Below are 227,215 nucleotides of genomic sequence, written 5' to 3'. Positions count from 1 at the left end.
CCAGCAGCAGGTCGGCACGAAGAGACGCGTGCGCATTGGCACCGCCGTCCTCGCCCGTCCGTATCCGGGCCGGTGTGAGCGTGGATGCGTGCGCCTGGTGGTGCGGCTGCTCTTGCGGCTGCGGCCCGCCCTGTTCGGCACGGGCCTGCGCCTGCTCTGACCGAACGTCAACCGTCGCCTGCTTCACCACGCGTTCGGCCGCGAGCAGGCGCTGCTCCTGGGCGCGCTCGATGTCGCCGGCCAGCAGCGCGACCCGCCCGGCGGCCGAGACGCGCAGCACGCAGCTCAGGGCGTTGGGGCGAAGGCGCGGTGCTGAAAAATCCGCGTCGGACGGGTGGAGGAACTCGAAACCCACGCCGTCCCACGTCCACCGCCGCCCCGCGACGCAGCGCTCGGAACTGCGTCCGGCGAACACCGGATCTCCCGACGGCACCGACGACCACAGCCGTGCCGATGGCTGGGTGGCCAGCACCGCGGCGGCACCGCCGCTGTGGTCGCTGTCACGGTGGCTCACGACCACCGCGTCGAGGCGTTCGCCTGCAGCGCGCAGCAGCGGCACCAGCACGCGCGAGCCGGCCTCGCTGTCGGGCCCCCAGCGTGGGCCTGTGTCGTAGAGCAGGCTGTGGCGGGCGGTCCGCACCAGCACCGCACTGCCCTGCCCCACGTCGGCTGCCAGCAGTTCGAAGCTTCCCGGCGCGGGGCGCTGCGGCTGCCACAGCAGGGCCGGCAGCAGCAGGGGCACGCCGAGTGCACGCAGCGTCCAGGGTACCCGGACCACCAGCAGCACGCTGCCCAGCAGCGCCGGCACGGCGAGTGCCAGTGGCGGGACGGCGGCTGTCCACACCGCTGCGGGCGCCTGCGCCATCGGCCTCAGCACCCCGCCGAGCAGCGCCACGGCCAGCCCCGCCGCGTCCCACAGCGGCGGCAGCAGCACGCCGGCGAGGCCGAGCGGCGTCACCACCAGCGTGACCCAGGGCACGGCGACGAGGTTTGCGAGCAGGCCGACCAGGGACACCTGCCCGAAGAGGAACAGCGTGAGCGGCGCCAGTGCCACCGTGATCACCGCCTGCTCTCGAAGCAGTCCGGTGAGCTTGCCCAACGCCGGACGACGCGTGGCGAACAGCACGCCAACCGCGACGAAGCTCAGCCAGAAGCCGGGCTGCAGCAGCGCCCACGGATCGACCGCGAGCACGACGGCAGCGACCAGCAGCCACACCATCGGCCAGGGCCACTGCAGGCCCGCCAGTCGCAGCGCGGTGATGGTGGCCAGCATCCAGACCGTGCGCTGCGCCGGCACGCCCCAGCCGCTGAAGACCGCATACGCGGCGGCCAGCAGCAGCCCGCCGGCGATCGCCGCATGCGCCGCTGGAACGGCCAGGCACAGGCGCGCGCTGCGCCGCCAGGTCCGGCGCAGCACCGCCGCCGCCGCCCACGCGAACAAGGTCACGTGCAGACCCGAGATGCTCATGAGGTGGGCCACTCCGGTGGCACGGAACACGTCCCAGTCGTCCCGGGAGATCGCGCGCTGGTCGCCCACCACCAGCGCCGCGACCACGCCCGCGCGCGCCTCGTCCTGCACCCGCTCGAAGATGGCGTCGCGTACCTGCTGGCGCAGTCGCTCGACCGGGAAGCGGGCGCTGTCGCCCAGGCGCGCCGGGGCTGCGTCGCCCTGGCCCGCGCGCACGTAGCCCGTGGCCCGCACCCCCTGCTCCCACAGCGCGAGCTCGTAGTCGAAGCCTCCGGGGTTGACCTGCCCGTGCGGCGGCTTCAGGCGCACGCGCAGCCGCCATCGCTCGCCGACGCGCAGCGCCGGCGGCGGCTGCAGGCCCGGATAGGCAAACCAGCTGAGAACCACCGGCGATGCCCACGGCACGGATGCGCCTGCGAGCTGCGCCGATTCCACCTCGAACAGGAAGCGCTGGGCATAGGCCTGGCGCTGGGGCATGGCGGCCACCACGCCCGCCAGCTCCAGCTCGCGTGCTTCCAACGCCACCGGCAACGCGCTGCGCGCGTAGTGAACCGCGCGCAGCCCGGTGAGCGCCAGTGCGGCGAACGCTGCGGCCAAAGCCAGGAGCACGGCGAACACCGCCGCGCGGCCCCCACATCGCCAGCGCAGCGCGCCGACAACGAGCGTCAGCGCCGCGGCGGCACAGGCGCCGTACGCCCAGGCTGGCCACAGCGCCTGCTGCTGCAACTGCAGGGCCGTTCCGGCCAGCCACCCCAGCAGGGCGGCGCTCACCGGCCGGTCCGCACGGTGCGGCGCGCCGCGGCGCCATGCGCCTGGCCAGCGCTTCGCCGGCGTGCGTCGCAAGCCTTCGCGCTGCACATTGCATCGCTATCCGCGGCGCTGACGGCGGGCAGCCGCTTCATGGCGCGGCCATCGGCCGCATGCCCCGCAGTGATGGCATTCGCATGTGATTCCTCCCTCTGCCGCGCGTGCAGGGCCGGCGGCAACCTTGTCGTGAAGGCGTACTTTGTACCTCATATGCCAAGCCATCCGGCAGCGTTGCCGAGCGGTGCGCTGTCGCCCCCACGGGCGACTGCGCAAGCCGCAGCGGCCCGAAACAGCAGTAGCAGCCGTCCTACGCGAAGCCTGGCTCAGCCCTGCGAAGCTTGCGCCGTGCTGCTCGCCTTCTCCATCCTCGCCACCGTGGTGGTCGCGCTGCTCGTCGTGAATTTCGGCGTGGCGGAGCGCCGCGTCGAACAGGACGTCGAGCATCTCTACACCATCGACGACGAACAGTTCTATCGGTCCATGAGCCTCCTGCTCGGCCCCGAAATGGTGCGGGGCAACCGTATCACCGAGCTGATCAACGGCGACCGCATCTTCCCCGCCATGCTCGAAGCCATCGCCGGGGCCCGGCGCACGGTGCTGTTCGAAACATTCATCTACTGGTCGGGCGACATCGGCACGCAATTCGCCGAAGCACTGGCCGAGCGCGCGCGCGCCGGGGTGAAGGTGCACGTGCTGCTGGACTGGGTGGGCAGCCTGCGCATCGATGCCGACCTGCTCGAGCGCATGAAGGATGCCGGCGTGGAGGTGCACATGTTCCACCCGCTGCGCTGGTACCACCTCGGCCGCATGAACAACCGGACGCACCGCAAGCTGCTCATCGTCGATGGCTGCGTCGGCTTCACCGGCGGCGTGGGGATCGCGCCCCAGTGGACGGGAGACGCGCAGGACCCCGAGCACTGGCGCGATTCGCACTTCAAGGTCGAGGGGCCCGTCGTCGCGCAGATGCAGAGCGTCATGCTGACCAACTGGAGCAAGACCACCGGGCGCCTGCTCCACGGGCCGGACTACTTCCCGGCCCTGCAACCCGTCGGCGACCAGACCGCCCAGATGTTCGCCAGCTCCCCCAGCGGCGGAAGCGAGAGCATGACCTTGATGTACCTGCTCTCGATCACCGCCGCGGCGCGCAGCATCGACCTGGGGACCGCCTACTTCGTGCCCGACGAGATCAACTGCCGGGCGCTGCGCGCGGCCGTTGCGCGGGGCGTGCGCGTGCGCATCATCACCGCCGGCAAGCACACGGACGAGCCGCTGGTGCGTCGCGCCTCGCGCGGCATGTGGGGGACACTCCTGGAGGCCGGGGTCGAGCTGTACGAGTACCGGCCCACCATGTTCCACGTCAAGGTGATGATCGTGGACCGCCGCCTCACCTCGGTGGGGTCCACCAATTTCGATCCACGCTCCCTGCATCTGAACGACGAGGCCAACCTGAACGTCTACGACCACGATTTCGCCGCCCGCATGTCGGAGGTTTTCGAGCACGACCTGACGCGCTGCCGGCGCATCACCCTGTCCGAATGGCAGGGGCGCCCCGTGGGCGAGAAGGTCAAGGAACGGCTGGCGACCGTGCTGTCGCCCGTGCTGTAAGCCCCCGTCTTCATGCACCGATTGCTCCCCCGTACCTTCTCCACCGCTGCCCGGCTGGGGGCCTTGCTCACCCTGGCGCTGCTGGCGGGATGCGCCCAGACGCCGCCGGCCAGCCCGCAGGAAGACGCCCAGGCCCAGGCCACGCCTGGGGAGCCGGTGCGCCCCGCCTTCGATATCGAGGTTCGCGCCCCCGACCGGCTGGCCACGCTGCTGCGCGACAACCTGAGCCTGCGGCGCTACCGGGAAGTCGGCGACCTCGAGGAGGTTGAGCTGGAGCGCCTCGTGGCCCTGGCCGAGCAGGAGGTACGGCGCCTGCTGGCAGCGCAGGGCTACTTCACGCCCGAGGTCTCCATTCGCCTGGAGCGGCAGGCCGAGCCCACCCGGGTCATCGTGGCCGTGCAGCCCGGCGAGGCGGCCACGGTGAGCGACGTGGAAATGGCCTTCGAAGGCGACATCGCCACCTCCGACGCGCCGAAGGCGCAGGAGCTGCGCGCCGCCATCCGCGAGGAGTGGGCGCTGCGCACCGGTGAGCGCTTCACGCAGGAGGAGTGGGATCGCTCCAAGCGCGAGGCGGTCCAGCAGCTGGTGGCGGTGCGCTATCCGCGTGGGCGCATCAGCTACAGCATCGCCGCTGTGAACGCCGAGGCCGCGCGCGCGCACCTGGGCCTGCGCCTGGACTCCGGGCCCCTGTTCCGGCTCGGACCCATCGTCGTGACGGGCGCCGAGCGCTACCCGCCACTCGTGGCCGAGCGCCTCGCGCGGCTGCCGCTTGGCGGTGTCTACAGCCGCCAGGACATCATCGACGCGCAGCTGCGCCTGACCGGCAGCGGCTACTACGACACGGCCTTCCTCTACGTCGATCCGCAGAGCGATCCCGACGCCGCACCCGTGCAGGTGAACGTGCGCGAGTCGCCGCTGCAGCGCTGGGTGTTGGGCCTGGGCCTGACCACCGACCTGGGGCCGCATGCATCGGTGGAGTACCGCCGCAACCGCTTCCCCAACGCGTTCTGGCGCACCGATGCACGGCTGCAGATCGAGGAGAAAAACCCCTTGGCCGAGGTCCAGCTGCTCTCCATCCCCAACCCGGACGGCTGGCGCTGGGGCGGACTCGCTCGCGTCTCACGCGTGCTCGACGACGACGGCCAGGACACCCGCGCGCTGCGTCTGCGTGCGGGACGCAGCCGCGTCGAGGACCACATCAGCCGAGAGGCCTACCTGCAACTCGACCGCGCCAGCGTGCGCGACCGAACCGACACGCTCCCGGCCGTCGAGCGCGGCGAGGGCAGTGCCCTCACCGCCAACTATGTCGCCGCCTGGCGCTACTTCGACTCGCCCACCAGCCCCACCCGAGGCTGGGGCATCGCCGCCGAACTCGGCGCCGGCATCACCCTGAGCGGGCCGCGCCGGCCGTTCCAGCGGACCGTGCTGCGCTGGGAGAACTACGTGCCATTCGAGCCCTCGCGCCTGAAGGTGCGCACCGAAGCCGGCGCGGTCTTCGCGGCCGACGACGCCGAGATTCCATCGACGCAACTGTTCCGCACCGGCGGCGACACGACCGTGCGCGGCTATGGCTTTCGCGAAATCGGCGTCACGCGCGCCAACGGCGTCGATGCGCCGGGGCGCTACCTGCTCGTGGGCAGCGCAGAATGGATCCGCCCGATCCGCCTGCGCGGTGAACCGACCAGCTTCGAGCACACCTTCTTCGTCGATGCCGGCGCCGTAGCCGACCGGCCCAGCGAACTCGATCCGGTGTTCGGCGTGGGCACGGGGGTTCGCTACGTCAGTCCCATCGGGCCGCTGCAGGCCAGCATCGCCTATGGCCTCGAATCGCGGCGTCTGCGGCTGCACCTCACTGTGGGAGTGACCTTCCAATGAACCGGCGCACATCCTCCGGCCGTATCGCCCGCTGGCTCGGGCTGGGCCTTGCCGGCCTCGTGCTGCTGCTCGTGGTGCTCGCCGCCGCACTGTGGTGGTGGGCAGGCACGCAGGGATCGCTGCAATGGGCGCTGGCCCGCTTCGGCGAACCCGCCGGCGTGCGGGTGCAGGGAGTCACCGGCTCGCTGCGCACGGGCATGCAGGCCGAGCAACTGAGTTGGCAGCAGGACGGGCTGCAGGTGCGCGTCGAAGGCGCCGATATCGCGTGGGACACCCGGGCCCTGCTGGGCCAGCGCCTGCAGATCGACCGCTTGAACGCCAGGCAGTTCGAGGCCGTGGATCGGCGCCCGGAGCAGCCCGGGCCCGGCACGCCGCCCGACTCGCTCTCGCTGCCCTACCCCGTCACGGTGGAGTCCTTCAGCATCGACCGCCTGCGCTGGGACGGCGGCACGCCCTACGAAGTGCGCGGCTTGTCGGGCAGCTATCGCTACGACCGCGAAATCCACCGCCTCGAGCTGCGCAACGCCGAGCTCGACCCGGGGAGCCTGCGCGGCGAAGTCGAGATCGCCGACTCGGGGGACTTCCCCTTGAAGGCCAGGCTGATCGCCGAACTCAAGGCGCCGGTCCCCGGCAGCGAGCAGGTCGTGCCGCTGCAGGTCGAGGCCACCGCCCAGGGGCCGATCACCGCTTTCGCCTCCGAAGCCCGATTGCGCGCCACTGCGCCCGACGGAGCCGCCGACCAGGCACCCTCGGCCCACGTCACGGCGCAGGTCACGCCCTGGAAGCAGCCGCCGATCGCCAAGGCGAACGCGCAGCTCGATCGCATCGATCCCTCGGCGTTCTGGCCCAGCGCGCCCGAGGCCTTGCTGACCGGGCAGGTCTCGGTGGCGCCGGCGGAGGGCGAAGCCTGGACCATCGATGCCAACGTGGCCAACGCCCGCCCCGGTCCCTGGGACCGTCAGCGGCTGCCGACCTCGCGGTTGCAGGCGCAGGCCGAATGGCGGCCCGACGGTCCGGTGCTGGTGCGCAACTTTCGCGCACAGGTAGGCGACGGAGTCGCCGAGGGCGAGGGAAGGTGGGAGAACGACGGCTGGCGCCTCGACGCGCGGATGCGCGACCTCGACACGGCCGACGTGTACACCGAGATGGGGTCGAGCTCCCTGACCGGGCGCGTCAACCTGCGCGGCGTGGGCGAGGACGTCGAGTTCTCGGTCGATCTGCAATCGCCCGGCGCGGATCCGCAAGCCCCGGCTCCTGTTGCGGCCCCAGGTGCGAACCCTGCTCCTGCTCCTGCTCCTGCTCCTGCTCCTGCTCCTGCTCCTGCTCCTGCCCAGCCCCCGGCGCGCTCGAGCGACGCGGACCCGGCATCCGGCACTCCGCCGGCCCTGCCACCGATGCGCGCCCGTTTCGCGGAATTCGTCGCGCCCGCTCCCCTCTTCGCTCAGGCAGGCCGCGAGCGCGACGGTGCCGCACCCGGCGGCGCGCCGCTCTCCGACTCGGCCCAGCGGCACAAACAGCAACAACAGCAACAGCAACAACGACAGCAGCCGGCGCAAGCTGCCGAGCGTGCCGCCGGCCCGCAGCAGGCGCAGCCGCCCCAGGGACGGCAGTCGCAGGCGCAGGCGCGGACCCCGGCGCAACCGCAATCGCAGTCGCAGCAGTCGCGGTCGCAGCAGTCCCAGCCGCAGCCCTCGCAGCAGCAGCAGCAGCAGCAGCAACCGCAGCAAGGGCAGCAATCGGCCGAGCCGCCCCGCCAGGACTGGCAGGAGCTGCTGCGCGCCCTCGAACTGCGCCAGCTGATCGCCACCGCACGCTGGTCCAAAGGCGTGCTGATCCTGCCGGACATCGACGTGCGCACCGACGACGCCCGGCTGCGCGGCAGCCTGCGGGTGCGGCCGAACGACCGCTGGGCCGAGGGGCAGCTGCAGCTGCAGGCGCCCGGGCTGAACGCCCGCTTCGACGGCACCGTGGCGCCGCAAAGCGGAGGCGGCACCCTCGAGATCCAGAGCAGCAATCTCGGACGTGCCACCACCTGGATACGCAGCCTGCCGGCAGTGCCGCGCGAGCAGATCCCGCAGGTCGATGGCGCCGGGCGCATGACCCTGCAGTGGCAGGGCGGCTGGGAGAACCCGAACGTGGAGGCCCGGATCGCCCTGGAGCGATTCGACATGCCTCCTTCGAGCGGCGCGCAGGGCGCGGGCGAGCAGCCGCAGGAGGCGCTGTCCCTGCGCGACGCGGTGATCACGGTGGACGGATCGCTGCAGCAGGCCCGCGTGGCTTTCCAGGGCACCGTCAATGCGCAGGGTGTGCAGGCCCAGGTGGAAACGCGGGGCGAGATCGAGCGCACCGAACAGGCCTGGGTGCTGCAGCTGCAGGCGCTGCAGGTCGCCGCCCAGGGGCTGGCCGAGATCGAAGGAACATGGCGGCTGGGGCTGCAGTCGCCGGTGGCGGTGCGCTGGGAGCCGGCCGGCGCGCTGCGCGTCGGGCCCGGCCAGGCGCTGATCACCGCTCCGGTCACCGAGGGCCCGTCGCAGGCTGCCATCGCGTGGCAGGAAACCGTGTGGCGCGAAGGCGCCTTGCAGACTGCCGGTAGTTTCGAGAGCCTGCCGCTGTCCTGGCTGCAGCTCGTCGCCGGGCGCGACCTGCTCGGACCCAATGTCGCGGGCAACCTGCAGTTCGACGGCCAGTGGCAGGTACGCACGGGCGAGGCGCTCGAGCTGCGGGCCACGGTACAGCGCACCGCGGGCGACCTCACCGTGCTCGCCGAAACCGGTGGCGGCCAGACCGTTCGCGTGCCGGCCGGGATCGAGCTGGCGCGCATCACGCTGGACAACGAGGGGCCGCAGGTGCGCCTGCAGCTGCAGTTCGCGAGCGAGCGCGCCGGCAGCCTCCAAGGCGCGGTCACGACCCGGCTGGAACCCGGCGGTGCGCTGGGCTGGCAGCTGCCCGAGAACCCACCGCTGACCGGCAGCCTGCAGGCCGAACTGCCAGCGCTGCGGGCCTGGTCGGCGCTGGCACCGCCGGGCTGGCGGGTGCGCGGTTCGGTCCAGGCGCAGGTGGACGTGGGCGGCACGCTCTCCGAGCCGCAGCTGGACGGGCTCATCACCGCCCAGGACCTGGCGGTGCGATCGGTCGTCGAGGGGGTGGCCCTGCAGGACGGACGGCTGCGCGCCCGGCTGGACGGCCAGCGCGTGGTGATCGAAGAGCTGGTGTTCGCCGGCGCCGGCGCGCAGCAGACCGGCAGCCTGCGCGCCACGGGCGCCGCGGCGCTCGGGCCCCAGGGCCTGCAGCTGCAGCTCGACGCCAACCTGGACGACCTGCGCGCCAGCGTGCGCAGCGATCGCCAGGTCACCGTGTCGGGCGACGCGCGCGCTCTGGTGGGCCCCGGCGGCATCGAGATCACCGGCGACCTGGACATCGACCGCGCGCTGATCGTCATTCCCGAGGCGGGCGCCCCGGTGCTGGGAGACGACGTGGTCGTCTTCAACCTGCCCCCGGGCGTGGAATTGCGCCCAGCCCAGCGCGCGGCGGCCGAGGAAGGCGAGACGCCGCTGCGCATGGCGGTGAACATCGACCTCGGCAACGACTTCCGCATCCGCGGGCGTGGCATCGACGCCGGCCTGCGCGGCGGGGTGCAGGTCAGCGGAGCCGACCTGTCCGATCCGCGCGTCACCGGCTCGGTGAACATCGTCAACGGCGAATTCGCCGCCTACGGGCAGCGCCTCGAGATCGAACGCGGCATCGTGCGCTTCACCGGCCCGGCGACCAATCCGGCGCTCGACGTGCTGGCCGTGCGGCCGCGGCTCGAGCCGAAGGTGGGGGTGCAGGTCACCGGGAATGCCCAGGCGCCCGACATCCGGCTGTACGCCGAGACCGCCATGACCGACGCCGAGAAGCTGTCGTGGCTGGTGCTGGGCCGCTCCTCTGGCGGGGGAGGCGCCGAAGCCGCGCTGCTGCAGCGCGCGGCGCTGGCCCTCGTGACCAGCCGCACCGGCGGCGGCAACGACGACGGCCGCGGCTTCGCAGGGCTGCTGGGCCTGGACGAGCTCTCGGTGCGCCGCGACGAAGAGGAAGGCGCTGCGCTGGCCATCGGCAAGCGGCTCGGGCGAGACCTGTACGCGACCTTCGAGCGCAGCCTCTCGGGAGCCCTGGGAACGCTCTACGTGTTCTACGACATCACCAGCTGGCTCACGCTGCGCGCCGAGGCCGGCAACCGCACGGCGGTCGATCTGATCTACCGCATCGCGTACGACTGACTGAGGTTCGATCCAACCGGCTCTGCGCAGCTCCATGGCCCCGTCCGCAGGGCGGCGTCTGCGCCTCTGGTAAGGTTCGGCGCGCCCGTTGTCCTGTAAGAACACGCCATGAATCTCACTTCCCAGATCCGTATCGCCCTTGCCGCGACCGCCTGCGCCGCCCTCGCCGCCTGCGGTGACCAGCCGGCCAGTTCCCCGACCCAGCCGGCCGCTCCCCAGGCCGCCACGCAGGCCGCTTCTCCGGCCGCGATCGCCGCCGAGGCCAAGGGCTTCACGGTGGGATCGGAGATGAACGTGCGCCGCGTGTTCGTCTTCTTCGATCCGCAGTGCCCGCACTGCGCCGCGCTCTGGCAGGCCGCCAAGCCGCTGCGCTCACAGGCCCGCTTCACCTGGATCCCCGTGGGGCTCATGAACCCCACCAGCACCACGCAGGGCGCCACCATCCTCGCTGCCTCCGACCCGGTGGCCGCGATGGACCGCCACGAGTCGCTGCTCAGCGCCAAGCAGGGCGGCATTCCGCCCGAAGGCGATGTGGAGGCGCAGCGTGCCGCCATCGCTTCGAACACCGCGCTGATGAACCGCTACGGTTTCGGCGGCGTGCCCGTGATCGTGGCCAACCACGCGGTGACGGGCGAGGTGGTCGTGCGCGAGGGCTCCATGGCCACGGCGGCGCTTGCCACCGCGCTCGGACTGCAGGTGCCGGCCGGCAACTGACGAGACGCTTTCGGGCGCTTCGATGCGGGCGCCCGTCGCAGTCGCCGGGATCTGCCTCGTGCCGGCACGCCGGCGAGAACTTGGCCTCGTCGTGTTCCGCCCGCCTGCGCGGTGGCATTGCACCGCCGCGCGGCGCGTGGGAGGTGTCGAGGCTGTCGCGACGGGTACGGCGTGTGCCGCCTTCCAGGTCACCGGTGCCGTGCCCCGGGTGCGCCGGCTCGCCTGGCCTAGTCGCGCAGGACGGCCAGCACCTCCGAGTGGAACTCGCGCCCGTACAGCACAGCAGCCACCAGGGCCGCGGCCACCGCGAACGCCACGGGAGAGAAGAACCACGCGATGGCTGCGAAAGCGAAGTAGTAGGCGCGTATGCCGTCGTTGAAGGTTTCGGCGGCCATCCCGATCAGGGTGCCGGCCCGGTGGGCGTAGTGTTCGCGATCGACGCCGCCGGTGGCGAAGGCTTCGGGCGGTGGCATCGCCCCGAGCATCAGTGCTGCGAAGGTGTACTGGCGCATCGACCACGAAAAGCGGAAGAACGCGTAGATGAAGATCGCCGCGAGCAGCAGCATCTTCAGTTCGAACACCGCGATGCTGGTCTGCGCCGCGAACGGAATGTCGCGCACCACCTCGGCCGCCCGGTCGGTGGTGCCGAGCAGCGCGAGGACGCCGCCGATGATGATGATCGCAGTGGACGCGAAGAACGAGGGACTGCTCGAGAGGCCCTGCACGATCAGCCCGTCCATCATGCGCGGGTCGCGGTAGGTCGCCTGCACCATCCAGGCGCGGCGCTGCAGGTTGGTAACGGCCAGCAAGGTGGCGGCGCCGCGCCGGCTCGCGCGGTCGCTGTACCAGGAATAGCCGGTCCAGACGACCAGGAACCACGCCAGCGCCACTGCGTCGGGCCACGTCAACAAGGTGATGGGCTGCATCCGCGGATCATAGGAGCGGACAGCGCGCCGGCGATCGCCGTGAGATCGCGATTCACGTCGGGCGGAAGGCGGAAGGCCGTCGGGCGTCACCGGTCGGCGATCGACACTCCGCAGAGCCCGGTCACAGGCGAGCAGGACCGGGCGTTCAGCCGGCCTCGCGCCCCAGCTTGCCCAGGCGCCGCAGCCACTTCTGCGCGCCCTCTGCGTCCAGCGTGCCGACCATGCCGATCAGCGTCTCGCGCACCGGGGCGATGCCGACGAAGCCGAGGATGTTGCGCTCCAGGGACTTGACGCTGTGGGCGCGGAAATACCAGCGGTACACGATGGCCGGCATTCCCATGGTGACCACCACCCGCGCCGAACGCCCGCCCAGTGCCTTTTCGGTGAACGCGGTGCTGCCTTCCTTGCGCTTGAACGCGAAGCCGGGTCGCGCCACCTGCTCCAGGAAGCCCTTGAGCAAGGCGGGCATGTCGCCCAGCCACAAGGGAAAGAAGATGACGATGTGCTCGGCCCAGGCGATGTCCTGCTGCGACTGGCGCAGCCCGGGCGGCAGCTCGCCCTGCTCCCATTCGGACTGGCTGCGCAGCAGGGGGAATTCGAGCTCGGCCAGGCGGCACCAGCGCAGCTCGTGCCCGGCGTCGCGGGCGCCGTCGGCGTACGCCTGCGCGAGGCCCTGCGCGAAGCGCTTGGGATCGGGGTCGGGGTGGCCCTGGATGAGGAGGATGCGCTTGCCCATGGAGGCACTTTAAGCTGCTTGCCCGCCGGCCCCTTGACCGTCATCAAAGGCGCCACGAAAGGTCGGCGTTGCGAGCCCTCAGGTGGCTCCGACCGTGGCGCGCTCGAGCGCCAGCATGGCCTGTAGTCCCACGCAGTCGTTCAGCTCCTGCAGCTGCGCGCGCACCGAGGTGCCCGCGAGCACCGGCAGGGGCCGTCCGGCATGCAGCGCGCCATAGCTGTCCGCCATGGCCTTGTACATCGCCGCCATCACCGGGTTGGCCAGCAGCACGAGGCGAAAGCCCAGAGCATGCAGGTCCGCCAGCGGCAGCACGCACGACTCCACCCCACCCTCGGAGGGCATGCAGACCAGGCACGGCGGCAGGCGCGCCCCGATGAATGCCGCCTCCTCCGGCGTGCGCGGCATGCAGAACAGCAGGTCCGCCCCGCGCCGGTGATAGGCCTCCAGGCGACGAACGCAATCGTCGATGCCGGTGGTGCGCACCGCGTTGGTCCGCCCGATGACAAGGAAATCGGGCGAGCGGCGCGCGGCCACTGCGGCAGCGATCTTCTGCTCCATGAGCGGCTGCGGCACCATTTTTTCGAGTCGCACGTGGTGGTGCGCCCGCTTGGGCATCCACTGGTCCTCGAGCTCGATCGCGCAAAAGCCAGCCGCTTGCGCCACGGCGACTGTGCGCTGCACGTGCATGGGGTCGCCCCAGCCGCACACCCCGTCCATCAGCAGCGGCAGCGGGCTGACGGCGCGTATGCGCAGCGCATCCCCCGCGACCTCCATCAGCCCGATGTTGGCCTCCAGGCCGCCGTGGAAGTAGCCGAGCGGTCCGGCGCCGAGGTAGAGCGCGTGGAAGCCCGCGCGCTGCGCCACCTGGGCGCTCAAGGCATTGAAGACCGTCGGGACCACCAGCGGCTGCCCGGCCGCGAGCAAGGCCTGCAACGACGTGCCCGCCGGGAAAGGGCTTGCATCGGCGATGTCGTGCCCCTGCATCGTCACGGCGGCCCCACCTACGCGACGCCGGCTGCGCGGGCCGCATCGGCGAGAAAGGCGCGGGCCTGGACCATGTCCTCCAGCGTTCCGAAGGCATTGATGAACGGCCCCCTCCAGCCACGGGCGTCGAGCGCGGCGAACAGGGCGCCGAAGTCCATGTCGCCCTGCCCCGGCCGCAGGTGCTGCTCGACGCCATTGCGCCAGCAATCGGCCAGCCGGATTTCATCGACGCGCTCGAGCGGAATCGCGGCGAGGAAGCCCTCGACGCCTTCGGGGACGAGGTGCGCGTGGTTGGCCGTGAAGGACAGGCGCAGCGCCGGACTGGAAATCTGCTCGTAGAAGTAGCGCCACTCCTGCACGGTGTGGGCCAGGTAGTGCACCTCGGCGTCCTCGGGCTCCTTGTTCAGGTTCTCCAGCAGCAGCACGACGCCGGCACGCTCGGCATGGTCCGCGGCGCGCGTGAGCCGCGCGAGAGCGGCCTGCATCCGCATGGCCTTGTCCTTGCCGAAGTGGTAGCCGGCGTGGACCACCACGCCCGCGGCGCCGAGGCGGGCGGCGCAGTCCACGTAGGCCTCGAGGTAACGGTCCACCCCGTCGCGCACATGCAGCGACACCTCGGCCACGTTGACCGCCGACAAGGTGTGCAGGCGCAGCGAAATGCCTGCGGCTGCAAGGACCTCGCGCGCCGCCTCGCAGCGCCGTGCGTCGAATGTTTCGAGTGCGTTGGCGCCGACGTCGAGCTCGACATCGACAAAGCGCACGCCTTGTGCGTGCGCCCAGCGCACTCCGTCCTCCAGCGGCAGGCGCCGCCCGAGATCGACGCCGATGCGCTGCTCCAGCGGCTCCATGGCCTACTGGCGCGCGTGGGGCCGCCCACCGCTCGAGACGGCTAGCACCACCATGATCTCGTCGGGCATGGGCGCGTCGGGCACCCGCACGGTGAAGTTCTGGTGGTGCTTGCGCTGGTACTTGCCCGCCTTGGTCTTGAGCGGAATGTCGATCGCACAGCCGGTTGCATCGACCTTCTCGGCCGAGGGAATCGGCGCGTCGCCTGCAGACGCCTCGCGCAGGGTGTCGCCGATCTCCTTGCCGTGGATCAGCACCGAGCCGTGCTCCAGCTCGCCGCCGATGCCGACGATGACGCCCTTGCCGAAGGCCTCGACCTGGTCGGGGCCGCCGAGCGCCGCCACCACCTGCCGGCTCAGGCGAGGTCCGAGCTCCAGCCCGGCGGCCCCGAGTTCGGTCAGGTCCTTCACATATTCGCCTGCATACGGGTTCTTCACGATCGCGGCCACCGCCGCGAGCCGCAGCGGCTTGTCGAGCTTGCGGCCGCCCTCGTAGTGGATCTCTTCGAGAACCTGGTGGATCTTCCTGATCTGCAACTGCATGGAACCAACTCCTGTCGTGATGGAAAGAAAGCGCCGAAGGAAGGCTGCGGCACGCCGGCACCGCGAAGCACGGGGATCGCGGCGGAACTCCAGCGGCGGGGATGCTTCGCCGGGGGCGTTACTTGCCGGCGGAGGCCTGCACCACCCGGCGCCAGACCTCCACCTGCTCCTTGATGAGGGCGTCAAAAGCCTGCGGTGTCGTCGTGTAGGGCTGCGCGCCCTGCGCCATCAGCTGCTGCTGCACCTCGCTGCGGGCCAGCACCTTCTTCACTTCGGCATTGAGCCGGGTGACGATGGCATCGGGGGTGCCGGCCGGCACCACCAGCCCGAACCAGGTGTCGCCGTCGAAGCCCGGTACGCCGGATTCGGCCACGGTGGGCACGTCGGGGTAGCGCTCGGCGCGGCGTTGCCCGGTCACCGCGATCGCCTTGATCTTCCCGGCGTTCACCAGGGCCTGCGTCTCGACCACCGTGGCGAACATCATGTTCACGTGGCCGGCGGCGATGTCGGCAAGTGCGGGCGCGCCGCCCTTGTACGGCACGTGCTGGAACTTCACCCCCGCCATGTTGGCCAGCAGCTCGGGGAACAGGTGCTGCGCCGTGCCGTTGCCGCCCGAGCCGAAGGTCACCTTGCCCGGGTTGCGGCGGGCCTGGTCCAGCAGCTCGTTGACGTTGGCCGCCGCGAAGGTCGGCGACACCACCACGAAGTTGGTCAGCCGCACCACCGGTGTCACGCCCCGCAGGTCAGCCAGCGTGTCGTAGGGCAGCTTGGCGTGCATGGTGGGGTTGATGGTGTGGCCCGTGGCCACCATGCCGACGGTGTAGCCGTCCGGGGCGGCCTTCGCTACCGCATCGGTTCCGATGACGCCCCCGGCACCGCCGCGGTTCTCCACCACCACGGGCTGGCCCATCGCCTCGGACAACTCGCGCCCCAGCAGGCGTCCGACCGTGTCCATGCCGCCGCCGGCTGCGAAGGGAACGATCATCTTGATGGGGCGGCTCGGGTAGTCCTGGGCCAAGGCGGAAGGGGCAGCCAACAGTGCGATGGCGCCCGCGACGAGGATGCGCGTGTAGCTCGTGAACATGCCTGTCTCCTGTGTGCCCGCATCGGTCGGAACCTGCGGTTGTCGCTGTCGGGAAAGGCCATCACACCACCCGCGCCACGCGCCCGCAAGTTTCTTTTCCGACCGCGTCGATAACCGCTGGTTATCATTTCCGGATGCTGGGCTCCCTCGCGTCGCTGGTCGCCAAGCTGCGGATGCGGCAGCTTGCACTGGTCGTTGCCATCGCAGACCACCGGTCGCTGCGCGAGGCCGCCGACGTGGTGCACGTCTCCCAGCCGGCGGCGACGAAGATGTTGCGAGAGGTCGAGGCCAGCCTGGGCACCGCGGTCTTCGAGCGCGCGCGCGGCGGCATGCGCAGCACGCCGGCGGGTGAGGTCGTGCTGCGGTATGCGCGGATTACGCTGGCCGACCTGCGCCGCCTGCACGAGGAACTCGCCGAGATCGACAGCGGTGGCTCGGGCCACGTGTCCATCGGCAGCGTGCTGGCGCCCGAGCCGCTGCAGATCGCGCGCGCCATCGCCCGCTTCAAGGCGGCACGCCCCGCAGTCACCGTGAGCCTGCAGATCGGCACCAGCGATGCGTTGATCCCCCGGCTGCTGTCGGCCGAACTGGACGCCGTGATCGGCCGGCAGACGGCCGCGGCGGACACCCGCCGGCTCGCCTTCGAGGCACTCGCCCAGGAGCGGCTCGCGCTGGTGGCGGGGCCGGACAGCCCGATGGCCGCGCGGCGCTGGACTGCCGCCCAGCTGCACGAGCTGGCCTGGGTGCTGCTGCCGCCCGGCACGCCCGTGCGGCGCGCCCTCGAGGACGCCTTCCGGCGCCGCAAGGTCTCGCCGCCGGCCTCGGTCGTGGAGACGAACTCGATGTTCACCGTCGTGTCGCTGCTGCAGAACAGCCAGATGGTGAGCGCCATCTCGGAGCGTGCCGCCGCCCATTTCGCGGCCAAGGGCGAGCTCGCCGTGCTGGAGTCGAACCTGCACTTCGAGATCGAACCCTATGGCGTGCTGCGCCGCAAGGGCCGGCCCGTCACGCCGGCCACGGAGGCGCTGCTGGCCATCATTGGCGAAGAGCTCGGTGCCCACGGAGGTGCCGCGGGAGCCGGCCCGGATCCGTCACCCCCTGCCAGGCGCTCCAGGACGCGCGGATTGCCTGCGCGCGCTGAACCAAGGGGGCGGCGCAGGGCGCCGTGACACTGCGGCGCAGCGCGCCGTGCCCCCGTTCCTGCGCCCCGCACCCATGCTCCCCAAACCTACACGGCGCCGGATGCCGTCCTACGCGATCTGTCGCCGACGAGCCGGATGATGCGGGCACCCCAGCACCCCACGAGGTTCCGATGCCATCCATCGACGCCAACCCGCACGCACCCAAGGACGCCGGACCCCGCGAACTGCTCACTGCGCGGCACGCCGTGATGCTGGTGGTGGGCGTGGTGGTCGGCGCCGGCATCTTCAAGGCGCCTTCGCTGGTGGCCCAGATGACCGGCAGCGCCGGCTGGATGTTCACCGCGTGGCTGCTGGGCGGACTGGTCTCGCTGATCGGGGCGCTGTGCTATGCGGAACTCGCGACGGCCTATCCGAGCGTCGGCGGCGACTACCACTTCCTGCACCGGGCGTATGGCCGCCGTGTCTCCTTCCTGTTCGCGTGGGCGCGCTTCTCGGTGATCACCACCGGCTCCATCGCGCTGCTGTCCTTCGTGTTCGGGGACTACCTGCAGCAGGTGCTTCCTCTGCACTCGAACGCGGCCACGGGGTCGGCGCTCTACGCTGCCGCCGTGATCGTGGTGCTGTGGTGGATCAATGCACGCGGGCTGCTGGCGGGAGCTTCCGCGCAAACGTGGCTCACGCTGCTGGAGATCATCGGGCTGCTGCTGGTGGTAGCGGCGGCCGTGTCCATGCTGGGCGCGGCGGCGCCGGCTGCAGCGGCAGCCGGCTCGACGCCAGCGGCCCCGCTTTTCGGCGCCGCACCGGGCTGGGCGGGCTTCGGGCTGGCCATGGTGTTCGTGCTGCTCACCTACGGCGGGTGGAACGAGGCGAGCTACATCAGCGCCGAGTTGAAGGACAACCGGCGCAACATGGTTCGGGTGCTGGTGGGTTCGATCCTGCTGATCACGCTACTCTATCTGCTGGTGACCTGGGCCTACTGGCGCGTGCTGGGGATGGAAGGCATGGGCCGCTCCGAAGCCGTGGCGGCCGATGTCCTGCGCGTGGCGTTCGGCCCCATCGGGCAGACCACCATTTCGCTGCTGGTGGCGGTCGCAGCGCTGAGCTCGATCAACGCCACCATGATCGTCGGCGCGCGCAGCAGCTACGCAGCCGGCTGCGACTGGCCGGCGCTGCGCCGGCTCGCCTACTGGGACGCCGGACGGGGCTCGCCCGCCATCGCGATGGCCGTGCAGAACATCGCCGCGCTGCTGCTGGTGGGCATCGGCTTCCTCAGCGGCAACGGCTTCCGCTCGATGGTGGAATTCACCGCCCCCGTGTTCTGGCTGTTCTTCCTGCTGACCGGCATTTCCCTGTTCGTGCTGCGCTCGCGCGAGCCCGCAACGCCGCGGCCCTTCAGCGTGCCGCTCTATCCGGTACTGCCGCTGATTTTCTGCCTCACCTGCGGCTACATGCTGTGGTCCAGCCTGTCGTATGCGGCCAGCCAGCAGCTGGGCGGGCTGAACGCCGGCTGGATCGGCGTGGGCGTGCTGGTGACCGGCGCCCTCGTGATGGCCCTGCTGGGCGCGGGCCGCGCCCCCGCCCTGGCGCGGGACAACCCCTGAGACAAGGAGAGACCCGATGTATTTGCACCGACCCGGCGACCGCGAGCCCACGCGCAGCGCAGCCGACGTTCGCCTGGGCCGCCGCCCGGCACTGCTGGCCGGCCTGGCGCTGCTCACGATGCCGCGCCTGGGATTCGCGCAGACCAGCGCGACGGCACCGGCCCTCGACGTGCCGTACGTGCCTACGCCGCAGCCGGTGGTGGACCGCATGCTGGAACTCGGGCAGGTCGGCGCCAACGACCTGCTCTACGACCTCGGCTGCGGCGACGGCCGCATCGTCATCACGGCCTGCAAGCAGCATGGCGCCCGCGGCGTCGGCATCGACCTGAACCCGGTGCGTATCGAAGAGGCCAAGCAGAACGCCCGCCAGGCTGGCGTGAGCGACAAGGTGGAGTTCCGCGTGGGCGACCTGTTCGAGGCCGACTTCGCGCCGGCGACCGTGGTGACCCTCTACCTGCTGCCCAGCGTCAACCGCAAGCTGCGTCCGCAACTGTGGCGGCAGCTCAAGGTGGGCACGCGCGTGGTCTCGCACGCCTTCGACATGGGCGAGGAGTGGCCACCCGAGCGCACCGAACGCATCGACCACCGTACGGTCTATCTGTGGACGATACGTCCCGAGCACAAGCGCGCCTGATACCGGCGTGAGCAACGGGCGGCGGGCGCTGCTTTCCCTGCCGCGCGGCCTCACCCGCGCAGCAGCCACTCGCCCAGGGTGCCGATGGCCGACATGACGAACGCTCCGGCGAACGCCCAGCGGAAGCCGTCGATGCGCAGGCGGTCGGTCATGGAGTCGATCAGCTTCAGCAGGAGCGCATCGATGATCCAGCGCGTGATGAACGCCAGAAGCCAGGCCAGCCCCAGGGTGGCGACGGTGAAGAAGGCGAACAGCAGCCAGCCCAGCAGGAAGTTCAGCACGCCGAGCAGCGCCGCCACCAGCAGGGCGCTGCCGAAGCCGCGCACATGGAAGCCGGGCAGCAGCATGGCGGTGAGCCAGACGGCTACGGTGAGGATCAGCCAGGACAGCAGCAGGCTCATGGTGTGGGGGCCTTGCGAAGGTGCCTGCACGGGTGGGCAGGCTACCCGGACATCGTAGGCAGCGCGGTGAGCGGGCGGGGGCCGCTGCTGCCGTATGTAAACCGGTGCCCACCGTACCGCGGCCTTCCGCTGCATCGCGCCCGCCCCCTTCCGCGAGACAACCCGTCGGACCAGACCTGCACGATTGCACGAGCACGGCCATAGCTCTGTCGAGCTATCGCACGGCGTGATGTTTTGCACGATGGTTACACCTCCTGACGGAGGTTACATGGCGAGTTTTTCCGCGGCCCGGCACACCGGGCCCACCGCTGCAGGCGTGCTTGCGCCCGAAAGTACAACACCGATCCACCGCAGCGATCGCGCATTCTCCGGCGCGCTGCCGCCTCCTGCAGTCCGCTTTTCCGTGGTCATGCCGCTCTACAACAAGTCGGCCTATGTGCGCGCCGCCGTCGATTCGGTGCTGGCCCAGAGCTTTCGCGAGCTCGAACTCATCGTCGTGGACGACGGCTCCACCGACGACAGCACCGAGCAGCTGCGCGACATCGACGATCCACGATTGCGCCTGCTGCGCCAGCCGAACGCAGGCGTGTCCGCGGCGCGCAACCGCGGCATCGAAGCCGCACAAGGCGAGTGGGTGTGCTTCCTCGACGCCGACGACCTCTGGCATGCAGGCTACCTGGCCTCGCTTGCCGCCGCCCAGCAGACGCATCCCACGCTGTCGGTGGTTGGCACCCGCTACACCGAGTTCGTCGGCGATGCGCTGCCCGACGCGCACGCCGCAGCCCGCGCGCCGACCTTCGAACTGATCGAGGACCTGCCCACCCGGTGGCGCCGCGCCCCCGCCTTCTTCACCAGTTCGGTCGCGGTGCGCGCCGCGCTGCTCAAGCGCATGCAACCGTGCTTTCCGCCGGGAGAAGCGGCGGGCGAGGACCTGGACCTGTGGTTTCGGTTGGGCGAGCGGCAGCCGATCGGGCTGCTGCACCGGTCCCTGGTCGCCCGGCGCGTCGGCCTGGAGGGTAGCCTCAGCGCTGCGCACCTCCGCGCGTGTCCGCCCTTTGTCGAACGCATGCGCGCCCGCGCCCTGGCATCGGGGGTGTCTCGGCAGCAGCGCCGCTCGACCCTTCTCTTCGTCGCCCACCTGGTGGTCGATCTTGCCCGTAGCGCGGCCGCCAGCGGAGAGCGGGTGGAGGCCATGCGGTGGCTCTTGAAGGCCCCCGAGGGCATGCGGACGCGGCGCTGGTGGGTAGCCCTGAGCATGGCGGCGTGCTGGCCGCAAAAGACCATCCTCAGCTTTCAGGCAAAGGTGCAGCCGGGCTATCGGCCGCTGGCACCCGCCCTGGCGCCCGATGCGGTGCGCATCGAGCTCATGCGCCTGGCTGGCGACACGGCGACGCGCGCGGGCAGTCACAGGGACTGAACGGCAAGCGATTGCATGCGCCTGCGCCGGCATGCATTGACGAACGGGCAATGCTCTTGCGCCAGCGCGCTCGGCTCGCGCGCGACATGCGCCATGCCGCCGCTGCGGTGCTTCCGCACAGGTCGCGCGCAACGCTCGGCACGGCCTGCACCCGCTACGAGTTGGAAAGCACCAGCAGCGCCACCGCCCGGGCACGCCCGACCCGCCGCAGGCGATGCTCCAGATAGCCGGGAAAGTGAATGCAGTCCCCCTGTCCCACGGTCACCGAATGGCGCTGGAACACCACCTCGACCGACCCCGAGAGGATGAAGAGCATCTCCTGGCCGGCATGCCGTGCCTCCGTGGCGCCCGGGTCGGAGCCCGGGTACACGAGGAACGCCTCGAAGGACGCCACCGAGTCGCCGTGCAGCAGAGGCACGATGCCGTGCTGCCCGTCGGGAAACGCAGATGCAACCTCGCGCTGCGCTGCGCGGGTGACCTTGATCTCGGCCTTGTCGACGGTCTCGCCCAACAGGTGTCCGATGGATACGCCAAGGGCCCGGGCCAGCTGCGCCAGCGTGGCGATCGAGGGCGACTTCAGGTTGTTCTCGATGCGCGAGAGGTGCGCCTTGTCCACGTCCACGGCGCGGGCCAGCTCCTCCAGCGTCATGCCCTTGAGCCGGCGCAGCCGGCGCAACCGGCCACCCAGCATCAGCGGGGCGGCGGGAGTCTCCTCGGTGGTGTTGACAGGGCGCGCGGCGGGCACGGAAAGCTTCCGGAAAACCCATGATGCTGCCACAGGTCAACACGTTGACTCCTTGCGATGGATCACGTTAGAGTCAACTTGTTGACCAACGGAGGCCCCATGCAAAGCAAATCGAGCACGCGCGAGCGCGTCGACCAGGAGCTCGCGAGCAAGATCGCGCCCGACACCCGCAGTGCCCTCGACAAGATGGTGCTGGCCTGCCGCATGCTGGGCGCCCAGGGCCACTGGCACGGCGGACTGGCCGGCCAGATCACGGCGCGCGGCGACGAGCCCGGCACCTACTGGACCTTGAAGTTCGGGGTGGGCGCCGACGAGGCCACGCCCGCCGATCTGATCCTGGTCGATGACGACCTGCGGCCGCTCGACGGCACCTCGCTGCCCAACCCGGCGGTGCGCTTCCACCTCTGGGTGTATCGCGTGCGCCCCGACGTGCGCAGCATCGTGCATACCCATCCGCCGGGTGTCACCGCCCTGTCGATGACCGGGCAGCGGCTGGCGGTCGCCCACATGGACGCCACGCCCTTCTACGACAACTGCGGCTATCTCGGCGACTGGCCGGGCCTGCCCATCGCCGACAACGAGGGCGAGATCATCGCCGGTGCGCTGGAGCAGCGTAAGGCGCTGCTGCTGGCCCACCACGGCCTGCTCACCGCCGGCACCACCATCGAGGAAGCGGCCGTGCTCGCCATCTGGCTGGAGCAGGCCGCGCAGGCCCAGGTGCAGGCGGCCGCCATCGGGACCATCCGCGAGGTGCGGCCCGAACTGGCCCGCGAGGCCCGCGATTTCCTGCTCAAGCCGCAGATCACCAGCCTGACCTTCCAGTATTTCGCCCGCCGCGTCCTGCGCGAGTCGCCCGAACTCGCCACGCCGGCCTGAACCGAACCGCGGGGCCGCGGAGGCCACACCATCAAGACAACTCAGGAGACACACCCATGAAAAGACGCAACCTCATTTCCGCGACCGCCGCCGTGGCCGCAGCCAGCGTGGCCACGGTCGCACGCGCGCAGTCGCAGGCCCTGCCCACCATCCGCTGGCGCATGCCCTCGAGCTTCCCGAAGGCGCTGGACACCGTCTACGGCAACGCCCAGACGCTGGCCTCGACCGTCAGCGACCTGACCGAGGGCCGCTTCACCATCACGCCCTCGGCGGCCGGCGAACTGGTGCCACCGCTGCAGATCCTCGACGCCGTGCAGAACGGCACGGTGGAGTGCGGCCACACGGCGGGCTTCTACTACATCGGCAAGGAGCCGGCGCTCGTGTTCGACACCGGCGTTCCCTTCGGCATGAGCCCGCGCCAGCACACTGCCTGGATGCTGCACGGCGGCGGGCTGGAGCTGATGCGAGATGTGTATGCCAAGTTCAACGTGGTCCAGATCCCCTGCGGCAACACCGGCGCGCAGATGGGCGGCTGGTTCCGCAAGGAGATCAAGACGCCGGCCGACTTCAACGGCCTGCGCATCCGCGCCGCCGGCTTCCTCGGCCACATCTACACCAAGCTCGGCGCCACGCCGCAGCAGATCCCGGCCTCGGACGTCTACACGGCGCTCGAGAAGGGCACCATCGACGCGGTGGAATGGGTCGGCCCCGCCGACGACGAAAAGCTCGGGCTGCACAAGGTGGCCAAGTACTACTACAGCCCCGGCGTGCTCGAGCGCGGCGCCTCGCTGTGCTTCATCGTCGGCAAGCAGCACTGGGAGGCCCTGCCCCCCACCTACAAGGCGGCGCTGGAGGCGGCCTGCGCCGAAGCCGGCGCCGACATGCTGGCCAAGTACGACGCCACCAACGTGCCGGCTCTCAAGCGGCTGGTCGCCGGCGGTGCCCAGCTCGGCGCCTGGACGCCGCAGATCACCGAGGCCATGTACAAGGCCAACGAGGAAGTCATGAAGGAGCAGGCGGCCAAGAACGAGACCTTCCGCAAGGTCCACGCGCACTGGAGCCGCTTCCTCGCCGACCAGGTGCTCTGGTCGTCCGTCAACGACGGTGCTGCCGAGCAGTCGATGAACGCGCAGGCGCGCAAGCGCTGAGCGCCTGACCACGCGCGGCGCGGGGCGACGCGGCTTCGCCGCCCCGACCGCTGCGAGGGCTCGGCGCACTCCTGCTGCGCCCCCGACGTCTTCGCCTGCACCGGCGGTTGCATCTGCACGCACCGCGCAGCGGGCGGTACGCACCTGCGCCAGAATCGCGGGTTTCGCGCCTTCGCATGTCCCTCTACCGCCTGATCGGCCAGTTCGTCCTGCGCCACCGCGCTTCCTATGCGGCGGCGGCCGTCATGCTCGTGGGCGTGGCGGTGCTGCTGGTGTGGATCCCGCGCCAGATCGGCGCCGTGGTCGATGGCCTGGTGGCCGAGCGGCTGACGCGGGCCGACCTGCTGCGTGAGCTGGGATGGCTGCTGGCAGCCGGCGCGGCGGTGTATTTCCTGCGGGTCGGATGGCGCCTGAAGCTCTATGCAGCAGCCTACCGAATCGGCGTCGAGCTGCGCCAGCGGCTCTATGCACGGCTGACGCTGCAGGGCGCATCGTTCTACCAGGACCGGCGCACCGGCAACCTGATGGCGCTGGCGACCAACGACGTCGATGCGGTGGAGATGGCCGCGGGCGAGGCCTTGCTCGCGGGTTTCGACGGCTCGCTGACCCTCGTGCTCGTGCTGGGGATGATGGCGCTGGGGATCGACTGGCGCCTTGCCGCGCTGGCGGTCCTTCCCTTTCCGGTCATGGCGCTGGGCTTCTGGTGGATCTCGCGCCACGTGCACGCCGCATCGCGCCTGTCCCTCGACCGCTTCGGTGCGCTCAACGACCACGTGCAGGAGACGCTCTCGGGCGTGCGCACCGTGCGCGCGCTGGGCCTGCAGGCGCGCAGCGAGGCGCAGTTCGCGGCCCTTGCCGGCGGCGTGGCCCAGGCCAGCTTCGATGCGCAGCGCTGGGAAGCCGCCTACGAGCCGGCCGTCGGCATCACGTTCGCGAGCGCCACCACGATCGTGCTGGCGGTAGGCGGCTGGATGGTCTGGCAGCAGCAGCTGACGCTGGGCCAGCTCACCAGCTTCACGCTCTACCTCGGCCAGCTGATCTGGCCGATGTTCGCGGCCGGATGGGTGCTCTCGTTACTGGAGCGCGGCAAGGCGGCGTGGAACCGGTTGCGTCCGGTGCTGGACGTGCCCCTGACCGTCCAGGATCGCGGCACCGTGGAACGGATCGACCCGGGGCCGCTGGTGCTCGAGCGGCTGCGCTTCGGCTACGCCGGCGAGGCGCGCTGCGCGGTGGACGACGTATCGCTGGCGCTCGCTCCGGGCCGCACCCTGGGCCTGGTCGGACCGACCGGCGCTGGAAAATCCACCCTGCTGCGCCTGCTGCTTCGCCACCACGCGCCCGACCACGGACGGCTGGTGTGGAACGGCATCGACCTGCAGGACTACACCCTCGGCGCGCTGCGCGCGGCCATCGCCTGGGTGCCCCAGGAGGCGTTCCTGTTTTCCGCCTCCGTGGCCGACAACATCGCGCTGGGACGGCCGACCGCTTCGCGCCCCGAGGTGGAGGCGGCGGCGCGGCTGGCCGCGGTGCACGAGGACATCCAGCGGCTGCCGCAGGGCTACGACACGCCCGTGGGCGAGCGCGGCGTCACGCTCTCGGGCGGCCAGCGCCAGCGGGTCGCGATCGCCCGCGCCCTGCTCACCGACGCGCCACTGCTGCTGCTGGACGACGCGTTGTCGGCGGTGGACACCGACACCGAGGCGCGCATCCTGGCGCACCTGCGGCAGGCGCGCGTGGGCCGCACGGTCGTGATCGTGAGCCACCGCCTGAGCGCGGTCGCCGACGCCGACCACATCGTGGTGCTGCAGGGCGGCCGCGTGGCTGAACAGGGCACCCACACGCAACTGAGCGCGGGCCAGGGCTGGTACGCACGCCAGTGGCGCTACCAGCAACTGCAGGCGAGCCTCGATGCCAGCTGAGTCGATCGACACCCCGGGCGCGCTGCCCGCCGAGGCGCCGCAGCGGCGGCAGCTGCTCGGCGATGCGGCCTCGCTGCTGCTCTCGGCCGCCGCGCCGGAGCGCCGCCACGTGCTGTTCGGCGTGCTCTGGCTGATGCTGGCCGCGGGCCTGGAGGCCCTGGGTCCGCTGGCCGGCAAATTCTTCATCGACAGCTACCTGCTGCCGCGCAACCCCGACATCCCGCAGATCGCGGGCCTGCTGCTCGGGGCGCTGCTCGCCGGCACGGTCGCGAGCTGGCTGCGCTACCGCCAGCTCGTGCGACTCGCCGGCGTGGCCATGCGCAGCGTCCTGCGCATACGCGAGCGCGTCTACGGGCATGTGCTGCGGCTGCCCATGTCCTTCTTCGACCATGCGATCACCGGCCAGCTGGTCAGCCGCGTCACCAACGACACCGAGGCGGTGAAGACGCTGTACGTGCAGGTGCTGTTCGTCATCCTGGACAGCCTCATCATCCTCGCCGGCGCCATGCTGGCGATGCTCTGGCTCGACTGGCGGCTGATGCTGATCGTCGCGACGCTGGTGCCGGCCGTGGTGCTGATCGTCGTGGTCTACCAGCGCCTGTCGGCACCGGCGGTCACCCAGACACGGCAGCTGCGCAGCGAACTGAACGCCCAGGTCGGCGAATCGATCGCGGGCATGCCGGTGCTGCAGGCGGCCAACGCCACCGCGCGGTTTCGCCAGCGCTTCGACACGCTCAACCAGGCCCACTACGCGTCGCGCCAACGCGAGCTTCGGGCCAACGCCTGGCTGCTGCGGCCGGTGCTCGATTTCCTCAACGTGCTGCTGCTGGCGGCCGTGCTGTGGGTGTTCGGGGCCCGCGCCGCGGCCAGCACCCTGGGCGCGGTGGAGGTCGGCATCCTCTACGCGTTCATCAGCTACATCTCGCGCGTCGTCGAGCCGCTGATCCAGATCACCATGCAGTTCTCGCAACTGCAGCAGGCACTGGTGGGCGCGGCTCGCGTGCAGGCGCTGCTGGCCGAAGCCGAGGCGCCGCGCGCGGCCGAGCACGGCGAAGTGCGCCGCGGCGAAATCACCATCGAACACCTCGACTTCGCCTACCAGCCGGGCCAGCCGGTGCTGCACGGCATCGATCTGCGCATTGCCGCCGGCAGCTTCCACGGCATCGTGGGGCACACCGGCAGCGGAAAGACCACCCTGCTGTCGCTGCTGCTGCGCTTCTACCGCAGCGAGCCGGGCCGCATCCGCATCGACGGCGTGCCGCTCGACGCGATCGGCGAGGAGACCTTCCGCGCCAGCGTCGGGCTGGTGCCGCAAGAGCCCTTCCTGCTCGCGGCGACCGTGCGCGAAAACATCGCGATGGGACGGCCGCTGAGCGATGCGCAGGTGGAAGCCGCCGCGCGTGCCGCGCATGCGCACGGCTTCATCGCCGAACTCGGCGAGGGCTACGGCACGCAGCTGGGAGAAGGCGGAGCCCGGCTGTCCGTGGGGCAGAAGCAGCTGCTGGCGATCGCCCGCGCCCTGGCGGGCGAGCCGCGCATCCTGTTCCTGGACGAAGCGACTTCGCACATCGACTCCGAAACCGAACAGGTCGTGCAGCAGGCGCTGACCCAGCTGCACGGCAAGGTCACCATCGTCGCCATCGCCCACCGCCTGTCCACCGTTCGGGACGCCGATCGCATCGTCGTGCTCAACCACGGACGCATCGCCGAGCTGGGCCCGCACGAGCAGCTCATGCAGATCGAGGGCGGCATCTACCAGCGCCTCTACCAGCTGCAGCAGCTCGAGGACAGCGACCCGGACGGCGTCGCCGCGGCCGAGCCGAAGTAGGCCTGCGCCTGCGCCGGATGGCGGTCTCGGCCGGCTCAGGTACGTATCTTGCCCTACGCCCTGACGGGCTTTTGTCTCATACCATGATCCTTTTGTTGAGGAGACTCCCAAGGTATGTGTGGCATTGCAGGAGAGCTGCGCTTCGACGATGAGCTGGCCGATGTGCGCACGGTCGTCGAGATGACGCAGGCGCAGTCGCGTCGTGGCCCCAACGGGGAAGGCCTGTTCAGCCTGGGCGCGCGCTGCTTCGGCCACCGGCGGCTCAGCATCATGGACCTGAGCCTGCGCGCGCACCAGCCCTTCGTCGACAACGGACTGGGCCTGGGCATCGTGTTCAACGGCGCCATCTACAACCACCACGAGTTGCGCAAGGAACTGACTGCGCGCGGCTACGAATTCAGCTCGACGGGCGACACCGAGGTCATCCTCAAGGCCTGGCACGCCTGGGGCCCGGCGGCGCTCGAGCGTTTTCACGGCATGTTCGCTTTCGCGCTGTGGGAACGCGACAGCGGCGTCACGCACCTCGCGCGCGACCGGCTGGGCATCAAGCCGCTCTACTACACCGCCAACGCCAAGCGGCTGCGCTTCGCCTCCGCCCTCCCCGCGCTGCTGACGGGCGACGGGGTGGACACCTGGATCGATCCGCAGGCGTTGCATCATTACCTGAGCTTTCACGCGGTGGTGCCGGCGCCGTTGACCATGCTGCGCGGCGTGCGCAAGCTGGCGCCGGGCAGCCGCATGACCGTCCACCCCGACGGACGCATCGAGCACGCGCGTTGGTGGAACCTGAACTTCACCCGCAGCGCCGAAGACGAGCGCTGCAGCTTCGAGGACTGGAAGGCGCGCGTGCTGGATGCGCTGCGCGTGTCGGTCAAGCGGCGGCTGGTGTCGGACGTGCCGGTCGGCGTGCTGCTCTCGGGTGGCCTCGACTCCAGCCTCATCACGGGCCTGCTCGCCGAAGCCGGCACCAAGGATCTGCGGACCTACTCCATCGGCTTCGAGGCCGTCGATGCCGAGGCGGGCGACGAGTTCCGCTACTCCGACCTCGTCGCGCGGCACTACGGAACCATTCACCAGAAACTGCAGGTGCCCGGCGACCTGCTGCTCGAGTCGCTCCCGCAAGCGATCGCCGCGATGGCCGAGCCCATGGTGAGCCACGACGCGGTGGCCTTCTACCTGCTCTCGCAGGCGGTGTCGCAGCACAGCCGCGTGGTCCAGAGCGGCCAGGGCGCCGACGAAGTCTTCGGCGGCTACCACTGGTATCCGCCCATGGCCGAGATCGGAGATGCCGACCCCGCCGTCGCGGTGGATGCCTACCGGCGCGTGTTCTTCGACCGCAGCCACGAGGAGATGAAGTCGCTGCTGCAGTCGATGTGGGTGAGCGAAGACTGGAGCAGCCAGTTCGTCGATGCGCACTTCCGCCAACCCGGCGCCGAAAGCGCCATCGACCGCACACTGCGCCTGGACACGACGGTGATGCTGGTGGACGACCCGGTCAAGCGCGTCGACAACATGACCATGGCCTTCGGACTGGAGGCGCGGGTGCCGTTCCTCGACCACGAACTGGTCGAGCTCGCCGCGCGCATACCCGCGCGGCACAAGATCGCCGAAGGCGGCAAGCACGTGCTGAAGGAAGCCGCCCGGCAGGTGATCCCGGCCGAGGTGATCGACCGCCCGAAGGGCTACTTTCCGGTGCCCGCGCTGAAGTACCTGCGCGGCGACTTCCTGCAGTACGTGCGCGACACGCTGGATTCGCGTGCCGCGCGCGAGCGGGGCCTGTTCCGCCGCGACGCGATCGACCGCATGTTCGAGTCGCCCGACGCGCACATCACGCCCCTGCGCGGCTCGAAGCTCTGGCAGGCCGCCCTGCTCGAGGCCTGGCTGCAGACGCACCGCATCTGACGACGACAAACTACTCTGGAGACACGCCCCGACATGACCGTCGAAGCACTGCAACCGTCCTCGCACGGCGTAGGCCCCCTGAACGCTGGCGACCATGCCGGCCGCCCGAATGCGGCAACTTCGTCCTCCGATACGGCCGCCAGCGGCCACAACAGCGCACTCGACTGCGGCTGGGGTCGGCTGCTGTACGCACCATCCTTCGATTCACCCAAGCACCTGGCGCAGGCATTGATGCAGGAGCAGCCCGGGCGCCGCGATATCGCGCTGTACGTCGATTCACCGCAGCTGGTGCTGGCGGAAGCGCCGGCCGACCTGTTCCTGGATCCGTCGCTGGTGTATCGCCGGGTGCTCGACGCCGAGCGCGACGGCGCGGCCGAGCGCACTGCCCCCGGCATTACCGTGCGCCCCCTGAGCACGCGGGCCGACATCGCAGCCATCAACCGCCTCTACGGCATGCGCCGCATGGTGCCGCTCGATCCGTCGGTGGTGTGGGCGCAGCGCCAATCCGACGCGATGACCTACCTGGTGGCAGAGGACGAGCGCACCGGTGACGTCATCGGTTCGGTACTGGGCGTCGATCACGTAGCGGCATTCGGCGTGAAAGACGGCGGCAGCAGCCTGTGGTGCCTGGCCGTCGATCCGCAGACGCGGCTGTCGGGTGCGGGCGAGTCGCTCACGCAGTACCTCATCGCGCACTTCGCGCGGCGCGGCCGCGCCTTCCTGGACCTCTCCGTGCTGCACGACAACGAGCACGCCATCGGCTTGTACGAGAAGCTGGGCTTCGAGAAGGTGACGGGCTTCGCGATCAAGCACAAGAACGCCATCAACCAGCGGCTCTTCGTGGACGCCGAGGACATGTCGGGGCTGAACCCCTACGCCCGCCTGATCGTCGATGAAGCACGCCGCCGTGGCATCGGCACCGAGGTGCTCGACGCGGCCGCCGGCATCTTCAAGCTGCGCCATTTCGGCCACGAGGTGCTGTGCCGCGAGTCGCTCACGGAACTCACCGGCGGGGTGGCCATGACCTGGTGCCAGGACAAGGTGCTGACGCTTCGGCGGCTGGATTCGGTCGGCCTGCGCGTGCCGCGCCAGCGCACCGCCGGAGACGCCGAAGCCGACGCCGCGTTCCTGCGCGAGTGCGGCTCGGTCGTGGTGAAGCCCGCGATGGGCGAACAGGGCCGCGGCATCAGCGTGGACGTGCGCGACGAGGCGCACCTCGCGCAGGCCATCGAGCGCGCGGCGCGCGAGGGCGGGCACGTCGTGCTGGAGGAGTTCTGTCCCGGCCAGGACCTGCGCATCGTGGTGATCGGCTACAAGGTCGTCGCCGCGGCCATCCGGCGCCCGGCGGAGATCGTGGGCGACGGCACATCGAGCGTCGCCCGCCTGATCGAGCGCCAGAGCGCGCGACGCGCGGCGGCCACCGGCGGCGAAAGCAGGATTCCGACCGATGCCGAAACCGAGCGCTGCCTCGCCGGCCAGGGGTTGACGATGGACTCGGTCCTCGACGAAGGCCAGGCGGTGAGGGTGCGCAAGACCGCGAACCTGCACACGGGCGGCACCATCCACGACGTCACCGCGCAACTGCATCCGGTGCTGCGCGAGGCCGCCGAAACCGCCGCGCGGGCGCTGCGCATTCCGGTGGTGGGCCTGGACCTGCTGGTGCCCGCGCCGGACCAGCCCGACTACGTGATGATCGAGGCGAACGAGCGGCCCGGCCTGGCGAACCACGAGCCGCAGCCCACCGCGCAGCGCTTCATCGACCTGCTCTTCCCCTTCACGGCCTGAGCTGCAATGCGCAAACTGGACATCGATGTCGGCTACCTGCGCACCACCCTGCTGGAGCTGCTGGCCATCCCCAGCCCGTCCGGGCTGACCGACGAGATCGTGCACTACACCGGCGGCCAGCTCGAACGCCTGGGCGTGTCCTACGAGCTGACGCGGCGCGGCACGATCCGCGGAACGCTGCGGCGCACACTGCCCGAGCGCCGCCGCACCAGCCCGGCCTGCGCCATCGTGGCCCACCTCGACACGCTCGGGGCCATGGTCCGCGCGATCAAGCCCACCGGGCGCCTGGCCTTGATGGCCATAGGCACCTGGTCGGCCCGCTGGGCCGAGGGCGGCCGCGTGACCCTGTTCACCGACACCGGCCGATATCGCGGCTCGGTGCTGCCGCTGAAGGCTTCCGGGCATGTCTACAACGAAGAGATCGACAGCCAGCCGGTGCACTGGACCCAGCTCGAGCTGCGCGTCGATCAGCCGATCGAGTCCGCCGACGACGTGCGCGCCCTGGGCATCCAGGTGGGGGACTTCGTCGCCTTCGACGCCAACCCCGAGATGCTCGACAACGGCTACATCGTCTCGCGCTACCTGGACAACAAGGCCGGCGTGGCGGCACTCCTGGCCGCGCTGAAAGCGGTGGTCGAGAGCGGCGTCGATGTGCCCATGGACTGCCATCCGGTCTTCACGCTCACCGAGGAAGTCGGCTCGGGCGCCCGTGCGGTGATCGAGGAGGACGTGAGCGAGGTCATCGGCGTCGATATCGGCCCCGTTGCGGCCGGCCAGAACTCGCGCGAGTGGGGCGTGACGGTGCCGCTGATGGATTCGGCCGGGCCGCACGACTATCACCTCACGCGCAGGCTGCTGCGCATGTGCGAGGAGCACGGCATCCCGAACCACCGCGACGTGTTTCCCTTCTATCACTCCGACGCGGGAGCGGCGGTGAGCGCCGGCGCGGACGTGCGCACAGCGCTGCTGTGCTTCGGCACCGACGCGACGCACGGCTATGAGCGCACCCACATCGCCGCGCTCACGCACCTGGCCGAGCTGCTCGCGATCTACCTGCAATGCGGCCCCACCCTGCCGGAAGACCGCGCGCGCGTGCGGGATTCGGTGGAGCATTTCTCGCACCAGCTCGATGCCGACCAGCTCGCGCCGGTGAGCGGCACCACGCTGCCGGAGGTGGGGGAGCTGATCGATCTGCCCGAAGCCGGGGCGCGCGCCGAGGAGGCTGCGGAGCCTGCGCCGCTCGCCGACGACGACGCGAGCGCGCACAGGGGCGAGCCGCGCGCCGACTGACCTCGCCGTGAGCAGCCAAGGCACCCAGCGTCGCCGGCGCCCAGCCGCCTCAAGCCGCTGATACCGCCGCAAAGGTGATCGTCTGCGGGCCGAGTCAGCCCGCAGGGCGGACGCGCGTCACAGCGTCCTGAAGCGCGCGCGAAGCAGACTCTCGCAACGCAGGCCATCACCTTTCCTTATCAATCTTCATGAAGATAATGATCGTTCCGGAATACGTCCTTTTGTGCCACTCTTCACCTGGCGCATGAGCGCGCCTCGGTGCCGGCAGTGTGTGACCGGTCCCGGAAAGCACGAGGTGAATGGATGTCCGCGACCAGCAGTGGCCCGCTCGAAGGCGTGAGGGTCGTCGATCTCTCGACGGTGATCATGGGACCCTATGCCAGCCACATCCTGGCCGACCTGGGTGCGGACGTGATCAAGGTGGAAACGCCCGAGGGCGACCCCTACCGCAACTACAAGCCGCAGCGCAGCAAGGGCATGAACGGCGCGGTGCTGAACCTGCACCGCAACAAGCGCAGCGTGCTGCTGAACATCAAGGAAGAAGGCGGGCGCCAGGCACTGGACGCGATCATCCGCACGGCAGACGTCGTCATGCACAACCTGCGCCCGAAGGTGATCACCAAGCTGGGCTATGCCTACGAGCGCGTGCGCGAAATCAAGCCGGACATCGTCTACTGCGGCGCATATGGCTTCGGCGCGGCGGGGGTCTACCGCGACAAACCGGCCTACGACGACATGATCCAGGCGGGGTCCGGCATTGCGGCGCTGTACGAAGAGATCCACGGCACGCCGCAGTACGTGCCCAGCGTCATCTACGACAAGCTGTCCGGTCAGACCATGGCCTACGCGATCCTTGCGGCACTGGTGAAGGCCGCCCGGACCGGCCAAGGCACCGAGATCGAGGTGCCGATGTTCGAGACGGCGGTCGAGTTCAACCTGGTGGAGCACATGTCCGGCTCGGCGTTCGTTCCGCCCCTGGGGCCCATGGGCGCCTCACGCGTGCTCACCGCGCGCCGCAAGCCCTACAAGACCAAGGACGGCCACGTCTGCATCCTGCCGTACTCCGACAAGAACTGGCTCGACTTCTTCGAGTTCGCTGGCCTGGACGCCTGCCGCAAGGACCCGAGGTTCACGACGCTGGCGGCGCGCGCCGAGCATGCCGACTCCCTGTACGGCCACGTCGAGACCGCCGCCGCCATGCGCACCACCGCCGAATGGGTGGACTTCGGCGACCGGGCCAACGTGCCTTGCATGGCCGTGGTGCGCCTGGACGAGCTGGCCGACGATCCGCACATCCAGTCCATCGGCATGTTCGAGCAGGTGGAGCATCCCACCGAGGGCCGCTACGTCTCGATCCGCCCGCCCACCACCTTCAGCGGCCACGCGTTCCGCATCCGCCACCACGCGCCCCGGCTGGGCCAGGACACCGCCGAAGTGCTGCGCGAAGCGAACCTGCCGCCCGAGCAGGTCGCCGCACTGGTCGCACTCGCGGTCCAGCGACCCGAATCCGACTACGAGGCTTGAGACCCCATGAACACTGCCATCTGCGAGATGTTCGGCCTGCAGGCGCCGATCTTCGCCTTCTCCCATTGCCGCGACGTCGTTGCCGAAGCCTGCCTGGCCGGCGGCATGGGCGTCTTCGGCGGATCGACATTCACGCCCGAGCAGCTCGAGCAGGAGCTTGCCTGGCTCGACACCCACACGGGCGGGCGCCCCTACGGTGTCGATCTGCTGATCCCCAATGCCGAGTACCGCATCCCCGACAAGCTCAAGGCCGATCCCGAGACGCTGCTGCCGCGTGAGCACACCGAGTTCATCGAGCAGCTCATGCGCGAACACAAGGTGCCGCCGCTGAAGGACGGCGAAGCGGCGCAAATCCGACTGGAGTACATCCGCGGCCTCGCGTTCACGCGCCACGAGGCGCAGCTGCGCTTGGAGGTGGTGTACCGCCACAAGCTCGCCAAACTGATCGTCAGTGCGCTCGGCGTCCCCTCGCCCGAGACCATCGAGCGCGCGCACGGCCTGGGCCTGAAGGTGGGCGCGCTCATCGGCAAGCCCGAGCATGCGCAGCGCCAGGTGGCCGCGGGCGTGGACCTGCTCATCGCCCAAGGCCACGAGGCAGCGGGCCACACCGGCAACCTGACCACGATGGTCCTGGTGCCGGAGGTGGTGGACCTCGTCGCGCCGGTGCCCGTGCTGGCCGCAGGCGGCATCGGCCGCGGGCGGCAGATGGCCGCCGCGCTGGCGCTGGGCGCAGAAGGCGTGTGGTGCGGAACCATCTGGCTGGGCACCGTCGAGAGCGAGGTCTCACCCGAGATCCGCAAGAAGCTCTACGCGGCGAGCTCGGCCGACACCATGATCAGCCGCTCTGACAGCGGCAAGCCGGCCCGGCGGCTGACCAGCGCCTGGATGAAGGCCTGGAACAGCCCGCAGGCCCCCAAGGCGCTCGAGATGCCGCTGCAGGGGCTGCTGGTCAGCGACGCACGCGTACGCATGGCACGGCACAAGGCCGAGGACCTGCTCACCTACCCGGCCGGCCAGGTCGTCGGCCTGGTCAACGAGCCGGTCACCGTGCGCCAGGTGTTCTATTCGCTGCTCGAAGAGTTCGCCGAGGCCGTCGAGCGGCTGCAGGCCATGACCGCCGACGTCGATTGACGCGGCCCGCGCCCGCGAAGCCATGCTGGCCCAGATGAACGCGCGCCACGCGGCGCTTCAGGAGGAAGTCCGGGCGTTCATCCGGGCGCACGCCCACCGCGCACCGCAGGGGCGCTCGCGGCCCCGCCGCGCACCCGACGTGCTGGCGTGGCAGGCGCTGCTGCTGGAGCACGGGTACGCGGGACGCGAAGTCCCGCGCGAATACGGCGGCTTCGGCGCGGCACCGGACGTGCTGTCCCGCTCCATCATCGGCGACGAGTTCGCCCGCGCCGGCGTGCCGGGCGAGCTGGGCGGGCAAGGGCCGGACATGGTGGTGCCGACGCTGCTGGCCATCGGCACCGAAGCGCACAAGCGCGCGTACATCGCGCCGACGCTGCGCGGCGAGTTCATCTGGTGCCAGGGCTTCTCGGAGCCCAATGCCGGCTCGGACCTGGCCTCGCTTCGCACCAGCGCGCGCGAAGACGGCGAACACCTCGTTCTGAACGGCCAGAAGATCTGGACGTCGTCCGCCCACCAGGCCGACTACATGCACTGCCTGGTGCGCACCGGCGGCGGCGAGCGCAAGACCGACGGCCTGACCTACCTGATCGTGAAGATGGATTCGCCCGGCATCGCGGTGCGCCGCATCCCGAGCATGACGGGCAAGGACTACTTCGACGACCGCCCCACCTTCAACGAGGTATTCCTCACCGACGTGCGCGTGCCCCGCGGCAACGTCATCGGCGAGGTCGGCCAGGGCTGGGCCGGCGCCACGCGCACGCTGTCCAGCGAGCGCAGCATGCTTGGCGACGCGGGGCGGCTGGAACGCCGGCTGCACGATATCGGCCTGCTGTTCGCCAAGGAGTTCGCAGGCCGCCGCCCCGACAGCGATCCGGTGCTGCTCGACCGGATGGCGGCGCTGTCCTGCCGCGTCGCGGCCATGCGGGCGCACGCCGACCGCCTGCTCGCGGCGGCGCTGCGTGGCGACGATTGCGGGCTGTCCGCGATGGTGATGAAGCTGCTCGGCTGCGAGTTGAACTACCAGCTGTCGCTGCTGGCCGTCGATGCCATGGCCGACACGGGCCAGCTGTACGAAGACAGCCCGGGGCTGTACGACGAGGGGGTGTGGCCGTTTCGCGCCATGTTCGACCTGGCGCTGGTGATCGGCGGTGGCTCCGCGCAGATCCAGCGCAACATCATCAGCGAGCGCGGCCTCGGCCTGCCGCGCGAGCGCGCCCTCGCCCCCTCACCGCCCGCCGCCATCGCCCGCGAGGGACTCACCGACGACCAGGAAGCCCTGGCGCACGGGCTGGCGCGCATGCTGGAGCAGCGCGCCCCCATCGGCATCACGCGTGCATTCAGCCGCGCGGATCACGCAAGCGCAGACGGGCCGGCCGGCGACTTCCAGGCCTTCGGCGGGCCGGGGCTGCTCGTGCCGGAGCGCTTCGGCGGCAGCGGCCTGTCCACCGTCGAAGCAGCGGTGGTCGCGCACGCGATCGGGCGCGCCTGCACTCCCCTGCCCTACCTGGGAGCGCTGCTGGCGTCGCGCGCCCTGACGATGGCGGGCACCCCCGAACAGCAGGACGCCTGGCTCGCGTCGATCGCCGGCGGAGCCGCCCGCTTCGCCGTGTCGCTGCGGCACGGCCAAGCCATTGCCGCGGCGCCCGATGGTGTGAGCGGCAGGGTGCCGCTCGTCGCGGACGCGCCGGGCTGCAACGTGCTGCTGGTGGCCGACGCGGGCGGGCGCCTGCACCTGGTGCGGCCGCAGCCGGGCCTTGCCTTCCTGGAGCTGGTGACGGTGGACCGCAGCCGCCGCTTCGCCGAGGTGCAGCTCGCGGCCGTCGCCGCGCAGCCGCTGCGCGGGGACGCGCTCCACCTGCCGTCGCTGCTCGCGCTGGAGCGCGTGCTGCTCGCCGCGGAAACCCTGGGCGCCTGCGAGTCCCTGCTTCAGCGCGCCGTGGCCTACGCGGGGCAGCGCCAGCAGTTCGGCCGCCCGATCGGCGCGTTCCAGGCCATCAAGCACCTGTGCGCCGACCACGCGGCCGAATTGGACCTGGCACGTTCCCTCGTGTGGCACGCGGCCGCAGCACATGCGCAGGAGCGTGCCGATGCGCCGCTGCTCGCCGCGAAAGCCAAGGCGCACATGGACGAGGTCGCGCGCGGCGTGGCGCGTGCCGCCATCGAGATCCATGGCGCCATGGGGTTCGCGGACGAATCCGACCTGCATTTCTGGACCAAGCGCGTTGCCCTCAACCGCAGCCTGGGCGGGCCGCCCGAGCAGGCGCGGCGCGAGATCGCCGCCGCGCAGAGCCAGGTGGTGTAAGGTCGCCGCACCCCGGCGCCAGCACTGCCATGCCCAAGAACCATCCCCTGACGTTCAAGCAGATCGAGGCCTTTCGCGCAATCGCGAACCACGGCAGCTTCGCCGCCGCGGCCAAGAAACTGTGGGCGACGCAGCCCGCCATCTCCAAGCGCATCGCCGAAATGGAATCGGCGCTGGGCGTGGAGCTTCTCAGTCGCTCGCATTCGGGCGTGCAGCTCACGCAGCACGGCGCGGAGCTGCTGGAGATGTGCAACGAGATGCTCCTGCTGCGCGAGCGCATGGTGAAGGCGCTGGGCAAGCCCTCCGCATTCAAGGGCGACTTCCGCTTCGGCGTCACCGAACTGGGCGCCCTCACCTTTCTGCCCGTGCTCGTGCCAGAGATCCGGCGCTCGATACCGGAAGCCTCGCTGCACCCGGAGGTCGGCTTGAGCCGCGCCCTGCTGGCCAAGCTGGTGGAAGGCACGCTCGACCTCATCGTGTTGCCGATGCGCCCGGCGGGGCCGAAGATCCGGCAGATGGAGCTGGCGCACGTGAAGTTCGCCTGGATGTGCTCGCCTGAGATGGACATCCCCGCGCGTCTTCCGGTGAGCCAGCTTCCGCGGTACCCGCTGCTAGGCCAGTCGCCCGACTCGGGCCTGCAGCGCACCATCAATGCCTGGCTGAAGGCGAACGGCGTGTCGGCGCCGAAGTTCATGCTGGTGAGCAACAGCGTGAGCGTGCTCAGCAGCCTGAGCGTGGCGGGCCTGGGCCTGAGCTGCCTGCCCGTGGAGCAGTTCAAGCACCACGTCAAGGACAACCGGCTGAAGATCGTGCAGACCGACCCCGCACCGCCCCAGGTGACCTACTACATCGGCTACCGCGACGACGCACTCTCCTCCATCAGCTCGATCGTTGCGAACCTCATCCGCAGCGCCGGCAAGCTCTGAAACGGTCAGCCGAGCGTCACGGTGCCCGTCATGCACGGTGCGGCCCCGCCCTTGCGCAGGTCCAGGCGCACGGCACCTTTGTCGTCCCATGCGGCGGCCAGCAGGTCGTCGGTGTGGTAGGCCGCGCCGAGGTTGCGGAACTCCATGGAGACGATCCGCTTCGTCGGGTCGATCGAGCTTGCCAGGGCGGCTAGCCAGGTCGCCTGGAGTGGCCCGTGCACCACCAGCCCGGCGAAGCCTTCCACGCCCCTCGCATACTCCAGGTCGTAGTGGATGCGGTGGCTGTTGGCCGTGAGCGCGGAATACCGGAACAGCGTGAGCGGGTCGCCCTTGCAGGACCGCACCAGCGCGTGCGCCGGCACCTCGGGCGCCGCCACCGGGGCGGCGGCGTCCGGACGTGCCACGGGCGCGCCTTCCTGCATGTAGACGACGTCCTGCTCCTCCTGCAGCACCACCTCGTCTCCAACGGTGAACGTGCGCAGGATCGTGAGCAGGACCAGCGGGCCGGTGCGACCCTCCTTGTCCTGGATGCGGTGGATGCGGCTCGTGCGCTGCACCGCCTCGCCCACGCGCAGCGGCCGGCGGAATTCCAGCCGGCCGCCGGCGGCCAGCCGCCGCGGCAGGTGCTGGAAGGGCGGCAGGAAGCCTTCCCCCACCGCGCCGCCGTCCGCACGCAGCGCGGCGGGGCGCGCCCAGGTCTTGAACATCATCCAGTGCCACAGCGGCGGCATGCTGCCGTCGGCCGGCAGTGCCACGTCCAGCACCGCCGCCGCATCGGCCAGGAAAGAAGCATCGACCCAGTCGTGCACGGTCTCGCAGCGGCCGAGAAAGTTTTCGTAGTTCATGGGGCCTAGGACGTTAGGGTCTTCATACCGTGTAGCGCTGCCACTGGCTGGACAGACGCTCCATCGCTTCCAGATAGTCGTTCTGCAGATCGACCATCACCGATCGCACGGTGCGCTCCTCGTTGACGTCCCCCACCGCCTGGCCGCAGGGCGTGGTGTAGAAGTCGTCGCGCCCGGCGCGGTCGATGCGCGGCACCGCCATGCGCACCAGCACCTCCTGAAGGGGCGGCTGCAACGGGCGCGGGGCGTCTTCCCGCTCCCACGCTTCCGACCAGCGGCTGCGCAGAAGGCGCACCGGCTTGCCGGTGCGGCTCAGGCTCTGGACAGCGTCCTCGGCTCTGGAGCGAAACAGCACTTCTTTCTGAAATGGCAGCAGGTCGCTCTCGCGGGTGCCCAGCCAGAGCGTGCCGCACCAGACGCCTTCGGCCCCCATGGCGATCATGCCGGCGATCTGGCTGCCGCGGCTGATGCCGCCGGCGGCCAGCACCGAGAGCTTGCCCTGCACCGCATCGATCACCTGCGGCAGCAGCACCAAGGTGCTTATCTGGCCGGTGTGCCCCGCGGCTTCCGTGCCCTGCGCTATGACCAGGTCCAGGTTGGCGTCGCGGTGCCGCGCCGCGTGCTCGGGCTTGCCACACAAGGCGCCGACCAGCTTGCCCAGCGCATGGCAGCGCTCGACGAGCTCCGGCGGGGGCGTGCCCAGCGCGCTCACGATCAGCCGCGCCTTGGGGTGGCGCATCGCCACTTCGAGCAGCTTCATCGCACCGCTGGGAGTGTTGTTGCGCTCGGTCTGCCGCCGATCCTGCGCCACCTGGCGCGCGACATCTTCGGGCAGTGGCGGTATGCCCGCACCGTCCAGCAGGTCTTCGACGAAGCGCAGGTGGGCCGGCGGCACCAGCTCGCGCAGCGGCCCCTCGGACACTTCGGCGTCACGCACGTAGCGTCCGGGGATCAGCACATCGACTCCGTACGGCTTGTCGCCCACGTGGTCGTCGATCCAGCGCAGTTCGGCCTCCAGGCCCTCGCGCGAGAACAGGTGCGCGCCCAGCACCCCGCAGCCGCCCGCGCGGCTGATCTCGACCACCACGTCGCGGCAGTGCGAAAAGCCGAAGATCGGCACCTCGCAGCCCAGCTTTTCGCAAATCGGTGTGCGCACGGCGGGCTCCCTTCAGCGGCCCTGCCAGCGCGGCTCGCGCTTCTCGACAAAGGCGCGCGGGCCTTCGAGGAAATCGGACGTCTTACGGATGCGCTGCATGGCTGCGACGGCCTGCGCGCGCAGTTCGGCTTCGGAGTGCAGGCAGGCGGCGCGCGCCACCGCCAGGGCTTCGCGCACGGCCAGCGGCGCGCCGGCGCCGACCTCCTGCGCAAGCTCCAGCGCGCGGTGCTGCAGCGACTCGAACGGCACCACCTCGTTGACCAGCCCGAAGTGCAGCGCCTGCGCGGCGGTGATCGGCTTGCCGGTGAGGATCATGCGGTTGGCCACCAGCCGCGGCAGCGACCGCGGCAGGCGCCACAGGCCGCCGGCGCCGGCCACGAGCGAGCGCCGGACCTCCGGCATGCCGAAGACCGCGTCATCGACGGCAATCGCGAGTTCGCAGGCCAGCATGATCTCGAGGCCGCCGGCCAGCGCCGGGCCGTTCACCGCCGCGATCCACGGCTTGGCCCGCTTCGCGAAGACGAAACCGGCGAAGCCCGCCTCGGGCGTGCGCACCGACTCGATGTCGCCTCCGGCGATCGCCTTGAGGTCGGCGCCGGCGCTGAAGGCGTGGCGGCCGGCGCCGGTGACGATGGTCACCCACACGTCCGGGTCGGCTTCGGTCTCCTCGACGATCGCGGTGATGCGGCGCACCACCTCGCCGTTGACGGCGTTGCGCGCCTGCGGCCGGTTCAGCGTGACGCGGGCGATGTGCGGGGCGACGCGCTCCAGCAGGACCACGTCTTCATCCTTGGCGGGATCCATCCCTTCCTCCTGTGAGGTGAACTCGAAAGGCATTGCGCAGGCGATCCGCGACGCGCTCGTTGGCGTCGCGCGCGGCGTCCAGGGCATGCGGGTTGGCGAAGAAGCCGTGCACGGTGCCGGCGTACTCGACGTACTCCACCGGCACCCCGCCGGCGCGCAGCCGCTCGACGTACAGCCGGATGTCGTCTATGAGCGGATCGCACTGCGCCGCGACCACGAGCGCCGGCGGCGAGCCGGCGATGCGAGGCGCGAGGACGGGCGAGGCGTGCCAGTCGCCCGCGTCATCGCTCGTGCGCAGGTAGTGGCTGCGGAACCAGCGCATGGCCTGCGCCGACAGCACCCCGTATCCGCTCGCGTACCGGTCGAAGCTTGCGGCCTGCAGCCGGTAATCGACCAGGGGGTACACCAGCACCTGCAGCGCGATGTGCGGGCCTGCGTCATCGCGCGCCCGCAGCGCCGTCACGGTGGCCAGGTTGGCGCCCGCGCTGTCGCCCATCACCGCGATGCGCGATGCATCCAGGCCCAGGTCGGCTGCGTTGTGCGCGACCCAGCGCAACGCCGCCCAAGCGTCTTCCACCGCAACGGGGAAGCGCGCTTCCGGCGCCAAGCGGTAGCCGACGGAGACCAGCGCTGCGTGCGACGCAAGCGCGGTGCGCCTGGCGACGTCGTCGTGGGTGTCGATCGACCCGATGACGTGCCCGCCGCCGTGGAAGTAGACGGTCACCGGTGAAGGCACCGGCGCATCGGCGGGCAGGTACAGCCGCGCCGTGATGGACGCACCGTCGCCCACCGGCACGAGCAGGTCGCGGACATCGCACGCGCCCGCCGGGGCCGGGCGCAGGCGCGCGAGCGCAGCCAGCTCGCTGCGCGCGTCCTGCACGGACAGCGACTCGATCGGCCGCACGCCCATCGCGGCGGCGCGGGCGAGCATGGCGGCGGTCTGGGGTTCGAGTTCGATGCCGGTCATCAATACGCCCAACCTCAAGGCTTGAGGTTGCGCTCCTTGATGATCTGGCGCACCTTCTCGCGAGAGGCGTAAACCATCTCGGTGAAGGCCGCGGGCTCCATCGGCGCGGGCGTCAGGTCCGCGGCGATGCCATTGCGGAACTTCTCGCTGCCCACCAGCGGGATCAGGGACGAAGCCAGCTTGTCCACCACCGGCTTGGGCGTTCCCTTGGGCACCATCAGACCATGGAACCAGCGGTACACCGTGTTGGTCAGGCCCAGTTCCCTGAACGTGGGCACCTCGGGCAACGCACGATTGCGTTCCATCGACGACACCGCCAGCACGCGCATGGTTCCCGAGCGGTGCTGCGGCAGCAAGGTGGCCGTGGTGCCGAAGAACGCCGGCGCGATGTTGGCGATGACGTCGCGCACGGCATCGGCCTCACCCTTGTAGGGGATCATGTTCATCTTTACGTTGGCGTCCGCCATGAACATCTCGGCGGACAGGCGCGTCGAGCTCACGGTGCCGAAGGTGGCGCAGTTGACATCGCCACGCTTGCGCGCTTCGGCGACGAACTCCTCCACGCTCTTGGCAGGGAAATCCTTGTGCACCGCGAGCGCCATGCCGCCGGTATACAGCGGCGACAGCAGCTCGAAGTCTTCCAGCTGGTAGGTGATGTCGGGCAGCACCAGCGGGTTGATCAGCACCGACGAATCGGTGGCCATGCCGATCACGTGGCCCGTCTTCTCGGCCCGCGCAACCATGCCGGCGGCAAGCGAGCCGGCGGCTCCGGCCTTGTTCTGCACCACGATGGTCTGCCCGAGCACGGGCCCGAGCATCTCGGCGATGCGCCGCGCGCCGAGATCGGCGCCGCCGCCGGCGGTGGCCGGCACGATGATCTCGATGGGCTTGGTCGGGAAGCTGCCCTGGGCACGCAGGATCGCGGGGGCCCCGAGGACCGAGAGGCCGGCCAGCACTTGGCGTCGATTCATACTCATAGCTGTCTCCTTGAAAAATGGATAGTCCACCGCTGACAGGTCCGGGCTAGGCTGTCTTCCAGACGTTCAACCCCTCGCCGCTTCGAACCACGACTCCTGCCTGTCGCACCGGCTCGGTGGCGCCGGACGTCAGGATCTGCACCAACTCTGTGTCTGCGTTCCGCCCGAGGCAGAACAGCCGGCGGCCGTCCGGGGCGCGCGCAACCAGCGTCACGCGCTCGGGCCGGCCTTCGCGGTCGTGCATGACCACGTAGGTCTCGATCTGCGCGGGGCCCTCGTAGGCGTCCACGAAAGTGGGGATCGGGCCACGCCTGGCATCCGCCTGCGCCTGCACGTCGAAGCCGCGCGGCAGTCCGTCGTTCGGTGCACGGGAGAGCACGACGGCGTGCGCATTGGTCATGAAACCGCCGTTGGCAAACAGCAGGCCGTGGCGCGATTCGCCGGCACGCAGCGCGTCGGACATCGCGGCCACCGCATGCATCACGTAGTTGCGGATCGGCCCACCCGCGAAGGTGAGGCCACCCGTCACCGACAGGGGCCGGTCCAGCCCGATGCCGGCCACCCGGCGCGCGTACTTCGGAACGCAGGGGAAACAGGAATAGAGGTCCACCAGGTCGCAGTCGTCGGCACCGATTCCGTTGCGCTGCAGCGCGAGCCCGATGGTCGCTTCGAGGCTGGCCGACGAGTGATAGGTGCAGCGCTCGCGGATGTCGTGCGACTCGTCCGCCGCCGCGCCGGCGCCGACGAACACCAGCCTGTCCTCGGCAACACCCAGGCTGCGCGCTGCGGCCAGGCTGGCCACGATGACGGCGGCCCCCTGGTTCACGCTGTTGTTGGCCACCATCAGCGTGGTGTATGGAAAGCCGAGCATGCGGTTGCGCGGCGTGCGCGCCAGGATGTCGGCGGGCTCTAGCGGCTGGCGCAGCCAGGCGTGCGGGTTGGCGGCGGCCACCCTGGAGAAATCGGACCAGATGCGGGCCGACTCCTGCTGCGCCTGCTCCAGCGTCTGCCCCCATGCGGCGCGCATGGCGTTCTCGAACAGGGGATAGATCTCGATGGGCGAGACCAGACCATAGCGGCGCGCCGCGTCGCTGGTGCGCTGGGCGAGCGCACCCTTCATCGTGTCGGGGTTCGTCGTGCTGGCGGCCTCCCGCGCGGCCAGCCGCTTCTCTGTGCGGTAGGCCTCGGCACCGGCGATGGCGCAGACCTGGGCCTGCCCCGCGGCAATGCGATCGGCTGCCCGGCTAAGCAGCAACAGCGGCGAGTTTCCATGGCCCGCGACGAACTGCGGCCGCTGGCGAATGCCGGGAAACTGCTCGGCCAGCGTCTGCGGGATGTGCTCCATCCGCGAGGAGAACAGGCGCACCAGTTCCAGCGTGTCGCAGGCGTCGAGCGCGCGGGTGCCGCTGTCCGCCTCGGCGGCGAGCAGCGCCTCGCGCATGAGTCCGGCCGCATCGGTGGCGGTGGCCAGGTCATCGTCGCGCCGGTTGACCTGGCCGACCCCGACGATGACGGGGATGCGGTCTGCGTTCATCGTGGTTCCTCCTCGGGCGGCTGCGCCCCGATGACGAGCAGCGCGTCCAGCGCCTCGCAGCCATTGCCTTCCACGCGCAACGGGTTGATCTCCAGCGCCTCCAGCCGCGGCCCCAGCGCCAGCGCGAGATCGCCGATGCGGGCGATGGTGCGGGCGAGCGCGGCGATGTCCACCGGCTGCGCGCCTCGACTGCCGCGGAACAAGGCGGCGGCCTTCAGGCCCTGCAGCATCTCGGCCACGTCCTGCGCATCGACGGGCAGCTGGCGCAGCGCCACGTCCTGGAGCGTCTCGACCCAGATGCCGCCCAGGCCCACGACGAGCATCGGCCCCCAGGTGGGATCGCGGCTCACGCCGACGATCAATTCCAGTCCGCGCGGGCGCATGGGCGCGACCAGCACGCCCTCCACCCGCGCCTGCGGCGGCGCGCCGGCCAGCACGCGGGCGTACGCCTCGCGCACCGCGTCGGGGCCGCGCACGTCCAGCGCCACGCCGCCGATTTCGCTCTTGTGTGCGATGTCCGGCGAGCAGATCTTTACCGCGACCGCACCGCCGAGCCGCTGCGCAGCATCCACCGCTTCTTGCGCGGACCCGGCAAGCACCGCCGGCACGACGGGAACGCCGTGCGTGCGCAACAGCTGAAGCACCGTGTGCTCCGAACAAGGCAGCGGAACCTGTACGGAGCCCACGCGTGCCGCCTCGCGCGGACGCTGGCCGCCGCGCTGGAACTGCGACCACCGGAACGCGCGCCCGAGCGCCGCGAGGCCGCGGTCGAGCCCGGCAGCCACCAGCGGCAGCCGGTACTCGGCGGCGATTTCCTGGCCCTCGGGCGTCACATCGCGCTGAACGCAGTTCATCACCAGCACCGGGATGTCGGCAGCTTGCGCCGCGCGCCCCATGTGCATCAGCCCGGCGAGCAGCGACTCGTCCGATTCGGCGCGGCTGGCCGGCAGGTCGCCGAAGCAGACCACGGCGCCGAACGCGCGATCGGCCGCCAGCACGCGCAGCGTGTGCTCGAACAGCGCCCGGTCGGCCGCGGCGGCGCCGGTGATGTCCAGCGGGTTCTGGCAGGTGGCGTAGTCCGGCAGCACCTCGCCGAGCGCCCCGACCGTCGCCGGTGAGAGCTGCGGCAGTGGCAGGCCCGCCTTGGCCGCCGCGTCGGCAGCAATGCCGCAGATGCCACCGGAGTTGGACATCAGCCCCAGCCCGCCCGGGCGCAGCACGCCCGTGCGGGCGATCAGGTCGGCGGTGATGACCAAGTCTTCGAGCGCGTGCACGCGCACCACGCCGTACTGTTCGCACATCGCGTCGAAGGCACGGTCGTCGCCGACCAGCGCGCCCGTGTGCGCCTGCGCCGTGCGCGCAGAGGCCTCGCTGGCGCCGATCTTCAGCACCACCAGCGGCATTCCCGCCGCGCCGGCCTGCCGCGCGACCTGCACGAAGCGTTCGGGGCGGCGCACCGTCTCCAGGTAGAGCGCAATCGCGCGCACGCGGTCGTCGGCGATCAGGTGGGCGACGAAGTCGGTCGCGTCCAGGTCCATCTCGTTGCCGGTAGTGACGAGGTGGCTGAGTGCGACACCCTGGTGCCGCGCGACGTTGGCAAGGTGGTAGGCCACCTGGCCGCTGTGCGAGACAACCGCGATGGTGCCGGGTCGCTGCGGCTTGCGATAAGGAGCCGTCCACAGGGCCACGCCGTCGAGGTAGTTGACCAGCCCCAGGCTGTTGGGGCCGAGCACCGAGACGCCTGCCTCCCGTGCGATGGCGGCGATGCGGTCCTGTTCGAGTCGGCCAGACTCGCCGAGCTCGGCGAAGCCAGAGGAGAGGATCACGGCATGCCGTCCACCGGCGGCGGCCAGGTCCTCGATGGCGGCCGCTACGGCATCGGTCGGCACCATGACCACGCCGACATCGACAGGCGCGCCGATCTGGGCGCAGCTGACCGCACAGGGCCGGCCATGCGCCACCGCGCCGCGGCGGTTGACCAGGTGCAGCGTGCCGGAAAAGCCCGGCGGGCTCAGGTTGGCGAACGCGACTTGCGACCAGCGCGATCTGTCGCTCGCGCCGATGACCGCGACCGAGCGCGGCGCGAGCAGCGACGTGAGATCGCGCGGGGCGTGCAGCCTGCTCATGCCGTAGCCTCCCGCAGCGCCGCGGGCGCACGCTTGATCTCGAAGTCGGCCAGGTCGGGCCGCCAGGTGCGACGGAAGTAGGTGAGCGTGGAATACGGCAGGTTGTTGGTGATGCGCCCCGCGGCGGTCTTGTACCAGCTGCCGCACTGGTCGGCCCAAACAAAGCGCTTGCTGCGCTCCTGCGTCTGCGCGTCGAAGCGCGCCATGACCTCGGGACTGAGATCGGCCTCGAGGAAGCGACCGTGGTGGACGTGGCCGATCATGTCGGCGATGTAGCGCGCCTGTGCCTCGATGAGGAAGATGATCGAGTTGTGGGCGTTGGTGTTCGGCCCGTACATCATGAAGAAGTTGGGAAAGCCCGGAACCGCAATGCCCCAGTAGGCGCTGGCGCCGTCCACCCAGCGTTGATCGAGCCGCTCTGCGCCCCGCCCGGTCACCGCCATCGGCGCGAGAAAACGGGTGGACTCGAAGCCGGTGGCGAAGATGATGGTATCGACGGGGTGGCGCACACCCTCCGGCGTGACGATGGCATTCGGCTCGATGCGGCCGACGCCGCCCGTCTCCAGGTGCACGTTCTCGCGCTGCAGCGTGGGATACCAGTCGTTGGACTTCAGCACCCGCTTGCACGACGGGGCATGGTCGGGCCGCAGCTTCTCGCGCAGCACGGGGTCGGCCACCGAACTGTCGATGAAGGCATTGCACTGGGCGCGGAAGGCGGCGGCCTGCTCGGTGCCCAGCTGGATGCGGGCATAGGTGCGCTCGAAGGTCCAGTAGGTGCGCCAGCGGATGTATCGGGCGATCAGGGGGAAGCGTGCGAAGCGGCGCTTCTCGCGCGGCTCGAAGGGCCGGTCGGCCTTGGGCACGATCCAGGTGGGCGAGCGCTGGAACACGGTGAGCGACTTCACGCGCGGCGCGATCGCCGGCGCGATCTGGATCGCGCTCGCGCCGCTGCCCACTAGGGCGACGTTGGCGCCGTCGATGGGCGCCTCCTTGTCGAAGCGCGCCGAGTGGAAGGCGCGGCCGGCGAAGTTGTCCAGGCCGGGGATTGCCGGAAGCTTGGGGCGGCTGAGCTGCCCCACGGCCGAGACGAAGACGCGGGCGAGCAGCGAACCGGCCTCTGTCTGCACGCGCCACAGGCTGCGCTCGGCGTCCCAGGTGGCGCTGACGACTTCGGTGTTCAGGCGCACGTGCTCGCGCACGCCGAATCGCCGTGCGCAGTCCTCGATGTAGCGCCGGATCTCCTCGCGCGGCGAGAAGACGCGGCTCCAGTCGTGCTTGGGCGCGAACGAGTAGGAGTACAGCAGCGACGGCACGTCGCATGCAGCGCCGGGGTAGTCGTTGTCGTGCCAGCAACCGCCCAGGCCCGCGTTCTTCTCGAGGATCACGAACGAGCGGATGCCCGCCTGCACCAGTCGGATGCCCAGGCACACGCCGGAGAAGCCGGCGCCCACGATGATGGCGTCGAGCGGCGGCTGCATCAGCGCGGCTCCCCGCCGCCGTGCCGCCGGTCGAACACGAAGTCGGCTTCACGCGGCGCGCGGGCCATCGTCCAGTAGTCCACGATGCGCCAGGGCGAGTTGGTGGTCACCCGGCCCAAGCGGTTCTTGTACCAGTTGTTCACGCCGGCATGGGTCCACACCATGGCTTCGTGCGCAGCATCGACGCGCTGGTTGTAGTCGTCGTGCACCTGCTGGCGGCATTCCATGGCACGGCTTGCGGTGTCGGCCAGCAACTGCAGGCAACCCAGGATATAGCGCACCTGGATCTCGAGATGAAAGATCACGCTGCCACCGTGCCCGAGGTTGGTGTTGGGCCCGTACAGCAGGAAGAAGTTGGGAAAGCCCGGCACCGTCATCCCCAGGTAGGCGCGCGGGTTCTCCTCGCCCCACAGCTCGCGCAAGCTCGTGCCGTGGCGCCCCTGGATGTCCATGGGATAGAGCATGCGACTCGCCTGGAAACCGGTGGCGAAGACGATGACGTCGACCGGGTGACGCGAACCCGAACGCGTTACCACCGCGTCGCCGTCGATGCGATCGACCGGATCGGTGACCAGCTCGACGTTCGGGCGGCGCAGCATCTCGAACCACTTGTTATCCAGCAAGGGCCGCTTGCCGAATGGCGGGTAGTCGGGGAGCACCTTGCCGAGCAGTTCGCGGTCGTCGCCGGCGCAGGAGCGCATATGGCCCTCCCAATCCTTGCGCAAATCGGCGTTCAGCGGCGAGATGGACCGGCTGTCACTCCAGCCCGGCGCCTTCTGCAGCGCCTGGTGCAGCGCATCGCTGTTGGCCCAGAACAGCTGGAAGCGATACCAGGTGGCGTAGAACGGCAGCGCCGACAGCACCCACTGCTTGCCCGGGCCGACCTCCTCGTGGTAGCGCGGGCGGGTGCGAATCCAGTTGGGCGAGCGCTGGAAGATCGTCAGCCGCTCCACCTGCGGCGCGATGGTGGGCGCCACCTGCATGCCGCTGGCGCCGGTGCCCACCATGGCGACTCGCTTGCCCGCGACCTGCACGCCCTCGTGCCAGGTGCCTGTGTGCACCGCCGTGCCCTCGAAGCCTTCCAGCCCCGGGATCTGCGGGATGGACGGACGATTGAGTTGCCCCACCGCCGAAATCACGGCGTTGGCGCGGCGCTCCTGCAGGCGGCCGTCCTTGCCGCGCAGGGTGACGTGCCACACGGCCTCGCCGTCCGCGTACTTCGCCGAGACCACTTCGGTGTCGAACGTGATGCGCTCGTACAGGTTGTAGCGGCGCGCGCAGTCCTGGAAGTACTTCAGCAGTTCCGGCTGGCGAACGAAGAATCGGGACCAGGAGTGGTTCTGTTCGAACGAGTACGAATAGAGGTGGTTGGGCGCGTCCACGCCCGCGCCGGGATAGCGGTTTTCGAACCAGGTGCCGCCGACGTCGGGGTTCTTCTCGACGATCTCGAACGCGATACCGGCGCGCGCAAGGTGCATGGCCGCACACAGGCCGGCCGCGCCGACGCCGATGATCAGGATGCGGAAGTCCTCGCCCAGGCGTTGCGCGAGGGTGTGCGCGCCGGCCAGGCCCGGGGCAGTCTCGAAACCGAGGTCCTCGCGAATCATCGGCACGTACTCGGGCGGCACTTCCTGGCCGACGCATACGCTCATCATTTGGCCGAACATGGCGGCGTCGAGCTCGGGCGCCGGGCCGCGGGCGTCGTACAGGGCCTGCACCAGCAGCTCGTGCAGCCGCCCTGTGGTGGTCGCGTCCGGGCTCGCGCCCGGGCGCACGGCGGCGGCGAACTCGTCCAGATACCGGGCCTCGCCGGTCAGTTGCACCAGCACCATCAGCACGATGGACAGGTCCGCTTCGCGCAGCGCGGCACGCAGCCGATCCTCGTCCCGCGGCCGCAGCGGCAGGGGAAGCAGCGGCGCCGCGGCTTTGCCGTTCCGATCGGTCACGACTTGCGCTCCTTCACGAACGCCCGCACCGCCTGCTTGTGCTCCTCGCTCGCCGTGGCCACCGCGTAGTGGGAGGAGATCAGGTCGAGATTGGTGCGCAGGTCGTTGCGCACGCCCTGCAAAATGGCCCGCTTGATCATCCGCATGGGCACGCTGGGCGCCCGCGCCATCCGCTGCGCGATGCGTTCCACCTCGGGCATGAGCGTGTCGTCGGGGAACACCTTGTTCACCAGGCCGATGCGCAAGGCCTCGGCCGAATCGATGAACTCTCCGGTCAGGAACATCTCCAGCGCGCGCGCCGTGCCCACCACCCTGGGCAGGAAGTGCGCGCCCCCGGCGCCCGGAACCAGGCCGACGCGGAGGTAGGTCTCGGCCATGCGTGCACCCTGCGCCGCATAGCGGATGTCGCACATCAGTGCGAGGTCGAGCCCGGCACCGGTCGCGGCGCCGTTGATCGCGGCCAGCACGGGCTTGTCGAGGTCTTCCAGCGCGAGCGGGATGCGCTGGATCTTGTCGAAGAGTTCGTCCTTGCGCTGCGCGGGCGACTGCTCCAGGCGGTCCTGCATCTCCACGATGTCGCCGCCGCTGCAGAAAGCCTCGCCGGCGCCGGTGACGACGACGACCTTGACATCCGAGCGCTCGCGGCATTCACGCAGCGCCGCCGTCCACTGCTCGATCATCTCGAAGGTGAAGGCGTTCATGCGCTCGGGCCGGTTCAGGCGGATGCGCGCCACGCCGGCATCGACGCTGAATTCCAGGTGTGCGGTCATTTGGCGACTCCTGCGGGCGCGGGGTCGAGGCAGCCGAGTTCGTCCAGCAGCTCCTGCGTGTGCTCACCCAGCCGCGGCGCGTGGCGCACGACGCGGAACGGCGAGGACGCGAAGCTGATGGGGCTGCGCAGCACACGGTAGGCGCCCTGGGACGGGTGCTCGGCGGTCTCGAACAGCTTGACTGCCTTCACATGCTCGTCATGCGGGAGCTCGCTCATGGACAGCACCGGCATGCACGGGATGCTCACGCCGTCGCAGAAATCCACCCACTCCCTGGTGGTCTTGCGCAGGGCTTCCTCTTCGACCACGGAGTACAACTCATCGATGTGCTGCACCCGGCTCGTGAGGTCGGCGAAGCGCGCGTCGCCGATCAGGGCGGTGCGTTCGGTGAAGCGGAAGAAGTCGTTCCAGTTGCGGTCGGAGTACGGCAGGATGCAGGCGTACGAGTCCTTGGTGCGGTAGGGCTTGCGGCGCGGCGACAGCACGCGGTGGAAGCCCGGCTCGCCCAGCGGCGGAACGAACGCCGAGCCCCCCATGTGCTCGATCATCGCGAACTCGATCGTGGTCTCGAACATCGGCACCTCGATCTCCTCGCCGCGGCCGGTGCGCTCGCGCTGGAACAGCGCCGCGATCACGGCGTACGCCGCCACCTGGCCGGTGAGCTTGTCGCACAGCACGGTGGGCATGTAGGCCGGCTCGGAGCGCGAGGCGAGTGCGAGCGACGCCAGGCCCGAGCCGGCCTGGATCAGGTCGTCGTACGCCGCCTTGTCGCCGTAGGGGCCGGCCGCGCCGAAGCCGAACGCGCCGCAATAGACGATCGTCGGGTTGATCTCGCGCACGCGCTCATAGCCATAGCCCAGACGCTGTATGGCCTTGGGGCGCAGCGAGTGGATGAAGACGTCGGCCGTGGCGATCAGCTTGCCGAGTGCCTCGTTGCCCTCGGGCTGCTTGAGGTCGAGCACCACGCTGCGCTTGTTGCGGTTGAGGTGCAGGAAGCTGCCCGCCATGCCCTCGTTGCGCAGCGGCCGGTAGTTGCGGAACGAGTCGCCTTCGGGCGCCTCGACCTTGATCACGTCGGCACCCATGTCCGCGAGGATGTGGGTCGCGAACGGACCCATGATCACGCTCGTGAGGTCGATGACCCGCACCCCCGCCAGCGGCCCCTGCCCGGCCTTGCGGTCAACCATGCCTGTTCTCCCTGTTGTCCGGCGGGAAACCCGCCACCACCGTTTGCCATAGCGACGCCCCGCCGGCTGCGCAGATGCTGCGGCCGATCCGCTCCTGCCAGAGCGTTTCGTTGCCGTACTCGTCCCGCCAGGCCCAGAGCCTGCGGGTGACCTTCTGAAGTTCGTGCTCGCGCGTGAAGCCCATGGCGCCCAGCACCTGGTGGCAGGTGGCCGCGAGGATTCCGGCCGCCTCGCCCACGCGGCTCTTGGCCACAGCAGACGCGAAGCCGAACGACGCGCTGCCATAGGCTTCGGCGGCAGCGTCTGCCGCCGCGGTGGCCGCGGCCAGGTGGCCTGCCGCCACCGCGAGCTGCTGCTGCACCGCCTGGAAGCGCCCGATGGGCTGGCCGAACTGCTTGCGCTCCTGCGCATGGCCGACCGCGTGCGCCAGCGCCCGCTGCATCGCGCCCACCATCTGCTGCGCCCGCAGGAAGGCGCCAGCCACTTGCAGCGATTCGATGCCGTCATCGCCGATCTGCGGCGCCGCCGACCGGTGCACGAGAACGCCGGTCCAGCTCAGCGTGTCGCGCGGCTCGCCCGCCAGGTTGCCACCGGGCTCCACCCGTGCCTGCGCCACGGGCAACGGCGCCAGGTGCAGCCGACCGTTGCACAGCACCGGCACCAGCACATGGGCTGCAAAGCGGCCGTACGGCACGGCGCGGGCGCGGGCCGCCACACGCAGCTCCCCGCGCGCCTCGTCGGCATGGCCGGCCTCGCAACTCCAGCTGAGCGCGCCTTCGAGCGCCTGCCCGCCGGCTGCGGCGTGCAGGCCCAGGGCCATCATGGTTTCGGCCAGGGGCACCGGCAGGGCCAGGCGGGCAGCCGCGCGCACCAGGCCCATCGCCTGCGCGGGGGTGACGCCGTAGCCGCCATGCTCCTCGGGCAGCAGCGCGTTCTGGAAACCGGCGCTGGCGATCTCGGCCCACAGGCCCTCGGCCATTCCGTCGGCGTCGTGTGCCGGTGCGCCGGCAGCGAACTGCGCGCACAGGCGGCCGAGCTGGTCGGCCAGGATCGGGCCCATGTCGGTCGTCGTGTCCATCAGCGCAGTCCCAGCCCGCGCGCGATGACGCCGCGCATGATCTCGCGGGTGCCGCCGCGCAGCGTGAACGAAGGCGCGGACAGCAGCACGTCGGCATAGCTCTCGGCGCAGGCGTCGCCTTCGGTGGCGGTGTCCAGCGGCAGCACGGTGCGCAGCACCTCGGGCACCTCGCGCTCGAAATTGGTGCCCATCTCCTTGACCAGTGCGGCCTCCTGGCTGGGGTCGGTGCCGCCCGCGAGCTGGGCAGCAATGGACGCGGACATGCGCCGCAGCGGCAGCAGGTGCGCCACGAGGCGGCCGATCGCCACCGCCTGGTGCCGGTCGGGCTCGGGCCCGATGGCCGAGATGCCTTCGACCAGCAGGCGGTAGTCGGACAGGAAGCGGTCCGGGCCGGAGCGTTCCAGCGTGAGCTCGGACGTGACCATGGCCCAGCCTTCGCCTTCGCGGCCTACGAGCATCTCGTCGGGCACGAACACGTCGTCGAAAAAGATCTGGTTGAACTCGTGACGGCCGGCCATGTCGAGGATGGGCCGCATGGTGATGCCGGGAGACTTCAGCTCGACGATGAACTGGCTCAGGCCGCGCTGCCGGTCTTCGGGCGCGCCGCTGGTGCGCACCAGCGTGAGCATGTAGTGCGCAAGGTGGCCGTTGGTCGTCCAGATCTTGCTGCCGTTGATCGCCCAGCCGCCCTCGCGCCGCGTGGCCCGCGTGCGCACGCCGGCGAGGTCGGAGCCGGTGTCGGGCTCGCTCATGCCGATGGCGAAATAGCATTCGCCGGCCGCGATGCGCGGCAGGATCGCCTTGCGGGCTGCGTCGCTGCCGTGCCGCAGGATCAGCGGACCAGACTGGCGGTCGGCGATCCAGTGCGCGCCGCAGGGGGCGCCGGCCGCGAGCATTTCCTCGGTGACGGCGAAGCGCACCAGCGGCGAGTGCGCATGGCCGCCCCATTCCTTGGGCCAGGTCATGGCCACGAAGCCCTGCTGCGCCGCGCGCCTGCTGAACGCGGGGTCGTACGTGGTCCAGGAGCACTTGTGCGGCACGAACCGGCCGGCATCGCGCTCGGCCTCCAGGAACGCGCGGGCCCGCAGCCGCTCGCGGTCTGCCTCCGGCGGGAAGGCCAGCGCCGGGAAGGCGAACTCACGCATCGGCCGCCTCGCGCACCAGGACCGGCAACGTGAGCCGCTCGTTGACTGTGCGGTACTCGATGCGCACCGCGTCGCCGATCTTCAGCGGCTGGTGGGACGCGCTTTCGAGCTGCAGGTTCACGCGGACGTCGCCGTCGATATCGGCAATCACCATGAGGTACGGCACGCGATCCTTGAAGGCGGGCAGAAAGGCGTGGTGGCACACCGTCCAGCTGTGCACGGTGCCGCGCCCTTCGACGCTCACCCATTCGGTGTCAAACGAATGGCAGCGGTCGCACAGCGGCCGCGGGTAGTGGCGGCGCTTGCCGCAGCCACGGCACTTCTGCACCAGGAAGCGGCCGTCGCGCAGCCCGTCCCAGTACGGCTGGGTGTCGGGGCCCGCATCGGGCTCGGGAACGAGATAGTTGCTCGCGGACATCAGCCCCTCCGCATGATGGCGACGGAGCCGTCGCACATGTCGCCGAAGCCGGTCACGAGGCCGAGCTCGGCGCCCTGCACCTGCGCGCGGCCGGCCTCGCCGCGCAGCTGGCGCACGAGCTCGACGATGTGGTTCATGCCGCCCACGTGCGCCTGCGACAGCAGGCCGCCGTGCGTGTTGACCGGCAGGCGCCCGCCCAGTGCGATGCCGCCGTCCTGCACGAATGCACCGCCCTCGCCGGCCGCGCAGAAACCGAGCTCCTCGAGCTGGCGCAGGACGATGAAGGTGAAGCAGTCGTAGATTTCGGCCACATCGATGTCGGCGGGCTGGACGCCGGCCATGTGGAAGGCCTTGCGCGCCGCCTTGTGCGTGCCGAAGGCCAGCAGGTCGGCGCGCTGGCTCACCGCGCTGGGGCTCTCGGGATGGCCTTCACCCACGCCGGAGATGAAGACGGGGCGCTTGGGCATGTCCTTGGCATGGTCGGCGGCGCTGACCACCACGCAGGCGGCGCCGTCGCTCTCCAGGCTGCAGTCGAACAGCCGCAGCGGGTCGGAGATCATGCGGGCGGCCTGGTGCTCTTCCAGGGTCAGCGGCTCCGTCATGACGGCGTTGTCGTTCAGCAGCGCGTGGCGGCGCATGGTGACGGCGATCTCGCCAAGCTGGCGGCTGGTGGTGCCATACAGCTCCATGTGGCGCCGCGCGATCGGCGCATAGAACTGCACGGGCGCGACGGCGCCGGTGGGCACTTCGAACTCGCCGACAACGCGGAACTGCGGCATGGCGGCGATGCGGCTGGTGATGCGAGTGCCCGAGTAGCCGTTGCGCCCCAGCGAGAGCAGCACGTGCCGGCACACACCCGAGGCGATGACGGCCGCCGCGCACTGCAGGCTGGCCGTGGCGCTGGCTCCGCCCAGCGGCGTGAGGGCGGAGAAGCTGAGGTCGGGAATGCCGAAGTTGGTGATGAAGTCTTCGGCGACCAGCGGGCCGATGGCGAACGGGATCAGCCCGTCGATGTCGGTCGGCTTCAGCCCGGCGTCGGCAATGGCGGCCAGCGCGGCCTCCAGCTGCAGCGAGATCGGGGTCTTGCCGGAGCCGGGTGCGCGCACGTAGCGGGTCTCTCCCACCCCGGATACAACGGCCTTGTCTCTCAGATTCATCTCGCTTCGTCGCCCAAAGGAGCCATTAGTCAGGCCCATGCTAGCCAACGCGGGATATTCCGAACAGCGACATCTTGTTATCCGGACCCATCACTTTTTCTTTGATCCGTAGCGCGTGCCTGTGCGCAGGCCACTCCTCTGCCCGGTCGCCGGCAGGATCAACGGGCTGGCAGGCGCGCCTGCAGGCTGGCGCGCACCAGCGGCAGGTGGTCGTTGCCGAAAAACATGTCTTCGCCGGCCACGAACATCGTGGGCGATCCGAAGCCGCCGCGCGCGATCAGTTCGTCGGTGTTGGCGCGCAGGGCGGCCTTGACGGCAGGCTGGGCGATGGCGGACAGCAGCGCGTCGGCATCGACTCCGGACTGCGCGCAGATGCCGCGGATCACGTCGTCCTGCGATACGTCCTGGTCGTCGCGCCAGTACGCCTCGAAGGCAGCGCGCGCGAATCCGACGAGCTTTCCTTGCTGCTGCTGCGCGGCTGCCAGGCAGCCGCGCATGACCTTGACGCTGTTGACCGGGAACAGCGTCGGCGCAGGGTTGATCGCGATGCCGGCAAGGCGCGCCCAGTCCTGCATGCTTTTGGTCGAATAGGCCTGCTTCACCGGTACGGGATTGCTGCGCGTGGCGTAGACCGTGGGGTTCACCGCGTTGAACACGCCGCCCACCAGGATCGGCCGCCAGCGGATGGTGGCGCCGAGTTCGCGCGCCATCGGCTGGACGTTGTGGAACGCAAGGTAGGTCCAGGGGCTGGAACAGTCGAAGAAAAACTCGAGGTCGGCCATGGTGCTCACTCGATTGGTCCGGCGGCTTGCGTTCCGGCGAACAGGCTGCGCCGGGTCTCGTCGTCCATCGGCGCCGAGGGCTTGCGCAGCGACTTGCCGACCGCCAGCCCCACTTGCACCCCAGGGCGCTGCCGCACGTCGGCAAACCACCGCTTGAGGTCCGGCCATTCGTCCAGCGTGAGCTGCTGCGCCTTGTGCGTCATGATCCACGGGAAGGCAGCCATGTCGGCGATGGAGTAGTCGCCGGCGAGGTAGGCGCCGGTCTGCCCCAGTTGCCTGTCCATGACCTGGTACAGGCGGCGCACTTCGGCGCCATAGCGGTCGATGGCGTACGGGATCCGCTGCGGCGCGTAGAGCAGGAAATGGCCGTTCTGGCCGGCCATCGGACCCAGCCCGCCGACCTGCCAGTAGACCCACTGCAGCACCCGGTACTTGTGCGCGGTGTCCGTCGGCAGGAAACGCCCCGACTTCTCGGCCAGGTACTGCAGGATCGCGCCACTCTCGAAGATGCCGACCGCGCCACCGCCGCCTGCGGGGTCGTTGTCGATGATCGCCGGGATGCGGTTGTTCGGACTCACCGCGAGGAAGGCCGGCTCGAACTGCTCGCGGCGCGTGATATCGACCGGAACGAGCCGGTACGGCAGCCCGCACTCCTCCAGCATGATGGAGATCTTCCAGCCGTTGGGGGTGGGCCAGTAGTAGAGATCGAGCACGTGGTCTCCTCCAGACACGAAGCCCTGGGCACCTGAGACCCACTTCGCGTGCGGCGATTATGTTGGGGCCTGTCCGAGATCGGGCCATTCGCTTTGCGACTGTTCGCCCATGAAAAGATTTCACCTCGCGCGCTCGCCCGCAGCGCGTGCGGCGACGAGCGTCCCACTCGCACAATGCCGGCGTGACTGCCGTCATTCCCTCCAGCCTGCTGCCCGGCCTCGCAATCGCCGCCGCCGGCTCCGTCGCCTTCAGCGGCAAAGCCATCATCGCCAAGCTCGCCTACCGCCATGGCGTAGACGCCGTGACCCTGCTCATGCTGCGCATGGTCTTCGCGCTGCCGCTGTTCGTCGCCATGGCATGGTGGTCCAGCCGCGGGAAACCTCGGCTCACGGGACGCGAGTGGATGGGCGTGGCGGGACTGGGTTTTTCCGGCTATTACCTGGCCAGCTTTCTGGACTTCGCCGGCCTGGTCTACATCACGGCGTCGCTCGAGCGGCTGGTGCTCTATCTGACACCGACCCTGGTGCTGCTATTGGGCTGGGCGCTCCACAAGAAGCCGTTCCATCGCATGCAGGTAGCGGGCACCGCGATCAGCTATGCGGGCGTGGCGATGGTGTTCGGCCGTGAGTTGGGCGCCGTGGGCCCGGACACCATCCTGGGCTTCGCCCTGGTGTTCGCCAGCGCGGTGAGCTACGCGGTCTATCTGGTCTTCAGCGGGCAACTGGTGCAGACACTCGGCGCGATGCGGCTGGTCGGCCTGGCCACGTCCTTCGCCTGCCTGTGCTGCATCGCGCAGTACATGGTGCTGCGCCCCTGGGACGCCGCCTTCGCCCTCGCACCCGAGGTGATCTGGCTGTCGGTGTTGAACGCGACGCTGTGCACGGCCGTGCCGGTGCTGCTGGTGATGATGGCTATCGAGCGCATCGGCGCGCAGCTGTATGCACAAGTCAGCATGGTCGGCCCGCTGTCCACCATCGTCATGGGCACCCTCCTGCTCGACGAGCCGTTCACCGGCTGGATCGTCGCCGGTACGGTGCTGGTGTTGATCGGCATCTGGGTGTTCACGCAAGGGCCACGAGTGCCGGCGCCGGCGGCCTTAGTGGGGCAGCGCCGCCACCTCTAGCAGCGCTCATACTGCTGGCCGAAGCTTTGGCTCCGGCGTCGCTCAGTACTGCGAAGGCGGCTGGTCCACGGTCAGGGCATCGGCTCGGCCGTCAGCTGGATCTGGCGATCCAGCCGTGCTGCACGGCGTGAGCTGCGCGGCGGAGAACTGCCGCTGCTCCGCCTCCTCGGGCCTATCGGCTGAAGTACCCGCGTGCGAGTAGCGCTCCCCGGCGCACCAAGGCACGCGAACCGTTGCCGCGCCACCCCAACAGGTTTGTCTTGAGCGCCTTTGCGGCCAGCTGGCCAGGGCTTTGCGTGGTCGCGCTGCGGCGCAGCAGCGCCGTCCGTCACAAGATTGTTGATGCGCCACGCCAGCGCGAGCGCGGCCGGTGCAGGCAGAACCTGCAGCACGTGGCGCGGGCGAGGGGTTTGGTTGTTGTCGCGCCTCCCGGCGGAACCGTTCGGCTTGGTGCCGCCACAGCTGCCAAAGAGGCGCGAAAGGCGCGAAGTTTGCAAGCTGGGGGGTAACTGGCGGAAACGGAGGGATTCGAACCCTCGATGCGGCTCTACACCGCATACTCCCTTAGCAGGGGAGCACCTTCGGCCTCTCGGTCACGTTTCCTGTGCAGCCGCGATGATACCCGATGACGGGGGCGCGATCACTCTGCGGGAGCGTCCAGATCGAAGGCGCGGTGCAGTGCGCGCACGGCCAGTTCCATGTACTTCTCGTCGATGACGACGGAGGTCTTTATCTCGCTGGTCGAGATCATCTGGATGTTGATGCCCTCCTCCGACAGCGAGCGGAACATCTTGCTTGCGATGCCGACGTGGCTGCGCATGCCGATGCCCACGATGCTCACCTTGCAGATGCGCGTGTCGCCTTCGAGCCGGTCGGTGCCTAGCGTGGGCAGCACCTTGGTCTTGAGCAGGTCCACCGTGCGCGCATAGTCGTTGCGGTGCACGGTGAAGCTGAAGTCGGTTTTGCCGTCCTTGGAGATGTTCTGGATGATGACATCGACCTCGATGTTGGCGTCGGCCACCGCGCCCAGGATGTTGTAGGCGATGCCGGGGCGGTCGGGAACGCCCAGGATGGAAACCTTGGCTTCGTCGCGATTGAATGCAATGCCGGAAACGACAGCTTGTTCCATTTGTTCGTCTTCCTCAAAAGTGATCAGGGTTCCGGACTTCGCCTCTTCCTCGATCGGAATGTCCCACGGGGTGAAGCTGGACAGCACACGCAGCGGGACCTTGTACTTGCCCGCGAACTCCACCGAGCGGATCTGCAGCACCTTGGATCCCATCGAGGCCATCTCCAGCATTTCCTCGAAGCTCACCGACGACAGGCGCCGCGCCTCGGGCACGACACGCGGATCGGTGGTGTAGACGCCGTCCACGTCGGTGTAGATCAGGCACTCCGCCGCCTTCATCGCAGCGGCCACGGCCACGGCCGAGGTATCGCTTCCGCCGCGGCCGAGGGTGGTGATGTTCCCGCGCTCATCGACACCCTGGAACCCGGTAATGACCACGACCTTGCCTGCGGCGAGGTCGGCGCGGACCTTCTTGTCGTCGATCGACTCGATGCGTGCCTTGGTGTAGGCGCTGTTGGTGCGGATGGGCACCTGCCAGCCGGCGTAGCTCACGGCCTCCAGACCCTCGGCCTGCAGCGCGATGGACAGCAGGCCGACCGACACCTGCTCGCCGGTGGAGGCCAGCATGTCGAGCTCGCGGTTGAGGGCGTCCGACGAGCGTTCGGGAGCCAGTTCCTTCGCGAGGCCCAGCAGACGGTTGGTCTCGCCGCTCATGGCGCTGGGGACGACGACCATCTGGTGGCCGGCCCGCGCCCATTTGGCCACGCGCTTGGCGACGTTGCGGATGCGCTCGGTCGAGCCCATCGACGTGCCGCCGTATTTGTGAACGATCAATGCCATGGAAAAAGGAGTGTGGATGGCGCGGGCAGCCGTCCGTCGGAGGCGACTGCGGCAAGGACGGGCGTCCTGCGCAAAAACCGCGAAATTATAGCGTCGGGGTATAGGTCAGCCGCCCGCCCTCGCGCTGCACGAAGCCGGCCGCAACGCGCAGGCGCAAGCCGTGGCTCCGCGTACGGCAGGACGCGACCTGGTCGAGCAATTCGTCGAGCTGGGCGGCGCTCGGAGCGACGGCATGGCTGCTGCGCAGCCAGTGGCGCAGCAGGTTGGACTGCCGCGCACGCGGCAGCGCCTGCAGCGCCGCGATGTCGGGAGCCCCGCCCATGGCGGCGAGGTCTTGCGCACCGAGCGCCTGCAGCAGCTCCTTGGCCTCGGCCGCGTGCCGCGCCGAGCGCGCGAAGGTCTCGCGCATCTGCGGGAAGGCAGCCTCGAGGGCCGGCACCAGCAAGCGGCGGATGCGGTTGCGGGTGAGCCCGACGTCGGCATTGCTCGGGTCCTCCACCCACTCGATCCCCGCTTCGGCAAGGTACGTGCGCAGCAGGGCGCCGGGCAACTGCAGCAGCGGCCGCTCGAACTGCACGCCTTCGCGCTCGAAACGGGCCGGCATCGAAGCCAGCCCCGGCACTCCGGCGCCACGGCTGAGGGCCAGCAGCAGGGTCTCGATCTGGTCGTCTGCATGCTGGGCCACCAGGACGGTGGCGAGGCCGTTCGTCCGCGCCAGGGCGGCGAGCGCGGCATAGCGCGCGCGCCGGGCCGCGTCTTCGGGGCTGTCGCCGCTGCGGTGGCGGGCATTGACATGCAGGACGTGCAAGGGCACTGCGAGTTCCGCGCAGCTGCGCCGGCAATGTGCCTCGAACGCATCGGCGGCGGCCTGCAAGCCATGGTGCACGTGCAGTGCGTGCACCTGCCCACCCCAGCGGGCGTGGGCAGCGCGCAGCAAAGCCGTGGAATCGGCGCCGCCGCTGTAGGCGACGCCTAGGGGCAGCGCGGGTTGCAGCGCAGCGAGCGCACGGACGATCGTGTCTCGCGCGGACTCGTTCGCGGCGGGTGGCGAAGTGTCCCGCCCGAGCGGACCTTCAGCGGGTGTCGGCCTTGGTGTCGCTGAAGCGGCCATAGCTTTGCAGCCGCTCGTAGCGCCTGTCCACCAGCTCGCGCGGCTTGAGGTCGTTCAGCTGGCGCCACGCATCGCTGAGCGCGCGCTTGAGAAAGGCCGCCATCTGGCGGTGATCGCGGTGCGCGCCGCCGACGGGCTCATGCACGATCTTGTCGATCAGGCCGAGCGCCTTGAGCCGGTGCGCGGTGATGCCCATCGCGTCCGCGGCGTCCTGGGCCTTGTCGGAGGTCTTCCAGAGGATGGAGGCACAGCCCTCGGGGCTGATGACGGAATACACCGAATACTGCAGCATCAGCACCTGGTCGGCCACCGCGATCGCCAGCGCACCGCCGGAGCCGCCCTCGCCGATGATGGTGGAGATGATCGGCACCTCGAGCTGCGCCATCTCGAAGATGTTGCGCCCGATGGCCTCGGACTGTCCGCGCTCCTCAGCGTCGATGCCGGGATAGGCGCCGGGGGTGTCCACGAAAGTGAAGACCGGCAGCTTGAACTTCTCGGCTGTCTTCATGAGCCGCAATGCCTTGCGGTAGCCCTCGGGGCGGCTCATGCCGAAGTTGCGGGTGGCGCGCTCGCGCGTGTCCCGCCCCTTCTGGTGGCCCAGGACCATGCAGGCCTGGCCGTTGAAGCGGGCCAGCCCGCCGACGATGGACTGGTCGTCGGCGAAGTGCCGGTCGCCGTGCATCTCGATGAAGTCGGTGAAGATTTCGTTGACGTAGTCGAGCGTGTAGGGACGCTCGGGGTGGCGCGCGATCTTGGTGATCTGCCAGGGCGTGAGGTCGCTGTAGATGTCCTTGGTGAGCTGCTGGCTCTTCTTGGAGAGCTGGTCGATCTCGTCGGAGATATCGACGGCCGATTCGGTCTGCACGTAGCGCAGTTCCTCGATCTTGCCTTCGAGCTCGGCGATAGGCTGCTCGAAGTCGAGAAAAGTCTTCTTGGCCAAGGTGGCGATCCTTTTTCTAGGGCTGGATGCGAGAGGCTGCAGGCCAGGGAACCAGCCGGGGTATCCCTCCTCCATCTCGGACCTCTGGCGTCCAGCCTCCGTGCTTAATACTCTACCGGCAGCGGGTCGAGCGACCGCCAAATATACCAAGTGGCCACGCTGCAAAAAGGGGCCCATGCGGCGGCCACCTCGCGCGCGTCGCTGCGGCTCACGGACTCGCCCGAAAAGTAGTTCTTGCTGATGCCGTTGATGAGCCCGATGTCGTCCAGCGGCAGGACGTTGGGCCGCATCAGGTGGAAGATCAGGAACATCTCGGCGGTCCAGCGCCCGATGCCGCGGATGTCGATCAGCTCGGCAATGATGGCGTCGTCTTCCATGCCTTCCCAGGCGGCGGCGTCGATCGCTCCCGAGTCGAAGTGAAGCGCAAGATCGACCAGGTATTCGATCTTGCGCGCAGACAGCCCCGCCGCGCGCATGTCGTCTACCTTCAGCCGCAGCACGTTGGCCGGCGTCATCTTGCGCGGAAGCGCCGCGAAGCGGTCCCACACGCTCTGGGCCGCCTTGACCGAAATCTGCTGGCCCACGATGCTGCGCGCGAGCGTGGTGAAAGCGTCGCCGCGCGAGCGCAGGCAGGCATCGCCGAACTGCGGAATGAGCCGGTTCATCACGCGGTCCTTGCGCGCGAGGTGGTCGCAGGCTTCACGCCAATAGTGCGGCTGCACCGGCTCGACGGGGCTGCCCAGGGCGTCGGTCATGCAGGGCACTCCCCGCCTCGCAAGGCGGCGCCGACTGGCTCGAACGCGGCCCGCCGCTGCGCACGGGCCGAGCGCTTGCCCCGCACTGCGGGGCCACGCGTCGGGAGAGCGGACCCGAGCCGCCGGCGGATCGCCGCTGACATCCTCATGTCGTCGCCTCCCAGGTGGTACCCGCGGCGGAATCCTTGAGCACGATGCCTTTGGCCAGCAGGTCGGCGCGGATGCGGTCGGCCTGCGCGAAATCGCGGGCCTGCTTGGCGGCCGCACGCTGCGCGATGAGCTCCGAGATCGTGGCCTCGTCAAGCGCGGCGCCACTGCGCAGGAAGGCGCGCGGCTCGGCCTGCAGCAGTCCGAGGCAGCCGCCGAGCGACTTGAGCAGGCCGGCCAGCTGCGGCGACTTGCCACGGTTCACTTCGCTGGCCAGCTCGAACAGCACGGCCACCGCCTCGGGTGTCGCGAAGTCGCTGTCCATGGCCGCCTTGAAGCGGGCGGCATGCGGCTGCTGCCAGTCGATGCCGGACAGCGGCTGCGCCGGTACCGCATCGAGCGCGGTGTACAGACGCCGCAGCGCGCCGCGCGCATCCTCGAGGTGCTGGTCGCTGTAGTTCAAGGGGCTGCGGTAGTGCGCGCGCACGATGAAGAAACGCAGCGTCTCGGCGTCGAACTTCTGCAGCACGTCGCGGATGGTGAAGAAGTTGCCCAGCGACTTGGACATCTTCTCGTTATCGATGTTGACGAAGCCGTTGTGCATCCAGAAGCGGGCCAGGGGCTGGCCATGCGCGCCCTCGCTCTGGGCGATCTCGTTCTCGTGGTGCGGAAAGATCAGGTCCGCGCCCCCCGCGTGGATGTCGAAGGTCTCGCCCAGCAAGGCGCAGGACATGGCCGAGCACTCGATGTGCCAGCCGGGGCGACCGCGGCCGTAGGGGCCGTCCCACTGCGCGTCGGCAGGTTCGGTCGGCTTGGCCGACTTCCACAGCACGAAGTCGAGCGGGTCTTCCTTGCCCTCGAGTACGGCCACGCGCTCTCCGGCATGCAGCTCGTCGATCGACTTGCCCGAGAGCTTGCCGTAGCCGGGAAACCGTCGCACGGCGAAGTTGACGTCGCCGCCTTCGGCGCGGTAGGCCAGGCCGTTGTTTTCGAGCGCACGCACGATGTCCAGCATCTGCGGCACGTAGTCGGTGGCGCGCGGCTCATGGCTTGGCCGCTCGATGCCCAGCGCGTCGAAGTCGCGGTGCATCTCGGCAATCATGCGGTCGGTGAGCGCGCGCACGGGCTCGTTGTTCTCGACCGCGCGTCGGATGATCTTGTCGTCGATGTCGGTGATGTTGCGCACATAGCTCACGCGCCATCCCCTGGCGCGCAGCCAGCGCTGCACCACGTCGAACGCCACATTGGCGCGGGCGTGGCCGACGTGGCAGAGGTCGTAGACCGTGATGCCGCACAGATACATGCGCACGTGCCCCGGCTCGAGCGGAGCGAACTCCTCCAGCGCCCGCGAGAGCGTGTTGTGGATGCGCAGACTCATGGATGCTCACGACCGGCGCGCGCGGCGCCGGACAAACCTTGTTCTTCGGGATTCAGGGGACGGGCCGCTGGCCTGCGCAAGGGGGCGCGCGCAGGGGGCCGTGGCTACAATGCGCCGCAGTATATAACCGCCTCGCGGGCCCCGGCCGGGGTCTGTCACGTCCCCATGCCGAATGGCTCCGCCTCGTTCTCTGGCGTCCTGCATCGCGCCCTCGCGATGCGCGCTGCGCTCTGCCTCGCCGCCTTCCTGGCCGCAGGCGTGGCCGCCGCGCAGGCACCGACCCAAGATTACGCCGTGGTCCAGCAGCTGATGCGCGACGGACGCGCCGCGCAGGCACTGGCGCATGCGCAGCAATACCTTGAGGCCAATCCGCGCGATCCGCAGATGCGCTTTCTGCGCGGTGTCGTCCTCGCGGAAACCGGACGCACAGCCGAAGCGATCGAGGCGTACACACGCCTGACGCAGGACTACCCCGAGCTGCCTGAGCCCTACAACAACCTCGCCGTGCTGTTCGCAGCCCAGGACGAGCTCGACAAGGCACGCACGGCGCTCGAGATGGCGCTGCGCGCGAATCCCCAGTACGCCGCCGCGCACGCGAACCTCGGCGACATCCACCTGCGGCTCGCGGTGCGCTCGTACCAGCGCGCAGCGCAGCTCGAGCCGTCCAATGCGGCGCTGCCGTCGAGGCTGGCCGCGGTGCGGGCGCTCGTTGGCGCAGCGCCACCGCCCGTCCAGCGCGAGGGCCGGGCAGCGCCGCCGTCCAGTCCCTGAGCCGGGACGCGGCGTACGCGCCCGCCTCCGACGCCGGAGGGCGCTTGCCCGGTGGTAACCTCCCGCGAAATCTCCCGCCGACTCCTCCCGCAGGCCGCCGGGCAGCGGAGTTGCCGGCTACGCCCCGCGCCGCAAGCCGCACGTGAAAACAACAAGGAGTGAACGCATGAACCAACCGGCATTCTGGATGCGACGCCGTTCGGCCATCATCGCCATGTCCCACGCCCTCGCGGGCGCCGCCACGCTGATCGCGCCCATCGGTGCTATGGCCCAGCAAGCTGCCAGCACGAGCGCGCCGACGAGCGAGGCCAAGCCGGAAGCCGTCGCCGGACAGGCGCCACGCGTGCGCCTGTCCACCACGTCCGGCAACATCGTGATCGAGCTGTACCCGGACAAGGCGCCCCGCACTGTCGAGAACTTCCTGCAGTACGTACGCGACAAGCACTACGACGGAACCATCTTCCACCGAGTCATCAACGATTTCATGGTGCAGGGCGGCGGCTACGACACCCGCTACGTCGAGAAGCCCACGCGCGAGCCGGTGCCCCACGAAGGGCAGCAGGCGCTCGCCAAAGGAGGCCCGCGCAACGTGGTGGGCACCGTCGCAATGGCTCGCACCAGCGACCCCAATTCGGCCTCGGCGCAGTTCTTCATCAACACGCGCGACAACCCCTTCCTCGACCCGACCGTCATTCCGCCGGGCGACCCCGTGCCAAAGTTCGAGTACCAGGGGCGCGTGTACCAGAACGTGCCGCGCGCCACGCTCGAGCGCTCGCCGCAGCTGTACGGCTACACCGTCTTCGGCAAGGTGGTCGAGGGCATGGACGTGGTGCGCAAGATCGAATCCTCACCGACCGGTGCGGCCGGCCCCTTCCCCACCGACGTGCCGAAGAAGCCGGTGGTGATCCGGGCGGCCACCATTCTCAAACCCTGAACCAGCACACAGCGAAGGACCCCTGCCATGCCCCAGAACCGCGTCGAACTCCATATCGTCGATTACGGCGTGATCACCATCGAACTCGATGCAGACAAGGCGCCCAAGAGCGTCGCGAACTTCCTCGATTACGTGAAGAAGGGCCACTTCGACGGCACCATCTTCCACCGCGTCATTCCCGGCTTCATGATCCAGGGCGGCGGCTTCGAAGCGGGCATGAAGCAAAAGCCCACCGCCGCGCCGGTCGAGAACGAGGCCAACAACGGCCTGAAGAACGACAAGTACACGGTTGCCATGGCGCGTACGCAAGAGCCGCACTCGGCCACCGCGCAGTTCTTCATCAACATCGCCGACAACGCCTTCCTCAACCACACCGCCCCGAGCCGACAGGGCTGGGGCTATGCCGTGTTCGGCAAGGTGGTCGAAGGCACCGACGTGGTCGATCGCATCGCGGCGGCCAAGACCACCCGCAGCGGCTTCCACGACGACGTTCCCACCGACGACATCCTGATCCAGAAGGCTGTCGTCGTCTGAGTGGCCGTGCACGACGGCACCGCGCCCGCATCGTTCCCGGTCCTGGAGGCGGGCAGCGGCTGGGGCGCGGTCGATTTCCTGTCCGACCTGCACCTGCAGGCCGGCGCCGCCGCTACGTTCGATGCGTGGCGCCACTGGATGCGCACCACGCCGGCCGATGCGGTGTTCGTGCTGGGCGATCTGTTCGAAGCCTGGGTCGGAGACGACGCGGCGGTCCAGCCCGGCTTTGCGGCCGAGTGCGCGCAGGTGCTGCGCGAGGCGGCCGAGCGGCGCCCCCTGTATTTCATGGCCGGCAACCGCGACTTTCTCGTGGGCGACGCGCTGGCTGCGGCATGCGGCTTCTCGCGCCTGCCCGACCCGGTCGTGCTGGTCTTCGCCGGCGCACGCTGGCTGCTGTCGCACGGCGACCTGCTGTGCCTGTCGGACACCGCCTATCAACGCTATCGCGCCCAGGTGCATGCCCCGGACTGGATCGCGCAATTTCTGCGCAAGCCGCTCGCACAGCGTGAGGCGGTGGCGCACCAGATGCGCGCCGACAGCCAGACGCACCAGCGCGCGCTGCCCGGCTACGCAGACGTGGACGACGGTGCAGTTCGCCATTGGCTGCGCGCTGCGAATGCCACCACCCTGATCCACGGCCACACGCACCGTGCCGCCGACCACACCCTCGGCGAGGGGTTGAGCCGGATTGTGCTGAGCGACTGGGATCTCGATGCGGCGCCTCCGCGCGCACAGGTGCTGCGGCTGGAACGCAACGGGTCGCTGCGCCGAATCGACGTCGCCTGATGTTCGGCCTGCTGCGCACGTGGCGCCGTCCGCCACCCATTCCCGATGACCTCTGGCGGGGGGTGCTGCGCAGCTATCCCTTCCTCGCGGCGCGCTCCGAAGACGAGCGCGCACGCCTGCGCGAGCTCAGCGCCCGCTTTTTGAGGGACAAGCAGTTCCATGGAGCGCGCGGACTGGAGATCACCGACGCGATGGCAGTATCGATCGCAGCGCAGGCAGTACTGCCGGTGCTGCACCTGGGCTTGTCCTGGTACGACGACTTCGTGACCGTCGTCGTCCACGCGGGCGAAGTGCTGGCGCGCCGCACCGCCACCGATGCGGCGGGGGTGGTGCACCAGTACGCCGAAGTGCTAGCCGGCGAAGCCATGGACGGGGGGCCGGTGATGCTGAGCTGGTCGGAAGTGCAGGCGGGAGGTGCGCGTGTGGCCGAGGGATACAACCTGGTGATCCACGAATTCGCGCACAAGCTCGACATGCGCGACGGCGTGGCCGATGGCTGCCCACCTCTGCCATCGCGCCGCGGCCGGGCAGAGTGGACCGCCCGGATGCAGCAGGCCTACGAGGGCTTTCGGGAACAGGTGATCCTCGCGGAGCGCTTCGGCGCCGAGGCGCCGTGGCTCAACGCCTACGGCGCCACCGACATCGGCGAGTTCTTCGCCGTGGCCTGCGAGGCCTATTTCGTCAACCGCGTGCGCTTCGAGCACGAGTTCCCCGGCCTCATGCCGCTGCTGGACGGCTTCTTCGTTCCGCCCGGGCGGTGAGGAGCCCCGCCGGGCAAGTGGCCGGCCCAGGCGGCGCTCGGGTAATGGCGCAGCGAGGGCGCGCCGTCGCGAGGCTCCAAGAGGCGTGCCGTGCCGGGCCGCACGGGCTGTGCCGGCCCGCGCGGCGCTCAGGCGCTCACGCCGCTCAAGCGCGCAGCAGCACCTTGAGCACGTTCTGCAGACGTCGCGCCGCCTGCGGCTGGTGCGCAGTGCCAAACACCTGCGCCACGTCCTGCCCCCAGGTCTGTGCCGGAGACGGTTCGTTGCGGCGGGTAAGGAGCTGCAGCTGCAGCATGCGCCGCGCGTCGAGGTGTTCCGCGGGGCTGGGCACTTCGGCTGCGATCTCCAGGCGCAGCAGCACCTGTGCGGCATCGCCGGACGGCGCCTGACCCAGCGCCTGCACCCAGCTGCCGCGCACGGCCGGCGACACCGCCTTGCCCAGCTCACCCACGCTCGGCACCTGCTCCGGCTGGCGCTGCTCCCAGGCTGCCAGCAGGTGCCCGAGGGCTTCGCCATGGGCCTGCGCGGCGAGCTTGCGCAAGGTCTGCTGTGCGTGATCGAGCGCCTCGCGCTGCGCGCGGAAGGCGACGTCCCCGAGCCGCGGCCCGCGGTCTTCGCCATCGCGGTCGCCGCCCCGGTCACCGCCGAACCGGCCGCCACGTCCGGCGTCGCGGCCGGCGCCAGGGCCCGCACGGTCGCCGAAGCGTCCGCCGGGCGCACCGGGCTTGCGATCGCCGAAGCGGCCGCCACGCCCCGGCACCTGCGGCTCGTCCTTCTTCATGCCGGGCCGATCGTCGCCGCGGCGGGCAACCACCAGCGGCTTGGGCGCCGGCTTGGGAGGCGCTGCGGGCGGCTCCGCGGCGGCGCCGCCCTCGGCCGCGTCGCCACCGTCGCTGCCCTCGCCCTGCGCAGCTTGCACGCCGGCGTCGCCAGCCGCAGCCGCCTGCGCAGGAGCACTGCTGCCCGTTTGCTGCGCGTCGGTGGCCTGCTGCACTTCGGCGCGCGCCTGGGCCTGCCCCTTCAGCGCGGCGTCGAGCGCGGACATCGCCGCGCGGATCTTCTGTGCGTCGCCGGTGGCGTTTGCCGCCTCCAGCGCCTTGGAGGCTTCCAGAACGACGCGGTCACGCTCGCTCAGCGAGGCGGTAAGGCGCTCGCGCTCTTCGCTCTTGCGGTTGAAGGCATCGTCGATGGGTTTGCGGAACGCGTCCCAGAGCTTTTGCTCCTGCTTGCGCTCGATCGGCACGGATTGCGCCTCCGCCTGCCAGCGCTGCTGCAGCGCCTTCACCGCGTCGATGCGCAGGGTCGGCTGTGCGCCCAGCGCGCGGGCCTCCTCGATCATGGCGTGGCGGCGCTCCAGGCTGTGCCTTTGCACCTGCGCGAGCGGCGCCTCGGCCGCCCCGATCGCGTCCTTCCACTGCGGCTGCAATTCCGCGAAGGCACGTTCGCTGAGGTGACCGGCATCGCGCCAGCGATTTTCGAACTGGTGGATGGCACGGCTGAACGCCTTCCAGTCGGTGTCGGTTCCGCCGGGATGCGCCGCGGCCCAGGCGCGGACCTCTTCCACCAGCGCCAGTCGCCGGCTGCGGTGCTCGGCCGCCTCGGACTTGACCTTCTCCAGCCAGGCTTCGACCACCTTGTAGGCTTCGTTGCAGGCTTCGTCGAAGCGCTTCCACAGCGCGTGATTGGGTGCGCCGCCCTGGTCCAGCTGCTTCCACTGTTCACGCAGGCTGCGCAGTTGCTCCTGCATCTTGCGTCCGCCGAAGCGCGGGCGGCGCTGGAGCGGTACGGAGGCGGATGCCGCGGGTGCAGGTGCGGTCGCCGAAACACCGTCCGGCGCGGATGGTCTCTCAGCGGCCGCGTCAATCGCGCTGCCATCGGCGGCGCTGGTGCCGCTCGCAGCATCGACGCTGTCCGCCTTGCGGGCCCAGCCTGTGCTGTTTTCGCCGTCGGTGTCGCCTGCGGGGCCCGCTGCGCTTGCCGGCTTGGTCGCGTCGGAGGTGCTTTCGGTGTCGGTGTCGGACGTGCTTGCGGCGCTCGAAACGTCCGCGGTGTTCGCGGTGCCGGCCTCTGCGGACACAGCGGCGACCTCAGCGTCGGTGCCGCCCGCAGGGGCAGTCCCATCGAATTCGGCGGCGGGTGCCGAGCCATGGGCGGACGGGGTGCCATCGGCGGCATTCGGGGACGCCGTGGCATCCGCCTGGGCCGAAGCGGCAAAGCTGCCGGCCTCGGATGCGTCGATGGTTTCGGCGCCGCTGCCGGCCTCGGCGGCCCTGTTGGCCCGGGCGCCCTTGGCGGGCCGGCCCCCTCTGACTACGCCGGCCGCGGAACGCGCCGCCGGCGGGTTGGCCGGTACCAGCTCGAACAGGTTCTCGGCCTTTGCGACGAGTTCGTGCCGCAGCTGGTCGGTGCGCCAGCGCTGCCAGCCCTCCAGCTCGCCGGCGGCGGCGAGCGCCGCATGCGCCTGGCTTTCCAGCTTGTCGTCCACCAGCTTGCCGTGCTCCTTGAGCGCGTTGCGCAACGCCGCCGCCGCGCCGGCACTGGCCTTGCCGTGCCCCTGTCCGACCTCCTGCTCCAGGCGTGCGAGCGCTGCCGCCACGGCTTCGTTCGCCTGCGCGCGCACCTGGGGATCGACTTTTGCCTTGGCGGCCTTCGCCGGCGGCGCCTCGGGCGGCACGCCCCGGAGCGCACGAATCTCGTCGGCCCACACCGGCACCGGCGGCAACGCAGCCAATGGATCGGCATGCGCCGCTGCCACTTGCGCCAGCGCACTGCGGAACGCATCCCACACCGCCTGAAGCTGGCTGCGCGACGCGTCGAGCAGTGGGGGGAACCGGGCATCGACGCTGGACCAGCCGGCGTCCTGCACCAGCGCGTCTGCCTGCACCTGCCACTCGGGCACGTCGGCGCGCAAGGCCTCTGCGGCGGCTTCGGCATCGCGCCAGGGCTTGGTGGACAGCACCTCGATGCGCTGCGCCAACAGCACGGCCGCCTCACGCTGCACCTGCACGCGGTGCTGCAGATCTTCGATCGCGCGGATCCGTTCGGTGAGTTGCGCCTTGAGCGCGGCAAGAGGTTCGCGGCTGAGCGGTGCGCCAGCCTTGGCCGCGTCGCGCTGCCAGGCCATCGCGTCCGCGATGTTCAGCTTGCCCTGCGACAGCAGGGCCTCGGCCTTGGCCGCCCACTCGGCCGCGATGGCCTCCTGGCCGCGGCTGCGCTTGATTTCGTCCAGCCGTTCGCGCAGCAAGCGGGCAGCGCCCTTGTCCCGCCCACTGAGTTCGCGGAACACCTCCTGCATCAGCTCGGCCGAGGGATCGGACGCCAGCCATTCGCGGACCCGCGCGGCCCGCTCGCCCGAGGTGGACGCGGAGAAAGCCCCGCCGGTGAGCGCGTCCAGCGCCTGGGTGTCGTGGGTTTTGAGGGTGGCTTGGTTCACTGGCTTGTCATCTCCGCGCTGCGCGGCTGTGTGGAAAGGCAAACCGCTATTCTCACCGCGAATCACGGAGGGTCCATGCCGGCGGTCGGGACGCGCTCCGAAAGAGAAAGCCCGGTTGCCGCCGGAGGCCACAACCGGGCTGGGCGGCTGGCACGAAGCCGCGGCCGCCGACGCGCAAGCGGGCGCATCACGTCCCGCCCCGCCTCGGGAAGCAAAGATTGCTCCCATCGGTCCAGCCACGCAGCCGAAGCGGCGTAGCCGAAAGCGCCCGAACCGATCGGGCGCGGCCAGATTACGCCCGGAGCCGGACCCGTCCAATTCAATGTTCCCAATCGCTCACGGCATCCCTATTGGACATGCTCACTGCACGGAGACTTCGTCCTACAAAACGCGGCACCGGCCCGCCCCTAAATTGCCAAAGATGTCACCGTGCCCCGTTCAGGGACCATGCATATTTCACATAAAAACTGTTGCGCTTATTCTTGACCGTGTATTTTGGCCGGGCCTAGAATCCGCCCGCCCCCCAACGCGGGGGCAACCTCTCACCGCTGCCGAACCCGGCAAAGTCCGAAGCGCCGAGTAGAAGGGCCCTGCTTCAGGCCCGGCCTCGTGACCGCGTGCCAATCAAGACGAGGGAGTCGATCTGCCGGCCTTGGCGCCGTCGATGCCGGCTCTCCGCGAGAAAGGAAGTGCTATGACAGCGCCAGGAAGATTTCTCGAGGGCCTGCGGGTCTTCGGGTCCGATGTGGCCCAGGGATTCTTCGACATCACCCACAACGGCTTCGCCCTGGTCGGCGTCGCGGTAGTCGTCTCCGCTCTTACGCTGGGAGTGCGGCCGGATCTGCGCGAAGCAGGTGAGTCGCACCTCATGGGCTGGCTGCGCGACCGGCAGGCCGACGCCATGGGCTTGGTTCCGGATCTCGCCGGCATCGTCCGCGCCACGGCCGCGGACCCGGGTGAACTGCCCAAGCAACAGGCTGCCGTCGCCTTCTGGCTCAGCCGCAAGTATCGGGTCGCGCCCGAGCCGCTGAGCGCTCTGGTGTCCGAAGCCTACGAACTCGGCGCGCGCACCAAGCTCGACCCTACCCTCATCCTTGCTGTGATGGCCATCGAATCCGGGTTCAACCCGTTCGCGCAGAGTGCGGTCGGGGCCCAGGGCCTGATGCAGGTCATGACCAAGGTGCACGGCGAGAAATACGAACTGTTCGGCGGAAAGCTCGCTGCCTTCGACCCGGTATCCAACCTCAGGGTGGGCGCGCGCATCCTGCAGGAGTGCATCGCGCGGGCCGGCTCGGTGGAAGCCGGCCTCAAGTACTACGTGGGCGCGGCCAACCTGCCCGACGACGGCGGCTATGCCGAGAAGGTGCTGGCCGAGCATGACCGGCTGCGGCAGGTCGCCGCCGGCCGCAGCGTGTCTCCGTTCACCACGCCCCCGCTGCGCACGCAGGCGCCGCCGCGCGACCAGCCCTCGGCCGCCGTCGATGCGCGGCTCGCCGCACTCTTCTGAGCCTGCGCCCCTCGGCTACACTTCGCCCGGTACGCGACTGGCGATAGGCGCGTCGCCCGCCGGCGCGTGCCTCGGCCGGGCGATCGGTGCCGACGTGGGTCACCACGGGGGAGCGTACCGCCGCGGCCGCGGCGCACCGCCGTTCGCCTGGGCAGCCCTCGTTCACGAACAGGGACCACCATCCGTCAGGACTGCCGCCATGTACCACCGCAACATCCTCATCGAGCAAACCGACCCCGAACTCTTTGCCGCGATCCAGGCCGAGAACCGCCGCCAGGAAGAACACATCGAGCTGATCGCCAGCGAGAACTACGCCTCGCCCGCCGTCATGGCGGCCCAGGGCACGCAGCTGACGAACAAGTACGCGGAAGGCTACCCCGGCAAGCGCTACTACGGCGGTTGCGAAAACGTCGATGTCGCAGAGCAGCTCGCGCTGTCCCGGGTGAAGGAGCTGTTCGGCTCCGCCGCCGCCAATGTGCAGCCCCACTCGGGCGCACAGGCCAATGAAGCGGTGTTCCTGGCCTTCCTCAAGCCGGGCGACACCATCATGGGCATGAGCCTCGCGGAGGGCGGGCACCTCACCCACGGCATGGCCCTGAACATGAGCGGCAAGTGGTTCAACGTCGTCTCCTACGGCCTGGACGACAGGGAGGAGATCGACTACGACGCGATGGAGCGCAAGGCCCGCGAGAGCCGGCCCAAGCTGATCATCGCCGGCGCGTCGGCGTATGCGCTGCGCATCGATTTCGAGCGATTTGCCAAGGTGGCACGTGAGGTGGGCGCCATCTTCATGGTCGATATGGCTCACTACGCCGGCCTGATCGCCGCGGGCGTCTACCCCAACCCCGTTCCGCATGCGGACGTGGTGACGTCCACCACGCACAAGAGCCTGCGCGGCCCGCGCGGGGGCATCATCCTGATGAAGCCCGAGCATGAGAAGGCCATCAACAGCGCCATCTTCCCGGGCCTGCAGGGCGGTCCGCTCATGCACGTCATCGCCGCCAAGGCCGTGGCCTTCAAGGAAGCCCTGGCGCCCGAGTTCAAGCAGTACCAGCACCAGGTCGTGCGCAATGCGCAGGTGCTGGCCGAGACGCTGGTGCAGCGCGGCTTGCGCATCGTGAGCGGCCGCACCGAGAGCCACCTGATGCTGGTGGACCTGCGTGCCAAGGGCATCACCGGCAAGGAAGCCGAGGCGGTGCTGGGGGCGGCGCACATGACCATCAACAAGAACGCCATTCCGAACGATCCCGAAAAGCCGATGGTGACCAGCGGCGTGCGCATCGGCACGCCGGCCATGACCACCCGCGGCTTCAAGGAGGAAGAGGCACGGCTCACGGCCAACCTGATCGCCGACGTGCTGGACAAGCCGCGCGACGAGGCCAACATCCAGGCGGTGCGCGAGAAGGTCAACGCCCTCACCCGCCGCTTCCCCGTCTACGGCTGATCGGCCATGAAATGCCCCTTCTGCGGCAACGCCGAAACCCAGGTGGTGGAGACGCGTGTCGCCGAAGACGGCGAATTCATCCGCCGGCGCAGGCAGTGCGCGCACTGCGAGAAGCGCTTCACCACCTACGAGCGACCCGACGTGAGCTTCCCGGTCATCGTCAAGAAGGATGGGCGCAGGGTCGAATTCGACCGCACCCGTTTGCTGGGTTCGATGAAACTCGCGTTGCGTAAGCGTCCGGTCAGCACCGAACAAGTCGATCGGGCGGTCGAGCGGATCGAGGAAAAGCTGCTCAACATGGGGGTGCGCGAGCTGCCTTCGTCCAGCATCGGCGAGTTGGTGATGCGCGAGCTCAAGGCGCTGGACAAGGTGGCCTACGTGCGCTTTGCCAGCGTCTACCGCAGCTTCGAGGACGTCAAGGATTTCACCGCCCTGATCCGCAGCGAGACCTGAGATTCGGCGCGCGAAACACTGGTAGTTCTTACGTCCATAACATAAAAGAAACGTTTCCTTTAGGACTACAAATCCGGCATAGTCCTGCGCATGCAGCGCATGTCTACGCCCGGTTTGCAGGGCCCCGCCGAAGCCGCGGGGATTACCCTGCTGGAACTGCTGCTGGCCGTCGCGCTGCTCGCTCTGCTGGCCACACTGGGCATCCCCAGCTTCCAGCGCCAGCTCGCCTCGAGCCGTCTGTCGGCGGCGGCCAACGACCTCGGCTCTGCACTCGCGCTTGCCCGCAGCCAGGCCATCCAGAAGGGCGTGCGCTTCACGGTGTGCCGCAGCCTGGACCAGTCCGAGTGCGACACCGGCGCACGCGACTGGTCCACTGGCTGGATCGTCTTCCAGGACGACAACGGAAACCGCACCCGTGAGGCGTCCGAGGCCATCACCCTGGTGGCCCACGCGCTGCCCGCTGACATCACCGCACGTGGGAACGCGCCGGTCGCATCCAACGTGTCGTTCCGGCCAAGCGGCGAAGCGCTGCAGGCGGGCACCTTGCGGGTGTGCAGCAGCGCCGCGGCCCTGGGCGACAGCCACCGCACGTCCGACCTGATCCTCACGAACAGCGGACGCGTGGTCACGGTGCGCTCGTCTCCGGTCCTCTCGACCTGCCCGAATCCGACATGACAACTCCGACCCCGCACCGCCGACGCTTGCGCCCGCCGGGCCAGCGCGGCATGTCCCTGCTCGAAGTGATGGTTGCGCTTCTGGTGCTGGCCTTCGGGGTGCTCGGCCTCGTGGCCTTGCAGACGCGCACGCTCAAGGCGAACGTGAGCGCCCTGCAGCGCAGCCAGGCCTCGATGCTGAGCCACTACATCCTCGACGTGATGCGGGTGGACCGGGAGCAGGCGCGGTTCGGCGCCTACAACACCGGTGACGACGTCCGGTGCGCCGCCGGCACAGCGACCGGCACTCCGACGCTCGCGGAATCCACCCTGCGCGACTGGATCAACGACGTGAAAGGCAGCATCGGCGACCGCCCCAGCACCTGCGTCTGGGTGCGCTGCACCGAATACCACTGCAGCGTCCAGATCCGCTGGGACGACAGCGCCTCCGGCGGCTTGTCCGAGCAGCAGCTGACCATCGCCTCGCGCATCTGAGCATGAAGCACGCCCGCTTTTCCCGTTCATGCCAGCGCGGCGTCGGCCTCGTCGAGCTCATGGTCGCCTTGCTGGTAGGCCTGCTGCTGCTTACCGGCGTGCTGGGCGCCTACCTTTCTCAGCGGCTCGCCTACCGCACCCACGAGAGCCTCGCCCGCTTGCAGGAGAACGGACGCTTTGCCTTCGAGCTCATGATGCGCGAGGTGCGCGACGCCGGCCAATTGCCCTGCGGCGCCGCGCTGACTGCGAACGTCCTGCGCAAGGCGCCGCCGGCGGTCACTTACTGGTGGGCCGATACCGACGCCGGCATGGTGCGCGGTTTCGACGGCGTGAGCGGCGCCGGCGTCGCCAGCAATTCCGTCGTCGCAGTGGGCACCGCGACGAGCGAGCGCATTGCCTCCACGGACGCACTACTCCTGCTGCGCCCCACCGGTGCCGATCAGGGGGTGGCCCGCATCGCCGCGCACGACCCCGCAACAGGCACGCTCAGTGCCGCAGCGGACAACGGTGTCGAGTCCGACGACATCGCCCTGCTGTGCGACCCGCACAGCAGCGCACTGTTTCAGATATCGACCTCGACCTCCTCGGGCAAAGCACTCAGCTACCGGGGCGCCCCCTCCCTCAATTGCACGACCGACCTGGGCGCGGTGGTCGCGCCGTGCACGGACACCCACCCCAAGACCTTCGAAGCGGGCGCGATCGTCGCCCGCTGGGAGCCCGCGTTCTGGTACATCGGCGCCAATGGCCGGGGCAGCCGTTCGCTGTACCGCGCAACCATTCACAAGAGCGGCGCCACGCCCGGCTCGCGCACCATCCAGACCGCCAAGCACGAGATGGTCCCCGACATCGACGACCTGCAGATCGATTACCTGCGCCGCCTGCCGGGTGGCGACCTTGCGAGCACCTGGGAGAGTGCCGCCGCCATCACCAGCTGGAACGATCCCGACAGGCCCGTGCTGGCCGTACGGGCGCGCCTGACGCTCGTCGCCAACGATGGCGCCGGCTCTCTTCTCGCCCGCAGCCTCGTGGCCGTCGCGGCACTGCGCAACGCCCAGCCGTGACCGCGCGCCGCAGCATCCCCGCCCGGCTCCGGCCGCGCCGCGACGCCCAGCAAGGCTTCGTGCTCGTCGTCTCCCTGGTCATCCTGCTGGTCATCCTGGTGCTCGCCACGGCCGGGGTCCGGCTCACCGCCAGCGAAGAAAAGATGGCCGGCCACAGCTACGACCGCACTCTCGCGTTCCAGGCGGCCGAAGGCGCCCTGCGCGAGATCGAGGGGCGTGTCGCATTGACACGGCCGACCGCGGCGGGCGCTTGCGCCGATGTGCCCGGCGACGGCTTCTCGGTGCTGACCTGCCCGCCACCGGCAGGCAACGACAAGCCCAGATGGGCGGACGCATCCTTCACCCAATGGGGCACTGCCAGCCCCATCGGCATCGACCAGTTGTCGATCACGCCCACCTATGTGGTCGAGTACCTGGGAGCGAGCTTTCCCTGCAGCGCAGACCCCACCGATCCGCCCGCCTGCAAGCGCTATCGCATCACCGCGCGCGCCAACGCCGGCCCCGAGCGCGCCGCCGTCACCGTGCAATCCATCTATGCCACCGATTGAACTCCGCCCCAGACGTACTTTGCTGCCCGCGATCAGAAGGCAATGCGCGTTGTGGCGCACTCCGGCCGGCACCACCGCAGCCCTTCTAGCCGCAGCGTTCACCATCGGCCAGGCCAGCGCCGGCATCGACATTCCGCCCACGCCGCTTTCGGTCCGAACACCCGCGAAACCCATGGTGATGTTGGTCGCCGGCAAGGACCACCGCCTCTTCTATGAAGCCTACAACGATGCCAGCGACATCAATGGGGACGGGAAGCTCGATCTCCGCTTCAATCCATCGACGACATACCTGGGTCTGTTCAATTCGAACTACTGCTACACGCATACCGGCGGCGGTACCAATGCCGACTTATTCAGTCCGTCCAGCCGCGTCGTGGGCGAGCTGGGCCACTGCACCAACAGCTGGTCGGGGAACTGGCTGAACTACGCCACGACCAGCCGCATAGACGCACTGCGCGTCGTGCTCTACGGCGGCATGCGCGAGGTGGACACCCTCAGCAGCACGGTGCTGAGGCGCGCCTATATCCCGCAGGACGGACATAGCTGGGCCAAGGAATACACCAGTGAATCCGTCGATGGCTACCGGATCGATCGCTACACGCCCCTGGCGCAGCCGTCCCCGAACAGGCGGCACTTCTTCGGCAACGTCACCGCGAACGCCGCTGTCAACTGCGCGGTCATCACGAACTGCAGCGACCTTCCTCCATGGCTATCGATAGTCGCCAACTCGAACAGACGCGTATGGCAGTGGGCGTCGGGCGAAGGTCCTGTCTTGCGGGATACCACCCACGCCGGAACAAGGACCAACCTCACCGTTCGGGTGCTGACCTGCGCCAACGGGTTCACCGACGGCTGCAAGCGATACTCCGATCAGACCGCCAAGCCCATCGGCTTGCTACATGAATATGGCGAAAACGACGCCATGCTCTTCGGCCTCCTGAGCGGCAGTTTCGATCGCAACATGGCAGGAGGGCGGCTGCGCAAGGTGGTCTCCTCGTTCGCGAACGAAGTCGACAGGCAGAGTGGGCGGTTCACGCGCATCAACGGCATCGTCAGCACTTACGACGCTCTGCGCATCCGGGACTTCAACAACGGCTCACGCAATGGCTGGTACCGGGGCGGCGCACTGACGAATACAGCGGCGCGGGAGGGTCAGTTCCCCGACTGGGGCAATCCGGTCGGCGAGATGATGTACGAGGCGCTGCGCTATTTCGCAGGCAAGGCCACGCCCACTCCGGATTACAGCGGTGCAAGCACGCTGGATCAGTCGCTCGGCATCTCCGAAGTGCCGTGGGATGACCCGTATGCCACCACCAGCGCTGCGAAGGCACCGTCCTGCGCTCGGGCCAGCCTGCTCGTCGTGTCCGACAGCAACGTTTCCTACGACTCCGACCAGGTGCCAGGGTCCTATTTCAATCCAGCTTTCGTGGGTGACCTCGCTGGCTTCGATGCGCAAGCCGAGGCGCAACGCATCACGGACTGGGAGTCACAGGTGCGCGGCGCCCGCTTCATTGGTGAATCGGGGAAGTCATTCGACTCTGCGCCCACCGCAAAGGCCGTCGAGTCCTTGGGCACCGTGCGCGGACTTGCCCCAGAAGAGCCGACGAAGCAGGGTAGCTACTACGCCGCATCCGCCGCTGCCTTCGGCAAGCGTACGGATTTGAGAGACACATTACCCGGGAAGCAAAACGTAGAGACCTTCGTAGTCGCCCTCGCTTCTCCGCTTCCGCGCATCGCAGTTCCCGTGCCCGGAGGCGGCAATATCACCGTTGTTCCGTTCGCCAAGACGGTCGCCAGCCTTGATGGGCACGCGTTCACCCCTGGAAAGGGAGCATTCCAGCCCACCAACCAGATTGTCGATTTCTACGTGGAAGAGATCGCCAACCTCGAGAACGAAAAGCCGAACCCGGCCATCAACGGAGGTCGCTATCAGGCGAAGTTCCGAATCAACTTCGAAGACGTGGAACAAGGAGCAGACCACGACATGGATGTCGTGGTCCTGTACACCGTCAAGGTCAACGCAGATGGCACCGTGACCGTGGAGGTGCGCCCCGAGTACCAGGCCGGAGGCATGCAGCACCGCATCGGCTACGTCATCTCCGGCACGACCGACGATGGTGTCTATCTGGAAGTACAGGACGAGTTGCCTCTTCGCACGGTCGCTCCCGGCGTGAAAGAGCCGGTCGATATCCCGTACTTCCTGAACACTCCACCCGGGCGCTTACCAGGCCACTGCGACGGGTCACCGATGCCGGAGGATTGTGGTCGGCTGCCATACCTCGGCTCCAATGGGGAATTTGGCCGCGGCAACCATGCGGTTCGCACCTTTTCTCCCCGCACGGGCTTGGCTGCCAGCTTCCTCAAGGATCCTCTTTGGTTTGCGGCCAAGTGGGGCGCTTTCGTCGACCGCAATGGCAATGGACGGCCCGACGAGAAAGCCGAATGGGATGTCAACGGCGACGGGATGCCGGACGCCTACGCACTCGTGCTCAACCCCGGGCAGCTGCGAGCATCGCTGCGCAGCACGCTCGAGAACATCGCTTCGCGCGTCAGCAGCGCAAGCAACGTGGGCGTCAATAGCACGAACATCTCAGACGGCTCGCTGCTGTTCCAGGCGCAGTTCAACAGTGCCCAATGGTCTGGTGATGTAGTTGCCTCTCCGATAAGCAAGGAGGGACTTGGCGCAAGGGCCGTCTGGCGAGCCTCGGAGGCGCTGCCTGCATGGTCGGATCGAGCCCTGTACATGCGCACCACTGCCGGTACGACGGTGCTCCTGAACCAGTTCGAATCCCTTCCTACTGCCGACAAGGAGGCACTCGAAAGCGCTTCCGTACTTGATTGGCTGCGCGGCAATCGCAAGGGCGAGGTGCAGTTCGGCGGCTCCTTGCGCAATCGCGCATCGGCCCTGGGCGACTTCGTGCACTCATCGCCACATTACGACCAGGCGGCAAAGGTCTTGTACGTAGGGGGCAATGACGGCATGCTGCACGCGTTCGATGGCGCGACCGGTGCCGAGTTGTTCGGCTTCATTCCCCAAGAGGTCGTAGGGCGGCTCGCTGGCCTGTCACGGCCAGGCTATAGCCACGAATACTTTGTCGATGGGGACGTGGTGGTCGGACCTCGCTCGACGCGGTCGGCTGGAAGCGCCTACCTCTACGCTCTGCTCGGTCGCGGCGGGCGCGGTCTGTTCTCGCTCGATGTCACCAGGCCGCGGGAGTTCTCGCGCGCAGCGTTCAGATGGGAGTACACACCGAGTGCATCGGTTGCCGCCGCCAAGGACCCGCACCTGGGTCACATGCTTGGGCGTCCCCTGGTTGTCGCGCTGAACAACAACAAGATCGGCGTGCTCGCCGGCAATGGCTACAAGAGCATTGGTGGACGCGCGGTGCTGTACATCTTTGTCGTCAACGAGGACGGCAGTCTCGACCGGGTGCACACGCTCGACACCGGCGAGGGAAACGACAACGGCCTCGCCGGGCCTGCGGTCATCGATCAGAACAACGATGGAACCGCCGATATCGTCTATGCCGGGGACCTGAAAGGCAATGTCTGGAAGTTCGACATCAGCGCTCGCGAGCCCTCCGCCTGGCGTGTACTGCACGGCGGTAAGCCCATGTTCCGCGCCGTCGATCCCGCGGGGCGCCCCCAGCCCATCACTGCACCACTCACGCTCGTCCGCAAGCCCGTGCGGCCCGGCTCAGGCGACGCGCATGACGGACGCCTCTTCGCCATCTTCGGCACCGGCTCATATTTCCGTGCCGGGGACCCGGCAGAGCGCAGCACCCAGACCTGGTGGGGCGTGCTCGCCGATACGACGATTCCCATACCCGGGCGGAATGCGCTGCGCAAGCGCGGGATCGCGGCCACTGGATCACTGCGAGGCGTTGCCGTGCGCGTCTTCGAAGCCGGCAAGGACAAGGATATGGAGGGAACGAGTGGGTGGTACCTCGATTTCACCGGCGGGCAACCGGGCGAGCGCATCGTCACCCAGAGCAAGATCGCAGACTTGCCGCCCACGATGGCGATCGTGAGTTCGCTCTACCCTGTTCAGCACGACCCCTGCATCCCCGGCGGCGGAGGATTCCTCAACGTGATCCAGGCATTCACTGGCGCCTCGATCGAGAAGAGCGCGTTCGACGTGGACGGCGATGGCAAAGTCGAGAATGACCACCTGAACAGCGATCCCATAGGTTCTGCAGACCTCGGCATCGGCCTGCCTTCAGAGGTCACTATCGTGGACATCGAGGGTACCCGCGACAAGCTTGTTCTGGTCGGCGGTACGGGCGACTTGAGCAGCGGCGGGCAGTCTTCGTCCGCCGCAGGAACGTCTGAGTCGGCCAGCACCGGGTTTGCCAACTCCAAACCGTCAAGCACGCTCAGCGTCACGGCAATGCCCAACGAAGGCAAACCCGCACGCACCTTCCGCGGCCGCCTCTCCTGGCGCGAAGTCTGGAAGGAGTGAGCGCCATGCCTTCGCGCCCAACCGTCCACGCGCTGCACCGCATGCGCGGCTTCACCCTGATCGAGCTGATGATCACCGTGGCCATCATCGCGATCCTCTCCTCCATCGCCTATCCCAGCTACCAGTCCCACGTGCGCAGCACGCGGCGCGCGTTGGCGACGGCCTGCCTGCAGGAGCTCGCCCAGCAGCTCGAGCGCCGCTACACCATCACCATGACCTACGTCGATGCGGCCGCACCGATGCCGGTGCGCACGTGCGTCGGCGACCTGGCAGGCCACTACCGCTTCCAGTTCGCCACCGGCCAGCCCACCGCGGGCACCTTCACCGTGGAAGCCGTACCCGAAGGCCCCCAACTGGCCGATGCCGGCTGCGGCAAGCTCGGCCTGCGCCACACCGGTCTGCGCGAGCGGGGCGGCACGGCCGATGTAAAGTCCTGCTGGCGCTGACGTCGGCGCTGCCACCAGCCTCCTGCATTGACCCCCGCACCACGCGACTTCATGGCCGCGGCGCTCGCCCTGGCCGAGCGTTCGCTCTTCCTGTCCAGCCCCAACCCCCACGTGGGCTGCGTCCTGGTCGATGCCGCCGGACGCGTGCTCGGCGAAGGCTTTACCCAGGCAGCCGGCAGCGCGCACGCCGAAGTCATGGCGCTGCGCGATGCGCAGCAGCGCGGCAACCCGGTCGCCGGCGCCACCGCCTATGTCACCCTGGAGCCCTGCGCGCACACCGGCCGCACCGGCCCCTGCTGCGATGCGCTGGTCGCGGCGGGAGTCGCCCGCGTGGTCGCGTCGCTGGAAGATCCCAATCCGCTCGTCGCAGGCCGCGGCTTCGAACGCTTGCGCACGGCCGGCGTTGCCGTCGAGGTCGGACCGGGCGCCGCTGCCAGCCGCCAGCTCAACATCGGGTTCTTCAGCCGCATGCGGCGCGGCACCCCCTGGGTGCGCATGAAAGTCGCCGCCTCGCTCGACGGCACCACCGCGCTGGACAACGGCGCCAGCCAATGGATCACTTCGGAGGCCGCACGCACCGACGGCCACGCCTGGCGCGCGCGGGCCTGCGCCGTGCTCACGGGCATCGGCACCGTGCTCGAGGACGACCCGCGGCTGGACGTGCGGCTGCCCGACATCTCCCGGCAGCCACGGCTGGTGGTGGTGGACAGCCGGCTCGAGCTGCCCCTGGAAGCTCGCCTGTTCGAGCCCCAACGCGAGTTGCTGGTCTACACGGCCAGCACCGACGCGGCCCGCCGGGCTGCGTTGCAGGCCCGCGGCGCTACCGTCGTCACCTTGCCCGGGCCTGGGGGCAAGGTCGATCTTGCCGCCCTGCTGGCCGACCTCGGCCGCCGCGAGGTCAACGAGCTGCACGTCGAGGCGGGCCACAAGCTCAATGGCTCGCTGGTGCGCGAGCACCTGGTGGACGAATTCCTCGTCTACCTCGCGCCGCGCCTGCTCGGCCCGGGCCGCGGCATGGCCGCTATCGGCCCCTTGCGCGAGCTCGCCCAGGGGCCGGAGCTGGCATTCCACGCCTGCGAACGGATCGGGCCCGACCTGCGCATCCTCGCGCGCGTGGCCGGTCGGGACAGCTTCTGAGCGCACTGCCGCGCTCACCGGGTGCGCCGCGCCCCTCGGGATGTGTGCGAGATTCCTGCGGACGCCCTGCGAGGTTCTTGCGGGGCCCTGGGGAATATGTGCGCGGACGCGCCCGCAACCTACGCACGAGATGCCCCTGCGACCTGCGCGCGCCGCGCCCAGCGGTCCCTGCGCGACCGTGCCGCGGCCGGGCCCTTCCAATCCCTGCGAAAATAGCGCGATGTTCACCGGCATCATCACCGGCGTGGGGCGCATCGGCGCCGTCCACGACCTCGGAAGTTCTTTGCAGCACGGCAAGCGCCTCACCCTGGAAGCGCCCGCCCAGTGGCTGGACGACGTGGGCCTGGGGGACAGCATCGCCATCGACGGCGCCTGCATGACCGTCACCACCGTCGATGCCGCGGCCGGCCGTTTCACCATCGCCATCTCCGCCGAATCCCTCGCCCGCACCAGCGGCCTTGCCACGCCCGGCGCCGAAGTCAACCTGGAAAAGGCCCTGCGCCCGAACGACCGGCTCGGCGGCCACCTGGTGTCCGGCCATGTCGATGGCGTCGGCCGTGTGACGCGCTTCGCGCCGGTGGGCGAGAGCTTCGAGCTGTGCGTGCACGCGCCGCGGGAGCTGGCGCGCTACCTTGCCTACAAGGGCTCGATCACCGTCAACGGCGTGAGCCTCACAGTCAACCGGGTGCACGACCTCGCCGACGGCTGCGAGTTCAGCATCAACCTCATTCCCCACACGGTCGAGAACACTGCCTTGCGCGCGCTGAAGGTCGGCAGTGCCGTCAACCTCGAGATCGACCTGCTCGCCCGCTACGTCGAGCGCATGCTCGGCAGCTCCCTGCCCACGAAAGCCACCCCATGAACGCCCTCACCTCCGTGGTCCCGCCCGTCGCCATCTCGCCCATCGAGGAGATCGTCGCCGACATGCGCGCCGGCCGCATGGTCATCCTGGTCGATGAGGAAGACCGCGAGAACGAAGGCGACCTCGTGCTCGCCGCCGACCACGTCACCCCCGAAGCCATCAACTTCATGGCCCGCTTCGGCCGGGGCCTGATCTGCCTGACGCTCACGCGCGAGCGCTGCGAGCTGCTGCGCCTGCCGCCCATGGTCACCCGCAACGGCACCAAGCACGCCACCGCGTTCACCGTGTCCATCGAAGCGGCCGAGGGCGTCACCACCGGCATCAGCGCCGCCGACCGCGCGCGCACCGTGCAGGCCGCCGTCCATTCGCGCGCGCGGGCCGAAGACCTGGTGCAGCCCGGCCATATCTTTCCGCTGCAGGCCGTCGATGGCGGCGTGCTGATGCGGGCCGGCCACACCGAAGCGGGCTGCGACCTCGCAGGCATGGCGGGGCTCACCCCGGCCGCCGTCATCTGCGAAATCATGAAGGACGACGGCACCATGGCCCGGTTGGCCGACCTGCAGCTGTTCGCCGCCGAGCACGGCCTGAAGATCGGCACCATCGCCTCCCTCATCGAATACCGCAGCCGCAACGAGTCGCTGGTCGAGAAGATCGGCTCGCGGCCGCTGCGCACCGCGCACGGCGTCTTCACCGCGCACGCCTGGCGGGACAAGCCCAGCCAGGGGCTGCACCTGGCGCTGGTGCTCGGGCAGTGGCAGTCCGACGACGAGGTGCCGGTGCGCGTGCACGAGCCGCTGTCGGTCCTCGACGCGCTCGAGGTCGGCCGCTCCATGCACTCCTGGCCGCTCGACGCCACGCTGGCGCACATCGCCGCCGCGGGCCGCGGCGTCGTGGTCCTGCTCAATGGCGGAGAATCCGCCGAACAGCTGCTCGCCCAGTTCGAAGGCACGGCCCGTTCCGCGCAGGCGCCCGAGCGCGGCCGCATGGACCTGCGCACCTACGGCATCGGCGCGCAGATCCTGCGCGACTGCGGCGTGCACCGCATGCAGCTGCTGGGCACCCCCCGGCGCCTGCCCAGCATGGCGGGCTACGGCCTCGAAATCACCGGCTATCTCACCCCGTCCTGAATGACACCCCGCAGGACCCACCCAAGGAACACCCCCCATGTTTGGCGCTGAAAAAGGCACGGCTGAAAAACTCGACGGCAGCGGCCTGCGCATCGGCATCGTCCAGGCGCGCTTCAACCAGTCGGTCACCGACGCACTCGCCCAGGCCTGCCTCGGCGAGCTCGAGGCGCTCGGCGTCGCCGCCTCCGACATCACCCACGTCCACGTGCCCGGCGCACTCGAAGTGCCACTGGCCCTGCAGGCGCTGGCGAGCACCGGACGCTTCGACGCGCTGGTCGCGCTCGGCTGCGTGATCCGGGGCGAGACCTACCACTTCGAACTGGTCGCCAACGAGTCCGCCGCCGGCGTCACCCGCGTGAGCCTCGACCACCGGCTGCCCATCGCCAACGTGATCCTCACCACGGAAAACCAGGCGCAGGCGCTGGCCCGCCAGAGCGAAAAAGGCATCGACGCCGCCCGCGTGGTGGTCGAGATGGCGCAGTTGCTGGACACCCTCGCATGACGCAGTCCCACTCCACCACCCCCACGACCGCGATGCCGCGCACGGAGGCACGCCCGTGAGCGACGACCAGACCGAATCGCAGGACCCGCAGCGCCGGCCGCCGCGCGGCCCCCGTGCCGGCCTCACCAGCACCGGCGCGCGCAAGGCGTCCGCCAAGTCCGCACGCTCGCGCGCACGCGAATTCGCGCTGCAGGCCCTCTACCAGCACCTCGTGGGCGGCAACGACCCCGACACCATCGACCGTTTCACGCGCGACCTCTCCGGCTTCCACAAGGCCGATTCGGTGCACTACGACGCGCTGCTGCACGGCGCCATCGCGCAAGGCCCGCAGCTGGACGCCCTCATCGAGCCGCTGCTGGACCGCAAGCTCTCGGAGCTCTCCCCCATCGAGCGGGCCGTCATGTGGATCGGCGCGTGGGAGTTCCAGCATGCCCCCGACGTGCCCTGGCGCGTCGTGCTCAACGAATGCATCGAGCTTGCCAAGGAGTTCGGCGGCACCGACGGCTACAAGTACGTGAACGGCGTGCTCAACGGCCTGGCACCCCGCCTGCGCCCGGACGAGACGGGGGCCGACCGCGCCCGCACGGGTGCCTGACACCATGCGCATAGCCCGCCGCGCCGAGCGCATCGAGCCGTTCTACGTCATGGAAGTGGCCAAGGCGGCCGCCCGCCTGGCCGAGCAGAACCGCGACAGCGACCGGCCCATGATCTTCCTGAACATCGGCGAGCCGGACTTCACCGCGCCGCCGCTGGTGCAGGAGGCGGCCGAGCGCGCATTGCGCGAGGGGCGCACCCAGTACACCCCGGCCACCGGCCTGCCGCAGCTGCGCGAGCGCATCTCGCATTGGTATGCCAGCCGCTTCGGCATCGACGTGCCGGCCCGGCGCATCGTGCTCACCGCCGGCGCCTCCGCCGCGCTGCAGCTGGCATGCCTCGCGCTGGTGGACAGCGGCGACGAGGTGCTCATGCCCGACCCGAGCTACCCATGCAACCGGCACTTCATCAGCGCCGCCGATGGGCGCGCCGTGCTGCTGCCGACCAGCGCGGCCGACCGTTTCCAGCTGAGCGCGGCGCAGGTGCGGGAGCACTGGGGACCGCGCACCCGTGGCGTGCTGCTCGCGTCGCCCTCGAACCCGACGGGCACCTCCATCCACCCCGACGCCCTCGCCGCCATCCACGAGGCGGTGCGCGCGCGCGGCGGCTTCACGCTGCTCGACGAGATCTACCTCGGGCTGAGCTACGACGAGACCTTCGGGCGCAGTGGCCTGGCGCTGGGCGACGATCTCATCAGCATCAACAGCTTCTCCAAGTACTTCAGCATGACCGGCTGGCGCCTGGGCTGGATGGTCGTGCCCGATGCCTTGGTGCCGGTCATCGAGCGCCTGGCCCAGAACCTGTTCATCTGCCCCAGCACGGTGGCCCAGCATGCGGCCCTCGCCTGCTTCGAGCCCGAAAGCCTGGCCGAATACGAGCGCCGGCGCGGCGAGTTCCGTGCGCGCCGCGACTGGTTCACCCCGCAGCTGCGGCAGCTCGGCCTCGACGTTCCGGTCGAGCCGGACGGCGCCTTCTACGCCTGGGCGGACAGCCAGGCCTGGTGCGAGAAGCTCGGCCTGCCCGGCAGCTGGGAGCTGGCCTTCGAGCTCATGCACCGGGCCCACGTCGCCATCACTCCGGGACGCGATTTCGGCAGCCACCGCACCGACCGATTCGTGCGCTTTTCGACCGCCAGCTCCATGACGCAGCTGCAGGAAGCGGTGGCGCGCCTGCGGGCCGTGCGCGAGGCGTTCGAATGAGCTTCGCGTTCCCGGTGCGCGTCTACTGGGAAGACACGGATGCCGGCGGCATCGTCTTCTACGCCAACTACCTCAAGTTCTTCGAGCGCGCGCGCACCGAATGGCTGCGCTCGGTCGGCGTCTCGCAGTCGGTGCTGCGCGCGCAGACCGGCGGCATGTTCGTGGTGGGCGAGACTGCCGTACGCTTCCTGCAGCCCGCGCGCCTGGACGACGAGCTCATCATTACGGCCCGGCTCGCGTCGGCGGGGCGCGCTTCGCTGCTGATCGAACAGCGCGCGCTGCGCGGCCCGGACACTACGGTGCTGGCCGAGGGCACCATCCGCATCGGCTGGGTCGACGCAGCGACGCTGCGGCCTGCCAGAATTCCCCCCGTGGTCATCGAATCAATCCTCAGGACAACATGAATCAAGATATGTCCATCGTGCAGCTGGTACTGGGTGCCAGCTGGGTGGTGCAACTGGTGATGCTGCTGCTGGTCGGCGTGTCCGTCGCGAGTTGGGCGGCCATCTTCCAGAAGCTGTTTACGCTGCGGCGCGTGAAGTCGCTCAACGAAGACTTCGAGCGCGAGTTCTGGTCGGGCACCAACCTGAACGAGCTGTTCGCCGCGGCCGCGCGCAACCCCCGCAACGCCGGGCCCATGGAGCGCATCTTCGCCTCCGGCATGCGCGAATACCAGAAGCTGCGCGCAGGCCGCATCCAGGATCCGGGCACCCTGCTCGATGGTGCCCGGCGCGCCATGCGCGCGAGCTTCCAGCGGGAGGTGGACGCGGTCGAGACCCACCTCTCGTTTCTCGCCTCGGTCGGCTCGGTCTCGCCCTATGTCGGCCTGTTCGGCACCGTGTGGGGAATCATGCATGCCTTCACCGGCCTCGCCGGCCTGCAGCAGGTGACCCTGTCCACCGTCGCCCCAGGCATCGCCGAAGCCCTGGTGGCCACCGCGATCGGCCTGTTCGCCGCCATTCCGGCCGTGCTCGCCTACAACCGTTTCTCGCGCGACATCGACCGCGTGGCGATCCGCCTGGAGACCTTCATCGAGGAGTTCTCCAACATCCTGCAGCGCAGCACCAGTGCGGCGGTGGCCGCCGCCACCGGTGCCGCCACGGGAGCCGCACACGGGCCGGTCACGCCCGCACCGGTGCGCTGACATGCCGAACGTCGCCTCCCGAGGGCGCGGCCGCCGCGCCATGAACGAGATCAACATGGTCCCGTTCATCGACGTCATGCTGGTGCTGCTGATCATCTTCATGGTCACGGCGCCACTGATCTCCCCCAGCACGATCGAGCTGCCCTCGGTTGGCAAGGCCAATCGCCCGCCGGACGAAAAGATCGAGGTCCTCATCGGCAAGGATGAAAGCATCGAGCTGCGCCTGGACAAGATCACGCAGCGACTCACGCTCGCCGAACTTCCCGCGGCCGTGCTGGGCGCGCAGTCCGGCAAGCCGGCCGGCAGCACCGCCGTCGTGATCAGTGCCGACCGCTCGGTGCGCTACGACTCCGTGGTGCAGGTGCTCGACCGCTTGCAGCGCCAGGGTGTGCAACGCGTGGGCCTGGCCGTTCAGCCGAGCCCCTGAGCCATGAGCTGCCTGGAGGATCCCGCAATCCATGTCCGGTCCCGCTGATCGCTATTCCCCCCCTCCCCCGCCCGGGCGTGCCCGGGCCATCGGCCTGGCCATCCTGGCCCACCTGGTCCTGGGCGCCGCCATCACCTGGGGCGTGAACTGGCGCGACGATTCGCCCATCGTCACGGCAGAAGCAGAGCTCTGGTCATCGACCATCGCACAGGCGGCACCCCGCGCCGCGCAGCCGCCGACACCGCCGCCGCCTCCCGCACCGCCCGAGCCGCCGGCCCCACCGGCACCGCCCCCGCCACCGGCACCCGCGCCGCCCCCGCCTCCGCCTCCGCCACCCCCGGCGCCTGCACCCGCAGTGCAGCCGCCCGTGCCCGCCGGCCCCAGCGAAGCGGAACTCGCGATCGAGCGCGAGAAAGAGCGCGAGCGCCAGCAGAAACTCGCGGCGGAGAAAGCCGAGCGCGAGAAGCAGGAAAAGCTCGCGGCTGAAAAGGCCGAACGCGAAAAGCAGGAGAAGCTGGCCGCGGAGAAGGCCGAGCGTGAGAAGCAGGAAAAGCTCGCTGCCGAAAAAGCCGAACGCGAGAAACAGCAGAAGCTCGCCGCCGAAAAGGCGGAGCGCGAGAAGCAGGAAAAGCTTGCGGCCGAGAAGCAGGAGCGTGAGAAGCAGCAGAAGCTCGCGGCGGAGAAGGCCGAGCGCGAGAAGCAGGAGAAGCTTGCGGCCGAGAAGCAGGAGCGCGAGAAGCAGCAGAAGCTGGCGGCTGAAAAGGCCGAACGCGAGAAGCAGGAAAAGCTCAAGCTCGCGCAGGCGGAAGCCGCCCGCAAGAAGGAACAGGCCGAGCAGCAAGCCCGACTCGAGCAGCTGCGCGAAGAGAACCTGCGGCGCATGCAGGGGCTCGCCGGCGCCACAGGTGGCCCCACCGCCACCGGCAGTGCCCAGCGCTCGACCGGTCCCACCGACAGCTACGCCGGCCGCATCCGGGCGCGGGTCAAGCCGAACATCGTCTACAACGACAACCTGGCTGGCAACCCCACCGCGGAGGTCGAGGTGCGCATGTCCCCCGACGGCACCATCACCGCGCGGCGGATCACCCGCTCCAGCGGCGTGGCCTCGTGGGACGAGGCTGTCCTGCGGGCACTCGATCGCACGGAAGTGCTGCCGCGCGATCTGGACGGGCGCGTGCACAGTCCGCTCATCATGGAGTTCCGCCCGAAGGGCTGAGGTCGGACGCCCGCGGCGGCCGGGGCGCCGGCCCCGCGCCGCCAGCTGCATGGCGAACGCCGAAGGTGGGGTGCGAGCGCACTGCGAACGGCAGCATGGATGCCCGGAACAGCGCCATCCGTCCCGCGTGCGTCGGACGCTTTCGGCACATGCAGGCGCACGTGCCGTCGCTGGAAAACGTCTGCCTGCGCTCCCCCTGGCCACCCGCTCGCCAGGTGCGCCTCGGCGACGTCGAAGTCGGAGCGCTCGCCGCGAACCGGCGAGCGCCTGGACTCAGTGCTGCTTCTGCTCGCGCGGCTTGGCGGCGAAGGGATAGGCGCCCCCGGTCGCGGCACCCTTCTTCGCGGGGATGCGCAGCGACAGCAGCATGGTCGCGGCCAGCACCACCACCGTCACGGCGAGCGACCAGGCCACCGGAATCTTGTAGATGTCGATCAGCAGCATCTTGGTGCCGATGAACACCAGCACGATGGCCAGCCCGTACGAGAGCAGGTGGAAGCGCTCGTGCATGCCGGCGAGCAGGAAATACATCGCCCGCAGCCCGAGGATGGCGAATACGTTGGAGGTGAGCACGATGAACGGATCGGTCGTGATGGCGAAGATCGCCGGAATCGAATCGACGGCGAAGATCACATCCACCACGCCGATCAGCAGGATCACCACCAGCAGCGGCGTCGCCATGCGCACGCCGTTGACTTGCGTGAAGAAGCGCTCGCCGTCATAGCCGGGAGCAACCTTCATGTGCTTGTTGATCCATCGCAGCGCCGGATTCGACTCGAGGTCGGGCTCCTGGCCCGCCGCCCACCACATCTTGGCGCCCGTGAACACGAGGAATGCGCCGAACACGTACAGCACCCAGTGGAACTGCGTCACCAGCCAGGCGCCGACGATGATCATCACCGCGCGCAGCACGAGGGCGCCGAGGATGCCGATCATCAGCACCCGCTTCTGGAACGCCGCCGGCACGCCGAAGTACGTGAACAGCATCAGGAACACGAAGATGTTGTCCACCGCCAGGGCCTTCTCCACCAGATAGCCGGTGACGAACTCGAGGGCCTTGGCGTTGGCGACTTCCTGGCGCGCCGCCTCCTCGGAGGCACCGCCCAGGTACCACCAGAGCAGGCCGACGAAGACGAAGGACACGGCCACCCAGATCAGGGACCAGATACCCGCCTCCTTCATGGAGACGCTGTGAGCACCCTGCTTGCTGAGGGCGAGAAAGTCGATGAGGAGCGCGACCGCGACGAACACGGCAAACACGCCCCACATCATCGGAGTACCGATGGACATGGTGGGCTTTCTGAAGGTGCCGGAATCCACGGGCGGACCCGGCGGGGTTCACGGAATTGCCGCGTCGGTCTTGCGTGACACCGACCATTGCGATCGGGTGACCTGCGGCACCGGGAACCCCACCGGCGATGCGGTGGCGCTCCGTATTGACGGCGTCGCAGCAGGGAAGCCCGGAGGACCGGACTTCGCAGGGCGCTACTCCCCTTCAGAGGCGGACGGATTCTAACCAGCCTTTGGAAGGCTGTGTGCAGCCTGGGCGGCCTGGGCGGCCTGGGCGGCCCGGGCGGACCATCCGCGCCCCGGGCGGACCCGTGTGGCGGATGGCTTCTCGCCGGCCGCACCGCCGCACCGTGCAGGTGTGCGACCCTGCCGTTCAACCCTGCCGCACCCGGGCGCGCTCAGGCCTCGTAGACGATCTGCGCCTGGCCGGCGTCGGCCTGCGCGATCCAGCTGGCCAGCGCCGCGTCGCTCGGGAAAAAGCGGGCCTCCTCCCCCAGCTGCAGTTCGGCGACCGCCTGCTCACGGCGCAATGCCAGGCGCACCGGCAGGCCACGCACCAGTTCACCCTGCTCGCTCTGGTCGCGCTGCGGCGGGAACTCGCGCACCATCCGCCGCACGTCGGGGGCGCGGCCGTTCACGGCCACCTTCAGGTACTTGCCGAAGCGGCAGCGCGCGCTCGCCAGGTCCCACACCTGCTGGATCGAGAGCCGGAAGCCGCCGGTGAAACGGTCGGGCTGCTGGCGCGCCATGACGATGACCAGTTCGTCGTCCTTGAGCAGGTGGCGGTTGGCATTGAGCACCGCTTCGTCGGCGGTGGCCTCGATCACGGCGGACTTGTCGTCCAGCTTGAAGATCGCCAGCTTGCCGCGTTGGCCGTTGATCACCCGCAGGTCGCTCACGATGCCGGCAAGCAGCTGCGGCTCGCGCGAGTCGATCAGGTCGTCGATGGAGCGCCGCACGAAGCGCCGCACCTCGGCGCCCACTTCGTCGAACAGGTGTCCCGAAAGATAGAAGCCGACGGCCGTCTTCTCGAACGTGAGCCGCTCCTTCACACCCCAGGGCGTGGCCTCCACCAGGTCCGGCTCCTGCGTGCTCGCGCCGTGGGCGTCGCCCATGTCGAACAGGCCGCCCTGGTTGGCGTTCGCCTCGGTGGCGGCGGCGAAGTCGAAGGCGCGTTCGAGCGAGGCCACCAGCGTCGCGCGGTTCAGGTGCAGCGCATCGAAGGCGCCGGCCTTGATCAGCGCCTCCACGGTGCGCTTGTTGACCCGGCTGCGGTCGATGCGCACGCAGAAGTCGTAGAGGCTGGCAAACGGCCCCCCCTTTTCGCGCGCGTGCACGATCGCCTCGATCGCCTGCTGGCCGGTGCCCTTCACCGCGCCCAACCCATAGCGGATCACCTTGTCCGAGACCGGCTCGAAGCGGTAGACACCCCGGTTCACGTCGGGCGGCTCGAAGGTCAGGCCGAAGTTCTTGACCGCATCCTCGAACAGCACCTTGAGCTTGTCGGTGTCGTCCATCTCCACGGTCATGTTCGCGCAGAAGAACTCGGCCGTGTAGTGCACCTTCAGCCAGCCGGTGTGATACGCCAGCAGCGAGTAGGCGGCGGCGTGCGACTTGTTGAAGCCGTAGCCGGCGAACTTCTCCATCAGGTCGAAGATCTCGTCGGCTTTCTCGAGGCTGATGCCGTTCTTGGCGGCGCCCGCGCGGAAGATCTCGCGGTGCTGGGCCATCTCCTCGGCCTTCTTCTTGCCCATCGCGCGGCGCAGCAGGTCGGCGCCGCCCAGTGTGTAGCCGCCCAGGATCTGCGCGGTCTGCATGACCTGCTCCTGGTAGACCATGATCCCGTAGGTTTCGGAGAGCATGTCGGCTACCAGCGGGTGCGGGTACTCGACCTGTTCGCGCCCGTGCTTGCGCGCGACGAAGCTGGGGATCAGGTCCATAGGGCCCGGGCGGTACAGCGCGTTCAGCGCGATCAGGTCCTCCAGGCGCGTGGGCCGCGCATCGCGCAGCATGCCTTGCATGCCGCGGCTTTCGAACTGGAACACCGCCTCGGTCTTGCCGTCGGCGAACAGCTTGTAGGTGGCCGCGTCCTGCAGCGGCACCTTCTCGAAGGCGAAATCTTCCTGGCCCTTGTGCCGCGTGCGGATGAACTCGCGCGCGATCTCCAGGATGGTGAGCGTGGCCAGGCCCAGGAAGTCGAACTTCACCAGGCCGGCCGCCTCCACGTCGTCCTTGTCGTACTGGCTCACCGCCGAATCCGAGCCGGGCTGCTGGTAGAGCGGCGTGAAGTCGGTGAGCTTGCCCGGCGCGATCAGCACGCCGCCGGCGTGCATGCCGACGTTGCGCGTGAGCCCTTCGAGCTTCTGCGCCAGGCCCAGCAGGGTCTTGACCTCGTCTTCCTTGTCCAGTCGCTCGGCCAGCAGCGGCTCGGCCTTGATGGCGCCGTCGATGGTGATGTGCTGGCCGGGCTTGTTCGGCACCAGCTTGCTGATGCCGTCGCAGAAGGTGTAGCTCATGTCCAGCACGCGGCCGACGTCGCGGATGGCGGCCCGCGCGGCCATGGTGCCGAAGGTGGCGATCTGGCTCACCGCCTCGCGGCCGTATTTCTGCTTGACGTACTCGATGACCCGGTCGCGGTTGCTCTGGCAGAAGTCGATGTCGAAGTCGGGCATCGACACCCGCTCCGGGTTGAGGAAGCGCTCGAACAGCAGGTTGTACTGCAGCGGGTCGAGGTCGGTGATCTTGAGCGCATACGCCACCAGCGAGCCCGCGCCCGAGCCCCGCCCCGGGCCGACGGGGCAGCCGTTGTTCTTGGCCCAGTTGATGAAGTCGCCCACGATCAGGAAGTAGCCCGGGAACCCCATCTTCAGAATGGTGTTGATCTCGAACTCCAGCCGCTCCACATAGCGCGGCATTTCCTTCTCGCGCGCCGACGCGTCGGGGTAGATCTGCGCCATGCGCTCCTTCAGGCCCTCATGCGAGGCGAAGCGGAAATACTCCTCCATCGGCATGCCGTTGGGCGTGGGGAAGTTGGGCAGGCGCGGCTTGCCCAGCTCCAGCGTGAGGTTGCAGCGCTTGGCGATCTCCAGCGTGTTGGCGACGGCCGAGGGCACGTCGGCGAACAGCGCGGCCATCTGGTCCGCGCTCTTGAAATACTGCTCGCGGGTGAACCGGCGCACGCGCCGCTGGTTCCCCAGGATCTCGCCCTCCGAGATGCACACGCGCGCCTCGTGCGCCTCGTAGTCGTCCTCGGTGAGGAACTGCACAGGATGCGTCGCCACCACCGGCACGTTGAGCGTTGCGGCGAGCTGCACCGCCGCCGCCACGTGCCTCTCGTCATCGGCGCGGCCGGCGCGCTGCAGCTCGATGTAGAAGCGGTGCGGGAACACCGCCGCCAGCGTGAGTGCGGCGTCACTCGCTCGCGCCGCGTCGCCTGCGACCAGCGCCTGCCCCACCGGCCCCGCCTGGGCGCCGGCGAGGCAGATCAGGCCCTCGCCCAGTTCGCGCAGCCAGGCCAGCTTGCACACGGCCTGCGCGCGCACCACGTTCTGCGTCCAGGCGCGCGCCAGCAGTTCGCACAAGTTGAGGTAGCCCTGGCGTCCCTGCACCAGCAGCACCACGCGCGAGAGCTGGCTGTCGTCCTTGCCCAGGCCCTGCAGCAGCACCTCGCTGCCCAGGATCGGCTTGAGGCCGGCTCCGCGCGCGGCCTTGTAGAACTTGATGGCGCCGAACAGGTTGTTCAGATCGGTGATCGCAAGCGCCGGCTGGTGATCGGCCGCCGCCGCTGCGATGGTGTCGTCGATGCGGCAGGTGCCATCGACCACGGAGTACTCGGAATGCAGGCGCAGGTGGACGAACATGGGCGCCATTGTAGGAGGGGGTCACTGCCTCGCCCCCTCTAGAATCCCCCGCTCACCGTGCCCGACATCCTCAACGTCTCCGCCTACAAATTCGTCACGCTGGACGACCCCGCGCCGTTGCGCGAACACCTGTTCGCGCGCGCCGGCGCGGCCGGCCTCAAGGGCACGATCCTGCTGGCCACCGAAGGCATCAACCTGTTCCTGGCCGGCCCCGCGCCCGCGCTTCGCGGCTTTCTCGACGAAGTGCAGGCCGACCCCCGCCTGGCCGGCCTGCCGGTCAAGGAAAGCTGGTCGCGCGAGCTGCCGTTCCGGCGCCTGCTGGTGAAGGTCAAGCGCGAGATCATCCGCATGGACCACCCCACCATCCAGCCCCAGGCGGGACGGGCCGCATCGGTCGATGCGCGTACGCTGCGACGCTGGCTCGATCAGGGCCACGACGACAGCGGCCGTCCGGTGGTGACCCTGGACACGCGCAACGCCTTCGAGGTCGATCACGGCAGTTTCGACGGCGCCATCGATTGGCGCCTCGCGCGCTTCGGCGAGTTCCCCGCCGCCGTTCAGGCGCACAAGAGCGCGCTGGAAGGCAAGACGGTGGTGAGCTTCTGCACGGGCGGCATCCGCTGCGAGAAGGCAGCCCTCTACCTGCGTGAAGCCGGAGTCACGAACGTGTTCCAGCTCGAGGGCGGCATCCTGCGGTATTTCGAGGACACGGGCGGCGCGCACTTCCATGGCCACTGCTTCGTGTTCGACGAGCGCGAGGCGCTGGACGCGAAGCTCACGGCCGTGCGCCCGTTCGACTGAGCGCGCACACCTCACGCGAACGACGCCACAGCCAGCGGACGCCATCGCGCTGCGCACGGCGCATGCGGACGGCGCGGCCGGGCGGGAGATCGACCGCACCCGCACCGGCACCTGCGAACCGCACCCGCGTCGGCAGGCGCGGCGGCGCCAGGCGGATGGCCCACACCGCCAGCCCGGTGCGGGCGCTCTTCGGCGGTGCGGGCAGCGGCGTCGGCGGGGCGCAGCACACGCCCGCGCGCGGTCTTCAGCCGCGCGGATGGTGCCGCGCGTGCAGCTGCTTCAGGCGCTCGCGCGCTACGTGGGTGTAGATCGTTGTGGTCGAGATGTCGGCATGCCCCAGCAGCATCTGCACCGCGCGCAGGTCGGCCCCGTGATTGAGCAGGTGCGTCGCGAAGGCGTGCCGCAGCGTGTGCGGCGACAGCGGCGCGGTGATGCCGGCAGCGGCCGCGTGCTTCTTCACGATCACCCAGAACATCGCGCGCGTCATGCCGGCGCCCCGGGCGGTGACGAAGAGGTCCTGCGTCTGCTGGCCCGCCAGGATCTCACCGCGCGCAGTCTCCAGATATCGCACGAGCCAGTCGCGGGCCACCTCGCCGAACGGCACCAGGCGTTCCTTGCCGCCCTTGCCGAACACCCGCAGCACATGTTCGGACAGGCTCACGTTCAGCACCTTGAGCGTGACCAGCTCGCTGACCCGCAGGCCGCTGGCGTACATCAGCTCCAGCATGGCGCGGTCTCGCAGCCCCAGCGGCGCATCGACATCCGGTGCGGCCAGCAGCGCCTCGACCTGCGCCTGCGTCAGCGTGCGCGGCACGCGCAGCGGCCGCTTGGCCGGTTGCAGCTGCAGGGTGGGATCGGCCGAGATGCGGCGCTCGCGCAGCGCCCAGCGGAAGTAGCGGCGCAGCACCGCCAGCCTGCGATTGGCGGACGTCGCCTTGGTCTCGGCATGGCGCGCCGCGAAGTAGCCGTGCAGGTCGGCCACGCCCGTCGCGTCGAGGGCGCGGCCCTGCGCCTGCAGCCAGCGGTCGTAGAGGCTCAGGTCGCGCCGGTACGCCGCCAGGGTGTTCTTCGACAGGCCCTCCTCCAGCCAGAGGGCGTCGATGAACTGGTCGATGGAAGGGTCCTCGGCGCCCGCGCCGGCCGGCGCCGGGTGCCGGCCGCTCACTCCAGCTTCAGGCCTGCGCTGTCGACCACCTTCTTGTAGACCTCGTACTCGGCCTTGATCTGCTCGGCGAACTGCTCGGGGCTGTTGCCGATGATGACGGAGCCGGTGTCTTCGATGCGCTTGCGCACGGCCGGATCTTTCAATGCGGTCTGCACGCCGGAGTTCACCTTGTCGACCACGTCCTTGGGCAGGCCCTTGGGCCCGAGGATGCCGTAGTACGCCATGCGGTTGACCGGCTCCAGCCCCACTTCCTTGAAGGTCGGCACGTTCGGCAGCGAAGCGACGCGCTGCGGCGCGGCCACGACGATAGGCACGAGCCGGCCGTCCTTGATGAACGGCAGCGCCGAAGGCAGGTTGTCGAAGATGATGGGCACCTGGCCCGCCACCGTATCGTTCAGCGCCGGGCCCGCGCCGCGGTAGGGGATGTGCGTGACGAAGGTGTTGGACAGGTTCTTGTACAGCTCCATCTGCAGGTGGCCGATGCCGCCCGTGCCGGAGGATGCGAAGGAATACTTGCCCGGGTTGCGCTTGAGTTCGGCGACGAAGGACTTGTAGTCCTTGGCCGGGAAACTCGGGTGCACCGCGATGATGTTCGGAGTGGCCGCGATGTTGACGATGGGGGTGAAGTCCGTGACCGGGTTGTACGGAATCTTCGGGTTGATCGCCGGGTTGGCCGCCGTGGTCGAGACCGTGGCCATGCCCAGCGAATAGCCGTCGGGTGTCGCGCGCACGGTCTCGCTCGCGCCCACCACGCCACCGCCGCCGGCCTTGTTCTCGACGATCACGTTCTGTCCCAGCGCCTTGCCCAGCGGCTCGGAGATCACACGCGCGACGATGTCGGTGGTGCCGCCGGGCGCGAAGGGCACCTGCAGCCGCACGGGCTTGCTCGGGTAGCTCTGGGCCAGCGCGGCGCCAGCGGACACGAGCAGGGTCACGGCGGCGGATGCGGCAAACACTTGGCGGCGTTTCATTGGTACTCCTTCTGATTCGTGGAAAGGTTCAGGTCAGCGATGGTAACGGCGCACAGGCGCTCTCGACACGCCGAACGGCCCACTTAAGGGCTAACCCGGAGCCGCTTGCTATGCTCGGCAGGTGACCTTCGCCAAGCTGCTGTTCCCCGATTTCTCCCTGATTCTGTGCGGCTGGCTGGTGTGTCGCTACACGGCGCTCAATCGCACGGTCTGGCTGCAGGTCGAGGCGCTGGTGTACTACTTCCTTTTTCCGGTGCTGCTGTTCCAGTCGATCGTGCGCAGCCCGCTGGACATCGGCGCCGCCTCGAGCCTGATCTCCGCCGGCCTGCTGGTCGGCGCCACCGGTGTCGGCATGGCGTACGCGCTGCCGCGCCTGCCCTGGCTCGGTCCGCACATCGACCGCCGCGACCACGCCGCATCCACGCAGGTTGCCTTTCGCTTCAATTCCTTCATCGCGCTCGCGCTGGCCGAGCGGCTTGCCGGCGCGCAGGGCGTGCAGATGATCGCGGTGCTGATCGGCTTCTGCGTGCCGCTGCTCAACGTCGCAGCCGTGTGGCCCATGGCACGGGAGTCGGGCAGCCACTTCGGCTCGGCCGTGGTGCGCAACCCCCTCATCGTGGCAACGGCGGCCGGATTGGCGGCCAACCTCCTGGGCGTGCAGATTCCGGATTGGCTGGAGCCCACCGTCTCGCGCATCGGCGCCACCTCGATCGCCCTGGGCCTCATGGCCGCGGGCGCGGGCATGCAGTTCGGCTCTCTGGTGACGGGAAAGGCGCTGGCCGCGTCGGTCCTCACCATCCGCCACCTTCTGCTGCCGCTGGTGGCGCTGCTGGTGGCGCGGCTGCTGCGACTGGACGCGCCGCAGACCACCGTGCTGCTGGCGTTCTCCGCGCTGCCCACCGCATCGAGCTGCTATGTGCTGGCCGCGCGCATGGGCTACAACGGCCCCTACGTGGCGGCGCTGGTCACGCTTTCCACGGTCCTGGCGATGGCGAGCCTGCCCTTCGCGCTGGGCGTGCTCGGGGTCGAGACGGTGACCGCGGCCCCCTCGCCCTGACCGTGAGCGTGGCTCGCACGCTCGCAACCCCCGGTCCATTCTTTCGTCGTAGCATTTGCGCCATGAACGCCCCCCAACCTCTCTCACGATGGAGCCGCGAGGGCTCCAGCCGTGTTCCGTTCTGGGCCTACACCGACCCGCATGTCTACCAGCGCGAACTGGAGCGCATCTTCAACGGCCGCCACTGGAGCTACGTCGGCCTGGCCGTCGAGGTCCCGAACACCGGCGACTACAAGCTCAGCTGGGTCGGCGAGCGGCAGGTCATCATGGTGCGCGACCGCGTGGCGCCGCGTGATCGGGGCACCGACCACGGCATCCGGGTCATCGAGAACCGCTGCGCCCATCGAGGCGTGCGCTTTTGCAAGCAGCCGCAGGGCACGGTGCGCAGCTTCGTGTGCCCCTACCACCAGTGGACCTACAAACTGAACGGCGATCTCGCCGGGCTGCCGTTCAAGGACGGCGTGAAGGAAGGCGACGGCGTGAACGGGGGCATGCCCGCCGATTTCGACCTGCAGTCCAACGGCTTGGTGAAGCTGCGGGTGGCGGTGCTGCACGGCCTCGTCTTCGCCACCTTCAGCGCCGACGCGGAACCGCTCGAGGACTATCTCGGCCCGCAGGTGACGCCCTGGCTCGACCGCATCTTCGCGGGACGTGAACTCACCCTTTTGGGGATCAACCGCCAGCGCATTCCGGGCAACTGGAAACTGATGATGGAGAACATCAAGGACCCGTACCACCCGGGCCTGCTGCACACCTGGTTCGTGACATTCGGTCTGTGGCGTGCCGACCAGAAAAGCCGCATGGTCATGGACTCCCATGGTCGCCACGCGGTGATGGTTTCGCGCCGCAACGAGGGCGGCGAGAACCGCCACGTGACCGAAGGCGTGACGTCGTTCAAGGCCAACATGGTGCTGCAGGACGACCGCCTGCTCGACGTGGTGCCCGAGCCCTGGTGGACCATTGACGATCCGGCACGTCCCGGCGAGTCGATCACGCCCACGGTCACCATGATCACGCTGTTCCCGAGCGTGATCATCCAGCAGCAGGTGAACTCGCTGTCCACCCGGCACATCGTGCCGCGCGGCGCGGGCGAGTTCGACTTCGTGTGGACGCACTTCGGCTTTTCCGACGACACGCCCGAGATGACCCGCCGGCGGCTGCGTCAGGCCAACCTGTTCGGCCCCGCTGGCTTCGTCTCGGCCGACGACGGCGAGGTGATCGAATTCAGCCAGCAGGGCTTCGAGCAGTGGGGCGAAGACGGCGCCACGCTCTGCGAGCTCGGCGGCACGGACACGGAGCCTGCCGAGCACATGGTCACCGAGACGCTGATCCGCTCGATGTATGCGTACTGGCGCAAGGTAATGGACGTATGAACACGAGGCTGAGCATGGACGGGAGCCGTATCGCCAAGGGCCCTGCGAAGAACACCGCGGCAATGGAGGGCACCGCGTGAGCGCGCCCGTGGAGCGACTGCTGCTGCAGCTGGAGATCGACCAGCTCAACGCCGCCTACGCCGCCGCGCTGGACGAGCGGCGCTTCGACGACTGGCCGGGTTTCTTTGTGCCGGAGGGCCAGTACACCGTGCAGGCGCGGGAGAACTTCGACCGCGGCCTTCCGCTGGCGCTGATCGCGCTGGAAAGCCAGGCCATGATGCGCGACCGCGTCTACGGCATCACCAACACCATCTATCACGGGCCCTACTACACCCGCCATGTGGTGGGCCCGGCACAGGTACTGGAAGCGCACGAGGGGGGCCTGGTCAGGGCCCAGGCGCACTATGCGGTGTTCCGCACCCGGCCGGGCGATGCCAGCGAGGTCTACAACGTCGGGCGCTATCTGGACGAGATCGAACGCACGCCCGAGGGCCTGCGCCTGCGCAGCCGACGCTGCATCTACGACAGCGAAATGGTGCTCAACTCGCTGATCTATCCCATCTGAGGGAGCGGGCCTGCACGCGACAGCGGCGTGCCGCGTGCAGGCGCAGCCGCATCAGCGGCGGTTCGGATCGGTAGCGCGGTTGCCCAGGTAACCACCCGCGGCAGCGCCGCCCAGCGTGCCCAGAGGCCCGCCGATGACGGCATCACCCACCAGCCCACCGGCCGCTGCACCACCGACGGTACCGAGCGTCTGCCGGTCCGACATGCGGTCCATGCCAGCGCAGCCCGCGAGGCCCATCATCGACACGGCCGCGAAGGCCGCCAGAAGTTTGCGTTTCATGGGGTTCCCTTTCTCTAATGCGCGACCGCCAGGGCGGCGACCGACCATGGATCGACTGTATGAAGCCGGGCAGCAGGCGGTTGTCGGAGAAGTGAGGACTGCGCTGTCGCCGACAAGCGTCGTGCCGTGACGGCGCGGTCAGACTCGGCCGTTCGCACCGCGGCCGCATTGCACGCCATCAGCGCCGCTGCGGATCGGTGGCCCGGTTGCCCAGGTAGCCTCCGGCCGCGGCGCCACCCAGCGTTCCGAGCGGCCCGCCAATCACGGCGTCTCCGACCAGCCCGCCGGCCGCCGCACCGCCCAGCGTTCCGAGCGTCTGGCGGTCCGATCCGGCGGTGTTGGCACAGCCGCTCAGACCGACTACGGATGCGACCGCAACGGCGGCCATCAGCTTGATGTTCATGTGGTATTCCTTGGAGAGTGGGTGAAGGGCGGCGGCGCGGTCGTTGACGTGCGCCGGCGAACGGGACACTATGCGGCGCTCGGGTGCCGGGCAATGTCGGACAAGGCGGCACGCCCCTGTGCGCCGGCACGGTGAATAAGGCGGGCACACGGCCCGAGGTTGCGGCGAAAGGCCGCTCGGTCGGCGGTGGCGGGCCGCCCCCGCGGCTCAGAGAGCCCGGCTGCGCGCCAGCGGCGGATTGGCTGCGAAATACCCGCTGATCCCGCGCATGAGCGCGTCGGCCAGCTGCTCCTGATAGCTCGCGCTGCGCAGGCGGGCCTCTTCCTCCGGGTTGCTGATGAAGGCGGTCTCCACCAGCACGCTCGGGATGTCCGGCGCCTTCAGCACCGCGAAGCCGGCCTGCTCGACCCGCGGCTTGTGCAGCCGCCCGACCTGGCCGATCTCGCCCAGCATCGCGCCGGCCAGGCGCAGGCTGTCGCGGATCTGGGCGGTGGTGCTCATGTCCAGCAGCACCCGCGCCATGTGCGGATCGTGTTCGCTCACGTTGACCCCGCCGATCAGGTCGGCCTGGTTTTCCTTGTTGGCCAGCCACCGAGCCGCCGTGCTCGACGCGCCGCCCTGGCTCAGCGCGAAGACGCTCGCGCCCCGCGCATTCGGGGTGGTGAACGCGTCGGCATGGATGCTCACGAACAGGTCGGCCTGCACGCGGCGGGCCTTTTGCACGCGCACGCCGAGGGGGACGAAGAAGTCGGCGTCGCGGGTGAGAAAGGCGCGCATCGGATTGCCGCCCACGCTGCTCGCGTTGATGCGCGCCTGCAGGCGGCGCGCGATCTCCAGCACGACGTCTTTCTCGCGGGTGCCGTTGGGGCCGATGGCGCCGGGGTCCTCGCCGCCGTGGCCGGGATCGATCGCCACGATGATGATCCGGTCGGTGCGCTGGGACGTGGCCGCCACCGGCGCAGCGGCTGGCACGCCCGACGCCCAGTCGATGCGGGCTGCATGCCGGGCGATGAGCTCGCCCAGCGGGTCGGCGGAAGACGCCCCCGGACCTGCCGAAGCCTGCGCCGCAGGGCCCACGAGCGGGGCGGGGGCTTCGCGCAGGCGCTCGGCGATCAAGGCCTCCAGCGGATCGACCGGCTGCTCGGGAAAGAGGTCCAGCACCAGACGATGCTGGTAGGCGGCGACCGGCGGCAGGTGGAACACCTGCGGGCGCACCACCTGCTTGAGATCGACCACCAGACGCACCGTGCCTGGGGCGAACTGGCCGGCGCGGATGCCGGCGATGAAGGGGTCGTCGGCACGCACCTTCGCCACCAGCTCGCGCAAGCCCGGGTCGAGGTCGAGTCCGTGGATATCGACTGCCAGCCGCGGCGGGTTATCGACGCTGGTCTGCGAGGACTGCAACAGGCCATCCGATTCGATGGTCACGCGCGAATAGTCCTGCGCCGGCCAGATGCGCACGGCAACGATGCTCGCGCCGCGCACGATCTGCGGCACCGCCAGCAGCAGTGCCAGGCTGCCGCCGCGCAACACGGCCCGCCGCACGGGATTCATGCGAGCAGCTCCTGGCCGAGCGCCGTGTGGGCGGTCGCAGTCACGCGGCGGCTCTCGTCGGCCTCGGTCTCCAGGGCCAGCACCAGGTCCGGCGTCGGCAGCAATCCGGCAGCCTTGTCGGGCCACTCGGCCAGCTTCAGACCCGGGCCGGCGAACACGTCGCGCAGGCCGGCGTCTTCCCATTCGCGGGGATCGCTGAAGCGGTAGAAGTCGAAGTGCCAGATGGACAGGCCGCCCACTTCGTGCGGCTCGACGACGGCGTACGTGGGGCTCTTGATGCGGCCGGTGACGCCGAGGCTGCGCAGCAGGTGGCGCACGAAGGTGGTCTTTCCGGCGCCCAGCTCGCCGCGCAGCTCGATGAAGGCGCCGGCGATGGCCGGCCTGGCCGCGAGCTTCCGCGCGAACGCCAGGGTCTGCGCCTCGTCCTGCCAGTGCAGCACGAGGGGGCTTTCTACAATCGGCGGGTGACGTTCGCTCGCGCTCAGCTCGATGGTCCTTCGCTGTTGGCCCACGTCCGACAGTGGGCCCATGAGCTCGGATTCTCGCAAATCGGGGTAGCCGGAATCGACCTTTCCGCCGCCGAAGACGGACTGTTGCAGTGGCTGTCGCGCGGCTTCCACGGCGAGATGGGCTACATGGCCGCACACGGGCTGCGCCGCGCGCGGCCCGCAGAGCTGGTGCCGGGCACCGTCAGCGTGCTCACGGCGCGCATGGACTACCTGCCTGCGAGCACGCCGCCCGGATGGCAGGCCGTCGAATGGGACCGGCTTTGCCGCCCACACGAGGGCGTGGTGTCGCTCTATGCCCGCGGCCGCGACTACCACAAGGTGCTTCGAGGGCGCCTGCAGAAGCTGGCCGAGCGCATCGCAGGCGAGGTGGGCCCCTTCGGGCACCGCGTCTTCACCGACTCGGCGCCCGTGCTGGAAGCCGAACTTGCCGCGCGCAGCGGACAGGGCTGGCGCGGCAAGCACACCCTGGTAATCGACCGCGAGGCCGGCTCGCTCTTCTTCCTGGGCGAGATCTATCTCGACCTGCCCCTGCCGCCCACCGCCGCGGCCACCGGGCATTGCGGAAGCTGCACGGCCTGCATGGACCTGTGCCCCACCGGAGCCATCGTCGCCCCCGGCCAGCTCGATGCGCGGCGCTGCATCTCCTATCTCACCATCGAGCACCCGGGCAGCATCGCGCCCGAGCTGCGCCCCCTCATGGGCAACCGCATCTACGGCTGCGACGACTGCCAGCTGGCCTGCCCGTGGAACAAGTTCGCCCGGCGCAGCCCGCTGCCCGACTTCGAGCCGCGCGGCCCGCTGGTGGGCCAGACCCTCACGATCTTGCTGGGTTGGAGCGAGCAGGAGTTTCTCGCGCACACCGAGGGCAGCCCCATTCGCCGCATCGGCCACCTGCGCTGGCTGCGCAACGTGGCGGTTGCCGCGGGCAATGCGCTGCGCAGGCAGGACGATGCCGTGCTGCGAGCGGCGCTCGCGCGCCTGCGTGAGCATGAGAGCGCCATGGTGCGCGAACACGTGGCGTGGGCGCTGGAACAGCGCCCACCTGCGCCGCAGGGCGCGGCCGGTGCACCAGCCGCCCCGGGCGCCTGAAGCCTCAGCCGCGCACCAGCGCCGACGCCTTGCGGCGGGCCTGCCAGGCGCCTGCGAGCACGATCAGGCCGGGAATGAAAATCATGGCCCAGATGATCTTGTCGAGGTGGGCCTTCACGAAGGGCAAGCCTCCGAGGAAATAGCCGGCGCTGCAGATGCCCAGGACCCAGATCAGCGCCCCGGAGACGTTGTACATGGTGAACTTGGGGCGGCTCATCGCTGCCACCCCGGCCACGAAAGGCGCAAAGGTGCGGATGAAGGGCATGAAGCGCGCGAGGATGATGGTGATGCCGCCGTATCGCTCGTAGAACTCATGGGCCTGCAGGAAGGCGCGGCGGTTGAAGAACCGCGACTGCTCCCACTGGAACACCTTGGGGCCGAAGTACCGGCCGATGTGGTAGTTGCACTGGTCCCCCAGGATCGCCGCCGCCAACAGCACGGCAACGACCACCGGGAAGCTGATGAAGCCGAGGCCGCATAGCGCCCCGACCACGAACAACAGCGAATCGCCCGGCAGGAAGGGCATCACCACCACGCCGGTTTCGGTGAACACGATGACGAACAGCAGGGCATACACCCATGCGCCGTGGTCGCGGACGAACGCCTCGAGATAGCGGTCCACGTGCAGGATGAAATCGATCAGAAAGGCGACGTATTCCATGGCCGGCCGATTATGGCCTCGCACCTAGAATCGCTGGCGTGAATGCCGTGCTTTCTTCAGCGCCCCGGCGCCCGATTCGTGAACTCCCGGACGAACTGATCAGCCAGATCGCGGCAGGCGAGGTGGTCGAGCGTCCGGCCTCGGTGGTGCGCGAGCTGGTAGATAACGCGCTCGATGCCGGCGCCTCCCAGATCACGGTACGGCTGGTGGCCGGCGGCGCGCGCCTGGTCTGCGTCGAGGACGATGGCGCCGGCATCGGGCGCGACGAGCTCCCCGTCGCGTTGAAGCGACACGCCACCAGCAAGATCGCCTCCCTTGCCGAGCTGGAAGCCGTCGGCACCATGGGATTTCGCGGCGAGGCGCTGGCCGCCATCGCTTCGGTCTCCGAGCTGTGCCTGCTGTCGCGCACGGCCGGTGAGGCCAGCGCCTTCCTGCTCGACGGCCGCAGCGGCGAGCTGCGACCGGCGGCCCGCGCGGTGGGAACCACGGTCGAGGTGAAGGAGCTCTTTTTCAGCACACCGGCACGGCGCAAGTTCCTCAAGAGCGACGCCACCGAACTCGCGCACTGCGTCGAGGCGGTGCGCCGGCATGCGCTGGCTCGCCCCGGAGTCGGCTTCGCCATATGGCACGAGGGCAAGCTGGTCGAGCAGTGGCGCCCGGCCGACTGGGAGCAGCGCGTCGCGGATGTACTGGGTCGCGAATTCGTCGATGACAGCGTGCCGGTCGATTGGCGTGCCGGCCCGCTGCGCGTGTCGGGCCGCGTCGGCATCCCCGATGCGGCGCGCTCGCGCGCGGACCACCAGTGGACCTGGGTCAACGGGCGCCATGTGCGCGACAAGGTGCTGTCCCATGCCGTGCGCAGCGCCTACGAGGACGTGCTGCACGGCCAGCGCCAGCCGGTGTACGTGCTGTCCCTCGAAATCGATCCCTCCCAGGTCGATGTCAACGTGCACCCGACCAAGATCGAGGTGCGCTTCCGGGACGGCAGGGCCGTGCACCAGGTGGTGCGCCACGCGGTCGAGAACGCCCTGGCAGCGCCCCGCAGCGCGGCCCACGCCAGCGCGGCGGCGCAAGCGGCTGCGCCCGCCGGTGACTGGACCGCGCCCGCGTCGCTGCAGCCGCGCTGGGCCCAGCCGCAGATGGACTTCCGCGCCCGCGGCACCGATGCCCTGCCGGGCAACCGTGTCGCCGAGCTGTCCCTGCTGTGGCAGCCCACCGCGGGCGGCGCCGCACCACCTGCGTCCTGGGCAGCTGCCCGCCCGCCCGCTCCGCGCGACGAGGCCACGCAGGGCGAGACCTGGCCCCTGGGCCGCGCGCTGGCCCAGCTGCAGGGCATCTACATCCTTGCCGAGAACGCGCAGGGCCTGGTGGTGGTGGACATGCACGCGGCCCACGAGCGCATCGTGTACGAGCAGCTGAAGGCGCAGCTGGAGGGCACCGGACTGTCCAGCCAGCCGCTGCTCATCCCGGCGACCTTCGCCGCCACGCCGCACGAGGTGGCGACGGCCGAGACCTGCTGCGAGGCGCTGCGCCGGCTCGGGCTGGAGATAACGCCCTTCTCTGCCCGCACCCTCGCAGTGCGTGCGGTGCCGACGCACCTGGCGCATGCCGACGCCGTCGAGCTGGCGCGAAGCGTGCTTGCCGAACTGGCGCAGCACGAGGCGAGCACCGTGGTGGAGCGCGCCCGCAACGAGCTGCTCGCCACCATGGCTTGCCACGGCGCGGTGCGCGCGAACCGCCGCCTCACCCTCGAGGAGATGAACGCCTTGCTGCGCCAGATGGAAGCCACCGAGCGCTCCGACCAGTGCAATCACGGCCGTCCCACCTGGCGCCAGCTCTCCGTGCGCGAACTCGATGCCCTCTTCCTGCGCGGGCGCTGAATGAACTTTCCCGGCAGCGCGGTGATCTGTGCCTGAGTTGCCCATGAAACGCTGGATCTCCCTCATCGCCACTCCCGTGCTGGCCGGCCTGCTCACCCTCGGCTGCGCCACCCTCGACGAGAAACAGCGCGCCTGGATCTTCCAGCCGAGCGACCGGGCCTGGGGCGGCTCCGCCGCGCTGGCCGAGGGGATGCAGGACGTGTGGATCAATTTCGATTCGCGCATCACCGGCCAGAGCGTGCAGTTGCACGGACTCTGGCTCGAAGCCGAAACGCCGCGCGCCGGCAGCCCGGTGCTGCTGTACCTGCACGGGGCCCGCTGGAACGTCGCCGGCTCGGCCGGGCGCATCCGCCGCATGCAGGAGCTGGGGTTCTCGGTGCTGGCGATCGACTATCGGGGCTTCGGCAAGAGCACCAACATGCTGCCTTCCGAGGACATGGCCTACGAGGACGCGCGCAGCGCATGGAACTGGCTCGGGGCCCGCTACCCGGGCAGGCCACGCTACATCTTCGGCCACTCCCTCGGCGGCGCCATCGCCATCGATCTGGCCGCTGCCGTGCCCGATGAGCAGGGCACTATCGTCGAGGGCACCTTCACCTCCATTCCCGACGTAGCCAGCAGCTTCCGCTGGGGCTGGCTTCCGGTAGGCCCTTTCATCACGCAGCGGTTCGAATCGGTGCGCAAGGTCGGACGCATCGGCTCGCCCCTGCTGGTGGTCCATGGTGCCAATGACAACCTGATCCGCAGCGAGCTCGGACAGCGCCTCTACGAAGCGGCCAAGGGCCCCAAGCGCTTCCTGCTGGTCGAGGGGGGCTCGCACCACAGTACCATGTCCATCGGCCAGGGCAAGTACCGCGAAGCCATCGGCGAGCTGTTCGAGCGCACCCGGTGAGCCGCAGGGCATCTGCTACCCTCGAGTGGATGTCCGCCCTGTCCCCGGCCGCACCCGGCGCAGGCGGCACGATGAGCCCGGCGCTCGTCGTGCTCCTGCTCTCGCTGATGCTCGGCCTGCAGCCGCTCACCACCGACCTCTACCTGCCTGCCCTGCCCGGGCTCACGGCCGGCTTCGGCGCATCGGCCGGCCAGGCGCAGCTCACCCTGACCTCCCTGCTGCTGGCTTTCGGCATCTCGCAGCTGGTGTGGGGGCCGCTGGCGGACCGCTTCGGACGCCGCCCGGTGCTGCTGGCCGGCATGGCCACGTACACGGCCGCGTCGGTGGCCTGCGCCCTCGCCCCTTCGATGGACGCGCTGGTGGCGTGGCGCACCGTGCAGGGCGCCGCCATGGGGGCGGCGGTGATGGGCGCGCGCGCCATCGTGCGCGATCTCTACGCCCCGCAGCTCGGCGCACGCGCCATGTCGCAGGCCCTCACCGGCCTGGGCGTGATCGCCTGCATCAGCGCGCCTCTGGGCGGCTGGGTGACCGACCACCTCGGCTGGCGCTGGGCGCTTGCCGTCCTGGCGGCCTGCGGCGCGGCGCTGATGGTGCTGGTCGCCCTGCGCTTCACCGAAACCCTTCCGCCGCAGCGGCGTGCGCCGCTGCACCCCGGCACCCTGGCGCGCACCTGGTGGACCATCCTTCGCCACCCCGGCTTCGTCGCCGGCTCGGCACTGTCGGTCAGCTCGTACGCCGGGCTGTTCACGTTCCTCGCGACCTCGCCCTTCGTCTTCATCGGCGTGCTCGGCCTGAGCGGCACGCAGTACGGGCTGGCCATGTTCTCGGTGTCCTTCGTCTACATCGGCGGCACCTTCGCCTGCCGACGCCTTCTGCCGCGCCTGGGCGTGCGGCGGGCGGTGGCCTGGGCCGGCGCACTCACCCTGCTGGCAGGCACCCTGCTGGGCGGACTCGCCCTGGCCGGCGTGCGCAGCCCCTGGGCCCTGCTGCTGCCTTTCTGGCTCTTCATGCTCGCGCACGGCGTGCACCAGCCCTGCGGCCAGACGGGCGCCGTCGCCCCGTTCCCCAAGGCGGCCGGCGCCGCGTCGGCGCTGAACGGGTTCCTGATGATGGTGGTGGCCTTCGCCACCGGCGGCTGGATCGCCTTGCAACCCGCCGGAACCGTGTTCCCGCTGGCGCTCGGCGTGTGGTTCTGGAGTGCCTGCATCGCCCTCGTGGCGTGGACCCTGGTGCGTCGCCATGGCGAGCTGCGTGGTGCCTGAGCCAGGCACGCCGCACTTCATCGCGCTGGCCGGGCCCACGGCCTGCGGCAAGACGGCGGTCGCGCTGGCCCTGGCCCGGGCGCTGCCGCTCGAAGTGGTCAGCGTCGATTCGGCGCTGGTCTACCGCGGCATGGACGTCGGCACCGCCAAGCCGACCCCGGCCGAGCGCGCCGCGGTCCCCCACCACCTGATCGACATCCGCGAGCCGAGCGAGCACTACAGCGCCGCCGAGTTCGTCGCCGACGCGCGGCGTGCCATCGCGCAGGTCCACGCACGCGGCGCGCTGCCGCTGCTGGTGGGCGGCACCATGCTGTACTTCAAGGCGCTGTTCGAAGGGCTCGCTGCCATGCCCGCCGCCGACCCGCAGGTGCGCGCGGCGCTCGAAGGCGAGGCGCGCGCGCAGGGCTGGCCCGCCCTGCACGCCGAGCTCGCGCGTGTCGATGCCATCACCGCCTCCCGGCTCGCGCCCCACGACGCGCAGCGCATCCAGCGCGCCCTGGAGGTCTTCCGCGTGTCGGGGCGGCCGCTGAGTGCCTGGCACGCGGACGGCGGCGGTGCGGGCGCGATGCAGGGCACGCCGCCCGCGCTGCTGCTGTCGCTCGAGCCACGCGAGCGAAGCTGGCTGCACCAGCGTATCGCGCTGCGCTTCGAGCAGATGCTGCGGGGCGGTTTCCTGGACGAGGTACGCACCCTGCGCCGGCGTCCCGAGCTGTGCGCGCAGCTCCCCAGCATGCGCTGCGTCGGCTACCGACAGGCCTGGGAATGGCTGGACGCCTGCGACAGCGGAGCCGCGCCGCCGCTGCAGGCGCTCGAGGAGCGCTCCGTCGCCGCGACCCGCCAGCTCGCCAAGCGCCAGCTCACGTGGCTGCGCGCGATGCCGCAGCGGCAGGTGATCGACTGCCAGGCGGACGACGCCATCGCCCAGGTACTGGCGGCGGTGCGACGCTGCGCCCCGGGGGTGACGCCATGAACCCGCAGGCTGCGCACGCGGCACCCTCGTCGCCTGTCGTCCGGGTCACCGGGCTGGCCAAGCACTATGCCGAGACGACGGTGTTTTCCCAGGTCGATCTGCAGGTCGATCCCGGCAGCTTCACCGCCATCGTCGGCGAATCGGGCGTCGGCAAGTCCACGTTGCTCAACTGCCTGGCCGGGCTCGACCACTGGGATGCCGGGCAGGTGGCACTGTGCGGCCACGACCTCGGCCACGCCGACGATGCGCAGCGCGCACTGCTGCGGCGGCGCCTGGTCGGCTTCGTGTTCCAGGCCTTTCACGTATTGCCCCACCTGGACGTGGCCCAGAACGTCGGGCTGCCCCTGCTGCTGCTCGGCGTCGCGCCCGCCGAACGCGGCGCGCGGATCGGCGAGATGCTGGAAGCCACCGGCCTCGACGGACTGGGCACGCGCCTGCCGCAGCAGCTCAGTGGTGGGCAGCTGCAGCGCGTCGCGATCGCCCGCGCGCTGGTGCACCGGCCGGCCCTGCTGCTGGCGGACGAGCCCACGGGCAATCTCGACCCGGGCACAGCCGCCCGCGTGATGGACCTGCTCATCTCGCGCACCCGCGAACACCGCGCCGCGCTCGTGCTGGTGACGCACTCGGAGACCGCCGCCGCCCGCGCGGACCGCATCCTGCGCCTGACAGCCCGGGGCCTGGAACCCTCACGCTAGCCTCGGACGGGCCCGCAAGGCCGCGGGGCCCTCGTCCGACAGCCGCGCAGGGTGGACGCCGGGCGCCCGGCATCGCGTCGGGGCCTAGTCTTCCGTGCAAGCCGACCGATCACATCGATCGCCGGTCGGCGACTTCCAAACTGCACCGAAAGACAAGGAGCCCACTATGTCCAAGACCACCAAACTGCTGGGAATGATTCTCGGCATCTCGGCCGCCACCACCATGGGCGTTGCCATGGCACAGTCCGTGCCGCCCGACGCCGACGTCGCGAACCCGGCCATCGGCGCAGGCCAGCAAAGCGTCCACGGCACGCCCATGGGCGAGACCGGCGTGAGCGAAGTGACCGAACCGCGGGTGCTGCTGGTGCCCCTGGCAGCGGTCGTCGAACCCACCGCCACCATGGGCGCCGCGGCCGAGCAGCCGCCGGTCGTCGTGGTGCAGCCCGAGCCGCAACGCACCGAGCCCGCTCCGGTGATCGTGCAGGCAGAACCGACGCGCCAGCCTGAGCCCGTGGCGCAGGCCCCCGCGATGCCCGAGCCCGACATGCGCCAGCAGCCCCGCATGCGCGCCGACCGCAACTGACCGAGCCGCGCCTGCTAGGGCGTGACACGCCTGCGAAGGACCCGCATACGCCGGCCGGCGTGCGCGGGTCCTTCGCGCTTCCGGCAGCCACAACCGGCCTTTTCCTACGCGGCGCGCCGGATACGCCCGAGATCATGGCGGCCCATTCAGGAGAATTCCATGCCCAGCACCCGTTCCAAGGACGCCTGCGATCTGCTCGACGCCGATCACCGGGCGGTCAAGAAGATGTTCAAGGAGTTCGAAGAACTCACCCAGTCGCGCGCCCGCAGCGCCGGACAGAAAAAGCTGGACCTGGCACGCCGCATCTGCATGGAGCTCACCGTGCACACGCAGATCGAGGAGGAGATCTTCTATCCCGCGCTGCGCCGCACGATCAAGGAGGGTGACCTCCTGGCCGAAGCGGAGGTCGAGCACCAGAGCGCCAAGGACCTGATCGCGCAGATCCAGGAAATGGGCGAGGCCGACGAGATGTTCGATGCCAAGGTCACGGTGCTCGGCGAATACGTCGATCACCATGTGAAGGAGGAAAAGAACGAGATCTTCCCCAAGGCCCGCAGCGCCAAGAAGCTGGACCTGGTCGCCATGCGCGACGAGCTGGAGGCGCGCAAGGAAGAACTGATGGGTGAGATGGAGGCGACGGCGTAAGCCGCAGGCACCAGTGGTGCCGGTCGGGCCGGCCGCGGCGGCCCTCGCGCGCGGGAGCCACAATTCCCGCCCATGCTCGACCTCCTTCGCAGCTATTCGTGGCAGGAGTTGCGCCAGCATCCCTGGCGCAGCGCGGCTGCCGTCGTCGCGGTGATGCTGGGCGTGAGCCTGGCTTTTTCGGTCCACCTGATCAACGCGTCGGCACTGAGCGAGTTCTCGAGCGCGGTGCGCTCGGTCAGCGGGCAGCCCGACCTCGAGTTGCGGGCGGTGCAGGGCGGCTTCGACGAGGCGCTCTACGCCCGCGTCGCGGCGCATCCCGGCGTCGAGACCGCCAGCCCGGTGCTGGAAATCGCCACCTACGCAAACGCGCCTGACGGCCGCCGCATTGCGTTGCGCGTCGTCGGCGTCGATGCGCTGGTGGTGGGCGGCATCGCACCGGGCCTGATGCCCGTGCCGCAGGCGGGCGCCGACCGGTTCGCCCTCTTCGCACCCGACACCGTTTTCCTCAACCCGGCGGCACGGCAGGCCTTTGCGGGCGAGCGCCTGCCGGTGCAGCTCGGCCTCGCGCTGCGGCCGCTGCGCGTGGCGGGCACGGTGTCCGCCGCCGGCGCGCCTGCGGCGGTGATGGACCTCGGCGCTGCGCAGGACCTGTTCGGGCGCGGCGGCGAGCTGACCCGCATCGACCTGCGACTGGCTGCGGGCACGCCGCGCGAGGCGCTGCTCGCGCAGCTGGACATGCCGCCGGGCGTGGTGGCGGCCGAGCCCGGCGACGCCGCCGAGCGTGTGAGCAACCTCTCGCGCGCATATCGCGTGAACCTCACGGTGCTTGCGCTGGTCGCGCTCTTCACGGGGGCCTTCCTGGTGTTCTCGGTGCTGTCGCTGAGCGTGGCGCGCCGCCAGCAGCAGCTGGCCCTGCTCGGCGTGCTGGGCCTCACTCCGGGCCAGCGCCTGCGCCTGGTGCTGTGGGAGTCGCTTGTGCTGGGCGTGGTGGGCAGTGCCCTGGGCATCGCGCTGGGGTCCGCGCTGGCGCAGCTGGCCTTGCGCCTTCTGGGCGGGGATCTTGGTGGCGGCTATTTCGAAGGCGTCGCGCCACGCCTGCAATGGAGCGCACCCGCAGCCGTCGTCTATGCCGCCCTGGGCGTACTCGCGGCCCTGGTGGGCGGCTGGTTTCCCGCACGTGCGGCCCAGGGCCTGCCGCTGGCGCAATCGCTCAAGGGCCTCGGCCAGGCCGGAAGCGGACGCCGCGGCCACACCCTCAGCCTGGCGCTCATCGCGGCGGGCGGCGCACTCGCCCTGCTGCCGCCCATCGGCGGCATACCGGTGGCGGCGTATATGTCGGTGGGGCTGCTGCTCGTGGGCGGCATCACCGCCCTGCCCTGGGCCGTCGCGCTGGTCTATGACGCTCTCGCACCGCGCATCGGCTCGCACCTGCTGCCGCTGCTGGCAGTGGAACGCGCGCGCCGCGTGCGCGAGACGGCGGCGGTCGCGGTCAGCGGGGTCGTCGCCGCGCTGAGCCTTGCAGTGGCGCTCACGGTCATGGTCGCGAGCTTCCGCGCGTCGGTGACGCAGTGGCTGGACGTGGTGCTTCCGGCCGATCTCTACGCCCGCACCGCGGACGGGAGCGCCACGGCCGACACCGCCTTCCTCGACCCGGAATTCGTCGAGGCAGCGGCGCGCGTGCCCGGAGTCGCACGGGTGGGCACGCAGCGGCTGCGCTCCCTCCTGATCGATCCGGCGCGGCCGCCGGTGGTGCTGCTGGCGCGGCCGATCGGCGACGACCCGGCGCGGTCGCTGCCGCTGGTCGGCGAGTTGCGGCCGGTGCCGCCCGGACGCATCGGCGTGTACGTGAGCGAGGCCATGGTGGACCTGCACGGAGCGCGTGTCGGCGGCGCCCTTGCGGCACTGGCGCAAGGGTTCGGGATCGATGGTTCGCGCGGGCCGGTGTTCTTCGTGGCCGGTGTGTGGCGCGACTACGTGCGCCAGAGCGGCGCCGTGATGATCGACGCCGGCGACTACCGGCGCCTCACGGGCGACACGCGCGTGAACGACCTGCAGCTGTGGCTGGCGCCGGGGGCCGACGCCTCGCAGGTGCGAGCGCGGCTGCGCGCGCTTGCCGATCGCCACGCCGGTGCTGAGGGCCTGGTCGAGTTCTCCAGCGCGCAGGAGATCCGGGCGGCCTCGCTGCGCATCTTCGACCGCAGCTTCGCCGTCACCTACTGGCTGCAGGCGGTGGCCATCGCCATCGGACTGTTCGGGGTGGCGGCCAGCTTCAGCGCGCAGGTGCTGGCGCGGCGCAAGGAGTTCGGGCTGCTGCAGCACCTGGGCCTCACGCGCAGGCAGGTGCTGGCGGTGGTCGCTGGGGAGGGCGCGGCCTGGACGCTGATCGGTTCGTTCGCCGGCCTGCTGCTTGGCCTGGCGGTGGCGCTGGTGCTGGTGCACGTGGTCAACCCGCAAAGCTTCCACTGGACCATGGACCTGCAGGTGCCCTGGGCACGCCTGGCGCTTCTGTGCGGGGCGGTGGTGGCGGCCGGCACGCTCACTGCCTGGCTCTCGGGGCGGGCCGCCGCCGGCCGCGACGCCGTGCTCGCGGTGAAGGAGGACTGGTGATGCGCCGCCCCGACCACATGGTGGCGCGGCGCCGCGCACTCGCCTGGCTAGCGGCCGCACCGGCGCTGGTCGGCATGCCGGCGACGGCCCTGCCGCCGCGCACGCTGGTGTTCCCGCGCGACCACGGTGCCCACCCGGATTTCCGCACCGAGTGGTGGTACATCACCGGCCACGCCCGCGCCGGTTCGGGCCGCGAGTTCGGCTTCCAGGTCACGTTCTTCCGCTCGCGCGTCGATGTGGCGCAGTCGATCGATTCGCGCTTCGCCGCCCGCCAGCTCGTGTTCGCCCACGCCGCGGTCAGCGACCTCGAAGCCGAACGCCTGTGGCACGACCAGCGCATCGCGCGCGCCGGCTTCGGAATCGCCGAGGCGGCCGAAGACGACACGCGCGTGCGGCTGCGCGACTGGTCGCTCGTGCGCCAGCCGGACGGCACCTACCTGGCTGCGCTGCCCGCGCAGGACTTCGGCATCGCACTGCGCTTCGAGCCCACGCAGCCGCTGCTGCTGCAAGGGGCGCAGGGCCTCTCGCGCAAGGGGCCCGATGCGGCGCAGGCGAGCTACTACTACAGCCAGCCCCAGCTGCGCGCGACGGGGACGCTGCGGGTGCGCCAGCGCAGCTTCGAGGTGCAAGGCCGTGCCTGGCTGGACCACGAATGGAGCGAGGAACTGCTGCACCCCCAGGCGGTGGGCTGGGACTGGGTCGGGATGAACCTGCTGGACGGCGGCGCGCTCACGGCGTTCCGGCTGCGGAGCGCGGACGGCGGCACGGTCTGGGACGGCGGCTCATGGCGCCCCCAAGGCGGCGCGGCACGCATCTTCGCCGCCGGCGAGACACGCTTCGAGCCGCTGGCGTGGTGGAGCAGCCCGGAATCGAACGCCCGCTACCCGGTGCGCTGGGCGCTCACCTGCCCGGCCGGCCGCTTCACGGTGCGGGCGCTGCTGCCCAACCAGGAACTGGACAGCCGCGCGTCCACCGGCGCGGTGTACTGGGAAGGCTTGGCCGAACTGCTCGACGCGCAGGAGCGCCGTGTGGGCCTGGGCTACCTGGAGATGACCGGGTATGCCGGGCGGCTGCGGCTGGGAGGCTGATGCCGCGGGGCGCGGCTAGCCCTGCCCGGCGGCCGTGCGGCGCTTGCGCAGTTGCGCCAGGTTGGGCGGGGCTTCGGGCGTCACGCCGGCGCTCAGGCGCACCCGCAACGACAGGTCGGTCTTGGAGTCGGCATGCTCCAGGGCCTGCTCGAGCGAAATTTCGCCGCGCTGGTAGAGCTCGAAGAGCGACTGGTCGAAGGAATGCATGCCCACTTCGCCCGACTTGGCGATGACCGACTTCAGGTCGTCGACCTCGCCCTTCTGGATGAGCTCGGAGATGTAGGACGACAACAGCATGATCTCGGTGGCGGGAACGCGCCGTCCGGCGACGCCTTGCACCAGGCGCTGCGCCACCACTCCCTTGAGGTTCAGCGACAGGTCCATGAGGATCTGGCGGCGCGCGGTGTCGGGAAAGAAGTTGATGACGCGCTCGATCGCCTGGTTGGCGTTGTTCGCGTGCAGGGTCGAGACGCACAGGTGCCCGGTCTCGGCATAGTGCAGCGCGTGCTGCATGGTCTCCTGGTCGCGGATCTCGCCGATCATGATGACGTCGGGCGCCTCGCGCAGGGCGTGCCTGAGGGCATCGCCGAAGGAACGCGTGTCCAGGCCCACCTCGCGCTGGTCCACGATGCAGCGGCCGTGCGCGTGCAGGTATTCGATCGGGTCTTCGACCGTGAGGATGTGCCCGGGCGCGTGCTGGTTGCGGTGCTCCAGCATGGCTGCCAGCGTGGTCGACTTGCCCGCGCCGGCCGAGCCGACCACCAGCACCAGCCCCTGGCGCAGCATCGACAGCCGCTCCACCATCGGGGGCAGGCGCAGCTCGGCCATGCTCGGGATGGTGCTGCGCACGTGCCGCACGACCATGCTCACCTGGCCGCGCTGCACGTACATGTTGAAGCGGAAGCGCCCGAGCCCCTCGACCGTGATCGCCAGGTCGCATTCGAGGTCGCGCTCGAAGTCGCGGATCTGGTGCTCCGTCATGACGGTGTACGCGTAGTGCTTGACCGCTCCCGGCGCCAGGCGCTCGGTGCCCACCGGCATGACACGCCCCTCGACCTTGACGCTGGGCTGTGCGCCGACGGTCATGAAGAGGTCGGACGCATCGAGGCGGACCATGTGGTGCAGGAAGGCCCCGAGGTCGTCCCGGGTGACGCAGGGCGCGACGGCGCTGTCGGTGACTTGGTGAAACATTGCGCAAGCTCCGCAGGCCGCGAAGGCCATGAATACGACGGGAACGCCGGCCATAGAGAAAGGCAGGGGCCGGCGTATGGAAGGCCATTCTATGGACGAGCCTGAGCTTCGTGGGGCGTGCCCGAACCTCATTTGTGGCGCGCTGCACACGAACTAATTCGAAGTGATTAGCGCGCAGGGGTGCCTGCGGCGTGGGGATGGTTCAGCGCACCCGGAACAGGCCCATCATCCCGCCGTCCTGGTGCTCGAGCACGTGACAGTGCAGCATCCAGTCGCCGGGGTTGTCGGCCACGAAAGCGATTTCGGCCTGCTCGCCGGGACCGAGCAGCACGGTGTCGCGCCACTCGCGATGCGCGGTAGGGCGCCCGCCGCGCCGCACGACGCGGAAGCTGTGCCCGTGCAGGTGGATGGGATGGTGCCAGCGGGTGTCGTTGTCCAGCGCCAGCACGTAGGAGCGGCCTCTGTCCAGGCTCAACAGCGGTGCGTCGGCGTGTCCATGCGCCGGGGCATGGCCCTCGCCGTGCCCGCTGGACACCACGCCGTTGATGGCCCAGGCCTTGCCCCGGCGCATCAGGCTCATCATCGGCAGCGACTCACCGTCGAGCACGGCGCGGTGCATCGAGCCCATCATGCCGCCCGTGAAGCGCAGGACGTGGCGGCTGGCCTGCGGCAGGTCGGGCTCGGGCACGGTGTTGTCGGGCAAGGCGATCGGCCACGGAGGCGGCGCCGCGCGCAGCACCTCGTTGCCATACCGCAGGTGCAGCAGGTCGAAGGCCCGGCGCGGGTCGAAGTCGTCGAACACCGCATGCCGCTCGCCGGGCTTGCCAATGGCGTCGAGCAGCAGGTCGCAGCGCATGCCGGGGCCCAGCACCACGCGCCCGGCGGGCGGCGCATGCGGCGTGACCGGCTGGCCATCGAGCGCGATTACCTGCGGCGAATGGCCTTCGAAGCCCAGCGAGAAGATGCGGGCATTGGCGACGTTCAGCAGTCGCACGCGCAGGCGCTCGCCGGGGCGAAGGGCGAGGTCCTGTGCCCGCTGTCCGTTGAGGGTGACGGCATTGCCGATGCGCCCCGCATGCGACATGTCGTGGGCGCTGCCGAAGCTTTCGCTGATGCCGCCGTCCGGACCGAGCCGCCAGTCGTCCAGCACCCACACCACTTCGCGATCGACGCGCAGGGGCTGCGCCTCCTCGACGACGAGGGCGCCGTGCAGCCCCCGCTCGAGCTGCTCGCTGCCGCGGAAATGCGAGTGGTACCAATAGGTGCCGGCATCGGGCAGGTCGAACTCGTAGACGAACGAGTCGCCGGGCCGCACCGGCTGCTGCGTGACGTGGGGCACGCCGTCCATGGCGTTGGGCACGCGCAGGCCGTGCCAATGCACGGTGGTGTCCTGCGGCAGCCGGTTGTCCAGCACCACGCGCAGCCGCTCGCCCTGGCGGGCCCGCAGCAGCGGCCCGGGCACCGAGCCGTTGTAGGCCCAGGCTGTGATGGGGGGGTGCGCCGGCCCGCGCAAGGCGTGCTGCACCGGTGCGGCCACAAGCCTCAGCTCCCGCACCGCTTGCCGCCCATCGCCACGCGCTGCGAGGGCGCTGCCGCCCGGCAGCACGGCAGCACCCAGGGTGGCGCCCAGCCATTGGCGCCGCGTGATCGCATCGAGTGGATGGGTCTGCATGGCGGCAATATAGACCCGGAGGGCGGCTGGCTACACTGCCCGCCATGTCACCGCCCGCGGCCCCGAACGCCCGCTCGCCCGCACCACGTGCCGCCCCTCGTTCGCTGTCGGGCCTGCTGCCCTTTCTGCGGCCGTACCGGGGACGCATCGCGCTGGCGGCTTTTTTCCTGGTGATGGCGGCGGCGGCCACGCTGGTGTTCCCGCTCGCGCTGCGCAGCCTCATCGACGCGGGCATGGCCGCCAGCGACCGCGGCGAGCGCCTGCTGGCACTGCGCGAACACTTCCTCTCCCTGTTCGGCGTGGCCGTGGCGCTGGGGCTGTTCTCGGCGGCGCGCTTCTACATGGTGAGCTGGCTGGGCGAGCGCGTCACGGCCGACCTGCGCAGCGCGGTGTATGCCCACGTGGTGCGCCAGAGCCCCGAGTTCTTCGAGACCACGCAGACCGGCGAAGTCCTCTCGCGCCTGACCACCGACACCACGCTGGTGCAGACGGTGGTGGGTTCGTCGCTGTCGCTGGGGCTGCGCAATGCAGTGATGGGCGTGGGCGCCCTGCTGATGCTGGTGTGGACCAACCCCTGGGTCATGGGGCAGGTGCTGCTGGTGCTGCTGCTGGTGGTGCTTCCGGCGATGCTGTTCGGGCGGCGGGTGCGCCGGCTGTCGCGGGCCAGCCAGGACCGCGTCGCCGACTCCAGCGCCATCGCGGCCGAGGTGCTGAACGCCGTGCCGGTGGTGCAGAGCTACACCGCCGAGGACCGCGAGGCCCGCCGCTTCCAGGCCGCCACGGAGCACGCGTTCGCCACCGGTGTACGGCGCAACCGAGCCCGCGCGCTCCTGGTGGCCTTCGTCATCATCGGGACGGCCGCGCTGCTGCTGTGGGCGCTCTACCAGGGCACGCAGGCGGTGGTGGCCGGCCGCATCAGCGCCGGGCATCTCGGGCAGACGGTGGTCTATGCAGTCATCCTCGCCGGGGCCGTGGCGGTGCTGGGCGAGGTTTACGGCGAGTTGCTGCGCGCCGCCGGCGCGACCGAGCGCCTGATGGAGCTGCTGCAGGCGCGCTCGCCCATCGCGTCACCGCACCGCCCTGCCCCGCTGCCCGCCGCCGGCGGAGCCAGCGCGCTGCGTATCGAGCGCCTGCGTTTTTCCTATCCGTCGCGGCCGCAGCCTGCGGCCCTGGACGGCATTGACCTGGACATCCGGCCCGGAGAGACGGTGGCCCTGGTGGGCCCGAGCGGCGCGGGAAAGACCACGGTATTCCAGCTGCTGCTGCGCTTCTACGATCCGCAGCAGGGCCGCATCCTGCTGGACGGCGTGCCGATCCGCGACATGGCGCTGCACGCGCTGCGCGAGCGCATCGGCATCGTGCCGCAGGAGCCGCTGATCTTCTCGGCCAGTGCGATGGAAAACATCCGCTACGGGCGTCCGGCGGCCAGCGACGAGGAGGTGTTCGCCGCGGCGCGCGCGGCCTTCGCGCACGAGTTCATCGAGGCGCTGCCGGGCGGCTGGAATGCCTTCCTGGGCGAGCGTGGCGTGCGCCTGTCGGGCGGGCAGCGCCAGCGCCTGGCCATCGCCCGGGCCATGCTCAAGAACGCGCCGCTGCTGCTGCTGGACGAAGCCACCAGCGCGCTGGACGCCGAGAGCGAACGCATGGTGCAGGCGGCGCTCGAGTCGGCGATGCGGGGCCGCACCACGCTCGTGATCGCCCACCGCCTCGCCACCGTGCAGCGCGCCGACCGCATCGTGGTGCTGGACCACGGCCGTGTCGTGGAGCAAGGCACGCACGCCACACTGGTGCGCGCTGGCGGCACCTACGCCGGACTGGCCGCGCTGCAGTTCATGGCCTGAGAGGCCGGCCTCTGCCCGCACCGCGCTGACCGCCCGGCGCGCGCGGCGCCTCACGCATGGCGGGCGCCGGCGCTAATCGAGCAGTCCCGGCAACCAGAGCGACAAGGCCGGGAATGCGCACACGATCACCAGGCGCACCACGTCGGCGGCCAGGAAGGGGAAGGTGCCGCGGTAGATGCCGCCCAGGGTGATGTCGCGCGCTATCGAGTTGATGACGAAGACGTTGATGCCGATGGGCGGGCAGATCATGCCGAAGGTGACGGCCATCACGATGATCACGCCGAACCAGATCGGATCGAAGCCGAGCTGCATCATGGCGGGGAACACGATCGGCACGGTCAGCAGGATCATGGCGAGCTCGTCCATGATGGCGCCGAGGATGAAGTAGCCCACCACGATCAGCGCAAGCACGCCGTACGGTCCGATCGGCAGGTTCACCAGGAAATCCACCGACTTCTGCGTGAACTGGGTGATGGTGAGGAAGTAGCCGAACAGGAACGCGCCCACCACGATGATCATGATGGCCGAGGACACCCGCAGCGTGTCGATCATGGCGGCCTTGATCTCCCGCAGGCCGAGACGGCGACGCAGCACGCCGATCAGCAGCGTGCCGGTGGCGCCGACCCCCGCGCCCTCGGAAACGGTGAACAGGCCGCCGTAGATGCCCCCCAGCACGAACAGGAACAGCAGCACCACGGCCCAGAGGTTGCGCAGCGACGAGAAGCGCTCGCCCCAGGTGTGCGATTCGCCGCGCGGCAGCAGGTCGGGCCGCATGCGGCTGATGACCTGCACCACGGCGAAGTAGAAGGCGATCGCCATCAGCCCGGGAATCACGCCCGCCGCGAACAGCTTCTTGATGTCGGTCTCGGTCATGATCCCGTAGAGCACGAAGATCACCGAGGGCGGAATCATGATGCCCAGCGTGCCGCCGGCGGCCACCAGCCCCGCCGCGAGCCCCGAGTGGTAGCCGGCGCGGCGCATCTCGGGCAGGGCCACCTGCGCCATGGTCGCGGCCGTTGCCACCGACGATCCGTTGATCGCTGCGAAGCCGCCGCATGCGGCCACGGAGGCCATGGCCAGACCGCCACGCAAATGGCCCAGCCAGGCGCGGCCGGCGGAGAACAGCTCGCCGCTCATGCCCCCGCGCGACGCGAAGGCGCCCATGAGGATGAACATGGGAATGACGGTGAGGTTGTAGTCCGTCAGTACCGACAGCGGCACGTTGGCCAGCAGGTTCATGCCCGGCCCCCAGCTGGTCAGCGTGGCGAAGCCGCAGACACCGGCGATGCCCATGGCGATGCCGATGGGCACGCGCACGGCCATCAGGGCGAACATGCCCACAAAGCCCAGCAGGGCTACGAGATCACGGTCCATCAGGGGCTTGCGCTTGGTTGGTTGTCGGAGTGCTCGACCACGCCTTCGATGCGGTGGGGCACGAGCCGCTCGATCCGGCCGGTGGCGAGAAAGAAGATGCGCACGGCCGCCAGCAGGGCCGCCAGCACGGCGCCCACGGCGGCGACGCCGTAGAACCAGACCAGCGGCAGGCGCAGGTCCATGGTGCCCTGGGTGCCGGTGCTGCCGACCTTCACCCAGACCATCCACGCCATCGGCGCGAGAAATGCCAGGACCACGGTGGTGGCCAGCAGGTCGATCGCGCGTCGGCCGCGGGCACCCAGGTGCTCCCAGAGCAGATCGACGCAGATGTGGCTGCCGTAGTAGGTCGTCAGCGCCACCCCCCAGAACAGCGCGATGCCCTGCAGCATGCGCGCGCCGTCGAACCAGTCGGGAATCTGGACGCTGAAGACATCACGCAGCAGGACGTTGCCTGCAGTGAGCAGTGCGATGGCGAGCAGGAAAAAGGCGGCCACGATTTCCGTGGCCGCCAGGATGCGGTTGATCAACTCAGTTGGCCTTGCGTGCGTCGATTTCCTTGCGCAGCTCGTCGAGCGCCTGCTTGCCGCTCACGCCGGCCTTGTCGACGTTCTGCGTCCACTGCACGTACAGCGGCTCGGCGGCCTTGCGCCACTGGTCCATCTGGGCCGGCGTGAGCTTCACGATGGTGTGGCCGGGCGCCTTCTCCAGCTTGCCCTGGCCCGCGTCCTCGAGGTCGCCCCAGCCCGCGCCGACCTTGGCGGCCCATTCGTTGTTGCAGTGGTCGTCGATGACCTTCTTCTGCGATGCGCTGAGCTTGTCGTACCAGTTCTTGTTCATGGCCCAGACGAAGTTCGAGGCGTACAGGCGCATGTCGGTGTGGTACTTCACGGCCTTGTCGATGCCGAAGCTGACCACCGATTCCCAGGGGAAGGACAGCGCATCGGCGACGCCCTTTTCCAGCGCATCGCGCGCCTCGGGTGCCGAGACCTGCACGTTGGTGCCGCCCAGCAGCGACACGAAGGCGGCGTTGGTGGCGTTGGACGAGCGGATCTTCATGCCCTTGATCTGGGCAGGTTCGGTGATGGGCTTCTTGGCGTGGATGGTGCCGATGTGCAGGTGCGCCAGGCAGACCTTCACGTCCTTCATTTCGGTGGGTGCGTACTTGCGGTACCAGGCGTCGAGCGCGGCGGAGGCCGGGCCGGGCTTGCTGACCAGGAAGGGAAGCTCGCCCGCGGCGATGACGGGGAAACGACCGGCCTGGTAGCCGGGGTTGACGAAGGTCATGTCGGCGATGCCGTCGCGTGCCATGTCGTAGTGGTCGGCGGCCTTGCCCAGCTGCTGCGCCGGGAAGATGCTCACCTTGATGGTGCCCTTGGAAGCGGCCTCGACCGACTTGGACCAGGGCTCGAAGCCGGTCTTGAACAACGCGTGGTTCGGCGGCACCCAATGCGCCAGCTTCAGCTCCACCGGCTTGTCCTGCGCCTGGGCGCCGAATGCCAGCAGGCCCGCGGCCGCGAGGGCCGCCACCGGGCGCAGCGCGCGAGACGAGGTCGATGCGAGTTTCACGGGTTCTCCTTGGTTATGAGTCAGAACGATTCGGGGCGTATGGTGCCGTGGGAAACGCGCGCCTGGGCTCGGTGTTTTCCCGCTGACGGATGCGCGGTCTGCGCGCGTGCGCCGGGTGCCCGTGGTGCACCGGTCCGCTGCGTGGGCGTGCAGGGCCGGAGAGCTTGCCGGGGCGCCGGCGCGTCAGACGTTGCCGCGGGCCGCGATGCCCCAGCGCGCAAGGGCGGCGTCGTCGCTCACGCGCGCGTCCACCCAGCGCTCGCCTTCGGGCGTGCGCTCCTTCTTCCAGAACGGCGCCTGTGTCTTCAGGTAGTCCATGAGGAACTCGCAGGCCTGGAAACTCTGGCCGCGGTGCGCCGAGGTGACGGCCACCAGCACGATCTGGTCCTGCAGCCGCAGGGGGCCGATGCGGTGGATCACGCGCACGGCCCGGATGTCGAATCGCCGCATGGCCTGATCGACCATGGCCTCGATCGCCTTCTCGGTCATGCCCGGATAGTGCTCCAGCTCCATTGCCGAAACGCTGCTGCCGTCGTTGCGATCGCGCACGGTTCCGACAAAGGCGCACACGGCCCCGACACCGCCGTCGCCCGCGCGGAGTGCGGCGAGCTCGGCCGACACGTCGAAGTCATCGGGCTGGACGGTCACGCGTGCGGCAGCCATCGCTTCAGCCCCCGGTGACGGGTGGAAAGAAGGCGACTTCGGCGCCTTGACGCAGCGGCGTCGCTTCGTCGGCCATCACCTGGTCGAGCGCCATGCGCAGGGCCCGGCCACGCGCCAGTGCATGCGCGTACGGCTCGCCCCGGGCGATCAGCTCCTCGCGCAGCGCGCCCAGCGTGCCCGCGGCGGTCTCCAGCGATTCGCCGGAACGGCCCACGTCCTCGCGGATCGAGGCGAAGTAGCGCACCGCGAGCGTGACGCGAGCCCCGCCCGTGGCTTCGGGGGTCATGCGGGCGGCGTCCGTGCTTTCGGGCTTCATGCGGGTGTCTCCTGTGCGAGGGGCTTGATGGGGGCGGCTCCAGCGCTTGCGCGATGGCTGCGAGCGGCTCCTGCGGGCTCGCGCAGCATGCGCACGTGACTCTGCGACTTCGGGCATTCGAGCTTCATGCGAACGCCGGGTGTGCTGCGCTCCCCGTGCGAGCGCCTCCTGGGCCATGGCGCGCAGGCGAGCGGCTGCTTGCAGGCTCGACGTGCACATTGCGTCATCTTGCGCCTCACGCCAGCAACTCCGCGAACGAGAGAAACGGCACCAGCTGCCCCCGCTGGATCGTCTGCCCCGCCGGCACATCGACCAGGCCATCGGCCCACACTGCCGAGGTGAGTACGCCGGAGCTCTGGTTGGGAAACAGCGCGAGTCCGCCCTCGCCGTCGCGGCGCACCCGCAGGAATTCGCGCCGGCGGTCGGGACGCGGCCAGTCGAAATGCGCCGGCAGCATCGTGCGCGCGGGTTCCCCGCGAGCGCCTTGCAGGGCGAGCAGGACAGGCCGCACCAGCAGCACGAAGGTGACGAAGCTCGACACCGGGTTGCCGGGCAGGCCGATGACATGGCAACGCGCTGGCGCCGAGCCGATCGACCCATAGGCGAAGGGTTTGCCGGGCTTCATGGCGATCTGCCACAGCGCGATGGAGCCGAGCTGCTGAACGGCGGGCCGCAGGTGGTCCTCTTCCCCGACCGACACGCCGCCGCTGGTGAGGATCAGGTCGTGCCCGTCGGCTGCGGACCGCAGCGCCTCCACCGTCGCGTCGCGCCGGTCCGGCACGATCCCGAAGTCGGTCACGGTGCAGCCCAGGCGCAGCAGCAGCGCGCGCAGGAAGAACCGGTTGGAGTTGTAGATCGCCCCGGGCGGCATGGCCGACGGCGGAACGGCCCCAGGCATTACGAGCTCGTCACCCGTGGAGAACAGCGCGACGCGGGGGCGGCGCGCCACCTCGAGCCTGTCCATTCCGATGCTGGCTGCCAGGCCAAGCGCAGCGGGGCCCAGGCGCTCGCCGGCGTGCAGCACGGTGGCGCCGCGGCGCACGTCTTCGCCGCTGCGCCGGATCCACTGGCCGGCGGCCGGTGTACGGCGAAACCGCACCTGCTGCTCGCCCGAGGTCTCGGTGTCTTCCTGCATCACGATGGCGTCGGCGCCCTCGGGCACCGGTGCGCCGGTGAAGATGCGCGCCACGGTGCCTGGCGCGAGCGGCAGGGCTGCGGTGCCGGCCGGAATGCGCTGGCTCACCGGCAGCGCCCTGCCCTCGGCCGCCGCCTGCCCGACCTCGGCACTGCGGACCGCATAGCCGTCCATCGAGCTGTTGTCGTGTGCGGGCACCTGCAGCTCGGAGCGCAGGTCCTGCGCGAGCACCCGGCCGTCGGCCTCGAAGGTCGCGACGGACTCGAACTCGCCCAGCGCGCGGGCGTGGCCCAGGAGCTCAGCCAGCGCTTCATCGAGGGGCCGCAGAGGCGGCCGGGCGGCTGCTGAATTCACTGGCTTGCCTCCGACACGCGCACTGCGTCGCCAGGCGCCTGGGGAGCGGCCCGGCGGCGGCTCATAGATACATCTCCGGGTCGTAGTCGAAGCGCGTCCCGTTATCGACCAGCCACTGCGCGAGCGCGTCCGGGGCGTTGATGTCGAGCACCGGCCGCAGCGTCGGCTCGGGCATGCGGGTGGCGTCGTCGGTGGCGATGGCGACGATGAAGTCGTCGTCCATGTAGCGCGCGGGCTGGCCCGCATCGGGGCGCCAGACCTCCACCTTGAGCAGGTTGCTGTCCTTGAACCCCTCGACCAGCACCCAATCGACGCCCTCGTACAGCTCGGCGATCAGCTGGTGCACCGACAGGCGCGCCTCGCGTTCGAACTCCCGGATCAGGGCGAGGCGGCGGTTGGATGCGACCACCACCTCGAAGGCGCCGGCCTCGCGGTGGCGCCAGGTGTCCTTGCCGGGGTGGTCGATGTCGAAGCGATGGTGCGCATGCTTGACCACCGAAACCCGAAGCCCGCGCAGCTTGAGCGCGGGGATCAGGCGCTCGACCAGCGTCGTCTTGCCGGAGCCGGAATACCCGGCGAAACCCACCACTTTCATGTGTCCTGCCTGCCTGTTGTGTCGCCGCCGACGCCGCCATTGTGCGCGGCTTCAGCCGCAGTGCGCCGCGATGTAGTCCTTGACCTTGCCGGCTTCGGCCGGCAGCACCGTCACCCGCTTGGGCAGGAGCTCGATGCCGGCGAACTTCGGCGGCCGCTCCGGTTCGCGACCGAGTGCCTCGACGATGGTTGCCGCGAACTTGATGGGCAAGGCCGTCTCCAGCACGATCATGGGAACGCCCGGCTGCAGCTGCTCGCGCGCGACCTTCAGGCCGTCCGCGGTGTGGGTATCGACCATGCGGCGGTGCGCGTCCCAGGTGGCGCGGATGGTGGCCAGGCGGTCGGCGTGGGTGCTGCGTCCGCTCGCGAAGCCGAACTCCTCGCGGGCGCGGCGCATCAGCGCCTCGTCGAGCGCGAACCGGCCTTCGGTGACCAGTGCATCGCCGAACAGCGCGCGAACGCGCGCAGCGTCCCTATCGACCAGATCGAACACGAAGCGCTCGAAGTTGCTCGCCTTGGAGATGTCCATCGACGGGCTGGAGGTCTCGAAGGTGTCGGCGCTGCCGCGCACGCGGTAGACGCCCGTGCGGAAGAACTCGTCGAGCACGTCGTTCTCGTTGGTGGCCGCCACCAGCCGATCGATCGGCAAGCCCATCATGCGGGCCACGTGACCGGCGCAGATGTTGCCGAAATTGCCCGAAGGAACGGTGAAGCTCACGCGCTCGTCGTTGTGGCGGGTGGCCTGGAAGTAGCCCGCGAAGTAGTACACCACCTGGGCGACGAGCCGCGCCCAGTTGATCGAGTTGACGGTGCCGATGCGCCAGCGGCGCTTGAATTCGAGGTCGTTCGAGACGGCCTTGACGATGTCCTGGCAGTCGTCGAACACGCCCTCGATGGCGAGGTTGTGAATGTTCTCGTCCTGCAGGCTGAACATCTGCGCCTGCTGGAACGGGCTCATGCGGCCATGCGGAGAGGTCATGAAGACGCGCACGCCCTTCTTGCCGCGCATCGCGTGCTCGGCGGCGCTGCCGGTGTCGCCCGAAGTCGCCCCCAGGATGTTGAGCTCTTCGCCGCGCCGCTCCAGCTCGTACTCGAACAGCTGGCCCAGCAGCTGCATGGCCATGTCCTTGAACGCCAGGGTGGGGCCATTGGACAAGGCTTGCAGGTACAGGCCCGGCTCGAGCGCCTTGAGCGGCACGATCTCAGGCGTGCCGAACACGGCCTCGGTGTACGTGCGGGCACACAGCGCGCGCAGGTCCTCGGCCGGGATGTCGTCGATGTAGAGGGCGAGGATCTCGTACGCCAGATCGTGGTAGGCCAGGCCGCGCCAGCGCGCGAGCGTGGCCGCGTCGATGCGCGGATAGCGCTCGGGAAGATAGAGGCCGCCATCGGGCGCGAGCCCCTCCAGGAGGATCTCGCAAAAACGCTTGCGCTCGGGATGGCCGCGGGTCGAGAGGTAGTGCATCGTGCGGGTCGGTGGGTGCCCGATCAGGCGAGTTCTTCCTTGCGGATACGCGTGATCGGAGCGAGCACGGTGGGCAGGGCCTGGATGCGGGTGAGCACCTCGTCCATCGTGCCTTCGCGCACCGCATGGGTGAGGATGATCAGGTCGGTCTGCTTCTCGCCCTCGCCGGCTTCGCGCTGCAGCATGGCGTCGATGGAAATGCCGGCGCCCGCCAGCAGCCCGGTCACCTGGGCCAGCACGCCGGCCTCGTCGGCCACGCGCAGTCGCAGGTAGTAGCTGGTCACCACCTCGCTCATGGGGAGCACCGGATGGTCGCTCATGCGGTCTGGCTGGAAGGCCAGGTGCGGCACGCGGTGGGCGGCATCGGCCGTGTGCAGCCGGGTGACATCGACCAGGTCGGCGATCACGGCGCTGGCGGTGGGCTCGCTGCCCGCGCCCTTGCCGTAGTAGAGCGTGGTGCCGACGGCGTCGGCCTGCACCAGCACAGCGTTCATGGCGCCCTCGACGTTGGCGATGAGCCGGCGTGCGGGCACCAGGCTGGGGTGCACGCGCAGCTCGATGCCGCGCTCGGTGCGCTTCGTGATCCCCAGCAGCTTGATGCGGTAGCCGAGCTGCTCGGCGTAGCGGATGTCCTGGGCAGCCAGCCTGGTGATGCCCTCCACGTGTGCCCGATCGAACTGCATCGGGATGCCGAAGGCGATGGCCGACATGATGGTGGCCTTGTGCGCCGCATCGACGCCTTCGATGTCGAAGGTGGGATCGGCCTCGGCATAGCCCAGGCGCTGCGCCTCCTTCAGGGCCACGTCGAAGTCGAGGCCCTTGTCGCGCATCTCCGAGAGGATGAAGTTGGTGGTGCCGTTGATGATGCCGGCGATCCACTCGATGCGGTTGGCCGTGAGGCCTTCGCGCAGTGCCTTGATGATCGGGATGCCCCCGGCGACGGCTGCCTCGAACGCGACGATCACGCCACGCGCGTGCGCCGCCGCGAAGATCTCGGTGCCGTGCACGGCCAGCAGCGCCTTGTTGGCAGTGACCACGTGCTTGCCGGCCTCGATGGCCTCCATCACGAGCTGGCGCGCGATGCCGTATCCGCCGATCAGCTCGACCACGATGTCGATGTCGGGATTGGCGATGACCGCACGCGCATCGTTCACGACGCGCGCACGCTCCCCCACCAGGGACTGCGCCCGGGTGGTGTCCAGGTCCGCGACCATGGCGATCTCGATGCCGCGGCCGGCGCGGCGCGTGATTTCGGTCTGGTTGCGCGTGAGGACGTTGAACACGCCGCTGCCGACGGTGCCGATGCCCAGCAGGCCGACTTGGATGGGTTTCATGTGGAGTGACGCTTGCGGTAGTGGTCGAGAAAACGCGCGATGCGGCCGATGGCCTCGCGCAAATCGTCCTCGTGCGGCAGGAAGACGATGCGGAAATGGTCGGGACGCGGCCAGTTGAAGCCGGTGCCCTGCACCAGCATCACCCGGGTTTCTTCGAGCAATTCGAGGAAGAACTGGCGGTCGTCCTCGATGGGGTACACCTGAGGATCGAGCCTGGGGAACATGTACAGCGCGGCGCGGGGCTTCACGCAGGTGACGCCGGGGATGGCGGTGATCAGCTCATAGGCCAGGTCGCGCTGGCGGCGCAGACGACCGCCGGGGCCGACCAGCTCGTGGATGCTCTGGTAGCCGCCCAGCGCCGTCTGGATCGCGTACTGGCCCGGCACGTTTGCGCACAGGCGCATGTTCGTGAGCATGTTCAGGCCTTCGATGTAGTCGGCCGCCGCGCGCTTGTCGCCCGAGACCACCATCCAGCCGGCGCGATAGCCGCAGGAGCGGTAGCTCTTGGAAAGCGAGTTGAAGGTGAGCGTGAGCACGTCTTCGGACAGGCTCGCGATGGCCGTGTGGCGCGCATCGTCGTACAAGACCTTGTCGTAGACCTCGTCGGCCAGCAGCACCAGTCCGTGTTCGCGGGCGATGGCAACGATCTCGCGCAGCAGGTCGTCGGAATACAGCGCGCCCGTCGGGTTGTTGGGGTTGATGACGACAATGCCCTTGGTGCGCGGCGTGATCTTGCGGCGCAGGTCGGCAAGGTCGGGCATCCAGCCGTTGGCTTCGTCGCACAGGTAGTGCACGGGCGTGCCGCCCGAAAGGCTGGTGGCTGCGGTCCACAGCGGATAGTCGGGCGTGGGCAGCAGCAGCTCGTCGCCGTCGTCGAGCAGTGCGTTGGTGGCGGTGGCTATCAGCTCGCTCGCGCCGTTGCCGAGGTAGACATCTTCGAGGGCCACACCCCTGATTCCCTGCTGCTGGGTGTAGTGCATCACCGCCTTGCGCGCGGCGAAGATACCCTTGCTGTCCGAATAGCCCGCGGCGTTGCCGAGGTTGCGGATCATGTCCTGCTGGATCTCTTCGGGCGCATCGAAGCCGAACGGGGCGAGGTTGCCGATGTTCAGCTTGATGATCTTGTGGCCCTCTTCCTCCATGCGCCGGGCCGCGTCCATGATGGGACCACGGATGTCGTAGAGGACGTTGGCCAGCTTGGCGGATTTGTGGATGGTCTTCAAGGCCCCTCCGGCAGGTGTCTCGCGGGTGAAAACCTACAATTTGACCATAGTTGAACAGCCATGAAACTGCAGCCCGACCGCTCCTCCGCCCCCACCGTCACGGGCCATGGCCCGGGGTGGGTCGCCGTCGATGGCGAGCGCATCGACCACAGCGTGATCGTGAGCTCCGACGGGCAGCGCATCCCCTGGCCGGCTGCCGCGCACGACCAGCTCAGTGCGGCACATTTCGAGACCCTAGCGCAGCTCGACATCGAGGTCGTCGTCTTCGGCAGCGGCACGCGCATCCGCTTTCCCCGCCCCTCATGGATCGCGCCGCTCATGGCGCGCCGCATCGGCGTCGAAACGATGGACACCGCGGCGGCCTGCCGTACCTACAACATCCTCGCGCAGGAGGGCCGGCGCGTAGCCGCCGCCCTGTTGCTGGAATCGACGAGCTGACCCCGCGCACCGAGCCGGTCGCACTGCAGGTGACGCCGGTGTTCTTGCGCGCCGGCTGTGCGGCTGCGGTCCGGTGACCACGCGCCGCCGCGCGTTCCAGGAGCGATCTCCTGGCCACTCGCTCCTGCGCTTGGCCGCGCGGCTGCGCGCCCGGCTGTCCGTACAGCCAGCCCGGCGGGAAGCAATTCGGTTAAAATCGGTCGCCCTGCCGGGACGCCCGCCCCGCGCCGCCACGAGAAAACCCTGTCACACGAGATACAAATCCATGGCGATCGTTGTCAACAAACCCATCCCAGAATTTGAAGCGAACGCCACCGGCGGCATCAGGGTGTCCAACACCTCGCATCTCGGTCAGATCCTCGTTCTGTACTTCTACCCCAAGGACAATACCCCTGGCTGCACCACGGAGGCCATGCAGTTTCGCGACAAGTACAAGGAATTTGTCAAGGCCGGAGCCACGGTGTTCGGCGTCTCGCGCGACAACATGAAGTCGCACGACGACTTCAAGTCCAAGCTCGAACTGCCCTTCGAGCTGATCGCCGACACCGAAGAGAAGATGTGCCACATGTTCGGCGTTGTGAAGAACAAGATCATGTACGGCAAGAAGGTCAAGGGCATCGAGCGCAGCACTTTTCTCATCGGTGCCGATGGCATCCTCAAGCAGGAATGGCGTGGCCTCAAGGTTCCGGGCCACGTGGACGAGGTCCTCAAGGCGGTCAAGCTGCTCAAGAAGGCCGCCTGAGCACAAAGCCGGCCTGTGTTCGCCGAGCCCCGACGTTTGGCCGCAACACGCCCCGCCCAGTGTGGCAGGGCATGCATAATGGGTTCATGCTTTTGCTCCTGACGCCTCGCGTCATCCATGCAAGCTCCGCCAAAGCCGCCCGGTCCACGGGGCGGCTTTTTTGTTTTCCAGCATTCACTTTAGGGAACCCACCGCCTTATGCCGCTGCCTGTCGCCCCCACCAAGCGCGCCGCCCTGCTCCCGCCGGAAGCCTTCGAGGCAAACGCACGGCCCCCGCAGAAGCAGGCGCGAAAACCGGTGGCGCCGCCGGAGACCGGCACGCCTGAGCGGCCCCAGGCACTCGCCTTCGACACGCGCGGTGGCAGCGCGCCGGCGGCTGCGTACACGGAGTCGTTCTACGCCGAAGACGAAGAAATCGTGGTGCTCGAGCCATCCGAGAGCACGGTCGAAGCCGAGCCGGCGGCGCGGCGCCGCGCGGCGGCCGATGCGAGGGCCCGAAAGCCCAAGGCCAAGTCCACCGGACCCGCCAAGCTCTTCGTGCTGGACACCAATGTGCTCATGCACGACCCGATGTGCCTCTTCCGCTTCGAGGAGCACGACGTGTTCCTGCCGATGATCGTGCTGGAAGAGCTCGACGGGCACAAGAAGGGCACGACCGAGGTGGCGCGCAACGCTCGGCAAGCCAGCCGGTCGCTGGACGCCCTGGCGGGCGCCAAGGGCGCCGACATCGCCGCGGGCATCAAGCTCGACTCTTCGGGGCACCGCGAAGCGGGCGGCTGCCTCTTCTTCCAGACGCAGGCGCTCGAGGTATTGCAGCCGCACAACCTTCCCCAGGGCAAAGCCGACAACCAGATCCTGGGCGTGGTGCAAGCACTGCGGGACAAACACAGCCCGCGCGAGGTCGTGCTGGTGTCCAAGGACATCAACATGCGGGTCAAGGCCCGGGCGCTGGGGCTGGCTACCGAGGACTACCGCAACGACAAGACGATCGACGACCTGGAGCTCATGTATTCGGGGGCGCTCGCGCTGCCGCTGGACTTCTGGTCCAAGCACGGCAAGACCGTCGAGAGCTGGCAAAGCGGTGTGCACACCTACTACCGCATCAGCGGCCCGATCGTCCCCAGTCTGCTGATCAACCAGTTCGTCTATTTCGAAGCTCCCGGCGAGCCCAGCCTCTATGCCCGCGTGACCGAGATCCGCGGCAAGACCGCCGTGCTCAAGACCCTCAAGGACTACGGGCACCTGAAGCACTCGGTCTGGGGGGTGACCACCCGCAATCGCGAGCAGAACTTCGCCATGAACCTGCTCATGGACCCCGAGATCGATTTCGTGACGCTCACCGGCACCGCCGGCACCGGCAAGACGCTGATGGCCCTGGCATCGGGGCTGACGCAGGTGCTCGACGAGCGGCGCTACACGGAGATCATCGTCACGCGTGCCACCGTGAGCGTGGGCGAAGACATCGGCTTCCTGCCGGGCACCGAGGAAGAAAAGATGGGGCCCTGGATGGGTGCGCTCGACGACAACCTCGAAGTGCTCGCAAAGACCGAGACCAGTGCAGGCGAGTGGGGCCGCGCAGCGACGACCGAACTCATTCGCAGCCGCATCAAGGTCAAGAGCATGAACTTCATGCGCGGGCGCACGTTCCTCAACAAGTACCTCATCATCGACGAGGCCCAGAACCTCACGCCCAAGCAGATGAAGACCCTCATCACGCGCGCGGGCCCCGGCACCAAGATCATCTGCATGGGCAACCTGGCGCAGATCGACACCCCCTATCTCACGGAGGGTTCGTCCGGCCTGACCTTTGCCGTAGACAAGTTCAAGGGCTGGCCGCACGGCGGCCACATCACGCTGGCGCGCGGCGAGCGCTCGCGCCTCGCGGACTTCGCTTCGGAAGCGCTTTGAGACAGCCCGGCCGCCGTGGGGTGCGTTGATCTGCGAAAGAGACGGCGGCACTCCTGCACCGTCCCTGCTCGCGGCGCTGCCCTGCCGCTCGGAATTCTCACGTAGGTGGCCGCACTTCGGCCAGCCAGCGCCTGTCCCTTATCGTTGAAGTTCTGACAGGACATACGCTGCCCGCCAGTTCTCGTGGCCGAGCCGCTCGCACCGGGCGGCCAGCGCGCGGAAAAGGGTTCGTCGTGACGGGGGCTCGCCCCCGCTGCACGGCGCCACCGGTTGCCGCGCTGCCGCGCATCAGCGCAGGCCTGCGCCTTCAGAAATCGTCACTGCCCGCCGCGAGCGATTCGAATTTGGTGAGGTTCTTCAGGAAGGCCAGCCTGACGGTGCCGGTCGGGCCGTTCCGCTGCTTGCTGATGATGATTTCGGAGACGCCCGGCTCTTTCGAGTCCTTGTTGTAGTAGTCGTCCCGGTAGATGAACATGATGACGTCCGCGTCCTGCTCGATGGCGCCGGACTCGCGCAAGTCGCTCATCATCGGCCGCTTGTCGGTGCGCGACTCCACTCCGCGCGACAGCTGCGACAGGGCGATCACCGGGCAGCCCAGTTCCTTGGCCAGCATCTTCAGGCCCCGGGAGATTTCACCGACCGCGGTGGCGCGGTTCTCGTCGCCCATGCCGCTGGACACGCTCATGAGCTGCAGGTAGTCGATCACGATGAGGCCGAGCTTTCCGCCGCACTGGCGCGCCAGGCGGCGCGCGTTGGCACGCAGCTCGCTCACCGTCAGGCCGGGGGTCTCGTCGATGTGGAGCGAGACGTTGCGCAGCTTTTCGATGGCCTCTGTCAGCCGGGGCCACTCCTCGTCGGTGAGCTTGCCGGTGCGCAGATGGCCCTGGTCGATCCGCCCGATCGAGCCGACGATACGCACGGCGAGCTGGGACGCTCCCATTTCCATCGAGAACACCGCCACCGGCAGCTCCTCGTGCAGCGCCACATGCTCGGCGATGTTGATCGCAAAGGAGGTCTTTCCCATCGAAGGACGCGCCGCCAGGATGATGAGGTCTCCGGCCTGCAACCCGGAGGTCATCCGGTCGAGGTCGTAGAAGCCGCTGGGCACGCCGGTGATGTCGGTGGGGTTGTCCGCCATCTCCTGCACGCGGTCGAGCAGCTCCACCACCAGCGAGCCCATGTCGTGGAAGCCTTGCTTGGAACGCGAGCCTTCCTCTCCGATGTGGAAGATTTTCTGCTCGGCCTCGTCCAGGATCTTGTCGACCGCCTTGCCCTGCGGATTGAAGGCCGCGGTGGCGATCTCGTCGGAGGCCGACACCAGTTTGCGCAGGATGCCGCGCTCGCGAACGATCTCGGCGTAGCGGCGGATGTTGGCGGCACTCGGGACGTACTGTGCGAGCGAGTTGAGATAGGCCAGGCCACCCGTCTCGTCGGCCTTGCCCAGGCTCTGCAGGTGCTCGAAGACCGTGATCACGTCCGCTGGCTTGCTCGCGTTCACCAGGTCAGCCACGGCCTTGAAGATCAGGCGGTGCTCATAGCGGTAGAAATCGTTGTCGGAGAGCAGGTCGCCGATACGGTCCCAGGCGCCGTTGTCCAGCAACAGGCCCCCCAGGACACTCGATTCGGCCTCGATGGAGTGTGGCGGCACCCGCAGCTTCGCCACTTCGCGGTCGCGCGGAAAATCGTCTTCGACGGGGGTCAGTACTGCAGACATGGAATCCTCTTGCGCGCCCGATGTTAGGGCCGCTGCCTCGGCAGGTCACGGGACAACCCTGTGGAAAACCGGTGCCTAAGCAGGGCACAAGCGTCCGGAACCTGTGGGCAAGAAAAAAGCCGCCCGCAGGCGGCCTCTCGGTGTCGAAAGCGAGGAGGAGCGGCCGATCAGGCCGTCTCGCCGTAGACCGCGACGGTGATGTCCACCACCACGTCGGTGTGCAGTGCAACGCTGACGGCGCTGTCACCGACGGTCTTGATCGGACCACTCGGCATGCGCACCTGCGACTTGGCCACCGGGTAGCCGATCTTGCCGAGTTCTTCGGCGATGTCGTTGTTGGTGACGGAGCCGAACAGGCGCCCATCGACGCCGGCCTTCTGGGTCAGCTTGACGGTGGTGCCAGCGAGCTTCTCGCCTTGGGCTTGCGCTTCGGCCAGCTTGGCAGACGCGGCGCGCTCCAGTTCGACGCGCTTGGCTTCGAACTCGGCCTTGTTGGCTTCGGTGGCACGGCGGGCGCGGCCGGAGGGGATCAGGAAGTTGCGGGCGTAGCCGTCCTTCACCTTCACGATTTCGCCCAGGTTGCCCAGGTTCACGACTTTGTCGAGCAGGATGACTTGCATTTCTTGTCGCTCCTCAGATGCGGTGCTGGTCGGAGTACGGCACCAGTGCCAGGAAGCGTGCGCGCTTGATGGCGGTGTTGAGCTGGCGCTGGTAGATGGCGCGGGTGCCGGTCAGGCGAGCCGGGATGATCTTGCCGTTCTCGGCAATGAAGTCGCGCAGCGTATCGACGTCTTTGTAGTCGATCTCTTCGACGCCGGCGACGGTAAAGCGGCAGAAGCGCTTGCGCTTGAACAGCAGCGACTGGGTGTTGCGCTTCGGACGCTTGTCCTTGTTGAACTTCTTGAACGTGGCCATGAGGACCTCTCGAAAAATTTAGTCTTGCTGGAACTGCTGGATGTGGAGCACCGGGAGCTTGCCGTTGCGCGGTGTGGCCAGGAAGCCGGCGAAGCGCCAGCTGCTGCCGATCGCCTGCCTGGCCAGCGTCTCGGCGTCACCGCCGAAAGCCACGGCCTTGAGCGCCAGTTTCACCTGTCGCGTGCCGCCTGCTTCTGCGACCTCGGACTCGTGTTCGAGCCGTAGATCGAGGGCAGGCAGCCCGGAGGGGGTGTATCGCAGAGGCGTTGCCTCCGCGATGCGGGCACTCAGGACAAGCTGATTCACACGCGCAGCGGGGGCCTTCAGGCCTGTTGCTGCTGCTGGTACTCTGCCTGCTGGGCCTTGCGCGCTTCTTCACGCTCGACCGTACGCATCATGGACGACGGGCCGGTGTCGGCCTTCTTCTTGACGACAGTCAGGTGGCGCAGCACGGCATCGTTGAAGCGGAAGGCATGCTCCAGCTCGTTCATCACGGCCTGGTCGGCCTCGATGTTGATGCACAGATAGTGGGCCTTGGCGAGCTTGTTGATCTGATAGGCCAGTTGGCGACGGCCCCAGTCCTCGACGCGGTGGATCTGGCCGCCGCCGGCGGTGATCATGCCCTTGTAGCGCTCCAGCATGGCCGGAACCTGTTCGCTCTGATCCGGATGGATCAGCAAGATGATCTCGTAATGACGCATGTGTTCTCCTTGTGGATGAAGCCCCCCGCCATCAAGCGTCGCGGCGGTGGAGCAAGGCAAAGCCGGCGATTGTAGCAAAGCGACGGCATGCCTTCCTTCGCGTGGGTGGGAAGGCGCGCACCACGGGCGCCGATGCCGGCCTACGGCGGCTTGCAGGCGCGCGCACCGCGTTCGCTCGCGGCGGCGAGCAAGATGGTGAGACCATGAACATCCTCAGCGATCACTACTTCGGCGCCCGGTTGGCCGACGGCGTTACAAAGCACGGGTTTCGCAAGTGGTACGAGCGACAGCTGCTCTCGAGCCATGCCCACATGCTCCTGGCGCTGTTGAGCTTCTTTGCCATGCTGGCCGGGCTGGAGGGCTTTACCGACACCACGGGAGCGGGCGGCGAGCGGCTCGTCGATCTGCTCCTCGCACTGGCCTGCGGGGCCGTAGCGCTGTGGGCGATGCGCCGCTACCTTTATCTGCTGATGCGCGCGGAGGCGCTGGCGCACCAGGCCAACTGCCACGAATGCGGTGAGTACGGGCGGTTCCACGTGCTCTCCGAGGACCGGCCGCAGCGGCTCACGCAGGTCTGCTGCCGCCGCTGTGACCATCGCTGGACGATTGCCGACAACTGAGGTTCAGGGCAGCCGCAGACCCTCCATTGATCGCACGGGCAGCCTACAGCCCGGCGGAAGATCCAACCGACGGCGCCGTCCGCTAGCGCGGTGCCCGGGCCGCCGCGCAAGTCCCAGTGTCTGCCTCAGCTCGCCAGGCGCTGCCAGGTCTCGATCACGCTGTCGGGATTGAGGGAGATCGAGGCGATCCCCTCCTGGGCCAGCCACTGCGCGAAGTCGGGGTGGTCGCTCGGGCCCTGGCCGCAGATGCCGACGTACTTCCCCTGCTTCAGGCATGCGGCGATGGCGCGCGAAAGCAGCGCCTTGACCGCCGGGTCACGCTCGTCGAAGTCCGCAGCCAGGAGTTCGAGACCGGAGTCGCGGTCCAGGCCCAGCGTGAGCTGGGTCAGGTCGTTCGAGCCGATGGAGAAGCCGTCGAAGAACTCGAGGAACTCCTCGGCGAGGATCGCGTTGCTCGGCACCTCGCACATCATGATGAGCTTGAGCTCGTCGCGGCCGCGCTCGAGGCCGAAGCGCGCCAGCAACTTGGTCACGCGCTCGGCCTGGGCCAGCGTACGCACGAACGGCACCATCACCTGCACATTGGTCAGGCCCATCTCGCTGCGCACCCGGCGCAGTGCCTCGCACTCCATCGCGAAGGCTTCGCCGAATTCGGCACTGACATAGCGCGCGGCGCCCCGGAAGCCCAGCATCGGGTTCTCTTCCTCCGGCTCGTAGCGCGAACCGCCGATCAGCTTGCGGTACTCGTTGCTCTTGAAGTCGGACAGCCGCACGATCACCGGCTTGGGCCAGAACGCCGCGGCAATGGTGGCTACGCCTTCGGCCACCTTGTCAACGTAGAACGCCCTCGGCGAGGCGTGCCCGCGCGCCACCGACTCCACGGCCTTCTTCAGGTCGGCATCGACGTTGGGGTAGTCGAGGATGGCCTTGGGGTGGACACCGATGTTGTTGTTGATGATGAACTCGAGCCGCGCCAGGCCGACGCCGTCGTTGGGCAACTGGGCGAAGTCGAAGGCCAGCTGCGGATTGCCGACGTTCATCATGATCTTGGTCTGGATGGGCGGCATCACGCCACGCTGCACCTCGGTGATCTCGGTCTCGAGCAGGCCGTCGTAGATAAAGCCGGTGTCGCCCTCGGCGCAACTGACGGTCACCAGCGTGCCGTCGGTGAGGAGCTCCGTCGCGTCGCCGCAGCCCACGACCGCCGGGATGCCGAGTTCGCGCGCGATGATGGCCGCATGGCAGGTGCGCCCGCCGCGGTTGGTGACGATGGCGCTGGCGCGCTTCATCACCGGCTCCCAGTTCGGATCGGTCATGTCGGTCACCAGCACGTCGCCCGCCTGCACGCGATCCATCTCGCTGATGCTGTGGACCAGGCGCACCGGCCCGGTGCCCACCTTCTGGCCAATGGCGCGCCCTTCGGCCAGCACAGGCCCCTTGCCCTTGAGCTTGTAGCGCAGCTCGGACTTGCCGGCCTGCTGGCTCTTCACCGTTTCCGGCCGGGCCTGCAGGATGTAGAGCTTGCCGTCCTGTCCGTCCTTGCCCCACTCGATGTCCATCGCGCGCCCGTAGTGCTTCTCGATCACCAATGCGTAGCGTGCGAGCTCCTCGACCTCGGCGTCGGTGAGGGAGTAGCGGTTGCGCTGTTCGAGCGGCACATCGATCGTCTTGACCAGCTTGCCATCGACGGCACGCTCCTGCTCGGAAGCGAACACCATCTGGATCAGCTTGCTGCCCAGGTTGCGCCGGATCACCGCACGCTTGTTCGCCGCCAGCATGGGCTTGTGCGCATAGAACTCGTCGGGGTTGACCGCGCCCTGCACCACCGTCTCGCCCAGGCCGTAGCTGGAGGTGATGAAGACGACCTGGTCGAAGCCCGATTCGGTGTCGATGGTGAACATCACGCCGGCGGCGCCGAGGTCGCTGCGCACCATGCGCTGCACGCCTGCGGACAGCGCGACGTCGGCATGCGTGAAGCCCTTGTGCACCCGGTAGCTGATGGCGCGGTCGTTGTAGAGCGAGGCGAAGACCTCCTTCATCTTGTGCAGGACCTGCTCGATCCCGACCACGTTGAGAAAGGTCTCCTGCTGGCCTGCGAAGGACGCGTCGGGCAGGTCTTCGGCGGTGGCCGAGGAGCGCACGGCGAAGCTGGCCTGCGGGTTGGATCCGGCGAGCACCGTGAAAGCCTCGCGGATGGCGGCCTCCAGGTCCTGCGGGAAAGGCTGGGCTTCGACCCAGCCGCGGATCTCGGCGCCCGCGGCAGCCAGGGCACGTACGTCGTCGGTATCGAGTGCATCCAGCCGCGCATGGATGCGCTCGGCCAGTCCATCGAATGCCAGGAACTGGCGGAAGGCATGCGCCGTGGTGGCAAAGCCGGTGGGCACCCGCACGCCCTCGGGCAGCTGCGAAATCATCTCGCCGAGGCTGGCGTTCTTGCCGCCGACCGCCTCGACGTCGGTCATCCTCAGGTTTTCAAACGGAACGACCAGGGCGGTCGCGCTGAAGCGGGGAGAAGACATGGGAAAGCTCCGGAAGTTGAAAGCGGTGCGGCGCTTGCGAAGCGCGCGTTCCCATGGCACGGCGGGCAGCTTTGTGTTTGTTCTTGTGGGCAGCGGCGGTGCATGAGGAGAGGAATTCGGATAATCGCAGCCATTGTAGGCGGCGCTGCACGCGTGGTGGCCCCCTGCACCCCCCTCGAAAGCATCTATGCCCAACCGCACCGTGTTCTTCATTTCCGACGGCACCGGCATCACCGCGGAGACCTTCGGCAACGCCATCCTGGCGCAGTTCGAGTTCACGCCTCGGCACGTGCGCCTGCCGTTCATCGACACCGTGGACAAGGCCCACCAGGTGGTGCGGCAGGTCAACCACGTGGCCGAGACCGAAGGCCGTCGCCCGATCGTTTTCACCACGCTGGTGAACGTCGAGATCCTGCAGGTCATCGAAAGCGGCTGCAAGGCCATGCTGCTGGACATGTTCGGAACCTTCGTGCGGCCCCTCGAGATCGAGCTGGGCATGAAGTCCAACCACCGAGTCGGCCGGTTTTCCGATGTAAGCCAGAGCCAGGCCTACCACGACCGTATCGAAGCCATCAATTTCAGCCTGGCGCACGACGACGGGCAGAGCAACCGCGACCTCGAGCACGCCGACGTGATACTGGTCGGGGTGAGCCGCAGCGGCAAGACGCCCACCAGCCTCTACCTGGCCATGCAGTACGGCCTGAAGGCCGCCAACTACCCGCTGATCCCGGAAGACTTCGAGCGCCAGCAGCTGCCCGGCGCGCTCGTGCCGCACCGCAAGAAGATCTTCGGGCTGACCATCCAGCCCGAGCGGCTCTCCGAAATCCGCAACGAGCGCCGGCCGAACTCGCGGTATGCGGCCCTGGAGAACTGCCGCAACGAGGTCGCCGAGGCGGAGGCCATGATGCGGCGCGCCGGCATTCGATGGCTGTCCACCACGACCAAATCGATCGAGGAGATCGCCACCACGATCCTTCAGGAGCTGCGGCCCGAACGGCTGGAATACTGAAGCGCCTCGGGCCCATCCGCGCCCCGCCGCGGGGGCTTTGCCGCAGCGCCACGGCGGGCGCTCTGCCGCTGGCCGATAGGCAATCCAAATGGCCGGCATTGCCCTACGCAAATGGACCAATGGTGCCTCGCCGCCTAAGATCGGCGTTTCCATCCAACCTTCAACACAAGAGAGGAAGCACTGATGTCCGTCATCAACACCCAGATCAAGCCGTTTCGCAACATGGCCTTCAAGGAGGGCAAGTTCTTCGAAGTGACCGAGGAGAACGTGAAAGGCAAGTGGGCGGTGTTCTTCTTCTACCCGGCCGACTTCACCTTCGTGTGCCCCACCGAACTCGGCGACGTGGCCGATCAGTACGCCGACTTCCAGAAGATGGGCGTGGAGATCTACTCGGTGTCCACCGACACGCACTTCACGCACAAGGCGTGGCACGACGCGTCCGACACCATCCGCAAGATCAAGTACACGATGATCGGCGACCCGACGGGCCAGCTCACCCGCAACTTCGACTGCATGCGTGAAACCGAGGGCCTGGCTGATCGCGGCACCTTCATCGTCGATCCGCAAGGCGTCATCCAGGCTGTCGAGATCACCGCCGAAGGCATCGGCCGCAATGCCTCAGACCTCGTGCGCAAGGTCAAGGCTGCACAGTACGTCGCCGCACACCCGGGCGAGGTCTGCCCTGCCAAGTGGGAAGAAGGCGCCGCCACGCTCAAGCCGTCGCTGGACCTGGTCGGCAAGATCTGAGCCCAGGCGCCCTCGCAAGGCGCACCGCACAGGCCCGGGGCGCACCTGCCCCCGGGCTTTCTTTTTTTTACCGACACACCACGCAACGACGGGAGATCACCATGCTCGACGCCGCCCTCAAGTCCCAACTCGCCAGCTACCTCGAACGCATCACGCAGCCCGTGGAGATCACCGCGTCGCTGGACGACAGCCAAGCCGCGCGCGACATGCAGGCCCTGCTCAAGGACATCGCCGACAGCTCCACCCGCGTCACGGTCACCGAGACCCGGGGCGGCCCCCACCGCACGCCCTCCTTCATGATCCACCGGCCCGGCCACAACACCGGCCCGCGGTTCGCCGGCCTGCCCATGGGGCACGAGTTCACCTCGCTGGTGCTGGCGCTGCTGCAGGTCGGCGGCTATCCGCCGAAGGTGGACCAGGCCGTGCTCGAGCAGATTCGTGCGCTCGACGGCGACTTCGACTTCGAGGTCTACGTATCACTGACCTGCCACAACTGCCCGGACGTGGTGCAGGCGCTCAACCTGATGGCCGTGCAGAACCCCCGCATCCGCGCCACGATGATCGAGGGCGGGCTGTTCCAGGACGAGGTCAAGGAGCGCCAGATCATGGGCGTGCCCACCGTGTTCCTCAACGGCACGATGTTCGGCAACGGCCGCATGAGCCTGGAGGAAATCCTCGCCAAGATCGACACCAAGGGAAGCGAACGCGAGGCGGCCAAGATCGCCGGCAAGGAGCCCTTCGACGTGCTGATCGTCGGTGGCGGCCCGGCCGGGGCGGCCGCCGCGGTGTATGCGGCGCGCAAGGGCATCCGCACGGGTATCGCCTCCGAGCGTTTCGGCGGACAGGTGCTCGACACGCTGGGCATCGAGAACTTCATCTCGGTCAAGGAGACCGAAGGCCCGCGCTTCGCGCTCGCGCTGGAGGAGCACGTGCGCCACTACGACGTGGACATCATGAACCTGCAGCGCGCCAAGGCGCTGGTGCCGCGTGACAACATGGTCGAGGTTCAGCTGGAAAGCGGCGCGTCGCTCAAGGCGCGCACGGTCATCCTGTCTACGGGAGCGCGCTGGCGCAACATCAACGTGCCGGGCGAGCAGGAATACAAGAACAAGGGCGTGGCCTACTGCCCGCACTGCGACGGTCCGCTGTTCAAGGGCAAGCGCGTGGCCGTCATCGGCGGCGGCAACTCCGGGGTGGAGGCCGCGATCGACCTGGCCGGCATCGTCGGCCACGTGACGCTGGTCGAGTACGACACCAAGCTGCGCGCGGACGCGGTGCTGCAGCGCAAGCTGAACAGCCTGCCCAACGTCACGGTGCTGCTGAACGCGCAGACCACCGAGATCACCGGCGACGGCCAGAAGGTCAACGGGCTGGTCTGGAAGGACCGCGCCAGCGGCGACGTGCAGCGTGTCGAACTGGAAGGCATCTTCGTGCAGATCGGCCTGGTGCCGAACACCGACTGGCTCAAGGGCACGCTCGAGTTGTCCAGGTACGGGGAGATCGTGGTCGATGCCAAGGGCCAGACCTCCATGCCGGGCGTGTTCGCGGCCGGTGACGCCACCACCGTTCCGTACAAGCAGATCATCATCGCCGCCGGCGACGGCGCCAAGGCGGCACTGAGCGCGTTCGATCACCTGATCCGCACGAGCGCGCCCGCCTGATCGACCGACAGGGAGGCAGGGGCGCCCGTGCGTGCATGGGAGCCCCTTCGCTGCGCCGGCGCAGGCCAATGCGCGTCCGGCAGCCAGTCGCGCGTGCGCGCGCCATGAGCAGCGGGCGGCGACCCTCGCACACGCCCGGCTGGCGCAGCCGCGGTGCCTTGGACAGAATGCCTGCTCCATGAACGCACCGTTTCTCGCACCCGACCGCCTCCATCCCACGCTGGTGCACATGCTGGATTGCAGTGCGGACGCGTACCCCGACCGCGAGGCGGTGGTGTTCGGCGATTCGCGCTGGCGCACCAGCGACCTGCGCCGCGTCGTCGGCGGGCTCGCGCGGCTGTTGCGCGCGCGCCCGCAGGCCGCAGGCCGCATCGCCACCGTGCTGCCCAACTCGCTGCTCGCGTGCGCCGCACCTTTCGCGGTGGCCGCCGCGGGTGCGCAGCACGTGCCGCTCAATCCGCTCTACACGCCACGCGAACTGCAGTACATGCTGCAGGACGCCGCTCCCGGCCTGCTGCTGGCCGACGACGCACAGGCCGAGCGGCTCGCCCCACTGGTGGCGAGGCTGCCCGGCTGCGAGTTGCTGACCGCCTCCGCCGTCGCTGGGTGTTTCGGGCAGTGGCTGCAGGACGCCTCCCTCGACAGCCTGCAAACCGCCTACCCGCCTGCGGACTCCCCGGCCCTGCTGCAGTACACCGGCGGCTCCTCGGGCTTTCCGAAGGGCGTGCACCTGACCCACCGTGCGATCAGCACCAACGTCTCCCAGCGTGACGGCCTGCTCCCGGTCGGCCGCGGGGGCGAGCGCGTACTGTGCGTCATGCCCCTGTTCCATTCGTATGCGCTCTCCATGGGGCTGCTGCTGTGCGCACACTCGGCCAGCACGCTGGTCGTGCTGCCGGCGTACCACCCCGAGCGCGTGCTGGAGGCGATCGAGCGCGAGCGCATCACCATCTTTCCCGGCAGCCCGACGATCTTCACGGGCCTGATGCAGTGCGCCACTTTCGCGAGCACCGACTGGAGCCGCGTGCACACCTGCTACAGCGGCTCCGCCGCCCTGTCGCGTGAGACGCTCGAGCGCTGGCAGGCGGCGACCGGCGCCCCCATCTACGAAGGCTACGGCCAGACCGAGGCCGGTCCGGTACTCACCTTCAACCCCTCGGCCGGTCCGGCAAAGGTCGGCACCGTCGGCATCGCCGTGCCGGGCACCGAGGTGCAGATCGTCGATCTGGAGACCGGCACCCAGGTACTCGCACCGGGCGAACGCGGCGAGATCCGCGCCCGCGGACCGCAGCTGATGAGCGGCTACCACGGGCTTCCCGCCGAAACGGCCGAAGCGCTGCGAGACGGGTGGCTCTACACGGGTGACATCGGCGAGCTGGACGCCGAGGGCTACCTCACCATCCGCGACCGCAAGAAGGACCTGGTCATCGTGGGCGGCTACAACGTCTACCCGCGCGAGGTCGAGGAGGTGCTGTTCAGCCATCCGGACGTGGTCGATGCCGCCGTGGTGGGCCAGCCCGACAGCTACCGCGGCGAGGTCCTGCGCGCCTTCGTCGTGCTGCGCGGCGGGGCGGGCTTGGACGCGCAGGCCCTGCTCGATTTCTGCGCCGCCAGGCTCGCGCGCTACAAGCTGCCGGCACGCATCGAGGCCTTGCCCGTGCTGCCCAAGACCAGCGTCAACAAGACCGACAAGAAGGTGCTGAAGGAGCAGGTGAGGCGCGAGGCGGCGGCGCGCACCGACTGAGCGCACGGGCGTTGCGCCGCTCCACTGCGCTCCAGACCCAGCCCGCCTTCTCAGTCGTCCTCGGCGTCCTCGGCCGCCTCCAGTGCCAGGTGCCGGTGCAGCTCGATCATCTGCTTGAGCGTCGCCTTCAGCTCTGCAGCCCGCTGCACGCCGAAGGGCTCGAGCACGTTGCGCTCGTGCTCCCGCGCCTGCTCGATCAGCCTCGACACCAGCCGGTCACCGGCCGGCGTGATCGCCACCAGCGTGATGCGGCGGTCGCTCGCATGGCCGATGCGCCGGACCTGCCCACGCGCCTGCATGCGGTCGAGCATGCGCGTGACCGTCGGCTGCTTCAGCACCGCCAGCCGCGCCAGCGTTCCGATGCTCATGGGCTCGGCCCCCGCGAGGGTGGCGAGCACGCGCCACTCGGAGGGCGTGAACCCCTGCGCCGTGACCACCTGGTGGAACTCGCCCGAGATGAGGTGGCTCGCCTGCGCCAGCAAGGCCGGCAAATAGTCATCGACAAAGGGTCCCCCGGAGTCGGCATCGGCGGTGGTCATGGCTTCGTGGTCCCGGTTCGGTCCGTCGGCAAACGGATGCCTGGTGGATTCTTGACAGAAAAATATATGAAAAGTAATGTAGTGCGCAAGCGCGATAGCCCTGGCACGTCGCAATTAAGGAGAACGCTGAGATGAAGATCGCCATCCTGGGCGGCGGACACGGCTGCTACGCCGCCGCCGCGGACCTCTCCGAGCAAGGCCACGAAGTGCGCCTGTGGCGCCGCGACAGGGAGGCGCTGCGAGCGGTCCTCGATGCCGGCTCGATTCTCCTGAAAGATGCCGACGGCGCGCGCGACGTGCCCATCGCGATGGCAACGCCCGACATGGGGCGCGCGCTGGCGGGTGCGCAGCTGGTGCTGCTCCCCTCCCCGGCCACGGCCCAGGCCGACATCGCACGGCTGATGGCGCCGCACCTGCAGGACGGGCAGGTGGTGTTCCTCGCGCCGGGCACCTTCGGCAGCTTCGTCATGGCGCGCATGGTGCGCGAGGCGGGCAACGGGGCCGAGGTGACGTGGGCGGAAACCGGCACCCTGCCCTACCTCGCGCGTAAGCACAGCGAGCGCGAGGTGAACCTCACCGTGCGCGCGGTCCGCCTGCCCACCGGCGTGTACCCGGCACGACGCGCCGAACACGCGCTGGCCGTGATCCGAAGCGCCTACCCCAGCGTGCACGGCTGCGGCGACGCGCTTTCGGGCGCCCTGATGAACGCCGGGCCCATCATCCATCCGCCGCTCATCGTGATGAACGCGGCGCCGCTGCAGCACTTCGAACGCTGGGACATCCACAACGAGGGCACGCAGCCGGCCGTGCGCGCCGTCACCGACCGGCTCGACCAGGAGCGCATCGCGCTGCGCGAGGCCCTGGGCTATGCCGCGCCCCACTATCCCCTGGCCGACCACTACCGCAACGACCAGTGGATGTACGGCGACGCCCACAAGAAGCTCGTGAAGTCCGGCGACTGGCGCGAGAACATCGACCTGCACCAGCACCGCTACGTCACCGAGGACACCGAGCTCGGCCTGGCCTTCCTCGCCTCCGTCGCCCGCTGGGCCGGCACCGACGCTCCCATTGCACACGGCCTGCTGGCCGTCACCGGCGGCTTCCTCGGCCGCGACCTGCGGCGCGGTCCCCGCACCCTCGAAAGCCTGGGCCTGCACAGCCTCGACCGGCGTGGCCTGCAGGAGCAACTGCACGAAGGAAGCGGGTTGTGAGCCGCCCCCGTTTCGTGGCCGTGGGCGCCGGCCGCATGGGCCGCGGCATCGCCATCAGCTTCGCCTACGCGGGGCATCGCATCGCCCTGCTCGATTTGCGGACGCGCTCCACCCAAGCCTGGCAGGACCTGCGAGCTCAGGCGAGCGCCGAGGTCGAGGCGGCCCTGCGCGGCCTCGCGCGCCTCGGCGCACTCGACGAATCCCTCATCCCGCAAATCGCGCAGCGCATCGAGTACGTCGATGCCGCCGGCGCGCCCGAGACGCTGGGGGCCGCCGAGCTGGTGTTCGAGGGCGTACCCGAAACGCTGGAAGCCAAGCGCGAGGCGCTCGAGCAGATCGGGCGGCTGTGTCCCGACGAGGCGATCATCACGTCCACCACCAGCAGCATCCTGGTGACGCAGCTCGCGCCGCTGGTGCGCCGGCCCGAGCGCTTCCTGAACATGCACTGGCTGAATCCTGCCTATGTGATCCCGGTGGTCGAGCTGAGCACCCACGACGGCACCGATGCCGGCGTGCTGGCGCGCACCCGCGCGCTCATGGAGGGGATCGGCAAGCTGCCGGTGGTCTGCGGCCCGGCGCCCGGCTACATCGTGCCGCGGCTGCAGGCGCTGGTCATGAACGAGGCAGCCCGCATGGTCGAGGAAGGCATCGCTACCGCCGAGGAGATCGACAAGGCCACGCGCTACGGCATGGGCCTGCGCTTCGCGGCGCTCGGGGTGGTCGAATTCATCGACTTCGGCGGCTGCGACATCCTCTACCACGCCAGTCGCGAGATGGCGGGCTCGGTCGATGCGGCGCGCTACCAGGCGCCGGCCATCGTCGCGCAGATGATGGAGCAAGGCCGCCTCGGCCTGAAGACCGGCAGCGGCTTCTACAGCTATGAGGGGCGCGACCTGCCTGCATACCGCGAAGACGTGCTCTCGCGCACGCTGGGCATGCTGCGGCATGCGGGCCTGTGGCAGCCTCCCGCGCGACAGACCCTGCCATGACAGCGAAGCTGCGGCGCGCCTATGCCGACCTGCCCCACGGGCAGGTGCATTACGCCGCCTGTGGCGACCCGCACGCTCCGGCCGTCCTCTTGCTGCACCAGAGCCCGCGCAGCTGGGCCGAGTACCGCGCGGTGTTGCCGCTGCTGGGAGCACGCTACCGGGCCATCGCGATGGACACCGCCGGCTTCGGCGATTCCGACCCGCCGCCCAGCGCCGCCAGCATCGAATCCTGGGCCGCGGTCGCGGCGCAGCTGCTGGACGCACTGGACATCGCACGGGCGCACGTGGTGGGCCATCACACGGGCGGCGTGATCGCCGTCGAGCTGGCGGCACGCCATGCGTCGCGCGTGCGCTCGCTGGTGCTGTCCTCCACCCCCTACACCGACGAAGCCTTTCGCCGTGCGCGGGCCGAGCGGCCGCCGATCGATGCGGTGCCGGACAGCGACGACGGCTCGCACTTGGCGGCGCTCTGGCGCAAGCGCCAGGCTTTCTATCCGGCCGCCCGGCCGGAGCTGCTGCAGGCATTCGTGCTGGATGCGCTCAAGGTGCAGGATGTCGAGGGCGGCCACCGCGCGGTCGCCTCATACCGCATGGAGGAACGCATCGCTTCGGTGACGCAGCCGACCCTGGTGCTGCGGGCCGCGCGCGATCCGTTCGCCGCCGGGCATGCCGCGCAATGGCTGCAGTTGCTGCCCCAGGCGCGGATGGCGGACATCCCCGAAGGCATGGTGCCGCTGCCGGACCAGCTGCCCGACGAGTTCGCCCGCACGGTGCTCGAATTCCTGGACGCCCAGCCATGAGCGCGAACGGGGTTCATGGCTGGGGCGAACGGCCGCGCCCGCACGGCCCCCGGCAGCCCAGCCAGCAGCCGGCCTTGGCGTTTGCGTGCAGACCCGCGCTGGCGCTCGAGCAACCCACGCCGCGCGCCCTTGACGGCCGCGCCATGCCCGACGCCTGAGTCACACCGCCTTCATCAGGGAAATCCCCCAGCACAGAAACCCATGACTTTTCATATGTTCCAACATAAACTGTTCGGGCCGGAAGCAGCCCGTCCGTGCCTTGGAACCATCGACCTGCCGAGGAGCGCGCTTCGATGACGAACAGCAGCATGACCCGATACCGCGACGATCCCGCGGCCCTGCAGGCGCTGGTGCAGCCGGACCGCGTCCACCGCGACCTCTACATCAGCCCCGAGGTGTTCGCGCTGGAGCAGGAACACTTCTTCGCCAACACCTGGAACTACGTCGGCCACGACAGCCAGATTCCCCAGCCCGGCGACTTCCTCACCAATGACATCGGCGGCAGGCCGCTGATCGTCGTGCGGCACGACGACGGCAGCGTGCGCGTGCTGATGAACCGCTGCGCCCACAAGGGCTCGCGCCTGGTGAGCGCGCCCAGCGGCAACGCCGGCAAGTTCTTCCGCTGCCCCTACCACGCATGGGCTTTCAACACGGATGGCTCCATTCGCGCCATTCCCATGAAGAACGGCTACGAGGGCACCGCGCTCCACGAGACCGCGAGCGCGCAGGGGCTGGTGGCGGTGCGCAACGTGCGCGTCTGGCGCGGCTTCATCTTCGCGAAGATCAACGACGTGGGCCCCGGCTTCGAGGAGTACTTCGGCGACTCGCTCAGCTCCATCGACAACATGGCCGACCGCTCGCCCGAGGGCCAGTTGGAGATCGCCGGCGGCTGCCTGCGCTTCATGCACGACTGCAACTGGAAGATGTTCGTCGAGAACCTGAACGACACCATGCACCCCATGGTGGCGCACGAGTCCTCGGCGGGTACGGCCAAGCGCATGTGGTCCGACAAGCCGGCCGACGCACCCAAGCCCATGGCCATCGAGCAGTTCGTCCCCTTCATGTCGGACTACCGGTTCTTCGACGAGATGGGCGTGCGCGTGTTCGACAACGGCCACAGCTTCTCGGGCGTGAACTTCAGCATCCACAGCAAGTACTCGGGCCTGCCCGGCTACGAAGAATCCATGATCGCCGCCTACGGCGAAGAGCGCGCGCACCAGATCCTGGGCCTGACGCGCCACAACACCGTCTACTACCCCAACCTCACCATCAAGGGCGCGATCCAGGCCATCCGCGTGGTCAAGCCCATCGCGGTGGACAAGACGCTGATCGAGAGCTGGACCTTCCGGCTCAAGGGCGCGCCGCCCGAGCTGCTGCAGCGCACCACCACCTACAGCCGCCTGATCAACTCACCCTTTTCGGTGGTCGGCCACGACGACCTGCAGGCCTACAGGGGCATCCAGCTCGGGCTGCAGGCGAGCGGCAACGACTGGATCAGCCTGCACCGCAATTTCGACCCGTCCGAGATCGGCCAGGCCGACCACACCACCAACGGCCTGAGCGAGATTTCGATGCGCAACCAGTACCGCGCATGGGCCCGCGCGATGGCGCTCACCATGGGAGGCGCAGCATGAACGACGCCCCGAGCCGCCAGGAGCTGGCCGACTTCGTGGTGCACGAATGCCGCCTGCTCGACGCGCGCCGCTACGACGAATGGAACGCGCTGTTCACCGACGACGCGATCTACTGGGTGCCGCTGGTGCCCGAGCAGCCCGACGGCATCAACCACACCTCGCACCTGTACGAAGACAAGCTGCTGCGTGATCTGCGCATCGCGCGCTTCAAGAGCCCGCGCGCCTTCTCCCAGCAGCCGCCGAGCCGCTCGCACCACCTGCTGCAGATGCCCACCGTGGAGGAGTTCGACCCCGCCGCCAACCGCTATGTGCTGCGCACCGAGTTCCACTACACCGAGAGCCAGCTCGACACCCAGCAGATCTACGTCGGCACCTTCTGGCACCACCTCACGGTGCACGAGGGCGCCCTGCGCATGACGCACAAGCGCGTCAACCTGCTCAACCCCGACGCGGCGCTTCCGGCCGTGCAGCTGTTCATCTGAGGCCATGGGCACGGTCCACCACCTGTTCACCGCCACGGCTGCCCGCACGCCGCAGCGGCCCTTCCTGCTTGTCGAGGAGGTGACCGCCGGCGCCTACGGCATCCCCGCAGGCGAAGTGTCCTGGGGCGATGCGGCCGCAGAGGTCGAGCGGCTGCGCCACGTCTACGCGGCGGCCGGCTACGGCTGCGGCCATCGGGTCGGGCTGCTGCTGGAAAACCGGCCGGCCTTCCTGCTGCACTGGTTCGCGCTGAACGCCCTCGGCGCCAGCGTCGTGCCGATCAACGCCGAGATGCGCGCCGCCGAGCTCGAGTACCTGGTCGGCCACAGCGAGATCTGCCTGGCGGTCACGCTCCCGGAGCGCGCCGCCGAGCTGCGCGCGGCCGCCCTGGCCTGCGGCCAGGCGATGGGCTGCTGGGATGCGGCCGACATCGCCGCCGCGCTGCCGCCCGCGCCCACCGCGCCCCCCGAGAGCGGTCCCCCCGGCGCCGACACCGAATGCGCGCTGCTCTATACCTCCGGCACCACCGGCCGGCCCAAGGGCTGCCGACTGCACAACGACTACTTCCTGCGTGCCGGTGCGTGGTACGCCGGTCTCGACGGCGTCTGCTCGGTGCGGCCCGACGCGGAGCGGGTCATCACCCCGCTGCCGCTGAACCACGTCAACGCGATGGCGTTTTCCACCATGGTGGTGCTGACCGCCGGCGGCTGCCTGGTGCAGCTCGATCGCTTCCACCCCGGCAGCTGGTGGCGCAGCGTGCGCGAGAGCGGCGCGACCATCGTCCACTACCTGGGCGTCATGCCGGCCATGCTGCTGTCGGCGCCCGAGGACGAGGCCGACCGCCGGCACGCCGTGCGCTGGGGCTTCGGCGCCGGTGTCGATCGGCGCAACCACGCGCGCTTCGAGGAGCGTTTCGGCTTCCCGCTGGTCGAAGCCTGGGCCATGACCGAGACCGGCGCGGCCGCCTGCATCATGGCCAACCGCGAGCCGCGCCAGGTCGGCACCAGTTGCTTCGGGCGCCCAGAAAGCTTTGTGGAGACCCGGCTGGTCGATGAGGAAGGCGCCGACGTCCCCGCCGGCGTCCCGGGCGAGCTGCTGGTGCGCTCGGCCGGAGGCGACCCGCGGCGGCATTTCTTCCGCGGCTACCTCAAGGACGACGCCGCCACCGAAGAAGCCTGGGCCGGCGGCTGGTTCCACACCGGCGACATGGTCCGCCGCGACGACGCGGGGCACCTCTACTTCGTCGATCGCCGCAAGAACGTCATCCGCCGCAGCGGCGAGAACATCTCGGCCGTCGAGGTCGAGAGCGTACTGATGCAGCACCCCGCCGTGCGCAGCGCCGCGGTGGCGGCGACACCCGACGCCGTGCGCGGCGACGAGGTGCTGGCCTGCATCCTCACCCACGAGCGGGTGGCTCCGGCCGAGCGCGAGGCCCTGGCCGCCAGCATCGTCGCCCACGCGCTCGCGCAGCTCGCCTACTACAAGGCCCCCGGCTGGGTGGCATTCGTCGATGCCGTGCCGCTCACGCTCTCGCAGAAAATCCAGCGCGCCCAGTTGCGTGAACTGGCGCGCACGCTGCCGGGCCAGGACGGCTGCATCGACACGCGCGCCCTGAAGAAACGGCAGTCCCGATGACGCGGCGCATGTCCTACGACGGTGTCGCCGTCGCCGTGCCGGTCACGGTGCCGTACGTGCGCTACTCCACCCACGGCGCGCACTGGTTCATCGGCCGTGCACTCGAGGCCCTGGTCGCGTCGTCCGGGCTCGACAAGGCGCAGATCGACGGCCTGACGATCAGCAGCTTCTCGCTCGCGCCGGACACGGCCGTGGGCGTCACGCAGCACATGGGCGTGTCGCCGCGCTGGCTGGACCACATCCCCACCGGCGGCGCCTCGGGCGTGATGTCGCTGCGCCGGGCGGCGCGCGCGGTGCAGGCGGGCGACGCCGACATCGTCGCGTGCATCGGCGCGGACACCAACCACGTGGAGTCGTTCCGCCAGACGCTGGGCTCGTTCAGCCACTTCGCCCGCGACGCGAGCTATCCCTACGGCTCGGGCGGGCCGAACTCGATCTTCGCCATGATCATGGCCAACTACATGCGCACCTACGGCGCCACGCGCGAAGACTTCGGACGCATCGCCGTGGACCAGCGCACCAACGCGCTGCAGAACCCCAACGCGCTGTTCAAGAAACCGCTGACGCTCGACGAGTACATGTCCGCGCGGCCGATCTCCGATCCGGTGCACCTGTTCGACTGCGTAATGCCCTGCGCCGGCGCCGAGGCCTTCCTGGTGATGCGCGAGGAGCGCGCCCGCGAACTCGGCCTGGCCCACGTGCTGGTGCGTGGCGCGATCGAGCGGCACAACGCCTACGCCGACGATCCCATCATGGTGCGCGGCGGCTGGCGCATGGACCGCGATGAGCTCTACGCCCAGGCCGGCGCCCGACCGGAGGACGTCGATTTCATCCAGACCTACGACGACTATCCGGTGATCGTCATGATCCAGTTCGAGGACCTCGGCTTCTGCGAGAAGGGCGAGGGCCCCGCCTTCGTGCGCGCGCACCGCACCACCTTCGACGGCGACTTTCCCAACAACACCGGCGGCGGCCAGCTCTCCAGCGGCCAGGCCGGCGCCGCCGGCGGCTTCGTCGGCATGACCGAAGCCCTGCGCCAGCTCACGGGGCAGGCCGGCGCGCGCAGCGTGCGCGATGCCCGCCTGGGGCTGGTGACCGGCTTCGGCATGGTCACCTACGACCGCTGCCTGTGCACCGGCGCCGTGCTGCTCGGGAGCTCCCAATGACCATGCCGCTGATGAAGCCCAAGCGCAAGAACCCGGTGCTTCGCACGCGGCAGATGAACCTGCCGCCCTGGGCGCGGGGGCGGGTGGCGCTCGGCATGACAGCCGCCGCCGCCGAGGGGAGGCTGGAGCTGCAGGTGTGCGAGCAGTGCGGCGCCGTGCAGTACCCCCCGCGCGAGGCCTGCCACCGCTGCCTCTCCGCCGCGCTCAGGTGGCGCGCGCAGGCCGGCGGCGGCCAGCTGCTGGCCTCCACCACCCTGCACCACAGCAACGATCTCTTTTTCCGCGAACGCCTGCCCTGGCGCCTCGGGCTGGTGCAACTCGACGCCGGACCGTCGGTGATGGTGCACCTGCACGGCGAAGTGGGCGAGGCGCCCGCGCGGGTGCACGTGGGTGCGCGGCTGGACCGGGCCGGACAGGCCGTATTGATCGGGTTTCCCGAGACTGGGAGTGAACACATGGCAGACGACAGGATGCTGCGGGAGATGACCAGCGACCCGCGTTTTCGCAAGGTGCTCGTGACCGACGGCAAGAGCGCCGTCGGCCAGGCCCTGGTGCACGCGCTGGTGAAGGCCGGCGCCGAGATCGTGTGGGTCGGCCACGCCGAACCCTGGAAGAAGCTGCCCGGCTTCGAGGACATCTCGCAATACAAGGAAGTCACGCTCGTGCCGCTGGACCTCACCAATGGCCGCCAGGTCAGCGAGCTCGCGGGCGAGATCGGCGGCAAGGTGGACATCGTGATCAACAACGCCGAGATGCACCGCGCCTTCGGCATCTCGTCGCGGCGCGGCACCGACGTGGCGCGCGCCGAGATGGACATCAACTACTTCGGCCTGCTGCGCCTCGCGCAGGAGTTCGGGCCCGCGCTGCGCGCCCGCTCGGCCGACGGCATCGCGCATGCCGCCGCGTGGGTCAACCTGCTGTCCATCTACGCGCTGAGCAACTACCCGCCGCACGGCACCTTCTCGGCGTCCAAGGCGGCGGCCCTGTCCTTGGCACAGTGCTTGCGAGCCGAAATGCGGCCCACCGGCATCCGCGTCATCAACGTGTTCCCGGGGCCCATCGAGGACGAATGGAACCAGAACATGCCGCCGCCCAAGGTTGCGCCCGCCGCGCTGGCATCGGCCATCGTGAAGGCACTCAAGGAGGGCGTCGAGGATGTCTACCCAGGCGACGTCGCGCAGGAATGGCTGGAGCGCTGGCGCGACAACCCCAAGGTGCTCGAGCGCGAACTCGCCGCCGGAGGCAGCTGATGACGAACACGACAACGACCACGACCACGACCTCCCCCCTGCTCGCCGCCGTCGCGGGTGCACTTGCCGGCGGACGCATCCGCGTCGTCGATCTCACGCAGACGCTCACGCCCGACTTCCCGCAGATCGCGCTGCCGCCCGAGATGGGCCAGTGCTGGCCCTTCCGCATCGAGGAGGTCTCGGCCTACGACGAGCGCGGGCCGGGCTGGTACTGGAACAACTTTTCCTGCGGCGAGCACACGGGCACGCACTTCGACGCGCCGATCCACTGGATCTCCGGGCGCAACGTGCCGAACAACGCCGTCGACACGATCCCGGTGCAGCACTTCGTCGCGCCCGCCTTCGTCATCGACTGCTCGCAAGCCGCGCAGGCCGACCCCGACTACCTGCTGAGCGTCGCCGACATCGAACGCTTCGAGCAGCAGAACGGCCGCATCACCGCCGGCAGCTGGGTGCTGATGCGCACCGACTGGTCCAAGCGGACCGACCCCGCGGCTTACCAGAACTTCGACGAGACGGGGCAGCACACGCCGGGCCCCTCCACGGAGGCGGTCAAGTTCCTGGTCGATGAGCGGCAGGTGCTCGGCTTCGGCTCCGAGGCCATCGGCACCGATGCCGGCCAGGGCTTCCACCTGCGCCCGCCCTATCCCTGCCACTACTTCATGCACGGGGCGGGCCGCTACGGCCTGCAGTGCCTTGCCAACCTCGACCTGCTGCCGCCGACCGGTGCCCTGCTGATCTGCCCGCCGCTCAAGATCGAGAAGGGCAGCGGCAGCCCGCTGCGCGTGCTCGCGCTGGTGGAGGACGCGGCATGAGCACCGACACCAGCGCCCAGGGCGGCTCGCGCGTCGTCGCCGTCACCGGCGGCAGCGCCGGCATCGGCAAGGACATCTGCGAGAAGCTGCTGGCCGAGGGCTACGAGGTGGTTTCGCTCTCGCGCCGCGCGACCGACGTCGCGCATCCACGCCTGCACAGCATCGAGGTCGATCTCACCGACCGCGCAGCCACCGCCGAGGCGGCGCAGGAGCTGGTGCGCCGCTTCGAGGTCACGCATATCGTGCACAACGCCGGCGTGATCCGCCCGGCGCTGCTGCCCGAGGTGCAGCTGGACGACCTGCACGCGCTGGTCGATCTGCACCTGGGTGCGGCGATCCAGCTCGTGCAGGCGGCGCTACCCACCATGCGCGCGCGCCGCTTCGGCCGCATCGTGCTGCTGTCCTCGCGCGCGGCGCTCGGCGCGCAGACCCGCACCAGCTACTCGGCCACCAAGGCCGGCATGCTGGGCATGGCGCGCACCTGGGCGCTGGAACTGGCCGGCGACGGCATCACCGTCAACCTGGTGGCTCCCGGGCCGGTGCACTCCGAGATGTTCTACGACGTGATTCCGGCCGGGAGCGAACGCGAGCAGAAGCTCGCCGCCTCCATTCCGGTCGGCCGCATCGGCGAGCCGGGCGACGTGTCGCGCGCGGTGTCGTTCTTCCTTGCACCCGACGCCGGCTTCATCACCGGCCAGATGCTGTTCGTCTGCGGAGGCGCGAGCCTCGGCAGCATCGCCCTGTAGTCCCGCACTCGTAACCACCTGGAGACCACGCGTGAAAGCCCTGAAGAAGATCGCCACCGCCATCGTCGGCACCGGACTGGCCCTCGGCACCCTGGCCGCCGACCTGAAGGTCGGCTTCATCACCTCCCTGTCGGGGCCGGTGTCCTCGCTGGGCATCCCCTACGCCAAGGGCATCCAGGCGGCCGTGGCGCACATGCCGCAAGTCGCCGGGCGCAAGGTCGAGCTGATCCAGCTCGACGACGCCTCCGACCCCTCCACCTCGGCGCGCAACGCCCGCAAGCTGATCGACGAAGACAAGGTCGACATCCTCATCGGCACCGCCGGCTCGCCCGGGGCGCTGGCGATCGCCGCGGTGGCGCGCGAGACCCGCACGCCCCTGATCTCCATCGCCAACGCCAACCTGCCCGGAGAGGAAGGCGCGTGGATGGTCACGCTGCCGCAGCCGGCCCCGCTGATGATCAGTGCGGTGGTCGAGCGCATGAAGCAGCAGGGCGTCAAGAGCGTCGGCTACATCGGGTTTTCCGACGCCTGGGGTGACCTGGTGTACGACTCGCTGCAGCAGGCCGCCGGTGCGGCGGGCATCAAGGTGCTGACCAACGAGCGCTTCGCGCGCGCCGACAGCTCGGTGACCGGCCAGGTGCTCAAGATCGTGGCCGCCCGCCCGGACGCGGTGATCACCGGCACCTCGGGCACGCCCGGCGCCCTGCCCTACCGGGCGCTCGCCGAACGCGGCTTCAAGGGGCCGATCTACGGCACGCATGCCCTCATCAACCCCGACTTCGTGCGCGTGGGCGGCGCGTCGGTCGAGGGCCTGCTGGCGCCTACCGGCCCGGTGATCGTCGCCGAGCAGCTGCCGCAGACGAACCCGATCCGCAAGGTCTCGATGGACTTCCGCGACGCCTACCAGAAGGTGCACGGCGCGCCGCCCACCGATGCCTTCTCGGCCTATTCCTTCGATGCCTGGCTGCTGTTCGCCGACGCCGCCAAGCGCGCAGCCGCCAAGGCCGAGCCCGGCACGCCGCAGTTCCGCGTGGCGCTGCGCGACGCGATGGTGAACACCAAGGAGCTGGTGGGCACGCACGGCGTCTACAACTTCAAGCCCGACAACCGCTACGGCTCCGACGAGCGCTCCCGCGTCATCGTCAAGCTGGAAAAAGGCCAGTGGAAGCTGGTGCCCTGAAGCACTGCAGGCCCGCGCCTTCGGGGGCGGGCCGCACTGCGCCGAGCGCTCCATGAACCGCAAGGACGTCCTCGCCCTGGTGCAGCCCGATCGCGTGCACCGCGCCCTGTACCTGAGCCAGGAGCTGTTCGAGCTCGAGCAGCACACCTTCTTCGCCCGCACCTGGAACTTCGTCGGACACGCGAGCCAGATTCCGCAGCCGGGTGACTACGTCGCGGTGCAGATCGCGGGCCAGCCGCTGCTGATGGTGCGCCAGCCCGACGGCGGCATCCGCGTGCTGTACAACCGCTGCGCCCACAAGGGCATGCCGCTGGTGACCGACGGGCAGGGGCGGGCCGAGCGCCTGCTCCGCTGCCCCTACCACGCCTGGACCTACCGGCTCGACGGCTCGCTGCTGGCGACGCCGCTGCGCGCCGGCTACGAAGGCAGCGCGTTGCAGTCGAGCGAGGCCGCGCAGGGCATGGGCGCGGTCGCCCACGTGGAGGTCTACCGCGATTTCGTGTTCGCGCGCCTGAGCGACAGCGGCCCCGATTTCCACGCCTATTTCGGCGAGGTGCTCGCCGCCATCGACAACCTGGCCGACCGCTCGCCGGTGGGACGGCTGCGCGTGGAGGGCGGCATCCTGCGCAACGTCATCCACTGCAACTGGAAGATGTACCTGGAGAACATCAACGACACCGTGCACCCGCTGTCCGCGCACGAGTCGGCCACGCAGGCCGCGCGCCGCCTCTGGCAGGACCAGCCGGAGGACGCGCCCAAGCCGATGGCCATGGAGCAGATCCTGCCCTTCGGCGCCGGCTACGACTTCTTCGACCGCATGGGCGGGCGCATCTACCCGCACGGGCACAGCATGCTGGGGGTGAACTTCAGCATCCACTCGGGCTACGCGCAGGTGCCTGAGTACGAGGCCGCGATGCAGGCGGCGCACGGGGCGGAGCGCGCCGCCGAGATCCTGCAGCGCTCGCCCCAGAACTCGGTGTGCTTCCCGAGCCTGGCCGTCAAGGGCTCGCCGCAGGCCATCCGGGTGATCCGCCCCCTGGCCGCCGACCGCACGCTGGTGGAGGCCTGGAGCCTGCGCGCCGAGGGTGCACCCGAATTGCTCTTCGAGCGCGCCATGACCTACAACCGGCTGGTGTTCTCCCCGATGTCGATGGTCGCGCACGACGACGTGCATCTCTTCGAGTCCATGCAGCAGGGCCTGCGTGCGGGGCCGAACGACTGGGTGAGCCTGCACCGCGACCACCGCCCCGGCGCGGACGAGACCGGTGTGCGCGAGGTGAACGGCACCAGCGAAGCGCTGATGCGCAACCAGTTTCGCGCCTGGGCCGAGGTGATGGCCGACGCCCTGCCGCCCGATGCCCCGGGAGAGCCCGCATGAGCCCGCAGGAGCTGGTGCTGCAGGAGGCGCGGCTGCTCGACGAGCAGCGCTGGGACGAATGGCTCGCCCTCTTCAGCGAGGACGCCCGCTACTGGGTGCCGCTGCAGGGAGCGGCGCAGGCCGAGGGCGCTGCCCACAACGCGCTGGCCGACGAAGACCGCCTGCTGCTGAGCCTGCGCATCGAGCGGCTCAAGAGCCCGCGCGCGCACTCGGAGCACCCGCGCAGCCGCTGCCAGCACGTGCTGCAGGCGCCGCAGTGCACGGGCGAAGGCGCGACGCATTGCGAGCTGCGCACGCCCTTCCTCTACATCGAGTCCCGCGGCGAGCGCCAGCTCCTGCTCGCGGGCACGGCCACCCACCGGCTGGTGCGGGTGGACGACGCATGGCGCATCCGACTCAAGCGGGTCGACCTTCTGGACGCGGACAAGCCCCTGCCCGCGATCCAGCTCTTTCCTTGAGCAACACACACGACAGGAGACACACCGATGCATGCCCTCACCCGACGCACCGCCCTCGGCGCCAGCCTCGCGCTCGCCCTCACCGCGGGCGCCTCCGCGGCGGCCGCGGCCGACCTCAAGGTAGGCCTGAGCGTTTCGCTCTCCGGGCCCAATTCCTCGCTCGGTGTGCCCTACGCCAAGGGCATGCAGGCGGCCATCGCCTACAAGCCGGAGATCAAGGGGCACAAGGTGCAGCTGATCGTGCTGGACGACGCGTCCGACCCCACCACCGCGGGGCGCAATGCACGCAAGCTGATCGAGGAAGACAAGGTCGATGTGATCATGGGCACCTCGGGCGTGCCGGCCGCCATCGCCATGGCGCAGGTGGCGCGCGAAACCAGGACACCCATGATCGGGCTGACGCCCATCTCGCTGCAGGGGCCGGACCTCGAGTGGACCGTGACCGTCGCCCAGCCCACGCAGCTCATGGTGGACGCGGTGGTCGAGCGCATGAAGAAGGCCGGCCACAAGACGGTGGCCTACATCGGCTTTTCCGACGCCTGGGGCGACCTGGTCTACAACGCCCTCATGAAGGCCACGGAGCCCGCCGGCATCAAGGTCGTCACCAACGAGCGCTATGCCCGCGGCGACGCCTCCGTCACCGGCCAGGTCCTCAAGATCGTCGCGGCGCGCCCCGACGCGGTGATGACCGGCGGCGCCGGCACCCCCGGTGCGCTGCCCTACCTCGCACTCAGCGAGCGTGGCTTCAAGGGCCCGGTCTACGGCCAGCACGGCCTCATCAACGCCGACTTCGTGCGGGTCGGCGGCGCCGCGGCCTCGGGCACCCAGGTGCCCACCGGGCCGGTGATCGTGGCCGAGCAGCTGCCCGACAACTACCCCACCAAGAAAGCGGCGCTGGACTTCCGCAACGTGTTCCAGAAGGTGAACAACGCACCGACCACCGACGCGTTCTCGGCCTATTCCTTCGACGGCTACCTGGTGTTCGCCGACGCAGCGGCCCGCGCCCTGTCGGCCAGCAAGGCCGAACCCGGCACACCCGAGTTCCGCGTGGCGCTGCGCGACGCGATCATGCAGACCAAAGAAGTGGTGGGCAGCCACGGCGTCTACAACTTCAAGCCCGGCGCGCTGTACGGCGTGGACGAACGGGCACGCGTGATCGTGCGCCTGGACAAGGGCCAGTGGAAGCTGGTGCCCTGAGGTGAAGGTGCGCACCCGCTGCGCCTGCGGCGCCGTCATGCCGCGGGTGCGCCACCAGCGTCCGCGAAGGGCCCCTCGCGCAGCGGCCCGCGCGCTCCTGCGCTACGCCCCGAGGGGCCGGCGATCCGCATTTCCGTGGAGTCTTGAATGAGTTGGGACGTTGCATTGATCCTGGGTATCGATGGTCTGGCGAACGGGGCCGTGTACCTGCTCGCCGGCCTGGGCCTGGTTCTCATCTTTTCCGTCACCCGGGTGGTGTTCGTCCCCTTCGGCGACGTGGCGGCCTTCGCCGCGCTCAGCCTGGCGGCGTTCGAGACCGGCCGCCAGCCCGCCACCATCGGCATGGTGCTCACGCTCGCGGCGCTCGCGGTGGTGGTGGAAGTCGCCTCGCTGCTGCGCCGGGGCGAGGCCGCCCGCATCCCGCGCGCCATCCTCGGCTGGGGGGTGCTGCCCGCCCTGCCCTGCGCGTTGGCCTGGCTGGTGGGCGGGCGCGAGCTGCCGCACGCGGTGTTCATCGTCACGGCCATCCTGCTGGTCGTGCCCATCACGCCGCTGGTCGCCCGCGTGGCCCTGCAGCCCATCGCGGACGCGTCGGTGCTGGTGCTGCTGATCGTCTCGCTCGCGCTGCACTTCCTGCTGTCCGGGCTGGGCCTGCTGTTCTTCGGACCGGAGGGCTCGCGCACCGCGCCGCTCGCAGACGGCGCGCTGGACCTGGGCAACGGCTTCAGCGTCAGCGGCCAGGTGCTGCTGATGCTCGCGGCCGCCGTGGTCCTGAGCGCGATGTTCTTCCTGGCCTTCGAGCGCACCGTCGTCGGCAAGGCGCTGCGCGCCACGGCGGTGAACCGCGTCGGCGCCCGCCTGGTCGGCATCCGCCCGGCCCGCACGGCGCTGCTCGCCTACACCTTCGCCTCGCTGCTGGCCGGCCTCATCGGCGTGCTGGTGGCACCGGTGATGACCATGTACTACGACTCCGGCTTCCTGATCGGGCTGAAGGCTTTCGTGGCCGCCATCATCGGCGGGCTCGTGAGCTACCCGCTCACGGCCATCGGCGCACTCGCCGTCGGGGTGGTGGAGAGCTTCGGCTCCTTCTGGAGCGGCGCCCTGAAAGACGTGATCGTGTTCAGCCTGCTGATCCCGGTCCTCATGCTGCGCTCGGCGATGGCGCGGCACCACGAAGAAGAAGCCGAGGAGATCGACCAATGAGGCAGCGCACGCGATTCGTGCTGGTCGCCGTCGCCGTGGCGGCGCTGGCGATGGCCCCGGCGGTGCTCGGGAACTTCGGCGTGAGCCTGCTCAACGACATCGGGATCGGCGCGCTCGTGGCGCTGGGGCTGGTGCTGCTCACGGGCGTCGGCGGCACCACCTCCTTCGGGCAGGCCGCCTTCGTCGGCATCGCCGCCTACGCGACCGCCTGGCTGTCCACCGCGCAGGGTGTCTCCCCCTGGCTGGGGCTGCCGTTCGCATTGCTGCTCACCGGCGGGGCCGCGCTGGTGATCGGCCTGCTGACCCTGCGGCTCGGCGGCCACTTCCTGTCGCTGTCGACCATCGCCTGGGGCCTGTCCATCGCGCTGCTGTTCGGAAACATGGAGTTCCTCGGCAGGCACACCGGCATCTCGAACGTTCCGGCGCTGACGATCGGCGAAGTGTCGCTGGTCGATCGGCGCGCGATGTACTACCTGATCTGGAGCATCGTCGCGCTGGCCTGCTGGTTCAGCTACAACGTGCTGCAGTCGCGCACCGGGCGCGCCATCCGCAGCCTGCGCGGCGGCAGCGTGCTGCTGGCCAGTGTCGGCGCAGATGCGTTCAAGGTGCGGCTGGGGCTGTTCGTGCTGGCCGCCGTGCTGGCGGGCCTGGCCGGCTGGCTCTATGCGCACACCAACCGCTTCGTGAGTCCTTCGCCCTTCGACGTGCGCGCGAGCATCGAGTACCTGCTCATGGCGGTGGCGGGCGGGCTGGGCCACATCGCGGGCGCCATCGTCGGCTCGGCCGTGGTTCTGGTGCTCAAGAACCTGCTGCAGGACGTGCTGCCGCTGCTCGGGCAGCGCGGCGGCCAGCTCGAAGCCATCGCGTTCGCGGTGCTGTTCATCCTGCTGCTGCACTTCGCGCGCAGCGGCATCATGGGACTGCTCACGCGGCTCACCCGCCGCTACCTTCCCCAGGCGGCCGCGCCCGCCCCACGGCAGGCGGCGCCGCTGCCCAGGCGCACGCTGCCCACGTCCGGCGAGCCGCTGCTGTCGGTGCGCCATGCGGTCAAGCGTTTCGGCGGCCTGATCGCGGTCAACGACGTGAGCTTCGACGTGCGTGTCGGCGAGATCGTCGGCCTGATCGGCCCCAACGGCGCCGGCAAATCGACCATGTTCAACCTGCTCACGGGCGCGGCCGCGATGAGCGGCGGCCAGGTGGAGTTCCTGGGCCGCGACATCAGCGGCCTGCCCCAGCGCGTGATCGCCAAGCTCGGCATGGCACGCACCTTCCAGCACGTGAAGCTGCGCCCGCACATGAGCCTGCTGGACAACGTGGCCCTGGGCGCGCACGGCCGCACCCGCGCGGGCATGATGGCCGCGGGCCTGCGCCTCGACCGGCGCGAGGAAGCGCAGATCCTCGCCGAAGCCTGGCGCGAGCTCGACCGCATCGGGCTGGCAGACCGGGCGCACGAGCTGGCCGGAAGCCTGCCCCTGGGCACGCAGCGCCTGCTCGAGATCGCGCGGGCACTGGCTGCCGACCCGGTCCTGCTGGTGCTCGACGAGCCGGCCGCCGGACTGCGGCGCAAGGAGAAGCACGAACTCGCCGCCTTGCTGCGCAAGCTGCGCACGGAGGGCGTCACCATCCTCATCGTCGAGCACGACATGGATTTCGTCATGAAGCTGGTCGATCGCCTGGTCGTCATGAATTTCGGCTCCAAGCTGACCGAAGGCGTTCCGGCCGCCGTGCGCGCCGACCCCCTGGTGCAATCGGCCTACCTGGGCAGCGCGGCGCCAGTCCCTGCGGCGCCGGCGAGTTCACCGCCCGAGGCGCTGACCGAGGGAGGACGCTGATGCAACACGCGATGCTCGAGATCGACGACCTGCACGTCGCCTACGGACAGGTCGAGGCGGTGCGCGGCGTCACGCTGGGCCTGCAGGCCGGCCAGATCGTCACCGTGATCGGCCCCAACGGCGCGGGCAAGACCACGCTGCTGGCGGCGGCCATGGGCCTGCTGCCCTCGCGCGGCACGCTGCGCTTCGAAGGCGAGGACCTGCATGGCCTGGACGTCGAGGCGCGGGTCGAGCGCGGCCTGTGCCTGGTGCCGGAAAAGCGCGAGCTGTTCGGCGAGCTCACGGTGCTGGACAACCTGATGCTGGGTGCCTACGCGCGCCGGCTCGGCGGCGCGGCGCTGCGCGGGCGGCTCGACTTCGTGTTCGACCGCTTCCCGCGCCTGGGCGAGCGCCGCAAGCAGCGCGCCGACACACTCTCGGGCGGCGAGCGCCAGATGCTCGCGCTGGGCCGGGCGCTCATGTCCTCGCCCCGGCTGCTGATGCTCGACGAGCCCAGCCTCGGCCTGGCGCCGTTGATCGTGCAGGAGATCCTCACCATCGTGCGCGGCCTGCGCGGCGAGGGCGTCTCCATCCTGCTGGTGGAACAGAACGCCCGCGCCGCACTGGACAGCTCGGACCACGGCTACGTGCTCGAGACCGGCGAGGTGGCCCTCAGTGGCGCATCGGCCGAACTCGCCGGCGACGCCCGTGTGCAGGCCACCTACCTCGGCGGAGGCTCGGGCGATGAGGACTGAGTGGCTGCTGCCTGCGGCCGAGCGCACGCTGCCGGCCCTGCTGCGACGGCAGGCCGAGCGCTTCGGCGAGCGGCCGCTGCTGTCGATCGGCGGCGTGCACTGGACGCACCGCGACGCCGCCACGGCCGCCGCGAGGCGCGCCGGCACGCTGCGGGCGGCGGGCATCGACCGCGGCGACCGGGTGGCGATCCTCTGCGGCAACCGCGTCGAGTTCCTGGAAACGGTGCTGGCCTGCGGCTGGATCGGGGCGGTAGCGGTGCCGATCAACAGCGCGGCCATGGGCCCGCAGATCGCGTACCTCCTCTCCGACAGCGGCGCGCGCCTGCTGGTGATCGAAGCGGCCTTCGTCGAGCGGCTGCAACTGGCGGACCTGGGCCGCTGTGCGCTGCAGCAGGCCTGGGTGGTCGGCGACATTCCGCAAGACGGCGCAGCCGCACCGGCACTCGATCTTCGGCCCTGGCCGGTGGCGGCCGAGGCCGTCGATGCCGAGCCGATGCAGCCGGGCGATCCGCTCGCCATCCTCTACACCTCCGGCACCACCGGCCCGTCCAAGGGCGTGGTCTGCCCGCACGCGCAGTACACCTGGTGGGGCGTGCAAACAGCCGATGTGCTGCAGCTCACCAAGCAGGACGTGCTGTGCACCAGCCTGCCGCTGTTCCACATCAACGCGCTCAACACTTTCGCGCAGGCCAGCGTGGTGGGCTGCCGCGCCGTCTTCCTCGAGCGCTTCTCCGCCTCGAGCTTCTGGCCGGCCATGCGCGCGCACGATGCCACCGTGGTGTACCTGCTCGGTGCGATGGTGCCCATCCTGCTCGCGCAGCCGCCCGGGCCCCAGGAGCGCGAGCACCAGGTACGCCTTGGCCTCGGACCGGGTGTGCCCGAAGCTGCAGGCGCGGCCTTTCGCGAGCGCTGCGGCGTGCTGCTGCTGGAGGGCTACGGCTCCACCGAAACCAACTTCGTCATCGCCACCGCGCCCGACTCGCCGCGGCGCGGCGTGATGGGCTGGCTGCGGCCGGGCTTCGAGGCGCAGGTGGTGGACGAGTGGGACAACCCGCTTGCCGACGGCACCGCCGGTGAACTCGTGCTGCGCGCCGACGAGCCGTTCGCGTTCGCAAGCGGCTATTTCGGCAAGCCCGACAAGACGGTGGAGGCCTGGCGCAATCTGTGGTTCCACACGGGCGACCGGGTGGTGCGCGATGCCGATGGCGCATTCCGCTTCATCGACCGCATCAAGGATGCGATCCGACGGCGCGGCGAGAACATCTCCTCCTGGGAGGTCGAGCAGGTGCTCATGTCGCATCCGGCGGTGGCGGCGGTCGCGGTCTTCCCGGTGCCGTCCGAGCTGGCCGAGGACGAGGTCATGGCCGCCGTCACCCTGCGCGAGGGTGCCTCGGTCGATGCAATCACGCTGGCGCAGTTCTGTTCTGCGCGCCTGCCGCGCTACGCCCTGCCCCGCTACATCGACTTCGTGGCCGACCTGCCCCGCACCGAAAACGGCAAGGTGCAGAAATACAAGCTGCGCGAGCGCGGTGTGCCACCCGGGTGCTGGGACGCCGCTGCGGCGCGCGGCAACGCGGCGCCCGCCGTCCCGGGGCGCGCGACATGAGCGTCGGAGATACGGACGCGACCGGCGCGACCGTCGAGGGCACACGCGCAGCGCCGCTGTGCCGCTTCACCACGCAGCGGCGCATCCGCTTTTCGGACTGCGATCCGGCGGGCATCGTCTTCTATCCCCAGTATTTCGTGCTGTTCAACGGCGTCGTGGAAGACTGGGTGGACGCGATGGGCGTGGGATTCAGCAACCTGGTCGGTTGCCGGCGCATCGGCCTGCCGACGGTGCGCCTGGAGGCCGATTTCACCGCCATCAGCCGCTTCGGCGATGAGGTGTCGATGACGCTCGAGGTGGTGCGTCTGGGGCAGCGCTCCATCACGCTGGAACTGCGCTGCGACGCCGCGGCCACCGGCGAGGCGCGCATGTCCATGCGCCAGGTGATCGTGGCGACCTCGCTGGACACGCACCGCGCGGTCGATCTTCCCGCGGACCTGCGGCGGGGCATCGAGTCCTTCGGGGCCGGCTGACGACGAGCGCGGCGGCCCTCTGCGGCCCGCGCTGCGCGGTACCCTCGCCGGCGCCCCTTCCGTCACAATCGAGCGCCCACTTTCCCCTGGCCGATGGCCGCTTCCGGAGCATCCATGCAAGGCGACCCCCAAGTCATCCAGCAGCTGCAAGCCCAGCTGCGCAACGAACTCACCGCCACCAACCAGTACTTCCTGCACTACCGGATCCTCAAGCACTGGGGCTTCGGTCGGCTGGCGAAGAAGGAGTACGAAGAGTCGATCGGCGAGATGAAGCACGCCGACAAGCTGATGGAGCGCATCCTGATGCTCGGCGGCCTGCCCAACCTGCAGGACCTGGGCAAGCTGATGATCGGCGAGGACGTGCCCGAGCTGCTCGACTGCGACCTGCGCAGCGAGCGCGGTGCCCAGGCCACGCTCAAGGAAGGCATCGCGCAGTGCGAGCTGGCGCGCGACTACGTCTCGCGCGACCTGCTGGAGTACATCCTCAAGGACACCGAAGAGCACATCGACTACCTCGAGACGCAGATCGATGTGCTCGGCAAGATCGGCCTGCAGAACTATTTGCAGTCCATTTCCGACCCGCCGGAGCACTGAGCGTCGTCGCGCCGCCGCCACGCCGGTGGAAGCGGAGGAACGCATGCGAATGCGACTAATTCGCATTCTGATGTAACATCGCGGCCGACACCCAAGCGCGGCCAGCCATGCCCCGCGGCGCCTGCCGCGCACCAGCCAGCCTCATCGACAACCCGACCCCGCCTGGGGTCGCCCCGGAGGCTGAATTGGCATCTGCATCTTTTTCCCGACCTGGATTTCCTGAACACGCGCTGCTGCCGCTGGGCGCGCTGCTGCTCGCCGCCTCGACCGGCGCCCTGGCGCAGCAAGGCGGTACGGCCGCCTCTACCGCCGGAACCCTCTCGACCGTCACGGTGCGCGAGCAGGCTGACGCTCCGCAGACCAAGAACGACCTGCGCGTGCGACGCACGCAGATCGGCAAGGGCACGCAGGAGCTGCGCGACATTCCGCAGTCCGTCACCGTACAGACCGAGCGGCTGATGGACGACCGCAATCTCGACGACTTCCGCGAGGTGCTTCGCACCACTGCCGGCGTGACCTTCCAGGCCGGCGAGACCGGCGAGGAAGACGTGCGCCTGCGCGGCTTCTCGCTCGGCCAGGCCGGCGACATCTACACGGACGGCCTGCGCGACGGCGCGCTGTACGAGCGCGACACCTTCAACAACGACCGCATCGAAGTGCTCAAAGGGTCGGCGTCCATGCTGTTCGGCAAGGGCTCCACGGGCGGCGTGGTGAACCAGGTGAGCAAGCAGCCGTTCCAGATGACCCAGCACGAGGTGGACACCACCCTGGGCACCGGCGACTTCCTCCGCCTGACCGGCGACTTCAACTGGCGCACCGGAGAGGACGCGGCCTTCCGCCTGAACGCCCTGGTGCACGACGCCGACAACTGGGGCGCGAGCCAGCGAAAGCTCGGCATCGCCCCCACCTACCGCTGGGGCATCGGCACGCGCAACGAGTTCTCGGTGGGCCTGTACCACCTCGACGTGCAGGGCACGCCGCTCTACAACCACCCCTGGTTCGTCGAGAACGGCGAGGCTGTCCTGGCCCTGCCGGCGCGCAACTACTACGGCCTGGCCGACGACCGGCTGGACACCAGCGCGACCTACGCCACGCTGTCGCACGTCTACCGCTTCGACCACCAGGGCGAGCTGCGCACGCGCCTGCGCCACGGTCGCTTCGAGCGCGACCTGCTCGCCAGCGTCATCCGTTTCGCACCCGGCACCACGCGCGACAGCGTGAGCGACGCCACCCGGCTGGTGCGCGCTCCGAAGGCGCGCACCGGCAAGAGCGACCTGACCCAGCTCGCGAGCGACTATTCGGGCCGCTTCGGCGCGCACGACGTGCTCGCCGGCGTGGACCTGTACCAGGAAGACGCCCGGCGCAACAACAACTTCACCACCGGCCTGGCGGCCTCGCCCGCGACCACCGTCGGCACGCCCGACGACGGCGCCGTGCGTCCCGACACCCGCGGGCCCGTACCCTTCAACACCTTCGACGCCCGCAACATCGGCCTGTACGTGCAGGACACGTATGCGGTGACGCCTACGGTCAAGCTGCTCGGCGGCCTGCGCTTCGACCGCTTCAGCGCCTCCTATCGCGATGCTGGCGGCACCCTCACGGGCGAGCGCACCGACAACCTCTGGAGCCCACGCGTCGGCGTGATCTGGCAGCCCAGCGAGACCTCGTCGTACTACGTGTCCTACGGCACCTCGTACAACACCTCGGGCGACGCCTACCAGTTCGCCGTCAACTTCAATGCCGGCCAGCAGCGCAGCGCCAACACGCCTCCCGAGAAGAGCCGCAACCTCGAGGTGGGCGGCAAGTGGGAGCTGTTCGACCGGCGGGCACTGTTCGGGGTGGCTGCCTTCTACAGCGAGAAATACAACGAGCGCAACACCGACCCGGACACCGCCGCACTGCAGGAGCTGCTCTCCGGCAAGCGCCACGCCGCAGGCTTGGAGTTCAACCTTGCCGGGCGCGTCACGCCCAAGTGGGACGTGTTCTTCAACCACACCTGGATCCCCGAAGCGGAGATCGATGAGAGCAACGTGCAGCTCAACGCCGCAGGCACCGGCGCCCAGGTGGAAGGCGACCGTCCCGGCCTCACGCCGCGCCACAGCGGGAGCGTCTGGAGCACCTACCGGGTCCTGCCGAAACTGCGCGTCGGCGCCGGCCTCACGTACCGCAGCGCCCAGAATCCCGAAGGAGCCCGCCACGTGCGCGCCGACAGCTTCGTCACCGCCGACGCCATGGCCGAGTACACCTTCAGCGAAACCTGGTCCGCCAAGCTCAACGTCACCAACGTGACGGACAAGCTGTACGCCGATGCGCTGTATCGGGGCTTCTATGCGCCAGGCGCGCCGCGTCGGGTGGAACTGAGCGTCAGGACCTCGTTCTAATCGCCCGCATGCTGCTGCACCTGACGAACATCCTGAGTGCCGACGAACTCACCAGGGCGCGCGCGCTCCTGCTGGATGCGAACGCGCCGTGGATCGACGGGCGCAGCAGCGCAGGCGACCAGGCGCTCGCGCGCAAGAACAACCAGCAGCTCGCCCAGGACAGCGACGCGTCGCGGCAACTGCAGGCGCTGGTGCTCGCCGCACTCGGGCGCGACCCCCTCTTCTTTTCCGCCGCGCTGCCGCGGCGGATCTTCAATCCGCTTTTCAACCGCTACACCGGCGGCACGAACCACTACGGCGCGCACATCGACAACGCCGTGGTCCACTCGCGCCAGCCCGACCAGTGGGTGCGCACCGACCTCTCCTGCACGCTGTTCCTCAGCGACCCGCAGGACTACGACGGCGGCGAGCTGGTGGTGCACGCGCCGCAGGGCGAGCGCGCGATCAAGCTGCCGGCCGGCCATGCGGTGCTCTATTCCGGCACCACGCTGCACGAGGTGCGGCCGGTCACGCGCGGCGCCCGGCTGGCGAGCTTCTTCTGGATCGAAAGCATGGTGCGAAGCGGCGAGCAGCGCCAGCTGCTGTTCGAGATGGACATGGCGCTTCTGAAGCTGCGCCAGCGCGCAGGCGCCGCCGGCGATGCAGGCGACACAGGCACCGACGCCGCCGTGGTGCAGCTCACCGGCACCTACCACAACCTGCTGCGGATGTGGGCCGCGACATGATCCGCCCCGCCCTGGAGCCGCTGCCGCCCGACGTCCGGTCGGCCGCCGACTACGAGGCGCACGCGCGGCGGCGGCTCGATCCGAACGCGTGGGCCTATTTCAGCGCCCTCGCCGGCGACGGCAGCGCCGCGCGGCGCAACCGCGCGGCCTGGGATGCGCTCGGGCTGCTGCCGCGCGTGCTGCGATCGACCGCCGCCACGGACACCTCCCAGATCCTGCTGGGCCGCCCCTTGCCCTGGCCGCTGCTGGTCGCGCCTATGGCGCTGCAGCGCCTGGCCCACCCCGACGGCGAAATCGGCATGGCCTTCGCCGCCGCGGCGCAGCGAGCCGGCATGGTGGTCGGCAGCCAGGCGAGCGTGCTGCTGGAGTCCGTGGCCGCCGCCGCGCAGGCCGACGCGGGCCGCGGGCCCCTGTGGTTCCAGCTGTACTTCCTGCACGATCGCGGCGCCACCCTGGAGCTGGTGCAGCGCGCCGAGGCCGCGGGTTATGACGCTGTGGTCCTGACAGTCGATGCGCAGGTGCGGGCCTCCCGCCCGGGCTATCGCCTGCCGCCGGGGATCGGCACCGTGAACCTGCCTGCCGACCCGGCGCCCGCGGCCTCGCTTGCCGAACTGCTGTCGCGCGCCCCCGGCTGGGAAGACGTCGCGTGGCTGCAGGCCCGCACCCGGCTGCCGCTGCTGCTCAAAGGGGTGCTGCACCCCGACGACGCACGCCAGGCGGCGCGCCTGCAACTGCCGGGCCTGATCGTGTCCAACCACGGCGGGCGCACCCTCGATGCCGCCGCGCCGACCGCCCAGGCGCTGCCCCGCATCGCCGATGCGGTGGGAGGCGCGGTGGCGCTGCTGGTGGACGGCGGCATCTCCAGTGGCAGCGACATCGCCCGGGCCCTCGCGCTCGGCGCACGCGCCGTGCTGGTCGGGCGGCCGCTGCTGTGGGCTCTCGCCACCGCCGGAGCGGCCGGCGCGGCGCATGCCCTGGCCCTGCTGCGCGACGAACTGCTGCTGACGGCCGCGCAGTGCGGCGCGCGCACGCTGGCCGACCTCGACCGCTCCATCCTGCTGCTCGACTGATTTTGTTGATTTGCGTGATTGCAAATGCGACCGATTCGCATTTATACTGCAGCCATCGATTCGGCCCTGCACTGCCACTCCGCTGTCACCACCATGATCGTCTGCGTCTGCCACCGCGTCTCCGACCGCGAAATCGCCCGCCACGTCCACGCCGGCATGGATTTCAGCGACATCCAGCTCGAGCTGGGTGTGGCCACCCAGTGCGGCCAATGCGAATCGTGTGCGCGCGAAGTGGTCGCGCAGTGCTGCTCCAACCATCCTGTGGCCGCCCTCCGGCCGACCGACCAGCCTGTGCAGCGCCCGGTATGGATTTCCTCCACGGCTTCGGCCTGAGCCTGGTGCTGATCCTCGGCGGCGCCTGGTGGGCGCTGCGCGACTGAGCTCGCCATCGCCTTTTCCTTCGGCCACACTCCGACTTGTCCACTCCCGTCCAGAACGCCGTGCCCGCCTCGCAGCGCAACATCGCCATCGCCGGCGGCGTCGTCCTGCTGCATGCCGCAGCCCTGTGGGCCCTGCAGAACGGCCTGGTGCAGCGCACTCCTGAGGTGGTCGAACCGGTGGTGGTGATGATCAGCGAGATCATCACGCCCGCCCCGCCGCCCCCGCCTCCTGCGCCTCCTGCGCCTCCTGCTCCTCCCGCCCCCGCGCCTGCGCCGGCCCCACCTCCCCCGGTCCCCGCGCCGCCGCCGCCCGCCCCCCCACCACCGCCGGCGCCCACGCCCCCGCGTCCGCAGCCGCGGGTGCGGCCGCCGGCACCACGCCCCACACCTGCACCCGCGCCACGCGCGCCGCAGGCACCGATCGTGCCACCCGCGCCGGTCGCCGCGCCTGCGCCCGCCCCGGTCGCAGCGCCTGCCCCGACGCCCCTGCCGCCCGCTCCGGCGCCAGCGCCGGCCGCACCCCCGGTGGCAACGCCTCCCGCACCCGCACCCGCGCCACCGGCCCCGCCGCGCATCGAGCTCCCCTCCACCACCGCCGACTACCTGCGCAACCCGCCGCCCGAGTACCCGCGCGCCAGCAAGCGCCTGGGCGAACAGGGCCGCGTCGTCCTGCGGGTTCTCATCGGCGCAGACGGCCGGGCGCAGCAGGCGGAGGTCCGCGAATCCAGCGGCTACGAGCGCCTCGACCAGGCCGCGCTGAAGACGGTGCTGGAGTGGCGCTACGTGCCCGGCCGCCGCGGCGGCGTGCCCGAGTCCATGTGGTTCAACGTCCCCATCAATTTCGTTCTCGAGTAAGGAAGCAGACAAATGGAAGCGCAATTCGGCCTGGTCCACCTCTGGCAGCAAGGCGACCTGGTCACCAAGGCGGTCGCGCTGCTGCTCCTGGGCATGTCCCTAGCCTCGTGGATCGTGATCTTCACCAAGGCGCTGGACCTGCGGCGCTGGTCGCGTCAGGCGCGTCGCACCGAGGCGTTCTGGCACAGCCCCGACTTCGCCGCGGGGCTCGACACCCTCGGCAACGAGCCCGGCAACTTCTACCGAGCCCTGGCCGTCGAGGGCCGCGAGGCCTGCGCGCACCACCACGCGCAGCCGCAGCTGCACGACTCGCTGGACATGAGCGACTGGCTCACGCGGGCGCTGCGCAACACCATCGACGAGGCCACCGCGCGCCTGCAGTCGGGGCTTGCGGTGCTCGCGTCGGTCGGATCGACTGCACCCTTCATCGGCCTGTTCGGCACCGTCTGGGGCATCTACCACGCGCTCCTGGCCGTCAGCGCCGCGGGTTCGGCCACCATCGACAAGGTGGCCGGTCCCATCGGCGAGGCGCTGGTGATGACGGCGCTCGGCCTGGCCGTCGCCATCCCGGCCGTGCTGGGCTACAACGCCCTGGTGCGGGGCAACAAGGGCATCGTGATGAAGCTCAATCGCTTCGCCCACGACCTGCACGCCTACTTCGTCACCGGCGCCCGCGTGAGCGCCAACGGCAGCCCCTCCAAGGTGGTGCCGCTCAAGAAGGGTTGACCATGGCCTTCGGCACCCAGGACGACACCGACGAGGTGATGAACGAGATCAACATGACGCCGCTGGTCGATGTCATGCTGGTCCTGCTGATCATCTTCATCATCACCGTTCCCGTGATGAAGCACGCCGTGCAGGTTGATCTGCCGCAAGCGAGCAGCGAGCGCCAGCCGGAGCGGCCCGATGCCGTCCTGCTGTCGGTCGATGCGCAGGGCCGCTACTTCCTGAACGAGGCGGCGGTGCAGGACGCGCAACTCGGCGCCCTGCTGGCGGAGCAGGCAGCGCGCGAGCCGCAGCCGGACCTGCACCTGCGCGGCGACAAGAACGCGCGCTACGAACGGGTGGCGCAGGCGCTGGCGGCTGCGCAGCAGGCGGGGTTGCGCAGGATCGGCTTCGTGACCGAGCCGAAGGAGCCCCGATGAAACGGTGCGACTGCGAAGCGCGCGTACCGCAACCCACCGCGACGACCGCTTCATCCGAGTGCCAGACGGCCACGCGGGCGCAAGGCTGCCTTGCCGGCGCACCGCAGGCGCATGCCGAAGCCGCTCGTCCGCCCCTGCTGGACAGCGAGGAACTGCTGCGCGGCCACCGCGCCGTCGAAATCAGCCACAAAGGTGTGCTGTACCGCCTGCAGGCAACCCGATTCGGCAAGCTCATCCTGACGAAATAGCACTGCGGCAGCGAGTACTCCCGAGGCCCTTCACGGACCTTCAGGAGAACGGTCGGCAGCCAGTCGCTGCTCTGCCAGCTGAGAGAGCTGAGGAGCCTTCGAGGACCTATTCTGGCCAGCTTCGAGCCCTGTCCCCTTGACGCGTGGGCCAAGAGGACGCCGGCGCTGCGAGCGCTCCAGGCTCCAGGCGGCGGCAGGCCGCAGCCGCGGCCCGTCGGACCGTCAGAGCTTCAGCGCCGCAATGCCGGCGCGGGCGATCTGTGCGTCCTCGGACGACTTGACGCCGCTCACGCCGACCGCGCCGATGCAGTGCCCATCCTTCATGATCGGAACGCCTCCCTCCAGCAGTGCCTGAACGCCCGGCGCGCTCAGGAATGAGGTGCGACCGCCGTTGACGACTTCTTCGTAGATGCGGCTTTCGCGCCGGCCGAGCGCGGCCGTGTGCGCCTTGGCCGGGGCGATCTGCGCCGAGATGGCCGGTGCGCCGTCCAGTCGCTGCAGCCACATCAGGTGCCCGCCGGCATCGACGACGGCGATGGTGACGGCCCAGGCGTTCTTCAGCGCTTCGCCTTCGGCGGCGGCGGCGATCGCCTTGACGTCCGCCAGTTCAAGGAAGGAGGTGTTTTGCATGCGGCGAGCATAGCTGAGCGAGATCGTCTTGAACCAACCTAGAATGAGCCCATCTAACGGGCACCTCATCGAAAGGAGTGGCAATGAACGAACGAGTCCATCCCGCCGGCTACGGCTACGCCGCACCGGCCGCAGCACGCAACAAGGTACTGCGCAACACCTACTGGCTGCTAGCCCTGAGCCTCATTCCGACGGCACTCGGCGCCTGGCTGGGCGTCGCCACCGGGATCACCGCGGGACTGACGGGAGGGATCGGCCTGATCGTGTTCCTGGGTGGGGCCTTCGGCTTCATGTTCGCCATCGAAAAAACCAAGAACTCGGCGGCCGGCGTTCCGGTGCTGCTGGCGTTCACGTTTTTCATGGGGTTGATGCTTTCGAGGATCATCGGCGCGGTGCTCGGCCTGGGCAACGGAGCTAGCCTGATCATGACGGCCGCAGGCGGCACCGCCGGCGTGTTCTTCGTCATGGCCAGCCTGGCCACGGTCATCAAGCGCGACCTCACCAACATGGGCAAGTTCCTGTTCGTGGGCGCCCTGGCCATCGTGATCGGCGCGGCCATCAACGTGTTCGTCGGCTCCACCGTCGGCATGCTGGTCATCAGCGTCATGGCCATCGGTGTGTTCAGTGCCTTCATGCTGTACGACCTCAAGCGCATCATCGACGGCGGCGAGACCAACTACATCTCGGCCACGCTGGGTCTCTATCTCAGCATCTTCAACGTCTTCCAGAGCCTGCTGGCCCTGCTGGGCCTCACCAGCAGCAGCGACTGACGCACACCGGACGCGCTCGCACAGGGCGCTGCAGGTAAAGACGGGGACCACGGTCCCCGTCGGCGTTTCTGTCCACGGCCAACGGCGACTGGGCCGCGCCGCAGGTCTCAGCCGCCCGAGCGGACGCGGCGCCCCTGGGCATCGACTACCAGCTCGCCGTCTTCCTTGGTGAAAGCCCCCTGTTGAGGCTGCGGCAGGATGTCCAGCACCGCGTCGGACGGGCGGCACAGCCTGGCTCCCAATGGCGTGAGCACGATCGGACGGTTCATGAGGATGGGATACCGCCCGATGTGGTCGAGCAGTTCGTCGTCGCTCCAGCGCGGATCGTCCAGGCCCAGCGCGTCGTAGGGCGTTCCCTTGCGCCGCAGCAGCTCGCGCACCGGCAGCCCCGTGCGGGCGAGCAGGTCCTTGAGCTCGTCGCGGCTCGGCGGAGTCTTCAGGTACTCGACGACGCGTGGCTGTGCCCCGCTGTTGCGGATCATCGCCAGCACGTTGCGGGATGTCCCGCACTCGGGGTTGTGGTAGATCGTGATGTCGTTCATGCGGGTTGCTCCCGTGTGGTCAGCGGCCTGCGCGCGTTGACCAGCGCCACCAGCGACAGCATCACCGGCACCTCCACCAGCACCCCCACCACGGTGGCCAGCGCAGCACCCGAATGCAGGCCGAACAGCGAGATGGCGACCGCTACCGCCAACTCGAAGAAATTGGACGTGCCGATCAGGCACGCAGGGCCGGCAATCTCGTGCGGCAGCCTGAGCAGCCGCGCGCCCCACCAGGCGATGAAGAAGATGCCATAGGTCTGCAGAACCAGCGGCACGGCGATCAAGCCGATGATCGATGGCTGCTGCACGATCGTCTCGGCCTGGAAGCCGAACAGCAGGACCACGGTGGCGATGAGTCCGATGACCGACCACGGCTTCAGGCGTGCCACATACGTCGCCAGCGCCGCCGGCGAGCGCCGCGCCAGCACGTGGCGAGTCGCCATCCCCGCGGCGAGCGGCAGCACGACATAGAGCACCGTGGCCAAGACCAGGGTTTGCCAGGGCACAGCCACATCGGTCACACCGAGCAGAAAGGCCGCGATCGGCGCGAAGGCGACCACCATCACGAGGTCGTTCACCGACACCTGCACCAGCGTGTAGTTCGGATCGCCCCGCACCAGCTGACTCCACACGAAGACCATCGCGGTGCAGGGAGCAACCCCCAGCAGGATCATGCCGGCGATGTATTCCTTGGCCGACTGCGGATCCACCCACGGCGCGAACAGATGCTGGAAGAACAGCACGCCCAGCGCGGCCATGGTGAAGGGCTTGACCAGCCAGTTGATGACCAGCGTCAGCACGAGTCCGCGCGGGCGCCGCCCGACATTGCGCACCGCGCCCCAGTCCACCTGGACCATCATCGGATAGATCATCACCCAGATGAACACGGCCACCACCAGGTTCACATGCGCAAGCTCGAGCGCGGCGACGAAGGCAAACGCCTGAGGAAGCGCAAGGCCGAGTGCCACGCCGGCCGCGATGCCCAAGGCAACCCACAGGGTGAGAAAGCGTTCGAAAAGGCCCATCAGTAAGTCGCTCCGATGCGGTCGAGCTCACCCTGGAGCGACAGCTTGCCGAGTTTCTCGAGGGGAAGGTTGGTAAAGACGGCGATGCGCCGGCTCAGGAGCATGAGCGCATCGCCAAAAGCCTTGCGGCGCTGGTCCACATCGACCGCGACCTGCGTCGGGTCGCCGATGCCCCAGTGTGCCGGCATCGGCTGGCCCGGCCAGACGGGGCAGGCCTCGGCGCGCGCCTTGTCACAGACCGTGATGACGAAGTCCATCCGGGGCGCGCCGGTGCCTGCGAACTCGGCCCATGACTTGCTGCGCAGACCGTCTGTCGGCAAGCGGTGGCGCTCGAGCAGTTCGATGACCAGCGGATGCACGCGCCCCACGGGCATGCTGCCCGCGCTGTACGCGCGGAATCGGCCCTGGCCTCGGGCGTTGAGGAGCGCCTCGCCCATGATGCTGCGCACCGAATTGCCCGTGCACAGGAAGAGAACATTGAAGCTGGTGGAGTTCATGGGGGGCTTTCAGCAGTTGCTGCAATCGATGGCGGGATCCGGCATGCAGCTGCGACCGCCGCAGCAGTTCGCGCTCAGGAAACCGACCAGTTCGTTCATGGACTCGATGCGGGCCCGATAGATGAGGTTACGGCCCGCCCGTTCCTGCGTCAGCAGGCCGGCGTTGCTCAGCTCCTTCAGATGGAATGACAGCGAGGTGGGGGCGATCCCGAGGCCCTCGCTCAACTGGCTGGGCGTGAGGCCCTCCAAGCCGGCCACCACCAGCAGCCGGAACACCTTGAGGCGCGACTCCTGCGCCAGCGCCGCGAGCGCCTTCACCACGTCGGCATCGTTCATGCATGGACTCTCGGGCCCTCGCTGGGGCTGGTCGGAAGCGCGAGCGTGAAGAGCCAGCACGCGGTCAGCATCAAAGCCGAGCCGAGCAGTGCGTACACCAGCCCACCCCACTGGTACAGCAGCCCGGACAGCAGCGTTCCGATGAAGCGTCCGAGCGCATTCGCCGCATAGTAGAAGCCGACGTCTTCGGCCGCCTTCTCCGATCCGGCGAAGGCGAGCACCAGATAGGAGTGCACCGACGAGTTCACCGCGAACGCGACGCCGAACACCGCCAGCCCGATCACCACGACCCACTGTAGTGCAGGCACTTCGAGCGCCACCGCGCCTGCCAGCGCCAGCGGCACCAGCAGCAGGCCGGCCGACCACCAGCGCGCGGCCGGCACCTCCAGGCTCAGGCCGTCGGTGCTGCGCCTCACGATATGCGGTGCGACGGCCTGCACCAGGCCATAGCCGATCGTCCAGGCTGCGAGGAATCCGCCGACCATCGTGAAGGTCCAGCCCACCGAATAGAGGAACACCGGCACCCCGACCACGAACCAGACGTCGCGCGCGCCGAACAGCCCCACGCGCGCGGCTGCCAGCGCGTTGATGCCGGGGTTCTTCGCGAAGAGTTCCCTGGCAGTGCGCGAGGCCTTGCTCTTTCCCATCAGCGGCGGCAGCGAGGTGACGACGCCAACGAGCACCACGGCAAGGAGCGCCGCCATCGTCCACAGCGCCTGCTGGAAGCCCACCGTCTGCAGCAGCAGTCCGCCCAGGAAGAAGCCGACGCCTTTCATCGCGTTCTTGCTGCCGGTGAACCAGGCGACCCACTGAAACAGCTGGCCCGATCCCTGCTCCCGGGCTTGCGCTTGCGTCACCTTGATCGCCGACTTGCTGGCGGTCTTGGTGAGGTCCTTGGCGACGCCGCACAGGCCCTGGGCGAGCACCACCCAGGCCACCGATAGCGCCGGGGTCCACCGCGGATCCAGCATGGAGAGCAAGGTGAAGCCGACGATCTGCGTGGACAGGCCCACGCTCAGCATGCGGGTGATGCCGTAGCGGGTGGCCAGCCAGCCGCCGATCAGGTTGGCCAGGATGCCCGCGGCCTCGTACAGCAGGAACAGGAAGGCCAGGGTGAACGGCGAATATCCCAGGCGGTAGAAGTGCAGCAGCACCAGCATGCGCAGCGCGCCGTCGGTAAGCGTGAACCCCCAGTAGGCCGCCGTGACGATGGCGTAGTTGCGCGTCGCATGCTGCATGGCTCAGATCCCCGCTTTGTGCAGGTGGCAGGCGAGATCGACCATGCGGCAGGCATAGCCCATTTCGTTGTCGTACCACGCGTACACCTTGAGCAAGGTGCCGTCCGTCACCATGGTCGATGGCGCATCGACGATGCTGCTGCGCGTATCGCGCGCGTAGTCGGCGCTGACCAGCGGTGTTTCCTCATAACCCAGGATGCCGGCAAGCGGTCCGGCCGCCGCGGCCTTGAACAGCGCGTTGACCTCCTCGGCCGTCGTCTCCCGCTGCAGCTCGAACACGCAGTCGGTCAGCGAGGCATTGAGTACCGGCGCCCGAACCGCATGGCCGTTGAGCTTACCCTTGAGCTCGGGGTAGATCAGGGCAATGGCCGTCGCACTGCCGGTGGTCGTCGGCGCCAGGCTCAGCATCGCGCTGCGCGCACGTCGCAGGTCCTTGTGCGGCGCATCGACCACCACGTTGGTGTTGGTGGGATCGTGGATCGTGGTGATCTGGCCGTGCCGGATGCCGATGGCTTCGTGGACGACCTTCACCACCGGCGCGAGGCAGTTGGTGGTGCAGGAGGCCGCGGTAACGATGCGGTGGCGGGCGGGGTCGTACAGCGCATGGTTGACGCCCATCACCACGTTCAGTACGTCACCCGTCTTCACGGGCGCGGCCACGACGACCCGCTTGGCGCCGCGGTCCAGGTGCCCCTGCAGCGTCTCGGGCGTGAGGAACTTGCCCGCGCACTCCAGCACCACGTCCACGCCCAGGTCGCCCCAGGGGATCTCACCCGGACTCGCATGCGCACTGAACGACAGCGCGCGCTCGCCGACCCGGATGCGCGTCTCCCCCTCGGCCCCGATGGGCGTACGCCAGCGCCCCTGGACGCTGTCGTAGGTGAGCAGATGCGCGCAGGCTGCAGCGCCGCCCTTGATCTCGTTGAGGTGCACGACCTCCAGCCGGTTGCCTGCCCTGGGGTCGTCGGTGCCGCGCTCGGCGGCTCCCAGCGCGGCCCGCAGCGCAAGGCGCCCGATCCGCCCCATGCCGTTGATCCCTACTCGCATCGCTCGCTCCGATAGTTCAAGGAATTTTGAATGTTGGACGGCATCCATGACGATGCCGTGACAACGGCAGCCCGGGATGCTCTCGGAAAAGGGCTTGGCCCATGGCGTCGCACCCTGCGGCGCCCTGATCGCCCGAGCCTTCCGCCGCGCAGCGGGGCCGTCGCCTGCAGCGCTTCAACGCCGTTCACCGACTCGGCTGGAGGCGGAAGGCCGTGCACAGCCGGCCCGCTCGCCATCCCCTTCGCGCGAAGGCACCGGCCAAGGCAGGCGCCTGGCTACGCGCCGAGATCGCGCTCGAACACCGCCATCGACTCCACGTGCGCGGTGTGCGGGAACATGTTCACCACACCGGCGGCCGTGCAGCGGTAGCCGGCCTGGTGCACCAGCAGACCGGCGTCGCGGGCGAGCGTGGCGGGGTTGCAGCTCACGTACACGATGCGCCGTGGCGGCTGCCAGCCCGGCGCGAGCGTCGGGTCCTGGTGCAGGTCGGCCAGGGCTTTCGCGAGCGCGAACGCACCTTCGCGCGGCGGATCGACCAGCCATTTGTCGGCGACTCCGTCCGCCACCAGCTGCTGCGGCGTCGTTTCGAACAGGTTGCGCGCCGCGAATCGCGTCGGCGCCGACACGGCCTCTGCGTTGCGCTCGAGGTTGCTGCGCGAGCGGGCCACCAGGGCCTCGCTGCCTTCGATGCCCAGCACCTCGCCCGCGCGGGTCGCCAGCGGGAGGGTGAAGTTGCCCAGGCCGCAGAACCAGTCGATCACCCGCTCGCCGGCTTGCGCGTCGAGCAGACGCAGCGCACGCCCCACCAGCACCTGGTTGATGAAGGGGTTGACCTGCGTGAAGTCGGTCGGCCGGAACGGCATCGTGATGCCGAACTCGGGCAGGGTGTAGGCCAGCTCGCGGCCGTCGTCCTGGTCCAGGAGATGCACCGTATCGGGTCCCTTGGGCTGCAGCCACCACTGCACGGCGGGGTGGTCCCGGCCGAACTGCCGCAGCCTTTCCAGGTCGGGCGCGCTCAGCGGCTCGAGGTGGCGCAGTACGAGCGCGATCACGTCTTCGCCCGGGCGCCGGGCATCGACGCCGCAGGCCAGCTCGATCTGCGGGCAGGTCTCGATGGCCTCCATGCTGGCGACGAGCGCCCGCAGGGGCAGCAGCAGCGCGCTGACGGCCTGCGGCACGACGTGGCACTCGCGGATATCGGCCACGTAGCGGCTCTTGCGCTCGTGGAAACCCACCAGCACCGTGCCCTTCTTGCGCACGTGCCGCACCGAGAAGCGGGCGCGCCACCGGTAACCCCAATAGGGCCCGTGGATCGGCCGCAGCAGGGTCTCGGCGCGCACCTTGCCCAGGTGCCAGAGGTTGTCCTCCAGCACCCGCTGCTTGATCGCCACCTGCGCGGCGCCGTCCAGGTGCTGCATCTTGCAGCCGCCACACGCACCCTCGTGCAGCCCGAAGTGGGGGCAGCGCCCCTGCACGCGCTGCGACGAGGCGCGGTGGATCTCGGTGAGGCTCGCCTGCTCCCAGTTGTTCTTGCGGCGGTTCACGCGGGCCGAGACCAGCTCGCCCGGGAGGGCGCCCTCGATGAAGACCACCTTGCCGTCCTCGCGGCGGGCCACGCCCTGCGCATCGATGTCCAGCGCATCGACGGCCAGCCAGCCCTCGGGCAGCGCGGGCTTGTCACTCGAATCGTTCATGTCCCGATTGTCTCAGTTGCATACTGGCCGCCTCGCCGCAGACCCCGGAGCACGACATGACGCAGGAGATCCGCATTTGCCTCGACGTGGACGACATCGAACGGGCGATCGCCTTCTATACGCAGGGTTTCGGCCTGCGTCTCGGAAGGCGCCTGCAGGACGACTGGGCCGAGCTGCTGGGTGCGTCGGCGCCGATCGACCTGCTCGTCGAGCCGGCGGGAAGCGCGGCCACGCAGGTCGGGCCGGCGCGGCAGCGCAGCTATGAGCGCCACTGGACGCCCGTGCACCTGGACTTCGTCGTCGCCGATCTGGATGCACGGGTCGCTGCGCTGGTGGCACTCGGGGCGCGCCTGGAGCGGCCCATCCAGCAGCGCCGCTGGGGGCGCATGGCCAACCTGAGCGACCCGTTCGGCCACGGCTTCGACCTGCTGGAAATGCAGGGCCGCGGCTACGACGAGATCATCGCGGGCGGCAAGTAGGCCGCTCGAAAGCGCCAACTCCCGGCGGGCGTTGCGGTTCGACCGCAACTGCATCTCGCACGGCAATCCCTTCCGCAGCCTCGCTGCGAAGGGGGTGAGGGCAACTGGCGGCCTGGCGCGTGCACGGTCCCGGGGCGCAGTCTTCTTTTCAGCCCCAGGCGGCCAGGTATTCCTGCCAGTGCGTCTCCTGCGGCGCCAGCATGCGCAGCGTGGACTTCACCAGTGCGATCTCCTGCTCGTACTCGCCTTCGGTGAAGCCGCCACGCATCTTCTGGAAGCGGCAATACATCAGGTACGTGTTCATCACGTCCGTCTCGCAGTAGCGGCGGATGTCCTCCAGCTTGCCGTCGAGGTAGGCGCTGTAGACCTGCGAGCCGTCCATGCCGAGCTTGCCGGGAAAGCCACACAGCTTGGCCATCGCATCCAGCGGCGCGTTGGCGCGGCCGGTGTACATGGCCAGCACGTCCATCAGGTCGAAATGCCGGTTGTGAAAACGGTTGTGGTAGTTGTTGAACTTGAACTCGCGGTCGTCCTCGCCGAGGTCCCAGTACTTGCAGGCCGTGACGCCGTGGCGCAGCCCGCGATAGTTCAGCACGGGCAGGTCGAACCCCATGCCGTTCCAGCTCACGAGCTGCGGCACGTGCTTTTCGAGTGTGTTGAAGAAGGTCTGGATCACCTTGCCTTCGCTCGCGTCGTCCCGATCGACGAAGGAGTGCACCCGCAGGCCGTCGGCGTTGCGAAACACCGCGCTGATCACCAGGACGCGCTGCAGGTGGTGCGGCAGGAAGTCGCTCTGCCCCTTGTCCTTGCGCTCCTGCACCCAGGCCGCATGCACCTGGGCATCGCTGGCGTCGGCCGGCGCGTCGTGCAGCAGGCGCAGGCCGGCGATGTCCGGAATGGATTCGATGTCGAACACGAGCACGGGCCAGGCCATAAGCGATGTCTCCTTGGATGAACGGTGCGCTCAGGGCGCGGCTGCGAGCAGCACGACGGCGCGGGCCTCGATGCTTCGGCCCTCGCCCACTGGCCCCATCTTTTCGGCCGTCTTGGCCTTGACGTTGACCTGCGCCGGCGCGAGCCCCAGCACCTCGGCGATGCGCGCGCGCATGGCGTCGATGTGGGGTGCGAGCCGGGGAGCCTGCGCGATGACGGTGCTGTCGAGGTTCACCACCTGCCAGCCGCCCCGGCGCACCCGCAGCGCCGCCTCGGCCAGCAACTGCGCGGAGTCGGCGCCGCGAAAACGCTCGTCGGTGTCGGGGAAGTGCCGTCCGATATCGCCCAGCCCGGCGGCGCCCAGCAGCGCGTCGGTGATGGCGTGCAGCAGCGCGTCCGCGTCCGAATGCCCCAGCAAGCCCTTGTCGTGCGGGATGCGGACGCCGCCGAGCACGAGTGGCCTGCCCTCGACCAGCGCGTGCGTGTCCCATCCTTCTCCGATGCGCAGATTCATGGCGTGTGTTCCTTCAGCAGCAACGCCTCGGCGATGGCGAAATCGTCGGGCCAGGTGACCTTGAAATTACGGGCGGCGCCGGGCACCAGCAGAGGGCGGTGTCCCAGCCGTTCGACGGCGCTGGCCTCGTCCGTGACCTCGGCGCCGGCGCCTTCCAGCGCTCGCCCCAGGAGCCCGAGACGGAACATCTGGGGCGTTTGCGCGAGCCAGTGGCCCGCGCGCGGCAGCGTGCCGGCCGATCGGCCGCCCTCTTCGCGCTTGAGCGTGTCGGCCAGCGGCAGCGCCAGCAGCCCGCCCACGGGATCGGCCTCGCAGGCCGCGATCAGCGCGCCCACCAGCGCGGGCGTGATCAGGCAGCGCGCCGCGTCGTGCACCAACACCCAGTCGTGCTCGGCAGCGCCGCCGCCGGCGAGCACCGCCAGCCCGTTGCGCACGGTCTCTGCCCGCGTGGCGCCGCCGCATTCGGCGAGCACGATGCCGCGCTGCCCGGACAGCGTCCGGTCCCCAGGCGCGACCGCCACCAGCACCGTCGCCAGTTCAGGCACCCGGGCGAAGGCTGCCAGCGTGTGCGCCACGAGGCTCTTGCCGGCGACCTGCTGGTACTGCTTGGGCTGCGGCGTTCCGGCACGGCTGCCGCTGCCTGCGCAGGGAATCAGCACGTGCAGGCGCGGCCGCGGGGTGTTGGTGGACGGGGCACTCATGGATAAGCCGGCCATTCTAGAATCCGCGGATCACCTCCTCGCCAGGCAGCCGGGGTGCCTGTCACACCCCCTGCCCCGGCCCGCGGCTGTGTTCCCCGGCACCCGCCCGGGCCCTGTGGTTCCTGACCCTCGCACGGCGGCCAGCGGTGTCCCCTACTCGCACCATGGAACTTCCCAAGCTCACCCCCGGCAAGCGCTTCACCTTGCCTCGTCCGCTCGGATCGGCCGACGCGCTGCTGCTCGCGCGCCTGGCCATGCAGGAGAAAGCCGCCGGCCGACGCGTCGCGCTGGTCGCGGGCGAGGCCACCGACGCCCAGCGCCTGCTCGACGAGATCGCGTTCTTCGCTCCCGATGTCCGCTGCTGCCTGTTTCCCGACTGGGAGACGCTGCCCTACGACACCTTCTCCCCGCACCAGGACCTGATCAGCGAGCGGCTCGCCACGCTGTGGGGCATCTCGCAGGGCGAGGCCGACCTGGTGGTCGTTCCCGCCACGACGGCCCTCTACCGCCTCGCGCCACCGGCGTTCCTGGCGGGCTACACCTTCGAGTTCAAGGTGCGCCAGAAGCTCGACGAGGCCAAGCTCAAGGCGCAGCTCACACTTGCCGGCTACAGCCATGTCACGCAGGTGGTCGGCCCCGGGGAATACGCGGTGCGCGGCGGCCTCATCGACCTCTATCCCATGGGCTCGCCGGTGCCCTACCGGGTCGATCTGTTCGACGACGAGATCGACTCCATCCGCACCTTCGACCCCGACACGCAGCGCAGCCTCTACCCCGTGCCCGAGGTGCGGCTGCTGCCCGGGCGCGAGTTCCCGATGGACGATGCGGCGCGCGCGCGCTTTCGCAGCCGCTGGCGCGAACTGCTGGAGGGCGACCCCACCAAGAGCCGCATCTACAAGGACATCGGCAACGGCGTCGCGACGGCGGGCATCGAGTACTACCTGCCCCTGTTCTTCGAAGAGACCGCGACGGTCTTCGACTACCTCGGCGAGCAGGCGACGCTGGTGCTGCACGGCGAGCTAGAGCCGGCGTTCCAGCGCTTCTGGCAGGACACGCGCGAACGCTGGCGCCTGATGCAGGGGGACCCGGAGAGGCCGGTGCTGGCGCCCGAGGCGCTGTTCCTGTCGACCGAGCAGTTCTACGGCCGCGCCAACGCCTACGCCCAGCTCTCGCTGCGCCCGTCGGCAAGCGACGTGGCCGACAGCGCCTGGTTCCAGAAGCTGAACGATCTGTCCGTCATGCGTGGGGCCGAGGAGCCGCTCGCGCGCCTGAAGGATCACCTGCGCGGCACGACCCAGCGCGTGCTGGTGCTGGCCGAATCGGACGGCCGGCGCGAGAGCCTGCTCGACTTCCTGCGCGCCAGCCACCTCACCATGCCGGCCTTCGATTCGCTGGCCGAATTCCAGGCCAGCGACGAAAAGCTGGGCATCGCCACGGCCCCGCTCACGCAGGGCTTCCGGTGGATCGAAGCCGGCATCGACTTCGTCACCGAGACCGAACTCTTCGCCGCCGGCGTCACCGTGCGCCGGCGCCGCAAGCAGGAGCAGGTGAGCGACGTCGAGGCCCTCATCAAGGACTTGTCCGAGCTGAACGTCGGTGACCCCGTGGTGCACGCCCAGCACGGCATCGGCCGCTACAGGGGCCTGGTCCACCTCGACCTCGGCCAGGGCAACACCGAGTTCCTGCACCTCGAATACGCCGACAAGGCCACGCTCTACGTGCCGGTCAGCCAACTGCACCAGATCAGCCGCTACACCGGCGTCTCGGCCGACGAGGCTCCGCTGCACAAGCTCGGTTCGGGCCAGTGGGACAAGGCCCGGCGCAAGGCGGCCGAGCAGGTGCGCGACACGGCCGCCGAGCTGCTGAACATCTACGCCCGCCGCGCCGCCCGCGAGGGCCATGCCTTCCGCTTTTCGGCGCAGGACTACGAGGCCTTCGCCAACGACTTCGGCTTCGAGGAGACGGCCGACCAGAACGCCGCGATCCACGCCGTCATCCAGGACATGGTGTCGCCACAGCCCATGGACCGGCTGGTGTGCGGCGACGTCGGCTTCGGCAAGACCGAAGTCGCGCTGCGCGCCGCGTTCGTCGCCGTCACGGGTGGCCGGCAGGTGGCCTTCCTCGCGCCGACCACGCTGCTGGCCGAGCAGCATTTCCAGACGCTGATCGACCGCTTCTCCAAGTGGCCGGTGAAGATCGCCGAGATGAGCCGCTTCCGCTCGCAAAAGGAGATCACCGCGGCGGCCAAGGGCCTCGCCGACGGCAGCGTGGATATCGTCGTGGGCACGCACAAGCTGCTCTCCGAATCCATCAAGTTCAAGAACCTCGGCCTGTTGATCATCGACGAGGAGCACCGCTTCGGCGTGCGCCACAAGGAGCGCATGAAGGCCATGCGCGCCGAGGTCGATGTGCTCACCCTCACCGCGACGCCGATCCCGCGCACGCTGGGCATGGCGCTGGAAGGTTTGCGCGACCTGTCGGTGATCGCCACGGCGCCGCAACGCCGTCTGGCCATCAAGACCTTCGTGCGCAACGAAGGCAACGGAGTCATCCGCGAGGCGGTGCTGCGCGAGCTCAAGCGCGGCGGCCAGGTCTATTTCCTGCACAACGAGGTCGAGACCATCGAGAATCGGCGCGAGCGCCTGCAGGCGCTGCTGCCCGAGGCCCGCATCGCCGTGGCCCACGGCCAGATGCCCGAGCGGGACCTCGAGCGCGTGATGCGCGACTTCGTGGCGCAGCGCTTCAACGTGCTGCTGTGCTCGACCATCATCGAGACCGGGATCGACGTGCCCACCGCCAACACCATCGTCATCAGCCGCGCCGACAAGTTCGGCCTGGCGCAGCTGCACCAGCTGCGCGGGCGCGTCGGCCGCAGCCACCACCAGGCCTACGCCTACCTGCTCGTGCCGGACACCGAGAGCCTGACCCGGCAGGCCGGCCAGCGGCTCGACGCCATCCAGCAGATGGAGGAACTGGGCTCGGGCTTCTACCTGGCCATGCACGACCTGGAAATCCGCGGCGCCGGCGAGGTGCTGGGTGAGAACCAGAGCGGCAACATGCTGGAAGTGGGCTTTCAGCTCTATAACGAGATGCTGGCCGAGGCCGTGCGCAGCCTCAAGGCGGGCCAGGAGCCCGACCTGCTGGCGCCCCTGTCCGCGGCGACGGACATCAACCTGCACGCCCCCGCCCTGCTGCCCGACGACTACTGCGGCGACGTGCACCTGCGCCTGTCGTTCTACAAGAAACTCGCCACCGCAAAGACCACCGACCAGATCGACGGGCTGCTGGAGGAGATCGTCGATCGCTTCGGCAAGCTGCCGCCGCAGGCGCAGAACCTCATCGACGTGCATCGGCTGCGCGTGCTGGCGCGCGCCTATGGCGTGGTCAAGGTCGATGCTGCGCCCGGCGTCATCCACATCAGCTTCAAGCCCAACCCGCCCGTCGATCCCATCCGCATCATCGAGCTGGTGCAGAAGAACCGGCACATCAAGCTGGCCGGCAACGACAAGCTGCGCATCGAGAAGGACTTCAAGGAAGTGAAGGACCGGGTGCAGATGGTGCGCGACGTGCTGCGTTCGCTGGGCCAGCCCAAGGTGGCCGAGCCGGCGTAGCATGGCGGCTCCCTGCATCCGATGGAGGCTCATGCCATGAAGCGAACGCTGCGCTATTCGGTCCTCATCGACGCCCCCCGGCGCCAGGTCTGGAGCACCATGCTCGGCCCCGAAAGCTATCGGGATTGGACGACGGCCTTCTGCGAAGGCTCGTACTACGAAGGCTCGTGGGAGCAGGGACACACCATCCGCTTCCTCGATCCGCAGGGCAATGGCGTGATCTCGGAAATTGCGCAGAACCGGCCTTTCGAGCACATCGGCATCCGGCACCTGGGCGTGGTCGCGGGCGGCGTCGCCGACACCGAGAGCGCCACGGCGCGCGAATGGGCTCCGTCTTTCGAGAACTACGATTTTCGCGACGAAGGCACCGGCACGCGCGTCGATGTCGAGACCGAGATTCCGCAGAAGTACGAAGACATGATGGAGCGGCTCTGGCCGGCCGCACTGGCGCGGCTCAAGGCCTTGTGCGAGGGCGCGTGAGGCCCGTCTGCGACGCCACGCGCGATGCGACAATCGCCGCCGCCATGAAGCCCTCCGCCCCCACCTCGCAGCCCGCCCGCGAACACTCCCCCGGCCTCTTCGTGCGAGGCTTCACGCCGCCGCTGTCGCTGCGCGATTTCGGCCTCGTCGCCTTCGACATGGATTCGACGCTCATCAACATCGAATGCGTGGACGAGATCGCCGCCGCCGCCGGCCGCAAGGAGCAGGTCGCGGCTATCACCGAAGCGGCCATGCGCGGCGAGATCGCCGACTACAAGGAGAGCCTGCGCCAGCGCGTGGCGCTGCTCGAGGGTGTCACCGTGCAGCACATGCAGCAGGTCTACGACCAGCGCCTGCAGCTCAACCCGGGCGCCGCCGAGCTGGTGGCCGCGTGCAAGGCCGCCGGCCTCAGGACGCTGCTGGTCTCCGGCGGCTTCACCTTCTTCACCGACCGCATCCGCGACCGCCTGGGCATCGACTTCACGCGCTCCAACGTGCTGGAGGTCGAAGCCGGCGTGCTCACCGGGCGCATGGTCGATCAGCCCTGGGGCGACATCTGCGATGGCGAGGAGAAGCGCCGCATGTTGCTGGACACCTGCGCGCAGCTCGGCCTGTCGCCCTCCCAGGCCATCGCCGTGGGCGACGGCGCCAACGACCTGCCCATGATGGGCGCAGCCGGCCTCTCCGTCGCCTACCACGCCAAGCCGCTGGTGCGCGAGCAGGCGATGGTGGCGATCAATGCGGGGGGACTGGATCGGGTGCTGGAAGTGGTGCGTGGTTGAGGTTAGTCGGCGGCGGCCGACTGTGCTGCTGCGAGGGGTTCGTTCTTGAGATTTGCGCCGAAGCTGCTCAAGATGACGAATTCAACGGACACCTGCGTGGTAGCGATCTGACGAACCGCGAGAGAAAGCTTCTCACCTGGGCGGGGCACGCGATTTTCCGGACCGCGCAAATCGTCTGGTCGGTAGCGCCGAACCCATTCCAGTAATTGACCCAATTCCGCGCTTTTGCGATCTCCGTATTGTTTTCTGTACATGGCGGCAACCTCGTCTCGCTTTTGCACAGGAGCCGGTCCATCCAATACCGCTGCGCCGAACGATCGCGAGGGGGGCAACGACGTGGCTGGCAGCGAATGGTGCTCGGCCGACCAAGCCGAACTGCCATGGTTTGCCAAGGCGACCGGAGGTCCCGATCGAAGAGTCGCTACCGGCGCAGGTGCAAGGGCGTCGTTCGCGGGCGATGCGATGTGCGCGGTATGCGCACCGGCTGCATTCGCGGCCGTGTGTGGCTCCATGTGCATGCCACGCTGCTGATGCTGTGTCACCGCTTCACGCCGCCGTATGTGGACTCGTGTGCAGGGAGCCTCTGGGGAAGGCAGCGGACGTGGCGCAGCAGCGGGCCGGGCGTCCAAAGCCGAAGCCCACACCCAACTGGTCGGGTCCGCGCCGGTTGCAACTTGGCTGCTTGCCACCTGACCCCCGCGCGCGTTGACTTTTTCGTCTTGTGGTCGCACAGGCGACCGTATTCCCGCGCGATCCAGTTCTGCGGAGATATCTTCGGCGCGGCGGCGCTTCGGCGGCGTCGCCCATTTAGGGGACAGGTCAGGATAGCCTTGTCTCTCCATATCGCGCAGGGCTTGAACGTGTCGGGTCGTCACGACCTTGCCTACTTTCATGCGCTCCAAGAGAGTCACTTGCTCAACGAGCGGATCTATCGAAGGTTCGTCTTTGAACCGTCGCTCGAGGCTACTCCTGAGCGTCTCCCGCAGACAGGTCAGCGCATGCTCGCGGTGGGCTTCCCGCGCCACCCGGGACCACGCCCACGTCCGGCCACGACCGTTCACATGGAGATTGCCTCCGCCGGAGTCGTGAGCTCGAATTTCACCTTCCCGTAGCTCACCGTCTCGTGTTTCGATCTCCGCTTCTCGCGCATAGCAGTCGATTGTTTTTCTTCCTCGCATTCCTGGCGTTCCTAGCATTGCGGCTCCTTTTGCACGGTTGCGAACCCAACGGCGAGTCCGTGCGCTGAGTCACCTGCCACACCTGTCAGTTCTCGCAGTTCCTTACGGCCCCGGAGGGAACTGCTTCTCGACGCATCTGATCGCCAACCCCGCGACGCCCCGTCTGCCACGGGCGACGTCCGTGGAAAACGCTCAAGCGGAAACCGATCCATCAGCGCTTGGAACCCCGCCGTGCGTACCGCGGCGAGTCCCAGAATTCAATGCCGTCAGTCCTGCCGATTCCTGACGAAAACCTCGCCTACAGCCGCTCCACTTTCGCCTGCCCAGCCGCCACGACGAACTGCGCCAGCGTCTCGACCCCCGAGTCCGGATCGCCCACATCCACCACGCCGCGCAGGGTGGTGGTCAACTTCGTCGGGGTGAATTCACACACCCCGTAGCCGCGCCGCTCGCCGTTGGCGTAGACGTAATGCGGGTTCTCCGCCAGCCGCTGCGGCACGCGGGCGGCGCTGCCTGCGCGCGAGGTAATGCTGGTGCCGCAGAACTCCACGCCGATGCTGGCGCTGTCGGGGCGCTCGTAGTCGGCCTTGACATGGCCGACCCAGTTTTCGTGCACGTCACCGCCCAGCAGCACGGGGTTGGGCACCTGGTGCTTCTGGAAGGCGTCGGTCACCCGGCGGCGCGCCAGGGGATAACCGTCCCAGCTGTCGGTCCACAGCAGCTCGCCGGGCCCGGCCAGGTTGTCGCGGCGGCCGAAGAGGCTCTGCTGGCCCAGGACGGTCCAGCTGCCCCGGGCGCCGGCCAGGCTGGCGTTCAGCCACTGTTCCTGCGCCGCGCCGAGCAAGGTGCGCTTCGGGTCGGCCAGTGCCTCGCAGCGCGCCGGATCGACCAGCCCCGCCGGGCGCTTGCGGTCACCGCAGGCCTGCACGTCGCGCCATTGCCGAGTGTCCAGCAGCAGCAGGTCGGCCAGCCGCCCGAAGCGGGTGCGGCTGTGGACCTGCACCTCCAGCGCGCCCGACAGGGCCCGGCCGAGCGCGCCGACGCGCACCGGCATGTGCTCGTACCAGGCCTGATAAGCCGCATTGCGCCGTGCCATGAAATCGTCCACCTGGTTGAGCCCCAGCGGCCGCCCGTCGCCGCCGTGCAGGCCTGCGTAGTCGTTCTGCACCTCGTGGTCGTCCCAGGTCACCAGCCAGGGGCAGGCGGCATGCATGGCCTGCAGCGCCGCGTCGCTGCGGTGCAGGGCGTGGCGGTCGCGGTAGTCGCCCAGCGTGCGCACCAGGCCCAGCGTGGGGAAACTGCGGACCGCGGCCGCGGCGTTCGGATATTCGTAGATGTAGTCGCCCAGGAACAGCACCAAATCGAGCTGCTCGTCGCTCATGTGCCGCCAGGCGCTGTAGTAGCCGTGCTCCCAGCGCTGGCACGAGGCATACGCCAGGCGCAGCCGCGCGACCATCGCGCCGGGGGCCGGCAGCGTGCGGGTGCGCCCGGTGGGGCTGATGCTGTCGCCGGAGATGAACCGATAGAAGTACCAGCGATCGGGCTCGAGGCCTGCGACCTCGGCATGCACGCTGTGCGCCAGCGCCGGCATGGCAAGCGTCTCGCCACGCCGCACCACCCGGGCGAAGGCCTCGTCGTGGGCCACTTCCCAGCGCACCGGGACCGGGTCATCGCCGATGGTTTCGAACCATCCGGGCGCCACCAGCCGCGTCCACAGCACCACCGAGTCGGCGGCGGGCGCGCCGCTGGCCACGCCCAGCGCAAAAGGGTCGAAGCGCCAGCGGCGCTCGCGCCCCCAGCCCCGCGGCAGCCAGGTGCTCGCGGCAGCAGCGGCCGCAAGGCGCAGCAGATCGCGGCGGTCGCATCGATCGGGGAAGCTCATGGCGGGCGGACTATAGCAATGCGCTGGATGAGCCCAGCCGCCCCAGGCACGCAGCGTCGGTGCCGGACGACACCACAGCCGGCCCGCCTCCGACCCGGGCGCTGCGCTGCGCTCCCTATCGTCGGGGGATGGACGAAGCCAGCAGTGCCCGCCACGACGCCGCGCGACCGGATGCGCGGCACTTCTCCATGCTGCGCGAGTTCCAGCTGGCGGACTTCTTCACGCTGGGGAACGCGGCCTGCGGAGCAGGTGCGGTGCTGCTCACACTGGCCTTCATGGCGTCGGGCGAGCCCGCGCACTTCTTCGCGGCGGCGGCGCTGGCGCCGATCGCGCTGGTGCTCGACGTGCTCGACGGCCGCATCGCGCGGGCGCGCCAGCAGTTCTCGGCGCTCGGCCGCGAGCTCGACTCGCTGGCCGACATCATCTCGTTCGGCGTGGCCCCGGCTGCGCTGGGGTTCGCCGCCGGGCTGCAGGGCGGCTGGGACGCGGTGGCGCTGGTCTACTTCGTCTGCTGCGGCGTGAGCCGCCTCGCCCGCTTCAATGTCACGGCGAGCGACCTGGCCGGCAGCAGCGGCAAGGTCAAGTATTTCGAAGGCACCCCCATTCCCACCAGCGTGCTGCTCACCGGCGTGCTTGCGCTGCTGGCGTGGCTGGGACTGGTGCAGGAGCGGATCTGGGGAGGGGCATGGCAGCTGGGGCCCTGGGTGCTGCACCCGGTGGCGCTTCTGTTCGTGCTCTCGGGAAGTCTGATGATCAGCAAGACCCTGCGCATCCCGAAGCTGTAGGGACACGCGCTGCGATCAGAGTCCGCCGTGCTCGGTGGGCTTGAAGGCGTCGGCCGGCGCGGCCTGGCCCGACAGCGCGGCGTCGCGAATGGCGAACAGTGCACGCAGGTCCGCCTGGACATCGTCTTCTTCCGGCTCGCCGGTGATCGGCCTTTCGCCTGGCTGCGCCGCGGCCGCTGCAGCGGCGAGCGGCGCGACGCCCACGGCCGTGCCGATGCCATCGGCCGGTGCGGCTTGTGCGATGGACGCGCCGACGGGGGGCATCGGGGGCACCGCGGCGCCCGCTTCGTCGAACTCCCACGCCACCGCGCGCAGCCACTCGGCGGCACGGGGATCAAAGCGCGCCAAGGCCTCACGGAAGCTCGCCTGGAATGCCGGCACATAGGGCAGCAGCCGATCCTGCCCACGTTTGACGACGAGGGTGACGTACGTGCCCGAAGGGGTGTTCGCCTGCACCAGGTTCAAGGTGCGGCATTCGATCCAGTCGTTGGGGATGCCGTGCTGGCGCATGGTTTCACGCAGCACGACGTGCACCACCTCGCGCCGCGGCACGCTGCGCGAACTCGGCGCATGCGCGCTGGTCTCGCTGTCCTGGAAGCGCGAAGCGCCTTGTGCAGGCGTCTTGTCACCGAACAGGCGTTTGAGCAGGCTCATGCGCGCGATTATGCGCAGGCGCCATCGCGGCAGCCAGTGCCCCGCGCGCCGCGCTGCGATTCAGCGGAACAGCGGCCGATCGAACTGCACGGCGACGTTGTAGCCGCCTTCAAGTGCATCGATGCGCACCACGCGGCCCTGGCACGGCAGCTGGCAGTGCGTGCCTCCGGCCGCATAGAGCAGCCGCAGAGCCACCCGTGAACCGAGCGCCGGCGGCCGCTGCACTTCGAACAGCACGCCTCGCGCACTGAGGTCGTGGGTCCGGCCTTCGCTGTCCCCCATGGTGATGGGCAGGGCGAGTCCGAAGCGCGGGTCGGACCGCTGGTCCTGCGGCGTGGTTCCTGGCATTGATGCTCCCTGCACGGCTGCAACTGCGACCGCGTTTACGAATCGATGAGCCTAGGGACGCGGACCGTGTGCCTGCGTCGGCGCGCGCTTCCCCACGCTGTCGGACAGCGGCCCGCCTGCGGCCGCGCTCACGGCAGATGGCGCCGGGTCCAGGCCACGATGTCGGCCGCGCGCGGCAGCGCCCCGGCATGGCGCGCGATTTCGCGCCCGCCGGCAAACAGCGCCAGCGTGGGAATGCTGCGGATGCCCAACTGTGTTGACAGTGCGGGCGCGCCCTCGGTATCGACCTTGGCCACGCGCACCTGCGGCTCCAGCTGCGCCGCGGCCGACTCGAAGGCCGGCGCCATCATCCGGCAGGGGCCGCACCACGCCGCCCAGAAATCCACCAGCACCGGAATGTCGCTGCGGGCCACCTGCCGCTCGAACCCGTTCACGTCGAGCGCGACCGGCCTGCCGGTGAACAGGTCCTTCTTGCAGCGGCCGCAAGCCGGAGCGCTGCGCAACTGGTCCGACCGCACCCGATTGGTGGTCTGGCAGTGGGGACAGACGATGTGCAGAAATGCGCTCATGGCAGTTACATAGGGGCACGTCAGCGCGACACAAGGACAGCCAGATTCAGGCCGCTACGGCCGGGCAGTTGGCGTTCGCCGATGCACGCACGGCAGGTTTTCCTACGTGGCAACGCTCCAACCGGGAAGCTCTGCAAACAAGCAGGCTCGGCAGCATGGTGACGGTCCGTGAACGGATCAACAGATCGCAACCAGGAGAAGCAGCATGTCCAGAAAACCCTTCAAAGCCCGCCTGACATGGCTGGCGGCCACCACCGTTTGTGCCCTGGCGCTGAGCGCCTGCGGCGGCGGGAGCGACGACGACGCGCCAATCGTGGCCGACCCGACGCCCACCGATCCCACGCCCACCGACCCCACCCCGACGGATCCCACGCCCACCGATCCGACGCCGACCGATCCCGGCACCGGCGGTGTGGTCACCGTTACGACGCTGTCCCAGCAGATGGCGGCCAACGGCGACTACCTCGTCAACGCCAGCACGGCAGGAACGGTGGACCTCACCCTGCCGGCGTCGCCCGCCGTCGGCTCCACCGTGAAGGTCACGGGGCAGAGCGCCAACGACTGGCGCATCGTGCAGAACGCCGGCCAGTACGTGGTCACCACCAGCCTGGGCGGCAACCCGATTCCGGGCGCTGCCTGGTCCACCGTGGGCCCCAACGACGGCTGGTACTTCGCCGACGCATCGGCCGACGGAAGCACGCTCGCTGCGGTGTCCAACCGCGTGCTGGGTGGCAGCGGTCTCATCCATGTCTCGCGCGACCGCGGCGTCACCTGGAACCAGGTGGGCCCGACCGGCCTGAACTGGTCGGCGATCGACGTCACCCCCGACGGCAGCCGCATGATCGCCACGGCGGCCTTCGGCGGCGTCTACTACTCCGCTGACGCAGGCCAGACCTGGACCAACGTACAGCCGGCCGGGTCGACGCAGTTCTGGCTGGACGCGGCCATCTCCGCTGACGGCAGCATGCTGGTGGCGGCTGACCGCGGTGGGTTCATCTACACCTCGACCGACTCGGGCGCCACCTGGACGGCCCGCGGCGGCGTAGCCCGCAACTGGGAAGCCGTCGCCGGCTCCGACGACGGACAGCGCCTGGTGGCCGTGGCCTCCGGCGACAGCGTCTACACCTCCAGCGATGCGGGCGTGACCTGGACCGCCGTGCCGGGCACCACGAGCACCATGTGGTACCGCGCCGCCTCCTCCGCGGATGGCATGGAGATGGTGGTGGCCGAGAAGGGTGGGCTGGTGCTGCGCTCCATCGACGGCGGCGCGAACTGGACCCAGATCGCCGGTCCCGCGGCGGTGAACCAGCTCTCGATGTCGGCCGACGGCCAGGTAATCGCCATCGCCAGCGAGGGTGACGAGATCCAGCTGTCCACCGACGGCGGCGCCACCTTCAACCCGGTCGAGACCGCTCGCGCATGGCGCGCCGTGGCGGTGTCGGGTGACGGCAACGTGGTCCTGGCCGGCAACAACGCGGCCGAAGTCGGCGGCGCCAACACGGCCGACGACGGCCCGCTCCACCTCACCTTCGGCAACCGCACCGCAGCCGGTGCCAACGGCGGCATCGTCGGCGGCCAGGGCGACATGGTCGAGCTGGAATACGTGGGCAACGGCCGCTTCAACGTGCGCAGCTCGTCGGGCGACTTCACGGTCAACTGATCGTCACGCTCAGGGAAGGACGCGCCCCAGCACCTGCAGGGGCGCGCTCCCCTCCCCCACCCGCACCACCAGGCCTTCGCCCGAGGTGGTGCTTTCATTCGTGAGGGCCTGGATGTTCACCTGGTGGGTCACCACCACGAGGACTCCGGGCCCCTTCCATTGGCGCAGCAGCATGCGGGCCTGGTCGGTTTGCGGATCGCGGCCCGAGCGGCGCGCGAAGAACGAGTCGAACGCCGGCTCGTCGCGCACCCCGCCCGCCACCCGATCACCGAACGCCAGGCGCGCCGTGTCACGGGCGCGGCACCACCGCGAGCTGAGCACGCGTGCGACCTGGATGCCTTCGGCCTCGAAGCGCTCGCCCAGGCGCCGTGCCTGCGCACGGCCACGGTCGTCGAGGTTGCGCTGCGTGGCGCAGTCGCCCAGGCGCATATCGACGGGGTCGCCGACGCCCGGCGCCGTGGCGTGGCGGAACAAGACGATCGCCCCAGGCTCGCGCAGCGCGTTCCAGGCCGCCGCGTCGGCGCGCGCGGGCCGCAGGAACGCGACCGTCGGCAGAAAACAGGCGCCCAGGAAAAGACGGCGGCTCGCATCGCAGCCCGGGGCGCTCGCGCACCGGAAAACGTCATGAAGACGCCGGGGCGCGCCGGACGCGGAAAGATCGATGTGACGCATGGCGCGACGCTAGCAGCCGGACCAAACCCAGGCACTTGCGGGGACATGGAGGGCCGGACATGCCGGGAGGCCCAATGACCTTGCCCATCCGGTGCGGCCTCGGCGCGGCCCACGAATGGCCGCACTCCTGCCCCTGCAGGAACTCAGCCCTGCACCACGGTCTTGCGCCGCAGCGGCTGCCAGCCCACGAACTCGGGGTGGTGCCGCCGGACTACCGCCCCTTCGGCATCCCAGGTGATGCAGCGCCCCACATGGTAGGGCGGGCCTTCCTGTGCAGGCTCGGGCTCACCCGCCAGCCGCCGCAGGTGCATCTGCCCCGAAGGAATGGTCTGGTAGGCCACCGTCGCCATGTTGAACAGCAGCTCGCGCAAATGCGTGCAGCCGCGCACCCCGCCCAGGATGCGCTCGAGCGCCTGCCGCCAGCCCGGGCCCATGCGCACGCCCACGACCTGCTGCATGGGGTCGGTCGCCTGCTGGCACTCGCCGAAGGGCGTCGCGTCCATGCTGGTGGCGATCGCCTGGACCACGAAAGCGTCGTCCAGCGTGACGCGGATGGACAGGTCGTGCACCGGTGAGCCGGCAGGCAGCGGCGCCGGCCGGTACAGGTCGGCGGCGAACGGCTTCGTGTCGGTGAGCACCGCCTCGAGGTCCCACAACCCGTCGTCGCGCCGCCATCCGTTGTAGACGACCTGGCGGGTGTGCATGGGAGTGCGGGGCTGCGGCGCGGGGAGGGGCATCGGTCGAAACTTCTAGACTACGGAACCAAGGGCACGATTCTCGCAGGTGACAGCCGCAGCAGCGGCAGGGCACCACCCCAGGCGAAACTGTCCGACACTCATGCCCGGGTCGCCGACCCGAGAATTCACAACATTCCTACAACCAGCCGACATCCCATGAAAGAACAACAAAGCGCCCGGACGAGCAGCCATCACGCCCGCGCCAGCGCGAGGGCCCTCCCGATGGCTCCGCTCCGGGACAGTGCCGAGTTTCTGCGAGGCTTCGTGCGGAACCCGGCGCAGGTCGGTTCGGTGGTGCCGAGCTCTTCCCGGCTGGAACAGCGTCTGGTGCGCAATGCCGGCATTGCCGAGGCCCGCAGCGTGGTCGAGCTCGGCCCCGGCACCGGCGGAACCACCGCCGCCCTGCTCAAGGCCATGCAGCCTTCGGCGCGGCTGCTCGCCATCGAGCTCGACAACCGCTTCTATGAACACCTGAGCAGCTCCTTGCACGACAGCCGCCTGGCGCTGGAGCTGGCCAGCGCCGAACGTCTGTCGGACCTGCTGGCGGCACGCCGCATGCCGCCCCCGGACGCCATCGTCTCCGGAATCCCGTTCTCGACCATGCCGCGTGAGGTGTCGGACCGCATCGCCGCGCTCATTGCCAATGTGCTGCGCCCGGGCGGACGGTTCGTGGCCTATCAGGTGCGCGCCCATGTGGCGGGCTTCGTCACCCCCTACCTGGGAGAGCCCACCAAGGAGTGGGAGTTCGTGAACGTCCCGCCGGTGCGGGTGTTCAGCTGGGTCAAGCGGTAGTCGTCCGCTCGTCTCTTCGTTGCGTACGGGAGCGCGGGGCTGGTGTGAGGCTTGCGCGCGCAGGGGCTCCTGCGATTGATCGCAGGTGTTCGTGCGATGGATCGCAGGTGCTCCTGCTAGGGATCGCAGGAGCAGGTGCTCCTGCTAGGGATCGCAGGTGCTCCTGCTAGGGATGTTTATCGCTGTCGTGGCAAGCCGGGATTTCGCCCCGGCGGGCGACCTACTTTCTTTGCATCGCCAAAGAAAGTAGGCACAGAAAGGCGACCCGACTGTCTGCGACCCCTTCGCTGCGCTACGGGGCGACCTGCGCCGAACAGCTTCGACCGGGGTCCGCGCAAACTCGCCCTGCGGGCTCAGACATGCGCGGCCCTTTTTCCGGCCGAAGCCGTCCGGCGCAGGCGCAGACACACGGGATTTGGGGTCAACACGGCCTGCGGCCGTGTCCTTCGGGATGGTCGTTGGTGCGCCATGTTGGTTGGCGTTGGCGTTGGACTTGGCGTTGGCCGCAGGTGACGTGGGTCTTCAAGAGCGCGGCGCCCCCGCGGTGCAAGTACGCCGCTCCCAAGCCAGCGAAGCGGGCACCAGGGCCGAGCGCAGCGATGGCCCGTCGGGGTCTCTCCCTCCCCTGCGGCCCGCAAGGGCCGCAGGGGTCGCAGACACCGGGGTCGCCTTTTCTTGGTTACTTCTTTTGGCGAAGCAAAAGAAGTGACTCGCCCGCCGGGGCGAAATCCCGGCTCGCCACGTCAACTACAAACATCAACCGCGAAACGCAACGCAGTCGAATCCGCCCTGCATTCACCCCAACGCCCGGCCCAGGCGCGCCACGCCTTCGGCGATCTTCGGCTCGTCTGCCGTGGCGAAACTCAGGCGCAGCGAAGCAGTGTCGGGCTCGGTCGCGAAGAAAGGCGCCCCCGGCACGAAGGCGACGCCCTGCTCGATGGCGCGGCGGGCAAACTCGCCAGCGTCCGCGACGCGGCCTCCCGCGCCGGTCAGGCGGGCCCAGAAGAACAGCCCGCCTTGCGGCTGCGTGAACTCGATGGCGTCTCCCAGTTCGCGGCGCAACGCCTCGCCCATGGCCTGGGCGCGTGCCGCATAGACCTCGCGCACCTGCGCCAGCGTGGCGGGCATGCGTCCGGCTTGCAGGTAGTGCGCTGCGGTCGCCTGCGCGAAGGTGCTGGTGTGTGCGTCGCTGAACTGCTTGCACATGGTGGCGCGCGCCAGCAGCGCTTCGGGCGCGACCAGCCAGCCGATGCGCAGCCCCGGGCTGAGCACCTTGCTGAGGCTGCCGCAGTAGGCAAGCCAGGCGCGGCTGCCGGGAACGTCCGCCGACAGCGCCAGCAGGCTGGGCGGCGGAGTGGCGCCGAAGTAGAGGTCGCCGTACGGATCGTCCTCGATCACCAGCACCTCGTGGCGTGCCGCAAGCTCCAGGACGCGGCGCCGCCGCTCCAGGCTCAGCAGCGCGCCGCTGGGATTGCCGAAGGTGGGGATCAGGTAGACGAAGCGCGGCCGGTGTTCGACGATCAGCTGCTCGAGCCGATCGACGCGCACGCCATCGGCGTCGATGGGCGCGCTGATCACCTCGGCACCGTACAGGCGGAAGCACTGGATGGTGGCCAGGAACGTAGGACCTTCGACGATGACCTTGTCACCGGGGTTCACCATCGTCTTTCCCAGCAGGTCGAGCGCCTGCTGGCTGCCGGTCGTGACGATCAGGTCCTGCGCCGCCACGCCGCCGACGCCCTTGGACTGCATGAAGGTGGCCAGTTCGGCGCGCAAGGGGTCGAAGCCTTCGGTGGCGCCGTATTGCAGTGCCGCCCCCGGGTTGTTGTCCAGGGCCGCCTGGCTCGCCGCGCGCAGGCCCTCGACGTCGAACATGGCGCTGTCGGGGAAGCCTCCCGCGAAGCTGATGATGCCGGGCTTGCCCAGCAGCTTGAACAGTTCACGGATGGCGGAGGTTTCGACCTTGTCGAGACGGGAGGCGAATTGCAGGGACATGGTGGGGTCCTGGGATCGGAACAATCAGCCGGCATTGTGACAAGCGGCCGCAGCGGCCTGCCGCCGGCCTGTCAGAACGGCGCCTCTTCGAGCGCGTCCTCGCGTGGAGCCGGCGCCGCGGGCGCGGCGGCACCGGTGCCCAGCGCCATTTCGCCGCCCAAAGCGCTGAGCAGGTCGGGCAGCAGCGCGGAGATCTCACCGGTCGCGATGGCGGCGTCGGCGTCGAAGCCGTTGTCCTTGCCCAGGTTGTCGTCCACGTCGAGCAGATCGATCTTCTTGAGCACCAGCATGTCGGTGAGCACGAAGGAGACCTTGCCCTCCCAGGTGAGCGCGAGCTGCGTGGGCAGCTTGCCCTCGGTGATGTGCTGGCCGATCTCCTCGAGTTCGAGCGTGTGGCGGGCATAGCGGACCACCGACTTCTCCTCGCCCGCATTCTTCAATTCGAGATCGCGATCGACGCTGAAGCCGGCGGGCGCCTCGCGGCTGGTGAGCCAGTGCGCCATGGCGGCCGAGGGTGAGGTGGCGGTGGACAGCGGCGACACCGACAGCACGTGCTTGAGCTCGGCCATGAGGTCGCCCAGTTGCTTGAGCACCGCCTCGGCCGCGCGCGTGCTGCCGGCGCCCACCAGCAGCAGCCGGTTGGCCGCGTCGATCCAGAGCATATGGCTCGAGCGCTTGCTGAAGGCGCGCGGCAGGAAGGCGTGAACGATCTCCTCCTTGAGCTCGGCTTTTTCCTTGCGGCCCGGCTTGCGCCCCTGCTCGGCCTCGATGACCTTGCAGCGGGCTTCGAGTTCGGCGCGCACCGCGCCGCCCGGCACGGCCTTGCGCTCGACGCCCAGCTTCATGATCCAGTGGCCGCCCACGCTCTCGACCATGGCGCCGTGCTCCTCGCCGCGCGGCGGCAGCCAGCCCACCGAAAGCTCCTGCGTGGCGCCGCAGGGCTGGAACGCGAGCCGCTGCATTTCGGCTTCGAGCGGCTCGAGCGCGGGAGGCGTCCATTCGGGTGCGATGCGAAAGGCGATGAGGTTCTTGAACAGCGGCATGGAGGCAGAAGGCGCGAAGCGTTTCAGGGTTGTTCGAGGGGACGCATTCTGCCCGCTTGCGGCTGAGCCGATGCCGCTGTTACAGATGGGGACGGTAGATGTGGCGCAAGGCCCCCGCGCCCGCGCGTCGCCCACGGATGCGCCCGCGCGGCGTACAGTGCCCCCATGCTCGGGCTGCGGCCGTTTTATTGTCTACTCGTGCGGGCCGGACAGGCCTGGAACGAGGACTATGCCTTCAGCATGGCCGCGGCCATTGCGTTCTACACGGTGTTTTCCCTCGCGCCGCTGCTGGTGATCGTGATCGCGGTGGCAGGCGCCCTGTTCGGCGAGGAGGCGGTGCGCGGCGAGATCGTGCGGCAGATCGATTCGCTGATCGGAACGCAGGGCGCCGAGATGGTGCAGGCGCTGGTGGCGAGCGCGAGCGACACCGAACGGGGCCTGTTCGCCAGCGTGCTCAGCGTGGCCGTGCTGCTGGTGGGCGCGACCACCGTCTTCGCCGAGCTGCAAAGCTCGCTCGACCGGATCTGGCAGGTCCCGGAGCGCGAGCGGCCGTCCGGCGTCACGGGCATCGTGCGGGCGCGCCTGCTCTCCTTCGGGTTGATCCTCGGCGTGGCATTCCTGCTGATGGCGTCCCTGGTGGTGAGCGCCGCGCTTGCGGCGCTGGGTACCTGGGCCGGCGGGCTGCTGCCGGCATGGGAGCGGCTGCTGTGGTTCATCAACATCGCGGTGTCGCTGGGCATGTTCACCCTGCTGTTCGCGATGATCTTCAAAATGCTTCCCTCGACCCGCATAGCCTGGCGCGACGTGTGGGTCGGCAGCCTGGTGACGGCCGTGCTGTTCGAAATCGGCAAGCTGCTGATCGGGCTGTACCTCGGCCGTGGCGGCGTGACCGAGTCGCTGCGCGCGGCCGGCTCGGTGGTGGTGCTGCTGGCGTGGGTCTACTACGCCTCGCTCATCTTCCTGTTCGGCGCGGAGTTCACCCGCGCCTTTGCCGACTACGAGGGTTCGCGCTCGGGCAAGCCAGAGGCCGCGGAGGCCACGGGCTAGAGCCAGCGAGCAACCCGCGCGCAATAGCGGGTGTAGGCGAGGCCGAAATGCGATGCGAGGGCACGTTCCTCGGGGGCGATCTGGAACCGGTTCATCCACAGCACGAACACCGGCGGGCCGAGCAGCGCGAGCGGATGCGCCAGCCAGACCGCCCAGCCGACGAGCGCCAGCAGCATGCCCAGGTACATCGGATTGCGGCTGAAGCGGTAGACACCGGTGGTGACCACCGCGCTGGAGTCTTCCGGACGCGTGGGGTTCACCGTGGTGCCCGCGCGCCGAAAAGCCAGCACGCCGGCCACCGCGACCGCCACGCCCAGCACCGCGAGCGACGCCGCCACGCCTGCGGCACCAGGCAGTTGCCATGTCAATGCAGGCGCCACCCGCGCAAGGCCCGCCATGGCCGCCGCGAGCAGCACCACCAGCGCCACCGGCGGCACCTTCAGCTCGAGTGCACGCATGGCCTCACTCCACCCGCACGACGGCCGTCGGCTTGAAGCCCAGGTCGGCGGCCTTGCCCTTGCGTCCACGCCCCGCCTTGGCGTTGTTCAAGGAGCGGATCTCCAGGGTTTCCTCGCGCTCCTTGCCGCCACGGCCGATGCCGCTGATACGCACGCTGCGGGTGTAGGCGGCGGCGCCGGCGAGCGTGTCCTTGGCGTCCAGATCGATCAGCAGCAGTCCGCGCCCGCCGTTGGCCTGCGCCTTGAGCTCGGCGATGTCGAAGGTCAGGATGCGGCCACCGGTCGAGGCACAGCAGACGTGGGTGGCGGGCAGGCTGGCCCCGGCCGGGGTCGCGCCTGCCGGCGGCGGCACGTTCGCCGGGGAAGGCCGGCACAGCGTCTCCCCGGGGCCGCAGCTGACGAAGCCCTTTCCGCCGCGCTGGCGCGAGCTCATGTTCTCCACCGTCGCGAGGAAGCCGTAGCCGCCCGAGTTGGACAGCAGCAGCCAGGCGCCGGCGGCGCCGGCGAAGTAGTGCACCACGTGGGTGCCGCTCTCCAGGTCGATGAAGCTGGTGACGGGCTGCCCGTCGCCGCGCGCGCCCGGCAGGGTCGCTACCGGAATGGAGTAGATGCGCCCGTTGCTGCCGAAGGCCAGCAGGGTGTCCACCGTGCGGCACTCGAACGTGCCGTAGAGGCCGTCGCCGGACTTGAACGCAAAGCTCGACCCGTCGTGGCCGTGGCCCTGGCGGGCGCGCAGCCAGCCCTTGCTGGAGACGACGACGGTGACCGGCTCGTCCAGCACGCGCACCTCGGCCACCGCGCGCTTCTCGGCCTGGATCAGCGTGCGGCGCGCGTCGGCGAACTGCTTGGCGTCGGCCTCGATCTCCTTGACCATGAGACGGCGCAGCGCGGCGGGGCTGCCCAGGATTTCCTCGAGCTTCTTCTGCTCCTCGCGCAGCTCCTTGAGCTCCTGCTCGATCTTCAGCGCCTCCAGCCTCGCGAGCTGGCGCAGCCGGATCTCGAGGATGTCCTCGGCCTGGCGCTCGCTCAGGCGGAAGCGGGCGATGAGCGCCTGCTTGGGCTCGTCGCTCGCGCGGATGATGGCGATCACCTCGTCGATGTTCAGCAGGACGATCTGCCGGCCTTCGAGGATGTGGATGCGGTCGAGTACCTTGTCCAGCCGGTGGCGCGAGCGCCGCTCGACGGTGCGCTGGCGGAAGTCGATCCACTCGCCCAGCATCTGGCGCAGCGACTTCTGCACCGGCCTGCCGTCGAGGCCCACCATGGTGAGGTTGATCGGCGCGGACGTCTCCAGGCTGGTGTGCGCCAGCAGCGTAGTGATGAGCTCGGACTGGCCGATGCGGCTGGTCTTGGGCTCGAACACGATGCGTACGGCGGCGTCCTTGCTCGACTCGTCGCGCACGGCATCCAGCACCGCGAGCACCGCCTGCTTCAGCTGCAGCTGATCCTGGCTGAGGGCCTTCTTGCCGGCCTTCACCTTCGGGTTGGTGAGCTCCTCGATTTCCTCCAGGACGCGCTGCGCGCTCACGCCCGGCGGCAGCTCGTGCACCACCAGCTGCCACTGGCCGCGCGCGAGTTCCTCGATCTTCCAGCGCGCGCGCACCTTGAGCGAGCCGCGCCCGCCGCGGTAGGCCTCGGCAATGTCCGACGCCGCGCTGATGATCTGGCCGCCGCCCGGGTAGTCGGGCCCGGGCACCAGCGCGAAGAGCTCCTCGTCCGTGAGCTTGGGGTTCTTGATCAGGGCCACGCAGGCGTCGGCCACCTCGCGCAGGTTGTGGCTGGGGATCTCGGTGGCGAGGCCGACGGCGATGCCGCTCGCGCCGTTGAGCAGCGTGAAGGGCAGGCGCGCGGGCAGCTGCACCGGCTCCTGCGTGCTGCCGTCGTAGTTGGCGACGAAATCGACCGTGCCTTCGTCGATCTCGTCGAGCAGCAGCCGCGTGATGCGCGCGAGGCGTGCCTCGGTGTAGCGCATGGCCGCGGCGCCGTCGCCGTCGCGGCTGCCGAAGTTGCCCTGGCCGTCGATCAGCGGATAGCGCTGGGAGAAGTCCTGCGCCATGCGCACCAGCGCGTCGTAGGCGGCCTGGTCGCCGTGCGGATGGAAGCGGCCCAGCACGTCGCCGACCACCCGTGCGCTCTTGACGGGCTTGGCACCGCCGGCGCCGGTAAAGCCCAGCCCCATGCGGGCCATCGAATAGAGGATGCGCCGCTGCACCGGCTTCTGGCCGTCGGCCACGTCGGGCAGGGCTCGCCCCTTGACGACGCTGAGCGCGTATTCGAGGTAGGCGCGTTGCGCGTAGGTGCCGAGGTCGAGCTCGGTGTCGTCGTCGCCGCCATCGGAGGCGGTGGCGCTGAAGAGATCCTGATCCATGCCAGTGGGGTGTCGCTCAGTCGGTGGAGTTGTCGGAAGAAGGTGTCAGCGAGGACGGCGAGGACGGCAGGTTGCCACGCCCGCGTGCACCGCCGGCTGGCAGGGTCGCAGCGTACGCGCCGGGGAGCTCCGGAACGTGCGCGGAGGCAGCACCGGCTGGCTGCCGGGCGCCTGGCTCCGCCGGCTCTGCGGGCGAGCCGCCGCGCAGCTCCATGCGCACGCGCTGCGGCGGCTCTACGGGGCCCGCGCCGAGCACCGACGTGGCGTCCGTGGCATCGGGCGGCTTCAGGCTGGCGTAGATCTGCATGACGGTCGCCACGTACTTCTGCGTCTCGCGGAATGCGGGTACGCGGTTGCCGGCGCGGCGCACCGCGCCCTCGCCAGCGTTGTAGGCCGCCAGCGCGAGCTCCAGGCGCCCGGGGAAGCGGTCGATCAGGTAGCGCAGGTAGCGGGTGCCCACGCGGACGTTGGTGCGTGGCTCGGTCAGGCGCTGGGCGATGGGTGCGCGCTCGTCCTTGCGCAGCCCGAAGCGCTCGGCGGTCGCCGGCATCACCTGCATCAGCCCGACCGCGCCCTTGGGCGAGACCGCCTGCGGGTCGAAGCCAGACTCGGCGGCGATCAAGGCCTTGAGGAGTTCGTATTCGATCCCCTCGGCCTGGGCGGCATCCCGGAGGTGGTGGCGCACCGCCTTGTAACCGGGGGCGTGCTCCAGCCACGCGAGCAGCTTGGCAGCCGCAGTGGAAATGGCTGCGGTGGAAGGCGCCAAAGCGGCTGCGGCTGGCGTGCCGGCTGCTGCCGCAGCCTGCGGCGCTGCCGCGGGCTGCGCCTCGGCGACCTGGGGCGGTGGCAGGCCTCGCGCCGTGTCGAAGGCCTCACCGCCGCGGAAGAACAGCTCGTAGCGATCGTCCAGTCGAGCGGACGCGAAGTGGGCGGTGCCCTTGCCGTCGATGTAGCCCCACACGTCGGCCCAGGCCGCAGGCGCGCAGGCAAGCAGAGGAAGCGCCACAGCCGCGCAGCGGCGCAGCCCGCGCAGGGCCTGCGACAGCAGCGTCGCCCCGTGCGGAGTCACCCCGCGCCTGCAGGGCCCCCGGGCCTGCGCGGGATCAGATATCGACCTCGACCGCATCGCCGTGCAGTTCCATGAGTTCGCGGCGCGCGGCCGCCTCGCCCTTGCCCATGAGCTTGGTGATCAGGCCCTCGGTGCCGGCGAAGTCGAACCTGCCCAGGCGCACCGGAAGCAGCCGCCGCGTGTCGGGATTGAGCGTGGTCTCCCAGAGCTGCTCGGCGCTCATCTCGCCCAGGCCCTTGAAGCGGCTGATGCTCCAGGCGCCTTCGCGCACGCCTTCCTTGCGCAGCTTGTCCAGGATGGCGGTGAGTTCACCCTCGTCGAGCGCGTAGCTCTTCGAGGCGGGCTTCTTGCCCCGCGCCGGCGCGTCCACCCGGAACAGCGGCGGCCGCGCGACGAAGACATGGCCCGTCTCGATCAGCTTGGGGAAATGGCGGAAGAACAGCGTGAGCAGCAGCACCTGGATGTGGGATCCATCGACGTCGGCGTCGGACAGGATGCAGATCTTGCCGTATCGCAGACCGCTGAGGTCGGGGTTGTCGTTGGGCCCGTGCGGATCGACGCCCACGGCCACGGCGATGTCGTGGATCTCGGTGTTGGCGAACAGCCGGTCGCGCTCGACTTCCCAGGTGTTGAGCACCTTGCCGCGCAGCGGCAACACGGCCTGGCATTCCTTGTCGCGGCCCATCTTGGCGCTGCCGCCGGCCGAGTCGCCCTCGACGAGGAACACCTCGTTGTGGCCGAGGTCGCGGCTCTCGCAGTCGGTGAGCTTGCCCGGCAGCACCGCCACCCCCGAGCCCTTGCGCTTCTCGACCTTCTGGCTGGCACGCTGGCGCACCTGGGCGGCCTTGATGGCGAGTTCGGCCAGCTTGCGGCCGTAGTCCACATGGTGGTTCAGCCAGAGTTCGAGGGCGGGACGCACGAAGCTGGACACCAGCCGCACCGCGTCGCGCGAGTTCAGACGTTCCTTGATCTGCCCCTGGAACTGCGGATCGAGCACCTTGGCCGACAGCACGTAGGACGCGCGGGCGAATACGTCTTCGGGCAGCAGCTTGACGCCCTTGGGCAGCAGCGAGTGCAGGTCGATGAAGCTCTTGACCGCGTTGAACAGGCCGTCACGCAAGCCGCTGTCGTGGGTACCCCCCGCAGTGGTGGGGATGAGGTTGACGTAGCTCTCGCGCACGGGGTGGCCGTCTTCGGTGAAGGCCACGCACCACTGGGCGCCCTCGCCTTCGGCGAACTGGTCGTTGTTCTCGGCGTAGCCCTCGCCGTCGAAGAGCGGAATCACCGGATCGCCGCCGAGCGTCTGCATGAGGTAGTCGCGCAGGCCACCCTTGTACTGCCAGCTCTGGTTCTCGCGCGTCTTCTCGTTGACGAGATACACGGCCACGCCCGGCATCAGCACGGCCTTGCTGCGCAGCAGGTGGGCCAGCTCCGCCAGCGGCAGCTGGCTCGATTCGAAGTACTTGGCGTCGGGCCAGACCCGCACGCAGGTCCCCTGGCGGCGGTCGCCCTCCTGCGCCTTGCGCAGCTGCAGAGGCTCGACCACGTCGCCCGCGGCGAAGACCAGCCGGGCCACCTGCCCGTCGCGGTGCGACACCACTTCGAGGCGCTTGGCCAGCGCGTTCGTCACCGACACGCCGACGCCGTGCAGGCCGCCGGAGAAGCTGTAGGCGCCGCCCTTGCCCTTGTCGAACTTGCCGCCCGCGTGCAGCCGGGTGAACACCAGTTCGATCACCGGCGCCTTTTCCTCGGGATGCATGCCGAACGGGATGCCGCGCCCGTCGTCCTCGATGGACACCGAGCCGTCGGTGTGCAGCGTGACCTTGATGCGCTTGCCGTGCCCGGCGAGGGCCTCGTCGGCGGCGTTGTCCAGCACCTCCTGGACGATGTGCAGCGGGTTGTCCGTGCGCGTGTACATGCCGGGCCGCTGCTTGACGGGCTCCAAGCCCTTGAGCACGCGGATCGAACCTTCGGAATACTCGGGGGACGGTTTGCTTGCCATGGGAGCGGCGATTGTAGACACAGGCCGCCGCACCGCTGTACAAAACCACAGACACGGCCCGCAGCAGACGCCATCCATGCCTCATTCGCATCAATCGGGACGAAATTTTTCAAGCCCCCGCCGTGCTCGGGCCGCCAGCCGATTCGCTACATTTCCCGGAATGTCCTCCCCTCCCCGCCTGTCCCTCGCCCAGGTCCTCGTCTGCGGCGCAGCCATCGTCACCCTGTCCATGGGCACGCGGCATGGCTTCGGTCTGTGGCTCACACCCATCACGCAGGCCCAGGGCTGGACGCGCGAGACCTTCGCCTTCGCCATCGCGCTGCAAAACCTCGCCTGGGGCTGCTTCGGCATCTTCGCCGGCATGGTGGCCGACCGCTTCGGCGCCTTCCGCGTGATCGTGGGCGGCGCGGTGCTCTACGCGCTGGGGCTCGCGGGGATGGCGCTGGCCACCACCCCGCTGCTGTTCGCCGTGGCCTCCGGCGTGCTGATCGGGGCGGCCCAGGCGGGCACCACCTTCGCCGTGATCTACGGCGTCATCGGCCGGCAGATCGACCCCGCCAAGCGCTCGTGGGCCATGGGTGTCGCGGCGGCCGCCGGCTCGTTCGGGCAGTTCCTCATGGTGCCGGTCGAAGGCTTCCTGATCGCCGGCCTCGGCTGGCAGACCGCGCTGCTGGTGCTCGCCGCGCTCGTGCTGCTGATCGCGCCGCTGGCCCTGGGCCTGCGCGAGCCGGGCTTCTCGGGGGGAGCGCCGGTGCGGCGCGAGCAGACGATCGCGCAGGCGGTGCGCGAGGCCTTCCGCTATCCCAGTTTCCAGTTGCTCACGGCGGGCTACTTCGTCTGCGGCTTCCAGGTGGTGTTCATCGGCGTGCACATGCCCAGCTACCTGCGCGACCACGGCCTCGCGCCCCACGTGGCCAGCTACGCGCTGGCGCTGATCGGCCTGTTCAACGTGTTCGGCACCTACATCGCGGGCGCGCTCGGTCAACGCATGGCCAAGCGCAAGATCCTTGCGTTCATCTACCTGAGCCGGGCGGTGACGATCGCGGTGTTCCTGGCAGCGCCCCTCACGCCGCTGTCGGTGTACGTCTTCTCGGCAGTCATGGGCCTGCTCTGGCTGTCCACGGTGCCGGTCACCAGCGCCGCAGTGGCGGGCATCTTCGGCGTGGCGCACCTGTCGATGCTGAGCGGCTTCGTGTTCTTCAGCCACCAGATCGGCTCGTTCCTGGGCGTGTGGCTGGGCGGCCTGCTGTACGACCGCACGGGCAGCTACGACATCGTCTGGTATCTCTCCATCGCATTGGGGGTGTTCGCAGCCCTGGTGAACCTGCCCGTGCGCGAAGCTCCGATCCAGCGCCAGCCGCTGGCGCAGGCGGCGTGACCATGCCGCGGTCCGTTGCCGGCTCGTCCAGGCTTGCGCCGGCCCTGCGCAAGGCGCTCGGCCTGCTCGCCGCGGCCGCCGCGCTCGCCGGCGTTTTCGCCCTCTACACCGAACCGACCATTCTCGTGAGCGTCTCCGAAATGGTCTGGGCCTGCTTCAACTGAGGACTTCCGGCCATGCACGGCACCGAAGCCCCCTCGCCCTGGGTCCGTCGCTGGAGCCATCTCGTGCCGGGGGGCGCGGACGTGCTGGATGTCGCATGTGGCGGCGGGCGCCACATGCGCTGGTTCGCGCAGCAGGGGCATCCGGTGCTCGGGATCGACCGCGACCCGCAGGCGCTGGAGCTGGCTCGCGGCGCCGGGGAGGCGCTGCTGGCCGACATCGAGCAGGGACCGTGGCCCCTCGCGGGCCGTCGCTTCGGTGCCGTGGTGGTGACGAACTATCTGTGGCGCCCGCTGCTGCCGGTGCTGGTCGACAGCGTGGCGCCTGGCGGCGCCCTCATCTACGAGACCTTCGCGCAAGGCAACGAGACGGTGGGCAAGCCGGCGCGGGCAGACTTTCTGCTGCGCCCCGGAGAGTTGCTGGCCGCCTGCGCGGACCTGCGGGTGGTGGCCTACGAAGACGGGTTCCTGGCGCAGCCGCCGCGCTTCGTGCAGCGCATCGCCGCGGTGCGCGCGGGCGGCACCGACGACGCGCCGCCCCCGCGCTACGCCCTGCACGCTGCGGGCGACGACGCCGCCGGCGACCCTCGAAAACCTCAGTAGCAGGCGTTCGCCCGGCTGGCGCCGGGACCGCATCGCCTGCCGCGCCGCGCCTGCCGGCCGCTGGATGGGCAGGCGCCCCCGCTCGTTAGAATCCGGCGTTCACTCACCCCTCCCCTCATGACACCGATTACCGGCAGCATCGTCGCCCTGATCACCCCGCTGCAAGACGACGGCAGCGTCGATTACGCGGGACTGCGCAAACTGATCGACTGGCACATCGCCGAAGGCACCGACTGCATCGGCGTGGTCGGCACCACCGGCGAGTCGCCCACGGTCAGCGTCGAGGAGCACCGCGAGATCATCCGCGTGTCGGTGGAGCACGCCGCCGGGCGCGTCCCCGTGATGGCGGGCTGCGGCGCCAACTCCACCGCCGAAGCAATCGCCCTGGCCAGGTACGCCCGCGAGGTCGGCGCCGACTGCCAGCTGCAGGTGGTCCCCTACTACAACAAGCCCACGCAGGAAGGCCAGTACCGGCACTTCAAGGCCATCGCCGAGGCCACCGGAGACCTGCCCGTGGTGCTGTACAACGTGCCCGGGCGCACCGTCGCCGACCTCGCCCACGACACCGTGCTGCGCCTGGCCGAGGTGCCGGGCATCGTCGGCATCAAGGAGGCCACCGGCAACATCGAGCGGGCGCAGTGGCTCATCCGCGACGTGCCCGAGGGCTTCGCCGTTTATTCCGGCGACGACCCCACCGCGGTGGCCCTCATGCTGTGCGGCGGCCAGGGCAACGTGAGCGTCACCGCCAACGTCGCGCCGCGCCAGATGCACGAGCTGTGCGTGGCCGCCATCGCCGGCGACAGCCGCAGGGCCATGGCCATCCAGCGTCGCCTCATGCCGCTGCACCGCTGGCTGTTCGTGGAAGGCAACCCCATTCCGGTGAAATGGGCGATGGCGCGCATGGGCCTGTGCGGCCCGACCCTGCGCCTGCCCCTGACCCCCTTGTCCGACGCCGCGCAGCCCGCGGTCGAACAGGCGCTGCGCGACAGCGGCTTGCTGCGCTGAGCGCGGCGGACCCCCACGAGGAAGACTCTACTGATGAAGCAATTCGCAAGACTCGCGCTCCTGGCGCTGTGCGCCCAGCTGGCCGCCTGCTCCGTGCTCGAAGGTGAACGCATCGACTACAAGAGCGCAGGCAAGGCGCCCACGCTCGAGGTGCCGCCCGACCTGACCCAGCTCGCGCGTGACTCGCGCTACGTGGTGCCCGGCGGCCCGGTCACGGCCAGCAGCTACCAGCTCGGACAGGCCGCACCGACCATGCCCACCGCCGCCACTGCAGTGGGCGACGTGCGCATCGAGCGCGCGGGCGACCAGCGCTGGCTGGTGGTCAACCGGCCCGCGGACCAGCTGTGGGGCCCGGTGCGCGAGTTCTGGCAGGAGAACGGCTTCCTGCTGACGCTCGACCAGGCCAACCTCGGCATCATGGAAACCGACTGGGCCGAGAACCGCGCCAACATTCCCCAGGACGGCATTCGCCGCTTCCTGGGCAAGATCATCGACTCGGTCTACTCCACCGCCGAGCGCGACCGCTTCCGCACCCGCCTCGAGCGCTCTCCCACCGGCGGCACCGAGATCTACATCTCGCACCGCGGCATGGTCGAGGTCTACGCCAACCGCGAGCAGGACCAGACCGTGTGGCAGCCCCGCCCGGCGGACCCCGAACTCGAGACGGAAATGCTGCGCCGGCTGATGGTCAAGCTCGGCGTGAACGATGAGCAAAGCAAGGCCATCGTGGCATCCGGCAGCACGCAGCCGGCGGCCCGCGTCTCCAAGGCCGGCGAGACGCCGGTGGTGCTGCTCGACGAAGGTTTCGAGCGCGCCTGGCGCCGCGTCGGGCTGACGCTCGATCGCACCGGCTTCACGGTCGAAGACCGCGACCGCAGCAAGGGCCTGTATTACGTTCGCTACGTCGAGCCCAACCCGGACCGCCAGGAGCGTGGCTTCCTCGGCCGCATCTTCAACCGCGCCGAGCAGGCCGCTCCGCCCTTGAAGTACCGCATCGCCCTGCGCAGCGAAGGCAACAGCACCACCGTGTCGGTGCTCGACCCCAGCGGCACACCTGCCGCACCGGCCACCGCGCAGCGCATCGTGCAGGTGATCGCGGACGACCTGAAGTAAGGCCGAGGGCAAGCCCCTTGCTGCGCTTCAAGAGCCTGGGCAGTGGCAGCTCGGGCAACGCCACGCTGGTGCAGGCGCGCGACGGCGTCGGCATCACCCACCTGCTGGTCGATTGCGGCCTGGGCATCCGCCAGATGCACAGGCGACTCGGCGAGGCCGGGCTGCTGCCCGACCAGGTCGATGGCATCTTCGTGACCCACGAGCACGGCGATCACATCGGCTGCGCGCGCGCCTTTGCCTTGCGCGAGCGCATTCCCGTCTACATGAGCGCCGGCACCTACGCCGGCATCGGCTCGCCCGACTTCGAAGGCCTGCTGCGCATCGTCTCCGATGGCGAGAGCTTCACGCTGGGGGCGCTGCGGCTCACGCCGTTCGCAGTGCCCCACGACAGCCGCGAGCCGCTGCAGCTGCACTGCACCGATGGCGCCCGGCGGCTGGGGCTGCTCACCGACCTGGGCCACGTCACGCCCCATGTGCTGGCGCATCTTGCCGGCTGCGACTCGCTGGTGCTGGAATGCAACCACGACGAGCAGCTGCTCGCGTCGGGGCCGTATCCGTGGTTCCTGAAGCGGCGTGTCGGCGGCGACCAGGGGCATCTGGCGAACGCCGCGGCCGCTGCCGCGGCGCGCGCCCTGCTGCCGTCCGGGCTGCGCCAGGTGATGGCCGCCCACCTGAGTGAGCAGAACAACCGGCCCGAACTCGCCTGCGCCGCGCTTGCCGAGGCGCTCGCCTGTGCCCCGCAGGACATCCTGGTGGCCGACGGACCGAGTGGCTGCTGCTGGCTGAGCGCCTGAGCGTCGAGGCGGGCTGACCCCGCCAGGCAGAACGCGGGCAGAAATGGGCCGACGACACCGCCGCGTGGCGCTTACACCGGCAGGGCTCTGGCATTGACAGGCCTGCCATCACGCCCTCGCAGGGCCCAGGGCGCAGGCAGCGTCCGCGCCCTGCCCTTGCTTTTTGTGCGCTTCCGGTCGCGGCAGGCGCGCAGACCGGCGGGCGTCAGCGGTTGGTGGTGCCGCCCGGCGTGGTCGAAGGCGCCGGCACCACGGCGTCCCCCGCAGGAGGCGTGGGAGCCGCAGGTGCCGCCGCAGGCGGCGTGGCGTCGGAGCCCGGCGCGGCAGCGGGGGCCGTGGTCTGCGGCGCCGGGGCCGGTGTGACCGGAGCGGGTGCTTCGTCGCGACCACAGGCGGTCAGTGCCGCGGCGAGCAGTGCGGCAAGCAGGAGTGGCTTGTTCATGAGCGGGGTCCTTTTTCAGGCCTGGATATCGGGGCGCTGCATGGGGCGACGATGCAGGAAACGTCGCTCGCAGCGGTCTTGCGATGCGGTCAGGCAGCTCGCGCCGGCCGCGCGCAGAGCCGCCGACTGCGAGACGCTCCGCACGAGCGAGAAATTCTAGGCCGCGAAGGCGTGGCCTTCTCCTCATGCGTGCGACTGGAAACAGCTACAACCCGAGGGTGGTTGCGGGAAATCCGGGCGCCGCCCCGCGCTGCGATTCGGCCAGCTCCTCGCGCAGCGCATGCCGGCGCACCGCATCGTGCGAGGCGCGCCCGCTGCAGCGTTCGAGGTCGTGGCGCTGCATCATCCAGCCGGGTGTCCACAGCGCGCTGGGCAAGTCGCCGGCCTCGCTCCCGCGCAAGGTCCGCGCCTCGACGATATCGGACCAGGTCCTGCGCCACGCGACGAAGCGGGCGTGGTGCCGCACCACGGCGTCCCAGCGGCCGGCCAGGAGCGTGATGCGCCGCCCGCGCGCCGACCATGCCTGCAGCGACGCGGCCACCGCGCGCTCCCCGAGGGGCCAGTCCAGGAAATCAGGATCGCTCAGGATCAGCTCCTGCCAGCCTTCGGACGCGGCACGGGCCAGGGCGTCGCGGACCATCTGCTGGAACGCCGAGCGGCCATCGAAAGCGCCTTCGGGCAGGCGCGCCGGGTCGGGGTGCCGTTCGCCGGTCATGGCGTCTCGTCCGTGGTGTGCACCCAGCCCGCCTCGCACCACGACATGAGCAGCGCGCGCGCGTCTTCGCTCGCGCCGGCCACCTCGCGCGCAGCCAGGCCGCGCCGGTCGGCGAGACGGCGCATCAGGCGCGCGTCCCGGCCGGCTGCCCGCCAGCTCTCGCCGTTGATGTAGACGTGCCGCTCGTCGTAGAGCATGCGGGTGCGGGCATCGAGCTGCAGCGCGCCCAGCGGCAGTGGCTGGTCCGGCGGCTCGAACCACACGTTCGGCTTGGGCTCGCTCAGGTACTCGCCCAATGCGCGGTCCAGGAGCTGCGGGTCGCGCAAGGCGGTAGCGACCGCTTCGCGCGCGAAGCGCAGCATCTCGGCAGGCACGGCAGCCGGTGTCTCGGTGGCCGCTTGCCGGGGATCGCGGTAGAGCGCCTCACCGGCCTCGTCGGGGGCGTCCTCGGCGATACGCTGCAGCAGCTCGCGCGCGAGTTCGCCGCGGGCCGGCGAACGAAAGCCGATCGAGTAGGTCTGGCACTCGCCTTCCGCGATGCCATCATGGGCCCAGCGCGGCGGCAGGTACAGCATGTCTCCAGGCTCCAGCACCCATTCTTCCTCGGCCTCGAAGTGGGCCAGTATCTTCAGCGGAACGTCGGGCTGCAGGCTCAGGTCGTGCTGGCGTCCGATACGCCAGCGCCGCCGCCCCTCGGCCTGCAGCAGGAACACGTCGTAGCTGTCGAAGTGCGGTCCCACGCCGCCGCCGTCGGTGGCGTAGGAGATCATCACGTCGTCCAGCCGCGCCTCGGGCACGAATCGGAACTGGCCCATCAGGCGGTGCACGGCCGCGTCGTGCAGGTCCATGCCCTGCACCAGCAGCGTCCAGCCGGGGCGATTGCGCGGTGGCAGCGCACGCCGTGCGAAAGGGCCGTGCTGCAGGCGCCACCGCCCACCTGGCTCCTGCACCACCAGGCGCGACTCCACGTGCTCCTCACCGGCCAGCTCGAGCAAGCGCGCGCGCGGCACGAGGGCCCGCATGTCGGCAACGGCCTGCCGTATCAACAGCGGCTTGCGCTGCCAGTGGCGCGACATGAACTGGGCGGGCGCAAGGCCTCCGAGCAGGGGAAGGGGGCGGTCTGTGTGCATTGCTGGGTTCCGGACTGCGACAATTCTCGGTCATGGAAATCACTCAACAATGCGTCGTCGCACTGACCTGGACCCTGAAGGACACCCTGGGTGAGACGCTCGACGAACTCGAACAGCCGGTCGAATTCCTGGTGGGCGGCGAGGACCTCCTGGGAAAGATCGAGGAAGCGCTGCAGGGCCACGAGCCGGGCGACCGCGTCGATCTGCATCTGGAGCCCGAAGAGGCTTTCGGCGACTGGAACGAATCGCTCGTGTTCCTGGAGCCACGCGCCCTGTTCCCTGCGCAGCTCGAGGAGGGCATGACCTTCGAAGGGCTGCCCGAGGGGGCGAACCCCTCGGCGCCGCGCGACGCGCTCTACACGGTCACCGATGTCTATCCCGACCACGTCGTGCTCGACGGCAACCACCCGCTCGCGGGCATCGCGTTGCGGCTGCACCTGACGGTCGGGCACGTGCGCGAAGCCACGGAGGAGGAGATCGGTCGCGGCTCGGCCGGTTCGGGATTTTTCCGCGTGCAGCCGCAGGCGCCGGGCAGCGACCTGCTGCACTGACATTGGACGGGGCGCCCGCGCCGCGCCCTGGTGCGCCACGGCGCACGCGCCGGCGGCGAACCACACTCCGACTGGCAGGTGGATCGACGCAAGGCGCGCCCTTCAGGTGCGAGGCGGCAGGCCGCCTCGCCGCGGCCGCGATCAGACGCGGTAGATGATGCCGTTGTCCACGCGCACGCGGTCGCCCACGCGCAGGTCGCCGGTGGCCGCCACCTCGTACATCCGAGTCGTACCCTGGTCGGTCACCACGGTCACGCGGTAGCTCGGACCGCCGGTGGCCTGCGGCTGGTTGCCGCGCCCGTACTGCGAACCAGCGGCTGCTCCGCCGAGTCCACCGATCACCGTGGCCGCGTCACGGCCGCTGCCGCTGCCGACCTGGCTGCCGAGCACGGCACCGGCCAGGCCGCCGACGACCGCACCCAGGATGTTGGTGCGGTTGGGATCCTGGGCGGCGCCCTGAGGCACGTACTCGATGGCGCTCACGCGTCCGAACACGGTCGATGCCGGCGCCGTTGCGACCTGCCCGCCGCCCGGGTAGGCGCCCGGGGCTGGATACGTGGCCGTGGGGTAGGTGGCCGTCGGATAGGTGGAAGACTGTGGGAACAGCGGCGTGTTGCTGCAGGCTGCCAGTGCGGCGGTAGTGACGGCGATGGCGCCGAGCCGGGCAATGCGCGTGGTGTTTTTCATGGCGATCTCCTTGAGTGTTGCGGAGGCACTGCCGGACCGGCGCGCCACCCTGGCACCGAGTTGAACCCGCCCACGCTCGCGCTAGCAGAAAGCCGAAGCCGGCGCTTGCTGTAGGAAGCGACGCGCCAGCCGGTGTAGGAAGCGCCCCCGCGTTGAGCCGCCCTTGGGCTCAGGCCTTGCCGGTCGAGCCGTAGCCACCTTCGCCGCGCTGCGAGGCCGGAAACTCGGCGACCACGCGGAACTGCGCCTGCTGCACCGGCACCACCACGAGCTGCGCCAGGCGCTCCAGGGGCTGCAGCGTGAAGGCCGTGCTGCTGCGGTTCCAGGCGCTCACCATGAGCTGGCCCTGGTAGTCGCTATCGATCAGGCCGACCAGGTTGCCCAGCACGATGCCGTGCTTGTGCCCCAGCCCCGACCTCGGAAGGATCATGGCGGCATAACCGGGGTCACGCAGCCAGATGGCAATGCCGGTGGGCACGAGTTCGCAGGCGTTCGGCGCGAGCGTGAGCGGCTGCTCTATGCAGGCGCGCAGGTCGAGCCCGGCGCTGCCGGGTGTCGCATAGGCGGGGAGCTGGTCCGCAATGCGCGGATCGAGGATCTTCAGGTCGATGTTCATGCGGGGATGCGGCTGGCGATCTCGGCCACCAGCTGGCGGGCCAGGGCGAGTTTGGAGGCGCGCGGCAGCTCGCGCGCGCCGCGCTCATCGACCAGCAGCAACTGGTTGTCGTCGCGCCCGAACGCGGCCGGGCCGATGTTGCCCACCAGCAGCGGCACGCCCTTGCGCGCGCGCTTGGCCTGCGCATGCGCGAGCAGGTCGTGGCTCTCGGCGGCAAAGCCGACGCAGAACAGCGCGCCCGAGCGGGCCCGCTCGCCCTGTGCGAGCGTGAGCAGGATGTCGGGGTTTTCGATGAAGCGCAGCACCGGCGGCTCGCCCGAGCCGTCCTTCTTGATCTTCTGTGCGCTGGCCTGCGCCGGACGCCAGTCGGCCACGGCGGCGGTGGCCACGAAGATGTCGGCCCGCGGCGCCAGGTCCTCGCAGGCAGCAAGCATCTGCAGCCCTGAAAGCACGTCGATGCGGCGCACGCCGCGCGGCGTGGGCAGCGCCACCGGGCCGGCCACCAGCGTGACCTCGGCGCCGGCTTCCCGCGCCGCGCGGGCCACGGCGAAACCCATCTTGCCCGACGAGTGATTGGTGATGCCGCGGATCGGATCCATCCCCTCGAAAGTCGGTCCCGCAGTGACGAGCACCGTCCTGCCGGCCAGCACCTTGGGCTGGAACGCGGCGATGATTTCGTCGAGCAACTCGGGCGGCTCCAGCATCCGGCCGTCGCCGGTCTCGCCGCAGGCCTGGTCGCCGGTACCCACGCCGAGCAGCACGCCGCCGTCGCGCTCGACCAGCGCGAGGTTGCGCCTGGTGGCGGGATGCGACCACATCTCGCGGTTCATGGCCGGCGCGAGCAGCAGCGGCACCGATCCGAGCGGACGCGCGAGACACAGGAGGGAAAGCAGCTCGTCGGCCCGGCCTTGCGCCAGCCGGGCCATGAAATCGGCGCTGCAGGGCGCGATGACGATGGCGTCGGCTTCGCGCGACAGGTTGATGTGGGCCATGTTGTTGGCCGGGCGGGTGTCCCACTGCGAGCCGTACACCGGCCGGTTCGACAGCGCCTGCATCGTGACCGGGGTGATGAAGCGCTCGGCGGCCTCGGTCATGACCACCTGCACGGTGGCGCCCTCCTTCACGAGCGCGCGGCACAATTCCGCAGACTTGTAGCAGGCGATCCCGCCGCTCAGGCCCAGGACGATGTGTTTGCCGGACAGCTCGCTCATGGCGGCCGAGTGTACGCGGCAAGGCGGCTGGCGCAGCACGCGCCAGGTGGGGCGACATGAACCTCTTCCGCGCAGGTCGGCCTGCCTATAATCCCGGTTTACCACCTCCCCGGAAGCGCGGCCTTCCGACCTGACATGACCAAATTTGTCTTCGTCACAGGCGGTGTGGTGTCCTCCCTGGGCAAGGGAATCGCCTCAGCCTCCCTTGCAGCGATTCTGGAATCGCGGGGCCTCAAAGTCACCCTCATCAAGCTGGACCCTTACATCAACGTCGATCCGGGAACGATGTCGCCGTTCCAGCACGGCGAGGTCTTCGTCACCGACGACGGCGCCGAAACCGACCTCGACCTGGGTCACTACGAACGTTTCGTGACCACCCGCATGGGCAAGGTCAACAACTTCACCACCGGCCGCATCTACCAGTCGGTGCTCGAGAAGGAACGCCGGGGCGACTATCTCGGCAAGACCGTGCAGGTCATTCCGCACGTGACCAACGAGATCCAGGAATTCATCAAGCGGGGCTCCCGCTTCGGCCAGCCCGACGCGGCCGACGTGGCGATCGTCGAGATCGGCGGCACCGTCGGCGACATCGAGTCCCTCCCCTTCCTGGAGGCGGTGCGCCAGATGAGCCTGCGCATGGGCCCGAACAACACGGCCTTCGTCCACCTCACCTACGTGCCCTGGATCGCCGCCGCCGGCGAGCTCAAGACCAAGCCCACCCAGCACACGGTGCAGAAGCTGCGCGAGATCGGCATCCAGGCCGACGCCTTGCTGTGCCGAGCCGACCGCCGCATCCCCGACGAAGAGCGCGAGAAGATCTCGCTGTTCACCAACGTTCCCGAGTGGGGCGTGATCTCCATGTGGGACGTGAACACCATCTACAAGGTCCCGCGCATGCTGCACGAGCAGGGCCTGGACGGCCTGATCTGCGACAAGCTGCGCCTGAACACGCCGCCGGCCAACCTCAAGCGCTGGGACCAGCTGGTGCACGAGACCGAAAACCCGCAAGGCGAGGTGCTGATCGCCATGGTGGGCAAGTACGTCGATCTGTCCGACAGCTACAAGTCGCTCAACGAGGCGCTGCGCCACGCCGGCATGAAGAACCACGTGCGCGTGAAGATCGACTACGTCGATTCCGAGACCATCACGCCCGACGGCGCGTCGCGGCTGGCCAAGTACGACGCCATCCTGGTGCCGGGCGGCTTCGGCAAGCGCGGCATCGAAGGCAAGATCGCCGCGGCCCGGTTCGCGCGCGAGAACAAGGTGCCCTACCTCGGCATCTGCCTGGGCATGCAGGTCGCCACCATCGAATACGCGCGCGACGTCGCCGGGCTCGAGGACGCGAACAGCACCGAGTTCGAGCCCGCGTGCAAGCACCCGGTCATCGCCCTCATCACCGAGTGGCAGGGCGCCGACGGTGTGCTGAACCGACGTGACGCCAACTCCGACCTCGGCGGCACCATGCGCCTGGGCGCGCAGAGCTCCGACGTGTCCAAGGGCACCCTCGCCCACCAGATCTACGGCGACGTGGTGACCGAGCGCCACCGCCACCGCTACGAGGCCAACGTCCAGTACCTCGACCGCCTGCGCGAGGCGGGCCTGGTGATTTCCGCGCTCACCCAGCGCGAGCAACTCACCGAAATCATCGAGCTGCCGCGGGACGTGCACCCCTGGTATATGGGCGTGCAGTTCCACCCCGAGTTCAAATCCACCCCCTGGGACGGCCACCCGCTGTTCAACGCCTTCATCCGGGCGGCCCTGGACCACCAGCTCACCGGCGGCAAGCTCCGCGCAGTGGCATGAGGACGGCACACTGACATGCGACTTTGCGGATTCGACATCGGGCTGGACAAGCCCTTCTTCCTGATCGCCGGCCCCTGCGTAGTCGAGAGCGAGCAGCTCCAGATGGACGTGGCCGGCCAGCTCAAGGAGCTCACCGGCTCGCTCGGTATCCCCTTCATCTTCAAGAGCAGCTACGACAAGGCCAACCGCTCGTCGGGCAGCAGCTTCCGCGGCCCGGGTCGCGAGCGCGGCCTCGAGATCCTGGGCAAGGTGCGGCGCGAGCTGCAGGTGCCCGTCCTCACCGACGTGCACACCGAAGCCGAGGTAGCGGAGGTCGCCGCGGTGGTGGACGTCCTGCAGACGCCCGCCTTCCTGTGCCGCCAGACGGACTTCATCCGCGCCGTCGCCCAGTCGGGCAAGCCGGTGAACATCAAGAAGGGCCAGTTCCTCGCGCCGCACGACATGAAGAACGTGATCGACAAGGCCCGGGCAGCCGCTCGCGAGAAGGGCCTGTCCGAAGACAGTTTCATGGCCTGCGAGCGCGGCGCGAGCTTCGGCTACAACAATCTGGTGAGCGACATGCGCTCACTGTCCATCATGCGCGAGACCAATGCCCCGGTGGTGTTCGATGCCACCCACTCGGTGCAGCTGCCCGGTGGCCAGGGCACCAGCTCGGGCGGGCAGCGCGAGATGGTGCCGGTGCTCTCGCGCGCGGCCGTGGCCGTGGGTGTCGCGGGCCTGTTCATGGAGACCCACCCCGACCCGGCCCGGGCCATGTCCGACGGGCCCAACGCGGTGCCGCTGCGCCACATGAAGGCGCTGCTCGACACCCTGCTTGCACTCGACCGCGTCACCAAGCGCGCCGGATTCCTGGAGGACCACTTTGCCTAGCGCCTACGTCATCGCCAACGTCGATGTGCACGACCCCGTGCAGTACGAGCAGTACAAGAAGCTGTCCACCCACGCCATGCAGGTCCACGGCGCCGAGATCTGCATCCGCGGCGGTGCGGTGGACGTTCTCGAGGGCGACTGGCAGCCCAGCCGGATGGTCATGCTGAAGTTTCCGAGCACGGACGCGGCGCGCGCGTTCTACGACTCGCCCGAGTACCGCGCCGCACGCCAGGCCCGCGCCGGCATCGCCGACATGCGCATGGTGCTGGTCGAGGGCATGTGAGCGTTGCGCCCACGCAGCGTCCGCCCCTCGGCTCGCCGCAGCGCGCCCCATGCGGGCTGAACCTGCCGTAGGCTCGGCGACGCACGACAAATTTCAAGGCAATCTGGAGAACCACACGTGAGTGCAATCGTTGACATCGTCGGCCGCGAGATCCTCGACTCGCGCGGCAACCCCACCGTCGAATGCGACGTCCTGCTGGAGTCCGGCACCATGGGCCGGGCGGCCGTGCCCTCCGGCGCCTCGACCGGCTCGCGCGAAGCGATCGAGCTGCGCGACGGCGACAAGGGCCGCTACCTCGGCAAGGGCGTGCTCAAGGCGGTGGAACACATCAACACCGAAATCTCCGAATCCGTGCTGGGCCTCGATGCCTCCGAGCAGGGCTTCCTCGACAAGACCCTGCTCGACCTCGACGGCACCGAGAACAAGAGCCGCCTGGGCGCCAACGCCATGCTCGCGGTGTCGATGGCCGTGGCGCGCGCCGCAGCCGAGGAATCCGGCCTGCCGCTGTACCGCTACTTCGGCGGCATGAGCGGCATGCAGATGCCCGTGCCGATGATGAACGTGGTCAACGGCGGCGCGCACGCCAACAACAACCTCGACCTGCAGGAGCTCATGATCATCCCCGTGGGGGCACCGACCTTCCGCGAGGCGATCCGCTACGGCGCCGAAGTCTTCCACGCGCTCAAGAAGATCATCCACGACAAGGGCATGAGCATCGCCGTCGGCGACGAGGGCGGCTTCGCTCCCAACGTCGAGAACCACGAAGCGGCCATCCAGATGATCCTGCAGGCCATCGAGGCGGCCGGTTACCGCCCGGGTGACCAGATCGCCCTGGGGCTGGACTGCGCGGCAAGCGAGTTCTATCGCGACGGCAAGTACCACGTGCAGGCCGAAGGCATGCAGGCGAGCGCCGCCGAATGGACCGACGTGCTGGCCGGCTGGGTCACCAAGTACCCCATCATCAGCATCGAGGACGGCATGGCCGAGGGCGACTGGGACGGCTGGAAACTCCTGACCGAGCGCCTGGGCCGGCAGGTGCAGCTGGTGGGCGACGACCTGTTCGTCACCAACACCCGCATCCTGAAGGAAGGCATCGAGAAGCAGATCGCCAACTCGATCCTCATCAAGATCAACCAGATCGGCACCCTGACCGAGACCTTCGCGGCGATCGAGATGGCCAAGCGGGCCCGCTACACCGCCGTCATCAGCCACCGCTCGGGCGAGACCGAGGACAGCACCATCGCCGACATCGCGGTGGGGACCAACGCCGGGCAGATCAAGACCGGCTCGCTCTCCCGCTCGGACCGCATGGCCAAGTACAACCAGCTCCTGCGCATCGAGGAAGACCTGGGCGACATCGCCACCTACCCGGGCCTCGCGGCTTTCTACAACATCGGCTGAGCCAGCTCCTCCAGGCGCTTTTTCTTCTTTCATGAGCTCCCGCCTCGTTCCTGCCATCCTGGTCGCCCTGCTGCTGATCTTTCATGCCCAGCTCTGGTTCGGCCGGGGCAGCGTGAGCGAGGTGGCCGAGATGCAGCGCAAGCTGCAGGCGCAGAAAGAAGCCAACGTGCGCGCGCAGCAGGCCAACGACCGCCTGGCCTTCGAGGTGCGCGACCTGCAGGAGGGCCTCGAGATGGTCGAGGAAAAAGCCCGCATGGAACTGGGCATGGTCAAGCCCAACGAGATCTTCATCCACGTCACGCCCTGAGCGGGCGCCCGCGCCCGCGGCGCCATGGCCGCCCGCCCGCCCCTCACCATCTGCGTGCTCGGTGCCGAGAGCACCGGCAAGACGAGGCTGACCCAGGAGATGGCCAGCCGCCTGCGCGCGCAGGGTGACCGTGTGGCGGTGGTGCCTGAAGTGCTGCGTGCGTGGTGCGAGCAGGCGGGCCGCGCACCGCGTCCCGACGAGTGGGAAGCCATCGCCCGCGAGCAGGAGCGCCAGGTCGATGCGGCGCTGACCACGGCCGACATCGTCCTTGCCGACACCAGCGCACTGGTGGTGGCGGTCTACGGCGCCCTGCTGTTCGAAGACCATCCTCTGCTTCAATTTGCCCGGGAGCGCCAGCGCGGCTACGACCTTATGTTGCTCACCGGGCTCGATGTCCCCTGGACCGCCGATGGCCTGCAGCGTGCGGGCCCGCAGGCGCGCGAGGCCACCGATGCCGTACTGCGCGAGCAGCTGCAGCGCGCCGGCGTCGACTGGCGGATGGTCTACGGCACGGGGCCGCACCGCTGCGCCAACGCGCTCGAAGCGGTCGCCTCCGTTGCCCCCTGGGCCTGGCGGCCGGCGGACGCGCCGCCAGCGCGCTGGCGCGGCGTGTGCGACGCCTGCAGCGACCCCGACTGCGAGCATCGGCTGTTCACCGGCCTCGCCGCCCGTCCGCTTTCCTAGAATCGTTTTTTCGACATTCACGAGGAAGCACTCCATGACCATCGCCCAGAAGCTCCAGGAACTCGGCATCACCCTGCCCCCCGTCGCCACCCCGGCCGCGGCCTACGTGCCCTTCGTTCGCACCGGCAACCTGGTCTTCCTCAGCGGCCACATCGCCCGCCGCGACGGCAAGCCCTGGGTCGGCCAGCTGGGCCGCGACATCGACACCGCGCAAGGCCAGGCGGCAGCACGCGCGGTGGCGATCGACCTGATGGGCACGCTGCAGGCGGCGGTGGGCAACCTCGAGAAGGTGACGCGCATCGTCAAGGTGATGAGCCTGGTGAACTCCACGCCCGATTTCACCGAGCAGCACCTGGTCACCAACGGGGCGAGCGAGTTGCTCGGCGAGGTATTCGGGCCGAAGGGCGTGCATGCGCGCAGTGCGTTCGGCGTGGCGCAGATTCCGATGGGGGCGTGCGTGGAGATCGAGTTGATTGCCGAGGTGGGGTGAGTGGTGCGCTGACGGGTGTTGTGGTCGCTGCAATTTTTCGACATCGACATCGACATCGGCGTTCGACGTATTACGTTGACGGTGGCGGTGGCGTGCACTGCTTGCCAGGGGCTGCCGCTGCGCTGTGATGTTTATCGCTGGCGCGGCGTGCCGGGATTTCGCCCCGGCGGGCGAGTCACTTCTTTTGCTTCGCCAAAAGAAGTAACCAAGAAAAGGCGACCCGACTGTCTGCGACCCCTCCGCTGCGCTGCGGGGCAACCTGCGCCGAACGACTTCGGCCGGGGTCCGCGCAAACTCGCCCTGCGGGCTCAGACATGCGCGGCCCTGTTTCCGGCCGAAGCCGTCCGGCGCAGGCGCAGACACACGGGCTTGGGGTCAACACGGCCTGTGGCCGTGTCCTTCGTGGTTGCTACTGGTGCGCGTCGCACGTTGGCGTTGGCGTTGGCGTTGGCGTTGGCGTTGGCGTTGGCGTTGGCGTTGGCGTTGGCGTTGGCGTTGGCGTTGGCGTGGCATGGCGTGGCGTGGAGCGCTGATGCGAAGACTGGTTCTATGTTGCGACTCCTTTGCTGTCGCGGCATGCCGGGATTTCGCCCCGGCGGGCGACCTACTTTCTTTGCTTCGCCAAAGAAAGTAGGCAAAGAAAGGCGACCCGACTGTCTGCGACCCCTTCGCTGCGCTGCGGGGCGACCTGCGCCGAACGACTTCGG

208 protein-coding genes, 1 tRNA gene and 1 pseudogene are annotated in these 227,215 nt (G+C 69.4%); 119 read left to right on the top strand and 91 right to left on the bottom strand.

Going from position 1 to position 227,215, the window contains the following annotated elements:
- A partial coding sequence (locus WG922_RS15810; protein WP_340283699.1) for a DNA internalization-related competence protein ComEC/Rec2 occupies positions 1-2,239 on the bottom strand: 2,239 nt, incomplete at its 3' end.
- A gap of 381 nt (positions 2,240-2,620) precedes the next feature.
- Between WG922_RS15810 and cls the strand changes: the two genes are divergently transcribed.
- From cls to WG922_RS15790, 4 genes are all read left to right on the top strand, one after another.
- Positions 2,621-3,880 carry a cardiolipin synthase gene (gene cls / locus WG922_RS15805; protein ID WP_340283698.1) on the top strand — a complete coding sequence of 420 codons (1,260 nt, stop codon included), beginning with the start codon at positions 2,621-2,623 and terminating at the stop codon, positions 3,878-3,880.
- 12 nt (positions 3,881-3,892) lie between these two features.
- Positions 3,893-5,755, top strand: coding sequence for an autotransporter assembly complex protein TamA (locus tag WG922_RS15800; RefSeq protein ID WP_340283697.1), 1,863 nt, complete (start codon positions 3,893-3,895; stop codon positions 5,753-5,755).
- Positions 5,752-10,011, top strand: coding sequence for a translocation/assembly module TamB domain-containing protein (locus WG922_RS15795; RefSeq protein ID WP_340283696.1), 4,260 nt, complete (start codon positions 5,752-5,754; stop codon positions 10,009-10,011). Before WG922_RS15800 ends, WG922_RS15795 begins: the two co-directional genes overlap by 4 nt.
- Positions 10,012-10,119: 108 nt before the next feature.
- Complete coding sequence (locus WG922_RS15790; RefSeq protein WP_340283695.1) at positions 10,120-10,725, top strand: thioredoxin fold domain-containing protein; 606 nt, start codon at positions 10,120-10,122, stop codon at positions 10,723-10,725.
- 227 nt (positions 10,726-10,952) lie between these two features.
- Here WG922_RS15790 and WG922_RS15785 read toward each other — a convergent pair whose 3' ends face one another.
- The 6 genes from WG922_RS15785 to WG922_RS15760 all read right to left on the bottom strand — a co-directional run bounded on the left by WG922_RS15785 (position 10,953) and on the right by WG922_RS15760 (position 15,843).
- Positions 10,953-11,651, bottom strand: a complete 699-nt coding sequence (locus WG922_RS15785; RefSeq protein WP_340283694.1) for a DUF599 domain-containing protein — start codon at positions 11,649-11,651, stop codon at positions 10,953-10,955.
- Positions 11,652-11,796: 145 nt separating this feature from the next.
- Positions 11,797-12,387, bottom strand: a complete 591-nt coding sequence (locus WG922_RS15780) for an NAD(P)H-dependent oxidoreductase (protein ID WP_340283693.1) — start codon at positions 12,385-12,387, stop codon at positions 11,797-11,799.
- A 78-nt stretch (positions 12,388-12,465) separates the two neighbouring features.
- Positions 12,466-13,371, bottom strand: a complete 906-nt coding sequence (locus tag WG922_RS15775; protein WP_340283708.1) for an isocitrate lyase/PEP mutase family protein — start codon at positions 13,369-13,371, stop codon at positions 12,466-12,468.
- Between the two features lie 17 nt (positions 13,372-13,388).
- Positions 13,389-14,219: a sugar phosphate isomerase/epimerase family protein gene (locus WG922_RS15770; protein ID WP_340283692.1), complete on the bottom strand. Its 831-nt coding sequence runs from the start codon at positions 14,217-14,219 to the stop codon at positions 13,389-13,391.
- Between the two features lie 3 nt (positions 14,220-14,222).
- Complete coding sequence (locus WG922_RS15765) at positions 14,223-14,759, bottom strand: amino acid synthesis family protein (RefSeq protein WP_340283691.1); 537 nt, start codon at positions 14,757-14,759, stop codon at positions 14,223-14,225.
- Positions 14,760-14,877: 118 nt separating this feature from the next.
- A complete protein-coding gene (locus WG922_RS15760; protein ID WP_340283690.1) occupies positions 14,878-15,843 on the bottom strand; it encodes a tripartite tricarboxylate transporter substrate binding protein in 966 nt (321 codons plus the stop codon).
- A gap of 134 nt (positions 15,844-15,977) precedes the next feature.
- Between WG922_RS15760 and WG922_RS15755 the strand changes: the two genes are divergently transcribed.
- The 3 genes from WG922_RS15755 (at position 15,978) to WG922_RS15745 (ending at position 19,220) form a co-directional block, all read left to right on the top strand.
- Positions 15,978-17,012, top strand: a complete 1,035-nt coding sequence (locus WG922_RS15755) for a LysR family transcriptional regulator (RefSeq protein ID WP_340283689.1) — start codon at positions 15,978-15,980, stop codon at positions 17,010-17,012.
- A 143-nt stretch (positions 17,013-17,155) separates the two neighbouring features.
- Entirely contained in the window at positions 17,156-18,586 is a 1,431-nt protein-coding gene (locus WG922_RS15750; RefSeq protein ID WP_340283687.1) for an APC family permease, read from the top strand.
- Positions 18,587-18,602: 16 nt separating this feature from the next.
- Positions 18,603-19,220: an SAM-dependent methyltransferase gene (locus tag WG922_RS15745; RefSeq protein WP_340283686.1), complete on the top strand. Its 618-nt coding sequence runs from the start codon at positions 18,603-18,605 to the stop codon at positions 19,218-19,220.
- A gap of 50 nt (positions 19,221-19,270) precedes the next feature.
- On the opposite strand, the gene WG922_RS15740 is transcribed toward WG922_RS15745, so the two are convergent.
- Positions 19,271-19,621, bottom strand: a complete 351-nt coding sequence (locus tag WG922_RS15740; protein WP_340283685.1) for a phage holin family protein — start codon at positions 19,619-19,621, stop codon at positions 19,271-19,273.
- Positions 19,622-19,889: 268 nt separating this feature from the next.
- On the opposite strand from WG922_RS15740, the gene WG922_RS15735 reads away from it, so the two are divergent.
- The gene (locus WG922_RS15735; protein ID WP_340283684.1) at positions 19,890-21,038 is read left to right on the top strand and encodes a glycosyltransferase family 2 protein; all 1,149 of its coding nucleotides are present in this window, start codon (positions 19,890-19,892) and stop codon (positions 21,036-21,038) included.
- A gap of 154 nt (positions 21,039-21,192) precedes the next feature.
- Here the strand turns inward: WG922_RS15735 and WG922_RS15730 are convergent, their stop codons facing one another.
- Positions 21,193-21,783: a helix-turn-helix domain-containing protein gene (locus tag WG922_RS15730; protein ID WP_340283683.1), complete on the bottom strand. Its 591-nt coding sequence runs from the start codon at positions 21,781-21,783 to the stop codon at positions 21,193-21,195.
- A gap of 99 nt (positions 21,784-21,882) precedes the next feature.
- On the opposite strand from WG922_RS15730, the gene WG922_RS15725 reads away from it, so the two are divergent.
- The 11 genes from WG922_RS15725 (at position 21,883) to WG922_RS15675 (ending at position 38,414) form a co-directional block, all read left to right on the top strand.
- The gene (locus WG922_RS15725; protein WP_340283681.1) at positions 21,883-22,659 is read left to right on the top strand and encodes an aldolase; all 777 of its coding nucleotides are present in this window, start codon (positions 21,883-21,885) and stop codon (positions 22,657-22,659) included.
- 56 nt (positions 22,660-22,715) lie between these two features.
- Positions 22,716-23,807, top strand: a complete 1,092-nt coding sequence (locus tag WG922_RS15720; protein WP_340283680.1) for a TRAP transporter substrate-binding protein — start codon at positions 22,716-22,718, stop codon at positions 23,805-23,807.
- 176 nt (positions 23,808-23,983) lie between these two features.
- Entirely contained in the window at positions 23,984-25,726 is a 1,743-nt protein-coding gene (locus tag WG922_RS15715) for an ABC transporter ATP-binding protein (protein ID WP_340283678.1), read from the top strand.
- Positions 25,716-27,554, top strand: coding sequence for an ABC transporter ATP-binding protein (locus WG922_RS15710; RefSeq protein ID WP_340283677.1), 1,839 nt, complete (start codon positions 25,716-25,718; stop codon positions 27,552-27,554). Before WG922_RS15715 ends, WG922_RS15710 begins: the two co-directional genes overlap by 11 nt.
- 114 nt (positions 27,555-27,668) lie before the next feature.
- On the top strand, positions 27,669-29,456 hold the full coding sequence (locus tag WG922_RS15705; protein WP_340283676.1) for an N-acetylglutaminylglutamine amidotransferase: 1,788 nt from the start codon (positions 27,669-27,671) through the stop codon (positions 29,454-29,456).
- 33 nt (positions 29,457-29,489) lie between these two features.
- Positions 29,490-31,241 (top strand): N-acetylglutaminylglutamine synthetase, encoded by a 1,752-nt coding sequence (gene ngg, locus WG922_RS15700; protein ID WP_340283675.1) that lies wholly within the window; start codon positions 29,490-29,492, stop codon positions 31,239-31,241.
- A 6-nt stretch (positions 31,242-31,247) separates the two neighbouring features.
- Positions 31,248-32,531 carry an osmoprotectant NAGGN system M42 family peptidase gene (locus tag WG922_RS15695; protein WP_340283674.1) on the top strand — a complete coding sequence of 428 codons (1,284 nt, stop codon included), beginning with the start codon at positions 31,248-31,250 and terminating at the stop codon, positions 32,529-32,531.
- Positions 32,532-32,834: 303 nt separating this feature from the next.
- Entirely contained in the window at positions 32,835-34,055 is a 1,221-nt protein-coding gene (locus WG922_RS15690; RefSeq protein ID WP_340283673.1) for a CaiB/BaiF CoA transferase family protein, read from the top strand.
- 6 nt (positions 34,056-34,061) lie between these two features.
- A complete protein-coding gene (locus WG922_RS15685; protein ID WP_340283672.1) occupies positions 34,062-35,186 on the top strand; it encodes a nitronate monooxygenase in 1,125 nt (374 codons plus the stop codon).
- A gap of 22 nt (positions 35,187-35,208) precedes the next feature.
- Entirely contained in the window at positions 35,209-37,488 is a 2,280-nt protein-coding gene (locus tag WG922_RS15680) for an acyl-CoA dehydrogenase family protein (protein ID WP_340283670.1), read from the top strand.
- A gap of 29 nt (positions 37,489-37,517) precedes the next feature.
- The gene (locus WG922_RS15675; protein ID WP_340283669.1) at positions 37,518-38,414 is read left to right on the top strand and encodes a LysR family transcriptional regulator; all 897 of its coding nucleotides are present in this window, start codon (positions 37,518-37,520) and stop codon (positions 38,412-38,414) included.
- A gap of 5 nt (positions 38,415-38,419) precedes the next feature.
- On the opposite strand, the gene WG922_RS15670 is transcribed toward WG922_RS15675, so the two are convergent.
- The 17 genes from WG922_RS15670 to WG922_RS15590 all read right to left on the bottom strand — a co-directional run bounded on the left by WG922_RS15670 (position 38,420) and on the right by WG922_RS15590 (position 57,497).
- Positions 38,420-39,259: an FAS1-like dehydratase domain-containing protein gene (locus WG922_RS15670; RefSeq protein ID WP_340283668.1), complete on the bottom strand. Its 840-nt coding sequence runs from the start codon at positions 39,257-39,259 to the stop codon at positions 38,420-38,422.
- Between the two features lie 22 nt (positions 39,260-39,281).
- Positions 39,282-40,415, bottom strand: a complete 1,134-nt coding sequence (locus tag WG922_RS15665; RefSeq protein WP_340283667.1) for a nitronate monooxygenase — start codon at positions 40,413-40,415, stop codon at positions 39,282-39,284.
- 12 nt (positions 40,416-40,427) lie between these two features.
- On the bottom strand, positions 40,428-41,219 hold the full coding sequence (locus WG922_RS15660; protein ID WP_340283666.1) for an enoyl-CoA hydratase-related protein: 792 nt from the start codon (positions 41,217-41,219) through the stop codon (positions 40,428-40,430).
- Positions 41,200-42,186 (bottom strand): alpha/beta hydrolase, encoded by a 987-nt coding sequence (locus tag WG922_RS15655; protein ID WP_340283665.1) that lies wholly within the window; start codon positions 42,184-42,186, stop codon positions 41,200-41,202. Before WG922_RS15655 ends, WG922_RS15660 begins: the two co-directional genes overlap by 20 nt.
- Positions 42,187-42,200: 14 nt before the next feature.
- Complete coding sequence (locus WG922_RS15650; RefSeq protein WP_340283664.1) at positions 42,201-43,157, bottom strand: Bug family tripartite tricarboxylate transporter substrate binding protein; 957 nt, start codon at positions 43,155-43,157, stop codon at positions 42,201-42,203.
- Between the two features lie 52 nt (positions 43,158-43,209).
- A complete protein-coding gene (locus WG922_RS15645; protein WP_340283663.1) occupies positions 43,210-44,697 on the bottom strand; it encodes a hypothetical protein in 1,488 nt (495 codons plus the stop codon).
- Positions 44,694-46,823, bottom strand: coding sequence for an acetate--CoA ligase family protein (locus WG922_RS15640; RefSeq protein WP_340283662.1), 2,130 nt, complete (start codon positions 46,821-46,823; stop codon positions 44,694-44,696). The genes WG922_RS15645 and WG922_RS15640 overlap by 4 nt, the downstream gene beginning before the upstream one ends.
- Positions 46,820-48,301, bottom strand: coding sequence for a flavin-containing monooxygenase (locus WG922_RS15635; RefSeq protein ID WP_340283661.1), 1,482 nt, complete (start codon positions 48,299-48,301; stop codon positions 46,820-46,822). Before WG922_RS15635 ends, WG922_RS15640 begins: the two co-directional genes overlap by 4 nt.
- The gene (locus WG922_RS15630) at positions 48,301-50,247 is read right to left on the bottom strand and encodes a flavin-containing monooxygenase (RefSeq protein ID WP_340283660.1); all 1,947 of its coding nucleotides are present in this window, start codon (positions 50,245-50,247) and stop codon (positions 48,301-48,303) included. Before WG922_RS15630 ends, WG922_RS15635 begins: the two co-directional genes overlap by 1 nt.
- The gene (locus WG922_RS15625) at positions 50,244-51,017 is read right to left on the bottom strand and encodes an enoyl-CoA hydratase/isomerase family protein (protein ID WP_340283659.1); all 774 of its coding nucleotides are present in this window, start codon (positions 51,015-51,017) and stop codon (positions 50,244-50,246) included. The genes WG922_RS15630 and WG922_RS15625 overlap by 4 nt, the downstream gene beginning before the upstream one ends.
- A complete protein-coding gene (locus WG922_RS15620; protein WP_340283658.1) occupies positions 51,014-52,204 on the bottom strand; it encodes a CaiB/BaiF CoA transferase family protein in 1,191 nt (396 codons plus the stop codon). The genes WG922_RS15625 and WG922_RS15620 overlap by 4 nt, the downstream gene beginning before the upstream one ends.
- A complete protein-coding gene (locus WG922_RS15615; RefSeq protein WP_340283657.1) occupies positions 52,197-53,282 on the bottom strand; it encodes an acyl-CoA dehydrogenase family protein in 1,086 nt (361 codons plus the stop codon). The genes WG922_RS15620 and WG922_RS15615 overlap by 8 nt, the downstream gene beginning before the upstream one ends.
- On the bottom strand, positions 53,282-54,427 hold the full coding sequence (locus WG922_RS15610) for an acyl-CoA dehydrogenase family protein (RefSeq protein WP_340283656.1): 1,146 nt from the start codon (positions 54,425-54,427) through the stop codon (positions 53,282-53,284). Before WG922_RS15610 ends, WG922_RS15615 begins: the two co-directional genes overlap by 1 nt.
- Positions 54,420-54,845 (bottom strand): Zn-ribbon domain-containing OB-fold protein, encoded by a 426-nt coding sequence (locus WG922_RS15605; protein ID WP_340283655.1) that lies wholly within the window; start codon positions 54,843-54,845, stop codon positions 54,420-54,422. The genes WG922_RS15610 and WG922_RS15605 overlap by 8 nt, the downstream gene beginning before the upstream one ends.
- The gene (locus WG922_RS15600) at positions 54,845-56,002 is read right to left on the bottom strand and encodes a thiolase C-terminal domain-containing protein (RefSeq protein WP_340283654.1); all 1,158 of its coding nucleotides are present in this window, start codon (positions 56,000-56,002) and stop codon (positions 54,845-54,847) included. Before WG922_RS15600 ends, WG922_RS15605 begins: the two co-directional genes overlap by 1 nt.
- A gap of 158 nt (positions 56,003-56,160) precedes the next feature.
- Positions 56,161-56,784: a 2-hydroxychromene-2-carboxylate isomerase gene (locus WG922_RS15595; RefSeq protein WP_340283653.1), complete on the bottom strand. Its 624-nt coding sequence runs from the start codon at positions 56,782-56,784 to the stop codon at positions 56,161-56,163.
- A gap of 5 nt (positions 56,785-56,789) precedes the next feature.
- Positions 56,790-57,497 carry a glutathione S-transferase N-terminal domain-containing protein gene (locus WG922_RS15590; protein WP_340283652.1) on the bottom strand — a complete coding sequence of 236 codons (708 nt, stop codon included), beginning with the start codon at positions 57,495-57,497 and terminating at the stop codon, positions 56,790-56,792.
- Positions 57,498-57,679: 182 nt separating this feature from the next.
- Between WG922_RS15590 and WG922_RS15585 the strand changes: the two genes are divergently transcribed.
- Positions 57,680-58,621 (top strand): DMT family transporter, encoded by a 942-nt coding sequence (locus WG922_RS15585; RefSeq protein ID WP_340283651.1) that lies wholly within the window; start codon positions 57,680-57,682, stop codon positions 58,619-58,621.
- A gap of 510 nt (positions 58,622-59,131) precedes the next feature.
- On the opposite strand, the gene WG922_RS15580 is transcribed toward WG922_RS15585, so the two are convergent.
- The 6 genes from WG922_RS15580 to cysS all read right to left on the bottom strand — a co-directional run bounded on the left by WG922_RS15580 (position 59,132) and on the right by cysS (position 64,861).
- Positions 59,132-59,224 (bottom strand) — tRNA-Ser (locus tag WG922_RS15580).
- A gap of 37 nt (positions 59,225-59,261) precedes the next feature.
- Positions 59,262-60,530, bottom strand: a complete 1,269-nt coding sequence (locus WG922_RS15575; RefSeq protein ID WP_340283650.1) for an aspartate kinase — start codon at positions 60,528-60,530, stop codon at positions 59,262-59,264.
- An 85-nt stretch (positions 60,531-60,615) separates the two neighbouring features.
- On the bottom strand, positions 60,616-61,641 hold the full coding sequence (tilS, locus tag WG922_RS15570) for a tRNA lysidine(34) synthetase TilS (RefSeq protein ID WP_340283649.1): 1,026 nt from the start codon (positions 61,639-61,641) through the stop codon (positions 60,616-60,618).
- Positions 61,604-62,581 (bottom strand): acetyl-CoA carboxylase carboxyltransferase subunit alpha, encoded by a 978-nt coding sequence (locus WG922_RS15565; RefSeq protein WP_340283648.1) that lies wholly within the window; start codon positions 62,579-62,581, stop codon positions 61,604-61,606. The genes tilS and WG922_RS15565 overlap by 38 nt, the downstream gene beginning before the upstream one ends.
- 104 nt (positions 62,582-62,685) lie before the next feature.
- Positions 62,686-63,336, bottom strand: a complete 651-nt coding sequence (locus WG922_RS15560; protein ID WP_340283647.1) for a DNA-3-methyladenine glycosylase family protein — start codon at positions 63,334-63,336, stop codon at positions 62,686-62,688.
- A 145-nt stretch (positions 63,337-63,481) separates the two neighbouring features.
- Positions 63,482-64,861: a cysteine--tRNA ligase gene (cysS, locus tag WG922_RS15555; protein ID WP_340283646.1), complete on the bottom strand. Its 1,380-nt coding sequence runs from the start codon at positions 64,859-64,861 to the stop codon at positions 63,482-63,484.
- Between the two features lie 216 nt (positions 64,862-65,077).
- Between cysS and WG922_RS15550 the strand changes: the two genes are divergently transcribed.
- The 5 genes from WG922_RS15550 to WG922_RS15530 all read left to right on the top strand — a co-directional run bounded on the left by WG922_RS15550 (position 65,078) and on the right by WG922_RS15530 (position 68,647).
- Positions 65,078-65,632 carry a tetratricopeptide repeat protein gene (locus WG922_RS15550; protein WP_340283645.1) on the top strand — a complete coding sequence of 185 codons (555 nt, stop codon included), beginning with the start codon at positions 65,078-65,080 and terminating at the stop codon, positions 65,630-65,632.
- A gap of 214 nt (positions 65,633-65,846) precedes the next feature.
- Positions 65,847-66,566 carry a peptidylprolyl isomerase gene (locus WG922_RS15545; protein WP_445322841.1) on the top strand — a complete coding sequence of 240 codons (720 nt, stop codon included), beginning with the start codon at positions 65,847-65,849 and terminating at the stop codon, positions 66,564-66,566.
- A 27-nt stretch (positions 66,567-66,593) separates the two neighbouring features.
- Positions 66,594-67,100, top strand: coding sequence for a peptidylprolyl isomerase (locus tag WG922_RS15540; RefSeq protein ID WP_340283644.1), 507 nt, complete (start codon positions 66,594-66,596; stop codon positions 67,098-67,100).
- Between the two features lie 6 nt (positions 67,101-67,106).
- On the top strand, positions 67,107-67,886 hold the full coding sequence (locus tag WG922_RS15535) for a UDP-2,3-diacylglucosamine diphosphatase (protein ID WP_340283643.1): 780 nt from the start codon (positions 67,107-67,109) through the stop codon (positions 67,884-67,886).
- Entirely contained in the window at positions 67,886-68,647 is a 762-nt protein-coding gene (locus WG922_RS15530) for a M90 family metallopeptidase (protein ID WP_340283642.1), read from the top strand. The genes WG922_RS15535 and WG922_RS15530 overlap by 1 nt, the downstream gene beginning before the upstream one ends.
- Before the next feature lie 145 nt (positions 68,648-68,792).
- On the opposite strand, the gene WG922_RS15525 is transcribed toward WG922_RS15530, so the two are convergent.
- Positions 68,793-72,080 carry a DUF349 domain-containing protein gene (locus tag WG922_RS15525; RefSeq protein ID WP_340283641.1) on the bottom strand — a complete coding sequence of 1,096 codons (3,288 nt, stop codon included), beginning with the start codon at positions 72,078-72,080 and terminating at the stop codon, positions 68,793-68,795.
- A 694-nt stretch (positions 72,081-72,774) separates the two neighbouring features.
- On the opposite strand from WG922_RS15525, the gene WG922_RS15520 reads away from it, so the two are divergent.
- From WG922_RS15520 to tolA, 19 genes are all read left to right on the top strand, one after another.
- Positions 72,775-73,587: a lytic transglycosylase domain-containing protein gene (locus WG922_RS15520; protein ID WP_340283640.1), complete on the top strand. Its 813-nt coding sequence runs from the start codon at positions 72,775-72,777 to the stop codon at positions 73,585-73,587.
- A gap of 199 nt (positions 73,588-73,786) precedes the next feature.
- Positions 73,787-75,031: a serine hydroxymethyltransferase gene (gene glyA / locus WG922_RS15515; protein ID WP_340283639.1), complete on the top strand. Its 1,245-nt coding sequence runs from the start codon at positions 73,787-73,789 to the stop codon at positions 75,029-75,031.
- A 6-nt stretch (positions 75,032-75,037) separates the two neighbouring features.
- Positions 75,038-75,484: a transcriptional regulator NrdR gene (nrdR, locus tag WG922_RS15510; RefSeq protein ID WP_340283638.1), complete on the top strand. Its 447-nt coding sequence runs from the start codon at positions 75,038-75,040 to the stop codon at positions 75,482-75,484.
- 99 nt (positions 75,485-75,583) lie between these two features.
- Positions 75,584-76,159 carry a GspH/FimT family protein gene (locus WG922_RS15505; protein ID WP_340283637.1) on the top strand — a complete coding sequence of 192 codons (576 nt, stop codon included), beginning with the start codon at positions 75,584-75,586 and terminating at the stop codon, positions 76,157-76,159.
- Positions 76,156-76,632, top strand: coding sequence for a type IV pilus modification protein PilV (pilV, locus tag WG922_RS15500; RefSeq protein ID WP_340283636.1), 477 nt, complete (start codon positions 76,156-76,158; stop codon positions 76,630-76,632). Before WG922_RS15505 ends, pilV begins: the two co-directional genes overlap by 4 nt.
- 2 nt (positions 76,633-76,634) lie before the next feature.
- Positions 76,635-77,693, top strand: a complete 1,059-nt coding sequence (locus WG922_RS15495; protein WP_340283635.1) for a prepilin-type N-terminal cleavage/methylation domain-containing protein — start codon at positions 76,635-76,637, stop codon at positions 77,691-77,693.
- A 59-nt stretch (positions 77,694-77,752) separates the two neighbouring features.
- Positions 77,753-78,241, top strand: a complete 489-nt coding sequence (locus tag WG922_RS15490; protein ID WP_340283634.1) for a pilus assembly PilX family protein — start codon at positions 77,753-77,755, stop codon at positions 78,239-78,241.
- On the top strand, positions 78,228-82,703 hold the full coding sequence (locus WG922_RS15485) for a pilus assembly protein (protein WP_340283633.1): 4,476 nt from the start codon (positions 78,228-78,230) through the stop codon (positions 82,701-82,703). Before WG922_RS15490 ends, WG922_RS15485 begins: the two co-directional genes overlap by 14 nt.
- A 5-nt stretch (positions 82,704-82,708) precedes the next feature.
- Entirely contained in the window at positions 82,709-83,149 is a 441-nt protein-coding gene (locus WG922_RS15480) for a type IV pilin protein (RefSeq protein WP_340283632.1), read from the top strand.
- Between the two features lie 51 nt (positions 83,150-83,200).
- Positions 83,201-84,286, top strand: a complete 1,086-nt coding sequence (gene ribD, locus WG922_RS15475) for a bifunctional diaminohydroxyphosphoribosylaminopyrimidine deaminase/5-amino-6-(5-phosphoribosylamino)uracil reductase RibD (RefSeq protein WP_340283706.1) — start codon at positions 83,201-83,203, stop codon at positions 84,284-84,286.
- 220 nt (positions 84,287-84,506) lie between these two features.
- Positions 84,507-85,148 carry a riboflavin synthase gene (locus WG922_RS15470; protein WP_340283631.1) on the top strand — a complete coding sequence of 214 codons (642 nt, stop codon included), beginning with the start codon at positions 84,507-84,509 and terminating at the stop codon, positions 85,146-85,148.
- Positions 85,145-86,275 carry a bifunctional 3,4-dihydroxy-2-butanone-4-phosphate synthase/GTP cyclohydrolase II gene (gene ribBA, locus WG922_RS15465; RefSeq protein WP_340283630.1) on the top strand — a complete coding sequence of 377 codons (1,131 nt, stop codon included), beginning with the start codon at positions 85,145-85,147 and terminating at the stop codon, positions 86,273-86,275. The genes WG922_RS15470 and ribBA overlap by 4 nt, the downstream gene beginning before the upstream one ends.
- A 37-nt stretch (positions 86,276-86,312) precedes the next feature.
- Positions 86,313-86,777, top strand: coding sequence for a 6,7-dimethyl-8-ribityllumazine synthase (gene ribH, locus WG922_RS15460; RefSeq protein WP_340283629.1), 465 nt, complete (start codon positions 86,313-86,315; stop codon positions 86,775-86,777).
- A 55-nt stretch (positions 86,778-86,832) separates the two neighbouring features.
- Positions 86,833-87,372: a transcription antitermination factor NusB gene (gene nusB / locus WG922_RS15455; RefSeq protein WP_340283628.1), complete on the top strand. Its 540-nt coding sequence runs from the start codon at positions 86,833-86,835 to the stop codon at positions 87,370-87,372.
- A gap of 4 nt (positions 87,373-87,376) precedes the next feature.
- Entirely contained in the window at positions 87,377-88,570 is a 1,194-nt protein-coding gene (locus WG922_RS15450) for a pyridoxal phosphate-dependent aminotransferase (protein WP_340283627.1), read from the top strand.
- The gene (ybgC, locus tag WG922_RS15445; protein ID WP_340283626.1) at positions 88,567-88,974 is read left to right on the top strand and encodes a tol-pal system-associated acyl-CoA thioesterase; all 408 of its coding nucleotides are present in this window, start codon (positions 88,567-88,569) and stop codon (positions 88,972-88,974) included. Before WG922_RS15450 ends, ybgC begins: the two co-directional genes overlap by 4 nt.
- Positions 88,971-89,714 carry a protein TolQ gene (gene tolQ, locus WG922_RS15440; protein ID WP_340283625.1) on the top strand — a complete coding sequence of 248 codons (744 nt, stop codon included), beginning with the start codon at positions 88,971-88,973 and terminating at the stop codon, positions 89,712-89,714. The genes ybgC and tolQ overlap by 4 nt, the downstream gene beginning before the upstream one ends.
- Before the next feature lies 1 nt (position 89,715).
- Positions 89,716-90,141: an ExbD/TolR family protein gene (locus WG922_RS15435; protein WP_340283624.1), complete on the top strand. Its 426-nt coding sequence runs from the start codon at positions 89,716-89,718 to the stop codon at positions 90,139-90,141.
- Between the two features lie 31 nt (positions 90,142-90,172).
- Positions 90,173-91,357: a cell envelope integrity protein TolA gene (gene tolA / locus WG922_RS15430; RefSeq protein WP_340283623.1), complete on the top strand. Its 1,185-nt coding sequence runs from the start codon at positions 90,173-90,175 to the stop codon at positions 91,355-91,357.
- A gap of 273 nt (positions 91,358-91,630) precedes the next feature.
- On the opposite strand, the gene WG922_RS15425 is transcribed toward tolA, so the two are convergent.
- Positions 91,631-92,647, bottom strand: coding sequence for a TerC family protein (locus tag WG922_RS15425; protein ID WP_340283622.1), 1,017 nt, complete (start codon positions 92,645-92,647; stop codon positions 91,631-91,633).
- Here WG922_RS15425 and WG922_RS15420 point away from each other — a divergent pair.
- Positions 92,640-92,873, top strand: a complete 234-nt coding sequence (locus WG922_RS15420) for a hypothetical protein (protein ID WP_340283621.1) — start codon at positions 92,640-92,642, stop codon at positions 92,871-92,873. The genes WG922_RS15425 and WG922_RS15420 overlap by 8 nt on opposite strands.
- A gap of 172 nt (positions 92,874-93,045) precedes the next feature.
- Here the strand turns inward: WG922_RS15420 and dnaE are convergent, their stop codons facing one another.
- Positions 93,046-96,507 carry a DNA polymerase III subunit alpha gene (dnaE, locus tag WG922_RS15415; RefSeq protein ID WP_340283620.1) on the bottom strand — a complete coding sequence of 1,154 codons (3,462 nt, stop codon included), beginning with the start codon at positions 96,505-96,507 and terminating at the stop codon, positions 93,046-93,048.
- 57 nt (positions 96,508-96,564) lie between these two features.
- On the opposite strand from dnaE, the gene WG922_RS15410 reads away from it, so the two are divergent.
- Positions 96,565-97,308, top strand: coding sequence for a sulfurtransferase (locus WG922_RS15410; RefSeq protein WP_340283619.1), 744 nt, complete (start codon positions 96,565-96,567; stop codon positions 97,306-97,308).
- A gap of 244 nt (positions 97,309-97,552) precedes the next feature.
- Here the strand turns inward: WG922_RS15410 and xerD are convergent, their stop codons facing one another.
- Entirely contained in the window at positions 97,553-98,473 is a 921-nt protein-coding gene (gene xerD / locus WG922_RS15405) for a site-specific tyrosine recombinase XerD (protein ID WP_340283618.1), read from the bottom strand.
- Positions 98,470-99,444, bottom strand: coding sequence for a tripartite tricarboxylate transporter substrate binding protein BugE (locus tag WG922_RS15400; RefSeq protein WP_340283617.1), 975 nt, complete (start codon positions 99,442-99,444; stop codon positions 98,470-98,472). Before WG922_RS15400 ends, xerD begins: the two co-directional genes overlap by 4 nt.
- Positions 99,445-99,565: 121 nt before the next feature.
- Between WG922_RS15400 and WG922_RS15395 the strand changes: the two genes are divergently transcribed.
- The 3 genes from WG922_RS15395 (at position 99,566) to WG922_RS15385 (ending at position 102,439) form a co-directional block, all read left to right on the top strand.
- A complete protein-coding gene (locus WG922_RS15395) occupies positions 99,566-100,501 on the top strand; it encodes an AEC family transporter (RefSeq protein ID WP_340283616.1) in 936 nt (311 codons plus the stop codon).
- Between the two features lie 62 nt (positions 100,502-100,563).
- On the top strand, positions 100,564-101,874 hold the full coding sequence (locus WG922_RS15390) for an aromatic ring-hydroxylating dioxygenase subunit alpha (RefSeq protein ID WP_340283615.1): 1,311 nt from the start codon (positions 100,564-100,566) through the stop codon (positions 101,872-101,874).
- Positions 101,875-101,950: 76 nt separating this feature from the next.
- The gene (locus tag WG922_RS15385; RefSeq protein ID WP_340283614.1) at positions 101,951-102,439 is read left to right on the top strand and encodes an aromatic-ring-hydroxylating dioxygenase subunit beta; all 489 of its coding nucleotides are present in this window, start codon (positions 101,951-101,953) and stop codon (positions 102,437-102,439) included.
- Positions 102,440-102,490: 51 nt separating this feature from the next.
- On the opposite strand, the gene WG922_RS15380 is transcribed toward WG922_RS15385, so the two are convergent.
- The 4 genes from WG922_RS15380 to tsaE all read right to left on the bottom strand — a co-directional run bounded on the left by WG922_RS15380 (position 102,491) and on the right by tsaE (position 105,160).
- On the bottom strand, positions 102,491-102,718 hold the full coding sequence (locus tag WG922_RS15380) for a glycine zipper 2TM domain-containing protein (RefSeq protein WP_340283613.1): 228 nt from the start codon (positions 102,716-102,718) through the stop codon (positions 102,491-102,493).
- A 178-nt stretch (positions 102,719-102,896) separates the two neighbouring features.
- Positions 102,897-103,121 (bottom strand): glycine zipper 2TM domain-containing protein, encoded by a 225-nt coding sequence (locus WG922_RS15375; protein WP_340283612.1) that lies wholly within the window; start codon positions 103,119-103,121, stop codon positions 102,897-102,899.
- Between the two features lie 207 nt (positions 103,122-103,328).
- Entirely contained in the window at positions 103,329-104,675 is a 1,347-nt protein-coding gene (locus tag WG922_RS15370) for an N-acetylmuramoyl-L-alanine amidase (RefSeq protein ID WP_340283611.1), read from the bottom strand.
- Complete coding sequence (tsaE, locus tag WG922_RS15365; RefSeq protein ID WP_340283705.1) at positions 104,672-105,160, bottom strand: tRNA (adenosine(37)-N6)-threonylcarbamoyltransferase complex ATPase subunit type 1 TsaE; 489 nt, start codon at positions 105,158-105,160, stop codon at positions 104,672-104,674. The genes WG922_RS15370 and tsaE overlap by 4 nt, the downstream gene beginning before the upstream one ends.
- Here tsaE and queG point away from each other — a divergent pair.
- Positions 105,140-106,273, top strand: coding sequence for a tRNA epoxyqueuosine(34) reductase QueG (gene queG / locus WG922_RS15360; protein WP_445322840.1), 1,134 nt, complete (start codon positions 105,140-105,142; stop codon positions 106,271-106,273). The two genes, tsaE and queG, sit on opposite strands and share 21 nt — an antisense overlap.
- A 4-nt stretch (positions 106,274-106,277) precedes the next feature.
- Here queG and WG922_RS15355 read toward each other — a convergent pair whose 3' ends face one another.
- On the bottom strand, positions 106,278-106,934 hold the full coding sequence (locus WG922_RS15355; protein WP_340283609.1) for a DedA family protein: 657 nt from the start codon (positions 106,932-106,934) through the stop codon (positions 106,278-106,280).
- A 38-nt stretch (positions 106,935-106,972) separates the two neighbouring features.
- On the opposite strand from WG922_RS15355, the gene mutL reads away from it, so the two are divergent.
- The 9 genes from mutL to WG922_RS15310 all read left to right on the top strand — a co-directional run bounded on the left by mutL (position 106,973) and on the right by WG922_RS15310 (position 117,556).
- On the top strand, positions 106,973-108,814 hold the full coding sequence (mutL, locus tag WG922_RS15350) for a DNA mismatch repair endonuclease MutL (protein WP_340283608.1): 1,842 nt from the start codon (positions 106,973-106,975) through the stop codon (positions 108,812-108,814).
- Positions 108,815-108,857: 43 nt separating this feature from the next.
- Positions 108,858-109,706 carry an alpha/beta hydrolase gene (locus WG922_RS15345; protein ID WP_340283607.1) on the top strand — a complete coding sequence of 283 codons (849 nt, stop codon included), beginning with the start codon at positions 108,858-108,860 and terminating at the stop codon, positions 109,704-109,706.
- Between the two features lie 29 nt (positions 109,707-109,735).
- Positions 109,736-110,968 carry a multidrug effflux MFS transporter gene (locus WG922_RS15340; RefSeq protein WP_340283605.1) on the top strand — a complete coding sequence of 411 codons (1,233 nt, stop codon included), beginning with the start codon at positions 109,736-109,738 and terminating at the stop codon, positions 110,966-110,968.
- A complete protein-coding gene (gene miaA, locus WG922_RS15335) occupies positions 110,946-111,938 on the top strand; it encodes a tRNA (adenosine(37)-N6)-dimethylallyltransferase MiaA (protein ID WP_445322839.1) in 993 nt (330 codons plus the stop codon). Before WG922_RS15340 ends, miaA begins: the two co-directional genes overlap by 23 nt.
- Positions 111,935-112,633 (top strand): ABC transporter ATP-binding protein, encoded by a 699-nt coding sequence (locus tag WG922_RS15330; protein WP_340283603.1) that lies wholly within the window; start codon positions 111,935-111,937, stop codon positions 112,631-112,633. Before miaA ends, WG922_RS15330 begins: the two co-directional genes overlap by 4 nt.
- Positions 112,634-112,799: 166 nt before the next feature.
- Positions 112,800-113,216, top strand: coding sequence for a hypothetical protein (locus WG922_RS15325; protein WP_340283602.1), 417 nt, complete (start codon positions 112,800-112,802; stop codon positions 113,214-113,216).
- Between the two features lie 159 nt (positions 113,217-113,375).
- Complete coding sequence (locus WG922_RS15320) at positions 113,376-113,861, top strand: hemerythrin domain-containing protein (protein ID WP_340283601.1); 486 nt, start codon at positions 113,376-113,378, stop codon at positions 113,859-113,861.
- 72 nt (positions 113,862-113,933) lie between these two features.
- Positions 113,934-116,468: an ABC transporter permease gene (locus tag WG922_RS15315; protein ID WP_340283600.1), complete on the top strand. Its 2,535-nt coding sequence runs from the start codon at positions 113,934-113,936 to the stop codon at positions 116,466-116,468.
- Positions 116,468-117,556: a lipocalin-like domain-containing protein gene (locus WG922_RS15310; RefSeq protein ID WP_340283599.1), complete on the top strand. Its 1,089-nt coding sequence runs from the start codon at positions 116,468-116,470 to the stop codon at positions 117,554-117,556. The genes WG922_RS15315 and WG922_RS15310 overlap by 1 nt, the downstream gene beginning before the upstream one ends.
- 15 nt (positions 117,557-117,571) lie before the next feature.
- Here WG922_RS15310 and WG922_RS15305 read toward each other — a convergent pair whose 3' ends face one another.
- Complete coding sequence (locus WG922_RS15305) at positions 117,572-118,747, bottom strand: PilT/PilU family type 4a pilus ATPase (RefSeq protein ID WP_340283598.1); 1,176 nt, start codon at positions 118,745-118,747, stop codon at positions 117,572-117,574.
- Between the two features lie 202 nt (positions 118,748-118,949).
- Positions 118,950-120,419: a multicopper oxidase family protein gene (locus tag WG922_RS15300; RefSeq protein WP_340283597.1), complete on the bottom strand. Its 1,470-nt coding sequence runs from the start codon at positions 120,417-120,419 to the stop codon at positions 118,950-118,952.
- Positions 120,420-120,463: 44 nt separating this feature from the next.
- Between WG922_RS15300 and WG922_RS15295 the strand changes: the two genes are divergently transcribed.
- Positions 120,464-122,260, top strand: coding sequence for an ABC transporter transmembrane domain-containing protein (locus tag WG922_RS15295; RefSeq protein WP_340283596.1), 1,797 nt, complete (start codon positions 120,464-120,466; stop codon positions 122,258-122,260).
- 72 nt (positions 122,261-122,332) lie between these two features.
- Here WG922_RS15295 and WG922_RS15290 read toward each other — a convergent pair whose 3' ends face one another.
- The 10 genes and pseudogenes from WG922_RS15290 to WG922_RS15245 all read right to left on the bottom strand — a co-directional run bounded on the left by WG922_RS15290 (position 122,333) and on the right by WG922_RS15245 (position 132,284).
- Positions 122,333-123,634 (bottom strand): TRAP transporter large permease, encoded by a 1,302-nt coding sequence (locus WG922_RS15290; RefSeq protein ID WP_340283595.1) that lies wholly within the window; start codon positions 123,632-123,634, stop codon positions 122,333-122,335.
- Positions 123,634-124,161, bottom strand: a complete 528-nt coding sequence (locus WG922_RS15285) for a TRAP transporter small permease (protein ID WP_340283594.1) — start codon at positions 124,159-124,161, stop codon at positions 123,634-123,636. The genes WG922_RS15290 and WG922_RS15285 overlap by 1 nt, the downstream gene beginning before the upstream one ends.
- A gap of 1 nt (position 124,162) precedes the next feature.
- On the bottom strand, positions 124,163-125,200 hold the full coding sequence (locus WG922_RS15280; protein WP_340283593.1) for a TRAP transporter substrate-binding protein: 1,038 nt from the start codon (positions 125,198-125,200) through the stop codon (positions 124,163-124,165).
- 183 nt (positions 125,201-125,383) lie between these two features.
- Positions 125,384-125,863, bottom strand: a complete 480-nt coding sequence (gene moaE, locus WG922_RS15275) for a molybdopterin synthase catalytic subunit MoaE (RefSeq protein ID WP_340283592.1) — start codon at positions 125,861-125,863, stop codon at positions 125,384-125,386.
- 4 nt (positions 125,864-125,867) lie between these two features.
- Positions 125,868-126,149 (bottom strand): MoaD/ThiS family protein, encoded by a 282-nt coding sequence (locus WG922_RS15270; RefSeq protein WP_340283702.1) that lies wholly within the window; start codon positions 126,147-126,149, stop codon positions 125,868-125,870.
- A gap of 265 nt (positions 126,150-126,414) precedes the next feature.
- Positions 126,415-127,668 carry a molybdopterin molybdotransferase MoeA gene (locus tag WG922_RS15265; protein ID WP_340283591.1) on the bottom strand — a complete coding sequence of 418 codons (1,254 nt, stop codon included), beginning with the start codon at positions 127,666-127,668 and terminating at the stop codon, positions 126,415-126,417.
- A 61-nt stretch (positions 127,669-127,729) separates the two neighbouring features.
- Positions 127,730-128,269, bottom strand: a pseudogene (gene mobB / locus WG922_RS15260) (molybdopterin-guanine dinucleotide biosynthesis protein B); the annotation flags it as partial.
- 45 nt (positions 128,270-128,314) lie between these two features.
- A complete protein-coding gene (gene thrC, locus WG922_RS15255) occupies positions 128,315-129,727 on the bottom strand; it encodes a threonine synthase (RefSeq protein WP_340283590.1) in 1,413 nt (470 codons plus the stop codon).
- A 23-nt stretch (positions 129,728-129,750) separates the two neighbouring features.
- Positions 129,751-131,061 (bottom strand): homoserine dehydrogenase, encoded by a 1,311-nt coding sequence (locus tag WG922_RS15250; RefSeq protein WP_340283589.1) that lies wholly within the window; start codon positions 131,059-131,061, stop codon positions 129,751-129,753.
- Entirely contained in the window at positions 131,058-132,284 is a 1,227-nt protein-coding gene (locus WG922_RS15245) for a pyridoxal phosphate-dependent aminotransferase (protein ID WP_340283588.1), read from the bottom strand. Before WG922_RS15245 ends, WG922_RS15250 begins: the two co-directional genes overlap by 4 nt.
- Before the next feature lie 60 nt (positions 132,285-132,344).
- On the opposite strand from WG922_RS15245, the gene WG922_RS15240 reads away from it, so the two are divergent.
- The 3 genes from WG922_RS15240 (at position 132,345) to WG922_RS15230 (ending at position 135,372) form a co-directional block, all read left to right on the top strand.
- Positions 132,345-132,722 carry an Mth938-like domain-containing protein gene (locus tag WG922_RS15240; protein ID WP_340283587.1) on the top strand — a complete coding sequence of 126 codons (378 nt, stop codon included), beginning with the start codon at positions 132,345-132,347 and terminating at the stop codon, positions 132,720-132,722.
- 265 nt (positions 132,723-132,987) lie between these two features.
- Positions 132,988-133,464, top strand: a complete 477-nt coding sequence (locus WG922_RS15235) for a peroxiredoxin (RefSeq protein WP_340283586.1) — start codon at positions 132,988-132,990, stop codon at positions 133,462-133,464.
- 198 nt (positions 133,465-133,662) lie between these two features.
- Positions 133,663-135,372, top strand: a complete 1,710-nt coding sequence (locus WG922_RS15230; RefSeq protein ID WP_340283585.1) for a PhoH family protein — start codon at positions 133,663-133,665, stop codon at positions 135,370-135,372.
- Positions 135,373-135,679: 307 nt separating this feature from the next.
- Here the strand turns inward: WG922_RS15230 and dnaB are convergent, their stop codons facing one another.
- From dnaB to rpsF, 5 genes are all read right to left on the bottom strand, one after another.
- Positions 135,680-137,086: a replicative DNA helicase gene (dnaB, locus tag WG922_RS15225; RefSeq protein ID WP_340283584.1), complete on the bottom strand. Its 1,407-nt coding sequence runs from the start codon at positions 137,084-137,086 to the stop codon at positions 135,680-135,682.
- 167 nt (positions 137,087-137,253) lie between these two features.
- A complete protein-coding gene (rplI, locus tag WG922_RS15220) occupies positions 137,254-137,706 on the bottom strand; it encodes a 50S ribosomal protein L9 (RefSeq protein ID WP_340283583.1) in 453 nt (150 codons plus the stop codon).
- 13 nt (positions 137,707-137,719) lie between these two features.
- Entirely contained in the window at positions 137,720-138,001 is a 282-nt protein-coding gene (gene rpsR / locus WG922_RS15215; protein ID WP_048438842.1) for a 30S ribosomal protein S18, read from the bottom strand.
- Positions 138,002-138,019: 18 nt separating this feature from the next.
- A complete protein-coding gene (priB, locus tag WG922_RS15210) occupies positions 138,020-138,307 on the bottom strand; it encodes a primosomal replication protein N (RefSeq protein WP_340283582.1) in 288 nt (95 codons plus the stop codon).
- 17 nt (positions 138,308-138,324) lie between these two features.
- A complete protein-coding gene (rpsF, locus tag WG922_RS15205) occupies positions 138,325-138,702 on the bottom strand; it encodes a 30S ribosomal protein S6 (protein ID WP_340283581.1) in 378 nt (125 codons plus the stop codon).
- A gap of 203 nt (positions 138,703-138,905) precedes the next feature.
- Here rpsF and WG922_RS15200 point away from each other — a divergent pair, with 203 nt between their 5' ends.
- Complete coding sequence (locus WG922_RS15200; protein WP_340283580.1) at positions 138,906-139,322, top strand: hypothetical protein; 417 nt, start codon at positions 138,906-138,908, stop codon at positions 139,320-139,322.
- A gap of 125 nt (positions 139,323-139,447) precedes the next feature.
- On the opposite strand, the gene ppsA is transcribed toward WG922_RS15200, so the two are convergent.
- Entirely contained in the window at positions 139,448-141,841 is a 2,394-nt protein-coding gene (ppsA, locus tag WG922_RS15195) for a phosphoenolpyruvate synthase (RefSeq protein ID WP_340283579.1), read from the bottom strand.
- A 187-nt stretch (positions 141,842-142,028) separates the two neighbouring features.
- On the opposite strand from ppsA, the gene ppsR reads away from it, so the two are divergent.
- The 4 genes from ppsR to WG922_RS15175 all read left to right on the top strand — a co-directional run bounded on the left by ppsR (position 142,029) and on the right by WG922_RS15175 (position 147,002).
- Positions 142,029-142,850 carry a posphoenolpyruvate synthetase regulatory kinase/phosphorylase PpsR gene (gene ppsR / locus WG922_RS15190; RefSeq protein ID WP_340283578.1) on the top strand — a complete coding sequence of 274 codons (822 nt, stop codon included), beginning with the start codon at positions 142,029-142,031 and terminating at the stop codon, positions 142,848-142,850.
- 183 nt (positions 142,851-143,033) lie between these two features.
- Complete coding sequence (gene ahpC / locus WG922_RS15185) at positions 143,034-143,597, top strand: alkyl hydroperoxide reductase subunit C (RefSeq protein ID WP_340283577.1); 564 nt, start codon at positions 143,034-143,036, stop codon at positions 143,595-143,597.
- Positions 143,598-143,698: 101 nt separating this feature from the next.
- Complete coding sequence (ahpF, locus tag WG922_RS15180; protein ID WP_340283575.1) at positions 143,699-145,258, top strand: alkyl hydroperoxide reductase subunit F; 1,560 nt, start codon at positions 143,699-143,701, stop codon at positions 145,256-145,258.
- A gap of 178 nt (positions 145,259-145,436) precedes the next feature.
- A complete protein-coding gene (locus WG922_RS15175) occupies positions 145,437-147,002 on the top strand; it encodes an AMP-binding protein (protein ID WP_340283574.1) in 1,566 nt (521 codons plus the stop codon).
- Positions 147,003-147,052: 50 nt separating this feature from the next.
- Here WG922_RS15175 and WG922_RS15170 read toward each other — a convergent pair whose 3' ends face one another.
- Positions 147,053-147,541, bottom strand: coding sequence for a MarR family winged helix-turn-helix transcriptional regulator (locus tag WG922_RS15170; protein ID WP_340283573.1), 489 nt, complete (start codon positions 147,539-147,541; stop codon positions 147,053-147,055).
- A gap of 131 nt (positions 147,542-147,672) precedes the next feature.
- Here WG922_RS15170 and WG922_RS15165 point away from each other — a divergent pair, with 131 nt between their 5' ends.
- The 28 genes from WG922_RS15165 (at position 147,673) to hemP (ending at position 175,726) form a co-directional block, all read left to right on the top strand.
- Positions 147,673-148,752 carry an NAD/NADP-dependent octopine/nopaline dehydrogenase family protein gene (locus WG922_RS15165; protein WP_340283572.1) on the top strand — a complete coding sequence of 360 codons (1,080 nt, stop codon included), beginning with the start codon at positions 147,673-147,675 and terminating at the stop codon, positions 148,750-148,752.
- The gene (locus tag WG922_RS15160; RefSeq protein WP_340283571.1) at positions 148,749-149,741 is read left to right on the top strand and encodes a 3-hydroxybutyryl-CoA dehydrogenase; all 993 of its coding nucleotides are present in this window, start codon (positions 148,749-148,751) and stop codon (positions 149,739-149,741) included. The genes WG922_RS15165 and WG922_RS15160 overlap by 4 nt, the downstream gene beginning before the upstream one ends.
- The gene (locus WG922_RS15155) at positions 149,738-150,541 is read left to right on the top strand and encodes an alpha/beta fold hydrolase (protein WP_340283570.1); all 804 of its coding nucleotides are present in this window, start codon (positions 149,738-149,740) and stop codon (positions 150,539-150,541) included. Before WG922_RS15160 ends, WG922_RS15155 begins: the two co-directional genes overlap by 4 nt.
- A gap of 308 nt (positions 150,542-150,849) precedes the next feature.
- On the top strand, positions 150,850-152,175 hold the full coding sequence (locus WG922_RS15150; RefSeq protein WP_340283569.1) for an aromatic ring-hydroxylating dioxygenase subunit alpha: 1,326 nt from the start codon (positions 150,850-150,852) through the stop codon (positions 152,173-152,175).
- A complete protein-coding gene (locus tag WG922_RS15145) occupies positions 152,172-152,657 on the top strand; it encodes an aromatic-ring-hydroxylating dioxygenase subunit beta (protein WP_340283568.1) in 486 nt (161 codons plus the stop codon). Before WG922_RS15150 ends, WG922_RS15145 begins: the two co-directional genes overlap by 4 nt.
- Positions 152,658-152,661: 4 nt before the next feature.
- Positions 152,662-154,290, top strand: coding sequence for an AMP-binding protein (locus WG922_RS15140; protein WP_340283567.1), 1,629 nt, complete (start codon positions 152,662-152,664; stop codon positions 154,288-154,290).
- Positions 154,287-155,456 (top strand): thiolase family protein, encoded by a 1,170-nt coding sequence (locus WG922_RS15135; RefSeq protein WP_340283566.1) that lies wholly within the window; start codon positions 154,287-154,289, stop codon positions 155,454-155,456. Before WG922_RS15140 ends, WG922_RS15135 begins: the two co-directional genes overlap by 4 nt.
- Positions 155,453-156,706: an SDR family NAD(P)-dependent oxidoreductase gene (locus WG922_RS15130; protein ID WP_340283565.1), complete on the top strand. Its 1,254-nt coding sequence runs from the start codon at positions 155,453-155,455 to the stop codon at positions 156,704-156,706. The genes WG922_RS15135 and WG922_RS15130 overlap by 4 nt, the downstream gene beginning before the upstream one ends.
- Positions 156,706-157,521, top strand: a complete 816-nt coding sequence (locus WG922_RS15125; RefSeq protein ID WP_340283564.1) for a cyclase family protein — start codon at positions 156,706-156,708, stop codon at positions 157,519-157,521. Before WG922_RS15130 ends, WG922_RS15125 begins: the two co-directional genes overlap by 1 nt.
- Positions 157,518-158,267 (top strand): SDR family oxidoreductase, encoded by a 750-nt coding sequence (locus tag WG922_RS15120; RefSeq protein ID WP_340283563.1) that lies wholly within the window; start codon positions 157,518-157,520, stop codon positions 158,265-158,267. Before WG922_RS15125 ends, WG922_RS15120 begins: the two co-directional genes overlap by 4 nt.
- A 31-nt stretch (positions 158,268-158,298) precedes the next feature.
- On the top strand, positions 158,299-159,447 hold the full coding sequence (locus tag WG922_RS15115) for an ABC transporter substrate-binding protein (RefSeq protein WP_445322837.1): 1,149 nt from the start codon (positions 158,299-158,301) through the stop codon (positions 159,445-159,447).
- A 52-nt stretch (positions 159,448-159,499) separates the two neighbouring features.
- Complete coding sequence (locus WG922_RS15110; RefSeq protein ID WP_340283562.1) at positions 159,500-160,825, top strand: aromatic ring-hydroxylating dioxygenase subunit alpha; 1,326 nt, start codon at positions 159,500-159,502, stop codon at positions 160,823-160,825.
- Positions 160,822-161,283 (top strand): aromatic-ring-hydroxylating dioxygenase subunit beta, encoded by a 462-nt coding sequence (locus WG922_RS15105; protein ID WP_340283561.1) that lies wholly within the window; start codon positions 160,822-160,824, stop codon positions 161,281-161,283. Before WG922_RS15110 ends, WG922_RS15105 begins: the two co-directional genes overlap by 4 nt.
- Positions 161,284-161,310: 27 nt before the next feature.
- Positions 161,311-162,480 carry an ABC transporter substrate-binding protein gene (locus WG922_RS15100; protein WP_340283560.1) on the top strand — a complete coding sequence of 390 codons (1,170 nt, stop codon included), beginning with the start codon at positions 161,311-161,313 and terminating at the stop codon, positions 162,478-162,480.
- Between the two features lie 147 nt (positions 162,481-162,627).
- Complete coding sequence (locus tag WG922_RS15095; protein WP_340283559.1) at positions 162,628-163,683, top strand: branched-chain amino acid ABC transporter permease; 1,056 nt, start codon at positions 162,628-162,630, stop codon at positions 163,681-163,683.
- Entirely contained in the window at positions 163,680-165,515 is a 1,836-nt protein-coding gene (locus tag WG922_RS15090) for a branched-chain amino acid ABC transporter ATP-binding protein/permease (RefSeq protein WP_340283558.1), read from the top strand. Before WG922_RS15095 ends, WG922_RS15090 begins: the two co-directional genes overlap by 4 nt.
- Complete coding sequence (locus tag WG922_RS15085) at positions 165,515-166,249, top strand: ABC transporter ATP-binding protein (protein ID WP_340283557.1); 735 nt, start codon at positions 165,515-165,517, stop codon at positions 166,247-166,249. The genes WG922_RS15090 and WG922_RS15085 overlap by 1 nt, the downstream gene beginning before the upstream one ends.
- Positions 166,239-167,855, top strand: coding sequence for an ATP-dependent acyl-CoA ligase (locus WG922_RS15080; protein ID WP_340283556.1), 1,617 nt, complete (start codon positions 166,239-166,241; stop codon positions 167,853-167,855). Before WG922_RS15085 ends, WG922_RS15080 begins: the two co-directional genes overlap by 11 nt.
- Entirely contained in the window at positions 167,852-168,328 is a 477-nt protein-coding gene (locus tag WG922_RS15075) for an acyl-CoA thioesterase (protein WP_340283555.1), read from the top strand. Before WG922_RS15080 ends, WG922_RS15075 begins: the two co-directional genes overlap by 4 nt.
- A gap of 114 nt (positions 168,329-168,442) precedes the next feature.
- Positions 168,443-168,922: a bacterioferritin gene (bfr, locus tag WG922_RS15070; RefSeq protein WP_340283554.1), complete on the top strand. Its 480-nt coding sequence runs from the start codon at positions 168,443-168,445 to the stop codon at positions 168,920-168,922.
- A 107-nt stretch (positions 168,923-169,029) separates the two neighbouring features.
- Complete coding sequence (locus WG922_RS15065) at positions 169,030-171,303, top strand: TonB-dependent receptor (RefSeq protein WP_340283553.1); 2,274 nt, start codon at positions 169,030-169,032, stop codon at positions 171,301-171,303.
- Between the two features lie 8 nt (positions 171,304-171,311).
- A complete protein-coding gene (locus WG922_RS15060) occupies positions 171,312-172,028 on the top strand; it encodes a Fe2+-dependent dioxygenase (protein WP_340283552.1) in 717 nt (238 codons plus the stop codon).
- Positions 172,025-173,098, top strand: a complete 1,074-nt coding sequence (locus WG922_RS15055; RefSeq protein WP_340283551.1) for an alpha-hydroxy acid oxidase — start codon at positions 172,025-172,027, stop codon at positions 173,096-173,098. Before WG922_RS15060 ends, WG922_RS15055 begins: the two co-directional genes overlap by 4 nt.
- 93 nt (positions 173,099-173,191) lie before the next feature.
- Positions 173,192-173,431, top strand: a complete 240-nt coding sequence (locus tag WG922_RS15050) for a (2Fe-2S)-binding protein (RefSeq protein WP_340283550.1) — start codon at positions 173,192-173,194, stop codon at positions 173,429-173,431.
- A gap of 83 nt (positions 173,432-173,514) precedes the next feature.
- Complete coding sequence (locus WG922_RS15045) at positions 173,515-174,333, top strand: energy transducer TonB (RefSeq protein ID WP_340283549.1); 819 nt, start codon at positions 173,515-173,517, stop codon at positions 174,331-174,333.
- Between the two features lie 12 nt (positions 174,334-174,345).
- Positions 174,346-175,059, top strand: a complete 714-nt coding sequence (locus WG922_RS15040; protein WP_340283548.1) for a MotA/TolQ/ExbB proton channel family protein — start codon at positions 174,346-174,348, stop codon at positions 175,057-175,059.
- A gap of 2 nt (positions 175,060-175,061) precedes the next feature.
- Positions 175,062-175,478 (top strand): ExbD/TolR family protein, encoded by a 417-nt coding sequence (locus WG922_RS15035; RefSeq protein WP_340283547.1) that lies wholly within the window; start codon positions 175,062-175,064, stop codon positions 175,476-175,478.
- A complete protein-coding gene (gene hemP, locus WG922_RS15030; protein WP_340283546.1) occupies positions 175,475-175,726 on the top strand; it encodes a hemin uptake protein HemP in 252 nt (83 codons plus the stop codon). The genes WG922_RS15035 and hemP overlap by 4 nt, the downstream gene beginning before the upstream one ends.
- Before the next feature lie 222 nt (positions 175,727-175,948).
- Here the strand turns inward: hemP and WG922_RS15025 are convergent, their stop codons facing one another.
- Entirely contained in the window at positions 175,949-176,356 is a 408-nt protein-coding gene (locus tag WG922_RS15025; RefSeq protein ID WP_340283545.1) for a GlcG/HbpS family heme-binding protein, read from the bottom strand.
- An 83-nt stretch (positions 176,357-176,439) separates the two neighbouring features.
- On the opposite strand from WG922_RS15025, the gene WG922_RS15020 reads away from it, so the two are divergent.
- Positions 176,440-177,126, top strand: a complete 687-nt coding sequence (locus WG922_RS15020; RefSeq protein WP_340283544.1) for a Bax inhibitor-1 family protein — start codon at positions 176,440-176,442, stop codon at positions 177,124-177,126.
- A gap of 107 nt (positions 177,127-177,233) precedes the next feature.
- On the opposite strand, the gene arsC is transcribed toward WG922_RS15020, so the two are convergent.
- The 7 genes from arsC to rlmD all read right to left on the bottom strand — a co-directional run bounded on the left by arsC (position 177,234) and on the right by rlmD (position 183,505).
- Positions 177,234-177,668 carry an arsenate reductase (glutaredoxin) gene (gene arsC, locus WG922_RS15015; RefSeq protein ID WP_340283543.1) on the bottom strand — a complete coding sequence of 145 codons (435 nt, stop codon included), beginning with the start codon at positions 177,666-177,668 and terminating at the stop codon, positions 177,234-177,236.
- Entirely contained in the window at positions 177,665-178,693 is a 1,029-nt protein-coding gene (gene arsB / locus WG922_RS15010) for an ACR3 family arsenite efflux transporter (RefSeq protein WP_340283542.1), read from the bottom strand. Before arsB ends, arsC begins: the two co-directional genes overlap by 4 nt.
- Positions 178,693-179,190: an arsenate reductase ArsC gene (locus WG922_RS15005; RefSeq protein WP_340283541.1), complete on the bottom strand. Its 498-nt coding sequence runs from the start codon at positions 179,188-179,190 to the stop codon at positions 178,693-178,695. The genes arsB and WG922_RS15005 overlap by 1 nt, the downstream gene beginning before the upstream one ends.
- Positions 179,191-179,199: 9 nt before the next feature.
- On the bottom strand, positions 179,200-179,526 hold the full coding sequence (locus WG922_RS15000) for an ArsR/SmtB family transcription factor (protein WP_340283540.1): 327 nt from the start codon (positions 179,524-179,526) through the stop codon (positions 179,200-179,202).
- Entirely contained in the window at positions 179,523-180,764 is a 1,242-nt protein-coding gene (arsJ, locus tag WG922_RS14995; RefSeq protein WP_340283539.1) for an organoarsenical effux MFS transporter ArsJ, read from the bottom strand. Before arsJ ends, WG922_RS15000 begins: the two co-directional genes overlap by 4 nt.
- A 3-nt stretch (positions 180,765-180,767) precedes the next feature.
- Positions 180,768-181,811 (bottom strand): ArsJ-associated glyceraldehyde-3-phosphate dehydrogenase, encoded by a 1,044-nt coding sequence (locus WG922_RS14990; protein WP_340283538.1) that lies wholly within the window; start codon positions 181,809-181,811, stop codon positions 180,768-180,770.
- A 275-nt stretch (positions 181,812-182,086) separates the two neighbouring features.
- Positions 182,087-183,505 carry a 23S rRNA (uracil(1939)-C(5))-methyltransferase RlmD gene (rlmD, locus tag WG922_RS14985; RefSeq protein WP_340283537.1) on the bottom strand — a complete coding sequence of 473 codons (1,419 nt, stop codon included), beginning with the start codon at positions 183,503-183,505 and terminating at the stop codon, positions 182,087-182,089.
- Between the two features lie 56 nt (positions 183,506-183,561).
- On the opposite strand from rlmD, the gene WG922_RS14980 reads away from it, so the two are divergent.
- On the top strand, positions 183,562-183,984 hold the full coding sequence (locus WG922_RS14980; RefSeq protein WP_340283536.1) for a VOC family protein: 423 nt from the start codon (positions 183,562-183,564) through the stop codon (positions 183,982-183,984).
- A gap of 148 nt (positions 183,985-184,132) precedes the next feature.
- Here WG922_RS14980 and WG922_RS14975 read toward each other — a convergent pair whose 3' ends face one another.
- From WG922_RS14975 to ispD, 3 genes are read right to left on the bottom strand one after another with little or no spacing between them, the layout of a single operon-like run.
- Entirely contained in the window at positions 184,133-184,918 is a 786-nt protein-coding gene (locus WG922_RS14975; protein ID WP_340283535.1) for a 3'-5' exonuclease, read from the bottom strand.
- Positions 184,919-184,948: 30 nt separating this feature from the next.
- Positions 184,949-185,431 carry a 2-C-methyl-D-erythritol 2,4-cyclodiphosphate synthase gene (ispF, locus tag WG922_RS14970; RefSeq protein WP_340283534.1) on the bottom strand — a complete coding sequence of 161 codons (483 nt, stop codon included), beginning with the start codon at positions 185,429-185,431 and terminating at the stop codon, positions 184,949-184,951.
- On the bottom strand, positions 185,428-186,132 hold the full coding sequence (gene ispD, locus WG922_RS14965) for a 2-C-methyl-D-erythritol 4-phosphate cytidylyltransferase (protein ID WP_340283533.1): 705 nt from the start codon (positions 186,130-186,132) through the stop codon (positions 185,428-185,430). Before ispD ends, ispF begins: the two co-directional genes overlap by 4 nt.
- A gap of 164 nt (positions 186,133-186,296) precedes the next feature.
- Here ispD and mfd point away from each other — a divergent pair, with 164 nt between their 5' ends.
- Genes mfd through serB form a run of 3 tightly spaced genes read left to right on the top strand, consistent with a single transcriptional unit; the run spans position 186,297 to position 191,005 of the window.
- The gene (gene mfd / locus WG922_RS14960) at positions 186,297-189,743 is read left to right on the top strand and encodes a transcription-repair coupling factor (RefSeq protein ID WP_340283532.1); all 3,447 of its coding nucleotides are present in this window, start codon (positions 186,297-186,299) and stop codon (positions 189,741-189,743) included.
- Positions 189,744-189,779: 36 nt separating this feature from the next.
- Entirely contained in the window at positions 189,780-190,223 is a 444-nt protein-coding gene (locus WG922_RS14955; RefSeq protein ID WP_340283531.1) for an SRPBCC family protein, read from the top strand.
- Positions 190,224-190,267: 44 nt separating this feature from the next.
- Positions 190,268-191,005 (top strand): phosphoserine phosphatase SerB, encoded by a 738-nt coding sequence (serB, locus tag WG922_RS14950; RefSeq protein WP_340283530.1) that lies wholly within the window; start codon positions 190,268-190,270, stop codon positions 191,003-191,005.
- 2 nt (positions 191,006-191,007) lie between these two features.
- Here serB and WG922_RS14945 read toward each other — a convergent pair whose 3' ends face one another.
- Both WG922_RS14945 and WG922_RS14940 read right to left on the bottom strand, forming a co-directional pair.
- Positions 191,008-191,259 (bottom strand): hypothetical protein, encoded by a 252-nt coding sequence (locus tag WG922_RS14945; protein ID WP_340283529.1) that lies wholly within the window; start codon positions 191,257-191,259, stop codon positions 191,008-191,010.
- 1,222 nt (positions 191,260-192,481) lie between these two features.
- The gene (locus WG922_RS14940; protein ID WP_340283528.1) at positions 192,482-194,065 is read right to left on the bottom strand and encodes an alkaline phosphatase D family protein; all 1,584 of its coding nucleotides are present in this window, start codon (positions 194,063-194,065) and stop codon (positions 192,482-192,484) included.
- Between the two features lie 128 nt (positions 194,066-194,193).
- Between WG922_RS14940 and WG922_RS14935 the strand changes: the two genes are divergently transcribed.
- Positions 194,194-194,850: a CDP-alcohol phosphatidyltransferase family protein gene (locus tag WG922_RS14935; protein WP_340283527.1), complete on the top strand. Its 657-nt coding sequence runs from the start codon at positions 194,194-194,196 to the stop codon at positions 194,848-194,850.
- Between the two features lie 15 nt (positions 194,851-194,865).
- Here WG922_RS14935 and WG922_RS14930 read toward each other — a convergent pair whose 3' ends face one another.
- The 3 genes from WG922_RS14930 to trxC all read right to left on the bottom strand — a co-directional run bounded on the left by WG922_RS14930 (position 194,866) and on the right by trxC (position 196,421).
- Positions 194,866-195,504, bottom strand: coding sequence for a hypothetical protein (locus tag WG922_RS14930; protein ID WP_340283525.1), 639 nt, complete (start codon positions 195,502-195,504; stop codon positions 194,866-194,868).
- A gap of 60 nt (positions 195,505-195,564) precedes the next feature.
- Complete coding sequence (locus WG922_RS14925; RefSeq protein WP_340283524.1) at positions 195,565-195,852, bottom strand: PilZ domain-containing protein; 288 nt, start codon at positions 195,850-195,852, stop codon at positions 195,565-195,567.
- 128 nt (positions 195,853-195,980) lie between these two features.
- Complete coding sequence (trxC, locus tag WG922_RS14920) at positions 195,981-196,421, bottom strand: thioredoxin TrxC (protein ID WP_340283523.1); 441 nt, start codon at positions 196,419-196,421, stop codon at positions 195,981-195,983.
- 205 nt (positions 196,422-196,626) lie between these two features.
- Between trxC and WG922_RS14915 the strand changes: the two genes are divergently transcribed.
- Positions 196,627-198,081, top strand: coding sequence for a hypothetical protein (locus WG922_RS14915; RefSeq protein WP_340283522.1), 1,455 nt, complete (start codon positions 196,627-196,629; stop codon positions 198,079-198,081).
- Between the two features lie 9 nt (positions 198,082-198,090).
- On the opposite strand, the gene WG922_RS14910 is transcribed toward WG922_RS14915, so the two are convergent.
- Positions 198,091-198,753, bottom strand: a complete 663-nt coding sequence (locus WG922_RS14910; RefSeq protein ID WP_340283521.1) for a histidine phosphatase family protein — start codon at positions 198,751-198,753, stop codon at positions 198,091-198,093.
- Positions 198,754-198,896: 143 nt separating this feature from the next.
- A complete protein-coding gene (locus WG922_RS14905; RefSeq protein WP_340283520.1) occupies positions 198,897-199,490 on the bottom strand; it encodes a DUF2889 domain-containing protein in 594 nt (197 codons plus the stop codon).
- 222 nt (positions 199,491-199,712) lie between these two features.
- Here WG922_RS14905 and WG922_RS14900 point away from each other — a divergent pair, with 222 nt between their 5' ends.
- On the top strand, positions 199,713-200,282 hold the full coding sequence (locus WG922_RS14900) for a class I SAM-dependent methyltransferase (protein WP_340283519.1): 570 nt from the start codon (positions 199,713-199,715) through the stop codon (positions 200,280-200,282).
- A gap of 795 nt (positions 200,283-201,077) precedes the next feature.
- Here the strand turns inward: WG922_RS14900 and WG922_RS14895 are convergent.
- Positions 201,078-202,271 carry an aminotransferase-like domain-containing protein gene (locus WG922_RS14895; RefSeq protein WP_340283700.1) on the bottom strand — a complete coding sequence of 398 codons (1,194 nt, stop codon included), beginning with the start codon at positions 202,269-202,271 and terminating at the stop codon, positions 201,078-201,080.
- Between the two features lie 77 nt (positions 202,272-202,348).
- Positions 202,349-203,320: a recombination-associated protein RdgC gene (locus WG922_RS14890; protein WP_340283518.1), complete on the bottom strand. Its 972-nt coding sequence runs from the start codon at positions 203,318-203,320 to the stop codon at positions 202,349-202,351.
- A gap of 165 nt (positions 203,321-203,485) precedes the next feature.
- Here WG922_RS14890 and WG922_RS14885 point away from each other — a divergent pair, with 165 nt between their 5' ends.
- Positions 203,486-204,367, top strand: coding sequence for a YihY/virulence factor BrkB family protein (locus WG922_RS14885; protein WP_340283517.1), 882 nt, complete (start codon positions 203,486-203,488; stop codon positions 204,365-204,367).
- Here the strand turns inward: WG922_RS14885 and WG922_RS14880 are convergent.
- From WG922_RS14880 to WG922_RS14865, 4 genes are read right to left on the bottom strand one after another with little or no spacing between them, the layout of a single operon-like run.
- Positions 204,364-204,825 (bottom strand): methyltransferase family protein, encoded by a 462-nt coding sequence (locus WG922_RS14880; RefSeq protein WP_340283516.1) that lies wholly within the window; start codon positions 204,823-204,825, stop codon positions 204,364-204,366. The two genes, WG922_RS14885 and WG922_RS14880, sit on opposite strands and share 4 nt — an antisense overlap.
- A 4-nt stretch (positions 204,826-204,829) precedes the next feature.
- Positions 204,830-207,193, bottom strand: a complete 2,364-nt coding sequence (parC, locus tag WG922_RS14875; protein ID WP_340283515.1) for a DNA topoisomerase IV subunit A — start codon at positions 207,191-207,193, stop codon at positions 204,830-204,832.
- A gap of 16 nt (positions 207,194-207,209) precedes the next feature.
- Positions 207,210-208,262, bottom strand: coding sequence for a lytic transglycosylase domain-containing protein (locus WG922_RS14870; RefSeq protein WP_340283514.1), 1,053 nt, complete (start codon positions 208,260-208,262; stop codon positions 207,210-207,212).
- A 34-nt stretch (positions 208,263-208,296) separates the two neighbouring features.
- Positions 208,297-210,264, bottom strand: a complete 1,968-nt coding sequence (locus WG922_RS14865) for a DNA topoisomerase IV subunit B (protein WP_340283513.1) — start codon at positions 210,262-210,264, stop codon at positions 208,297-208,299.
- 160 nt (positions 210,265-210,424) lie between these two features.
- Between WG922_RS14865 and WG922_RS14860 the strand changes: the two genes are divergently transcribed.
- The 6 genes from WG922_RS14860 (at position 210,425) to WG922_RS14835 (ending at position 215,318) form a co-directional block, all read left to right on the top strand.
- A complete protein-coding gene (locus WG922_RS14860; protein WP_340283512.1) occupies positions 210,425-211,642 on the top strand; it encodes an MFS transporter in 1,218 nt (405 codons plus the stop codon).
- Between the two features lie 2 nt (positions 211,643-211,644).
- Positions 211,645-211,806: a hypothetical protein gene (locus WG922_RS14855; RefSeq protein ID WP_340283511.1), complete on the top strand. Its 162-nt coding sequence runs from the start codon at positions 211,645-211,647 to the stop codon at positions 211,804-211,806.
- Positions 211,807-211,818: 12 nt separating this feature from the next.
- On the top strand, positions 211,819-212,406 hold the full coding sequence (locus WG922_RS14850) for a class I SAM-dependent methyltransferase (protein WP_340283510.1): 588 nt from the start codon (positions 211,819-211,821) through the stop codon (positions 212,404-212,406).
- A gap of 117 nt (positions 212,407-212,523) precedes the next feature.
- Positions 212,524-213,411: a 4-hydroxy-tetrahydrodipicolinate synthase gene (dapA, locus tag WG922_RS14845; protein ID WP_340283509.1), complete on the top strand. Its 888-nt coding sequence runs from the start codon at positions 212,524-212,526 to the stop codon at positions 213,409-213,411.
- Positions 213,412-213,444: 33 nt separating this feature from the next.
- Entirely contained in the window at positions 213,445-214,524 is a 1,080-nt protein-coding gene (gene bamC / locus WG922_RS14840) for an outer membrane protein assembly factor BamC (protein WP_340283508.1), read from the top strand.
- 17 nt (positions 214,525-214,541) lie between these two features.
- On the top strand, positions 214,542-215,318 hold the full coding sequence (locus tag WG922_RS14835) for an MBL fold metallo-hydrolase (protein ID WP_340283507.1): 777 nt from the start codon (positions 214,542-214,544) through the stop codon (positions 215,316-215,318).
- 205 nt (positions 215,319-215,523) lie between these two features.
- Here WG922_RS14835 and WG922_RS14830 read toward each other — a convergent pair whose 3' ends face one another.
- From WG922_RS14830 to WG922_RS14820, 3 genes are all read right to left on the bottom strand, one after another.
- Positions 215,524-215,760 carry a hypothetical protein gene (locus tag WG922_RS14830; protein ID WP_340283506.1) on the bottom strand — a complete coding sequence of 79 codons (237 nt, stop codon included), beginning with the start codon at positions 215,758-215,760 and terminating at the stop codon, positions 215,524-215,526.
- A gap of 205 nt (positions 215,761-215,965) precedes the next feature.
- Positions 215,966-216,475: a hypothetical protein gene (locus WG922_RS14825; protein WP_340283505.1), complete on the bottom strand. Its 510-nt coding sequence runs from the start codon at positions 216,473-216,475 to the stop codon at positions 215,966-215,968.
- Positions 216,472-217,605 carry a cupin domain-containing protein gene (locus WG922_RS14820; RefSeq protein WP_340283504.1) on the bottom strand — a complete coding sequence of 378 codons (1,134 nt, stop codon included), beginning with the start codon at positions 217,603-217,605 and terminating at the stop codon, positions 216,472-216,474. The genes WG922_RS14825 and WG922_RS14820 overlap by 4 nt, the downstream gene beginning before the upstream one ends.
- Before the next feature lie 32 nt (positions 217,606-217,637).
- On the opposite strand from WG922_RS14820, the gene WG922_RS14815 reads away from it, so the two are divergent.
- A complete protein-coding gene (locus WG922_RS14815) occupies positions 217,638-218,156 on the top strand; it encodes an FKBP-type peptidyl-prolyl cis-trans isomerase (protein ID WP_340283503.1) in 519 nt (172 codons plus the stop codon).
- 141 nt (positions 218,157-218,297) lie between these two features.
- Here WG922_RS14815 and WG922_RS14810 read toward each other — a convergent pair whose 3' ends face one another.
- From WG922_RS14810 to coaBC, 3 genes are all read right to left on the bottom strand, one after another.
- Positions 218,298-218,843 (bottom strand): outer membrane lipoprotein, encoded by a 546-nt coding sequence (locus tag WG922_RS14810; protein ID WP_340283502.1) that lies wholly within the window; start codon positions 218,841-218,843, stop codon positions 218,298-218,300.
- Positions 218,844-219,012: 169 nt separating this feature from the next.
- Positions 219,013-219,459, bottom strand: a complete 447-nt coding sequence (gene dut, locus WG922_RS14805; protein WP_340283501.1) for a dUTP diphosphatase — start codon at positions 219,457-219,459, stop codon at positions 219,013-219,015.
- On the bottom strand, positions 219,456-220,670 hold the full coding sequence (gene coaBC, locus WG922_RS14800) for a bifunctional phosphopantothenoylcysteine decarboxylase/phosphopantothenate--cysteine ligase CoaBC (RefSeq protein WP_340283500.1): 1,215 nt from the start codon (positions 220,668-220,670) through the stop codon (positions 219,456-219,458). Before coaBC ends, dut begins: the two co-directional genes overlap by 4 nt.
- A gap of 135 nt (positions 220,671-220,805) precedes the next feature.
- Between coaBC and WG922_RS14795 the strand changes: the two genes are divergently transcribed.
- The 7 genes from WG922_RS14795 (at position 220,806) to WG922_RS14765 (ending at position 226,508) form a co-directional block, all read left to right on the top strand.
- Complete coding sequence (locus WG922_RS14795; RefSeq protein ID WP_340283499.1) at positions 220,806-222,473, top strand: CTP synthase; 1,668 nt, start codon at positions 220,806-220,808, stop codon at positions 222,471-222,473.
- Between the two features lie 15 nt (positions 222,474-222,488).
- On the top strand, positions 222,489-223,343 hold the full coding sequence (gene kdsA, locus WG922_RS14790; RefSeq protein ID WP_340283498.1) for a 3-deoxy-8-phosphooctulonate synthase: 855 nt from the start codon (positions 222,489-222,491) through the stop codon (positions 223,341-223,343).
- Positions 223,336-223,626 carry a DUF1330 domain-containing protein gene (locus tag WG922_RS14785; protein WP_340283497.1) on the top strand — a complete coding sequence of 97 codons (291 nt, stop codon included), beginning with the start codon at positions 223,336-223,338 and terminating at the stop codon, positions 223,624-223,626. The genes kdsA and WG922_RS14785 overlap by 8 nt, the downstream gene beginning before the upstream one ends.
- Before the next feature lie 117 nt (positions 223,627-223,743).
- Positions 223,744-225,027 (top strand): phosphopyruvate hydratase, encoded by a 1,284-nt coding sequence (gene eno, locus WG922_RS14780; protein ID WP_340283496.1) that lies wholly within the window; start codon positions 223,744-223,746, stop codon positions 225,025-225,027.
- Positions 225,028-225,058: 31 nt separating this feature from the next.
- Positions 225,059-225,334: a septum formation initiator family protein gene (locus WG922_RS14775; RefSeq protein ID WP_340283495.1), complete on the top strand. Its 276-nt coding sequence runs from the start codon at positions 225,059-225,061 to the stop codon at positions 225,332-225,334.
- Between the two features lie 24 nt (positions 225,335-225,358).
- Entirely contained in the window at positions 225,359-226,018 is a 660-nt protein-coding gene (locus WG922_RS14770; RefSeq protein WP_340283494.1) for an ATP-binding protein, read from the top strand.
- Between the two features lie 34 nt (positions 226,019-226,052).
- Positions 226,053-226,508, top strand: coding sequence for a RidA family protein (locus tag WG922_RS14765; RefSeq protein ID WP_340283493.1), 456 nt, complete (start codon positions 226,053-226,055; stop codon positions 226,506-226,508).
- Positions 226,509-227,215: the final 707 nt, after the last annotated feature.

The organism is Ramlibacter sp. AN1015 (assembly GCF_037726105.1).
GTDB lineage: Bacteria > Pseudomonadota > Gammaproteobacteria > Burkholderiales > Burkholderiaceae_C > Ramlibacter.
The sequence above is the reverse complement of the archived record's forward strand: the minus strand, read 5'-3'. Positions and strand labels throughout refer to the sequence as shown.

Excerpts from the sequence above, each read along its gene's own strand:
- kdsA (WP_340283498.1), top strand. The coding sequence starts at position 222,489 with ATGCGACTTTGCGGATTCGACATCGGGCTGGACAAGCCCTTCTTCCTG.
- arsB (WP_340283542.1), bottom strand. The coding sequence starts at position 178,693 with ATGGGCCTTTTCGAACGCTTTCTCACCCTGTGGGTTGCCTTGGGCATC.
- WG922_RS15240 (WP_340283587.1), top strand. The coding sequence starts at position 132,345 with ATGAAACTGCAGCCCGACCGCTCCTCCGCCCCCACCGTCACGGGCCAT.
- WG922_RS15250 (WP_340283589.1), bottom strand. The coding sequence starts at position 131,061 with ATGAAACCCATCCAAGTCGGCCTGCTGGGCATCGGCACCGTCGGCAGC.
- WG922_RS14880 (WP_340283516.1), bottom strand. The coding sequence starts at position 204,825 with ATGCGTGCACTCGAGCTGAAGGTGCCGCCGGTGGCGCTGGTGGTGCTG.
- WG922_RS15120 (WP_340283563.1), top strand. The coding sequence starts at position 157,518 with ATGAGCACCGACACCAGCGCCCAGGGCGGCTCGCGCGTCGTCGCCGTC.
- WG922_RS15140 (WP_340283567.1), top strand. The coding sequence starts at position 152,662 with ATGGGCACGGTCCACCACCTGTTCACCGCCACGGCTGCCCGCACGCCG.
- tilS (WP_340283649.1), bottom strand. The coding sequence starts at position 61,641 with ATGGCCGCTTCAGCGACACCAAGGCCGACACCCGCTGAAGGTCCGCTC.
- WG922_RS15710 (WP_340283677.1), top strand. The coding sequence starts at position 25,716 with ATGCCAGCTGAGTCGATCGACACCCCGGGCGCGCTGCCCGCCGAGGCG.
- WG922_RS15000 (WP_340283540.1), bottom strand. The coding sequence starts at position 179,526 with ATGAACGATGCCGACGTGGTGAAGGCGCTCGCGGCGCTGGCGCAGGAG.
- WG922_RS15550 (WP_340283645.1), top strand. The coding sequence starts at position 65,078 with ATGCGCGCTGCGCTCTGCCTCGCCGCCTTCCTGGCCGCAGGCGTGGCC.
- WG922_RS14915 (WP_340283522.1), top strand. The coding sequence starts at position 196,627 with ATGTCCAGAAAACCCTTCAAAGCCCGCCTGACATGGCTGGCGGCCACC.
- WG922_RS14935 (WP_340283527.1), top strand. The coding sequence starts at position 194,194 with ATGGACGAAGCCAGCAGTGCCCGCCACGACGCCGCGCGACCGGATGCG.
- WG922_RS15770 (WP_340283692.1), bottom strand. The coding sequence starts at position 14,219 with ATGGAGCCGCTGGAGCAGCGCATCGGCGTCGATCTCGGGCGGCGCCTG.
- WG922_RS14830 (WP_340283506.1), bottom strand. The coding sequence starts at position 215,760 with ATGAACAAGCCACTCCTGCTTGCCGCACTGCTCGCCGCGGCACTGACC.
- WG922_RS15765 (WP_340283691.1), bottom strand. The coding sequence starts at position 14,759 with ATGCAGTTGCAGATCAGGAAGATCCACCAGGTTCTCGAAGAGATCCAC.
- WG922_RS15170 (WP_340283573.1), bottom strand. The coding sequence starts at position 147,541 with ATGACCACCGCCGATGCCGACTCCGGGGGACCCTTTGTCGATGACTAT.
- WG922_RS15670 (WP_340283668.1), bottom strand. The coding sequence starts at position 39,259 with ATGAACTACGAAAACTTTCTCGGCCGCTGCGAGACCGTGCACGACTGG.
- WG922_RS15370 (WP_340283611.1), bottom strand. The coding sequence starts at position 104,675 with ATGAATCCCGTGCGGCGGGCCGTGTTGCGCGGCGGCAGCCTGGCACTG.
- WG922_RS15745 (WP_340283686.1), top strand. The coding sequence starts at position 18,603 with ATGTATTTGCACCGACCCGGCGACCGCGAGCCCACGCGCAGCGCAGCC.
- WG922_RS15575 (WP_340283650.1), bottom strand. The coding sequence starts at position 60,530 with ATGGCATTGATCGTTCACAAATACGGCGGCACGTCGATGGGCTCGACC.
- dnaB (WP_340283584.1), bottom strand. The coding sequence starts at position 137,086 with ATGTCTGCAGTACTGACCCCCGTCGAAGACGATTTTCCGCGCGACCGC.
- miaA (WP_445322839.1), top strand. The coding sequence starts at position 110,946 with ATGGCGAGCTGCGTGGTGCCTGAGCCAGGCACGCCGCACTTCATCGCG.
- WG922_RS14850 (WP_340283510.1), top strand. The coding sequence starts at position 211,819 with ATGCACGGCACCGAAGCCCCCTCGCCCTGGGTCCGTCGCTGGAGCCAT.
- WG922_RS14925 (WP_340283524.1), bottom strand. The coding sequence starts at position 195,852 with ATGCCAGGAACCACGCCGCAGGACCAGCGGTCCGACCCGCGCTTCGGA.
- dut (WP_340283501.1), bottom strand. The coding sequence starts at position 219,459 with ATGAACATCGACCTGAAGATCCTCGATCCGCGCATTGCGGACCAGCTC.
- WG922_RS15125 (WP_340283564.1), top strand. The coding sequence starts at position 156,706 with ATGACGAACACGACAACGACCACGACCACGACCTCCCCCCTGCTCGCC.
- WG922_RS14815 (WP_340283503.1), top strand. The coding sequence starts at position 217,638 with ATGGAAATCACTCAACAATGCGTCGTCGCACTGACCTGGACCCTGAAG.
- WG922_RS15795 (WP_340283696.1), top strand. The coding sequence starts at position 5,752 with ATGAACCGGCGCACATCCTCCGGCCGTATCGCCCGCTGGCTCGGGCTG.
- WG922_RS14930 (WP_340283525.1), bottom strand. The coding sequence starts at position 195,504 with ATGAGCCTGCTCAAACGCCTGTTCGGTGACAAGACGCCTGCACAAGGC.
- WG922_RS15485 (WP_340283633.1), top strand. The coding sequence starts at position 78,228 with ATGCCACCGATTGAACTCCGCCCCAGACGTACTTTGCTGCCCGCGATC.
- WG922_RS15075 (WP_340283555.1), top strand. The coding sequence starts at position 167,852 with ATGAGCGTCGGAGATACGGACGCGACCGGCGCGACCGTCGAGGGCACA.
- WG922_RS15680 (WP_340283670.1), top strand. The coding sequence starts at position 35,209 with ATGCTGGCCCAGATGAACGCGCGCCACGCGGCGCTTCAGGAGGAAGTC.
- WG922_RS14885 (WP_340283517.1), top strand. The coding sequence starts at position 203,486 with ATGCTCGGGCTGCGGCCGTTTTATTGTCTACTCGTGCGGGCCGGACAG.
- WG922_RS15655 (WP_340283665.1), bottom strand. The coding sequence starts at position 42,186 with ATGACCGGCATCGAACTCGAACCCCAGACCGCCGCCATGCTCGCCCGC.
- ahpF (WP_340283575.1), top strand. The coding sequence starts at position 143,699 with ATGCTCGACGCCGCCCTCAAGTCCCAACTCGCCAGCTACCTCGAACGC.
- WG922_RS15540 (WP_340283644.1), top strand. The coding sequence starts at position 66,594 with ATGCCCCAGAACCGCGTCGAACTCCATATCGTCGATTACGGCGTGATC.
- WG922_RS15480 (WP_340283632.1), top strand. The coding sequence starts at position 82,709 with ATGCCTTCGCGCCCAACCGTCCACGCGCTGCACCGCATGCGCGGCTTC.
- WG922_RS15560 (WP_340283647.1), bottom strand. The coding sequence starts at position 63,336 with ATGACCGACGCCCTGGGCAGCCCCGTCGAGCCGGTGCAGCCGCACTAT.
- WG922_RS15230 (WP_340283585.1), top strand. The coding sequence starts at position 133,663 with ATGCCGCTGCCTGTCGCCCCCACCAAGCGCGCCGCCCTGCTCCCGCCG.
- ngg (WP_340283675.1), top strand. The coding sequence starts at position 29,490 with ATGACCGTCGAAGCACTGCAACCGTCCTCGCACGGCGTAGGCCCCCTG.
- bfr (WP_340283554.1), top strand. The coding sequence starts at position 168,443 with ATGCAAGGCGACCCCCAAGTCATCCAGCAGCTGCAAGCCCAGCTGCGC.
- WG922_RS15320 (WP_340283601.1), top strand. The coding sequence starts at position 113,376 with ATGCCCAGCACCCGTTCCAAGGACGCCTGCGATCTGCTCGACGCCGAT.
- WG922_RS15660 (WP_340283666.1), bottom strand. The coding sequence starts at position 41,219 with ATGGATCCCGCCAAGGATGAAGACGTGGTCCTGCTGGAGCGCGTCGCC.
- WG922_RS14955 (WP_340283531.1), top strand. The coding sequence starts at position 189,780 with ATGAAGCGAACGCTGCGCTATTCGGTCCTCATCGACGCCCCCCGGCGC.
- rpsF (WP_340283581.1), bottom strand. The coding sequence starts at position 138,702 with ATGCGTCATTACGAGATCATCTTGCTGATCCATCCGGATCAGAGCGAA.
- WG922_RS15390 (WP_340283615.1), top strand. The coding sequence starts at position 100,564 with ATGAACGCCCCCCAACCTCTCTCACGATGGAGCCGCGAGGGCTCCAGC.
- WG922_RS15270 (WP_340283702.1), bottom strand. The coding sequence starts at position 126,149 with ATGACCCCCGAAGCCACGGGCGGGGCTCGCGTCACGCTCGCGGTGCGC.
- ispD (WP_340283533.1), bottom strand. The coding sequence starts at position 186,132 with ATGAGTGCCCCGTCCACCAACACCCCGCGGCCGCGCCTGCACGTGCTG.
- WG922_RS15695 (WP_340283674.1), top strand. The coding sequence starts at position 31,248 with ATGCGCAAACTGGACATCGATGTCGGCTACCTGCGCACCACCCTGCTG.
- WG922_RS14940 (WP_340283528.1), bottom strand. The coding sequence starts at position 194,065 with ATGAGCTTCCCCGATCGATGCGACCGCCGCGATCTGCTGCGCCTTGCG.
- WG922_RS15450 (WP_340283627.1), top strand. The coding sequence starts at position 87,377 with ATGCGCATAGCCCGCCGCGCCGAGCGCATCGAGCCGTTCTACGTCATG.
- hemP (WP_340283546.1), top strand. The coding sequence starts at position 175,475 with ATGAAACGGTGCGACTGCGAAGCGCGCGTACCGCAACCCACCGCGACG.
- WG922_RS15635 (WP_340283661.1), bottom strand. The coding sequence starts at position 48,301 with ATGCAGCCGCCGCTCGACGCCATCATCGTGGGCGCCGGCTTCTCCGGC.
- WG922_RS15065 (WP_340283553.1), top strand. The coding sequence starts at position 169,030 with ATGCCCCGCGGCGCCTGCCGCGCACCAGCCAGCCTCATCGACAACCCG.
- WG922_RS15650 (WP_340283664.1), bottom strand. The coding sequence starts at position 43,157 with ATGAATCGACGCCAAGTGCTGGCCGGCCTCTCGGTCCTCGGGGCCCCC.
- WG922_RS15735 (WP_340283684.1), top strand. The coding sequence starts at position 19,890 with ATGGCGAGTTTTTCCGCGGCCCGGCACACCGGGCCCACCGCTGCAGGC.
- WG922_RS15375 (WP_340283612.1), bottom strand. The coding sequence starts at position 103,121 with ATGAACATCAAGCTGATGGCCGCCGTTGCGGTCGCATCCGTAGTCGGT.
- WG922_RS15615 (WP_340283657.1), bottom strand. The coding sequence starts at position 53,282 with ATGGACACGACGACCGACATGGGCCCGATCCTGGCCGACCAGCTCGGC.
- WG922_RS15470 (WP_340283631.1), top strand. The coding sequence starts at position 84,507 with ATGTTCACCGGCATCATCACCGGCGTGGGGCGCATCGGCGCCGTCCAC.
- WG922_RS15155 (WP_340283570.1), top strand. The coding sequence starts at position 149,738 with ATGACAGCGAAGCTGCGGCGCGCCTATGCCGACCTGCCCCACGGGCAG.
- WG922_RS15785 (WP_340283694.1), bottom strand. The coding sequence starts at position 11,651 with ATGCAGCCCATCACCTTGTTGACGTGGCCCGACGCAGTGGCGCTGGCG.
- WG922_RS15175 (WP_340283574.1), top strand. The coding sequence starts at position 145,437 with ATGAACGCACCGTTTCTCGCACCCGACCGCCTCCATCCCACGCTGGTG.
- cysS (WP_340283646.1), bottom strand. The coding sequence starts at position 64,861 with ATGAGTCTGCGCATCCACAACACGCTCTCGCGGGCGCTGGAGGAGTTC.
- WG922_RS14905 (WP_340283520.1), bottom strand. The coding sequence starts at position 199,490 with ATGCCCCTCCCCGCGCCGCAGCCCCGCACTCCCATGCACACCCGCCAG.
- WG922_RS15750 (WP_340283687.1), top strand. The coding sequence starts at position 17,156 with ATGCCATCCATCGACGCCAACCCGCACGCACCCAAGGACGCCGGACCC.
- ispF (WP_340283534.1), bottom strand. The coding sequence starts at position 185,431 with ATGAATCTGCGCATCGGAGAAGGATGGGACACGCACGCGCTGGTCGAG.
- WG922_RS15620 (WP_340283658.1), bottom strand. The coding sequence starts at position 52,204 with ATGGTTGACCGCAAGGCCGGGCAGGGGCCGCTGGCGGGGGTGCGGGTC.
- WG922_RS15505 (WP_340283637.1), top strand. The coding sequence starts at position 75,584 with ATGTCTACGCCCGGTTTGCAGGGCCCCGCCGAAGCCGCGGGGATTACC.
- WG922_RS15305 (WP_340283598.1), bottom strand. The coding sequence starts at position 118,747 with ATGTTTCACCAAGTCACCGACAGCGCCGTCGCGCCCTGCGTCACCCGG.
- WG922_RS15025 (WP_340283545.1), bottom strand. The coding sequence starts at position 176,356 with ATGCAAAACACCTCCTTCCTTGAACTGGCGGACGTCAAGGCGATCGCC.
- WG922_RS15325 (WP_340283602.1), top strand. The coding sequence starts at position 112,800 with ATGTCCAAGACCACCAAACTGCTGGGAATGATTCTCGGCATCTCGGCC.
- WG922_RS15775 (WP_340283708.1), bottom strand. The coding sequence starts at position 13,371 with ATGCAGGGGCACGACATCGCCGATGCAAGCCCTTTCCCGGCGGGCACG.
- WG922_RS15800 (WP_340283697.1), top strand. The coding sequence starts at position 3,893 with ATGCACCGATTGCTCCCCCGTACCTTCTCCACCGCTGCCCGGCTGGGG.
- WG922_RS14770 (WP_340283494.1), top strand. The coding sequence starts at position 225,359 with ATGGCCGCCCGCCCGCCCCTCACCATCTGCGTGCTCGGTGCCGAGAGC.
- ahpC (WP_340283577.1), top strand. The coding sequence starts at position 143,034 with ATGTCCGTCATCAACACCCAGATCAAGCCGTTTCGCAACATGGCCTTC.
- trxC (WP_340283523.1), bottom strand. The coding sequence starts at position 196,421 with ATGAGCGCATTTCTGCACATCGTCTGTCCCCACTGCCAGACCACCAAT.
- WG922_RS15355 (WP_340283609.1), bottom strand. The coding sequence starts at position 106,934 with ATGGAATACGTCGCCTTTCTGATCGATTTCATCCTGCACGTGGACCGC.
- WG922_RS15005 (WP_340283541.1), bottom strand. The coding sequence starts at position 179,190 with ATGAACTCCACCAGCTTCAATGTTCTCTTCCTGTGCACGGGCAATTCG.
- WG922_RS15755 (WP_340283689.1), top strand. The coding sequence starts at position 15,978 with ATGCTGGGCTCCCTCGCGTCGCTGGTCGCCAAGCTGCGGATGCGGCAG.
- WG922_RS15295 (WP_340283596.1), top strand. The coding sequence starts at position 120,464 with ATGTCACCGCCCGCGGCCCCGAACGCCCGCTCGCCCGCACCACGTGCC.
- dapA (WP_340283509.1), top strand. The coding sequence starts at position 212,524 with ATGACACCGATTACCGGCAGCATCGTCGCCCTGATCACCCCGCTGCAA.
- arsC (WP_340283543.1), bottom strand. The coding sequence starts at position 177,668 with ATGAACGACATCACGATCTACCACAACCCCGAGTGCGGGACATCCCGC.
- WG922_RS15790 (WP_340283695.1), top strand. The coding sequence starts at position 10,120 with ATGAATCTCACTTCCCAGATCCGTATCGCCCTTGCCGCGACCGCCTGC.
- WG922_RS15690 (WP_340283673.1), top strand. The coding sequence starts at position 32,835 with ATGTCCGCGACCAGCAGTGGCCCGCTCGAAGGCGTGAGGGTCGTCGAT.
- bamC (WP_340283508.1), top strand. The coding sequence starts at position 213,445 with ATGAAGCAATTCGCAAGACTCGCGCTCCTGGCGCTGTGCGCCCAGCTG.
- WG922_RS15760 (WP_340283690.1), bottom strand. The coding sequence starts at position 15,843 with ATGTTCACGAGCTACACGCGCATCCTCGTCGCGGGCGCCATCGCACTG.
- parC (WP_340283515.1), bottom strand. The coding sequence starts at position 207,193 with ATGGATCAGGATCTCTTCAGCGCCACCGCCTCCGATGGCGGCGACGAC.
- WG922_RS15330 (WP_340283603.1), top strand. The coding sequence starts at position 111,935 with ATGAACCCGCAGGCTGCGCACGCGGCACCCTCGTCGCCTGTCGTCCGG.
- WG922_RS14975 (WP_340283535.1), bottom strand. The coding sequence starts at position 184,918 with ATGGCCTGGCCCGTGCTCGTGTTCGACATCGAATCCATTCCGGACATC.
- serB (WP_340283530.1), top strand. The coding sequence starts at position 190,268 with ATGAAGCCCTCCGCCCCCACCTCGCAGCCCGCCCGCGAACACTCCCCC.
- glyA (WP_340283639.1), top strand. The coding sequence starts at position 73,787 with ATGTACCACCGCAACATCCTCATCGAGCAAACCGACCCCGAACTCTTT.
- WG922_RS14825 (WP_340283505.1), bottom strand. The coding sequence starts at position 216,475 with ATGACCGGCGAACGGCACCCCGACCCGGCGCGCCTGCCCGAAGGCGCT.
- WG922_RS15105 (WP_340283561.1), top strand. The coding sequence starts at position 160,822 with ATGAGCCCGCAGGAGCTGGTGCTGCAGGAGGCGCGGCTGCTCGACGAG.
- WG922_RS15600 (WP_340283654.1), bottom strand. The coding sequence starts at position 56,002 with ATGAATCTGAGAGACAAGGCCGTTGTATCCGGGGTGGGAGAGACCCGC.
- coaBC (WP_340283500.1), bottom strand. The coding sequence starts at position 220,670 with ATGAGCGAGCTGTCCGGCAAACACATCGTCCTGGGCCTGAGCGGCGGG.
- WG922_RS15545 (WP_445322841.1), top strand. The coding sequence starts at position 65,847 with ATGTCCCACGCCCTCGCGGGCGCCGCCACGCTGATCGCGCCCATCGGT.
- arsJ (WP_340283539.1), bottom strand. The coding sequence starts at position 180,764 with ATGCAGCATGCGACGCGCAACTACGCCATCGTCACGGCGGCCTACTGG.
- WG922_RS15165 (WP_340283572.1), top strand. The coding sequence starts at position 147,673 with ATGAAGATCGCCATCCTGGGCGGCGGACACGGCTGCTACGCCGCCGCC.
- rpsR (WP_048438842.1), bottom strand. The coding sequence starts at position 138,001 with ATGGCCACGTTCAAGAAGTTCAACAAGGACAAGCGTCCGAAGCGCAAC.
- WG922_RS15720 (WP_340283680.1), top strand. The coding sequence starts at position 22,716 with ATGAAAAGACGCAACCTCATTTCCGCGACCGCCGCCGTGGCCGCAGCC.
- WG922_RS15340 (WP_340283605.1), top strand. The coding sequence starts at position 109,736 with ATGTCCGCCCTGTCCCCGGCCGCACCCGGCGCAGGCGGCACGATGAGC.
- WG922_RS15235 (WP_340283586.1), top strand. The coding sequence starts at position 132,988 with ATGGCGATCGTTGTCAACAAACCCATCCCAGAATTTGAAGCGAACGCC.
- tolA (WP_340283623.1), top strand. The coding sequence starts at position 90,173 with ATGTCCGGTCCCGCTGATCGCTATTCCCCCCCTCCCCCGCCCGGGCGT.
- ppsA (WP_340283579.1), bottom strand. The coding sequence starts at position 141,841 with ATGTCTTCTCCCCGCTTCAGCGCGACCGCCCTGGTCGTTCCGTTTGAA.
- WG922_RS15345 (WP_340283607.1), top strand. The coding sequence starts at position 108,858 with ATGAAACGCTGGATCTCCCTCATCGCCACTCCCGTGCTGGCCGGCCTG.
- WG922_RS15740 (WP_340283685.1), bottom strand. The coding sequence starts at position 19,621 with ATGAGCCTGCTGCTGTCCTGGCTGATCCTCACCGTAGCCGTCTGGCTC.
- rlmD (WP_340283537.1), bottom strand. The coding sequence starts at position 183,505 with ATGAACGATTCGAGTGACAAGCCCGCGCTGCCCGAGGGCTGGCTGGCC.
- WG922_RS15090 (WP_340283558.1), top strand. The coding sequence starts at position 163,680 with ATGAGGCAGCGCACGCGATTCGTGCTGGTCGCCGTCGCCGTGGCGGCG.
- WG922_RS15135 (WP_340283566.1), top strand. The coding sequence starts at position 154,287 with ATGACGCGGCGCATGTCCTACGACGGTGTCGCCGTCGCCGTGCCGGTC.
- WG922_RS14865 (WP_340283513.1), bottom strand. The coding sequence starts at position 210,264 with ATGGCAAGCAAACCGTCCCCCGAGTATTCCGAAGGTTCGATCCGCGTG.
- WG922_RS15060 (WP_340283552.1), top strand. The coding sequence starts at position 171,312 with ATGCTGCTGCACCTGACGAACATCCTGAGTGCCGACGAACTCACCAGG.
- WG922_RS15020 (WP_340283544.1), top strand. The coding sequence starts at position 176,440 with ATGAACGAACGAGTCCATCCCGCCGGCTACGGCTACGCCGCACCGGCC.
- WG922_RS14855 (WP_340283511.1), top strand. The coding sequence starts at position 211,645 with ATGCCGCGGTCCGTTGCCGGCTCGTCCAGGCTTGCGCCGGCCCTGCGC.
- WG922_RS15495 (WP_340283635.1), top strand. The coding sequence starts at position 76,635 with ATGAAGCACGCCCGCTTTTCCCGTTCATGCCAGCGCGGCGTCGGCCTC.
- WG922_RS15300 (WP_340283597.1), bottom strand. The coding sequence starts at position 120,419 with ATGCAGACCCATCCACTCGATGCGATCACGCGGCGCCAATGGCTGGGC.
- mfd (WP_340283532.1), top strand. The coding sequence starts at position 186,297 with ATGGAACTTCCCAAGCTCACCCCCGGCAAGCGCTTCACCTTGCCTCGT.
- WG922_RS15050 (WP_340283550.1), top strand. The coding sequence starts at position 173,192 with ATGATCGTCTGCGTCTGCCACCGCGTCTCCGACCGCGAAATCGCCCGC.
- WG922_RS15150 (WP_340283569.1), top strand. The coding sequence starts at position 150,850 with ATGACCCGATACCGCGACGATCCCGCGGCCCTGCAGGCGCTGGTGCAG.
- WG922_RS14900 (WP_340283519.1), top strand. The coding sequence starts at position 199,713 with ATGGCTCCGCTCCGGGACAGTGCCGAGTTTCTGCGAGGCTTCGTGCGG.
- moaE (WP_340283592.1), bottom strand. The coding sequence starts at position 125,863 with ATGGCTGCCGCACGCGTGACCGTCCAGCCCGATGACTTCGACGTGTCG.
- WG922_RS15055 (WP_340283551.1), top strand. The coding sequence starts at position 172,025 with ATGATCCGCCCCGCCCTGGAGCCGCTGCCGCCCGACGTCCGGTCGGCC.
- WG922_RS14775 (WP_340283495.1), top strand. The coding sequence starts at position 225,059 with ATGAGCTCCCGCCTCGTTCCTGCCATCCTGGTCGCCCTGCTGCTGATC.
- WG922_RS15605 (WP_340283655.1), bottom strand. The coding sequence starts at position 54,845 with ATGTCCGCGAGCAACTATCTCGTTCCCGAGCCCGATGCGGGCCCCGAC.
- nrdR (WP_340283638.1), top strand. The coding sequence starts at position 75,038 with ATGAAATGCCCCTTCTGCGGCAACGCCGAAACCCAGGTGGTGGAGACG.
- WG922_RS15640 (WP_340283662.1), bottom strand. The coding sequence starts at position 46,823 with ATGAGCAGGCTGCACGCCCCGCGCGATCTCACGTCGCTGCTCGCGCCG.
- WG922_RS15675 (WP_340283669.1), top strand. The coding sequence starts at position 37,518 with ATGCCCAAGAACCATCCCCTGACGTTCAAGCAGATCGAGGCCTTTCGC.
- WG922_RS14765 (WP_340283493.1), top strand. The coding sequence starts at position 226,053 with ATGACCATCGCCCAGAAGCTCCAGGAACTCGGCATCACCCTGCCCCCC.
- WG922_RS15095 (WP_340283559.1), top strand. The coding sequence starts at position 162,628 with ATGAGTTGGGACGTTGCATTGATCCTGGGTATCGATGGTCTGGCGAAC.
- WG922_RS15530 (WP_340283642.1), top strand. The coding sequence starts at position 67,886 with ATGTTCGGCCTGCTGCGCACGTGGCGCCGTCCGCCACCCATTCCCGAT.
- WG922_RS15085 (WP_340283557.1), top strand. The coding sequence starts at position 165,515 with ATGCAACACGCGATGCTCGAGATCGACGACCTGCACGTCGCCTACGGA.
- WG922_RS15035 (WP_340283547.1), top strand. The coding sequence starts at position 175,062 with ATGGCCTTCGGCACCCAGGACGACACCGACGAGGTGATGAACGAGATC.
- WG922_RS15725 (WP_340283681.1), top strand. The coding sequence starts at position 21,883 with ATGCAAAGCAAATCGAGCACGCGCGAGCGCGTCGACCAGGAGCTCGCG.
- WG922_RS15080 (WP_340283556.1), top strand. The coding sequence starts at position 166,239 with ATGAGGACTGAGTGGCTGCTGCCTGCGGCCGAGCGCACGCTGCCGGCC.
- WG922_RS15715 (WP_340283678.1), top strand. The coding sequence starts at position 23,984 with ATGTCCCTCTACCGCCTGATCGGCCAGTTCGTCCTGCGCCACCGCGCT.
- ribBA (WP_340283630.1), top strand. The coding sequence starts at position 85,145 with ATGAACGCCCTCACCTCCGTGGTCCCGCCCGTCGCCATCTCGCCCATC.
- WG922_RS15645 (WP_340283663.1), bottom strand. The coding sequence starts at position 44,697 with ATGAACGCAGACCGCATCCCCGTCATCGTCGGGGTCGGCCAGGTCAAC.
- WG922_RS15400 (WP_340283617.1), bottom strand. The coding sequence starts at position 99,444 with ATGAAACGCCGCCAAGTGTTTGCCGCATCCGCCGCCGTGACCCTGCTC.
- WG922_RS15595 (WP_340283653.1), bottom strand. The coding sequence starts at position 56,784 with ATGGCCGACCTCGAGTTTTTCTTCGACTGTTCCAGCCCCTGGACCTAC.
- WG922_RS14890 (WP_340283518.1), bottom strand. The coding sequence starts at position 203,320 with ATGCCGCTGTTCAAGAACCTCATCGCCTTTCGCATCGCACCCGAATGG.
- WG922_RS15130 (WP_340283565.1), top strand. The coding sequence starts at position 155,453 with ATGACCATGCCGCTGATGAAGCCCAAGCGCAAGAACCCGGTGCTTCGC.
- WG922_RS14860 (WP_340283512.1), top strand. The coding sequence starts at position 210,425 with ATGTCCTCCCCTCCCCGCCTGTCCCTCGCCCAGGTCCTCGTCTGCGGC.
- WG922_RS14810 (WP_340283502.1), bottom strand. The coding sequence starts at position 218,843 with ATGAAAAACACCACGCGCATTGCCCGGCTCGGCGCCATCGCCGTCACT.
- WG922_RS15420 (WP_340283621.1), top strand. The coding sequence starts at position 92,640 with ATGGACATGGTGGGCTTTCTGAAGGTGCCGGAATCCACGGGCGGACCC.
- WG922_RS15310 (WP_340283599.1), top strand. The coding sequence starts at position 116,468 with ATGCGCCGCCCCGACCACATGGTGGCGCGGCGCCGCGCACTCGCCTGG.
- thrC (WP_340283590.1), bottom strand. The coding sequence starts at position 129,727 with ATGCACTACCTCTCGACCCGCGGCCATCCCGAGCGCAAGCGTTTTTGC.
- ribH (WP_340283629.1), top strand. The coding sequence starts at position 86,313 with ATGTTTGGCGCTGAAAAAGGCACGGCTGAAAAACTCGACGGCAGCGGC.
- dnaE (WP_340283620.1), bottom strand. The coding sequence starts at position 96,507 with ATGTTCGTCCACCTGCGCCTGCATTCCGAGTACTCCGTGGTCGATGGC.
- WG922_RS15380 (WP_340283613.1), bottom strand. The coding sequence starts at position 102,718 with ATGAAACGCAAACTTCTGGCGGCCTTCGCGGCCGTGTCGATGATGGGC.
- WG922_RS15520 (WP_340283640.1), top strand. The coding sequence starts at position 72,775 with ATGACAGCGCCAGGAAGATTTCTCGAGGGCCTGCGGGTCTTCGGGTCC.
- WG922_RS15290 (WP_340283595.1), bottom strand. The coding sequence starts at position 123,634 with ATGGACCGTGATCTCGTAGCCCTGCTGGGCTTTGTGGGCATGTTCGCC.
- WG922_RS15145 (WP_340283568.1), top strand. The coding sequence starts at position 152,172 with ATGAACGACGCCCCGAGCCGCCAGGAGCTGGCCGACTTCGTGGTGCAC.
- ppsR (WP_340283578.1), top strand. The coding sequence starts at position 142,029 with ATGCCCAACCGCACCGTGTTCTTCATTTCCGACGGCACCGGCATCACC.
- WG922_RS15780 (WP_340283693.1), bottom strand. The coding sequence starts at position 12,387 with ATGGGCAAGCGCATCCTCCTCATCCAGGGCCACCCCGACCCCGATCCC.
- WG922_RS15110 (WP_340283562.1), top strand. The coding sequence starts at position 159,500 with ATGAACCGCAAGGACGTCCTCGCCCTGGTGCAGCCCGATCGCGTGCAC.
- WG922_RS14795 (WP_340283499.1), top strand. The coding sequence starts at position 220,806 with ATGACCAAATTTGTCTTCGTCACAGGCGGTGTGGTGTCCTCCCTGGGC.
- pilV (WP_340283636.1), top strand. The coding sequence starts at position 76,156 with ATGACAACTCCGACCCCGCACCGCCGACGCTTGCGCCCGCCGGGCCAG.
- rplI (WP_340283583.1), bottom strand. The coding sequence starts at position 137,706 with ATGCAAGTCATCCTGCTCGACAAAGTCGTGAACCTGGGCAACCTGGGC.
- ybgC (WP_340283626.1), top strand. The coding sequence starts at position 88,567 with ATGAGCTTCGCGTTCCCGGTGCGCGTCTACTGGGAAGACACGGATGCC.
- WG922_RS15705 (WP_340283676.1), top strand. The coding sequence starts at position 27,669 with ATGTGTGGCATTGCAGGAGAGCTGCGCTTCGACGATGAGCTGGCCGAT.
- WG922_RS15610 (WP_340283656.1), bottom strand. The coding sequence starts at position 54,427 with ATGCGTGAGTTCGCCTTCCCGGCGCTGGCCTTCCCGCCGGAGGCAGAC.
- WG922_RS14945 (WP_340283529.1), bottom strand. The coding sequence starts at position 191,259 with ATGTACAGAAAACAATACGGAGATCGCAAAAGCGCGGAATTGGGTCAA.
- WG922_RS15425 (WP_340283622.1), bottom strand. The coding sequence starts at position 92,647 with ATGTCCATCGGTACTCCGATGATGTGGGGCGTGTTTGCCGTGTTCGTC.
- WG922_RS15625 (WP_340283659.1), bottom strand. The coding sequence starts at position 51,017 with ATGACCGCACACCTGGAATTCAGCGTCGATGCCGGCGTGGCGCGCATC.
- WG922_RS15435 (WP_340283624.1), top strand. The coding sequence starts at position 89,716 with ATGCCGAACGTCGCCTCCCGAGGGCGCGGCCGCCGCGCCATGAACGAG.
- WG922_RS15040 (WP_340283548.1), top strand. The coding sequence starts at position 174,346 with ATGGAAGCGCAATTCGGCCTGGTCCACCTCTGGCAGCAAGGCGACCTG.
- WG922_RS14820 (WP_340283504.1), bottom strand. The coding sequence starts at position 217,605 with ATGCACACAGACCGCCCCCTTCCCCTGCTCGGAGGCCTTGCGCCCGCC.
- WG922_RS15100 (WP_340283560.1), top strand. The coding sequence starts at position 161,311 with ATGCATGCCCTCACCCGACGCACCGCCCTCGGCGCCAGCCTCGCGCTC.
- WG922_RS14990 (WP_340283538.1), bottom strand. The coding sequence starts at position 181,811 with ATGCGAGTAGGGATCAACGGCATGGGGCGGATCGGGCGCCTTGCGCTG.
- WG922_RS14980 (WP_340283536.1), top strand. The coding sequence starts at position 183,562 with ATGACGCAGGAGATCCGCATTTGCCTCGACGTGGACGACATCGAACGG.
- WG922_RS15315 (WP_340283600.1), top strand. The coding sequence starts at position 113,934 with ATGCTCGACCTCCTTCGCAGCTATTCGTGGCAGGAGTTGCGCCAGCAT.
- WG922_RS15200 (WP_340283580.1), top strand. The coding sequence starts at position 138,906 with ATGAACATCCTCAGCGATCACTACTTCGGCGCCCGGTTGGCCGACGGC.
- WG922_RS15685 (WP_340283672.1), top strand. The coding sequence starts at position 34,062 with ATGAACACTGCCATCTGCGAGATGTTCGGCCTGCAGGCGCCGATCTTC.
- WG922_RS14910 (WP_340283521.1), bottom strand. The coding sequence starts at position 198,753 with ATGCGTCACATCGATCTTTCCGCGTCCGGCGCGCCCCGGCGTCTTCAT.
- ribD (WP_340283706.1), top strand. The coding sequence starts at position 83,201 with ATGGCCGCGGCGCTCGCCCTGGCCGAGCGTTCGCTCTTCCTGTCCAGC.
- tolQ (WP_340283625.1), top strand. The coding sequence starts at position 88,971 with ATGAATCAAGATATGTCCATCGTGCAGCTGGTACTGGGTGCCAGCTGG.